Origin of the sequence: Streptomyces sp. NPDC014889, from assembly GCF_043081205.1 — a bacterium.
Lineage (GTDB): Bacteria > Actinomycetota > Actinomycetes > Streptomycetales > Streptomycetaceae > Streptomyces.
In genome coordinates this window covers 1-222,321 of record NZ_JBIBWH010000014.1, presented here as the reverse complement: position 1 = coordinate 222,321, position 222,321 = coordinate 1, and the positions used below count along the sequence as shown (strand labels likewise).

Sequence of the window (222,321 nt, the reverse complement as noted above, 5' to 3'; positions counted from 1 at the left end):
TACGGCCAGGAGTACGGCGGCCACGGCGGCGTCGGAGGCTTCGTTGCGGTAGAGGTCGCTCTTGCCGACCGGCGCCGTCGGGAACGGCATGGCCGCCCAGATGTCGCCGGCGTCCATCGCCGCCTCGGCCTGGAGGACCGTCACGCCCCACTCGGGTGCCTGGTCGGCGATCGCCCAGTCCAACGAGGAGGGGCCGCGGTCCCCCGGTGGGCCGGGGTGGACGATGAGGCAGGTGTGTTCCCGCCACACGTCCTCGGGCAGCGCGGTCTTGAGCATCGGCGCGATGACGAGTTCCGGATTCGTCTCGGCGACGGCGGCGCGGACGGCGTCGGGGCCGTGCGTGGCGAGCACGACGTCGACGTGGTGGCCGTGGTCCGTGAGTTCGGCGTAGACGCGCTGGGACAGGCTGTTGAACGCGCTGGCGACGAGCAGAATGTCCATGACGCGGCATGGTGTCCGGTTTACTGGGCTCCGGGAAGGACCCCGGCGGGGTGTTCGTCCGTCTGCCTCAGGCGCTCTGGGCCGTCCGCGTCAGGTCCTCTTCCATCTGGATCGCCCGGCGCGCCACTTCACTACTTTCCGATCATATGATGTAACAGTCTGCGCATGAATATTCGGCAGAACATCGACAGAGCCCCCGGCCTCCCCTCTCGCCGTCGCGCGCTGCGCGGGACGCTGCTGGCCGCGGCGACCACCGCGGCACTGGCCGGCGGGCCCCAGGCGACGGCGGCTCCGGCCGTCGGTCTCGGTCCCGACTGGGAGGCCATCGCCGCCTGCGAGTCCAGCGGCAACTGGAAGGCGAACACCGGCAACGGGTACTACGGCGGGCTCCAGTTCCGCCAGTCGAGCTGGGTGGCCGCGGGCGGCCTGAAGTACGCGCGCCGGGCGGACCTGGCCTCGCGCAGAGAGCAGATCGCCGTGGCCAGGCGGCTCGCCGTCCTCCAGGGGATGTCGGCCTGGGGCTGTTCCTGACGGAATCCGGTGCCGTCCCGACGGGCGGTCAGCACAGCACGGCGAGCGCGCCCGGCAGCACCCGGGCCGTGACGGGCAGGACCGCCTCGACCTCGCCGTCGGCGCCGTAGGGCACCTCCCGGTCGGCGGCGACCCGGATCCGTCTGCCCCGCAGGATGCGCACCTCGGGGCGCTCGACGTGCGCGCCCGACTTCAGCTCGTTCATCAGCGCGAAGAAGAGCCGGCGCGGCGCCTCGCGGATCATCACCACGTCGAGCAGGCCGTCGTCGACCCGGGCACCGGGCGCGATCATGCGACCGGAGCCGTAGTAGGCGGAGTTGGCGGCCACCACGGTGTAGCCGCGGTGGACGTGCTCCTCCCCGTCGACGGTCACGTGGTAGGTCGCCGCCCGCCAAGTGGCCACGGCGCGCAGCCCGCCCGCGTAGTAGGAGGCGGCGCCGCGCAGCAGCCGGGAGTTGTTCGCGTGCCGGTTGGCGAGCGCGTCGACGCCCGCGTACACGCTGCCGAGGACGACGGTGCGCGGGTGCGCGGCCGACTCCACCTCGATGGTGTCGACGCGGCGCGGGGCGCCGTGCAGCAGAATCCGGGCCAATGCGTCCGGGTCGTCCGGCAGTTGGAGCGCGCGGGCGAAGTCGTTGCCGCGGCCCGCGGGGACCAGGCCCAGGAGGGTGCCGGTGCCGCTGAGGGCGCCGCCGACGCCGCCCGCGATGCCGTCGCCGCCCACGGCGAGCACCACGCGGTCGCGCTCTCCGGCCCGGCGGGCGAGGTCCTGGGCGTGGGCGAGACTGCGGCTGTACTCGCTCTCCACCCCGGCGCCGGCCTCCCGGAGCAGCCTGGCCACCCGCAGCAGCGCCGCGGCCCCGGCGGATCCGCCCGCGGTGGGGTTGACGATGGCGGTGAACTGTCGCATCGGTGGGGCCTCCGGGACGGAAGGGTGATCGCTCACGGGTGGTGCCGGGCCGGGGTCGGTCGAGCGGTGGCCGGGGTCAGCCGAGGGGCAGCAGGACGCCCGGGTTGAGCAGGCCGTCGGGGTCCAGGCGGCGTTTGACGGCCCGCAGGGCCTCGACGCCGAGCGGTCCGGCCTCCCGGACGTATCCGTCGCGGTGGTCGGTGCCCACGCCGTGGTGGTGGCTGATGGTGCCGCCCGCGGCGAGGATCGCCTCGTTCGCGGCCCGCTTGGCGGGCGCCCAGTGCGCCACCGGGTCGTCGCCCTGGGCGCTCACCACGGTGAAGTACAGCGAGGCGCCGTTCTCGTAGACGTGCGAGATGTGGCACATCACCAGGGGCGGGGTGCCCGCCTCGGTGAGTGTGGTGGTCAGCGCCTCGCGGACGGAGGCGTACAGGCCGGGTACGCGGGACCAGAAGGCGGCGGTCTCCAGCGTCTCGGCGAACGCGCCCGCGTCCAGGAGGGAGTCGCGCAGATAGGGCGCCGAGTAGCGGCCGCGGGCCCAGCGCTCCCCCGGTTCCTCGCCCAGGCAGGTGCCGCCGCACTCGCGCAGCACGGCCGCGGCCCGCCGTCTGCGGTGCGCGGTGTCCTCGGCGGTGCCCTCGTAGCCGGCGATCGCCTGGCAGCCGGCGCCCCGCTGTGCGTCCGGCGAGCCGATGGCGTCGGGCCGGGCGAGGCCGATCAGGGTCTCGGTCTCGTCGGACAGGCGCAGCACGGTCGGGCGGGGCCCGTCCTGGGCGAGCCGGCGCAGGGCGGCGGCGCCCTCCTCGAACGAGGCGAAGCGCCAGCCCTCGTGGACCCGCGTCTGCGGGAGGGGGCGCAGGCGCACCGTCACCGAGGTGATGACGCCGAACGCGCCCTCGGAGCCGAGGAGGAGCTGGCGCAGGTCGGGTCCGGCCGCCGAGCGCGGGGCACGGCCGGTCTCGACGGTGCCCTCCGGGGTGGCGAGGGTGAGGCCGAGCACCATCTCGTCGAAGCGTCCGTAGCCGGCCGAGGCCTGCCCGCTGGAGCGGGCGGCGGCGAAACCGCCGAGGGTCGCCCACTCGTAGGACTGGGGGAAGTGGCCGAGGGTGAAGCCGTGTCCGGCCAGCAGCGCCTCCGCGTCCGGGCCGCGCAGGCCGGTTTGCAGGGTGGCGGTGCGCGAGACCGGGTCCAGGGCGAGCAGCCGGTTCATGCGGCGCAGGTCCAGGGCGACGAAGGGGCGCCGGCGCTCGGGGGCGAGACCGCCGACGACGGAGGTGCCGCCGCCGAACGGGACCAGGGCCAGGCCGTGGGCGGCGCAGGCGCGCAGCACGGCGAGTACGTCGTCGTGGTCGGCGGGGAGCACCACGGCCGCCGGGACGTCCGTGACGTCGCCGCTTCTGATGCGCAGCAGGTCGGGGGTGGACTTGCCGCGGGTGTGGCGGACTCGGGACTCGGCGTCGGTGCGGACGTGCGCCTCGTCGCCCACGGCCGCGGCCAGGTCGCGGAGCGCGTTCGCGGTCAGCGGTGAGGCGGGGACGCGGATCTCCTCCAGGGCGACCGGTCCGGCCTCGCGCGGCCTGACGCCGAGCAGGTCGCGCAGGAGCCCGGTCACCGAGTCGGGCAGCGGTGCGGCCCTGGCCGGGTCGCCCCAGCCGCTCCACAGCATGTCCATGGGGGTGTTCCTCACCGGTCGTGTCGAAGGAGGCGTTACACTGTGACACATGACGTCTATTCGTCACAACGGTTCGGACGGCCCGGACGGCTCCGGCCGCTCGGCCGGTGATCCCGTGCTCGACGCCGTGCGCGACTGCGTCATGGCCGTCGGCGTCCGGCGCACGACCCTGACGGACGTGGCCCGCCGTGCGGGCGTGTCCCGGATGACGCTGTACCGCCGCCGGCCCGATGTACGGTCCCTGGTCGGCGACCTGATGACACGGGAGTGGATCGCCGTGGCCGTCGGGGCGATGCCGGAGCGCACCCCGGGGACCGGCGCGCGCACGCTGATCGTCGACGGGCTGGTGGCCGGGGTGAGGGCGTTCCGCGCCCACCCGCTCTTCCGCAAGATCGTCGACGTGGACCCCGAACTGCTCCTCCCCTATGTGCTGGACCGCCGGGGCGCCAGCCAGGAGGCGCTGCTGTCCCTGCTCTCCGACCAACTGCGCGAGGGTCACGACGACGGGTCCGTGCGCACCGGCCACACCGAGCGGCAGGCGCGGTCCCTGCTGCTGGTCGTGCAGTCCTTCACGCTGTCGCTGCGCACCATGACCGAGGAGGACGACCCCGAACTGGACGGCGAGGCCTTCCTCGCGGAACTGCGGACCATCCTGGAGAGGACCTTGACGCCATGAGCTTCGGCACCGACCCGGGCGACCCCGCGCACACGGCTCCGGGCACCTCCCTCACCGCCGCCCGCCGCGCCCGCGAACTGTCCCGGACCGTCGGCGGTCGGGCCGTGGACGTGCTGGTCGTCGGCCTCGGCGCGACCGGCGCCGGGGCCGCGCTGGACGCCGCGGCGCGCGGGCTGAGCGTCGCCGCGATCGACGCGCACGACCTGGCCTTCGGCACCTCCCGCTGGAGTTCGAAACTCGTCCACGGCGGGCTGCGCTACCTCGCCTCCGCCCAGTTCGACGTCGCCCACGAGAGCGCGGTCGAACGCGGTGTGCTGATGGAACGCACCGCTCCCCATCTGGTCGGCGCCCAGCCGTTCGTGCTGCCTCTCACCCCGCTGGTCTCGCGCGGGCAGGCCGCCCTGGCCCGGGCCGGCTTCCGCGCGGGCGACGGGCTGCGCCTCGCGGCACGCACCGCCCGCGCCACCCTTCCCGCCGCGCAGGCTGTCCGCGGTGGAGACCCGCCACCTCGCGCCCGCGGTGCGCGGCGCCGGGCTGCGCGGCGGGCTGCTGTCCTGGGACGGGCGGCTGACCGACGACGCTCGTCTGGTGACCGCGATCGCCCGTACGGCGGCGGGTCGCGGCGCCCACGTCCTCACCCGGGTCCGCGCCCTGGGACTCACCGGTTCCGGGGCCCGGGTGCGGGACGAACTGACCGGTGAGGAGGGCGAGATCCGGGCCCGCGCGGTGATCAACGCCTCCGGGGTGTGGGCGGGCGGCCTGGTGGAGGGCATCCGGGTGCGGCCCTCGCGCGGCACCCACCTCGTGCTGCGCCCCGGCGTGCTCGGTCCGCTGCCGGCCGGGCTGCACGTCCCGGTCCCCGGGGAGTCCGACCGCTTCGTCCTGGTCCTGCCGCAGGACGACGGCCGGGTCTATGTCGGACTCACCGACGAACCCGTCGAGGGCGGCGTCCCGGACGTGCCGGAGGTCCCCGAGTCCGACGTCGGCTTCCTGCTCGACGTACTGGCCTCCGCCCTCGACGTGCCCGTGCGCCGCGAGGACGTGGCCGGGGCCTTCGCGGGTCTGCGTCCACTGCTGGACACGGCGCCTGTGCACGGGTCCGACCCGGCGCCCCGGACCGCGGACGTCTCCCGCAGGCACGCGGTGCTCACCTCGCCGGACGGCGTGATCACCGTGGTGGGCGGCAAGCTCACCACCTACCGGCGCATGGCCGAGGACGCCGTCGACACCGCCGTCGCCGCGCACGGTCTCGGCGCGGGTCCCTCCCCCACGGCCGCCCTCCCCCTCGTCGGCGCCGGGTCACCACGGACCCTGGCCGCGCTCCGGGCCCCGCGCCGCCTGGTCCGCCTCTACGGCACGGAGGCGCCGGCCGTCCACGCCCTGGCCGTCCGGGACCCGCACCTGCGCGCCCCCGTGCTGGAGGGCCACCCCGTCACTCGCGCCGAACTCGTCTGGGCCGCACGCCACGAGGGCGCCCTCGACGAGTCCGACCTGCTGGACCGCCGCACCCGCATCGGCCTCGTCCCCTCCGACCGGACACGAGCGCTGGACGCCGCCCGCGAGGCGCTCGCCGAGACGCCGCGCTCCCGGCGACCGGGCGGCTGACGCACGCCCGGCGCGGCCCTCAAGCGGCGAAGGCCTGCCCCTGTTCTTCGAGGCGTTCGAGGAGCTGGGGGTGGTGGAGGCCGGCGACCGGGGCGAGGAGGTCGGGGTGACGGAGCAGGGCCGCCGCGCGGCGGTCGCCCTCGTCGGGGGTGACCAGGCGACGGAACTCGGGCGGCGCGGAGGCCGGTTCCGTCGCCTCGCTGAGCGCGTCCACCGCGCGCCAGGCCAGTTCGGAATCGGTGAGCAGGCAGGCGGCCCAGCTCAGGACGACCTCGTCCACCCAGGTGCGCCACGCGTGCGTGTCCGGGTCCTCGGTCTCGACTCCGTCCGCGCCGGCGACCCAGTCCACGCGGGCCGAGCCTCCGGGGCCGGCCATCAGCACCAGCGCGGCGTCCATGGGCGTCGGGTAGCGCAGGCGGGCCGCGACCGTCACCGCCTGGCGCGCCTGCACCTCGCACAGGACGGAGGCCAAGGCGCCGCCGGACGCCGGGTACGCGCTGGTCAGCCAGTGGGTGGTCGCTGCGATGAGCGGGGAGAGATCTTCGTGCACTGCCGGGCCGTTCGAGCCGTTCACGGACAAAAAGGACTGCGTGAAACGGTAGCCGCGACGCGGGCCGAACAATATGGCCCAGGCCGCCTCCAGGGCGTGGCTTCCACCACATTCGCACGCGGCGAAACGTGGCGGCGCCCGCCCGGAAGGCGGCCCCGAGACCGTTGCCCGTACGGAACAGACCTGGTCAGGCGCCGGCGGGGAAGCGTTCCCAGACGCGGTGGGCGCCCAGGAGGGACGTGACCTCCTCCAGCGTGGCGGGGCCGCCGGCGCCGACGATCACACCGGGCGCGTCGACGGGCACACCGGCCGCCTCCAGCGCGGCCTCGGCGCCCTTCCAGGCGCCGATCGCCTTGCCGTGCCGGAACGCCTCGGACAGCAGCATGCTGACCCGCGGGTCGTGGGTCGCCTGCTGGGCGGCGGTCAGTCCGGCCTTGGCGTCCCGCGCGCCGTAGGCGTCGGCGCCCAGGCCCGGCGCGCCGGCCAGCAGGATCGCGTCGAACTCCACGGACCGCGCGGTGGCGTAGGTGCGCTGGACGGTCAGCGCCCCGTCGCCGTTGCCGAGCTTCCCGCCGGACGGCGCGATCACGAGCGGCACCATGCCCGCGGCGAGCACCGCGTCGCGCACGGCCCGCACCCCGTCCAGGTCGCCGTCCGGCCCGGCGACGATGCCGATGATCCGGCCTTCCGTCGGCCAGGTGCGCCCGACCTGGGACAGTGCCGGACTGGGCGCGACGTCGGCCAGGGACACGGTGGGCCGGGGCGCCGGCAGGCCGAGACCCGCCGCGACCTGGGCGCACAGTTCGGGGTCGATGTTGGCCAGGCTCTGCAGACCGCGTTCCTTCACGGCCTGCTCGTAGCACTTGCCGAGTTCGAAGGTGTAGGCGCCGATGATGTGCTCGCGCTCCACCGGGCTCATGCTGAGCCAGAACCGGCGCGCCTGGCTGAAGTGGTCCGCGAACGTCTCGGGCGCCTCCCGGACCTTCTTGCCCTCCGGGACCCGTACCGGTGCCTCGACGTACGCGCCCGTGTCCGCACCGGCGACGAACGGGCAGCCGCCGTCGAGGGAGTTGGGACGGTAGGGCGCGACACCCCGGTGCACGGCCGACTGGTGGAAGCTGTCGCGCAGCATGTCGTTGACCGGCGCGTGGGTGCGGTTGATCGGGATCTGCCCGAAGTTGGGACCGCCCAGCCGGGTGATCTGGGTGTCCAGGTAGGAGAACAGGCGCCCGGCGAGCAGCGGGTCGTCGGTGATGTCGATACCGGGGACGAGGTGGCCGACGTGGAAGGCGACCTGCTCGACCTCGGCGAAGAAGTTCGACGGGTTGCGGTTGAGGACGAGCCGTCCGATGGGCTGCACCGGGGCGAGTTCCTCGGGGACGATGTTGGTCGGGTCCAGCAGGTCGATGCCCTCGAAGGTCTGCTCGGGGGTGTCGGGGAAGGTCTGGATGCCGAGTTCCCACTCCGGGTAGGCCCCCGCTTCGATGGCGTCGTACAGGTCCCGCCGGTGGAAGTCCGGGTCGACGCCGCTGATGATCTGCGCCTCCTCCCACACCAGGGAGTGCACACCGAGTTTCGGCTTCCAGTGGAACTTCACGAGCGTGGTGGCGCCCTCGGCGTTCACCAGCCGGAAGGTGTGGACGCCGAAGCCCTCCATCATCCGGTACGAACGCGCGATGCCCCGGTCGGACATGTTCCACAGGGTGTGATGGGTCGCCTCGGTGTGCAGGGTGACGAAGTCCCAGAACGTGTCGTGGGCGCTCTGCGCCTGCGGGATCTCACGGTCGGGGTGGGGCTTGCCCGCGTGGATCACGTCGGGGAACTTGATGGCGTCCTGGATGAAGAAGACGGGAATGTTGTTGCCGACCAGGTCGAAGACGCCCTCGCCGGTGTAGAACTTGGTCGCGAAGCCCCGGGTGTCGCGCACGGTGTCCGCGGATCCGCGCGAGCCCAGCACCGTGGAGAACCGTACGAACACCGGGGTTTCGACGTCCTTGGCCAGGAACGCGGCCTTGGTCACCGAGGTGGCGCTCCCGTAGCTCTGGAAGACGCCGTGCGCCGCCGCGCCGCGGGCGTGGACCACGCGCTCGGGGATGCGCTCGTGGTCGAACTGCATGACCTTCTCGCGCAGATGGTGGTCCTGCAGCAGGACCGGGCCGCGCGGCCCGGCCTTGAGCGAGTGATCGGTGTCGTACAGCCGGGTGCCCTGGGCGGTGGTCAGGTAACTCCCGGCCTGCGCCATTTCGGCCTGGTCCGCGCCCGTCGGCTGCCCGGTGGGCGAGAACGTGTCCGGTCCGGACTGGTCCGGCTTGGGCGGCAGCGGCTCACGGGGATCCGTCGGCTCGGCCAGCGACGGCGACTCGGGACCGGGCTTCCCCGGAATGCCCTCCTGCGGTCCCGCTCCGTCGCCGTGCAGGGCGCCGGTCACCTTCCGGGCCGCCTTCTTGATGGGGTTGGCCTCGTTCATGCGTACGTTCCTCCGCTCGTCGGCCGTTGGGCGCCGGGCGCCGCGGCCGCGTGCTGTCGGGGTACTGGCTGGTCGCCCGCCGTGGGTCGTCGCCGCCGAGCGCGCACCGCCCGCGCCGTGGGCACCGCGGGCGGTGCGCGGGGTCGGCGGGCATGGGCTCGCACCGGCGAGTCAAGTGAACAAAACACCCGAAACGGGCATCGGTCCTGTCAATCTCTCACGGCCCGGGGACCGGCGCACGGGCATGCGACGGTGGGGTGACCCCGCCCGGCACCCCGGCCGTCCCGATCGCGTACCCAGCCGCGGCGGCTCAAGGCCTCCGGTGCCCCGACCGGTTGCCGTGTGCGCGATCCACGCCAGGTGTGAGCGGCCTCCGGAGGGGGCCCGTACGCTGAGGGCCGTGCACATCTGTTTCGTCTGCAGCGGGAACATCTGCCGGTCGCCGTCCGCGGCGCTGGTGTTCGCCGAGCGGTTGCGCCGGGCCGGACTCGCGGACGCGGTCCGGGTCAGCAGCGCCGGCATCGGCCCGTGGCACGTCGGGGAGGCCATCGACGAGCGGGCCGGTGAGGCGCTGGAACGGCACGGCTATCCGGTCCGGCACGTCGCCGCCCAGGTCGGCGCCGAGCACCTGGACGCCGACCTGCTCCTGGCCATGGACCGCGATCACGAGAAGGCGCTGCGCCGGCTCGTCGACGAACCGTCCCGGGTGCGGCTGCTGCGCTCCTTCGACCCGCGGGCGACCGGCGACCTGGACGTGCCCGACCCCTACTACGGGGGCCCGGAGGGGTTCGAGGAGGTGCTGGCCATGATCGAGGCCGCGACTCCGGGCCTGCTCGACTGGGTGCGCGAGCGCCTCCCCTCGTGACCGCCGGCCCGCCACGAGGCCCCGGCCCCGGCGAGGATCCCGCCGCCGCTGCCGCCCGGCTGACCGGGCGTGCGGCGACCCGCCGGGGCTCGTCGGCGGCGAACCCCGCCGAGGTGGCCCTCGACGACGGCCGGGTGGTCGTGGTCAAGCGCGGGGAGGAACCGGAGTCGGTGCGGGCCGAGGCCGCCGGGCTGCGCTGGCTCGCCGAGGCGGACGCGGTGCGGGTCCCCGCCGTGCTCGGCCACGACCGGCGGTGGCTGGTCACCGACCGGGTTCCACCCGGCCGGCCCAGTCCGGGGGCGGCGCTGCGGTTCGGGCGCGACCTGGCCGCCCTGCACGCCGCCGGGGCGCCCGCGTTCGGCGCCGCCCCGCCCGGCGGGCCGCGCGAGGCGTACATCGGGCTCGCGCCGATGCGGAACGTCCCCGGCACCGACTGGCCGGACTGGTACGCCGAGCACCGGGTGCTCCCCTATCTGCGCCGCGCGGCCGACGGCGGCACCCTGCGCCCCGCCGAGGCGGCCGTGATCGAGCGCGCGCTGGAACGGCTGCCCGGGACGGCCGGCCCCGCCGAGCCGCCCGCGCGGCTCCACGGCGACCTGTGGAACGGCAACGTGCTGTGGGGCGCGGACGGCGGGGCCTGGCTGATCGACCCGGCCGCGCACGGCGGGCACCGGGAGACCGACCTGGCGATGCTCCGGCTTTTCGGCTGCCCGCACCTGGACCGTGTACTGGACGGATACCAGCAGGTCGCACCACTCGCCGACGGCTGGGCGGGCCGTGTCGGGCTGCACCAGCTCTTCCCGCTGCTGGTGCACACGGTCCTCTTCGGCCGCGGATACGCCGAACGGGCGGTCGCCGCGGCCCGGAGCGCCGGCGGGTAATCCCAGGGCCTGTTGCAACGGCCCTAGGCCCCGCCCCCGGCGACGCTCTCCACCAGGCGGGCGAGGTTGTCCAGGGCCATGCGCGTCCCCAGCTCGTTGTCGGCGCGCGGCACCTTGTCGGGGATGCCCTCGTGCACGATCACGACCTCCGTGCCGCCGTCCGCCTCGGCCAGTGACGTGGTCATCGTCATCGTGCCGTGCAGGGCGTCCTCGTCGGTCTCGAACGCGAGCACCTCGACCACCAGCCGACCGGGCACCAGCCGGGCGAAGTGCCCCCGGTAGGTGTCCGTGCGGGCACCCGACTTGCCCCGGGCGCCCGGCTCGTCGTAGGAGAGGGACACCCGGAACGTGCCGCCCTCGCGGGCGTCGAACTCATGGACCTGGGCGGTCATGCCGTCCGGGACGCGCCATCGCGCCACCGCGTCCGGGTCGGTGAGGGCCCGGTAGACGGCGGCGGGAGACGCCCGCACCCACCGCGAGACCCGTGTGGCATACATGGCAGCACCGTACACACGCGCCAGGCGCGGCGCCTCACGATTGTCCCGGTTTCGTCACCAAGTGGCCCTGGAGTCCCAGGGGTTGCTGCCGCGCTCTTCCCCCGTGCTAAGAAATACGCCGTCACATTGGCGCACGGTCTCCCCCGGGGGCGCCGTACGCCATGTCGGTCCGGCCCGTGAGGGCCGCAGGGGGAAGGTGTCACTGTAGTGAACCGTAAGCGCACGACCGTCGCGGCACTGGCCGCGGCCGGGGTTCTCACCGCGGCTCAGCTCGGCCTCGCCGGGGCCGCCGCCGCGGCGACCACCGCACCGCAGAGCTCGGGCTGCCCGATCGACATCGTGTATCCGTCCCGTTTCTACGTGGACCACAACGGGTGGGTGACGAACGGCGGCCTGTACTTCGGCATCAAGAGCAGGACCACGAAGAAGATCAAGAACGTCACGTTCACGGTCACCAACGTCAAGAACGTCCGCTTCAGCACGGCGACACCGAAGGGCGGCAAGATCAGCCACAGGACCTCCAAGGTCGTGACGGTCCGCACCACGACCTTCAAGGGCAAGGCGAGCCTCGGCTTCAAGGTCCGGACCCACCTGCTGAACACCAGGAGCTACAAGGTGAAGTTCACCCTGCACGGCTCCGGCTGGAACTGCGCCGTCAACCAGGGCACCTGGGGCGCCTGATCCCGCGGACGATGCCCCGGCCCGCGCGGGCCGGGGCATCGTCGTGCCCGCCCGGGCCGGGGCCCGGGACCATGATCGGTGTCGCCCGGGTACGCGGATGACCGCGGGGTACGCTGCGAAGAGGGGGCGCTTGCGGGCGCCGCCCTGTGCGTACCGGCGCGCGCGGCTGCGAGAAGGGCGGGTACGGATGGAATGGCGTGAGTTCGCCGAGCAGATGGCGCAGCTCGCCCGGCGCCTGCTGGCCCAGGACTCCCCCCAGGAGACGCTCGACGAAATCGTCCGGGCGGCCGTCGAGCTGATCGAGGGGTGCGAGGCCTCCGGCATCCTGGCCGTGCGCAAGGGACGCGCCGTGACCCTGGCCGCCAGCGGGGACGTGGTCGTGGAGTCCGACCGGCTGCAGGGCGAGATGGGCGAGGGCCCCTGCTTCGACGCGGCCCGCCGCGTCGACGGGGACCGGCTGTTCCGCATCGCCGACCTCACCCGGCCGCAGCCGGCGTGGCCGCGGTACGCGCCGGCCGCCCGCGCCCTGGGCATCGGCAGCATGATGGGCTTCCTGCTGTACACCCAGGACCAGGACTTCGGGGCGCTCAACCTCTACTCCAGCCGTGCCGGCTCCTTCACCAAGGACAGCGAGACCGCGGGCTGGCTGCTCGCCTCGCACGCCGCCGTCGCCGTGGCGGGTGCAAAAACCGTCGACCAGCTCGAACACGCGTTGGAGACCCGGCACGCCATCGGTGAGGCCATGGGCATCCTGCGGGAGCGCCACGGCCTGAGCGAGGAGGACGCCTTCGCCGTCCTGCGCCGTTTCTCCCAGCACCACAACATCAAGATCCGGGATGTCGCCCAGACCATCCGCACCGACGCCCACAAGCAGGCCTGACACGACAGCGGACCTGGCACGGCAGCGGACCCGGCACGGCCGAGCGGGCGGGTCTCGCGGTCATGTGCGGCAGGCAGGGTCCCGCGCTCCGGTGGGGCCGCCCGCGCGGCCGTCCCGCGCCCGCCCGCGCGACCGAGGGGGTGCCCGCCTCTCGCCTCACGGGGCTCGGCAGTGTAGACATGGCTCATGGTCCGGCTCCCGGGTCGTACCGGCTCCCGGTCGGCCCACCGTCCCCATGGACGGCGTCTCGAGCTCGCGTCCGGCCCGGCCCGGCGGGCGCGCGGGCGGGTCGGGCATGGCCACTCGGGCAGGGACAGACCGTCCTCGCTGCGCTCGGCCCTCGGCGGACGCAGCGTCGCCGGACAGGTGTTCCTGCTCCAGGTCGCCATCGTGGTGCTGCTGGTCGCGGCTGCCGTGGTGGCGCTGGTGCTCCAGGTGCGGCACGACACCGACGAGGAGGCCCGCAACCGCTCGCTCGCCGTCGCCGAGACGTTCGCCAACGCGCCGGGGGTCCGCGAGGCGCTCGCCGCCCCAAACCCGACGGCGGTGTTGCAACCGCGGGCCGAGGCGGCCCGCAAAGAGGCGCACGTCGACTTCGTCGTCGTGATGAACACCCGGGGAATCCGCTACACCCACCCCAAGCCCGACCGCATCGGCAAGCAGTTCGTCGGCACCCTCCAGCCCGCGCTGGCCGGCCGCACGGTCGTCGAACAGGTCGACGGCACCCTGGGGCCGCTGGTGCAGGCCGTCGTGCCGATCCGGGCGCCGGACGGCAAGGTGGTGGGCCTGGTATCGGCCGGCATCACGACCAGGAACGTCGGCGGCCTCGCGGACCGGCAGCTTCCGGTCGTCCTCGGCGCCGCGGCCGTGGCGCTGGCCCTGGCCACGGCAGGGACGGCGCTGGTCACCCGCCGGCTGCTGCGCCAGACCCACGGGCTCGGCCCCCGCGAGATGACCAGGATGTACGAGCACCACGACGCGGTGCTGCACTCCGTACGGGAAGGCGTCATCATCGTCGGCGACGACGGAAGGCTGCTGCTGGCCAACGACGAGGCGCAGCGCCTGCTCGGCCTGCCCGAGGACGCGGAGCGCCGGCCCGTGCTCGACCTCGGACTGCCCCCCGAGACCGCCGAGCTGCTGGCCTCCGGCCGGATCGCCACCGACGAGGTGCACCTGGTCGGCGACCGGCTGCTGGCGATCAACCAGCGGCCCACGGACATGCCGGGCGGCCCGTCGGGCAGTGTGGCCACGCTGCGCGACTCCACGGAGCTGCGCGCCCTGTCCGGCCGGGCGGAGAAGGCCCGGGAACGCCTCAGTCTGCTCTACGACGCCGGCGTGGGCGTCGGCACGACCCTGGACGTGACCCGGACCGCCGAGGAACTCGTCCAGGTCGCCGTTCCCCGGTTCGCGGACTTCGCGACCGTGGACCTGTACGACGCCGTGCTCGCCGGCGAGGACCCCGATCCGGGAGCCGCGCTGCGCCGTACGGCCTTCGCCGGGATCCGGGAGGACACACCGCTGTACCCGCTGGGCCAGGAGATCCGTTTCATCCCCTCGACCCCGCAGGCGCTCGGTCTCAAGTCCCGCCGGCCGGTCCTCGAACCCCGTCTGGACGCTGCCCCGGGCTGGCAGGCCCAGGACGCCGAGCACACCGAGCGGGTGCTGGCGTCCGGCATCCACTCGCTGATCGCCGTGCCCGTGCGGGCCGGCAACCTGCTGCTCGGCCTGGTCAGCTTCTGGCGGTCGGAGAAGGACGAGCCCTTCGACTCCGAGGAGCTGGCCCTCGCCGAGGAGCTGGTGGCCCGGGCGGCGGTCTCCATCGACAACGCCCGGCGCTACACCCGCGAGCACGGGCTGGCGGTCACCCTTCAGCGCAGCCTGTTGCCGCGCAGCCTGCCCGAGCAGAACGCGCTGGACATCGCCCACCGGTATCTGCCCGCGCAGGCGGGAGTGGGCGGCGACTGGTTCGACGTACTGCCGCTGTCCGGGGCGCGCGTCGCGCTCGTCGTCGGCGACGTGGTCGGCCACGGCCTGCACGCCGCGGCCACGATGGGGCGGCTGCGGACCGCGGTCAGCAACTTCTCCGCCCTGGACCTGCCGCCCGAGGAGCTGCTCGGGCTGCTGGACGAGCTGGTCGGCCGGATCGACCAGGACGAGACGGCGGACAGTTCCGGCGTGCCCGTCACCGGCGCGACCTGCCTGTACGCGGTCTACGATCCGGTCTCGCGCCGCTGTGCGGTCGCCCGCGCCGGACATCCGCCGCCCGCTGTGGTCGGGCCCGACGGGGAGGTGACGTTCCCCGAGGTGCCCGCCGGTCCCCCGCTCGGGCTCGGCGGGCTGCCGTTCGAGACGGCGGAGCTGGAACTGGCGGAGGGCAGCCGGCTGGTCCTGTACACCGACGGGCTCGTGATGGACCGGGAGCGGAACATCGACGCGGGCCTGGCGGAGCTGCGCACCGCTCTCGCCTCCGCCGGCGAATCGCCGGAGGACACGTGCCGGGCCGCCCTGGGCGTCCGGCCGTCCCGGCCGGTGGACGACATCGCGGTGCTCGTGGCCCGCACCCGGGCGCTGGGTTCCGGGCAGGTCGCCGAGTGGGACGTGCCCGGGGAGGCGTCGGCGGTCGGGGACGTGCGCGCGGCAGTAAGCCGGCGGCTGGTGGAGTGGGGTCTCGAGGAACTGACGTTCACCACCGAGCTGATCCTCAGCGAGCTGGTCACCAACGCGATCCGCTACGGCGGCGAGCCCATCCGCGTCCGGGTGCTGTGCGACCGCTGCCTGATCTGCGAGGTCTTCGACAGCAGCAACACCTCCCCACACCTGCGCTACGCGGCGACCACGGACGAGGGCGGCCGCGGGCTGTTCCTCGTGGCGCAGCTCGCCGAGCGGTGGGGCACCCGGTACACACCGACCGGCAAGGCCATCTGGGCCGAGCAGCCCCTGCCCTGAGAGGCTTCTCCCACCGACGCTTTTTCCACCGTCGACCCACTTGGAGCCCCCTTGGCGCACGACCACCGCCGCACGACCCATCTGGTCGGCGCGGTCCGCCGCAGAGTCCTCGCCCTGACCGGCGCCTCGTTCGCCGCCCTCCCGTTCCTCGACGCCCGGCGTGCCGCCGCGGCCCCGGCGGCGGGCCTGGACGACCCGGCGAAGAAGGAGATCGCCATGCGACTGGTGTCGAGCGCGGAGAACTCCACGCTCGACTGGAAGGCCCAGTACGCGTACATCGAGGACATCGGCGACGGGCGCGGCTACACGGCCGGCATCATCGGCTTCTGCTCCGGCACGGGCGACATGCTCGGGCTGGTGCGCCTCTACACCGACCGCAGCCCGCACAACGTGCTCGCCCCCTACCTCCCGGCGCTGCGCCGGGCCGAAGGGACCGACTCGCACCGGGGACTGGACCCCGGCTTCCCCGACGCCTGGCGCCGGGCCGCGCGGGACACCGCCTTCCAGCGGGCCCAGGACGACGAGCGCGACCGCGTCTACTTCGACCCGGCCGTCGCGCAGGCCAAGGCGGACGGGCTGCGCGCCCTCGGCCAGTTCGGTTACTACGACGCGATCGTGATGCACGGCGGCGGTGGCCCGACCGGCTTCCGCCACATCCGCGAGCGGGCGCTGAGGAGGGCCGCGCCGCCGGCGCGGGGCGGCGACGAGGTGACGTATCTGAACGCGTTCCTCGACGCCCGCCTGTGGGCCATGCGGAAGGAGACCGCCCACCAGGAGACCAGCAGGGTGGACACCGCGCAGCGGGTCTTCCTGCGCCAGGGCAACCTCGACCTGGAACCGCCGCTGGACTGGAAGGTGTACGGGGACGCCTACCACATCGGCTGACGCCGGGGACCCGTCCGGGACGTCAGCCCAGGGCGCGGTCGAGGTTGTAGGCCGCGCTGATCAGGGACAGGTGCGTGAAGGCCTGGGGGAAGTTGCCCTGCTGCTCGCCGGTGGGGCCGATCTCCTCGGCGTACAGGCCGAGGTGGTTGGCGTAGGTGAGCATCTTCTCGAAGGCGAGGCGGGCCTCGTCCAGGCGGCCGGCCCGGGTGAGGGCCTCGACGTACCAGAACGAGCAGATGGAGAACGTGCCCTCCTCGCCGCGCAGCCCGTCGGGGCTGATCTGCGGGTCGTAGCGGTAGACGAGCGAGTCGGAGACCAGGTCCCCGGTGAGCGCGTCGAGGGTGGACAGCCACTTGGGGTCGGTCGGCGCGATGAACTTGGCCAGCGGCATCATGAGCACGGCGGCGTCCAGGACGTCGCCGTCCTCGCACTGGACGAAGGCCTGCCGCCCGGCGGACCAGCCGCGGTCCATGATGCGGCGGTAGACGGCGTCCCGGCTCTGCCGCCAGCGAGGCAGGTCGGCGGGCAGGCCGCGGCGGTTGGCCAGCCGCATGGCACGTTCGACGGCCACCCAGCACATCAGGCGCGAGTACAGGAAGTTCCTCCGGCCGCCGCGGGTCTCCCACACTCCCTCGTCGGGCTGGTCCCAGTTCTCGCAGACCCAGTCCACCAGCGCGGTCACGTCGTCCCACTGGGCGCTGGAGATCGGCTGGGCCCACTTGTCGAAGAGGTAGATCGAGTCGATCAGGGCGCCATAGATGTCGAGCTGGAGCTGGTCGGCGGCGGCGTTGCCGACCCGTACGGGCGCGGAGCCCCGGTGTCCCTCCAGGTGGCCGAGTTCGCGTTCGGGCAGCTCGTTGCGGCCGTCGATGCCGTACATGATCTGCAACGGGCCGGTCGCCTTGCCGTCGCCGGGGCTGATGTGCCGGGTCAGGAAGCGCATGAACGCCTCGGCCTCGCCGGCGAAGCCGAGCCGCAGCAGCGCGTAGACGGCGAACGCGGCGTCGCGCACCCAGACGTAGCGGTAGTCCCAGTTGCGCTCACCGCCGACCCGCTCGGGCAGGCTCGTGGTGGGCGCGGCGACGATGGCGCCGGTCGGGGCGTAGGTGAGCAGTTTCAGGGTGAGGGCGGAGCGGTGGACCATCTCCCGCCAGCGGCCGCGGTAGCGGGACTGGGCGAGCCAGCGGCGCCAGTAGGTGACCGTGGCGCAGAACTGGTCCTCGGCCTCGGCGTGGGCGCACCGCCGTGGGGCCACCTCGCCGCCGACCTGGTCCAGCGCGAAGACGGCCGACTCGCCCTCGGCGAGCTTGAAGTCCGCCCGCAGGTCCGTGCCGTCGTTCTCCAGGGGCACGGTGGAAGTCAGGGCGAGGGACAGGGTCGCCGACTCGAACAGGGCCGTGCAGCCCTCCATGCGGACCGTGTGCGGGTCGGCGCCGTAGTTGAAGCGGGGAGCCACCCGGGCCCGGAACGGCAGGGTGCCGCGGACGCACAGCACGCGCCGGATGAGCCGGTGCCGTTCGGTCTCGGCGGATCCCCGCCGGTCTCCGGTCACCGGCATGAAGTCCTGCACCTCCCCCACGCCGTCCTCGGTGAAGAACCGGGTGATCAGCACGTTGGTGTCGGGGAAGTAGAACTGCTTGGTGCGCGCGGCCTCGGTCGCGGCGAGCTCGAAGCGGCCGCCGCGCTCGGCGTCCAGGATCGCCGCGAAGACGCTCGGGGCGTCGAAGGAGGGGCAGCAGTACCAGTCGATCGTGCCGTCGGTGCCGACGAGGGCGACACTGCGCAGATCGCCGATCAGGCCGTGGTCGGCGATCGGGACGTAGCGCAGTGCGCCCGTGTCGGGGCCCGGGTCTCGGGTGTCGGCCATCTCGGCTGCCTCCTGTCCCCTCGCTGTCCCCCCGCTCTCCCCCTCGCGCGGACCGGTGTCGCGGTTGCACCGGCTCTCCTCCGGCTTCCCTCCAGCTTAGGAGCGGTCTTCCGGATGCAGGGTGCCGTCCGACGGGCAATCGTGGGAGGAGGTCACGCTCCCGCAGCACGAGGGCCGTACGCCGACCCGGGCGGGGACCGAGCCGGACCCGAGGAGGCCACATGTCGACGTCACAACCCGACGCATCCCACGAGCCCGGGGAGCGGTGCACCCCGGACGACATGCTCCACGCCCGTACCGGCACCGACGTCTCGCCCGAGGACGTGGTGCTGGCCGCGGGCCGCGACATCACCCCGCGCAACCTGGAGTGGGCCAGGCGCAAGATCGAGACGGAGGGCCCGGCCGCCCTGGACAAGCTGCTGCCGTAGCCCCGGAGGCCGGGTGCGAGAGGGGCCGGAGCCCTGCCGTTCCGGCCCCTCTCGCGCTGTCGTGGCTCACGAGACGGGCTGGCGCCGCCTCTCCCGGGACCGGAGCCCTGCCGTCGCGGTCGATCTCGCTGGTCCCTTTCGCTGGGGGCCGTCGCTCTGCGAGACTCCGGGGCGTGCCCGACTTCGACATGATCGTCATAGGATCCGGACCGGGCGGCCAGAAGGCCGCCATCGCCGCGGCCAAGCTGGGCCGCCGGGTGGCTGTCGTCGACAGCCCCGACATGGTCGGCGGGGTCTCGATCCACACCGGAACCATTCCCTCCAAGACCCTGCGCGAGGCGGTGCTCTACCTCACCGGACTCACCCAGCGCGATCTGTACGGTCAGAGCTACCGGCTGAAGGAGGACATCACCGTCGCCGATCTGACCGCGCGCACCCAGCACGTGGTGGGCCGTGAGGTCGACGTCATCCGCAGCCAGCTCTCCCGCAACCACGTGTCCCTGCTCGCCGGTACCGGCCGCTTCGTCGACGAGCACACCGTCGCGCTGCGCGAAGTGACCGGCGAGGAAAAGCTGCTGACCGCCGAACACATCGTCATCGCGACCGGCACGCGGCCGGCCCGGCCGGACAGCGTGCAGTTCGACGGGCGCACCATCATGGACTCCGACAACGTGCTCACGCTGGAGCGGGTGCCCCGGTCGATGGTCATCGTCGGCGCCGGGGTCATCGGGATGGAGTACGCCTCCATGTTCGCCGCGCTCGGCAGCAGGGTGACCGTCGTCGAACGGCGTCCGGGCATGCTCGACATGTGCGACGTCGAGATCGTGGAGTCGCTCCGCTACCACCTGCGGGACCTCGCCGTCACCTTCCGCTTCGGGGAGACGGTGGCCGCGGTGGAGCGGCACGAGCACGGCACGCTCACCGTGCTGCAGAGCGGCAAGAAGATACCGGCCGACGCGGTGATGTACTCGGCGGGCCGGCAGGGCCTCACCGACGGACTCGACCTGGAGAAGGCCGGGTTGAGCGCGGACGCGCGGGGCCGGATCGCGGTCGACGAGCACTACCGCACTCAGGTGCCGCACATCTACGCGGTCGGCGACGTGATCGGATTCCCCGCGCTCGCGGCGACCTCGATGGAGCAGGGGCGGGCCGCCGCCTACCACGCCTGCGGAGAGCCGGTCGGCAGGATGCTCGACCTTCAGCCCATCGGCATCTACACGATCCCCGAGATCAGCTTCGTCGGGCGGACCGAGGACCAGCTCACCGAGGACCGGGTGCCGTTCGAGGTGGGCGTCTCCCGCTACCGTGAGTTGGCCCGCGGGCAGATCATCGGCGACTCGCACGGCCTGCTGAAGCTGCTGGTCTCGCCCGAGGACCGCACGCTGCTCGGGGTGCACTGCTTCGGCGCCGGGGCCACCGAGCTCATCCACATCGGGCAGACGGTGATGGGCTGCGGCGGCACCGTGGACTATCTGGTCGACGCGGTGTTCAACTACCCGACGCTCGCGGAGTCGTACAAGGTGGCGGCCCTGGACGCCACGAACAAGCTGCGGCAGATCGACCGGATCGGGGACTGACCCGGGGGCCGGGTCAGGGCGCGGTGCCGTCGTCCGGCAGTTCGTCGTCGTCAACGATGTGCACGGCGGCCTCCTCGGCGCCGGCGGCTCCCGCGTCGACGCCCTTGTCGTCGGCGACCTCCTCCTTGGTGGTGTCGCCGTGGGCGCCCTCGTCAGGGGCGACGAGGCGGCCGGCGCGGTCCCCGCCCGCCTCGGGGTCGACGGGTTCGCCCTCGCCGCCGGGCAGGTCGCCCACGCCGTCGCCCTCCGGGCCGCTCACGTCGGGCCGCTCCTGGGCCAGCCGCTGGTCGAGGCTCTCGCCCTCGTGCTGTTCGGCGGCCGTCGTGCCGTACTTGGTGACGCCCAGCGGCTTCTCCGGCGGGGAGTACCCCTCGTCGAGGACGTCGTCGTAGGTCCGCTCCCCCACCGCGTTCTCCATGTCCAGCGGCGCGGCGTCCTCCTGTTCCTCGTTGTCCCCGGTGGGCTGGTAGGCGTCGTCTGCCATCGGATCGGTGCTCACGGGTTCCTCCCTGGCGGACTCTGTGCGAGCGGACTCTGTGCATGTCGTGATCCGCGTTTCCCGCAGGGCCGGTCCCAATCACCCCGGCCGGCGGGCGGGCCGGGCAAGTTGGCCCAAATTCGTTGCTCCATCATGACTGGTGACTCGGCTCACCCGTTCGAGCGATCACAGGAACACCCCGGGGGCCGTTATCGTCTACAGTTACGTAGACGGTCTACAGATATGTAGTCGCGGAAGAAGGAGGCGCGCGGATGATCCTCGCCCTGTCGGGCTCGTCCATCGACGGCTCCCTCTACTCGGACGTGGTGGACCTGGCCCGCCGCTCCCCCGCGTGGTGGGACGGCGTGGTGAGCCTGTGGTCGGCCTATGGCCTGGCCCTGTTCGCCGTGTTGATGGCGGCGGCCTGGTGGCGCTCACGCCGGACGGGCGCCCAGGCGGCCGTCGCGGCCCTGGCGGTACCACTCGTCGTGGTCCTCGCCTACGCCGTCAACTCGGTCGTGAAGCTGCTCGTGCACGAGATACGCCCGTGCCGCACGCTGCACGTGGTCACTTTGGAGGCCTGTCCGGCCCGCACCGACTGGTCCTTCCCCAGCAATCACGCGGCGATCGCCGCCGCGGCGGCGGTGGCGCTGTTCCTGATCTCGCGTCGGCTCGGCGCGATCGCCTGCGTGGCCGCGATCGCGATGGCCGCCTCCCGGGTCTGGGTCGGCGCCCACTATCCGCACGACGTGGCGGCCGGGCTCCTGACCGGCGCCCTGGTGGCCTATGTGGCGATGAAGGCGCTGCTGCGCCGGCCGGAGACACTCGCCCGGCGCCTGGCCGCGACACGGCTGCGGCCGTTGCTGGTGTCGTGAGGTCCCGGGCCACCGCCGACCTCGCGGGCAGCGCCGCACTCGGCGCCTGGGCCGCGTTCGCGGTGCTCGGCCTGGTCGTCGCCGGTCATGGCAGCCCCCTGTCCGTGGACGGCACTCTGCTCTCCTGGTCCCTCGGGCACCGTCCGGCGGTGGCCGCGGCGGTGGCCCGCGGGCTCACAGCCACGGGGACGGGCGTCGTCCCGTACCTGCTCGTCGCGCTGGCCGGCCTCGCCGTCGGCCGCACGGTCCGGCAGCGTGCGGCGGCGGCCGCGCTCGGCCTCGGCTGCCTGGTGGCGGGACAGGCCGTGCGGTACGGCGTGATGGAACTGGTCGCCCGGCCGCGTCCACCGCGACAGGACTGGGCGGCCCACGCCTCCGGCTGGTCGTTCCCGTCCGGGCACACCACCACCTCGGCGCTGGCCGCCGGGCTGGTGATCCTGGCGGTGACCCTGCGCGCCCCGCGCGGCCGCACGGCGGGCTGCCTGGTCGCCGGCTGCTGGGGCGCGCTGGTGGGGCTGACCCGGGTGTATCTCGGGGTGCACTGGTTCACCGATGTGATCGGCGGCTGGCTCTTCACCGCGGGCTGGCTCGGGCTGTGCCTGGGGGCGGCGGCGCGGTGGCTGCCCCCCGGTTTCATCTCCGGCCTGGCGAGAAGAGCCGTGGAGCCGGTGGCGGAACATGCGGGCCGGGACCCGGGTGATCGAGGGCGGTCGGGCCCTGCGTGACGCCGCACGCCGAGGCCTGTACGGCCAGGGCTTCGGTCGCCCCTTGACGGGCACCAGGCCCGGCACGGCGACGTGGCATGCCACCAGGCCCGCCCAACAGGGCGCGTTGGTGGCGGTTGCCGGGGCGGGCCTCAGGGACCGGTGTCCTCGCGCACCCGAGGCGCCACGTACAGGCGCAGGTCGCCGTAGCGGTGGGCGGGCCAGGCACGGGCGTACCGCGGTGGGGTGCCGTCGGCCGTGGTGAGGACGGCGACCGGCAGGCGCCGGGCGGCCTGTTCGACGGCCGTCGGGGTGCTGTTGGTGTTGGGGCCCGAGGTCGAGGCGGAGCCGCAGCCGGTGTAGAAGGCGATCGGTATGGCCTCCTCACCGGCGAGCAGACAGGGCGGGCGCACCCCGAGGCGGTGCAGCGTGGCGGCGGTGCCGGACCAGACGCGGCGGTCGGCGGTGGTGCGGTGGACGGTGTGGGCGAGGACGGCGTACTGCACGGCCAGGTGCCCGGCGAGGCCGAGGGCGACCAGGGCCACGGCGAGGCGCCGCCATCTGCCGTTCGGCGCTCTCACGAGCTGAACGAGCGCGTCGGCGGCCGGGAGCGCGAGGAGGAGGTAGGCGGGGAGCAGGAAGCGGGGGGCCGCGTAGCCGATCAGGAACAGGTAGGGGAAGGCGGCCGTGGCGGCGCAGGCCAGCGCGACCAGCGTGGGCGGGCTGCGCCGGGCGCGCACGGCGAGGGCGAGGCCCAGCAGGGCGAGCAGCGGCAGGACGTACCACCAGGCGGTGATGGCCGGGTTCGGCTGCGCGCCGGTGCACGGCCGGCACAGCGCGCGCCCGCCCAGGCTGCGCAGTTGGTCGGCCACGGCGAAGTGCCAGCCCAGGCCGCCCTGTATGGCGGAGCCGTCGGACAACCGCTGCAACAGGCCGCCGTAGCTGACGAACGCCTCGATGACCCATTCGGCGGACCCGGCGGCCAGTCCGCCGAGCAGCACGGCGAGCGGCTTCCACCGCCGCTCCAGCAACGCGAGCCCGAGCAGGGGCAGGACCACCCAGACGGCGTCCATGGGGCGCATCAGGGCCATGAGGGCGGCGCCGCCGGCCAGTCCCCACAGGGCGGCGCGGTCCGACGGGCCGGTCCGGGCGCGCAGGAAGCAGCCGGCGCAGGCGAGGGCGCCGATGGCGACCCAGTAGTTGGGCATGGCCTGAGGACCGTAGAACAGCGTCACCCACAGGGAGGCGAACAGGGCGCCGGCCAGGGCCAGGACACCGGAGCCGAACATGTGCCGCCATACGCGCAGCGCCAGGTACAGGGCGAGCCCGGACAGCACCGCGAGGTAGCAACGCAGCAGCACGGTGGACGACGACCACGAGGCGACCGGCGCGACGAGCAGCGAGACGCCGCGGGCACGCGGGGCGCTGAAGTAGGCGGCCGGTGCGTGGGCGCTGACCTGGCTGACGTAGATGGACTCGTCCCAGCCGAGGCCCATGCCGGGGCGGACGAGGAGAAGTTGGGCGAGGGTGAAGGCGGCGGCCGCGGCCGCCACGAGGGTGTCGCCGCGAGCCCGGCGGACGCGGACCGGGCCGGGTCTCGGTCCGGCTCGGCGCGTCCCGGCGAGTATGGCGTGCGCACCGTCGGCCATGTGTACCCCTCACCCCCGTACCGCGGGGTTTCGGACTCCCCGCGTTCCCGCGCCGTGGCGCAGGAACCAGGTAAGCAGGAACCAGGTAGGACGTCAGAGAAACAAGCAGGACATCCGGAAAACCGGCACGACGTCAGGGAAATATCCACGACATCGGGTAAAACAGGGACAAACTAACCCGAGCCGCGCCCACGCGCCGCGCGGGACGCCGCCGGACGCCTGAACCCCTACGCGCTGTAAGGTTGAGGGCATGGCTGGAAGAGGGCCTCACGGCAGGGTGGAACGGCGCAGTTCGGGCGAGTTGGAGAGCGAGGTCCTCGCGGCTCTGTGGTCCACGGACCACCCGCTCACCCCGGCCGAGATCCAGCTCGAGATCGGCGGAGGCCTGGCCTACAACACCGCGCACACCATCCTCAAACGCCTGTACGACAAGGGCCTGGTGCTGCGCGAGGTGGACGGGCGGCGGGGTGCCTACCGGCCGGCCAAGAACGCGGCCGAGCTGACCGCCCAGGCGATGCACGACGCCCTCGACCGCGGCCCCGATCCGATCGCCGCCCTGCAGCAGTTCGTGACCGGGCTGAGCCCCGAGGAGGAGAGCGCCCTGCGCGAGTTGCTCACCGGAGGAGCCGCGTGACGGTCGACGTCTACACTCCGCTGGCGTTGTCCGTGCTGCTCGCCGCGGTCAGCCCCGCGGTCGGCCGGCGGGTGGCCCCGGCCCTGGCCGCGCGCGTGCTGACCGCCGCCGCCGCGGTGACGGCCGCCGCCACCGTGTGGTCCCTCGCCCTGCTGGCCGCCACCCTTCTCGGCGACGCCCCGCCGGTCGTCGCCGAGGCCCGGGCGGCCGGCCACCCGATCCCGGAACCGGTGCCCGAGGCCATCGGGATCGCCGCCTGCCCGGCACTCGCGCTGATCGCCCACCGGCTGTGGCGGGCCGTCCGCGCCGAGTACACCACGCGCCGCGCACTGCGGCGGCTGTGCGAGGGGCAGCCCGGGGACACCGAACTCGTCGTCGCCGCCTCGCCCGTGCCTCGGGCGTTCGCCATCCCCGGCTCACCTGGCCGGATCCTGGTCACGGCGGGGATGCTCGGCGCGCTGGATCCCGTCGAGCGCCGGGTGCTGCTCGCCCATGAACGCGCCCATCTGGCGCACCGGCACGCGCTCCTGGTGACCGCGGCCACGCTGGCCTGCGCGGCCAACCCGCTGCTCGGGCGGGTGCGCGACCAGGTGGCCTTCCTCGTCGAGCGCTGGGCGGACGAGCGGGCCGCCGCGGCGGTCGGCGACCGCACCACCACCGCCCGTGCGCTCGCCCGCGCGGCGCTCACGGCCGGGCGGGCGGAGCCTTCGTGCGCGCTGGGCTTCACCGACCGCGCCGTCACCCGGCGGATCGCGGCCCTCCAGTCCGCCCCGCCGCCGCACCTGCGCTCCGTCGCGGCGGCCGTCCTCGCCCTCGGCGCGCTGCCCGCCCTGGGCGCCGCCGACGCCACGGGCGACCTGCTGCGCCTGCTGGTGCACATCGTCCCGTAGCCCGGCGGCGTTCCCCCGGGCCGGCAGCGGTCCGCAGGCCGACGGTGTCCCGTACGGCGGGAAACGCACGCCTCAGCGGGGGGCATTGGGCTTGCGGTGCGGGGGCTGTTCCGGAGCCGGCAGGTGCTTCGGCGGCGGCACCGGGCGGGCCGAGGCGGCACCCGGGCGGAGCGTGACCGGGGCGCCGTGGTGACGGATCGTCATGGCCGGCCCGTCGAGCAGCGAATACGTGGCGTTCTGCTGGGTGACCTCCACGCGCAGCCGGCGGCCGCGGAACTGGAGCGTGAAGGCGAGCCGGCTGAACTTCTCCGGCAGCCGCGGCGAGAACGCCAGTTCCTCGCCGACCCTGCGGGTGCCGCCGAATCCGACCACCAGCGCCTGCCAGGTACCGGCGAGGGAGGCGATGTGCAGCCCGTCGCGGGTGTTGTGCTCCAGGTCCTCCAGGTCCATGAGGGCGGCCTCGGCCGCGTAGTCGTAGGCCAGGCGCAGATGGCCCGCCTGGGCGGCGATGACGGCCTGCACGCAGGCCGACAGCGAGGAGTCCCGTACGGTCAGCGGCTCGTAGTAGGCGAAGTTGCGGGCGATGTGCTCCTCGTCGAACTCGCTGCCGCACGTGTACATCGCGAGGACCAGGTCCGCCTGCTTGATCACCTGCTTGCGGTACAGGTCGAAGTAGGGGAAGTGCAGCAGCAGCGGGTACTGGTCGGCGCGGGTGCCGGCGAAGTCCCAGCGCTGGTAGCGGGTGAACCCCGCGTGCTGCTCGTGCACGCCCAGATCGGCGTTGTACGGGATGTTCATCGCCTCGGCCGCGTCCCGCCAGGTGGCGCTCTCCTCGTCGTCGGCGCCGAGCCGTTCCGCCTCCTTCGGATGGCGTTCGACGACGTCGGCCGCGGCCAGCAGGTTCGCCCGCGCCATCAGGTTGGTGTACGTGTTGTCGTCGGCGATCGCGCTGTACTCGTCGGGTCCTGTGACACCGTCGATGTGGAAGGTGCCGTGGTGGTCGTGGTGGCCCAGTGAACGCCACAGCCGGGCCGTCTCCACCAGCAGTTCGACTCCGGTGTCGCGTTCGAAGTCCTCGTCGCCCGTCGTCGCGACGTAGCGCACCACGGCGTGCGCGATGGCGGCGTTCACATGGAAGGCGGCGGTGCCGGCGGGCCAGTACGCCGACCCCTCCTGGCCCTCGATGGTCCGCCAGGGGAACGCGGCGCCGCGCAGGCCCAGTTGGGCCGCGCGCTCCCGCGCGGCGGGCAGCGTGTTCTGCCGCCAGCGCAGCGCCTCGGTGACGGCGTCGGGCGCGGTGTAGGTCAGCACGGGCAGCACGAACATCTCGGTGTCCCAGAAGGCGTGCCCGTCGTAGCCGGAGCCGGTCAGCCCCTTGGCTGCGATCGCCCGTTCCTCGGCGCGGGCGCCGGCCTGGAGGACGTGGAAGAGGGCGAAGCGGACGGCCTGCTGGATCTCCTCGTCGCCGTCCACCTCGACGTCGGCACGGGCCCAGAAGTCGTCCAGGTACGCCCGCTGTTCCTCGACCAGGCCGCTCCAGCCGCCGTGCGCGGCGGCCGCCAGGGCCGCGTCGACCTGGTCGCTCATCGCCGGCAGGGAGCGGGCGCCGGACCAGCCGTGTGCCACGAACTTCTCCACCCGCAGCCGCTCTCCCGGCTGGAGGACGGAGGCGACCGTCAGCCGTGCCAGATGGGGATGGCTCTCGCTGTCGGTCGTGAAGTGCTCGGGCCCGGAGACCACGTGGTCGGCGGCCACGGCCACCCGCAGGCCGCTGTTCCGGGTGCTGTGGACCAGTCGCAGCCGTTTGCCGCAGGCGAAGTCGTCCTCCGGCTCCAGCGGGGACTCCAGGGCCATCGCCGCCCGGGGATCGCCGTTGGACTGCGGCAGCTGCTCGTTGGCCACCAGCTCCGACTGGATGACCACGCGGGCCTGGGAGCCGACCGGCTCCACCTCGTAGGCGACCGCGGCGATCGACCGCTGGGTGAGCGAGACCAGCCGGGTCGAGCGCACCCGGATCGTCGTGCCGGCCGGGGAGATCCACTCGCAGGTCCGCTCCATCACCCCGCGCCGCAGGTCGACGGTGCGCTCGTGCGAGACCAGCCGGCCGTAGCGCAGGTCGAACGGCTCGTCGTCGACGAGCAGCCGCAGCACCTTGCCGTTGGTGACGTTGATGAGGGTCTGGCCCGACTCGGGGTAGCCGTAGCCGGCCTCCGCGTACGGCAGCGGGTGCACCTCGTACACGCCGTTGAGGTAGGAGCCGGGCAGTCCGTGCGGTTCGCCCTCGTCGAGGTTGCCGCGCCAGCCGACGTGCCCGTTGGACAGCGCGAAGACGGACTCGCTCTGGGCGAGGACGTCGAGGCTGATTTCCGTCTCGCGCACGGTCCACGGCTCGACGGCGTACGAACGATGGGTGATCACGCGGTTCCTCCTCCCGCGCCGAGAAGTTCGGCGAGGTCCTTGACGACCACGTCGGCGCCGTGCGCGTACAGCGCCTCGCGCTGGCCCACGCGGTCGACGCCGACGACGTATCCGAAGCGGCCCGAGCGGCCCGCCTCCATGCCGGCCAGCGCGTCCTCGAAGACGGCGGCACGCCCGGCGTCGACGCCCAGGTCCTGGGCGGCGGCCAGGAAGGTGTCGGGGTGGGGCTTGCCCGGCAGACCGCGTTCGCGGGCGACCACGCCGTCGATACGGACGTCGAAGAGGCGTTCGGCGTCGATCGAGTGCAGGACGTCCCGGGTGTTGGCGCTGGACGAGACGATCGCGGTCCGCAGGCCCTTCGCCCGGACGGCCCCGATGTAGCGCAGGGTCCCCTCGTACGCCTCCACACCCTCGGTACGGATCTTCTCCAGCACGAGTTCGTTCTTGCGGTTGCCGACCCCGTTGACCGTCTGCGCGTCCGGCGGGTCGTCGGGGCCGCCCTCGGGCAGTTCGATGTCGCGGGAGGCGAGGAAGGTGCGCACCCCGTCGGCGCGGGGGCGGCCGTCGACGTACTCGTCGTAGTCGGCGACCGGGTCGAAGGGCCGGAAGCCGGCGCCGTCCCGCTCGCGCAGGAAGGCGTCGAACGTCTCCTTCCAGGCGGCCGCGTGCACCACGGCCGTCTTGGTGACCACCCCGTCGAGGTCGAAGAGGCAGACGGTGATGTCTTCGGGCAGACCGAGCTCTGTCATAAAGGCACCTTTCCCCGCATCGCGGCATTGAGAGGGTGTCGAGTGCCACATCCGGCCCATGTCCTACCCCATGTCCCGCCTGACGTTCCGTCGCGGCCATCGTGCTCCCGGCGGCGGGCCTACGCCGGTTGCGCGGGCGTGTCCTGCCCGCGGCACGTGGTCCGTCCCCGCCGACCGGGTGACACACTGTGCCGTGTGCCGCTGACCTTCGACGACCTCCTGGCCCGTGCCCGGGCCCTCCCCCGTGCCGGACACCGGGCGATCCTCGGTGTCGCGGGCAGCCCCGGCGCGGGCAAGTCGACCCTGGCCGCGCACCTGGTGCGGGCGCTGAACGCGGACGGGGAGCCCTGGGCGGCGCACGTGCCGATGGACGGCTTCCACCTCGCCGACACCGAACTCGACCGGCTCGGCCGCCGCGACCGCAAGGGCGCGCCGGACACCTTCGACGCGGCGGGGTACGCGGCGCTGCTGCGCCGGCTGCGCGAGGAGACGGACGGGACGGTGTACGCGCCCGGCTTCGACCGCGTCCTGGAGCAGCCCGTCGCGGGCGCCGTCCCGGTACCGCCGTCGGCCCGGCTGGTGGTGACGGAGGGCAACTACCTGCTGCTGGACACGGGACTGTGGGCGCGGGTGCGACCGCGTCTGGACGAGGTGTGGTTCTGCGAGCTCGACGAGCCGGAGCGCGTACGCCGCCTGGTCGCCCGGCACGAGGAGTTCGGCAAGTCGCACCGGGAGGCGGTGGCCTGGGTCCTGGGCACCGACCAGCGCAACGCCGACCTGGTCGCGGCGACCCGGTCCCGCGCCGACCTGATCGTGCCGCGGTCGGCCCTGCCGCCCGGGGCGAGGGCGGCCTGAGCCAGGCCGGTCCCCGTCGTCCGCCGGGCCCCGGTCCGGTCGTCCGCCGGGTCCCGGTCCGGTCGCCCGACGGGACGGCGTCCGCGCCGCGTTGGACTATGTTGGGCCTCTGTGGGAGACAAAGGAGGCGCGCCGGTGCCATCGCCGCAGCAGGCGCGCGCGCAGGCGTCCGCGATCACCTCGGGAAAGACGGTGCCCCGAGCGGAGGCCGCTCCCGCGTCCCAGCTCAGGACGATCTTCGATGGGCCCCGGCTGTCTCCCGGGCAGCGCCGCATCGCGCAGTACCTGATCGAGAACATCACCGAGGCTGCGTTCATGTCGATCACGGAGCTGGCCGACCGGGTCGGCGTCAGCCAGCCGTCGGTGACGCGGTTCGCCTCGGCGGTCGGCTTCAGCGGCTACCCGGCGCTGCGCGAGAGGCTCCAGTCCATCGCGCTGCGGACCCTGGCGGGCGGTCCGGGCGCGGCCGAGCAGGACCGGAGCAACGAGCTCCAGGCGGCCGTCGACGCGGAGATCGGGAACCTGGAGGATCTGCGCCGGGACCTCGCCGATCCCCGCCTCGTGATCGACACCGGCCGCGCGCTGTCGCTGTCGACCCCGCTGACCGTGCTCGGCCTGCGCATCTCGGCGTCGCTCGCGGAGTACTTCGCCTACGCGGCGCGGCGCATCCATCCGGACGTGCGGCTGGTGACCCGCGGCGGCAGCGTCGCCTACGACACGCTGCTGCAGGCCCGGGAGGCCGGCGGCACCTGGGTGCTGGCCTTTTCGATGCCCCGGCACGCGCACGAGACCCTGGCCGCCGTGCGGGTGGCCCGCGACGCCGGGCTCAAGGTGGCCGTGATCACCGACCTGGCGCTCGGACCGGTGGCCGACGAGGCCGACGTCACCTTCGCCACCGGGACCGGGTCCCGCCTGGTGTTCGACTCCTACGCCGCGCCCGGGGTGATGTGCGCGGCGCTGCTCCAGGCCATGACCGACGCCGATCCGGAACGGACCCAGGCCCGGCTGGAGGCGTACGAGCAGATCGCCGACCAGCACGACTTCTTCCTCCGGGACTGACCGGCCCTCCACCGGGCTCCCCCGGCCGGCCCGGGCAGCGGGCATCGCCGTCGCCGTGGGGGCCGTGCGACGCCCGGCATGGGTGGGGCATGAATGTTTACATGCTCCTTGCCAAGTGGACGGCATATATAAATACTGCTACTGCTCACGGATCACGGTCCGGCCCAACCCCGGTACGTGCGCCACCCTGCACGGGCCCCGGGCCGCCGTCTCCCACCGGCGTCGGCACATGGGGTGCCGGGTCGGGCATCGCCTGCGCGAGCGCCCGCGGCGGCCCCGCCCCTCCCCTGGGCGGGGGCCGCTCACCTCGTCGTCCCACCCCTCCACGTCGTCGTCCCACCCCTCCACGACGGCGCACACCGGAAGCGATGCCATGACCCAGACGACCACGCGCCTGAGCCCGGACTGGCCCCGCCAGGTCAAGACCCCCGGCAGCTACGACTGGGAACGCTCCGCGGCCAAGTGGCTGCGCGAACTGGTCCCGGCGCGCTACGGCAGCTACCCCGCGCTGATCCGCCACCCCGTCCTGCTCGCCCGGCATGCGCAGATACAGGTCCAGCAGGAGGTCCGGGTCGCCCGCACCGCCCTGCAGACCGCGCGCGCCGAGCTGCCCCGGCTCGGCGTGCCGGAGTCGGTCATCGAGCACACGATCAAGCTGTACGCCGCCGAACTGCTGCAACTCCAGCACATCGCCCGCAGTGTCCGCGCGGTGACGGAGGCACTCGTGGAGCGCCCCGGACACCGGTGAGCCGTTCCGGCCCCGCTCGCCCGGCGCCGGGTCCCCCGTGAATCCGGGCCGGCAATCCGGTGATCGGACCGGCCGGTATGTGCGATGCTCGACGCGTGACCAGCGAACCCGTCGTTCCCGCGGCGTCCGGCACCGCCCCCGACATGGCGGCGCTGGCCAAGGTGGTGGCCAGGCAGCGGGCCGAACTCGACCGGCTCCAGGACCAGGCGTCGACCTCGGCCGTACTCGAGCGGGCCAAGGGCGCGCTGATGGCGCTGACCGGCTGCGCCGCGGAGGCCGCGCACGAGGAGCTGCTGGCGCGCGCCACGGCCGCGAACCGCACCCTCATGGAGGAGTGCTGGATCACCCTCGGCACCCTGGACTCCCGACCGGACCCGGCCGGCGCCGAGCCGGTCACCCCCGCGCCCTCCCCCGCCCCGGAGGGCACCCCGTACACGTCCGCCCGGCCGGGCTCTGACGGGACCGGGGCGGACGTCCCGTACGGGGACGGCGGCTCAGGCGTCCTCGCCCTGTTCGGCCGGGCCCTGGTCCGCGTCGGCACCCCGCGGGATCTCGCCGGGTGCCTGCTGGACCACCTATCCCTGCCCGTGGGCGCGGCCGCGGTGGTGATCTACCGGAGGCTGCCCGACGGAGGGCTGGAACTGACCGGCCACGCCGGCATCGACGAATCGCTCGCCGACCTGTGGAGGCACGTGCCTCCGGTCAGCGGGGCGGCCGCCCAGCACGCCGTCGACACCCGCGAGGAACTGTGGCTGGAGGACCTCGCCGAGGACAGCAGGCGGTACCTGCTGATCGGGGGTCCGACCGGTTCGTGGCCCTCCCGCGCCTGGCTGCCCGTGCTCCACGGGGACGCGGCGGACGCCGTCATCGGTGTGCTGCGCGACCGCAAGGGCCCGTTCCCGCCGGACGTCCGGGAGCTGCTGCGCGGGGTGACCCGGCTGTGCGCGGGCCGGCTGCGCGCCTTCGCCACCCGGCCCGAGCCCGCCCCGGCTGGCGCCGGGGACGGTGCCGAGGCCATGGTCCGCGCCCTGTTCGACGCGCTGCCCGGCACCACCCTGCTGCTCACCCCGCTGCGGTCGCCGTCGGGCGAGGTCGAGGACTACCGCATAGAGGCCGCGACGGCGCAGACCGTCGACGTGGTCGGCCGCGGCGGACGCGAACTGGTCGGCCGCCGGGTCCTCGAGTGCTGGCCGGCCGCCGCCCGGGAGCCGCTGTGGCAGGGCTGGCTGGACACGCTCACCGGCGGGGAGCCCTACGAGGGCGAGCCGTTCGCGCGGCAGGAGCTGGAGCCGGGCGGCCAGGAGCTGTCCATGTACTCGGTGCGGGCCGCCCGGCTGGGCGCCGGCCTGGTGGTCACCTGGCTGCGGCACGAGTCCTCCGACCGGCAGGAGCAGCGCCTGGCGGACATCCAGCGGCTCGGCCGCCTCGGCTGGGCCACCTGGAACCTGGTCACCCAGGAGGCGGTCTGGTCGTACCAGGTCTACGAGCTGTGCGGCCGCGACCCCGGGGACGGCCCGGTCGGCCTGGCCGAGCTGCCTGAGCTCGCCCTGCCCGAGGACGAACCCGGGCTCGCCCGGGTGGTGCGCGAACTGCTCGCCGAGGGCAAACCGTTCGACGTGCCGTTCCGGATCAGAACGGCGGCCGGGGTACGGCATCTGCGGCTCGTCGCGGAGGCCGTGGCGGACGCCGAGGGCGCCCCGGTCCAGGTGCACGGCTTCGTGCAGGACCTCACCGCGCAGCGCAGCGCCGAACTCGCCCTGGTGGAGAGCGAGCGGGCGATCCTGGCGCAGCACGGGATCCTCCAGGCCGAGCGGACGCTGGCGGGCCGGCTCCAGCACGCGCTGCTGCCGCTGCCGCGGCGGCCCGTGCGGCTGGCCGGGCTGCGGGTCGATGTGGCCTATCTGCCGGCGCAGTCCGGGATCCACGTCGGCGGTGACTGGTTCAGCGCGATCGAACTGCCCGGCGGCGACGCGCTGTTCGTGATCGGCGACGTCGCCGGGCACGGCATCGACGCGGTGGCCACGATGGCCCAGCTCCGCTTCACGGCCAAGGGCATGATCCTCACCGGTTCCGCGCTGACGGACGCGCTCCTCGGCCTGAACACCCTGCTGCTCCACTCCCGGGACACCCGCCGCACGGCCACCATGGTGCTGGCCCGCTACAAGCCGGCCGAACACCGACTGCTGTGGGCCCAGGCGGGCCACCCGCCGCCGCTGCTGCTGCGCGGGGGCGAGCCGCGCTTCCTGGACCGTCCGCACGGGGTCCTGCTGGGCGCCACCGAGACCCCGGTGTTCGAGGAGGCGGAGTGCCGGCTGGAGCCGGGCGACCGGCTGCTGCTGTACACCGACGGCCTGGTCGAGCGGCCCGGCGAGGGCATCCATGAGGGCCTGGAGCGACTCGCCGGGGCGGCCGCCGCGGGCCGCGGCGGCCCGGCCGGGGCGCTGGGGTCGCTGCTCGCCTCGATGCTGGAGAGCGAACGCCGCGACGACGTCTGCGTCCTCGACCTCAGGGTGCCCAGGCAGCCGGCGTAGCTCCCGCCCGCCGCGCGGCCGTCACCGCACCCGTCCCGCTCGCCGTTCGCCGCGGCCGCGTCCGGCCGCTTCATCCGCCGTCGGCCGTCGTGCGGGACTCCAGGGCACGGCGGGTGTCGTCGCCGTAGACGCCGGTCTCGTCGCCGCTGATGCCGTACCAGAGCTGGAAGCGGGCGACGGCCTCCTTCAGTTCGCCGTCGTAGCTGCCGCTGGTGGAGCCGTCGCGGTAGACGTCCGGGACGCGCAGCAGGCGTTCCTGCAGTGCGGTGACGTCCGGGCCGCTGTCCCCCTCGCGCAGGGTGCCGGGGCCGTCCGGATCGGTCGCCGCGGTGGCGACGGGGGGCGCGGCCCGGGTGGGCGAGGCGGCGGCGCTCGCGGACGGGCTCGGCGGGACCGCCGCCGTGCCGGCGGCCTCACCCCGGACGGGAAGCAGGAGCGCGCAGCCGAAACCGAGCAGCGCGGCGACGGCGACGGCGACCGCGACCCAGGGCAGCGAGCGCCCCGCTCCGACAGGCTCGCGGACGGGCACGCGGCGGGGCGCGGGGGCTCCGGCCGGTGTGACGTGGAGCTCCTCGGTCGCCGCGTCCTCCCCGAGCCCGCCGGTGGCGTCCCGCTCGTACTCCCTGAACTCCCGCATGAGGTCGGCGAGGGCGTCGGTCCGTCTGGGCCGGATGACGCGTACCGGCTCCAGGGGCTCCCCGCCGTGCGGCTGTCCGTGTCCGGGCGGTGTCGGCACACTGCACTCCTTACGCTCTGCGTCCGGGCCCCATCCCGGGGAGTGATACGCGGCCGCCGCCCGGCCGGTTCACCGCCGCCCGCGGCGCGGCGGACGGCGGTGGCTCACCCGGCGGCGAGAAAGCGGTGCAGGGACGACTTCATCGCGGCGACGAAGGCCTCCCGGCGTGTGTCGTCGACGGCGTCCAGGGACAGGTAGGGGTTGAGGTCCTCCAGTTCGACCAGCAGCAGTTCGCCGCTCGGGGCACGGCAGGCGTCGACCCGCTGGATGCCGTGGGCGAGGGTGTTCCACTCGACGAAGCCCCGGGCGAACTCCAGGTCCTCGCGGGAGGGTTCGTAGGGGCGCAGCTCCCAGCGCCGCTCCGGGTCGGGGGCGTACAGGGCGTACTGGAGGTCGTGGTCGACGAAGTAGAACGAGACCTCGTAGGCGAACTCGATCCGCGGCTGGACGAGGACGCCGCCGTCGGCGAGGCCGGGCAGTTCGGCGGCGGTGACGGTGCGCAGGCCTATGGAGTCGGCGCCCATCTTGGGCTTGACCACGTAGCGGTCGGCGGCGGGCAGCCGGTGCAGGTCCTCGGGGCGGTCGACGGTGGGGATGACCGGGCGGCCGGCGGCGCTGAGGTCGAGGAGGTACTGCTTGCCCGCCATGTCCGCGCGTCCGGTGAGCGGGTTGTAGACGCGGGTCTTCCGGTCCAGCGCCCGGGCCCGGAAGTCGTCGTAGGCCGCCTGGTACTCCAGGACGGGTCCGCTGTTGCGGACGACGACGGCGTCGAAGGCGTCCATCAGCGCGGCGGCGTCCCGGGGATTGCACAGGGCCAGGTCGAAGTCCTCGCGCAGGCGGGAGGTGAGCCGGATGTCCTCGTCGCAGTAGCGGCGCCCGCGGGCCGGGTAGGCCAGGTCGGTGACGTAGAGCAGACGGGGGCGAACGGGCGGCATGGGCGTCTCCTGGAGCGAGGTGTCCGGTGGAGCGGACGAGGAGCGAGCGAGGGTGGGGAAAGGTTACTGCGCGGACCGTCCACTGCTCCCCGTTGCACTCGGTTCCCTCATCAGGCTGCACGGAGTGCCATCCGAGCCCCTGCGGGTGCTACGTTCCCGTTCATGAGCTCCAGCACTGCCGCGTCCCGCCGCGGTGAGAAGGCGCGGGTCGCGGCCGGGCGGCCGGCCATGCGGGAGGCCCTCGTGGCGGCGGCGTTCCGGCTGTTCCTGGAACGCGGCTACGAACAGACCACCGTCGACGACATCGTGGCGCTCGCCGGGGTCGGACGGCGGTCGTTCTTCCGCTACTTCCCCTCCAAGGAGGATGTGGTCTTCCCCGACCACGAGCGGTATCTGGCCGACATGACGGCCTTCCTGGCGGCCGGCGGCGACGAGGACGAGCCCGTGCGGCGGGCCTGCGACGCCGCCCGGCTGGTCCTGCGGACGTACACGGAGGACCCGGCGTTCTCCGTCCAGCGCTACCGGATCACCAAGCGCGTACCGGGGCTGCGCGCCTACGAGTTGTCGGTGGTGTGGCGCTACGAGCGCGCCCTGGCCGGCTATCTGCGGACCAGGTTCGCGGGGCGGCGCGACGGGACGCTGCGGGCGGACGTGATCGCGGCGGCGGTGGTGGCCGCGCACAACAACGCCCTGCGCTCGTGGCTGCGTTCGGACGGACGGGGCGACGCGGGCGCCGCGGTGGACCACGCGCTGAACCATGTGCAGGCGGCCTTCCGCGATCCGGCGGCCCCCCGCCCCGAACGGCGGCCCGGTGCCGCGCAGGACGACGTGGTCGTCGTGGTCGCACGGCGCGGAGCACCCCTGTGGCAGGTGGTGCGGGAGGTCGAGACGGCGCTGGCGGAGGGCCGTACGCCCCCGGGCTGACGGCAATTGAGGGTACGCAGTGCATTTACGAGTGACACCCAGTGCCATACGCTGTGACCGTGCACGGTGGCGCCACCCACCGCGCACGTGCGTGCCCGGGTGCGCCGCGCACGCGGGATTCCGGCCCAGCGCAGGGAGTTGACCAGCGTGCACTACCTCTCAGGAAACACCGTTCCTCGGGCGGCCGGCGCCACGACCGGCCTTCTCGCGCCCGCGGCCCGCGACGCGCAGGCCCTGTACTTCCAGCGCTGCGCCTGGTGCGGCACGGCCGTGTACCACCGGCTGCTGTGCCCGGTCTGCCGGGGCAGCGACCTGCGCACCGAGCGCAGCGCGGGGACGGGCACGGTCCGCCATTCCACGGTGGTGAACCGCAACTCCCCCGCCGCGCGCAATGTTTCGCTGGTCGAGATGAGCGAGGGCTTCGTCGTGCGGGGCCGGGTCATGGGGCCGCCCATCGGCATCCACGGCGGTGACCGGGTACGGCTGTCCATGGCGAAGGACCCGGTGCGCGGCGAGCCGGTGTTCCAGCTCGTCGACGAGTCCTACGGCGCCTGGAGCTGACGGACGGCATCCGGTGCCGGCGGACAGCGCCCTGAGGTGACCGGCGGTCAACCGCCCGCGATCTCCGAGCGATCCCGCTCCCTCGCACCGTCGCGTGCGAGGACCGGCCGGCCGGCTCCCCCGGGTCCGAGCGCCACGGCGGCGAGCGTCAGCACGGCGCACCCGGCGTAGACGCAGCCGGGCCAGGCCAGCAGCGCCGGATAGGCACCGGGGCGGACCTCGTGGTCCTCGGCGCCGATCAGGAAGGGCACCACGCGGGCGACGGTGACCACGGCCCACGACCCGAGCACGACCCGGCTGAGCAGGCGGCGGCGAAGCGGTCCGTGGGCCAGCCAGATCATGGCGGGCAGGCACCAGATCCAGTGATGGCTCCACGAGACGGGACTCACCAGCAGCCCGTACAGCTCCACGGCGACCAGCACGCCGAGCGGATCGTGCCGCCGCAGGCCCGCACGCACGGCACAGGCCAGCGCCACGGTCACCAGGGCGAGCACGGCCCAAAGGACCACGGCGGCGGTGGCGTCCTGGCCGAGCAGCCTGGCGACGGCCCCGCGCAGCGACTGGTTGCGCACCGACCGGACCGGGCCGACCCTGCCGGTGTCCGTGACCAGCCCGGACCAGTAGCGGGCGGACTCGCGCGGGGCGATGCCCCAGGCGAGCGCGGTCGCCAGGGCCGCGGCCACGACCGCCCACGCGGCGGCCCGCCACTGCCGGGTCGCCAGCAGATAGAGTCCGCCGACGGCCGGGGTCAGCTTCACCGCCGCGGCCAGGCCCACCCCCGCTCCTCTGCCCGGCGCCGCGCGCGGCACGGCAAGACCCCAAAGGACCACGGCACCCAGCAGCAGGTTGACCTGCCCCTGGTCGAGGGTGTGGCGCACGGGTTCCAGCCACAGCCCGGCGGCGGCCCAGAGCAGCGCCTGCTGCCGCCCCGGGCCGCCGGGACGCGGACCCAGCAGCCGTACCGCGCACACGGCGACGACGACCAGGGCCGCCACGGACAGCGTCTGCCAGAGCGCGACCAGCACCGTCCAGGGAAGCCGCGACAGCGGCAGGAACACCAGTGCGGCGAAGGGCGGGTAGGTGAACGGCAGCCGCGGGATGGGCGGGGTGGTGTGCAGCGCGTAGTCGTACAGGCCGCCGGAGAGGACGTGCGGCGCGGCCTCGCGGTAGACGCGCAGGTCCAGCGGATGCGTCGGGTGGGTGACGACGGCGGCGACGTGCACCGCCACGGAGGCGGCCAGGCACCAGCCGGCATGGCCGGTGAGCCACTGCCCGATCCCCCGGCTCCTGACCCGGACCCCCTGGCTCCTGGCCCAGATCTCCTTCACCGCACCAGCCCCGTCGTCTCGCCACGCCCCGCACATCCGGGCCTTTCGTCCGGTTCGGCCGACATGACCCGAACGAGAGACCTTAGCCCAGCGGGTACCGCGTACGGCGGCTGCCACGCGGTCGGCCCTCGTTCGGGATCTCGCCGGGCTCGCACGCCCTGGGCCGGGCGTGGGGGTGGGAGACTCGGGCTGTGTTCCGGGACGACGAGGACGGGGGCGGGCGGATGGCGCGGGACGGGGTACGGGAGGTCGCCTGCGACGAGTCGGGGTCGGACGGCGAGAACCTCACCGACGGCAACACCGATGTCTTCGCGCACGCCAGCGTGCTGCTCCCGGTGGAGGCCGCCGCCGGGTGCGTACAGGAGATACGGCACCGGATCCGCTCGCCTGCGGAGGAGTACAAGGCCAACCATCTGCTGCGGGAGAAGCACCGGGCGGTGCTGGAGTGGGTGCTCTCCCCCACCGGGCCGATGTACGGGCACGCCCGCGTCGACCTCACCGAGAAGGCGTTCTTCGTGGTGGACCGGGCCCTGGACCTGCTGCTCGGGGACGCGAACGGGGCGGCCGCCCTGTACGGGGCGGGCCGGGAGGCCCTCGGCGCGGACGGCTGGCGGCGGTTCCTTCGGGCGGCCAACCGGCTGCTGCGGGCCAGGAGCGACGCGGATCCCGCGGACCCGGTGGTCGCCTTCTTCACCTGTGTCGAGGAGCTGCGGTGCACGGCGGCGTGGGAGGCTTCCGAACCGGCCGAGGCGGTCGTGGAGCGGCTGACCGGCAGCCGTGAGCGCGCCGAGGCCTACCGGGCCCGGGTCGCCGCGGGTCCGCTCCTGATCCCCGTGCTCAACCCGCTGCTGCCCGCGATCGTGCGGACGGCCGCGCTGTGGAGCGCCCCGGGCATCGCCGTGCGGCTCGTGCACGACCGGCAGAACATGCTCACCCCCGACCGCGTCGACTGGCTCCTGCGGACGGCCCGGCAGCAGGGGGTGGCCCTGGACGGCGTGGAACTCGTCCACTCGCGGAGCGATCCTCGGGTGCAGCTCGCCGATTTCCTCGCCGGCGTCGCCCGCAAGCTCGCCTCCGACGAGCTGAACGGGTACGGCGACCCGGTGCTCACCGCGCTGCTGCGCCCCTACGTCGGTGCGGCCTCCGTCTGGGGGGACGCCCCGAGCCTGGCCCGCCTCGGCCCGCTCCCGGACGGTCCCGGCCGGGAGCCGCGGGCCGGCTCGGGGGCGCGGCTCCCCTGCTGAACGGGCCCGCCCGAGGAAGATCACCCGGCCGCTGAACACGGCCGCGCCGCGCCACGTATGGAGGAGGGGGCGCTCAACGCGCCGTAGCGCTCCGCGGTGTTGAGGCCGCGCGTTCGGGTTCGGGAGCCATGCATGGGGCACGCACGACGACGGGTCGTCCGGCGGGTGACACGGCTGACGGCCGTCGCGGGACTTCTCCTGGGAGGAGCGATGGTCGCGCAGGCGGCGATGGCGAGCGAGCCTCCCGACGCCTCCGCCGCCGCACGCGGCACCGCGGGGCCGGCCGCCACGTCGGACACGTCGGGCGCCGGCCTGGTGGCCCGGCTGGGCGCCTCCCGCACGGCGGGAAGCTGGATCGGCTCCGACGGGCGTCCGGTGGTCGCCGTCACCGACGAGCGGGCGGCCGCTGAGGTACGGCGGGCGGGCGCCGAGGCGAAGATGGTGCGGCACAGCATGAACGAGCTGAAGGCGGCGACCGCGACGCTGCGCGCGGCTCCCCGGGTGACCGGGACGGCCTGGGTGATGGACTACCGCGCCAACCAGGTGACGGTCGAGGGCGACAGCACGGTCTCCGCAGCCGACTGGGCCCGGATGACCGAGGTCACGAGCAGGATCGGCGGCTTTGTGCGCATGGAGCGCACCAAGGGCACCTTCACCACCCGTCTCAACGGGGCGCAGCCCATCCTGTCGACCGGCGGGCGCTGCTCGGCCGGTTTCAACGTGACCGACGGGCGGAGCGACTACATCCTCACCGCGGGCCACTGCGGGCCCGACGGGTCCGTCTGGTTCGCCGACGGCCAGGGCGATCAGCAGCTCGGCAGGACGGTCGCCGGCTCCTTCCCCGGTGGTGACTTCTCGCTGGTGCGGTACGACTCCGGCAGCGCGGGCCAGGGCGCCGACGTGGTGGCGATCGGCGGCGGCAACGGCGTACGGATCACAGGGGCGGGGGACGCGGCCGTGGGGCAGCGGGTGTTCCGCAGCGGCAGCACGAGCGGGCTGCGCGACGGCGAGGTGACCGGTCTGGACGCGACCGTGAACTACCCCGAGGGCGCCGTGACCGGTCTCATCCGGACCACGGTGTGCGCCGAGCCGGGCGACAGCGGCGGTCCGCTGTTCTCCGAGGGCATCGCCCTGGGAGTGACCTCGGGCGGCAGCGGCGACTGCACGACGGGCGGTACGACGTTCTTCCAGCCGGTCACCAAGGCGCTCTCCGCGCTCGATGTGCGGCTGATCGTGTCCGAGGGGCGGCAGGGCGGCGCTCCGGGCGTGGAGCCGTCCGCCCCGGCGACCCACAGCGCCATCGCGCCCGGAGCGGCCTCCCCCGGCTCCTCGGCACCGGTGTCCGGCATCGCCGACGGGACCGCGCTGCTCTCGCGGCTCTCCGACCCGCGGAACGTCGGCCCCGGTCTTCTGGTCATGGGCGGCAGTCTGATCGCGCTGGTGGCCACCCGCTGGATCCGTGCGGAACGGGACCGGAAGGCCTACGAGCGGTACTACTCGGCGACGTGGAGCTGATGAAGGACGTGGACGGCGGACGGGGACGACCGGGCCGAAGGCGGAGGTGGGAGGGCGGAGGCCAGGGCCGGCTCAGGCCGCCCTCGCGGACTGCGGGGCGGCCGCGGCCCACTCCATCACCAGGCGCTGGTACTCCTCGCGCTGCTCGGTGGTCAGTATCCCGCCCGACCTGAGCCACAGCGCCCGGATCTCCTCGTTGACCTCCGCGGCCGATCGCTCGGAGACGGGTTCAACACTGGTGGACATGCCGTGAAGCATATGCCGCCCGACGTGAAGGCGCTGTGAATAAGTACGAGCGATACGGACATATCGGACCGTGTTGCTCATCACGTCAATTGAGCAGGTCAGGTGCCCGGCTTGCGGCCGTAGACGAAGACGTCGTCGCCCTTCTTCAGCAGCGACCAGTACTTCTTGGCGTCCTTCGTCGTCATGTTCACGCAGCCGTGCGAACCGGGCGGGTTCCACACGCTCAGGCTGACGGAGTGGAAGGCCTGGCCGCCGTCGAAGAACTGGCTGTAGGGCATCCGCACGTTGTAGAGGGTGGAGTAGTGGTCGATGTGCCGCCAGTAGATCTTCTTCAGGCCGGTGCGGGTGGTGTACCCCTTGCGTCCGGTGCGCACCGGCACCGGCCCGTAGACGAGCCGGCCGCCGTCCTGGATCCAGCTGATCTGGAGGGTGAGGTCGACGCAGGCGATACGGCCCTTGTTGACCGGGCACTTGCCGCTCTTGTTGGGCTTCTTGCCCACGGCCTTCTGCTTGTTCATGAGGTCCATCACGCCCCAGGTGACGGGCCCCGCGTAGCCGATGTTCGGCGTGATGCCGTGCTTGTTCTGGAAGGCCCTGATGGCCTTGCAGTCGGCGGCCGACTGCCGTCCGTCCACCGGCCGCCCGAGGAACTTCTCCACCTTCTTCTGGTACGGCCCCGCCTGCGTCGTACAACTCGCCGCCTGCGCCGGTGCGGTACCCAGCGCGAGTGTCAGCGGCGCCACCAGCCCCGTGACGCCCAGTACGACCGCTCCCCGCCTGCCGATGTCTCTCATGACGGCCCTGCCCCTCGGTGCGTTCCGGCACTTCCCGACACCTAGACCCATGGCGGGGCACATCGGTTGCGCAGCGGGACGCGCTGAGACGAAACGGTGACAACGGCCCCTCAGTTCAGGTCCGTACAGGGCGTGTTCAGGTGTCCGCCTCCTCCCGCTCCTCCTGCACGGCCGCGCGGAAAGCCGTGTTGACCGCGGTGAGGCCGCCGTCGACGGTCAGCGTGGTGCCGGTGATCCAGGCCGCGTCGCGGGAGGCGAGGAAGGCCACCGCGGCGGCGATGTCCTCCGGTTCGCCGACCCGGCCCAGCGGGTACAGGTCGCGGACCCGGTCGAGTTCGGCCTCCCGGCCCTCCCAGGCCGAGGTGCGGACCGTGCCCGGCACCACCAGGTTGACGCGGACCCCGCGGGCGGCGGCGTGTCCCGCGAGGGTGCGGGTGAGCGAGGCAAGACCCGCCTTGGCCGCGCTGTAGCCGTGGTTGCCGAAGTCCTGGACGCCGTTGACCGAGCCGATGCTGACGATCGCTCCCCTGCCGCCGGCCGCCAGGTGGGGCAGGGCGGCGCGGCAGCAGCGGTAGGCGCCGGTCAGGGTGACGTCGAGGTCGCGGGCCCACACCGCTTCGGGGTCGTCCTCGAACAGCGGGGTGTCGGGCGTGCAGTGGGCCGCGCAGTTGACCAGCACGTCGAGGGATCCGAAGGTGCGGGCGGCCAGTTCCACGGCCGCCGGGACCGCGTCCCGGTCCGCGACGTCCAACGCGTGCGCCCGCGCGGTGAGTCCGCGCTCGCGCAGCGCCGCCGCCGTCCGCTCCGCCACCTCCCCGTCCACGTCGGTGACCAGCACCCCGGCGCCCTCCTCGGCCAGCCTGCGCGCGGTGGCCGCGCCGATGCCCCGGCCCGCGCCGGTGATGAGAACCCCGTACCCGTCGAATCGCCCGCTGTCTGTCATGCGCCGAACCTACTGCCCGAAGGGCCTTACGGGCAGTCAGGGCGCGTACGAGCGGCGCGCGTTCGCCGGTGTCGGCGGGGCCCGTTCAGCGGTAGCCGGTCGGATCGGCGGGCCGGCCCGCGTCCTGGACCTCGACGAGGTAGCGCCAGGCGTCGGGGCGGCTGCCGTCGAGGTCGGTGAAGCCGTAGACCCGGGCGAGTTGGCCGCTGGAGAGGGACCGGCCGTTCCACCGGGCCACCTCGGGGTCCGCGGCCAGGGCGGCGACGGCGCGGCCCACGAAGCGCGGAGTCTCGGAGATGGCGAAGTGCGGGACGCGGTCCAGGGCGTCGCGCCAGTTGTCCTCACGGACCCCGAAATGGTCGAGCATCAGCTCCGAACGCAGCCAGCCGGGGGTGACGGCCACCGCGGTGGCGCCGCGCGGGCCGAGTTCGTGGCCGAGCGCGAAGGCCATGCGCAGAACGGACGTCTTGGCGAGGTCGTAGAAGAAGTTGACGCGGTACGTGTCGCGGTTGTACTCGGCGGTGCCGTCGGTCATCTCCACCACCAGGCCGCCGGGGTGACGCAGCATCAGCGGCAGGGCGTGGTGGCTGGTGACCGCGTGCGTCTCCACCGCGAGCCGGAGCAGCCGCAGACCCTTGTCGAGATCGTGCTCCCACACCGGGGTGTCCCAGGCGAAGAGGTGCTCCGCGCCCCAGATGTCGTTGACGAGCACGTCGAGCCGGCCCTGCTCGCGCGCGACGCGGTCCACGAGCGCGCGGACCTGGTCGGGCTCCAGATGGTCGGCCGGTACGGCGATGCCGTGGCCGCCGGCCCCGGTGACCAGGTCGGCGGTGTCCTCGATGGTCTCCGGGCGGTCGTACTCCGAGCGGCGGGCGCGGGTGCTGCGTCCGGTGACGTACACGGTGGCGCCGGCCGCGCCGAGCTCCACCGCGATTCCCCGGCCCGCTCCCCGCGTCGCCCCCGCGACCAGCGCGACCTTGCCTTCCAGTGGGCCCGGCATGTCCGACCTCCCGATGTGTTCTCCGTCGATGCCGTCGCCCAGCATGCCGGGGAAACCGGACAGCTTCTGTCGTCTTTTCGGGGAAACCCCGGAACCCGGGAAACACGGAACGGGCCGTACGAACCTCCCGGTCTCGTACGGCCCGTTCCCCGGGCTCCGTGGTCTCCCGATCCGCCCGGTCCGGTCCTGCTCCGTCAGTGCCCGCGGGCGATCCACTCCTGGAGATGCGGGGCCTCGGCGCCGATGGTGGTCGGGTCGCCGTGTCCGGTGAGGACCTTCGTCTCGGGCGGCAGCGCCAGCAGGCGGTCGCGGATCGAGTCGATGATCGTCGGGAAGTGGGAGTAGGAACGCCCGGTGGCGCCGGGACCGCCCTGGAAGAGCGTGTCGCCGGTGAAGACCACGCCGAGTCCGGGGTCGTACAGGCAGATCGCGCCCGGTGCGTGGCCCGGCGTGTGCAGGACCTTCAGGTCGGCGCCGGCCGCCTCGATGACCTGGCCGTCGACCAGGTGCTCGTCGGGGTCCCGGTTCGGGTGGGTCATCTTCCACAGCGGCAGGTCGTCGGCGTGCAGCCAGATCGTCGCGCCGGTGAGGTCGGCGAGCGCCGGGGCCGCGTCGATGTGGTCGTTGTGGGCGTGGGTGCACACGATGGCCGTCAGCCGGCGGTCGCCGACGGCCGCGGCGATGGCCTCGGCGTCGTGGGCGGCGTCGATGACGACGGCCTCATGGTCGTCGCCGACGATCCACACGTTGTTGTCGACGTCCCACGTGCCGCCGTCGAGCGTGAACTGCCCGGAGGTGACGAGGCGTTCGATACGGGTCGCCATCAGAGCACCACCACCGAGCGCAGCACGTCGCCGTGGTGCATCCGCTCGAACGCCTTCTCCACCTCGTCCAGCTGGATGGTCTCGGTGACGAACTTGTCCAGCGGCAGGCGCCCTTGCAGGTGCAGGTCGATGAGCATGGGGAAGTCCCGGGAGGGCAGGCAGTCGCCGTACCAGCTCGACTTCAGCGCCCCGCCGCGCCCGAAGACGTCGAGCAGCGGCAGCTCCAGCTTCATCTCCGGGGTCGGCACGCCGACCAGGACGACCGTGCCGGCCAGGTCGCGGGCGTAGAAGGCCTGCTGGTACGTCTCGGGGCGGCCGACCGCCTCGATGACGACGTCGGCGCCGAAGCCGCCGGTCAGCTCGCGGATCGCCTCGACCGGGTCGTTGTCCTTGGAGTTGACCGTGTGCGTGGCGCCCATGGTGCGGGCGGTCTCCAGCTTGCGGTCGTCGATGTCGACGGCGATGACCTTCGCCGCGCCCGCCAGGTACGCACCGGCGATCGCCGCGTCGCCGACACCGCCGCAGCCGATGACGGCGACCGAGTCGCCGCGGCCGACGTTGCCGGTGTTGATGGCCGCGCCGATGCCGGCCATCACGCCGCAGCCCAGCAGCCCGGCCACGGCCGGGGAGACCGACGGGTCGACCTTGGTGCACTGACCGGCCGCCACCAGGGTCTTCTCGGCGAACGCGCCGATCCCGAGCGCCGGGGAGAGTTCGGTGCCGTCGGTCAGGGTCATGCGCTGGCGCGCGTTGTGGGTGCCGAAGCAGTACCAGGGCCGCCCGCGCAGACAGGCGCGGCACTTGCCGCACACGGCCCGCCAGTTGAGGATGACGAAGTCGCCGGGCGCGACGTCGGTGACGTCGTCGCCGACCGACTCCACGACGCCGGCGGCCTCGTGGCCGAGCAGGAACGGGAACTCGTCGTTGATTCCGCCCTGCTTGTAGTGCAGGTCCGTGTGGCAGACGCCGCAGGCCTGGATCCGTACGACGGCCTCTCCCGGCCCCGGGTCCGGCACGACGATCGTCTCGACCCGCACCGGTTCGTTCTTGCCGGGTGCGATCACGCCGCGCACTTCCTGCGCCATGGTGGTGGTCCCTTCCGTCGAGCGGTGTACGTCCCCCGACCCTACGTCCGACGGATCGGTAAGGGGCACCGAGGGGGCCTCTGATCTGCGGGGACGGGCGGGCGAGTCGCGCATGCCCGGCCCGGTGGGCGCTGGGTCAACGCCGTCCGGGCCCGCCCGGACACGGGACCGCGGGCGCGCTCACCCGTCAGGCGCAGCGCCCGGACCGCGTTTGCCGTGCCCGCCGGGGCGGAGGAGTCTCGAACTGAGGCCCTTGGCGGCCCGCTTCTCCGTGGGCCGCGGGCCCTCGTAGGAGGTCATCATGTCCACCTCGGCAAGCCCCGCCTTCGACACCGCTGCGCTCCGCCGCGGCATCGAGGGAGACACGGCGGAAACGCTGCTGTCGCTCTACACGGACGACGCGGAGATCCGCATCGTGGACCACAACACCCAGCCCAGCAGGCCCAAGGTTCTGCACGGCCGGGAGGAGATCGGCACGATGCTCCAGGACGTCTACGGCCGCGACATGACGCACCGGCTGGAGCAGTGCGTCGTGCAGGGCGACCATGCCGCGTACGTGGAGTCCTGCCGGTACGCGGACGGCGTCCGGGTCCTCGCGGAGTCCATGGTGTCGCTGCGCGACGGCAGGATCGCCGAACAGATCCTGATCCAGGCATGGGACGAATAGGCAGGAGGGCCGCACGCTTCCAGGTCAGTTCCCGGCTGACCTGGACCTTCTCGGCCCGCGCCGGCCTCGGACGGTCCCGCTCCGCCGGGTCACGGCTGCCGGGGACGGCGTCCGCGGCGTCCCGCCTGGCGTCCGCCGCGCTGCTCCGGTCGCTGCTGCGGGCGGCACGGCCTCGTCAGGACCGGGCGGCGGCGCGCGGCCTTCGGCCGCGCCGGGCCGTACCGGTCAGGGTGAGGCGGGGCCGTCACTGGCGCTGACGCGGGGGCCGAGCAGGCGGGGGCCGGAGCAGGGGTGAAGGCGCCGACACCCCTCGGGTCGTTCACGGGCGGCGGGCAGGCGCGCGGCCATACTGACCGACGTGCGCGTAGCGATCATGACGGCGGGATCCCGGGGCGACGTCGCCCCCTTCACCGGACTGGGGCACGGCCTGGCTCTCGCGGGTCATGAGGTCACCCTGGTCACGCACGGATGCTTCGAACCGCTGGTCGCGGGGGCGAGCCTCGGCTTCCACCCGCTGCCGGTGGATCCGCGGGCGGAGCTGGAGTCCTCGCGCGGCCGGGGGCTGCACCGCAGCGCGACCGGCACGGGCAAGGTGCTGCGGGCCGTGGGGCTGGTGCGGGCCGCCATCGACCAGATGACGGACGACCTGATCGCGGCGGCCGAGAAGAGCGACGTCCTGCTGCTCGCCGGCTCGCTCGGGCCGGTCGGGCACGCCATCGCCGAGGCGCTGAGCCTGCCCAGTATGGGCGCCCATCTGCAGCCCCTCTCCCCGACCGCGGAGTTCGCCCCTCCGCTGCTCGGCGGCGGACACTGGGGCGCGGCCGCGAACCGGCTCGCCGGTCACGGGGTGAACCTGGCCGTGGACCGTGTCTTCTCGGCGGCCGTGCCCGCCGTGCGGACCCGGCTGGGGCTGCCGCCGGCCCGCGCCGGCACCGGGCGGCGCATCCGCCGGGGGCAGCGCCGTCCGGTGTACCACGGCTTCAGCCCGCTCGTGGTGCCGCGGCCCCGCGACTGGCGCCGTGCGCTGCAGGTGTGCGGGTACTGGTGGCCGTACGACCGTTACACCCAACTCCCCGACGGCCTGTGGGACTTCCTCGACGCGGGCCCTCCGCCGGTCTATGTGGGCCTCGGCAGCGCCACCGTGCCGGACCCCGGGCGGCTCAGCGACACCATCGTGCGCGCGCTGCGCCGGGCCGGGCTGCGGGGTGTGGTCCAGCGGGGCTGGGCGGGGCTGGAGGCGTCCGGCGAGGACATGCTGACCATCGGCGAGGTCCCGCACTCGGCCCTGTTCCCGCGGCTGGCGGGCGTGGTGCACCATGCGGGGGCGGGCACGACCGCGGCCGGACTGCGGGCCGGCGTCCCCGCGGTGCCGGTGCCGGTCCAGTTCGACGAGGGCTTCTGGGCGGACCGTCTCGTCGGCCTCGGCGTGGCCCCCTGCTCGGTCCCGCTGCGCGCCCTCACCACGGACAGGCTCGCCGCCGCCCTGATCCGCGCCACCCGCGACTACGGCCACCGCGAACGAGCACGAGCCCTGGGCACTCTGATCCGCAAGGAGAACGGCCTGACACCGGTACTGGACGCAGTCGAACACCTGGCCCACTAGACCCCGCCTCCCCGCCCCGCCGGGCGCCCACCGACCGCCCAAGGGGCCGGCGACGGCCGGGCAGGTGGGGGGCGGCCCGGCAGATGGGCGGGGTCCGGCAGATCGGCGGGGTCCGGCAGATCGGCCGAGGCCCGGCGGACGGGGGCAGGGCCCGGCACATGGGCCGGGGGCCCGGCAGATCGGCCAAGGCCTGGCGGACGGGGGCAGGGCCCGGCAGATCGGCGGGGGCCCGGCAGATCGGCAGGGGCCGGCAGATCGGCGGAGGCCCGACGGGCCGGCGAGCCGCCAGGGGACCGCCCGCCGCCCTCGCCTCCCGCCATCCGCCTGACCTGGAGGACGTTCCGCCCTGGCGGGCGCCCCGGCCGCGCCCGAGGCCGCCGGCTGAAGCAACGACGGTGACACAGCAGACGCGCGCCGCGAGGCCCGGGCCGGCCAGGCGCCCAGTACCCCAAGCAAGACGATCGGCCGGAGCCCGCCCACCCACCGACCCACAGACCGCCTCGCCCGGACGACGCCTCGCCCCGGCGGGCGCCCCGGCCGCGTCGGAGACCGTGGGCGAAGGCCGCAGCAGGGATGCGCGGCTCGGCCCCTGGGCCTCCGGGCGATCGGTCACCCCCAGTCGGGCGGCGCGCGCGGGCACAACTGCCCCCGATCGTCGCCCGGAAGACATCCCGCCCCGGCGGGCGCTCGGGCCGACGCGTGCCCCGGCGCGCCCGAGGCCGTCGGCGAGGGCTGCGGCGGTTGGCGGGCGGTGCGGATGCGCGGCTCGTCGACCGGGCGCGGCCTCCACCGACACCGTGGCACCCGCGACGCCGGGCGACGCGGGCGCGTGGCCCGGCCGTCCACCCGGAGCGTCGGCGGCGTCGTGGCGCCCGGCGCAGCCGCCGCACTCGCCGCTACCCGAGTGCAGTCATAGAGTGACGTACACCACACGATTGACCACATTTCCCCCACTTACGCCCATACAGTCCCTGGAGGGAGCATGACGCACATCTCGGTCACGGTGGACGGCGCGGTCTATGAGGACGAGGTGGAGCCGCGTCTTCTGCTGGTCCACTATCTGCGCGACCGCCTCGGACTGACCGGCACCCCGATCGGCTGCGACACCTCGAACTGCGGGGCCTGCACGGTCGAACTGGACGGCGCGAGCGTCAAGAGCTGCACGGTGCTGGCCGTCCAGGCGGACGGCGGCGAGGTGACCACGGTCCAGGGGCTGGCCAAGGACGGCGAGTGGACGGAGCTGCAGCGCGCGTTCCACGAGCGGCACGCGCTGCAGTGCGGCTACTGCACCCCCGGGATGATCATGGCCGCGCGCGATCTGCTGCGCGAGAACCCGCACCCGGACTCCGACGAGGTGCGCAAGGCGCTGGAGGGCAACCTCTGCCGGTGCACCGGCTACCAGAACATCGTCCGCGCGGTGCTCGCTGTCGCCGAGGGTGAGACGGCCCCGGGCGAGCGGACCGGCTCCGCCCAGGAGGTGACGGCATGACCGATCAGGCCGTCGAACGCGAGGTCGGCAGGGCCCGGCTCCGCAAGGAGGACGCCCGGCTGATCACCGGGCAGACCAACTGGACCGACAACATCACCGTCACCGGGCTGCTGCACCTGGCCATCCTGCGCAGCCCCATGGCGCATGCCCGCATCGAACGGATCGACGTCTCCCCCGCCCTGGAACGGCCCGGTGTCGTCGCCGCCTTCAGCGGGCGCGACCTCGCCGGGGGACTGGGTTCGCTGCCCTGCGCCTGGCCGGTCACCGAGGACATGGTGCTGCCGGACCATCCGCCGGTCGCGGTCGACGAGGTGCGCCACGCCGGTGACCCGGTCGCGGTCGTGGTGGCCCGCGACCGGTACGCTGCGGCCGACGCGCTGGAGGCGATCGAGGTCGACTACGAGCCCCTGCCGCCGGTCCTGGACCTGGAGGAGGCGCTCGCCGAGGACGCCCCCCTGGTCCACGCGGACAAGGGCACCAACCGCGCCTATCTGTGGCCGCTGAGGACCGGCGAGGACTTCGAGGCGGTCAGGCAGCGCGCCGATGTCGTGTTCAAGCGCCGCTACCGGCAGCAGCGCCTCATCCCCAACGCGATGGAGCCGCGCGCGGTCGTCGTCACCCCGCTCGCCGCCTCCGGGGAGTTCACGGTGTACTCGGCGACGCAGATCCCGCACATCCTGCGGATCATGCTCTCGGTGGTCACCGGTGTGCCCGAGCACAAACTGCGGGTGGTCGCCCCCGACGTCGGCGGCGGCTTCGGCTCCAAGCTCCAGGTCTACGGCGAGGAGGCCATCGCGGTCGAGGTCGCACGCAGGCTGGGACGGCCGGTGAAGTGGACCGAGTCCCGCTCGGAGGGCTACCTGGCCACCCACCACGGCCGCGGCATGATCCAGGACATCGAGATCGCCGCGACCCGCGAGGGCCGGCTGCTCGGACTCAAGGTCGACCTGCTCGCCGACATGGGCGCCTACCTGATGCTGGTCACCCCCGGCATCCCGATCCTGGGCGCGTTCATGTACCCGGCGATCTACAAGATGGACGCCTACGAGTTCAACTGCACCGGCGTGTTCACCACCCGCACCCCGACCGACGCCTACCGCGGCGCCGGGCGCCCGGAGGCCACGTACGCCATCGAGCGGGCCATGGACGAACTCGCCGCCGAGGTCGGTCTCGACCCGGTGGAGGTGCGGCGGCGGAACTGGATCCGGCACGAGGAGTTCCCGTACACCTCGATCGCGGGTCTGACCTACGACAGCGGGAACTACGAGGCGGCGACCGAGAAGGCGCTCGCCCTGTTCGGCTACGACGACCTGCGCGCCGAACAGCAGAAGCGCAACGAGCGCGGGGACGCCGTGCGCCTGGGCATCGGCGTGTCGACGTACACGGAGATGTGCGGACTGGCGCCCAGCCGGGTGCTGCGGGACCTCAGGTACTCGGCCGGCGGCTGGGAGGCGGCGAGCATCCGCATGCTGCCCACCGGCAAGGTCGAGGTGGTCACCGGCACCAGCCCGCACGGGCAGGGGCACGTGACCTGCTGGAGCCAGATCGCCGCGGACGTGCTGGGCGTGCCGTTCGAGGACGTGGAGGTGCTGCACGGCGACACCCAGGCGGCCCCGCAGGGCATGGACACCTACGGCTCGCGGTCGCTGGCCGTGGGCGGGTCGGCGGTGCACCGCGCCGCGGAGAAGGTGGTGGACAAGGCGCGGAAGGTCGCGGCGCACCTGCTGGAGGCGAGCGAGGACGACCTGGAGTTCAAGGGCGGGGTGTTCTCGGTGAAGGGCTCGCCGGAGGCGCGCAAAACCATCCAGGAGATCGCCTTCGAGACGTTCACCTCGCACGACGTGCCCGACGGCATGGAACCCACCCTCAACTCCGAGTATCTGCTCGACCCGGAGAACTTCTCCTACCCGCACGGCACCCATCTGTGCGCGGTCGAGGTCGACACCGAGACCGGGCAGACCCGGATCCGCTCCTACGTCTGCGTGGACGACGTGGGCCGGGTGATCAACCCGGTGATCGTCGAGGGCCAGGTGCACGGCGGACTGGCCCAGGGCATCGCGCAGGCGCTGTACGAGGAGGCCGTGTACGACGCGGAGGGCAACCTGGTCTCCGGCACGATGGCCGACTACCTGGTGCCGTCGGCGGCGGACCTGCCCGACTTCGTCACCGACCGGACGGAGACGCCCGCGATGTCCAACCCGCTCGGCGTCAAGGGCGTCGGCGAGGCGGGCACCATCGCCTCGACGCCCGCCGTCGTCAACGCGATCGTCGACGCGCTGCGCCCGCTGGGCGTGCACGACGTGCGGATGCCGTGCACCCCCGAGCGGGTGTGGGAGGCCGTGCGGTCCGCGCAGGGGCAGTCGGCGCAGAAGGAGGCCTCGGCATGATTCCCCCCGCATTCGACTACGCCCGCCCGACCAGCGTCGGCGAGGCCGTGCGCACCCTCGCCGACGCGGGCGAGGACGCGAAGGTGCTGGCCGGCGGGCAGAGCCTGCTGCCGCTGCTGCGGCTGCGGCTGGCCTTCCCCGAACTCGTCGTCGACATCGGGCGGATCCCCGAGCTGCGCGGGGTGCGCGAGGACGGCGACACGCTCGCCATCGGCGCGCTGACCACCCACCACGACATCGTCCACGATCCGCTGGTGCGGCGGCACGCGGGCCTGCTGGCCCAGGCCACCGGGACGGTCGCCGATCCCGCCGTACGGCACCGGGGCACCCTCGGCGGTTCGCTCGCGCACGCCGACCCGGCCGGGGACCTGCCCGCGGTGGCGCTGGCGCTGGACGCCGAACTGGTCGCCGAGGGGCCCGGCGGGCGGCGCAAGATCCCGGCGCGCGAGTTCTTCGCCGACTACCTCCAGACCGCGCTGGCCCCCGACGAGCTGCTGGTGGAGGTGCGGGTGCCCAAGCGGGAGGGCTGGGGCTACCGGTACGAGAAGTTCCACCGGGTGGCGCAGTCCTGGGCGATGGTCGGCGTGGCCGCGCTGGTGCGGCGCGACGACGGGCGCATCGCGGAGACGCGGATCGGGCTGACCAACATGGGCGCGACCCCGATGCGGGCCGCGGCGGCCGAGGAGGCGATGGCCGGTGCCGGGGACGCCGACGCGGTGGCGCGGGCGGCCCAGTCCGCGGCCGAGGGCACCCGGCCCTCGCGGGACGCGTCGGCGTCGCCCGAGTACCGTGCGCACCTCGCGCGGGTGCTGACCAAGCGGGCGGTTCTGGCCGCCGCCGGGATGGGGTGAGCGCCGATCACTTCCATGGACAGTCCCGAGCAGGTGCGTTCCTGTCTGGAGCGGACCGGCTACCTTGTCGACGACGGGCTAGCCATCGCCTGCTTCCTGGCGCTGCGGCTGCACCGGCCGGTCTTCTGCGAGGGCGACGCGGGCGTCGGCAAGACGGCGCTCGCCTCCGCCCTCGCGGAGGCGCTCGACGCGCCGCTGATCCGGCTCCAGTGCCATGAGGGCATCGACGCCTCCCAGGCGCTGTACGACTGGGACTTCCCGCGTCAGCTGCTGCATCTGCGGGCGGCCGAGGCCGCCGGGGTGCGGGACGCGGAGCGGCTGGAGCGGGAGCTGTACGACCGGCGGTTCCTGGTCGCACGGCCGCTGCTGCGGGCTCTGCAGACCCAGCCGGCCGTGCTGCTGGTCGACGAGATCGACCGGGCCGACGACGAGTTCGAGGCGTTCCTGCTGGAGGTGCTGTCAGAGTTCCAGGTGACGATTCCGGAGCTGGGCACGTTGCGGGCGGAGGTGCCGCCGGTGGTCGTGCTGACCTCCAACCGCACCCGCGAGGTGCACGACGCGCTGAAGCGGAGGTGTCTGTACCACTGGTTCGACCATCCCGGCTTCGGCCGCGAGCTCGCCATCGTCCGGCGCAGGTTGCCGCAGGTGTCGGCGCGGCTCGCCGAGCAGGTGACCACGCTGGTCCAGGCCCTGCGCGCCGAGGACCTGCTCAAGCCGCCGGGCGTGGCCGAGACCCTGGACTGGGCCCGCGCCCTGGACGCCCTCGGCGCGGACGAGGTGGACGCGGAACTCGCGGTGTCCACCCTGGGCTCGGTCCTGAAATACCGCGAGGACACGGACCGGGCCCGCGGCCTGGACTTCGCGACGGTCCTCGCGGGCCGGGAGGCGTGATCAGCGTGACCGGGAAACACCCCTGCACGATGAACGTTCCTGGCACCGCCCGCGGCGACGGTGTCGGGCCCGGCGCGGCTGCCGGGCCGAGCGGCCCCGACGGCCCCGGCGACGCGCTGAGCCCGCGGGGACACCCGCACGACAGCGACACCCCCACGAACATCACAGGCCCCGCCCGAAGCGGCGGCGCGGGACTCGGACACGGTGGTGACGCCGCCTTGCTCGGGTTTGCTCGGGCTCTGCGGGCCGCCGGGGTTGCGGTGAGTGCTGAGCGGGTGTTGGCCTTCTTGCGGGCGGTGGACGTGCTGCGGGCCGGGTCGCGGGCGGACGTGTACTGGGCGGGCCGGGTGACGCTGTGCGGGGACCGGGACGATCTGGAGCGCTACGAGCGGGTGTTCGCCGCGTATTTCGGCACCGACGGGGCGCCGGCCCGGCCGGCGCCCGCCGCTGCCCCGCCCCGGCCGCGCCTGGTGCTGCGGGAGGCGCCCGCGGGATCGCGCGCCGGGCCGCCCGGGGACGAGCCGCAGGGGCCGCCCACCGCGACGCTCGCCAGCTCCGCCGAGGTGCTGCGCCACCGCGACGTGGCGGAGTTGGACCCCGCCGAACGCGCGCAGGTGCGCCGGCTGCTCGCCGCGTTCGCGCTGCGCGGGCAACCTCGGCGCACCGCGCGGCGCCGGCCGGCCCGGCGCGGGGCCGTCGACCCGCACCGCACGGTGCGGGAACTGCTCCGGCTGGGCGGCGAGCCCGCACTGCTGCGGCGGCACGCGCGCGCGGAGCGCCCGCGGCGGGTGGTGCTCCTCGTCGACGTCAGCGGATCCATGGGGCCCTACGCCGATGCCCTGCTGCGGTTCGCGCACGCCGCCGCGCGGGGCCGCCGCACGGAGGTGTTCACCATCGGCACCCGGCTGACCCGGGTGACCCGGGAGCTGTCCCACCGCGACCCGGACCTGGCCATGGCCGCGGTCGCCGAGGCCGTACCCGACTGGCGCGGGGGCACCCGCCTGGGTGAGCTGCTGCGGGAGTTCCTGGACCGCTGGGGCCAGCGGGGCATGGCGCGCGGCGCCGTCGTGGTACTGCTGTCCGACGGGTGGGAGCGCGGGGACCCGCACCTGCTCGCCGTCCAGATGCGGCGCCTGCACCGGCTCGCGCACCGGGTGATCTGGTCCAACCCCCGCAAGGCGCGCCCCGGTTACGCGCCACTGGCCGCCGGCATGGCGGCGGCGCTGCCCAGCGTGGACGACTTCGTCGAGGGGCACAGCCTGGCCGCGCTGGAGCGTCTGGCGGCGGTGGTGCAGGGCGCCGGCCCGGACGCGGCCGGCGAGGTGCCGGGGCTGTCGGAGAGGAGCTGAACGTGCGGGAGATTCTTCCGGTGCTGGAGCGGTGGTACGCGGCGCGCGTGCCGTTCGGCCTCGCCACCGTCGTCACGGTCAGTCGCAGCGCGCCGCGCCAACCCGGCGCGTCGATGGCCGTGGGTCCGGACGACGAGGTGGTGGGAAGCGTGTCCGGCGGGTGCGTGGAGGGGGCGGTGTTCGAGCTTGCGCAGGAGGTCGCCGCCGACGGCGAGGCACGTCTTGAGACCTTCGGTTACAGCGACGAGGACGCCTTCGCGGTGGGACTCACCTGCGGAGGTGAGATCTCCGTGCTGGTCAGGCCGGTGACCCGGGAGTCCGACCCGGCCTTCGGCGCGGTCGCCGCGTCCGTCGCCGCGGGCGACCCGGTGACCCTGGCGACCGTGGTCGACGGACCGGCCCCGCGCGGGGCGACGCTCGCGGTGTGGCCCCACACGGTGGCGGGCACGCTGGGCGCTTCCGGCCTCGACGCCGCGGTGACCGCCGACGCCCGCGGCGAGCTCGCCCAGGGCGCGACCGGACTGAGGCACTACGGGGCGCGGGGCGAGCGCCGCGAGGACGCCGTCACGGTGTTCCTGCACTCCTTCGCCCCGCCGCCGCGGATGCTGGTGTTCGGCGCGATCGACTACGCGGCCTCGGTGGCCCGTATCGGCGCCTTCCTCGGCTACCGCGTCACGGTGTGCGACGCCCGCCCGGTGTTCGCCACGCCGAAGCGCTTCCCCGAGGGCGTGGAGGTGGTCGTGGACTGGCCGCACCGCTATCTGCACCGCACGGACACCGACGAGCGCACGGTGATCTGCGTCCTGACGCACGACCCGAAGTTCGACGTGCCGCTGCTGGAGGAGGCGCTGCGCCGGCCCGCCGCCTACATCGGCGCGATGGGCAGCCGCCGGACCCACCACGACCGGCTGGAACGGCTGGTCGAGGCCGGCCTGACGGAGGACGAGCTCGCCCGGCTGCGCTCCCCGGTGGGGCTCGACCTCGGCGCCCGTACCCCGGAGGAGGTGGCCGTGTCCGTCGCGGCCGAGATCGTCGCGCTGCGCTGGGGCGGCACCGGTGCGCCCCTGGCCGCGACCGCCGGAGCCATCCACGCGACCGGCTCCGCCTGAGTGCGAGGAGAAGTCATGGAACTGCACCACGAGTTCACCGTGCCCGTGCCGGTCGACGACGCCTGGCGGGCGCTTTTGGACATCGAGCGCGTGGCGCCGTGCCTGCCGGGGGCCACCGTGCAGGAGTACGACGGCAAAACCGTGACCGGTTCGGTCAAGGTCAAGCTGGGGCCGATCACGGTCAACTACAAGGGGACGGCGGTCTTCGAGGAGCAGGACGAGACGGCGCACCGCATGGTCCTCGCCGCCAGCGGCCGGGAGACGCGCGGGCAGGGCACGGCGCGGGCCACCGTCACGGGCACGCTTCAGGAGCGTGACGGCGGCACGGCGGTGTCGGTGCTGACCGATCTGACGGTGACCGGCCGCCCGGCGCAGTTCGGGCGCGGGGTGCTGGCGGAGGTGGGCGACCGGCTGGTGGGGCAGTTCGCCGACTGTCTTTCGCGGCGCCTCGCCGAGACTCCGCCCGCGGCGGCCGAGGGCGCCGCGGCCGGGAGCGCGGCGACGGAGGCGCGTGAGAAGCCCGCGGAGCCCGTGCCGCGGTACGCGGAGCCGGAGCCGCTCGATCTGCTGCGCACCGCCGGCGTGCCGGTCGCCAAGCGCGCCGCCGCGGCGGCCGGCGCGGCCCTGGCGGTGGCGCTGCTGATCGTGGGCGTACGCCGGCTCCGGCGCCGCTGACCGGGCGCCGCCGGCGTGGTGCGAAGGGTGCCGATGAGCCTCGATCGGTCCCTCGTTGCCCCTGTGACCTGCTGTTCCGGCTTTCCTCGGGGTTTTGCGGATTCGATGGTGTGAGGCTGTGCGGGAAGGGTACGCGCGCCATCAACGGATGAGGCATGCATGGCCTCAGCAGCACATGTGCCGCACATCCCAGTGGGAAGGAGGTCCGTGACCACGCACACTCGCAGTGTCCGGGCCGCCGCCACACATCGAGTGGCCCGGATCTCGCCGAGAAGTCGGAAACGAGAAAGGGAAGAGTGACCCCGGGCAGCCCCTGATTCAGGGGCTGCCCTTCCGCGTGTTCACTCCCTCGCCCGGCATTGTCCGGCAGCCGGACGGGTCACGGGGTCCGGCGCGGCAGCCGGTGCAGTTCCACGTCGGTCAGACGGCCGCGGGTGACGGTCGCGGTCATGTAGGTGCAGTGGGGCTGGCGGCGGCGGTCGGTCGGCGAGCCCGGGTTGAGCAGGCGCAGACCGGACGGCGCGGTGGTGTCCCAGGGGATGTGGCTGTGGCCGAAGACCAGGACGTCGAGGTCGGGGAAGCGGGCGGCGCAGCGGGCCTCACGGCCCTGCGCGGGTCCGGTCTCGTGGACGACGCCGAGGCGCAGGCCGTCCAGGTCGGCGTGGGCCACCTCGGGCAGGCGGGCGCGCAGTTCGGGGCCGTCGTTGTTGCCGTACACGCCGATCAGGCGGTGGCTGCGGCTCTCCAGCAGGTCGAGCGTGGCGGCGTCGACCCAGTCCCCGGCGTGCAGGACGACATCGGCGTGCGGGAGTTCGGTGAGCAACCGCGGGGGCAGCTCCTTGGCGCGCTTGGGCAGATGGGTGTCGGACATCAGCAGCAGACGCACGAGGTCAGCGTAACCGCGGGGCACCGGGACGGCGACGGCGGCCGAGCGCAGATCTTCAGCCGAGACTGTTCAGTCCAGACTGGACAGTTCCGCCGGGACGGTTCTACGGTGCTGTCATGGATCACAAGGCCGGCGAGATACCGCCGGGCATCTCCGCCTCCTCCGCGCAGGCCGCCCGCGACCTGCGGGTGGTGTTCAGCCGCCTGCGGCGCCGGATCCGCGAGGTAGCGCGGGACGAGGACCTGACCCCGCCCCAGGTGTCCGCGCTCACCCTGGTCGGCAAGCACGGCGCGGCCACGGCCAGCGCCCTGGCCGCCACCGAGGGGGTCCGGCCGCAGTCCATGGCCGCCACGCTCGCCGCTCTGGAGCGGCACGGGCTCATCCGGCGCAGCCCCGACCCCGAGGACGGACGGCGCCAGCTCATCACCCTGACCGAGACTGGCCGCGAGCGCATCGCGGGCGACCGGCAGAGCCGCGGTGAATGGCTGACCCGTGCCCTGCAGGACCGCTACACCGAGGCGGAGCGGGAAACACTCCTCGAGGCGTTCGCCCTGCTGGAACGGCTGAGCCGGCCCTGATCACCAGCACACCACCAGCGCCGTCCACCAGCCGAGCTCACCCCCGAAAGGCCTAACCCCCCATGGCACTCACCGCGCTCGACCCGCGCACCGCACTCGTCGTGATCGACCTCCAGGCCGGCATCGCCGCCGCGCCCACCGCGCCGCACTCCGGCCCCGAGGTGGTCTCGCGTTCGGTCGAACTCGCCGACGCCTTCCGTGCCAGGAACCTGCCCGTCGTCCTGGTCCGGGTCTCCTTCGCCCCCGACTTCGGCGACGTGCCGCCCGGCCGCACCGAGGCGAGGCGCTCCGGCGGCGGCGCCCGCCCCGAGGGCTGGGACGTGATCGTTCCCGAGCTGGCGGGGCACGAGGGCGACATCACCGTCACCAAGCACAACTGGGGCGCCTTCCACGGCACCGACCTCGATGTGCAGCTCCGCCGCCGCGGGGTGACGCAGATCGTGCTGACCGGCATCGCCACCAGCATCGGCGTGGAGTCCACCGCCCGCGCCGCCTACGAGCACGGCTACCACGTCACCCTGGCCACCGACGCCATGAGCGACATGGACGCCGAGGCCCACCGGGGCAGTGTGGAGCGGGTCTTCCCACGCCTGGGCGAGACCGGCACCACCGCCGAGATCCTCGAACTGCTGGCCAAGACGCACGCCTGACCCGGCGGGCGCGCCCACGCCGCCCGCCAGACCGCCTGTCTCCCCGCGGCTCCGCGCCCCGGCGGCTCAGTCCTCGCCCCGCACTATGTTCGACTCGTTGCCCGTGCGGTCCTGCTGCGGGCCGCCGCGGTCCTCGAGCGCGGGGAGACAGGTGCGCACGCCTTCCTCCCGCCGACGGCGGGCCTGCGCCCAGCCCGTCTCGGGGGGCCGTACAAGGTGTTTCTCACTGGTGTGCGCGGTCACGACGCCTCATCTTCCTTCTGCGTCACATGTTGGGAGCGGATTCCCCGGAACGCCCTGGTCAGCCGCCGCCACCGGAACCCCCGCCGCCGAACGAGCCGCTGGAGCCCCCGTCCCAGCGCGGGCGGCTCTGGTCGTCGCTGCGCCTGCTGCCCAGGGAGCCGAGTTCGTGCGGGGTCAGGCGCCGGCCGGTCTCCTCCGCCCGGGGCACCTCGGTCGGCTCGCGCCGATGGCGTTCCTCGTGGACCGGCCCGGACTCCGGCAGTGTCGGGTGCTCGCCGCCCCGGGGAGTCCTCGGCTCGCTCTGCTTGACCCTGATGCCGAGCCGGACGGCCCACACCAGGACTGCGGCGACGATCAGACCGCCGACGACGATCACGGCGATCCCGGCGGCCGAGCCGGCGCCGGCTGCTTCGTACCAGGTGGCGTCCATTGTCGACGGGTACCCGGGCCCGCCCCGCCGATGCCTGCCGAACCGGCGAGGGCGTGGCGCGGACCCGGCCGCGGGGCAGGGCGGTAGCCTCGCCGCCGATGACCGACATGTCCGAAACACCCGCACCGGCCGCCGAGCGGCCCTCCGCCCCCACCACCTCGTTCGGCCGGAAGCTGGTGGAGTGGGCCTCGACGACCGATCACAAGGTGATCGGCAAGCTCTACATGACCACGGCGTTCTGCTTCTTCCTGCTGGGCGGCCTGCTGGCGATGGGGATGCGCGCCGAGCTCACGCGTCCGGGCCTGCAGTTCATGAACCAGCAGACCTACAACGAGCTCTTCACGGTCCACGGCACGATCATGATGCTGCTCTTCGCCACGCCCATGTTCGCGGGGTTCACCAACGCCGTGATGCCGCTGCAGATCGGCGCCCCCGACCTGGCCTTCCCCCGTCTGAACGCCCTGTCGTACTGGATGTACCTCTTCGGCGGGCTCATGGTCGTCTCGGGGTTCCTCGTGCCCGGCGGCTCGGCGGCGTTCGGCTGGTTCGCCTACGCGCCGCTGAACAGCGGCTACTACTCCCCCGGCGCGGGCGGCGACCTGTGGGCGATGGGCCTGGTGGTGACGGGCGTGTCGACCACGCTCAGCGCGGTGAACTTCATCGCCACGATCACGACCCTGCGCGCACCGGGGATGACGATGTTCCGGATGCCGATCTTCACCTGGAACGTGCTGTTCACCTCGATCCTGGTGCTGCCCGCCTTCCCGGTGCTGACCGCCGCGCTGCTCGCCCTGGAGGCGGACCGGAAGTTCGGCGCGCACGTCTTCGACGCGGCCAACGGCGGGGCGCTGCTGTGGCAGCACCTGTTCTGGTTCTTCGGCCACCCGGAGGTCTACATCGTCGCGCTGCCGTTCTTCGGGATCGTCAGTGAGATCGTCCCGGTCTTCTCCCGCAAGCCGCAGTTCGGCTACCTGCCGATGATCGGGGCGACCATCGCGATCACCATGCTGTCCGCGGTGGTGTGGGCCCACCACATGTTCGCCACGGGCGCGGTGCTGCTGCCGTTCTTCTCGATCATGTCCTTCCTGATCGCGGTGCCCACCGGGATCAAGTTCTTCGCCTGGATCGGGACGATGCGCGGCGGCTCGCTGTCGTTCGAGACGCCGATGCTGTGGTCGATCGGGTTCATGGTGTCGTTCCTGCTGGGCGGGTTGAGCGGCGTGCTGATCGCCTCGCCTCCGCTGGACTTCCATGTGACGGACTCGTACTTCATCGTGGCCCACCTGCACTACGTGCTGTTCGGCACCGTGGTGTTCGCGATGTTCGGCGGCTTCTACTTCTGGTGGCCGAAGATCACCGGGAAGATGCTGGACGAACGGCTCGGCAAGATCCATTTCTGGCTGCTGTTCCCCGGCTTCCAGCTGACGTTCCTGGTGCAGCACTGGCTCGGCGCGGAGGGGATGCCCCGCCGGTACGCCGACTACCTGCCCGCCGACGGCTTCACCCTCCTGAACACACTCTCCTCGGCGGGGGCGTTCCTGCTCGGCGCGTCCACCCTGCCGTTCCTCTACAACGTCTGGCACACCGCACGCCATGGACGGAAGGTCACGATGGACGATCCCTGGGGGTACGGGCGCGCGCTGGAGTGGGCGACTTCCTGCCCGCCGCCGCGGCACAACTTCGACGCGCTGCCCCGGATCCGCTCGGAGGCCCCCGCTTTCGACCTGCACCACCCCGACGTCGTGCGGCAGGCGGAACTGGAGGGACGCCGATGAAGGTGGAAGCCGTGCTCTTCGGCGGTGTCGCGCTCTTCTTCGGCGGCAGCGCCGCCCTGTACGGCGTCTGGTCGGGCGAGCCGGCCGGCACGGCGGCGCTGGTGATCGCCTGCGGAATGGCGACGCTGGTCTCCTTCTTCTGCCTGATCCAGTACCGGCGCAAGGGAGCGCGCCCGCAGGACCGCCGCGAGGCCGAGGTCGCGGACGCCGCCGGGCCGCTGGAGTTCTTCCCGCCCGAGAGCACCTGGCCGATCATCACCGCGCTGGGCTTCTCGGTCGGCGCGCTGGGCGTGGTCTACGGGCTGTGGCTGTTCCTCATCGGTCTCGGGGTGCTGGCGCGGGGGGTGGCGGGGATGGCGTTCCAGTACGTTCACCGGGGCGAGTGACGACCGGTCCCGCCGGGGCTCCGGGGCGGCGCGACTCGACAGGGCGGTGACCGCTCTCGTAGCCCCCGGTGACGGACTGGCGGACGTCGCCGGTCTCCTCGCCCTCGGTGAGGACCTCCTGCTCCTTGGCCAGCAGGGCGTGGCACAGGGCCCGGGTGACCAGGAAGGCGACGACGGGGGCCAGCACGAAGGAGATCCGCAGCACCCAGGTGATCGTGTTCACCGACACCCGGAAGCTGGCCGCGATGACGTCGTTGCCGCCCTCCAGCAGCAGCACGCCGTAGAACACGATCCCGGCGACGCCGAGGCCGGTGCGCACGGGGCGCTCCCGGGGCCGGTCGCACAGGTGGTGTTCCTGGCGCCACTCCCCCGTCAGCCACTGCTCGGCGAACGGGTACGCGTACAGGACGGCGAACAGCAGCGTGGGCAGGACGACCGCCGGCAGGAAGGCGTTCCACATGATCGTGTGACCGGCCACGTTCGTCTCCCAGGCCGGCATCAGCCGCAGCGACCCCTCCAGGAACCCGACGTACCAGTCCGGCTGGGAGCCCGTGGACGCCTGGTCCGGCTGGTAGGGGCCGTAGGTCCACACCGGGTTGATCTGGGCGATCCCGGCGAGCAGGACCAGCACGCCGAAGACGGTGAACTGCAGGCCGACCGAGGAGGCGGTGAACTCGGGGAAGAGCGGTTTGCCCCGCACGTTGCGGTTGCCGCGGCCCGGGCCGCGCCACTGGGTGTGCTTCAGGTAGAAGACGAGGATCAGGTGCACGACGACCAGGGCGATCAGGACGGCCGGCAGCAGCAGGATGTGCAGGCTGTACAGGCGGCTGATCAGTTCGTGCCCCGGGTACTCGCCGCCGAACACGAAGAAGCTGACGTAGGTGCCGATCACCGGCAGGGACAGCACGATCGCCTGGGCGATGCGCAGCCCGGTGCCGGAGAGCAGGTCGTCGGGCAGGGAGTAGCCGGCGAAGCCCTCGGCGATGGAGAGGGCGAACAGCGTCACCCCGATGACCCAGTTGATCTCCCTGGGCCTGCGGAACGCGCCGGTGAAGAAGATCCGCAGCAGGTGCGCGCCGATCGCGGCGACGAAGACGAGCGCCGCCCAGTGGTGGGTCTGCCGCAGCAGCAGCCCGCCGCGGATGTCGAAGCTGATGCGCAGGGTGGAGTCGAACGCCTCCGACATCGGCACCCCGCGCAGCGGCGCGTAGGACCCGGCGTAGACGACCTCGCGCATCCCCGGGTGGAAGAACAACGTCAGCCACACACCGGTGAGGACCAGGACGAGCAGGCTGTAGAGGGCGATTTCGCCGAGCAGGAACGACCAGTGCTCGGGGAACGCCTTGCGCATCAGGGCGCCGGCCTCGGACACCGGCAGCCGGGCGTCCAGGCGGCCGACGAGGCGCTCGCCCGCGGCGGCATCGCGCGCGGTGCGCCCGCGCCGTACCGGGCTCACGGCTCCTCCGCTCCGCCGCCCTCGTCCCGGCCGCCCTCGCCCGCCTCCGGGGCCGAGCGCGCGGCCCGCTCCACGTCGGCCTCGATCTCGGTTCGCGGCTTGCCCTCGTCGCTCGCGTACTCGCCCAGGGCGGCCTGGAGATCACGGGCCAGGTCGCGCCAGGCCCGCCACGCCGTCTCGTACGTCTCGCTCTGCGTGCCGGTCCACTGTGCCTGCGCGGGCGGTCCGTAGTTCTGCCGCAGCTGCTCGACCCGGGCGTGGGCCTCGTCGGCCGCCCGCTGCTTGGCCACGAGCTCTTCGAAGGTGTGTGACACAGCCCGGACCCTAAGCACGACCGGCGCGCGCGGCGGCCCCGACCTGCCGGGCGGGGACACGTCACACCCGTGTGGCGGGTCGCGGGCGGTCTCGCGGCGCCGGCTCGCTCCACCCCTGTCCGGGGTGTCGGAGGGTTGACCGGTCCGCCCCTCCGTCAGGGAGGGCCGGACCGATCCACTGACCGGCTGCCACCGGCCGGCAGGCCGGCCGGTGGCATGGGGGGTAGCCGGTCAGCGGCCCGGGGCGAACGGCTCAGGGGGTAGCCGTTCGGCGGGCCGCTCAGTGGGTCCGGGAACGCCCGGATCCGTGTGCCGGGTTGGAGTTGTGGCCTCCGGTACCGGACTGCTGTGCACCGGACTGGTCGGCGCCGGACTGCTGGGCCCCTGCGCCGGCCGCGCCGCCGCCCGGGCCGAAGGTCGCGCCCGTCGCCTCGAGGGCGGTGGTGACCGGCTGGAAGAAGGTCTCGCCGCCCCGGGTGCAGTCGCCGCTGCCGCCGGAGGTGAGGCCGACCGCGCCGCCGTCCTGGGTGAACAGGGGGCCGCCGCTGTCGCCGGGCTCGGCGCAGACGTTGGTCTGGATGAGACCGGTGACGGTGTCGACGCCGCCGTTGTCGCTCTGGAAGTTGACGGTGGCGTCGAGGCCGGTGACCGTGCCGTTGTGCAGTCCGGTGGTGCTGCCCATGCGGAACACCGTCGCACCGACGGTGGCCTCGGCCGCCCCGGTGATCTGGACGCTCTGGCCGTTGCCGACGTCGACCGTGCTGGGCGCCTGGGTGTCCGGGTCGTCGTACGTGACGAGCGCGAGGTCGCTGCCCGGGAAGGTGGCCTGGTCGACGGTGGCCACCGGGCCGCCGTTCTGGGAGTCGGACCACTGCTCGGCCGAGACGCCGCAGTGCCCGGCGGTCAGGAAGGCGGGGCTGCCGTCGCTCGCGGTGACGTTGAAGCCGAGGGAGCAGCGGACGGTGCCGCCCTGGGTGGGGGCGAAGATGGCGTCGCCGCCGGCGGCGAAGGTCTTGAAGGTGCCGGCGGACTTCTTCAGGGTCGCCATGCCGGAGCCGAGACCGCGGACGGTGTCCTGGAGTCTGTTCCACTGCGCGCCCGTGACCGTGCTGTCGGCGGTGACCACGACCTTGTTGGTGCGCGGGTCGACGGCCCAGGCGGTACCGGGGATGGTGGCCTCGGTCCTCAGGGTCCGGGCGGCGGACTTCAGGGCGGCGGCGCTGTTGCCGACCCGGCGGACGGCCGCGCCCGCCTTCTTCGCCCTCAGGACGATGTCGGCGTCACCGCCCGCGATGTTCACGACGAGCCGCTGTTCGGCGCTGTCGTAGTAGGTGCCGGCGAAGGAGTCGCCGAGCGTGCCGGCGAGCTGAGCGGAGAGACCCGAGGCGTCCTCGGCCTTGAGGGTCCTGGGGGTGGCGTCGTCCGCCGCGCCGTCCTGGGAGGCGTTGGCGTTCGGAAGCAGTATCGCCGCCGCTCCGAGCGCCACCACGCCGCCCGCCGCTATCGCGGCCTTGCGCTTCGGAATTCGCTTGTGACTCAAACTTCTCGACCTCCTGGGGACGGGGTCCGTGCCGCCGTCCGGGGCGGTTGGGGGGGACGCCTGGACGGCTGTTGGTACGCAGCGGGCCGCCACCGTGTTCAATCCCGTTCGCCAACTCCCCCGGGACCATGCCGAATCGGCCAACTCCTCGCCCAGCAGGACCGTATGGCACTCTCCGCTGCCGCGCGGCGACGTTCGGTTGCGCAGAGCAAGCGGAATCGTGGCTTCAGCGAATCTGCACATCGAATGCCCAGCGGGGTCACCGCGTGCGGAGGTTCTGCACAACCGCGCGCCCCCTGCGAGGCTTTCGCGGCCCGGTTCCCGATCCGCCGCCGCGTCGGCAAGGGAGGCCGTGCGACGATGCGGTCCGCCATGTGAAGAAGTCGCCGCCATACCGTTGCCGGGCCTGCACGGTTCTCCGCTGGTGTCGGCAAGTGCCCTGGTGGGGGGCCTGGTTGAGTGGAATCGGCGGGCGGCACCGTGCTTACATCCATCGCAGCGCGGGACCCCGGCCGGGCGCTTCGGAAGCGGGGCCCGGCACCCGCGGTCGCGGCCGTCTTTCCCCAGAGAGGGCCGCTCCCCCTTGTGAGACATCCATATGAAGGGACGTTCCAATCATGAACCACACCCCCCAGGTTGAGACCGCCGAGATCTCCGACGCCGACCTCGACAACGTCTCCGGCGGCCTGTCCGTGAACGCCCTGGGCACCGCCACCGGCCTGGTGGACAGCGTGGTCCCGGTCTCCGGCGTGGTGGACACGGCCGTCGGCACCGTCGAGGGTGCCACCGGTCTGAGCACCGCCCCGGTCGCCGGCCTGGTCGCCGGTCTCTGATCGCACCGCGTTGCCGCCGAGTGCCGGAACCGCACGCCGGTTCCGGCACTCGCGGTTGCCGCAGAAAGCCGTCACGTGCAGTTCCGACAACAGGCCCTCGCCAAGCTCCAGTCGCCGGAAGAACTCGACCTCCCGGTGCGGCTCGCCCGCCCCCAGGGATGGCTCGTCCTGTCCGTCACCCTCGTCGCCATGGCGGCCGCGTCCCTGTGGGCCGTGACGGGATCGGTCGCCTCCACCGTCGGCGCGCCCGCCATCCTCACGCATGGACAGGGCAGTTACGTCCTGCAGAGCCCGGTCGCCGGACAGGTCACCGCGGTCCTCGCCGAGGAGGGCGAGCGGCTGCCCGCGAACTCGCCCGTGCTCACGGTGCGTACGGGCCGGGGCGAGGAGACCGTGCGCACGGTGGCCGCCGGCCGGATCACCGCGCTCGCCGCCACCATCGGCCAGATCGTCTCCACCGGCGCGAACGTCGCCGCCGTGGAGAAGGTCGCCCACGCCTCCGACCCGCTGTACGCGACCGTGTACGTGCCCGCCGAGAACGCCGCCGCCATCCCCTCCGGCGCCGCGGTCGACCTGACCGTCTCCTCGGTGCCCGCCCAGCGCTACGGCGTGCTGCGCGGCCATGTGAAGGAGGTGGACCGGTCGGCCCAGTCCGCCCAGCGGATCGCCGCCTTCCTCGGGGACAGCCAGCTCGGCGAGCAGTTCACCCGGAAGGGCCGGCCGGTCGCCGTACTCGTACGGCTCGACACCTCCTCCACCACGAAGAGCGGCCTCACGTGGTCCTCCGTCGGGGGCCCGCCGTACCGGCTCGACTCCATGACCGCGGCCACCGCATCGATCCGGCTGGCCGACCAGCGTCCCCTCGATTGGCTGCTGCCGTGACCACCACCCAGGAGACCCGCGGCCGCCGGCGCGCCGCCCGGCCCGCGCGGCCCGCCCCCAAAGTGCGGGGCAGGACCGTCCGCACGCCCACGGTGCTCCAGATGGAGGCCGTCGAGTGCGGCGCCGCCTCGCTCGCCATGGTGCTCGGCCACTACGGCCGCCATGTCCCGCTGGAGGAGCTGCGGATCGCCTGCGGCGTCTCCCGCGACGGCTCACGGGCGAGCAACCTGCTGAAGGCGGCCCGCAGTTACGGTCTGACGGCCAAGGGCATGCAGATGGACACCGCCGCCCTCGCCGGGGTGAAGGCGCCGGCCGTCCTCTTCTGGGAATTCAACCACTACGTCGTCCACGACGGCATGGGCCGCCGCTTCGGCCGCCGCGGGGTGTTCGTCAACGACCCCGGCAAGGGCCGCCGTTTCGTGCCCATGGAGGACTTCGACACCAGCTACACCGGTGTCGTCCTGGTGATGGAGCCCGGTCCCGACTTCGAGAAGGGCGGCCGCAGGCCCGGAGTCCTGGGCGCCCTGCCCGCCCGGATGCGCGGCACCGCGGGCACGATGCCGGCGGCGGTACTGGCCAGTCTGCTGCTGGTCGCGGTCGGCGCGGCGGTGCCCGCGCTCAGCCGGACCTACATCGACACCTACCTGATCGGCGGCCAGACCTCGCTGCTGGGCGTGCTGTTCGCGTCGATGGGCGCGTGCGTGCTGCTCACCGTCCTGCTGACCTGGTTGCAGCAGGCCAACCTGCTGCACGGGCGCCTCATCTCCTCCACGCTCGCCAGCGCCCGCTTCCTGCGGCACCTGCTGCGACTGCCGGTCACCTTCTTCGCCCAGCGCAGCCCGGCCGACCTGGTGCAGCGGCTGGCCTCCAACGACCAGGTGGCCGAGACCCTCGCCCGCGACCTGGCGGCGGCCGGCGTCGACGCGGTGGTCGTGGTGCTGTACGCGCTGCTGCTCCACACCTACGACCCGCAGCTGACGTTCGTCGGCATCGGCGTGGCCCTGCTGAACGTCGTCGCGATGCGGGTCGTCGTACGGCTGCGCGCCACCCGGACGGCGAAGCTGCGCGCGGACAACGCCCGGCTGACCAACACGGCCTACACCGGGCTCCAGTTGATCGAGACGATGAAGGCGACCGGCGGCGAGGACGGCTACTTCCGCAAATGGGCCGGGCAGCACGCCGCCACCCTCGAGGAGCAGCAGCGGCTGGGGGTGCCGACCGCCTGGCTGGGTGTGGTCGCGCCGGCGCTCGCCACCGTCAACAGCGCGCTGATCCTGTGGATCGGCGGCATGCGGGCCGTGGAGGGACACATCTCGGTCGGGCTGCTGGTGGCGTTCCAGGCGCTGGTGACCCGGTTCACCGCGCCGCTGACCCGGCTCAACGGCGTCGCGGGCCGCATCCAGGACTTCGCGGCGGACGTGGCCCGGCTCAAGGACGTCGAGAACTTCCAGGCCGACCCCCTGTACTCCCGCCCCGGCGGCTCGGACTCCACGCGCCGGCTGCACGGGCACGTGGAGCTGGAGAACATCACCTTCGGCTACAGCCCACTGGACGAGCCGCTGCTGACCGGCTTCGACCTGACCGTCGGGCCGGGCCGGCAGGTGGCGCTCGTCGGCGGCTCCGGCAGCGGCAAGTCGACCGTCTCCCGCCTGATCTCGGGCCTGTACACGCCCTGGGACGGGGTGATCCGCATCGACGGGCAGCGCCTGGAGGACATCCCGCGCGGGGCGCTGGCGGCCTCCGTGTCCTTCGTCGACCAGGACGTGTTCCTCTTCGAGGGCACGGTCCGCGACAACGTGGCCCTGTGGGACCCGTCGATCCCGGACGACGCCGTCGTGGAGGCGCTGCGCGACGCGGCCCTGTACGACGTCGTGACGCGCCGCCCCGGCGGCATCCACAGCCGGGTCGAGCAGGACGGCCGCAACTTCTCCGGCGGTCAGCGCCAGCGCCTGGAGATCGCCCGCGCGCTGGTGCGCCGGCCCAGCATCCTTGTGCTGGACGAGGTGACCAGCGCCCTGGACGCCGAGACCGAGCAGACCGTGATGGACAACCTGCGGCGGCGCGGCTGCGCCTGTGTGGTGATCGCGCACCGGCTGTCCACCGTGCGCGACAGCGACGAGATCGTCGTGCTCCAGCACGGCACGGTCGTCGAGCGCGGGCGGCACGCGGAACTGGTGGCGCGCGGCGGCGCGTACGCGGCGCTGGTCAGGGAGCGGTGACATGACGACAGCCGGCGAGCCGGACCTGGTACTGGAGGCGCTCGGCTCCCTGGGCACGCCGATCGACTGCTCGGGCTTCACCCGGCTCGACCTGGCGGGCCCCCAGGAGCTGTGGCTGATCGCGGCCGGCGCGGTGGACCTGTTCGCGGTCGACGCGGCGCAGCAGGGCCACTGGCACCACCTGGGCCGGCTGGAGGCGGGCTCGCTGCTGCTCGGTCCCGTCACGGGCCCGCGGCACACCCTGGTCGCGCGTCCCCTGCGGGACTGCGTGGTGCGCCGCATCGGGCTGCGTGAGCTGTACCAGCCGGCCGGCACCCGGACGTGGTCGTACGACGATTACGGCAATCCCCAGTACGTGCCGCCGCAGACCAGCCCGCTGGAGTACGCCCTCGCGCTCGGCGTCGGCCGCGGCCTGTCCGTGCTCTTCCAGGCGCCGATGGCCGAGGAGCGGGCGGCGGCGCCCACGGACGACGACGTGTTCTGGATGCAGGTCCCGCCGGGCAGCGTGCAGTACGGGGCGCTGTACGGCGCCGAGGCCGCGGCCGATCTGCTGATGGACCCGGCCCTGTGGCAGAGCATGGTCGACCAGCAGTACCGGCTGCTGACCGCCCTGGACCGCTGGATCGAACAACTGGAGCGCACCCACGAGACCCGTACGGCGGCCGGCATCAAGGCGGGTGAGGCGGTACGCGCCCGGGCCGACCGGACGCTGCTGGCGTCCATCGGCCGGTCCTCGGCCGCGCGGCCCACGGCCGCCGACACCGACGCCGGCCACGCCGCCTGCGAACTGGTCGCCCGCGCCGCCGGGATCACACTGGCCGCACCGCCCCAGGCGGGCACCGAGAGCGACCGGCTGGACCCGGTGGAGCGGGTCGCCCTGGCCTCCCGGGTGCGGACCAGGACCGTACGCCTACAGGGCCGCTGGTGGCGGGAGAACATCGGTCCGCTGGTGGGTCACCGTGCCCTGTCCGGGGCGCCGGTCGCGCTGCTGTGGCGGCGCGGCGGGTACGTCGCCGTGCACCCGGCCACCGGGCGGGAGAACCCGGTGGAAAAGGCGAACGCGGAGGAGTTCGAGCCGCACGCGGTGATGTTCTACCGGCCGCTGCCCGACCGCGGGCCCGGCCCGTTCGGGCTGCTGCGGTTCAGTCTGCGCGGCACCGGAGGCGATCTGCTGAGCCTGCTCTCCGCCGGGCTGGTGACGGTCGTCCTCGGGGCGCTGGTGCCCATCGCGACCGGCAAGGTGCTCGGTGAGTACGTGCCCAGGGCCGAGCAGGGCCTGATCACTCAGATGTGCCTGGCCGTGATCATCAGCAGCGTGGTGGCGGCGGCCTTCATGCTGCTGCAGAACCTGACCGTGCTGCGCCTCGAGGGCCGTATCGAGGCCACCCTCCAGTCGGCCGTGTGGGACCGGCTGCTGCGGCTGCCGACGAGGTTCTTCACCGAGCGCTCCACCGGCGAGCTGGCGAGCGCGGCCATGGGGGTCAGCGCGATCCGCCGGCTGCTGGCCGGGGTGGGCCCGGTGGTCGTCCAGTCGGTGACCGTGGGCGCGATGAACCTGGGGCTGCTGTTCTGGTACAGCGCCTCCATGGCGCTGGCGGCGCTCGGCATGCTCGTGGTGATCGGCGCCGTGTTCCTGGCGCTCGGGCTGTGGCAGGCGCGGTGGCAGCGGCGTCTTGTGGTGCTCGGCAACAAGCTGAACAACCAGGCCTTCCAGACGCTGCGCGGGCTGCCGAAGCTGCGGGTGGCCGCGGCCGAGAACTACGCGTACGCCGCCTGGGCGTCCCGGTTCGCGCACAGCCGTGAGCTTCAGCAGAAGGTGGGCCGGATCAAGAACCTCACCACGGTGCTGGGCGCCGTGTACCTGCCGATGTGCACGCTGCTGATGTTCATGCTGCTGGCGGGACCGGCGCGCGGCGCGATGTCGGCGGCGGCCTTCCTGGCCTTCAACACCTCGGTGACGATGCTGCTGACCTCCGTCACCCAGCTGACCGGTGCCTTCGTCTCGGCGGTCGCCGCGCTGCCGCTGCTGGAGCAGATCAGGCCGGTGCTCGACGCCACTCCGGAGGTGCGCACGGCCAGTACCCGGCCGGGGCCGCTGTCCGGGGCGATCGAGGCACGCCGGCTGTCGTTCCGCTACACCGACGACGGGCCGCTGGTCCTCGACGACGTGTCCTTCGAGGTGCGGCCGGGCGAGTTCGTGGCGATCGTCGGGCCCAGCGGCTGCGGCAAGTCGACGCTGCTGAGGCTGCTGATCGGATTCGACCGGCCGCTGTCCGGCAGCGTGCTGTACGACGGCCAGGACCTGGCGGCCCTGGACCAGTCGGCCGTGCGCCGGCAGTGCGGGGTGGTGCTCCAGCACGCGCAGCCCTTCACCGGTTCGATCCTGGACGTCATCCGCGGCACGGAGCCGTGCACGGCCGAGGAGGCGATGGCGGCGGCCGAGCTGGCGGGCCTCGCGCAGGACATCGAGCGGATGCCGATGGGCCTGCACACCATCGTCTCGGGCGGTGGCGCGGTCTCCGGCGGGCAGCGGCAACGGCTGATGATCGCCCAGGCCCTGGTGCGCCGGCCGCGGATCATGTTCTTCGACGAGGCGACCAGCGCGCTGGACAACGACACGCAGCGCACGGTGATCGAGAGCACCCGCAAGCTCAACGCCACCCGTGTCGTCATCGCGCACCGGCTGTCGACGGTGCTGGACGCGGACCGGGTCGTCGTGATGGAGGACGGCAAGGTCGTCCAGCAGGGGCCGCCCGCCGCACTGCTCGCGGACACGGGCGGGCGGCTGCACGAGCTGGTGCGGCGGCAGATGGCGTGAGGGCCGGTCCGGCAGTTCCGTCCTGGCCCGGGCGGTTCGTCCTGGCCCGGGCGGTTCAGTCCTGGCCAGGGATCGGCGCCCCGGAGGGGACTCCGGCGGCGACGTACGCCTCGTAGAAGCCCTTCCAGGGGGCGTGCACCCCGGCGTGCGGTCCCTCGAAGCGCTCGCCGCGGGCCCTGGCGTCCAGGGCGGCCAGGCAGACCTCCCAGCCGGCGCCGTTGCGGGCGGCGGTGTCCTCGGCGGCGAGGACGTCGGTGAGGGTGAAGCGGGTGTGCCGCTCGTCGAGTTCCTCGAGGTCGAAGTGGAGCTCGCCGCCGCCCCACTCGAAGGACAGGTGCCGGGGCGGGTCGACGGCGAGCACGGTGCCGGTGAATTCCTCCGCCCCCGTCTCCCCGCGGAAGACGATGGTGCCGCCGGGCCGCAGATCCGCCTCGGCGCGGAAGGGGAACCACTCCGCGAGTTCGCCGGGGTCGGTCACGAAGTGCCAGACGCGGTCCACGGAGTGGCCGTGGACGCGGGTGAAGCGAAGGGCGGGGCGGCCGTCGCCGAGCCGCAGGAAGGTGCCGGTGAGGTCGGCGGGCATGGGGATCAGTCCTTCGGGGGTCTGCCTCGGGGAAAGCGTCGGGGGAAGGGTGACGGCGTCCACGGAATGTACCCGTCAGGACCGTCCGGGACGCATGGAACCGCCGGGCCGGGTACGCGTGGGGGCACGAGATCCACCACCGGCCGCGCCACGTGACCGCGTGGCTCCGCCGGAGGCGAACCGGACGAGGACAGGAGGCGGCCATGGCCGACAAGCCCGGAAAGCGCGGGAACACCGGCGGCGACGAGCGAGGCTCCGACCGGCCCGAGACGGCTGCCGGCGAGATGCTGCGCGAGTTCGAGAACGCCGAGAGGGACGTCACCGGGACCGCCGAGCGGCGCCACCGGGGCGAGGCGGGCGAGGCCATCACCCCGAACACCCGGGCCGAGGAGGAGTCCGAGGGCGACTGACCCGACCGGACCCGGCGCCTTTCCGGCCGGGAAGGACGGGGGTGGCCCGCCCGGTGTCGCGGGTACCCGGGGCCCATGGCAAACGATCAGCGCGGACCCGAGCTGCCTCCCGCCCGAGGACCGGTCTCCGCGGCCGTGACGGCGTACCTGCGGGGCACCGGTCCGCTGCCCGGCACCGAGGACGCCGGCCGGGCGGCGGCGTACGGCGACGATCTCCAGCTCGCCCTGTACCTCTGCTACGAACTCCACTACCGGGGTTTCGCGGAGGTCGGCGCCCGGTACGAGTGGGACCCGGGCCTGCTGGCCGTCCGCTCGGCTCTCGAGCACCGCTTCCTGACCGCCCTGCGCGCCGACACGCCCGTGCACGACAGCCTGGACGACGCGCTCGCGGCCCTGCTCGTCGAGCCGGTCGAGGGCACCGGTGTCAGCCACTACCTGCGGGACGAGGGCACGCTGTGGCAGTTGCGCGAGTACGCGGCACAGCGCTCCCTGTACCACCTCAAGGAGGCCGACCCGCACGCCTGGGTGCTGCCGCGCCTGTGGGGCCGGGCCAAGGCGGCGATGGCGGCGGTGGAGTTCGACGAGTGGGGCGGCGGCCGCGCCGAGCGCGTCCACGCCCGGCTGTTCGCCGACCTGATGAGGGACCTCGGCCTGGACACGACGTACGGCCGCCATCTGGACGCGGCCTCGGCGGAAGCGCTGGCGACGGTGAACATGATGTCCCTGTTCGGCCTGCACCGCGAGCTGCGCGGCGCCCTGGTGGGCCATTTCGCCGCGGTCGAGATCACATCCTCCCCCGGCTCCCGCCGGCTGGCCGAGGCCATGCGCCGCGCGGGCGCGGGGCCAGCTGCGCGGTTCTTCTACGACGAGCACGTGGAGGCGGACGCGGTGCACGAGCAGGTCGTACGCCACGACGTCATCGGCGGGCTGCTGGCCGAGGAACCCGAGCTGACGTCCGACGTGGCCTTCGGCATCGACGCGACCGGATACCTGGAGGACCGCTTCGGCGGGCGGCTGCTCACCGACTGGCGGGCCGGCCGGTCGTCACTGCGGACACCCCTCGCGGCGGAAACGACCGGTATCTCCTGAATGCCGGGGTACCCGCCGGATGTGAACGCACTGCTGCTTCCGGGTGTCTACGCCCCTCAGGACGACACCGCGCTGCTGACCGAGGTCCTGTCCGACGAACCCTGGGAACCGGGCGCGCGGGTCCTCGACGTGGGCACCGGAAGCGGCGCGCTGGCGCTGGTGGCCGCCCGGCGGGGCGCCCGGGTGACCGCGGTGGACGTCTCCTGGCGCGCGGTGTGGACGGCCCGGCTCAACGCCCGGCGCAGCCGGCTGCCGGTCCGCATCCACCGCGGGAACCTCTTCGGTCCGGTGCGCGGACGGTCGTTCGACGTGGTCCTGGCCAATCCGCCGTACGTCCCGGCCCCCGACACCCGGCGCGGGCCGCGCGGCAGGCGCCGTGCCTGGGACGCGGGCCGCGACGGGCGGCTCGTCCTGGACCGGATCTGCCGGGACGCGCCCGGGCTGCTGCGGCCCGGCGGCGTGCTGCTGCTCGTGCACTCGGCGCTGAGCGATCCCGACCTCACCCTGCACCGGCTGTGCTCCGCCGGCCTCAAGGCCGCGGTGGTGCGCCGCCGCCGGATCGCCTTCGGTCCCGTACTGCGGTCGCGGCGCGGCTGGCTGCGGGAGCGCGGTCTGCTGTCCGCGGCGGAAGCGGCCGACGAGAAGGAAGAGCTGGTGGTGATCCGTGCCGAACGTCCGCTCTGACACCCCGAACGACAACCCCGGCGACAACACCTCCGCCGCCGGTCCGCGGCCCGGGCCGCCCCGCCGGGTCACGATGCAGCGCTGCGGTCCGATCCTGGTCGACGGCCCGGTCGAGGTGGAACTGGAGGACGGCAGCACCGTCTTCTCGGACCGCTTCCGCGTCGCCCTGTGCACCTGCCGCCGCAGCCGCCGCTACCCGTGGTGCGACACCAGCCACCGCGACCGGGTGTAGGGGTGTCTGACACATGCCGGGGCCGGCGGGCGGCCCCACTCCGCCCGCCGGTCCCCGGTGTGGGATCGCCCGGTCCCCACCGCAGTGCCCGCACTCCCCAGCCGCGGGCCCTCCAGGTGTGCGCGGGGAACGCGCGATCCCGGCTCTCAGAACGCGAAGACGCTCGTGACCGAAGCGTTCTTCACGCACTCGTTGGCGTAGGTGCGCTCGTAGGAGACGCGCCTGCCCTGCCAGACGCCCTCCGCCGTGATCACCACCGGGTTGTACTCCCTGGTGCACACCGCCTGGCCGCCCGGCGCCGGCGCCCCGAAGTCACCGTCCGTGCCGCGCAGCTCCGCGCACGCCGCGGAGGCGGCCGGGTGGGTGCCGGAGGGCGTCGGGGCGCAGCTCAGGGTGACGGCGCGCTCCGGTACGGCGGTCGCCGAGCCGATGCCGTGGCCCATGGTGAGCACCAGCGCCGAGGGGGCGTACAGCGCGGCGGTGGCCGGCCCGGTGAGGGTTCCGCAGACGGCGGTGGCCGTCAGGCCGAGGGTCACTGCCCAGCGCGCGGTGTTCCGCATCGTGCGCTTCCTTCCGCTGGAAGTCGTCGGGTGCCGGTCCCGGCTCGGTCGACACCGGAGGCGGCGTGCGGGAGTCTGCCGAGTCCGCGCCGGAAACTCACGCCGAACCCGCGGGTTTCGGTAACCTTGCGTATTGAATCAGTGGCGCGAAGTCACGGAACGACGCAGCGTCAACCCTTTGCCCATGGGCCCGACGATCATCGGATCCGGCCGGATGGCCTGTTTTCCGGCGTTCGTCAATCGTCCTGAAACACTCCCGTCACCCTCCCCGGCGGCCCGGCGCCCGCGGGGCGCTCAGGGAGGCGGACGGTGGAGGATTAGTCCAGCGGGGGCGGAAAAGATGGATGAACCGTCCTCTGGTGCGGTCCCGGCGTGGCGTCTTAGCGTCAGCGGACCCCCGAGGACGGTGATCTTCCCGCCGCACACCCCGCGCCGGCGAGCGCCCCGTCCACCCGCCGCGCCACCAGGCGCTCCACCGCTGTCCTCCGATGGAGCCCCCATGTCCCCGCAGCAGTCACCGCAGGCACAGTCGCCCGCCCCCTCCCCTTCCGGACCGTCCCTCACCGAGGTCGAGACCCACGGCATCGAGCGCATCCCCGACGCCGACCGCTCCGCCCGGCCCCTGGACCTGTTCCGCATCGCCTTCGGCGGCGCGAACACCTTCTCCACCTGTGTCCTGGGCGCCTTCCCCATCCTGTTCGGCCTCTCCTTCTGGCAGGGCCTGGCGGCCACCGTCCTCGGGGTCGTCGCGGGCGCGCTGATCCTGTGCCCGATGGCGGTGTTCGGCCCCGTCAACGGCACGAACAACGCGGTCTCCTCCTCGGCGCACCTGGGGGTCCACGGCCGGGTGGTCGGCTCGTTCCTGTCGCTGCTCACCGCCACCGCGTTCTTCTCCATCTCGGTGTGGAGTTCCGGCGACGCCCTGGTCGGCGGCGCGCACCGGCTCTTCGGCCTGCCGCGCGGCACCGCGTCGTACGCCGTCGCTTACGCCCTGTTCGCCGCGCTGGTCCTCGTGGTGTGCGTCTACGGCTTCCGTTTCATGCTGTTCGTCAACAAGATCGCGGTGACCTCCGCGAGCGTGCTGTTCCTGCTCGGCGCGATCGCCTTCGCAGGCGACTTCGACCCGGGGTACGCCGGGATGTTCACCGCCTCGGCGGACGCGGCCACCCGGTCGATGTTCTGGCCGTCGTTCATCGGCGCGGCCCTGATCGTGCTGTCCAACCCGGTGTCCTTCGGCGCGTTCCTCGGCGACTGGTCGCGCTACATCCCGGCCGACGCCCCGCGCCGCCGGGTGGTCGGCGCCGCGTTCCTGGCGCAGATCGCCACCCTGCTGCCGTTCGTCTTCGGTCTGGCGACGGCGAGCATCATCGCCACCAAGGCCCCCGCGTACGTCGACCCCGGGGCTCCCGACTTCGTGGGCGGGCTGCTCGCGATCTCGCCGAGCTGGTTCTTCCTGCCGGTGTGCCTGCTCGCGCTGATCGGCGGCATGTCGACCGGCACGACCTCCCTCTACGGCACCGGGCTGGACTTCGCCTCCGTGGTCCCGTGGCTGTCCCGGGTGCGGGCGACGGTGCTCGTCGGCCTGCTGGCCTTCGCGTTCATCTTCATCGGGCGGTTCGCGCTGAACCTGGTGCAGTCGATCTCCACGTTCGCCACGATGATCGTCACCTGCACCACGCCGTGGATGGTCGTGATGATGCTCGGCTTCTTCACCCGCCGCGGCTGGTACGACCCCGACGCGCTCCAGGTCTTCAACCGCCGTCAGCGCGGCGGCCGTTACTGGTTCACGCACGGCTGGAACTGGCGCGGTCTGACCGCCTGGTGGGTGTCGGCGCTGATCGGGGTGCTGTTCACCAACATCCCCGGGCAGTTCGTCGGTCCCCTGGGCGACGTGGCGAACGGCGTGGACATCAGCCTCCCGCTGTCGCTGGCGTCGGCCGCGGTGCTGTTCCTGGCGCTGCTGTGGCTGTTCCCCGAGCCCCGGGCGGTCTACGGTCCCGAGGGCCCGCGGCTGGCCCGTGCCGTCGACGTCCCGGTGCCGCCGGTCACCGGACCGGGCGCACAGGCCGACGGTGTGCCGGCGGTGCCCGTGAAGGCCGGCTGACCGGTCCGGGAGGGCGGCGCGCCGCTGCGGGCCGCCCTCCGCACCGACGGCGCTCGGCGCGCGGGGCGTTGTCACACCCCGGGTATACGTTGGCGGGCATGACTCACTTCGTACTGGTGGCGGGCGCGTGGCTGGGAGCCTGGGCGTGGGACGAGGTGGTGCCCGGACTGCGCGAGGCCGGGCACGACGCGCACGCCCTGACCCTCAGCGGCCTCGCCGAGAAGAAGGACCTGCCGGCCGGTCAGCAGACCCACGTCCAGGACATCGTCGGCCACGTGGAGCGCCACGACCTGCGGGACGTCGTCCTGGTCGGGCACAGCTACTCGGGCATCCCGGTCGGCCAGGCGGCCGAGCGGATCGGCGGCCGGCTGCGGCGCGTGGTGTTCGTCGACTCCAACGTCCCGGTGGACGGCCGGACGTTCCTCTCGGGTTTCGACAGCGACGACGTCCGGCGGGCGCTCGACGCGAACGACGGCTTCTGGCCGCCGCTGCCCCCGGACGACTACGCCGGCCAGGAGCTGACCGACGGGCAGATCCGCCGCATCGTCACCGAGGGCACACCGCACCCCGGCGCCACGCTCACCGAGCCGGCCGTGCTGCAGCGTCCGGTCGGCGAGCTGCCGGCGACGTACGTCAAGTGCCTGCTGGACGGGCCCGAGCCGCTGCCCGCCGTGGCCGAGGCGCTCAAGAGCGAGCGGTGGGAGCTGGTGGAGATGGACACCGGCCACTGGCCGATGTTCTCCCGGCCCCGCGAACTGGCCCGGGTCCTGGTCGAGGCCGCGGTCCGGGGCTGACGGCCGGGGCGCTCCCGGGGGTGCTGAGCCGCGCCTACCGGCCAGTATCGTCGGGCACGCGTCTGACGGGCGACCTCGGGAGGGGCGGATGGCCAAGCACTGGGCGGACTTCCAGTACGAGATCTATCTGAACGGCTTGACGGGCGCGGTACCGCGGCTGCCCACCGACCTGACCCGGCTGGAGGAGCTGACCGAGCGGCGGCTCGGCCCCGGCCCGGTGGGCTATGTGGCGGGCAGCGCGGGCAACGGCAGTACGGCGCGGGCCAACCGCGGCGCCCTGGACCGGCGCCGGATCGTGCCGCGCATGCTCCGGGACGTCCACGCGCGCGATCTGTCGGTCGAGGTGCTGGGGCGTGCGCTGCCGGCTCCGCTGGCGCTGGCGCCGGTCGGGGTGCTGTCGATCCTGCATCCGGGCGCGGAGCCGGCTGCGGCCCGGGCCGCGGCGGCGCAGGGCGTGCCGTTCGTCCTGTCGTCGGCCTCCAGTACGCCCATGGAGCAGGTCGCGGAGGCGATGGGGGACGCCGAACGCTGGTTCCAGCTCTACTGGGCCAAGGACCGCGAGGTGACCCGGAGTCTGCTGGGCCGGGCCAGGGCGTCCGGGTTCAGCGTCCTGGTCGTCACCCTGGACACGCCGTTGCTGGCCTGGCGGCCCCGCGACCTCGACCAGGCCTATCTGCCGTTCCTGCACGGCGTGGGCACCGCCAACTACTTCTCCGACCCGGCCTTCCAGGCGGGCCTGGCCAAGCCGGTGCACGAGGATCCCAACGCCGCGGTGCTGCACTTCGTGGGCATGTTCGCCGACCCCGGCAAGACCTGGCCGGATCTGGCGTTCCTGCGGGAGAACTGGGACGGCCCGATCGTCCTGAAGGGCGTCCTGCACGCCGACGACGCCCGCCTGGCCGCCGACGCCGGAATGGACGGCGTGGTGGTGTCCAACCACGGCGGGCGCCAGGTGGCCGGCTCCGTCGCGGCCGCCGACGCACTGCCGCGGGTGGCCGAGGCGGTCGGCGACCGGCTGACGGTCCTGTTCGACAGCGGTGTGCGCACCGGTGACGACGTGTTCAAGGCGCTCGCCCTCGGCGCGCGGGCGGTGCTGCTGGGCCGGCCGTACGCCTACGGGCTCGCCCTGGACGGCCAGGCGGGCGTCGAACACGTGATCCGCTGCCTGCTCGCGGAGTTCGACCTCACACTCGCCCTGACGGGCCACTCCGCCCCGACCACACTCGGCCCGAACGACCTCACCGAAACCCCCACCTGACCGAATCCCGGCACCCGACCGCCCACGGGCGGCGTCCAGCCAGGCGAAGGCAGCCGGCGTGGCCCCCCGTGCCGGCCGGCCATGGCCACCGCCCGCCCCGACCGGCCCCTCGGTGCGCCAGCCGGTCGGTGCGCCAGTCGGTCGGCGAGGCTCCCCCGCGCGTCGCGGGGACTTCCATCGCAGATGGCGACGCGCACGCCCCCATGCCGACCGACCGGACACTCGGCGCCACAGCCGGCCGGGGGAGCTCCCAGCCACACCCGCAGACGACTGCCACCACAACGAGATACGCGGCACGGCCCCAGCCCGGACAGCCGCACGCTCGGTGCGACGGCGCATCGGCAGGGCTGAACGCCGCAGTTGCGGCGGGCCTCCAGCGCGGCGCGCACGGCCCCGTGCCGGCCGGCCGGGCGCTCGGCGCCTCAGCCGGTCGGGGGCTCCCGGCCGCGTCCGTGGGCGGCTTTCAGGGCGGTGAGGGGCGCGGCGCCGGCAGCCCTTCGCCGGGGGCGGTCTCGTCGGGTCACATGGTGGTGTCCGGCGGGGCGGACCGGTGGGCGGGGCGCGTGCCCGGGACGGCGACCGAGAGCGGGCCCGGAGTCACCGACACGGGCTCGGCCGCCCAGCGTTGCGCGGCGGTGCCGTCGTCGACCTTGACGACGATGTCCGCCTCCGGCTGCCGGGCGGCGGAGGTGAGGACGAGTCCCTCGCCCCAGCGGGGCAGCAACCCGCCCTGCGCGCCGATGTCGTAGCGCACGTCGGCGCCCCGCACGTCACCGGCCTCCGCGCAGGTGCCGAGGACGACGACGCCCGCGTCCGCGTGCGAGTCCAGGCACAGGCCGGGGGCGGCGACGCTGCGCAGCAGCCCGTCGTCCTCCAGCGTCCACCGCTGGTTCCAGGCCGAGGAGCACGCGGCCAGCTCGGTGGCGGCCCCGGCCTTCGGCTCGCCCCGGACGGCCAGGCACAGCCCGGCCGCGATGTTGCGCAGCCGGGTCTCCTCGGCCGACGGGGGCGGTTCGACGGCGCGGGGCGTCGCGGAACCGTCGGACGGGGTACCGGAGTCGGTGCCGTGCGCCGTGTCCTGTGTGCCGGACGTGCCGGTGGACGCGGCCGGGGCGGTGCCGTCGCCGTGCGACCACAGGCTGACGCCGAGCACGGTCGCGAGCAGCGACGCGGAGACGAGGCCGAGTCCGGTGCGCAGCGCCCGGGACGAGCGCGGGCCGCCGGAGGCGCGGCGCCCCGGCGCGGTGAACCGGGACAGCGGCCAGTGCCGGCCGCCGCCGCCCGCCCCTCTTCCACCGTGCCGGCCGGAGCCCTTCGTGCGCGTGGCCTGCCCGGCTCGGCCCGGGCGGGAGTCGAGGTAGCGGCGGGCGCCCCAGCCGAGCACGGCCTCGGCGAGCAGCGCGTCCGGCGCCTTCTCCACCTGTCCGAGCTGCGCGGCGGCGTCCCGGCAGTAGCGGCATTCGTCCATGTGCCGCTTGACGTCCGGCAGCAGGCCGCCGCCGCGGCGGATCGGCGCCTCCAGCAGCCGGTTGTAATAGCGGCAGTCGTCGGTCGGCGCGAGTTCGCGGTGGGCGCGCACGCAGCCCTCGCGGAACTTGTCCCGGGCCTCTTCCAGGGTGCGGAAGGCGGTCTCCGGGTCCATGCCCAGCAACCCGGCCGGGACGTCGAGCGGTTCGGCCTCGACCTCGGTGTGCCACAGCAGGCACCGGGCGGCCGGGACCAGGCTCTCGAAGGACCGCTGGGCGAGCCGGCGGTTCTCCGGGACCAGGGTCGCGGCGGTCCGCATGCCCCGGCCTCCCGCGGGTTTGTGCAGCTCCGGCAGGGCCGCGGATATACGGTCCTCGGCGGCCCACAGCCGGACCGTGTCCCGCACCGTCAGCAGCAGTCGCGGGCGCAGCGCGACGCCCGGCTCGCCCACGGTCAGCCGGTCGAAGACCTGGTGGAAGGCGGCCGAGGTCACCATGGCCGCGAGGGGCGCCGAGGAGGCGAGGCAGATCACCGCGTAGTCGTGGACGGGCTGCCAGTGGCGTGCGATCAGCAGGGCGACGCACTGGGCGACTTCCTCGTCGGTGCTGCCGGCGAGCCGGGCGGCGAGGGCCTCGTCGGGCTCCCCGGGGATCCCGCCGGGCGGCGGGCTGGGGGGACGAGAGGGGTGGGGGGTGGGCACGAAAGGCTTCCTTTGGTACGTACCGGTGTGGAGCGGGCCCGCGGGTCTGGCACACGGCCGGCGGACGAATCGGCTCGACTCCCCAACTGTCTCTTCAGAACCGGCCCTTGCCCACGCACGGGCCGCTCAGCCTTGCACAGCTCCTTGACGCACAACAAGACATACAGACAACACGGGCATCATTGACGGAAATTCAGGAAGCGGGACGTCACCGGGGGCATGCGGCAAGGGGTGTCAGATCTCCCAGGAGCGCAGGCGGTCGGCGGCGCCGTAGACGTCGGTCTTGCCGGACATCAGGTCGCGGGCGAGGTCGACGAGGGCTCCGTAGGGCGGGTCGATGCCGACGCCGCTGACGTACATGTAGGCCACGGCCGTCGCGCAGGCGAACCGGGCGTTGGCCGACGGCAGGGGCTTGAGCAGGGCGAGGGTGTGGAGCAGGGCGGCGGCCCGCCAGGCGGGATCGGAGTCGACGCCGAGACGCGGCGGGTCGACGCGGTGCCGGGCGACGGCGGCCACCAGGGCCGAGAAGTCGTCCACCGCGGGCTGTTCCGGGAGGACTTCCTCGTGCCGCTGAAGCAGCCAGGGCACGTCGATGTGGATGACGGGGGTCATCGGTCAGGCTGCCCGCCCCTCGCCCTTCGTGGCCGTCTCGTCCTCGGGAAAGGCCGTGGCGAACTCGTCCGCATGCGCGGTGAAGAACCGCCGGAACGCCTCGGCGCCCTCCTGGAGGGCCCGGTGCCGGGCTATGTCCGCGGCGGCGGCCTCGCGTACGAGTGCCTTCATCGACGTGCCGCGTTCCTTGGCGATCTGGCGCAGGTCCTCGAGCTCGCGGTCGCTGAACTCCACATTGAGAGCTGGCATGGTCCACACGGTACCGCGCGGGTACTTTCCCGTAAATACCCGCTGGTCACAGCGATGGGGTGGTGGTACCGAGGGGCGGGTCCACAGCCGTTGGGGGCAGCGCCGCCGCGCCCCTGGGGACGCAGCGGCGCTCCTCCTGCCGGTCCGGCAGCCGGTCCAGACCGATCACCCGCGTCCGGGGTGGGCGGACGGCCCGGCAGGCCGGCCCTGGTCCGCCGCGAAGGAGGCCATCCAGGCCAGCGCCGCGTTCCAGTTGACGGCCGTCTCGTTCGTCGACCAGGACTCGATGTCGTCGATGTAGCAGAACTGGCCCACGCAGCCCTGGAGCCTGCTCTGCGCGTACGGGTCCTGGATGCTGGAGTTGGCTCCGCCGGCGACGGTGCCCTTCGGCGGGTTCGGCAGGCCCGGCTCCAGCTCGTGGGCGTACCAGCGGCTGTGCTGGTTGTGGGAGCTGACCGTGCCGTAGCCGGTGACGTAGGAGATGTTGAGGGCGTTGCGGCCCAGGATGTAGTCCATGCTCTGCACCGCGCCGTCGCGGAACTTCACGGCTCCGTCGAGGTCGTAGGCGGCGGCGAGGACACGGGCGTTGTTGAGGATCTGACTGTTGGAGCCCCAGTCGTACACGTTGCCCGCGGGCGCGTACGGCATGCCGTAGGGCTGTGCCTTGAGCGTGGCCAGGTACGTTCCGGCGCCCTTGATCACCGACTGGCGCACCTTCTCCCGGCCGGGCAGCCTGCTCGGGACGGTGGCGAGGTCGAGGCGGGCGGGTACCGCGGTGGCGGCCCAGTCGAAGCTGACGCTGCCGAAGATGTCGGCCGTGTTCAGGGGCGACTTGGTCACGTAGTCGGCGAACTGCCGCTCACCGGTGGTGAGGTACAGCTCGGCGGCTGCCCAGTAGAACTCGTCGGTGGCGTTGTCGTCGGGGTACGCGCCGCCGCCGATGCCGTCGTCCGGGTCGGGGTACACGGCGGGATGGGCGAGCGCGGCGGTCCAGGCCGTGCGCGCGGCCCGCAGGGCCTTCGCCGCGAAGGCGCGGTCGTAGGGCTCGTAGAGGCGGGCCGCCTGCGCGGCGGTCGCCGCCAGGTTCAGGGTCGCCTGCGTCGTCGGCCGGTGCAGTTCACGCTTCTGCGGGTCCTGGCTGGGCAGCAGCGGCAGTCCCGTCCACTGCTCGTCGTGGACCTTGCTGTGCGCCATGCCGGCCAGCGGCTGCCCGGCCGGCACCTGCATCCTCAGCAGGAACTCCAGCTCCCAGCGGGCCTCGTCCAGGATGTCGGGCACCTTGTTGCCGCTCTCCGGGAGGGCGAGCGTCCGGTCACCGAGGCTCGCCGGCCGGGCGGTGCGCGCGTGCAGCGTGCGCTCGTAGGTGCTCAGCAGCCCCCAGGTGGTGATGCCGCCGTTGACGACGTACTTGCCGTGGTCGCCGGCGTCGTACCAGCCGCCGGTGACGTCGAGCGTGTAGTCGCACAGGCCCGGCCGGCACGGCACCTTGGAGTCGCCCCGGTTGGGGGCCGCGTCGAGGTGGCCGGCCGGGCGGGCGTAGCCGGGGCGCAGGTCCTCGCGGATCGGGATGCCGCTGCGCTGGGTGTAGTAGTACTTCAGCGAGTCCAGACGGAGCTGGTCGTAGACGCCGTCGCCGATGTCGAACGGGTGGCTCGTCCCGCCGTCGGCGACCAGGGTGAAGCCCTTGCCGCTCCCCCGGTAGGCGCCGAAGTCGATCGAGTGAACCTTCTGCCCGGAGGAGACGTCCGTGCCGCGCGGCGCGCTCCAGCCGTGGGCCACGTCCCTCCCGCGGGCGTCGCGCAGCCGCCAGGGCAGCTTGGCGCCGGCGTCCGTGACCAGCGTGGCGTTCTTGGGGCCGCCGGGCAGATAGCCGACCTGGTTGACCCGCACCCGCGGCCCGGTGTCGGGCTCGTACACCTCCGGCGGCACCCCGCCGAGCAGCGACACGTCGTCCAGGCAGAAGCGCCAGGGGTCCGCGGTGCCGCCGAGCTGGAAGGCGACCTGGCCCTGGGTGGTGTCGACGGGGGACGTGAAGGTGTAGGAGTACGCGTTCCCGGAGACGCTGAGCTGCGGGCTCACCTCGAACCAGGTGTCGTACGGCTCCACCGAGAGCCCCGCCAGCGCCCGGACGACGTGCCCGTCGGGGGTGCCGGTCGCCGAGAACGACAGACGGTAGGTCTCGCCCTTCACCAGGGTGATGTCGTTCTGTCCGACGGCGGCGTCCCAGCGGTTGGTGGTGCCGCCGGGCACGTCGGCGCACAGCCGGCCGTCGGACAGGCCCGAGGTGACGTTGCTGGTCGTCCACCACGGCTCGGTGGTGGTGTCGAAGCCGCCGTTCCTGACCTGCTCGACCTCGTCGGCCAGGGCCTGCGGGGCGGACGGCAGGGAACTGAGGGCAGCCGCGAGCAGGGCCGCCACGGACAGCAGGGTGGTTCTGCGTCGTTTCACGTCTGGAGCTCCTCGGAGGAGGGTACGGACGACATCCATGGGAGCGCTCCCAAGGGTGGACGCACCATCGTTGTGGCAGCCATGACATCCGTCAACGGTCCTGACGGGACGTATTACCTCCGGAAGGGGGTCGCCGTCTTACCTCCGGAAGGGGGTCGCCGTCCGTACGACGCCGGTACGCACTAGGCTGGAACGGAAGTGACGCACCTGTTCACTGTGAGTGTGCGCGATGGAGTGGCGACGATGAGCCCCGTGTATCCGTTCGACGACGCGGCCACGGCCCGCGCTGTCGTCGACGAGCACGGCGTCCTCGTCGAGTGGAACGAGGGCGCGCGCCGGCTGCTCGGCTGGGCGCCCGAGGAGGTGCTGGGCGAGCGGGCCGCGAACCTGCTGGCCGACGGCCCGGTCGACGCCCTCCCCGACGAGCCCCACTGGAACGGCACGCTCACCGTGCGGCACCGCGACGGGCGCACGCTGCCGGTCTGGGTGCTGGCCCACCACCGGCGCCCCGAGGACGGCGGCAACTGGCTCCTGGTCACCCCGCTGGAGGGCGGCGGCCCCCCGGACCCCGACGACCCGCTGGCCCGGGTCGACCTCATCCAGTCCCCCTGCGCCGTGGCGATCTACGACGAGCGGCTGCGGCTGCACGAGATGAACGGGGCCATGGCGGACGTGCTCGGCGTGCCGGCCGATCGGCTGCGAGGCCTGCGCCACTCCGAGATCGGCGGCCGCCGGCAGAGCGAGGACTTCGAGTGGCACATGCACCAGGTCCTCGCCACCGGCCGGGGGAACGACGTGCGGACGTACGTGCCGATAGGCGGCGACGGCCAGGTGAGCGCCTGGCTCGCCCGCATGTCCCCGATCACCGACCGGCACGGGCGGGTGCGCGGGGTGTGCGTCGCCGCGCACGACTTCACCGAGCAGTACCGGGCGCGCGAACGGCTGCAACTGGTCAACGAGGCGAGCGTGCGCATCGGCACCACCCTCGACGTCGCCCGGACGGCGCAGGAACTCGCCGACGTCTGCGTCCCCGCCCTCGCCGACTTCGTCAGCGTCGACCTGCTCGACCCGCCCGAGCACGGCGGGGAAGCCCTCACCGGGCCGGTGACGACGCCGGTCGTGCTGCGCCGGGCCGCCCACGGCTCCATCAACGCGGGCACTCCCGAGGCGCTCTCCGTCGCCGGCCGGACCGAGCTGTACCCGGCCACCTCCCCGCAGGGCGCCTCTCTCGTCACCGGCCACTCCGTGGTGATCTCCAGGGACTCCGGCGACCTCGACAAGTGGCTGTCCTGGGACCCGGCGCGTCGCCTGCACTCCAGGGAACTCGGCGTGCACGCCACGATGTCCGTGCCGATCCGGGCCAGGGGCGTGACCCTCGGGGTCGCCGTGTTCAGCCGGTTCCGGCAGCCCGCCCCCTTCATGCCCGACGACGTCCTGCTCGCCGAGGAGGTCACGGCCCGCGCCGCCGTCTGCATCGACAACGCCCGCCGCTACTCCCGCGAACGGGAGACCGCCCTCGCCCTCCAGCGCAGTCTGCTGCCCCGCAGCCTCGCGCGGACCGCCGCGGTGGAGGCGGCCTCCCGCTACCTCCCGGCGGCCCGGGCCGGAGTGGGCGGCGACTGGTTCGACGTCATCCCGCTGTCGGGGACGCGGGTCGCCATGGTCGTCGGGGACGTCCTCGGGCACGGTGTGCAGGCCTCGGCCAGCATGGGCCGGCTGCGCACCGCCGTACGCACCCTCGCCGACATCGACCTCGCCCCGGACGAGCTGCTCACCCACCTGGACGACGTGGTGGCCCGGATGTCCGCCGAGGCCGGGGCCGAGGGACGGCCCGGCGAGGTCGGCGCGACCTGCCTGTACGCGGTGTACGACCCGGTCTCCCGGCACTGCACGCTCGCCCGCGCCGGGCACCCGCCGCCGGTGCTGGTCCCGCCGGACGGCGCGCCCCGCCGGGTGGAGCTGCCCTCCGGACCGCCCCTGGGCCTGGGCGGACTGCCGTTCGAGAGCGTCGAGTTCCAGCTGGCCGAGGGCAGTGTGCTGTGCTTCTACACCGACGGGCTGGTCGAGAGCCGGGAACGGGACACCGACGCCGGCCACCGGCTGTTGTGCGAGGCGCTGGCGGCCCGCGGCGGCCCCCTGGAGGAGACCTGCGACCGCGTCCTGCGCACCCTGCTGCCGGCGGGCGGCGCCTCCGACGACGCGGCGCTGCTGCTGGCCCGCACCCGCGCCCTGCCGCCCTCCCAGGTGGCGACCTGGGACATCCCCGCCGACCCGTCGCTGGTCGCCCCGGTCCGCAAGCAGGTCGTCGACCGGCTCGACGACTGGGGGCTGAGCGAGGCGGCCTTCACCACCGAACTGGTCGTCAGCGAGCTGGTCACCAACGCGATCCGGTACGGCACCCCGCCCATCCGGCTCCGTCTCATCCACGACGACGCCCACCTGACCTGTGAGGTGTCGGACACCACGCACACCGCCCCGCATCTGCGCCGGGCCAAGACCTGGGACGAGGGCGGCCGCGGCCTGCTGCTTGTCGCCCAGCTCACCCGGCGGTGGGGCAGCAGGCACACCGCCGAGGGCAAGACGATCTGGGCGGAGCTGAGTCTGCTCGACGACGAGTGAGCCCGGCCGTTCCTCAGGACCCGTCGGCCAGCCAGGGCCGTACACGACGGCGCGCCTCGTGCAGCCGCGACTTGAACGTGCCCAGCGGGATGCCGGTCCGCTCGGCGGCCTCGGCGTACTCCAGCCGGCAGACGTCCCGGTAGACCAGCGGCGCCACCAGGTGGGGATGCTCCCGCTCCAGCCGGTCCAGCGCCTCCAGCAGGTCCACCCGGGAGCCCGCGATGACGCTCGTGGTGCGCGGGTCGGCGTACGTCGCGGGCTCGATCCGCGCGGGCTGCTCGGCGGCGCGGCGCTTGAGCTCCCGGTACTTCTGGCGGCAGCAGTTGGCGACGACCGTGTACAGCCAGGTGCTGAAGCGGCTCCGCCCCTCGAAGGAGGTGATCCTGCGCGCGATCTGGAGCAGCACGTCCTGCGCGGCCTCCTCGGCGTCCTCGCGGCAGGGCAGGAAACTCCCGCAGCGCCGTACCACCTCGGGCCGGACCTGCTGGAGCAGGGCCTCGAGCGCGGCGCCGTCACCGGCGGCGGCACGGCGGGCGAGGTCTTCGGCCGGCGCGGCGTTCTGCACGACAAGGCCCCCTTTGCGTCGGTCCCGGGGCAGGCATGATAGTCGCATGCACTCCCTCGAGCGGATCGGCCGCTACCGGCTCGAACGGCGCCTGGGCACGGGGGCCTTCGGCACGGTGTGGCTCGCCCACGACGACGAGCTCGAGGCCCCCGTGGCCGTCAAGGTCCTCGCCGAGAACTGGTCCCACCGCCTCGACGTGCGCGAGCGGTTCCTGGCCGAGGCACGGCTGCTGCGCAGGGCCGGCTCGTCGCGGGTGGCCCAGGTCTACGACATCGGTGAACTCCCTGACGGGAGACCGTACTTCGTCATGGAGTACGCCGACGCCGGCACCCTCGACGATCTGCTCGCCGCCGGTCCGCTGCCCCTGCCCGAGGCCCTGCGGCTGACCGCGCTGGCCGCCCGCTCCGCCCACGCCCTGCACGAGGCGGGCATCGTGCACCGGGACGTCAAGCCGAGCAACGTGCTGCTGCGCACCGCGCCGGACGGCAGCCGCCGGGTGCTGCTCGCCGACCTCGGGCTCGCCAAGAGCCTGGCGCAGGCCTCGGGGCTGACCCTGGCGGCGGGTTCGGCCGGGTACCGGCCGCCGGAGCAGGCCGGGCCCGGCGCGGGCATCGACGCGCGGGCGGACGTCTACGGTCTGGGCGCGGTCGGCTACCGGCTCGTCACCGGCACGGTGCCCGCCGAGCCGGGCGAGGTGGTACGTCCCGAGCGGCTGCGTCCGGGCCTGGACGCCGGTGTGGCCCGGGCCCTGACGCGGGCCCTGGAACCGGACCGCGAGCGACGCTGGCCCACCGCCGAGGCGTTCGCGGACGAGCTGGACCGGCTGGCCTCGGCCCCGGCGGCCGCCGTCCGTCCGCGCGGCCGGTCCAGGGCCGCCGTGCTGGCCGCCGCCGTGACCGCCGTCGCCGTCGCCGGGGCCGTCTTCGCCCTGGTGAACCTGCCGTCCGCGGCGTCCGGGGTCGACGTCGAGGACGCCACCGGCCGGATCGCGGTGCGGGTGCCCGACGGCTGGGGACGCCAACTGCGCGACTCCGGCTGGGATCCGGCGGCGCTGGGGCTGCCCGCCGGGCACGAGCCGGGGCTCGCCGTCGCCGACGACCTGACCCGGTGGCAGGACCTCGGGGCCGGCGTGCGCGGGGTGTTCGTGGGCCTGAGCGAGCACGGCGACGTCACCGCCCGCGTCGACGCGCTCGCCCACCCGGGCTGTCACTACGACGGCGCCCGCTCCTACACCGGCCGACGCCTGCACGGCCGGATCCGGACCTGGAGCGACTGCCCCGGCGGCGGGCGGCTCACGGAGACCTCGCTGGCACCGGCGGGCGGCGGGCAGCCGCAGGTGTACGTGCAGGTCCGCCAGTACGGGGGCGGCGGCGACGCGACCGACGGCGTACTGGGCTCCCTGCGTGTCACGTGAACCCGCGGGAGGGGGCGGGAAGAAGTCCCGGGAAAAAGGTGCGAACGGTCGCGAACTTTTCGCCCGGTCCGTGCATCGGACATGTACGACGGCGCACCCGGCGCCGGAGGCACGCGGTCACCGCGTGCGAGCGACCCAGGAGTGTGGAACATGGCGCACAAGTCCCCGTCCGCCCGCCGGGCGGCCCTGCTCGTCGGCGCGGTCGCCGTAGTGGGCCTGCCGCTGACCGCCTGCGGTCACGGCAGCGCCACGAGCGGCGCTCCGCAGAAGGTGTCCGGCACCGCCGCGCCCGCGACCGGCGACACCACGGCCGGGACGGCACCCGGAACGGAACCCGGTCCCAGCTCCGCTCCCAGCATCGGCGCCGCGCCCCCGAGCGCCACGGCCGGCCGCTCCGCCCCGGGCACCGCCCGGCACACGGGCGGCACCCCCGCCCCCGCCGCGAGCACCCGCTGCCACACCTCCGAACTCAAGGCGTCGGTGGGGCGCGAGAACCCGGGCGCCGGGCAGGAGAACTTCCCGGTCGTCCTGACGAACACCTCCGGCCGCACCTGCACCGTGCACGGCTATCCCGGCGCCGCCTTCGTGGACGCCTCCGGCAGGCAACTCGGCCCGGACCCGAAGCGGTCCTCGGGCACGCCCACCACGGTGACGCTGAAGCCCGGGCGGAGCGCCTGGGCGGGTCTGACCTTCTCCAACCCCCAAGTGAGCGGTGCGAGGACGGCGACGCCCGCCTCGCTGATCGTCACACCGCCGGACGAGCGCGACCACCTCACGGTGAAGTGGACGGCCGGGCAGGTGCCCGTGGGCGGCAACGCGTCCTCGGTGTTCCTGACGGTCTTCAGCCCCGGCACCGAACCCTGACCCGACCCTCCGCGGCGCTCACCCGCGAAGGTACGGCACGGCCCTTTGCTTTGATGGGCGTGCACCATCGGTCACGTCCTGAGGAACACCGCTCTGAACACCCCGCTGGCCGAGGCCCTCTCGGTCGTCCTGCTCGTCGCCGTGCTCGCCTGGGCCGTCGTCCGTCCGTTCGGCTGGCCCGAGGCGGTCATGGCCGTGCCCGCCGCCGGCATCGCCGTCGCCACCGGCGCGATCGGCTTCGACCACGCGCGGGCCGAGGCGCAGCGGCTGGGACCGGTGGTGGGGTTCCTCGCCGCGGTGCTGGTACTCGCCCACTTCTGCGACGTGGAGGGGCTGTTCCAGGCCTGCGGTGCGTGGATGGCCCGCAGGGCGCGCGGCCGCCCGGTGCGGCTGCTGACCGCCGTGTTCGCGCTGGCGTCCGCCATCACCGCCGTGCTCAGCCTGGACGCCACGGTCGTCCTGCTGACACCGGTCGTGTTCGCCACCGCCGCCCGTACCGGCGTACGGCCCAAACCGCACGTCTACGCCTGTACCCACCTGTCCAACACGGCATCGCTGCTGCTGCCGGTCTCCAACCTCACCAACCTGCTGGCGTTCGCGGCGAGCGGGCTGAGCTTCACCCGGTTCGCGGGGCTGATGGCGCTGCCGTGGCTGGTCGCGATCGGCGCCGAGTACGTGGTGTTCCGGCGTTTCTTCGCCCGCGACCTGGCCGCGGCTGTGCCCTTGCCGCCCACCGGCGAGATGCCCGGACTGCCGCTGTTCGCCCTGGTCACCGTGGCCTGCACGCTCGCGGGATTCGTCGTGGCCTCCACGTTCGGCGTGGCACCCGTGTGGGCCGCGCTGGCGGGGGCGCTGGTCCTGGCCGGGCGCGCGCTGCTGCGGCGCAGGGCGACCGTGCTGAGCGTGGTGCGGGCCGCGGCGCCGGCCTTCCTCGCCTTCGTCCTGGCCCTGGGCATCGTGGTCCGCGCGGTGGTCGACAACGGCCTCGCGGATGCCCTCGGGCACATCCTGCCCGGCGGTACGGGGCTGCCCGCCCTGCTCGCCGTCGCCGCGCTGGCGGCCGTGCTCGCCAACCTGATCAACAACCTGCCCGCGGTGCTGGTCCTGCTGCCGCTGACCGCACCGGCCGGGCCGGGGGCCGTCCTCGCGGTGCTGCTCGGCGTCAACATCGGCCCGAACCTCACCTACGCCGGTTCGCTGGCGACCCTGCTGTGGCGGCGGATCGTGCACCAGCACGAACACGGTGTGGACCTGAGGGAGTTCACCCGGCTGGGTCTGCTGGCCGTGCCGGCCGCGCTGGTGCCCGCGGTGGTGGCACTGTGGGGAGCGCTCCAGATTCTCTGAGGACGGAGGAGGCCGACGGATGCGTGTGATCACCTGGCTGGTGGAGGGCACCTGGCCCGCCTGCGTGGACGCGGTACGCACCCATGCTCCGCACGCGTCCGAGGTCGTCCTGCTGCATGTCAGCGGGCCGGACGTGCCCGCCGTGGCGCACGGGGCCTTCGCCGGGCTGCTCGGCCGCGGCCGTGTCGAGCGCGACCCCGGCGACCTGCTGACGGACCTCGGCGGTACGTCGGCGGCCGAACTCCTGGAGGCGGCCGCGGCCCGGCTCGGGCGGCCGTGCACCCTGATGGAGCGGCGCGGGCGGGTGGAGCGCGAGGTGGTGGCCGCCGCGGAGGACGCGGACCTGCTGGTGCTGGCCCGCGACGGCGACCGCGCGCGGCTCGGCCCGCACAGTCTGGGTCCGGCCGCGCGGTTCGCCGTCGACCACGCGCCCTGCGCGGTGCTGCTGGTGTGGCCGGAGGCGGCGCCGGACCTCACGACGATGCCCCCTCCCCCGCCGCCGCACCACCGCTGACGTCGTTCAGCGGCCGCCACCGTGGCGGTGGTGCCCGTCCCGGTCCTTCCACCAGCAGGGGTGGCCGTGGGAGGAGCAGCCGGCCGGGGCGGACGGCTCGGCGCTGTCCGCCGTGGGCGGCGGGGTCGTCCGGGGCGTGCCGCCGGCCGGCGCGGGCGGCTGCGCCGAGTCCGGCGGCCCGGGGTCCGTGGCCGTGGGCCTGGCCGATGAGCCGCCGTCCAGGTCCCAGTTGACCACCTCCATCTGAAGCTCCGGCATGGAGGAGTCCATCACCCAGCGCTGGGTGTCGGTCTTCGCGCGGGTCTTGAGCACGAGGGCGCCGCCGCCGTCGGTGGCGGCGGGCGTCAGGGCCAGGTCCTGGTCGAAGCGGGGCACGAGGGTGCCCTGAAGGGTGAAGTCGTAGCGGATGTCCTTCCCGCCGGGCCGGAAGACGCCCACGCACGGGGCGAGCCGTACCGAGTAGCCGAGGTGGGAGTCCAGGCACAGGGCGGGCGCGGCGCCGCTGCGCAGCAGTCCGTCGGTCTCGTACACCCATTGCTGGCCGGGCGCCGAGGAGCAGGCCGCCAGTTCGGTCTCCGTGCCCTCGGCGGTCTTCTCGCCGACGGTGCCGACGCACAGTCCGGAGGCGGCGTTGTGCAGCCGTCCGCGCAGGGTGCCTCCGGCGGCCGTCCCGGCGCCGGTCCAGGACGGACCGGAGGCCGAGGCGCCGGTGCCGGACGGCTCGGTGGGCTGCCCTTCGGCGCGCGTGGGGGCTCCGTCCCCGGACCCGAGCACCGCCCACAGGGCGAGCGGCACCACGACCAGCCCGCTCACCGTGGCCACGGCGAGGGCCACGTTGCGCTGCCGCTGAGCCCGCCGCGCCACCTTGCGCGCCGCCCGTCCACGTCCGGCCGCGGGGCCTCCGGCCGTTCCGGGGGCGGGGGGCGCGCCGGGTGCGGGCGGGGTCGTGCGGGGAGCGCTGCCCGGGCCCGCGGCGCCGGGCGTCGGCGAGTGGGCCTGATCGGCCGACGTGACGGACGGATCCGGCCCGAACAGTTCGCCCCCGGCAGGCGCGGCCGACCCGGCCTCCGGAGCGGGCGGGGCCGCATGGCGGGCACCGCCGCGGCCCGTGGAGCCGGGCCGCCGTGGCGGGTGCGCCTGGTCGGCCGTCGGCGGCACGGGCGGGTCCGGCGTGACAGGCTCGACCCCGGTGGGCGGCTTCGGTCGCGTCGGTGTGAAGGGCTCGCCACCGGTGGGCGCGGTCCCCCGGGACTCGGAGGTGGGCGCCGAGTGTTCCGGTTCCGGCTCGGCCCGGGTCAGACGGTGGGCGCGGTAGGTGCTCGCGCCCCAGCCGAGGACGCCCTCGGCCAGGGCGCCGCCCAGGTCCGTGTTGAACTGCGCCAGTTGGCCGGCGGTGTGTCGGCAGTGCGCGCAGCCCGACAGGTGTGTGCGCAGGTCGGGGTCGACGTGGACGCCGCCGCGCCGGTAGGTCACGTCGAGCAGCCGCAGGTAGAGCAGGCACTCCTGCCGGGGCGCGACCTCGCGGTGGACCTGGAGGCACTCCTCGCGCAACCGCTCACGGCCGCGGTCGAGTTCGACGCGCGCGTCCTCCTCGTCGAGGCCGAGCAGCCGGGCCGGCGCGGCGAGGGGCTCGGCCTCGACCTCGGCGTGCCACAGCAGGGCACGGGCCGCCTCAGGCAGCCGCTGGAACGCCCGGGAAAGGAGCCGCCGGTCACCCGGCGGCAGCAGCCGCGCGGCGATCCGGTCGCCGCCGGCACCCGCGGCCCTCAGCTCCGGGTGCAGCATCTCCCGGCGGTGGTCGGTACTCCACTCGCCCGCGATCCGCCGTACGGTGACGAGCAGTTGGGGCCGCCAGGCGGCGTTCGGCCCGGACTGCCGCAGGGACTGGCCGAACAGGCGGGTGAAGGCCGCGGTGGTGAGCATGCCCGCGGGATGGGGACCGTCGGTGCACAGCCGCGCGTAGGCGAAGGCCGACTCCCAGTGCCGGTCGAGGAGTTCACCGACGGGCAGCAGAGCGGGCGAGGCGCCCGTCCACTTCCGGAGTTCGGCGCTCAACTGCTCGTCCGTGGTGCCGAACGGACCGGGTGACATGGGGGAATTGAACATGCCCGGGTCTTTCACGGCTGCATTCCTCCATACACACCGCGGATTTGGTCCGTACCAATATCCGTGCCGAAGAAGGCGTGTCGACATCTCGAACGTCCACCACACAGAGGGAGGACCCATGATCTGCTCGCCGACTGGCCCACACCTTTGCACAGGCGGCGGCGAGCGACAAGGGATCACGCGCTTTTCCGTATAGCGCTCTCGGCGCCCTCATGTTGACGTATTGTCAATTCCGGCGGATGTGATCTCCCACGGCTGGGCATACGCGTGTCCGTGCGGCGGTGTCGCACGATCGAGGGGCGGTCTCCGTGAGACCGCCCCCGGTCGTTCCGCGTCCCGCCACACTCCGGCCACCCGGTGAAACACGCAGGTCAGACAGCAGATTTCTGCTGGAGTACTAGGAGCAGCCGGCTACGGTGCTGGGGTTACCGCAGTTGTTGGGCCGGTTTCCGGTGACGGGGCTGGCGTTCCGCGTCACCGTGCCGCTGGCCCTGAAGATGCCGCCACCGTCCGCACCCGTTCCCAGCGCCTGGTTCTTGGTCACCGGGCTACGGGTGAGAGCCACCGTGCCGAAGGCCGTATTGAAGATGCCGCCACCGCGGGAGTTCGTGCCATTGGTGGTGTTGCCGGTGACCGGGCTCTTGGTGAGCTGCATCGTTCCGGCTGTGTTGTAGATACCGCCGCCCTGCGCATTGGCACCGGTGGTGGTGTTGCGAGTGACCTCGCTTCTGTTCAGCTTCATGGTTCCGGCTTGCGCGATGCCGCCGCCGTGCGCACCGGTACCGGTGACGTCGTTGCCGGTGACCCGGGTGCCGGTCAGTGTCACCGTCGTGCCGACGGCGGCGGCGATCCCGCCGGCCAGGTTCGTCGCGTGGTTGCCGGTGATCCTGCTTCCGTCGAAGGTCGCCTTCCCGGAACCTCCGAATGGGCTGACGAACACGGCCCCGCCGGAAATCGCCTTGTTGTTGTGGAGCGTGCTCCTCCTGACGCTCACCGTGCCGTTGTCGTTGTCGATGGCCCCGCCGAAGACGTCGGCGGTGTTGGTGGTGAGGTTGGTGTTGTTCAGTGTCAGTGCGGGACCGCCGCCGCTGAGCCAGATGGCGCCGCCCCGGCCGTTACCAAGGCTGGAGGACGCGTGACCGTTCCTGAGGGTCAGGGTGTTGAGGGTGAGATTTCCGTTGGGGCCGTCGATTTCGAAGAAACGGAAATTGGCCGCGGTCGCGGCTCGGGTGATGGTGTCGCCGCATCCGTTGATCGTGACCTTGTTCTTGATGACCGGTAGTCCGTTGTCGCCATTGGGCGGTGCGGCGTCGGTGAGGGTGTAGGTGCAGCCGCGCTTGAGGTTGACCGTGCCGCCCACGGTGGCGACAGCGCCGATAGCGGCTTGCAGGTCACTCTCGCGGCAACTGGTCACGTTCACGATCAGCGCCCGGCTGGTCGCACGAGGGCTTCTGCTCGCCTTGGCGGAGGGAGTGCGGGGCACTGGTTTGGCAGGCGCCGTGGCCGACTGCGACACGCCGAGTGGGTCCGGACCCGCTGTGGCAGCCTGTGCGGTGGCGGACGGCGTAACGACGCCGAAAGCGGCGAGGGTGAATCCCATGGGAATGGGGGCGATACGAGCGATGCTCAGACGCATCGGGACTCCTTCGGGCGGATCGCGAGTGTCGTTCCCGTAAGTACTACTGGAACACCAGCAGAAATGATTCATTCCTGATCAATCGACGGGAAGACAACACGCCCAGCCGCGATCACAATTCAACCGAGAGATCCGCGCCTGAGTGGCCGACAGTCAGCCTTTTTCCAAGAGAACCGGCTCCACCGGAGGCTCCACGTGCTGGTTGACGCTCAGGGCACCTCGGGACCGTCGTGGAACGTGCCGTCCGGGCCGTAGGGCCAGGCGTTGGAGACGCAGCCGTGCAGGCCCTTGATCTGTTGCATCATCACGGGGGCCGCCTCGCCGGGCCCGGGGCAGGCGCGGTGGCCGTACCCGAGCCAGTGTCCGACCTCATGGTTGATGATCAGTGCCCGGTACTCCTCGGGCGGCCCGTCGAATTCGGGCGAACCGAGCTGCCAGCGCCTGAGGTTGACCGCGACCGTCCGGCCGACCCGGCAGTTGAGCTCGCCATGGGTGTCGAGGCCGCCGGTCGCGCAGATGGCGTCGGAGGTGTTCGGCGTGGCGATGCGGATCACCAGCGTGGCGCTCTCGTCGGCGACCTGCCGGAACACGATGTCGCCGCCGTGTGACCAGCCCTGCTCATGAGTGAGGATCGCGGTGATCTGCTCGGCGGCTTCGTCGGGGTCGACACCGATGCCGTCCTCGACCTCCACCCGGTACGGCCGGCCCGCGCCGGTGCCTTCCACGCCGGCGGTGGCGACGGTGAAGGTACCCGGACCGGACTCCGGCACCGCTGTCGGGGTGGGCGCGGGCGGGGGCGTGGGAGGAGGAGCCGGCGCCGGGCCCGTGGGGCGTGGCGCGGGGGATTCCCCGGCGGCGGTCGGTGTGGCGACCGGGCCCCGGCGGTCGGGCAGGCCGGGTATGCCGGTGATCCCGTGGACGGAACCCAGGTAGACCGAAGCCACGCCCGCGGCCAGCAGCACGGTGGCGGCGACGATTCGGCGGCGGCGCCGGCCATCCCGGTCGGCACGCGCCCTGGAGCGGGGGGCGGGAGGCGGGCCGGCACGGCGTTCACCGTGCCGGGCTGTTGTGCTGCTCACCGGGAACCTGCCGCCTGACGTATGCCGAGCGCGCGTTCTCGTCCGATTTCGTCAAAGGCCGTCGGCGCGCGACGCCCCGACAGCCCGGCGTTGTGTTCCATGCCTCCATTGGATGCGGAGGACCGTTGCGGTGGCGTATGCGATTTTCGATACGCGCGCGATACGCGGAATCCCCTGCATCAGGGACACCGGCACACCAGGCGGGGTACCGGCTGCCTGATGCGCGTTACCCGTCGGAGTGCGGGGAAACAGCGGGCAGTTCCACAGTGACGCGGAGTCCGCCGGCGGAGCGCGGGGTGAGGGTGAGTGTTCCGTCGTGCGCGTGGGTGATGGTTTTGACGATTGCCAGGCCGAGGCCGACGCCCGCGTGGTCGGCGTGTGTGCGCTCGGTGCCGCGCTGGAACGGTTCGGTGAGTGTCGAGGCCAGCTCCGGGGAGACCTTCTCGCCGGTGTTCTCGACGGTGAGCACCGCGCTGTCGGGGGCGGCGCCGGTATTCACCCACACGATTCCCTGTTCGGGCAGATTGTGGACGATCGCGTTCTGCACGAGGTTCGTGGTCAGTTGCAGAAGGAGCGCGTGCGATCCGATCGCGGGGGTGATGTCGCCGCGGGTCTCGATGGTGACGCCACGCTTTTCCGCGAGGGGCAGGAGCGTTTCGGCGGCTTCCTCCGCGATGAGGGACAGGTCGACGTGTTCCCGGGTGAAGGACCGCTGCTCAGCCCGGCTGAGCAGGAGCAGTGCCTCGGTGAGGTCGATCGCCCGGGTGTTGACCTCGTGGAGGCGGTCGAGGACTTCCCCGGTGTCGTGGTCCGGATCGGTGCGGGCCACGTCGAGAAGTGCCTTCGAGATCGCCAGCGGGGTGCGCAATTCGTGCGAGGCGTTGGCTGCGAATCTCCGCTGTCCGGCGACGTGCGCTTCGAGCCGTGCCAGCATCGTGTCGAAGGCGTCGGCGAGTTCGCGGAACTCGTCCTTGCGGCCCGGAAGCCGGATCCGGTGGGAGAGCGATCCGGTCGAGGCCAGACGGGCCGCGCCCGTGATGCGAGTCAGCGGGCCGAGCATCCGGCCGGCGAGCATCCACCCTCCCACCAGGCCGAACGCCAACAGGAACGCCAGCACTCCGGCTGCCCTCGGAGCGAAGACGTGCAGGAGATTGGACCGGACGGGAAAAACACCAGGGGTGGGGCTGCCGGTGGAGCCGGGGACGATGAGCGCACGCTCGGGGACGTAACGCAGGAGGAACACCCACACCGCCGCGAGCAGCAGGACGCCGGCGAGCATGACGAATCCGGTATAGCTGAGAGTGAGCTTGAGGCGAACGCTCAACCCGGGTGCTCTATCCATGCTCGCCTCCCCTGTGACCGGCCTGCGGCTCTGCGTCGATGCGGTAGCCGATGCCTGGCACGGTGGCGATGATCCAGGGTTCTCCGAGACGCTTGCGCAGCGCCGAGACGGTGATCCGTACGGCGTTGGTGAACGGGTCGGCGTTCTCGTCCCACGCGCGTTCCAGGAGTTCTTCGGCGCTGACGACACCGCCGTCGGCGGCGACGAGGACTTCGAGCACCGCGAACTGCTTCCTGGTCAGGGCGACGTACCGGCCGTCCCGGTAGACCTCTCTGCGGAACGGGTCGAGGCGCAGACCCGCGATCTCCCGCACGGGAGGCCTGCTGTGGGCGCGCCTGCGGTCGAGTGCTCTGAGCCTGAGCGCGAGCTCTCGCAGTTCGAACGGCTTGGTGAGGTAGTCGTCGGCGCCGAGTCCGAACCCGGACGCCTTGTCGTCGAGACGGTCGGCCGCGGTGAGCATGAGGATCGGCATGCCGCTGCCGGAGGCGACGATGCGGGTGGCGATCTCGTCACCGGACGGTCCGGGGATGTCGCGGTCGAGGACGGCGATGTCGTAGGCGTTGACGCTCAGCAGTTCCAGAGCGGTGTCGCCGTCACCCGCGATGTCCGCGGCGATCGCCTCCAGGCGCAGGCCGTCACGGATGGCTTCCGCCAGATAGGGCTCGTCCTCGACAATCAGCACGCGCATGCTCCCGAGGCTACGAGCCGGCGCATATCGTCGGCATATCGAAAACCGCATACGCGCCGGCAACACCGCGCCGTCTTCACTGGCGGTATGCGTCACGCCCCACCGTCGGCACCCATCGCAGCGGTCGCCGTAGCTCTCCGCCATCAGCCGCCGAAGTCCTCGTCCCCCTCGGCGGCGCCACCGTCCCGCCCGGCCGCACCGCCGCCCTCAGCCGCACCGAGGACGCAGCAGTGACCAGCACTTTTCGCGCGGGCGACACCGACGGTGGGCAAGGACGGACGATGACACAGACGGACACGGCGGAGCACACGCAGGACGGCGGCGGCCGGGACACCGGCTCCACCGGCCGGCGCGCGGGCGTCCGCCGGGCGATCCGCGCCGCCTCACGGCCGGGGCCGTGGAAGCGCGGCCCGGTGCTCACGGCGCTGGCGCTGCTGCTCGGGCTGCTCATGCCGCTGCACGCGCGGATCACCGGCCTCGGGGGGCTCGGCAGCCTGGTGGAGACCTTCCTGCCGTGGTTCGGCCTGTTCATCCCGGTGCTGCTGGCCGGGGCGCTGTGGCGCCGCTCCGCCTCCGCCGTGGCCGCGCTGCTGCTGCCGGCCGTGACGTGGCTGAGTCTCTTCGGCGGGCTGCTCAGCGACAAGTCCCACCCGGGCAGCCACCTCACCGTGGCCGGCCACAACGTCAGCGCCGGCAACCCCGACCCGGCCGGCACCGCCCGCGCCCTGGCCGCCTCCGGCGCGGACGTGCTGGCCCTCGAGGAGATCACCGCGCAGGCGAAGCCCCTGTACGAGAAGGGGCTTAAGAAGGCGTACCCGTACCACACGGTGCAGGGCACGGTCGGGCTGTGGAGCAAGCTGCCGCTGTCGGACACCCGGCCGGTCGACATCAAGATGGACTACGGCCCGCTGGGGGACACCAAGCCGGTCGACGTCAAGATGACCTACAACCGGGCGCTGCGCACCACGGTGGCCACGGACCGGGGCCCGCTGGCGGTCTACGTGGCCCACCTGGGGTCCGTACGGCTGATGCCCAGGGGAGGCTTCTGGACGGCCTCGCGGGACAGAGGCGCACAGGCGCTCGGCGAGGCCCTCGCCGCGGATCCGAGTGAGCGGGTGGTGCTGCTCGGCGACCTGAACGGCACCCTGGACGACCGCGCGTTCGCCGGCATCACCTCGCGGATGCGCTCGGCCCAGGACGCGGCCGGGGACGGCTTCGGCTTCACCTGGCCGGCGAAGTTCCCGGTGGCGCGGATCGACCAGATCCTGGTCCGCGGCGTCGAGCCGGACACCTCGTGGGTGCTGCCGGCCACCGGCAGCGACCACCTGCCGGTGGCGGCCGGCATCAGCTGGTGAACAGCGCGTCAGGACCTCGGGGCGGCGGGGCTCCCGGTCGCCGTCCTCAGTGACCGCTGACGGCGTGTGGCGTGTAGGGCCCCTCCAGTTCCTCGGCCTCCTTGTCGCTCAGCTCCAGTTCGACCGCGGCCACCGCGTCCCGCAGGTGCTCCGGCCTGGACGCCCCCACGATCGGCGCCGTGACCGTGTCCTGGCGCAGCAGCCAGGCGAGGGCGACCTGAGCGCGCGGGACCCCGCGGTCCCCGGCGACGCGGGTGACGCCCTCGACGATGCCGCGGTCGCCCTCCGGGTAGAGCCGGCCGCCGAAGGCGTCGGTGGCGCTGCGCTCGGTGGTGGTGCCCCAGTCCCGGGTGAGGCGGCCGCGGGCCAGCGGGCTCCACGGCAGTACGCCGACGCCCTGGTCCGCGCACAGCGGAAGCATCTCCCGCTCCTCCTCGCGGTAGAGCAGGTTGTAGTGGTCCTGCATGGAGACGAACCGGGTCCAGCCGTGCAGCAGGGCCGTGTACTGGGCCTTGGAGAACTGCCACGCGTACATCGAACTCGCCCCGATGTAGCGGACCTTGCCCGCCTTCACCAGGTCGTGGAGCGCCTCCATGGTCTCCTCGATCGGCGTGTGCGGGTCCCAGCGGTGGATCTGGTACAGGTCGACGTAGTCGGTGCCCAGCCGGCGCAGGCTGTGGTCGATCTCCGTCATGATCGCCTTGCGGGACAGCCCCCCGCCATTGGGCCCCGGCCGCATCCGGCCGTGCACCTTGGTGGCCAGGACGATGTCGTCGCGGCGGGCGAAGTCGCGCAGCGCGCGGCCGACGATCTCCTCGCTCGTGCCGTCGGAGTAGACATTGGCCGTGTCGAAGAAGGTGATCCCCGCCTCCAGGGCCTGCCGGATCAGTGGCCGCGAGGCCTCCTCGTCGAGGGTCCACTCGTGCGTGCCGCGGCCGGGCACGCCGTAGGTCATGCAGCCCAGACAGATCCGCGACACCTCGAGGCCCGTCGAACCGAGCTTCACGTACTGCATCGTTGCTGCTCCCGTCCTTGGTTCCGTGGTGCGGTCGCCGGTCACGGGCCGGGGTGGCCCGCGGGCGTCCGCCTCGACGTGTCGAGCAGGTCCAGTGCCCGTTCCCAGCCGAACTCGGGCCGGCCGCCGTCCGGCGCCGGCTCGCCGGAGAACGGCTCCCCGAAGCGGACCCCCATCCCGCGCAGGCGCACGAGGCTGTCCCGGTAGGCGGGGTGGGCGGCGAGGGTGTCGGAGACGCACGGCAGGACCGCGACCGGGACGCACAGGCCGTACGTCTCGCACAGGGTGGCCAGGGCGAGGGTGTCGGCGGTACCGGCGGCCCACTTGTTGAGCGTGTTGAAGGTGGCGGGCGCCACGACCACGGCGTCCGGCGGCGGGAAGGGGCGCGGGTCGCCCGGCGTGCGCCAGGCCGACCGTATGGGACGGCGGGTCTGCGCCTCGACGGAGGCGGTGTCGAAGAAGCCTCCCATGGCGACCGGGGTGGCGATGACACCGACCTCCCAGCCCCGTTCCTGCGCGGCGGTGATCAGCTTGCTGACGCCCTCGGCGATGCCGGCGGCGCAGACGACGACGTAGAGGAAGGGTTTCCCGGGCGCTGTCCCGGAGTCCTTCGCGGGCGGTGCCCCGGAGGGCTTCTGGGCCTGTTCGCTCACCCGGGAACCCTAGTCAATCGTGCCCCGCCGGGGCCACGGGGCGACGCGGCGGGCCGGTGGCCGCCGGGGCGGCCACCGGGGGCCCACTACCCGTCCTCGGACAGTGTGATGGCACTTACGGGGCAGGCCCTGGCGGCCTCAGGGACCAACGGGTCGCCCGCCCCGTCCTCCCGGCCGGGCAGCAGGTCACTGTAGCCGTCGTCGTCCTGGGTGAACACGCCCGGCGCGGTCAGGGCGCACTGTCCGGCGCCGATGCAGCGGTCCTTGTCGATGTCGATGTGCATGGCGGCAGCCTCTTACCAGCTGACGGGGAGTTCCAGCATCCCCTGGATGGTGTCGCCGGGTTTGAAGGGGATTTCCTCCGGTGGGGCGGCCAGCCGTAGCCCGGGCAGCCGTTCCAGGAGCGTGCGCAGGGCGATCTCCAGTTCGGTGCGGGCGAGGTTCTGGCCGAGGCACTGGTGGATGCCGAAACCGAAGGCGACGTGGTGGCGGGTCGAACGGTGGAAGTCGAGGGTGTCGGGGGCCGGGTAGACCTCCTCGTCGCGGTTGATGACGGAGGTGGAGAAGACCACTCCGTCCCCGGCCCTGATCGTGGTCCCGGCGATCTCGATGTCCTCGGTGGCCAGCCGCAGCAGTCCGTCCGCGATGGACAGCATGCGCATCAGTTCCTCGATGGCGTCCGGCAGGAGCGCCGGGTCGGCGCGCAGCTCGGTCAGCCGTTCGGGGTGCAGCAGGAGCGTGTAGGTGCCGAGCGAGATCATGTTGGCGGTGGTCTCGTGGCCCGCGACCAGCAGGATCATCGCCAGGGCGGTCAGCTCCTCGCGGTCGAGCTCGCCCTCGTTCAGCCGCTGCTGGACGAGTTCGTCCAGCAGGCCGTCGCCGGGCCGGCGCCGCTTGTGGTCGATGAGGTCCTCCAGGTACGCCGTCAGCCGGTCCCGGGCGTCCTGCGTGTCCTCGGCCGCCGGTCCGCGCAGCAGCCGCCTGGACTGCTCCTCGAAGAACTCGTGGTCGGAGTAGGGCACGCCGAGCAGGGCGCAGATCACCATGGACGGCACCGGCAGCGCGAAGGAACGCACGAGGTCGGCGGGCGGCCCCTGGGCGATCATCGCGTCCAGGAGCTCGTCGACGATCTCCTGGATGCGCGGCCTGAGCTCGATGGCGCGCCTGAGGGTGAAGCTCGGGATCATCATCCGCCGCTGGGTGCGGTGCTTGGGGTCGTCGACGCCGAGGAGCGCCGGCTTGCGGTCGCGGACCGCGGCGAAGCGGGGGGTGGTGGCCGGGAACCCCGAACGGGTGCGGTCCGTGGAGAGCCGGGGGTCGACCAGCAGGTCACGGGCGACGGCGTGGCCGGTGACGAGCCAGGCGGGGCGGCCGTCGTAGAGCCGGATGCGGGCGAGCGGCCGTTCGGTGCGCAGCGGGTCGTACCCGGTGGGCGGGTGGTAGGGACAGCTCCGGTCCTGGGGGAAGGAGACGGGTTCTGACAGCTCGGTCAGGTCTGTCGTGTCTGTCATGGAAGACCTCGCAGACGAAGGATGCGTCGTGCCGATCCTCATTAGATGCCCGGGGCATCCAGTGCACGACATGAAGTTCGGCCAGATCGGCTACCTGCGGGATCTGGCTCGGAACCTCCCATTCCGCATCGTAATTCGGTTGCCGCCGAAACGGTACGGTGTACAGGATCCGGCCATGTCCACGACCTGTGTGTTCCCGCCGCTGCCGTCCGCCGCCGACCTTCCGGCGCGGTCCCAGCAGCAGCCCGGCCGTCCCCGGAGGCCCGGTCCGCCGCGCTCGTGAGCGCCGCGCTCGTCGCGGGCCTGCTCGCGGGCTACGGCATCGCCGTGCCCGTCGGCGCCGTCGCGACCCACCTCGTCACCCTGACCGCCCGTACGTCCCTGCGGACCGGTGCGTGCGCCGCGCTCGGCGTGGCGACGGCCGACGGGCTCTACGCCCTGCTCGCCACCCTCGGCGGCTCGGCCCTGGCCGAGGCGCTGCGACCGGTGCTCGTACCCCTGCGCTGGGCCTCGGCCCTGCTCCTCGCCGCACTCGCCCTCCGGACCGCGACCGGCGCGCTGTGCCGATACCGGGAGCACCGCCTGGCATCCCGGCCCGCGCCACCGCCGCCGAGCCCGGCCCGCGCATACCTGACCCTGCTCGGCCTCACCCTCCTCAACCCGACCACCCTGATCTACTTCGCGGCACTGGTCCTCGGCACGCACGCCGCCCCGCCGTCCGCGCGGGCGGCGTTCGTGGCGGCGGCCTTCGCCGCCTCCACAAGCTGGCAACTACTGCTCGCGGGCGGCGGCACGCTGCTCGGCCGGACCCTGACGGGCCCCCGGGGCCGGCTGGCGACGGCCCTGACGTCCAGCGGCGTGATCACGCTGCTGGCGGTACGGATGCTGGTCGCGCCGGGGTGAGCGGCCCGGTGGGAGCCGCGGCCCGCGTGGCGGCGCGGTGGGGATGAATCAGGAGCGGGCGGATGTTGAATGGCGTGCACCATCGGTCACGGGACGCGACGAGAGGACGGCCGGCATGGCTCTTGAGGGTGTGTACGAGCCCAGCCCGACCCAGTGGGTGCGGGAGCAGGTGGAGCTGTACGAGAGCTCGGGCGGCACCAAGGGGATCACGCTGCGGGACACGGGGCTGCCCGTGATCCTGCTGACCACCGTGGGCGCTCGGAGCGGCAGGATCCGCAAGACACCGCTGATGCGTGTGGAGCACGAGGGACGGTACGCCGTGGTGGCCTCCCAGGGCGGTGCGCCCAAGCACCCCTTCTGGTACTTCAACCTCAGGGCCGAGCCCCGCGTCGAGCTCCAGGACGGCCCGGTCAAGCAGGAGATGACGGCCCGTGAGGTCACCGGCGCGGAGAAGGCGCGCTGGTGGGAGCGGGCCGTGGCCGCCTTCCCGCCGTACGCGGAGTACCAGGAGAAGACCTCACGGGAGATCCCGGTCTTCGTGCTGGAACCGGCCGCGAGCTGAGCCGCCGCGAGAAATTCCGGCCGGGAGGCATGAGCCCGTCCCGTCCGGGCATGCGTCTGTCAGGCCCCGCCGCGCTCCCCCGTCGCGGCGGGGCCCTTTCGCGCCCGCGCCCGGCCCGCCGCGGCCGGTCCGCCGCGTCCCGCGCCGTGCCGCAGGCGGATTTCGGGGAACGTGTTTCACCAGGACATCCGTCGAGCAGGCCGAGCAGGGAGGACACATGAGCGGCGGGGGCGAGGGCAACAGCGCCTACGGCCACAAGGCCTTCAAACGGTCCAGGAGCCACTTCGCGGACCGGATCACCGCCGACGGGCGGGACGGCCGGCCGGTGGAGGCCGGACGCTACCGGCTGGTGGTCAGCCGGGCCTGCCCGTGGGCGAGCAGGGCACTGGTCTCACGGCGGCTGCTGGGGCTGGAGAAAGCCCTGTCCCTGGCCGTCGTGGATCCGATCCAGGACGACCGGAGCTGGCGTTTCACCCTGGACGCCGACGGCCGGGATCCCGTGCTCGGGATCCGTTTCCTCAGCGAGGCCTACGACCGGCGGGAGACCGGCTATCCCGGCGGGGTGAGCGTGCCCGCGGTCGTCGACGTGCCCAGCGGCGAGCTGGTCACCAACGACTACCAGCAGATCACGCTCGACCTCGCCACCGAGTGGAGCGCGCTGCACCGGCCGGGCGCCCCGGACCTGTACCCGCGGGCACGGCGCGACGAGATCGACACGGTGATGGCGGAGGTCTACGAGGACGTCAACAACGGTGTGTACCGGGCGGGCTTCGCCACGAACCAGGAGGAGTACGAGGCCGCCTGCGCGGGCGTGTTCCGGCGGCTGGAGCTGCTGGCGTCCCGCCTGGCCGGACAGCGCTACCTCGTGGGCGACACGATCACCGAGGCGGACATCCGGCTGTTCACCACGCTGGTCCGGTTCGACGCCGTCTACCACGGTCACTTCAAGTGCAACCGCTGGAAGCTCGCCGAGAACCCGGTGCTGTGGGCGTACGCCCGGGACCTGTACCAGACGCCCGGCTTCGGGGACACGGTCGACTTCGACCACATCAAGCGCCACTACTACCAGGTGCACACCGGCATCAACCCGACCCGGATCGTGCCCCTCGGCCCCGACCTGGCCGGATGGCTGAGCCCGCATCACCGCGAGGAGCTCGGCGGGCGCCCCTTCGGCGACGGGACGCCTCCGGGCCCCGTACCGCCCGGCGAGGAGGTCCCGCCGCAGGGCCGGCCCTGACGACGGCCCGCCCCGAGAGCCTCGCCCCCTTACCGGCAAAGGAGACACCGATGGCCAAGAAGAAGCTCAAGCTCCCGCTCGTCTACCAGCCCGTCGGCTTCGTGCTGGGCTGGGCCGGCGGCGCGCTGGCGGGCCTGGCGTTCCGCGCGACGTGGAAGGCCATCCGCCACGAGGACGAGGCGCCCGAACCGCTCGACGAGAACCGCCGCTGGGGCGAGATCCTGCTCGCCGCGGCCGTGCAGGGCGCCATCTTCGCCGTGGTGCGCAGCGCCGTCGACCGGGCGGGTGCCACCGCCGTCGAACGTTCGATCGGCGTCTGGCCCGCCAAGGCCAGGGACGACCGCGACTGACCCGTACCGCCCGGTCCGGCGCCGGGCCGGGTCAGCCCTGTTTGGGACCCATGTCGAGGACGCGGCGGAGGGTGAAGGTGTGGCCGGCCGGGTCGGAGCAGCTTCGCTCCTCGTACGGGCCGGGGGCGTCCTTGGCCTCGAGGGGCCGGCCGCCGAGTTCGACGACCCGGCGCTCGGCCGCGTCCAGGTCCTCCACCAGGAAGTCCAGGTGGACCTGGAGCGAGTTCTCGGGGCGCGGCCAACTCGGCGGTGTCGCGCCCGCGTCACGGCGGAAGGCGAGCCGCAGTCCGTCGGCGGCCCTGATCTCCACCAGGTTCGCGGTCACGTCCGTCTCCCGCGCCTGGAGCAACTCCTTGTAGAACACGGCGAGTTTCTCGGGCTCGGCGCAGTCGAGCACCACGACGCCCGCGTTCACCAGTGGCATGTCTCCTCCGTAGGGTCCGGCGGCGGGGCGTGAGTGTCCGGCCGCCTCTCCTTCCCGGATATCCCGGCTCCGCGGATTCAGGCCCGCGCCACCGGACGAACGGGCGGGCGAGGGCGGAGTGGTTCACCATGAACGGCATGGAGATGATGCGCGCGATCAGTCAGGACGTCCTCGGCGGTCCCGAGGTGCTGCGGGAAGCCGAACTGGAGCGGCCCGTGCCGAGGGCCAACGAGGTGCTGGTGCGGGTGCGGGCCGCCGGGGTGAACCCGACGGACTGGAAACACCGGGCCGGCGGCCTCTTCCTGGGGGAACCGCCGTTCGTCCTGGGCTGGGACGTCTCCGGGGTGGTCGAGGCGACGGGCGTCGGAGCCTCCCTCTTCCGGCCCGGCGACGAGGTCTTCGGCATGCTGTCGTACCCGTACGGCCACGGCTCGCACGCCGAGTACGTGACCGCACCGGCCCGGCACTTCGCGCCGAAGCCGGACGGGATCGACCACATCCGGGCGGGCGCGCTGCCGCTGGTGTCGCTGACCGCGTGGCAGGCGCTGGTGGAGCGGGCGGACCTGCGGGCGGGGCAGCGGGTGCTGATCCACGCGGCGGCCGGCGGGGTCGGCCATGTGGCCGTGCAGATCGCCAAGGCGCGCGGCGCGTACGTCTTCGGCACCGCCAGTGCGGGCAAGCACGACTTCCTGCGTGGCATCGGCGTGGACGAGCCGGTCGACTACCGCTCCACCGACTTCACCGAGGCGGTGCGGGACGTCGACGTCGTACTGGACCCGATCGGGGGCGAGACCTCGCTGCGTTCGCTGCGGGTGCTGCGGCCCGGCGGGATCGTGGTGTCGATCGTGCCGGTCGGCTCCGACGACCTCTACCGCGAGGCCGAGCGGCTCGGCGTGCGGGCGGTGCGGATGCTCGTCGACGCCGACCACCACCACATGCGGGAGATCGCGCGGCTCGTCGAGGAGGGCCGGCTGCGCGCCACGATCGCCGGGACCTTCCCCCTGGCCGAGGCCGCCCGGGCGCACGAGGCCGGCGAAACCGGCCGCACCACGGGCAAGCTGGTCCTGCTGATGGACTGACGCCCGGTGACCGGCACCCGTCCGTCGGCGTGCCGGTGATGCGGAGCCGGCGACGCGCCCGGTCCCGGTCACACGGAGCCGGACGCGGCCCCGTGCTGTGCCAGGGCCGCCTCCAACGTCGGCTGCGGGGGCAGCAGCCGGGACAGGCCGGTGACCTTCAGGATGCGCAGGGTCAGCGGGTGCGTGCACACCAGGTGCAGCTCGCCGCCGTGGTCGAGGACCCGGCCGCGAGCCCGGTAGAGCAGGCGCAGACCCGAGCAGTCGAAGAAGTCCACCCGGCTCAGGTCGATCACGACCCGGGCCCCGGGCGGTGCGGTGGCCCGGTCGATGTGGGGGGCGATCTGCGCCTCGGCGGCGATGTCGATCTCGCCGCGGAACTCGAGCACCGTGTGCCCTCGGTCCCGGTGGACACGCAGATGCCGGGTGAACGACGGCGCAGGTTCCTGCTGCACGACGACCTTCCCCTCCAGCCGGCTCCTCGTACGACGGGCTCGGAGAACACAGCATCCCCCGGCCTAGGGGGCCCAACACCCCTGCCCGCTCAGCAAGTTACCCTCGTAAGAGTGAATTCCAGCATGTTCGGTTGACATATGTCTCCGAATTCCAGCCGACTGGGGCTACTCGCCGGGCGGCGCGTCGAACAGGGCGCTCACCGACTCACCGTTGTGGAGGCGGCGCACGGCCTCGGCGAGGGCCGGGGCGATGGACAGGATCCGCAGCTTGCCCTTGTGGGCCCGGTACTCCTCGTCGTCCACCGGCACCGGCACGGTGTTGGTGCACACGATCTCCAGGACGTCGCTCTGCTCGGTCAGCCGTTTCAGGGCGCCCGCCGCGAACAGGCCGTGGGTGCAGGCGACACGGATCGAGCGGGGCCCCAACTCGCGCAGATGATCGAGCAGTTCGAGCACCGTGCTGCCCTTGGCGATCTCGTCGTCCAGCACGATGACGTCCCGCCCGGCCACGTCTCCGATGACGGAGCTGATGGTCACCCGGTCGTCGGCGTAGCGCTGCTTGGCCCCGGCGGCCACCCGGGCCCCGATCATCCGGGCGAACGCGGCGGCCTCCTTGGCGTTGCCCAGGTCCGGGGAGACCACGGTGGTGCGGGACAGGTCGTACTGGCGGAAGTGCTCGGCGAGTTCGCGCAGCGCGTGCAGGTGGTCGACGGGCACCGAGAAGAAGCCGTGCACCTGCGGGGCGTGCAGGGTCATGGCCAGGACCCGGCTCGCACCCGCCGCGACCAGCAGGTCGGCCACCAGCCGGCCGCCGAGCGAGATGCGCGGCGCGTCCTTCTTGTCGGAGCGGGCGTAGGAGTAGTGCGGCATCACGACGGTGATCCGCCCGGCGGAGGCGCCGCGGGCCGCGTCGCACATCAGCAGCAGCTCGACGAGGTGCTCCTGCACCGGCTTGACCAGCGGCTGGATGAGGAAGACGTCCCGCTCCCGGCAGTTCGCCCGGAGCTGCACCTCCAGGCAGTCGTTGGCGAACCGGCTGACCCGCGCCGGGCTGAGGGGCACGCCCAGATGCGCGCACACCTCCGCGGCCAGGTCGGGGTGGGCGCTGCCGCTGAACACCGCGATGTCTCGCACGATCCGCTCCTCGCTGATCATTTCCGACTCCCGGCTCATGCTACTGAGCGCCCGGCGACGCTCCGCGGTACGCCGCCGTCGGGGCGAGGCGGGCCCCCAGGGGGGCCGCAGCCGCCCTGCGGCCGGTCAACTGACCTGTCTGACAACGGATTTGGCGGGCATTCTCAGGAGGGAGGAAGGAGAACCGTGGGATGACGACTCCCCCCGAGCGAGCCACCCGGCGCCTGCCCGGCTGGGCGAAGGCGGTGAGCGCCGTCGTAGTGGTTCTGGCGCTGCTGTTCGCCGGTGTCGCGCTGGCCGTGCTGCCCGGCATCAAGGACCTGTTCGGCACCGAGACGCACGACCGCTCGGGCCCCGCGCTCCTGAAGTCCATCCAGGACCTGAGCCGTTACGACGCCGCGTCCGGCAACTTCCAGGTCGTCGTGGACCTGGAGAAGGACAGCAAGTACCTGCCCGACGCGATCCGCGGCACCCGCACCCTGTACGTCGGCGCCGGCACCGTGGACGCCTACGTGGACCTCGGCCGGCTGGGCGACCAGGACGTGACGGTCGACGGCGACCGCACCACGGCCACGCTGCGGCTGCCGCACGCGCGGCTCGGCCGCCCGGCCCTGGACGCGGACCACTCCTACGCCGTCTCCAAGCAGCGCGGTCTGCTCGACCGCCTGGGCGACCTGTTCTCCGACAACCCCAACAGCGAACAGGCCGTGCAGCGGCTCGCGGTCAAGCACATCGCTCAGGCGGCCGAGGACAGCGGCCTGACGGCCCGGGCCGAGGCCAACACCACCGGCATGCTCGAAGGCCTCCTCAAGTCCCTCGGCTTCAAGGAGGTCCACGTCACGTACGGCCCCTGAACGCCCCCGGGCCGCAGGCCGGGCGTTCCGTCACTCCCGCCGCGGCTCCGCGAGACGTCGCCCGCACCAGGGACAGAAGTCGATGGTGATGCTCGATGTGCCGCCGTCATGGATGATCAGCCCGTACTCCTGGAACTCGGCGCTGTAGCCGATCAGGGCGTCCGGACAGGCGAAGGGGTCGTCGTGCACGCCGCAGCGCATGTCCACGTGACTGCTCATCGCCTCACAGCAGTGGTTGCTCATGACCTCGGTTTCTCGTAGGGGACGGTCGTCGCCGACCCGATCATCCACGGCCGCGGCGGACCGTGGGAAATCCGGGCGCTCGCGAGCGGCTCGCCCCATGGCGCAAGGCCCCCGGAACGGCAGCGCATCCTCGGTCGGTTCGCGGGTAACCGGTGTGTCTGGCAAGGGAGTTGACGTCCGGGAGGAGCGGTGGCAATGGGCCGGGTGGTGAGCAGCGCGCGTACCGTCTTACGCCCGCGCGGGGCCAAGGTCCGGGACAAGGCCGGCGGGCGGCGGGGCGGCGGGGTCCGGCGGCCCGCGCCCTGGCCGGTGCGGTTGCTGGCGATGCTGTGCGCCTTCGCCTTCATGGTGGCGTTCGCGGTCGTCCTGGCGAAGCTGACGCTGGAGCCGTCGCCCGCGTCGGCGTCCATCGCGCACAGCAATCTGCGCCTGGGAAGCTCCCTCCGGGCCTATCTGGAGGGGGCGGGGACACGGGAGGCGGTCAAGCAGATCGGCGGGAACGTGCTGCTCGGTGTGCCGTTCGGCGTACTGGTGCCGGTCGTGGCGCCGGGGGCGCGCGGAGTCCTGCGGGTGCTGCTCCTGACCGCGACGGTGATGCTGCTCGTGGAGTTCGCGCAGGGCGCCCTCATCACCGGGCGGGCCTTCGACATCGACGACGTCGTCCTCAACACCTCGGGCGCCCTGCTGGGTTGGCTGCTCCTGGGCCGGCGCATGGGCCGGGCCGTGCACGCGCGCAAGCCGCGTGGGTGATGGCCAAAATTGGTCCGTACCATGTATTGACGCTCCCTTATCTCACTCCTTGAATCAAGGGCGACACATTCACCCCCCACAACGGTCGGCGGCCCGGGCCCGGGCTGCCGCACGGAAGGGAGAGCCGTGGCCCGTCCACGCCTGCTCCGCAGATGTCTCTTCGCCGCCCTGTCCGCCGCCCTGGTCGGCTCCGCCGCCGTCGGCCCGGCGCAGGCCGACTCCCCGAAGGCCGCCACCCCCAAGGCGGCCGCCGCCGTGACGTTCTCCGACAACTTCGACGGCCCCGCCGGCGCGGCCGTCGACTCCTCCAAGTGGCAGATCGAGACCGGCGACAACGTCAACAACCACGAGCGGCAGTACTACACGTCCGGCAACAAGAACGCGGCCCTGGACGGCCAGGGCCATCTGGTTATCACCGCCCGGCGCGAGAACCCGTCCAACTACCAGTGCTGGTACGGGACGTGCCAGTACACCTCGGCCCGGCTGAACACCTCGGGGAAGTTCAACGCGCAGTACGGGCACGTCGAGGCCCGGATGAAGATTCCGCGGGGGCAGGGCATGTGGCCCGCGTTCTGGATGCTCGGGACGCCGGTCAACTGGCCGGACTCCGGTGAGATCGACATCATGGAGAACGTCGGTTTCGAGCCGTCCACCGTCCACGGCACGATCCACGGCCCCGGCTACTCCGGCTCGGGCGGCATCGGCGCGGGCTACTCGCTGCCGAACGGACAGGCCTTCGCGGACGCCTTCCACACCTTCGCCGTCGACTGGGCGCCGGACTCGATCACCTGGTCCGTGGACGGCAACGTCTACCAGCGCCGCACACCGGCCGACCTGGGCGGCAGGACGTGGGTGTTCAACAAGCCGTTCTTCCTGATCCTCAACCTGGCCGTGGGCGGCTACTGGCCGGGCGACCCGGACGGCTCCACCTCCTTCCCGCAGCAGCTCGTGGTCGACTCGGTCTCGGTGACCACCGGTGACACGGCCGGCGGCGTCGCGATCCGGGGGCTGGCGGGCAAGTGCGTGGACGTCGCCGCGGCGAACTCCGCCAACGGCACCCCCGTACAGCTCTACGACTGCAACGGCACCCCAGCCCAGCAGTGGACGGTCGGCTCGGACGGCACCCTGCGCGCGCTCGGCAAGTGCCTGGACGTCACGGACCGCGGCACCGCGGACGGCTCCACGGTCCAGCTCTGGGACTGCGGCGGCGGCGCGAACCAGAAGTGGGTCGTCTCCTCCGCGCACGACATAGTGAACCCGCAGGCGAACAAGTGTCTGGATGTCACCGGGAACAATTCCGCCAACGGAACCCGGCTGCAGATCTGGACCTGCACGGGCGGCGCCAACCAGAAGTGGACGGTGGGCTGACCTCCGGGACCGGCACTAGTGCACGGTCCAGGTGAACTTGTCGCCGCCGACCCAGCGGATCACGTCCGGATCGTCGAGGTCGTGGATGCTGATACCGAAGGCGGCGGCGGCTGTCAGCACGTCGACGACGGTCGTCGCCTCGCCGACCACCTCACCGTCGATCTCCACGATCCGGAACGGCGGACTGCCCGGCTGCACGGCGAGCACCAGGATCCGCGGCCGGGAGATGTGCAGGGCAGCTTCGGTCATGCCTTCAAGGGTAAAACGCCGCCCGCGGCGACGGGCTTCCGTTGGACACACCGGAGTGCCGTGTGATGCGGTCCCGGCGGCACCGGGGAACCCTGGGGGTGGAGGTGGCGATGGACCCCGTCGAGGCACTGGACCGGATCGCCTTCCTGCTGGAGCGGTCCCTGGCGCCGACCTACCGTGTGCGCGCCTTCCGCACCGCCGCCCGGGTGCTGTCCGGGCTGCCGGAGCGGGAGATGGCCGAGCGGGCCACGGCCGGGACGCTCGAGTCGCTCAAGGGCGTCGGGCCGAAGACCGCCCAGGTGGTGCGGGAGGCGCTGGCCGGGCAGGTGCCCGGTTATCTGCGCAAGCTGGAGGACGAGGCCGGCGAACCGCTCGCTCCGGGCGGCGAGCGGCTGCGGGCGCTGCTGCGCGGTGACTGCCATCTGCACTCCGACTGGTCCGACGGCGGCAGCCCGATCGAGGAGATGGGCCGGACCGCGGCGCGCCTCGGGCACGAGTGGGCGGTGCTCACGGACCACTCGCCGCGGCTGACGGTGGCCCGCGGGCTGTCCGCCGAGCGGCTGCGCGAGCAACTGGACGTGGTCGCGGAGCTGAACCGGACGTGGGCGCCGTTCCGGCTGCTGACCGGCATAGAGTGCGACATCCTCGACGACGGCTCGCTCGACCAGGATCCCGGGCTGCTGGAGCGGCTGGACGTCGTGGTGGTGTCGGTGCACTCCAAGCTGCGGATGGACGCCCGGTCGATGACCCGCCGCATGGTGGCCGCCGTACGCGATCCGCATTCCGACGTGCTCGGCCACTGCACCGGCCGGCTGCTGACCGGGCGGGGGCGGCCGGAGTCGGAGTTCGACGCGGACGCGGTGTTCGCCGCGTGTGCCGAGACCGGCACGGCCGTGGAGATCAACAGCCGCCCTGAGCGGCTCGACCCGCCGCGGCGGCTGCTGCGCCGGGCCGTCGAGGCCGGGGTGCTGTTCTCCGTCGACACCGACGCCCACGCGCCCGGCCAGCTCGACTGGCAGATCCACGGGTGCGCGCGGGCCGAGGAGTGCGGGGTGCCCCCGGAGCGGGTGGTGACCACGTGGACCGGGGAGCAGCTGCTGGACTGGGCCCGCGAGCGGCGGACGCCGTGAGGCGTGCCGGGCGCGCAGACCGCGGTGCCCGTTTCGGTGGTCGTGCGCGCGATTCGGGCCGTACCTCCCGCGTCGGCCGGCCGTTACCGGGTACCCGGTGATGCGCACTGTCAGCCGCCGCCGAGAGGAGCCGAAGGTGAGCAGCGCTTCGGGTAGCCGGGTCGTCGTCACGGGCGCCACCGGCAATGTCGGCACGAGTGTCGTACGCGTCCTCTCCGAGGATCCGGAGATCGGGTCCATACGGGGACTGGCCCGCCGGATACCGCAGTGGTCGCCGCCGAAGACTCAGTGGTCGGCGGTGGACGTGTCCTTCGAGCAGTCCGGGTTGGCCGGGGAGTTCGCGGGCGCCGACGCGGTGATCCATCTGGCCTGGGCCTTCCAGCCCACGCACGATCCGGCGGCCACCTGGCGCACCAACGTGCTGGGCAGCATGCGGGTCTTCGAGGCGGTGGCCGCGGCGCGGGTGCCGGTCCTGGTGCACGCCTCGTCGGTCGGCGCGTACTCGCCGGGGCCGAAGGACCACGCGGTGGACGAGTCGTGGCCGACCCACGGCTGGCCGGACGCCGCGTACTGCCGGGAGAAGGCGTATCTGGAACGGGCCCTGGACACCTTCGAGCGGGATCATCCGGACGTGCGGGTGGTCCGGATGCGACCGGCCTTCCTGTTCAAACGGGAGTCGGCGAGCGAGCAGCGGCGGATCTTCGCCGGGCGGTTCCTGCCTGGGCAGTTGGCCCGGCCCGAGCTGATGCCGTTCCTGCCGGACGTCCCGGGCCTGCGGGTGCAGGCGCTGCACACGGACGATGCCGCCAGGGCCTACCGGCTGGCGCTCACGCACGAGGTGCGGGGAGCGTTCAATCTGGCCGCCGAGCCGCCGCTGGACGCGCGGGTGCTGGGTGAGCTGCTCGGTTCCCGGCCCGTGCGGCTGCCGCGCACCGCCGCACGTTCGGCCATCGCCGCCGCGTGGGGGCTGCGGCTGCTGCCCGCCTCGCCCCAGTTGTTCGACGCGGTGCTCCATCTCCCTCTGATGGACTGCACCCGGGCCCATGTCGAACTCGGCTGGCGACCGGAGCGTACGGCGACCGAGGTCCTCCAGGAGTTCCTGCAGGGGTTGCAGCGGGGCGAGGGCGAGGAGACGGAGCCGCTGCGGGGCCGCAAGGTCGGGTGAGGGGCGCGCGGGCGGGTTCTGTGGGTGTCAGCCGTGCGCCCGCAGTGCCCGCATCTGCTCCTCCAGCGGACCGAGTCCGACGTCCCGGCGGCGTTCGTCGAGCGTCTGCGGGCGGCGCACGGGATACGGGCGGAGGGTGGCGGGGTTGATCCGCGTGCCGTAGAACTGGGGCTCGCCCAGTTCCACGGCGCAGTGGTCGGCGATGTAGGCCAGGTGCACCGCGGGGCAGCGGCCGTCCGCGGTGGCCTGCGCGATCAAATCCCGGCAGCGCAGCCGGAAGTCCAGGTCCGGGGCGTGCAGCAGGATCATCAGGGCGGCCGTCGAAGCGGCCCCGCCGACGGCCTCGACGGTCGGCCAGCCATGCCGACGCACGATCACCCTGAGCGCCTCGGCATTGACCCGCCGGCACTCCGCCACCTCCCGCCGCCGCGCGGCGGTGGGCACGACCCCGGCCTCCCGGGTCACCTCCCGATCGGCCTCGGCCCGCCGCACAAGCTCACCCGCCACAAGGGAGGCCGCCTCCCCCGCCAACGAGACGCCGCCCTGCCCGCCCGGTGCCACGGCGCCCTGGCCGCCCGACGGCACCGCGTCCCGCCCGGACCCCACGCTTTGCCCGTCCGACGGCAGCACGTCCGGCCCGCCCAGCCTCACCGTGCCCCGCCCGGTCGACGGCAGCCCGTCCGGCTCGACCGAGGACCCCGCACCGCGCACCACCGGCGACACCACGCCTCGCCCGCCCGACGGCAGTGCGGTCCGCTCTGTCGGCGGCGCCGCTGCTTGCCCGTCCGGCCGCACCGGGCCCTGCCGGTGGGAGGGCACCGTGCCCCGGTCGGCCGACGGAGGCACCGCGTCCTGGCCGCGCGGGGCCCCCGCGTCACGTCCGCGTGACGGCGTCGTGCCGTGCTCGGTCGGTGGGGTCGCCTCGGCCTGGTGCGGAGGCGGCGTGCCCGGGGAGGCGGGGCCGGCTGCCGGTCCGCGGGTGGGATGGTCCGGGGTGGCCGTCATGGGGACGGGCTTCCTTGGTGGCGGAGGGTGAACCAGACTCTCTTGCCGGGGCTGCCCGGTTCGGGTGGGGACATGCCCCAGTCGTCGGCGAGGGCGGCCACGATGGCCAGTCCGCGGCCCGATTCCGCGGTCGCCTCGGCCGGTCGCGGGCGCGGCAGCACCGGTGAGGAGTCCGCCACGGTCACGCGCAGGGTGTGGGCGCTGCCCTCGACGGTCACGGTGACGGTGTCGTCCGGGTCGGTGCGCGCGTGCTTGACCGCGTTGGCGAACAGTTCGTCCGTGGCCAGCACCGCCCCGTCGCGCTGGTCGGCCGACAGCGGCAGCCGGGCGAGCTGCCCGGCGACCAGGCGCCGTACGGCCGCCGCCCAGGAGGGGTCGGCGGGCACGGTGGAGCGGATGCGGAAGGGATCGTCCGCGCCGGGCCCGCCGTGGTCCGCGGGGGCGGCCGGCCGGTGTCCGGTGTCCTCCGGTGCGGGCGGCGGCCCGGGACGCCGGGCGCCGGGCGCCGTCGTCGGTCCGAAGGCGGCGCCCTGCGTCCGGACGGCCGCGCTCGTCCGCGCACCCCGGGCGGGCCCGGGTGCGTCCGGGCTCCTCGACTGTCCGTCGGTCACGGTGGCCATCCAGGTCTCGCGTCGCAGGCCCCGCACGGGGCCGCGCACCCTCATCTGTCAGGACGTCAATTCTGTTGTCCATCAGAACAGTTGGCCGAATCGACGGCCCTCTGCGCGACAACTCTCCCTGTCACTATGGTGTCGGACACACTCGGCCCGCAACCTGCGTTCTGATAATTTCAGAACGTTCACCAACACCCTGTCTGCGTCGTCGACGACATGTCACACTGCACGCGACGATGCCCGTTTCGGGAGGTAGGACGTGAGGGAGAACCGCTCAGGCGGGAGCGCGCCCACCGTCCTGCGGATGGTCCTCGGCAAGCGTCTGCGGCACCTGCGGGAGCAGGCCGGGGTCTCCTTCGAGGGCGCGGCACGGGCCATCGAGGTCACGCCGTTGACGGTCCGCCGGATAGAGAAGGCCGAGGTCGGCCTGCGCATCCCGTACGTCAAGGAACTGTTGCGCGCCTACGGCGTCCCCGTACGGGAGATCGACGACTTCGTCACCCTGGCCCGCGAGGCCAACCGGCCGGGCTGGTGGTACAAGTACCGCGACGTGCTGCCGGAGTGGTTCAAGGCGTACGTGAGCCTGGAGAGCGAGGCCAGCGTCATCCGCCTCTACGAACCCCACTACGTGCCCGGCCTGTTGCAGACCCGCGAGTACGCGACCGCGCTCATGCGGGTCGGCTTCCCCAACGAGTCGAAGGAGGAGATCGCCCGCCGCGTCGACCTGCGCCTGAGACGCCAGGACCTGCTCGCCAAGCCGGACGGCCCGGCCGTGTGGGCCATCCTCGACGAGACAGTGCTGCGCCGGCCCGTCGGCGGTCCGGAGGTGATGCGGGCCCAACTCGACCGGATGGCCGAGGCGCTCCGGATGCCGAAGGTCAGCATCCAGGTCATGCCCTACTCGGTGGGGGCCCACCCGGGCGCCTTCGGCCCCTTCCACCACTTCCGCTTCGGCTTCTCCGAACTGCCCGACGTCGTCTACACCGAGAACCTCGCGGGCTCGGTGTACTACGACCGGCCGGAGGACGTCGTGACCTACCTAGAAGTCCTGGACCGGATGTCCGTGCACGCGGAACCGGTCGCACGCACCAGGGACATCCTGGGCGAACTGCGTAAGGAGTTGTGATCCATGGCATCCGACACTCCCCTCCACAGCGGCATGCCGGCCGGCGGCCTGGGGGCCGCCGGCTGGCACAAGCCCTGGAGCGGCACCAACGGCGGCTCCTGCGTCGAGGCCAAGCGCCTGCCCGACGGCACGGTGGCGCTGCGCCAGTCCACCGACCCCGAGGGACCCGCGCTGCTCTACAGCCGGGACGAGATGATCGCGTTCCTCCGGGGCGTCAAGGCGGGCCAGGCGGACTTCCTGGTGGACTGAGCCGGGACAGGAACAGGAAGCGAACCGGACCGGGACCTGAGGTCCCGGTCCGGCGGCGGTTCCGGCCCTCGGCCCCTCGGGCGCCCAAGCACTCACCCGGCCCCTCCCCCTCGCCGTCGACCTGCTGAACTCCAGCCACGCGTACGGACGTTGGCGCTAAGTTGAAGGCAGACACCGACCGCGGCACGCACGGCAGGAGACCCCCCATGGCAGACGGCGAGCGCACCCCGGACCAGGACGCGCTGTCCAGGATCGACACCACGGTGCCGCACTCGGCCCGCATCTGGAACTACTGGATGGGCGGCAAGGACAACTACGAGGTCGACCGGATCGCGGGCGACGCCTACCGCGAGCACGCGCCGACCATCGAGACGATGGCCCGCGCCTCCCGCCAGTACCTGATCCGCGCCGTCACCTACGTGGCGGGCGACCTCGGCATCCGCCAGTTCCTCGACATCGGCACCGGACTGCCGACCTACGACAACACCCACCAGGTCGCCCAGCGCATCGCCCCCGAGTCGCGCATCGTCTACGTCGACAACGACCCGCTGGTGCTGCGCCACGCCCAGGCCCTGCTCACCAGCACCCCCGAGGGGCTGACCGAGTACATCGACGCGGACCTGCACGACCCCGAGGCGATCATCGAGCGGGCGGGGAAGATCCTCGACTTCGACCGGCCGGTCGCCCTGATGCTGATGGGCATCCTCGGCCACGTCCAGGACTACGAGGAGGCGAAGTCGATCGTCCGCCGCCTCCAGGCCGCCCTGCCCTCCGGGAGCTGCTTCGTGCACTACGACAGCACCGACACCGACCAGGCGCTCCAGGAGGCCCAGCAGGGCTACGACGACACCGGCGCCGTCCCGTACGTGCTGCGCAGCCCGGAGCAACTGGCTCCCTACTACGAGGGACTCGAGCTGTTCGAGCCCGGCATCGTCTCCTGCCCGCTGTGGCGCCCCGAGCCGGGCAGCAGCCCCGAGCCCACCGACATCCACGGCGGCGTGGCCCGCAAGCCCTGACCCCGGGGGGCGGAACTCACGGGCCGGGCCCGGCCCTACGGCGCCGTACGCAGGAAGTCCGCGAGCGCCTCCAGGAGCCGGTCGACGTCCTCCTCGTCGTTGTACGGGGCCAGTCCGATGCGCAGCCCGCCGGTGTCGCCCAGGCCGAGCCGGCGGGAGGCCTCCAGGGCGTAGAACGCGCCCGACGGGGCCGCGACGGCGCGTCCGGCCAGGTGGCGGTAGGCGTCGACGGTGCTGCGGCCCTCGATGGTCAGCAGCAGGGTGGGGGTGCGCTCGGCCGCGCGCGAGTGCACGGTGATCCCCGGGAAGCGGGACAGCTCCTCCTCGATCCGGCGGCGCAGGACGTCCTCGTGCCGTTCGAGCGAGCCGAAGGAGGCGAGGAGCCGCTCCCGCCGGGTGCCGCGCGCCGAGGGGTCCATCCCGGCGAGGAAGTCCACGGCGGCCCGGGTGCCGGCCAGCAGTTCGTAGGGCAGGGTGCCGAGTTCGAAGCGCTCGGGCACCGCGTCGGACGAGGGCAGCAGCTTGTCCGGGCGCAGGGTCTCCAGCAGGTCCGGGCGGCTCGCCAGCACACCGAGGTGCGGGCCGAGGAACTTGTACGGGGAGCAGGCGAAGAAGTCCGCGCCCAGGGCCGCGAGATCGACCGGGACGTGGGCGGTGCAGTGCACGCCGTCGACGTGGAGCAGGGCACCGCGCTCGTGGGCCAGGGCGGCGATCGCGGGCAGGTCCGGGCGGGTGCCGATCAGGTTGGAGGCGGCGGTGACCGCGACCAGCCGGGTGCGGTCGGACAGTTGGTCCGCGATGTGCCGGGCGGTCAGTTCGCCGGTGGCCGGGTCGAAGTCGGCCCAGCGCACGACGGCCCCCACGGCCTCGGCGGCCTGGACCCAGGGCCGGATGTTGGCGTCGTGGTCGAGCCGGGTGACGACGACCTCGTCGCCCGGCGCCCACGTCCGGGCGAGGGTGCGCGAGAAGTCGTACGTCAGCTGGGTGGCGCTGCGCCCGAAGACGATCCCGGACGGCTCGGCGCCCAGGAGGTCCGCCATGGCCTCACGGGCGGCGACGACGCAGTCCTCGGCGTTGCGCTCACCCGCCGTCGTCGGACCCCGGTTGGACAGCGGACCGGCCAGCGCCTCGGCGACGGCGTCGATGACCGGATGCGGCGTCTGGCTGCCGCCCGGACCGTCGAAATGGGCCCACCCGGCCTTCAGGGCGGGAAACTGCGCGCGGACACCGGCGATGTCATGCGTCACGGAACACTCCTTCGCACGCTCCTGGTGAGGGATGCGTCCCCATGATCCATCGCCCCGCGCCCCGGGGACAGCCCCCTACGTCCTGCGTTCCTCCAGGGCCGTCTGCCAGGCGGGGACCGGGTCCTTGCGGGCCGGTTCGGCGCGGCGGCCGCCGCGGGTGAAGAAGTCGGCGAGGGGCAGGATCGCGGCGCCGACGGTGACCGCGTCCGGGCCCAGTCTGCCCAGGTCGATGGTCACCCGCTCGGCGGGGTGGCGCAGGGCGTAGGCGGTCGCGTGACGGCGTACGGCGGGCAGGAAGCGGGGGCCGAGCTGGAGACCGGCCCAGCCGCCGATGAGGATGCGCTCGGGCTGGAACAGGTTGATCAGGTCGGACAGGCCGGCGCCCAGGTATTCGGCGGTCTCCTCGAGGACGGCGAGCGCCACGGGGTCGGCGGCGGTGCCCTCGGGCGGGTAGGCGGCGGCCAGCAGGGCGGTGAGCGCGGTCTCCTCGTCGATGCCCCGTGGCGGCCGGCCGCCCTCCTCGCGCCACCGGGCGAGCAGGGACTCCGCGCCGGCGTACGCCTCCAGGCAGCCCAGGGCGCCGCAGCGGCAGCGGCGCCCCCGTACCCGTACCGTCAGATGGCCCCACTCCACGGCCCGGCCGCGCTCCACCTCGGGGGTGACCAGGCAGGCGCCGACGCCGGAGCCGAAGAGCACCACGACCGCGTTGCGGGCGCCGCGTCCGGCGCCGAACCACATCTCGGCCTGGCCCAGCGTCTTGGCGCCGTTGTCGATGAAGTACGGCACGCCGTCGGGGAGCCGGGACCCGGCGCGGAGCAGGGATTCCAGGGGCACCGCGTCCCAGCCGATGGTCTGCCCGTGCACGACGGCACCGCGCTCGGAGGTGGGCTCGACGATGCCGGGAACGCCGATCCCGACCCCGAGGAGACGCTCCGGGGGCAGGCCCGCCACGGCCAGCACCTCGGCGATCCCGTCGCGGATGTGGCCGGTGATCACCTCCACGTCGTAGCCCTGGGACTCCAACGGCCTTTCGGTGCGCGCAAGTTCGGTGAGGGTGAGGTCGAACAGCTCGACGCGGACCCGGGTCTCGCCGACGTCCACGCCGATCATGTGGCCGCTGCCCGGCGCGACGCGCAGCAGGGTGCGCGGGCGGCCGCCGTCGGAGTCGACGCTGCCGGCCTCCTCGACGAGGCCGTCGGCGACCAGGTCGGCGACGACGTTGCTGACCGAGCCGGAGCTGAGGCCGGTCGCGGGGCCGAGCTCGAAGCGGCTGAGGGGGCCGTCGAAGTAGAGCCGTTGCAGTACGGCCGAACGGTTGCCCCTTCTGAGATCGCGCACCGTGCGCCCGTTCCGCCCCGCCATGTGGCTCCCTCCCGAACCGTGCCCGAGCTGCAACATACCGCCGCGGGCCGTCCGGGCGCGACTTCTGACTGTCCTTAGTCCACGCAATAAATTAAGAGGTGACGGTAAGCCGACCGATCTCCTCGACGGCGGGGGCCAGTTCGGGGGCGACATGGTCGCGCACCCAGCGGTCGTGATCCGGCTCCAGGGCACGCGGAATCGTCTCGGTGAGCATGATCAGGTAGAGGTAGCTGCGGTACAGGGCGAGCCGCAGGCGGGCGGTCCCGCCGAACTCGGCCCGGCCCCCGGCCGCACGGTAGCCCGCGAGGAAGGCCTCGTCCTCGCGAATGTCCCCGAGCAGCGCGAGCGAGACGAAGTCGGCCGCCGGATCGCCCCAGAACATGCGCTCGCCGTCGATCAGGCCGCCGATGCGGACGCCGGTCGCCGAGCGGTCGAGCAGGATGTTGCCGGGCCACAGGTCGAAGTGGACCAGGCGCGGCACGGCGACCTCGCCCAGGGCTCCGTACGCGGCCTCGGCCGTGCGGGCGATCTCGTCGGCGGGCAGGGGCAGCGTGGCGCCGTAGCGGCGGGCGTCGTCGAGGACGGCGGCGTACATGGCGCTGAAGGCGGTGCGCCAGTCGGGGGCGAGCGGGCCGAGCGCGCCGGAGGGGTAGCCGAAGCCGGGGCCGGTCACCCGGTGGAGCCGGGCCACCTGGCCGCCGAGGCGGGCGCGCAGGTCCGCCGCCTCGGTGTCCGTCACCGACGCGTCCCACGGCTCGCCGGGGCAGGCGGTCATGAGCAGGTGGCGTCGGCCAGCCTCCTCGCCCTCGGTGACCACGCGCGGCGCGGGCACTCCGGCCCGTGCGGCCCCGCGGCAGAACTCGGCCTCGCCGACGAGGAGGTCCGTCTCGTAGCGCAGGGCGGGCGCGGTCGGGGCGGGCGGGACCTTCAGCACGTACCGGGTGCCGTCGGCCAGGCACAGCTCCTCGACGCTGTTGTACGTGCCGCCGCCCAGCGCGCGGAGCCGGGCGAGCCGGCCGGGCGGGACGCCCGCGGCCCGCAGCGCGCGCCGGGCCCGCTCCCAGGACCGCGCCGGCGGCGCGTCCGGGTCACCGAAATCCATTGGACCCCCCTTTCGGTCCCTGCTTACCCTAGCCGCAAAACTAATCCCCTTAGGCAACTTGTCCTGTCGTCCCCCGGAGGCCCGCATGAGATCACTGTCCGAGCAGGATGTGCGCAACTCGTTCGTCAACTGCTCCAAGGGCGAGGCCAAGCGCCTGTCCGTGCCCCGCGACCTCGATGACCGCCCCTGGGACGACCTGGACTTCCTGGGCTGGCGCGATCCGGGAGCACCCGACCGCAGCTATCTGGTCACCGAGCGGGCGGGCCGGCTCATGGGTATCGCCCTGCGCTTCCCCGCCTCGCAGCGCGGGTTCCTGCACCGCAGCATGTGCTCGCTGTGCCTGACCACGCACCGCGGGGGCGGGGTCTCCCTGATGACCGCCCGCAAGGCCGGGGCGGCGGGCCGCGAGGGCAACTCGGTCGGCGTGTACATGTGCACCGACCTGGCCTGCTCGCTCTACGTACGCGGAAAGAAGGTCCCCGACTCCGGCGCGCGCTTCGAGGAGAGCCTCACACTGGAGCAGCAGATCGCCCGCACCACGGCCAACCTGGCGGCCTTCCTCGACAAGCTGTACGCCTGACCGCACCGCCCGGTCACGTTCGGCCCCCGCGCGATCGGGGAACTGCGCAAGGGATGCGGAAGGTACGTGACTGGACCTCGTCCCTGGTTCGGATGGCCAAGCGGCACCGGGACCCCGTGGTCGTACAGGCGCTGCGCTCCACGACCGCGGCGACGATCGCGTATGTGATCGCGTTGCGGCTGAGCCCGGAGCCCGCGCCGCTCACCGCGCCGCTGACGGCCCTGCTCGTCGTCCAGGTGACCCTGTACTCCACGCTGACCACCGGAATCCGCCGGGTGAACTCGGTGGTGGCCGGGGTGCTCGTGGCCATCGCCTTCTCCCTGCTGGTCGGGCTGACCTGGTGGAGCCTCGCCCTGGTGATCCTGGCGGCGCTGGCGGTCGGTCACCTGGTGCGGGTGGACGAGTTCGTGCCCGAGGTGGCGATCAGCGCGATGCTGGTCCTCGGCGTCACCGCCGTGGGCAGCACCGCCTCGGCACGGGTCGAGGAGACACTGATCGGCGCGGTGGTCGGCCTCGGCTGCAATCTGCTGCTCGCTCCCCCGGTGTGGACCGAACAGGCGGGCGCGTCGATCGAGGGCCTGGCCCGCCGTGTGCGGCAGCTGATGCTGCGGATGGGCGAGGAGGCGGCCGGGCATCCGCCCGTGGAGCGTGCCGCGGAGCAGTTGCACGAGGCGCGCCGTCTGGACCACGACATCTCCGACGTGGACGCCGCCCTCCGGCAGGCCGAGGACAGTCTGCGGCTCAATCCGCGGGTGCGCGAGGGCCTGCTGCACCGGGTGGTGCTGCGCACCGGTCTCGACACGCTGGAGATCTGCACGGTCGTGCTGCGGGTGCTGGCGCGCACCTTCACCGACCTGGCGAAGCAGCGGGCTCCCGAGCCGATGTTCTCGCCGCAGACCGGAGCCCTGGTGCAGGAGCTGCTGTGCGAGATCGCCGACGCGGTGGTCAGCTTCGCGGTACTGGTCACCACGGACGTCAGCGTGAGCGCCGAGGAGGCCGAGTCGCGGCTGGCCGCCCAGCTTCGGCAGACGTCCGCCACCCGCGACAAGGTGGCACAGCTGCTGCTGGAGGAGGTGCAGCGGGACGCGAGCCAGTGGCAGCTCCACGGGGCGGTGCTCACCGAGGTCGACCGGATCATCGACGAGATGGACACCGAGCACCGTTCACGCCGGCTCCTGGAGGAGCTGGACCGGCACACCCGCGCCCAGCGCGAGCGCGCCTCGCGGCTGACCCGGCTCGGGGACCGGCTGGGCGCGCCGGTCCGGCAGCGGCGGAACCGCGCGGGCGTCGCGCGGCGTTCTGTGCGACAGGGGCGCGGTCGTACGACGGCGCGGTCCTGCGAGGGAGGGGAACAGGCATGACCGGATCGACGGTGCGGATCGACGGGAACACGCTGCGGCTGCCGGGCGGTGTGGCGGTGCGGTTCATACGCACCCTGCGGCTGCCGGAGAAGGGTACGCATCCGCTGCCGCCGGGGCTGGGCGAGTTCCCGGTCCGGCGGGTGGCCGACTACGCGGACTCGGTGCCCGAGGAGTGGCGGGCGCGCGGCGGTGTGATGCTGCCGGTGTATCTGCGTGAGGCGATGTGGCTGAGCTTCGCGGGCACGAGCGAGCCGGCCGCCCTTCAGGTCGGCGTGGGCAAGGTGTGCGCGGTGTCGGGCCGGCCGTGGAGCGACCGGCTGTCCCGCGACCCGCAGAACTACGTGGTGCTGCCGCGCCAGCCCTGGCTGGACGGCATCAACTCCGGCAAGGGCACGGTGCGCCAGTTCGTCGCCGTGCCGCTGGGCCTGGGGGCGAGCGTCGAGGGCCAGGTCACGGGCGAGGAGGTGTGGGGCGGCGTGCAGATGCAGACGTTCCCGCTGAACCACGCCGAACTGGCCCGGTGGCGTGAGGAGGAGCGGCAGCGCCGGCGTCGGGAGGCGGCCCGGTCGGCCCAGATCTGCGGCGCCGCCCCCATGGCGGCGGCCCCGCCCGCGCCCGGCGCCGCGCCGGCCGCCCCCCGCCGGGCCGCGCCCGCCATGGGGCTCGGCGTCGGCGGCTCCATGCGCCAGGAGGTGTACCGGGACGACCGCCCTCCGGGCGCCTGGTCCGAGCGGCCCGCGGGGCGAGTGTTCGTGCACCTGGTGACGCCTCCGCAGTGGCGCGGCATCACCGGCGAGGCTCCCCCGCCGTCGCCGGTCGACCGCGCCGCGTACACGAGCGCCGGCCTGCCCTGGTTCGACTACTACGACGAGGACGCCGAGGACCTCGCCCCCACCGACTCGCTGTCGGCGGTACGTCCGGCCGGTGACTGGCTCGGCGACGACCACGAGCCGTGGCAGGAACCGTCACCACACCAGGTCCGTCCCCTGAAGGACGCACCGGGCAAGCCGGTGCAGGACGGAGACTGGTAGGCCCACCGGGCGGCTGCCGCCGTACGATCCGGAACACGTCGGCGCGGGCGATCCGCGATGAGCCGCGCGGTGGGTGCGGCCGACCTACGCCGCCCATGGCGGCGCGGGCGATCCGCGAGCCGCCGCGCATCGGCGCGGCCGGGTCCGCGCGTCCACCCGGGACTCCCGGCCCTGCACGGAGCAACGGGCTACCGCCGTACGCATCCGGAACGCATCGACGTGAGCGGGCCGCGAGCCACCGCGCGTCGGCGCGGCCGACCCGGCGCGCACGGCGGTCGCCAGGGCCCCGTTCGCCGGCCTGGCCGGGACCGTGCCGAGTACGCCGCCCATGGCGGCGCGGGCGATCCGCGAGCCGCCGCACATCGGCGCGAGCAGTCCACCCGGACCCGACCGGACCACCCGGCCCTGCACGGAACCGAGCCACCGCCGCACGTACCCGAGACGCCTCCACGCGAGCGGGCCGCGAGCCACCGCGCGTCGGCGCGGCCGGGCCGCCGGGCCGACCCGCCCTGTCCTGCGCGGAGCACCCGGGTCCGGCCGCGGTACGTCGGCGGTGTGCGCCGTCCACGGTCCGAGGGGCCGGTTCGGGGCCCGGTCGGGGCGGCGGCGGTTGTGAGAAGTCGTCGTTGCCCGGTCGCGACCGGAACCAGGGGCCGGCGGTCCCGGCGGGTGCGGCGGTTGGCTGGTCCCGTTCGCCGGTCTGGCCGGGAGCGGCCCGGGGGCCCCGCCATGGTGGTGACGGCGTCCCGTTTGCGTGGGAGCGGTGGGGCGCGTCAAGGTGGCAGTCCACGACCGGACAGCCGACGACCTTGAGGTGCGGGCATGGACAGTGGTGCGAGGGCGTCGCGACGGGGGTCTCCCCCGCTCAGCGGGCGCCGGGAGGCCGGGGGAGGCTGGAGCAGGCGGCAGTTCGTCGGGGCGCTGACGGGAGCCGCCGCCGTGCTGGCGGTTCCGGCGCCGGCGGCACCCCGGACCGGATCCGCGCCCGAGAAGAACCCGCCGGAGGCCGCCGCGAGCGGTCGCCGGCCGGAGGCGAGGCCGCCCGGTCCCCGGCCCCTGTACCTGGGCACCTACACCTCCGCGCCGGGCGGCGGCAAGGGCATCGGCCTGGCGGTGTACGACCCGGTGTCGGGCGCCGTCGGCGGCCGGGGCGCCATCACCGGGGTCGCAGACCCGTCGTACCTCGCCGTGCACCCCGACGGCCGCACGCTGTACGCGGTCGACGAGCGGCAGGCCGGCGGCGTGACCGCGGTACGGCTCGCCGACCGGAGGGTGCTGGGCACCCGGAGCACCGGCGGTTCGGGGCCCTGCCATCTGTCCGTGCACCCGAGCGGGCGCTGGCTGCTCAGCGCCAACTACGGCTCCGGCAGTGTGGCCGTGCACCCGATAGCCGCCTCGGGCGCGCTCGGCGAGCGGGCCGACCTGGTCACCCACACCAGCCCGCGGCCCGGCCCCGGACAGAACGGGCCGCACGCCCACCAGGTCATCACCAGCCCGGACGGCGGCCATGTCCTCGCGGTGGACCTCGGCACCGACACCGTCTACACGTACCGCCTGAACACCCGCACGGGCCGCCTCACCGAGGTGTCCCAGGCGCACACCCGGCCGGGCGCCGGGCCGCGGCAACTGACGTTTCACCCGGGTGGCCGGTACGCCTATCTCGCCAACGAGGCCGACGACACCCTCGCGGTGTGCGGGTACGACCGGTCCACCGGAAGGCTGACCATCGGCGCGACGCAGTCCACGGGCGGGGGCGCGGGCAAGAACTACCCTTCGCAGGTCCTGGTCACGGCCGACGGCCGGTTCGCCTACCTGGCCAACCGGGGCCACAACACCCTGGCGCGGTACGCCGTCGAGGCGGGCGGGGCCCGGCTGAAGCTGCTCGGCACGACGCCGGTCGCGGGAAACTTCCCGCGTCAGATCGCCTTCTCGCCGAACGGCGCGCTGCTGTTCGCCGCGAACCAGAAGTCGAACACGGTCAGCGTCTTCCACGTCGCCCGCGCGAACGGGGCGCTGCGCCTGGCGGGTACGCCGTTCCCCTCACCGGTCGCCGTCTGCGCGCTGCCGCTGTAGGGCGCGCGGGCAGGAGGCGGCGCCCGCCCGGAGCAGCAGGACGTGCATGCGCTCGGTGAGCGCGTCGAGGGCGTCGGCGGGCGCGTGGAACGGCAGGCGCACGTCGCCGTGGGTGCGGGCGCGCTCGATGCGCAGGGTCAGTCCGTGCCGGTCGACGGCGAGCGGCCGGACGCGGACCGCGCCGTGCAGGCTGTCGGGTCCGACCAGCCGGGTCAGCCGCTCCACCGCCTCGGGGTGGGCGTCGGCGAGGTGGGTGAGCAGGCCGGCCTCCGCGAGGGCGAGCGGGTCGGGCACGGCGGCGGCGAACTCCTCGGCGCCGACGACGACCGCGCCGGACGGCTGCCGCAGCACGACACGTGTGGGGTGGAACACCAGGTGCTCCGCGTCGGGGACGAGCCGTCCCGCGAGCCGGAGTCGGGCGCGGATCCGGTCGCGTACGGGGACGGGGGCGACGTCGGCGAACTCCAGGACGGCGGACGGCTCGCCGCGCGGCGCGAAGAAGGCGGCGGCGCGCAGTGCGCTGTCCCCGGGCACGTGCAGCAGGACGCGGCCGTCCTCGGTCACGGTGTGGGCGCCGGCGTACTCCTCCCGCCCGCCCTCCGCGGTCACCGCGCAGGACCAGGCGGCGGCGAGCACGGACCGCGCCCGCTGTGCCGCTCCGGGCTCCGCCGTCCAGGTCTGGCTGTCGTCCATCCCTCAACCCCCTTCTTAGGTTAGGCTTGCCTAAGTTATCGAAGATCGGGGAGTGTGCCAACCAGGCCGGGCGTGTCGGCCGGGCGGGCCGCGACCAGGAGACGGCGCCGGGTCAGTTCTCCGTCGTCCAGTGGGCGGGGCGGGAGAGCGATCCGGGCAGCCGGGTGGCGGCGCTGCCCCGGGCCGCATCGAGCTGCGGCTGGGTGACGAAGATCGCGCCGGTCAGATCGGCGTCCGTCAGATTCGCGTTCCGCAGGTCGGCGCCTATCAGATCCGCGTCACGCAGATCCGCTCCGGTGAGGTCGGCGGCGATCAGGCAGGCTCCGCGCAGACTGGCGCCGCGCAGATCCGCCCCCTTCAGCCGGGCCCCGATCAGGTCGGCTCCCCGCCGGTCCTTCGGCCTGCCCTTCCCGCGCCGCGCACCGGCGCGCACCAGCTCACTGGTGCGCAGCAGCAGGACGTTGACCTCCTGGCGGTGCGCGCCGACGTCCAGCGCGACGAGTTCCCCGGGCGGCAGCAGGGTGAGCTGTTCGGTCCGCTCCAGCGCCCGGCGCAGCTCGCCGTGCACCGGGCGGGCGGCGCTCAGGGTGAGCGCCTCGGTCACGTACCACAGCAGCTCGTGCAACTGCCGCACCACCGGGAAGACCTCGGACATCAGCCGGGCGTCCGCCCCGGACCCCGTGCGCCAGTCCCGTCCGCCGAAGACGACCTGCGAGACCTTCTGCCCCGCGCCGAAGCAGTCGTAGACCGTGCAGCCGGTGAAGCCCTTCTGCCGGAGCCGTGTGTGGATGCCGCACCGGTGGTCGTCCCGGAGGTTCGGGCACGGCTGTCCGGCGGGCTTGTCCAGGGCGAAGTCCGCGGAGGCCGCGAAGGGCAGGGCGACACAGCAGAGCCCGAAACAGCGGGCGCAGTCGCCCCGAAGTCCGCTCCGCTCGTGCCGGGTGTCTTTTCGATCTTGCATGATGTTCAGCCTAATGACCGGCGGTGCGGGCCTTTCATCGCAGGAAGGCGGAGGTGGCCGCCACGAACCGGGCAGGGTCGTCGAGCCACGGGTAGTGCCCCGCGCCGGGCTGGACGACCAGTTCGGCGCGCGGGAAGAGCCCGGCGTACGCGGCCATGGCGGCGGGAGGCGAGTTCAGGTCGACCTCACCGGCGAGCACGAGCACCGGGGAGGTGAACCGGGCGAGCGCCGCCCGGGTGGCGTCCGGGTCGAAGGCGCCGTCGGCGGCGGCCGCGGCCTCGGCGTTCTTCTGCTCGGCGTCGGCGGCGTCGAGGGCCCGGGCCGCCGCGTCCCAGCGGCCGTGGCGGAGCGGGGCGAGCGCCTGCCAGTGGGCGTCCGTCGCACGGCCCGCCGTGATCCCCTCCAGGGCCGCGTACGCCGCCGCGAACCACGGCTCGTCCTTGCGCCGCCGCGCCGTCTCGCGCCGGTCCTCGCCGGTGACCTCGATGCCCACGGCCAGGACGCTCGGCGTGATCAGCGCCAGCCGGCCGACGCGTTCGGGGTGCCGGGCCGCGTACAGCGCCGCCAGGTTCGCGCCGGCGGAGTGCGCGAGCAGGTCCACGCGTTTAAGGCCCAGATGTTCGCGCAGTGCCTCGACGTCGTCGACGAGCCGGTCGCAGCGGCAGCTCGCGGGGTCCCGCGGGACCGCCGATCCTCCGGTGCCCCTCAGGTCGGGCAGCACCAGCCGCCGGTGCGCGGACAGACCGCCGAGATCGCCGAGGTAGCCGGCGGCCCGCATGGGTCCGCCGGGCACGCAGATCACCGAAGGGCCCTCTCCGAGGACGCGGTAGGAGAGCGTCGTCGCGTCGTACGCGGGGTGGGTGGGCATGGCGACGACCCTGTCAGGGCCGGCGCCGCCGGGCAACCGGATTCCCGGACCGGGGCCGGCTCAGCCCTCCCGTACGGCCGTCATGTCCAGGTGCCCGAGCCGTTCGGGGTCGGCCAGGATGTAGAGGTGGGTGATCCGGCCGTCGGCGACGACCACGCCCATCACCGAACTCGGCCCGCCCTCGGGGGCGTTGGCCACCCCGACCGAGCCGTTGACCAGCACCAGACGGGCCGTCCCCGCGTACTGCGAGAAGGTGAGGGCCTGGGCGGCCACCGTCTTCGCCCCGTGGACCACCTTGGAGGCGGCCGCGCCCCGGACCAGCGCGCCGGAGTCGACCCGCAGCACCACGTCCGGGTGCAGGACCGCCACGAGCGCCTCGAAGTCACCGCCGCGCGAGGCCGCGAGGAAGGCGTCGAGCACCTGCTTCTGCCGGGCGAGGTCGGCCTCGGCGGACGGGGTGGCGCCCCGCACCCGGCGGCGGGCGCGGCTGGCGAGCTGCCGGGTCGCGGCGGCGCTGCGCTCCACGACCGGCGCGATGTCGTCGAAGGGCACCGCGAACAGGTCGTGGAGCACGAACGCCAGCCGCTCGTCGGGCTGGAGCGTCTCCAGGACGACGAGCAGGGCGAGCCCCACCGAGTCGACCCGGACCGCCTCCTGCTCCGGGTCGGCCGGGGTCAGGGGCCGGATCACCGGATCCGGGACGAAGGTGTCGTCGATCGGCTCCTCGCGGCGGGCGTTGCGCGAACGCAGCAGGTCGAGGCAGACCCGGCCGGTCACGGTGGTGAGCCAGGCGCCGAGGTTGAGGATGGCGCCGGTGTCCGTGCGGGTGAGCTTCAGCCAGGTCTCCTGGACGGCGTCCTCGGCCTCGGGCACCGAGCCGAGCATGCGGTAGGCCACCGCCCGCAACTGGCCGCGGTGCTCCTCGAAGCTCCGTGCCAGGACTTCCTCGTCACCCGTACCGGACATCTCTTCTCCACCCCGTTCCCCCGTACCTCCCGGGCATCCTAAGCCTCGGGGCACGACCGCGGACCGGCCGATCCGGCCGATCCCGCCGAGCCCGCCGGCGTCAGAGGTCGCCGTGGAGGAGCCCGAGCAGCCGGTCCAGGACGCGGGGACCGCCGGCCCGGACGCCGTCGTGCTCGAACTCGTCGGTGACCCAGGTGCGCAGGCCGCGGATCGTGCGGGCGGTGTCGAGCGCGTGGGCGGTGTCGACGTACATGTCGTCGTGGTAGACGGCCGCGGCGACCGGGACCTCGTTGGCGGCGAGGCGGGCGGGGTCGTACAACGGCTGCCAGTCCGTGCGGGCGGCGAGCAGTTCGGCGGTCTCGCGCAGCGGGCGCAGCGCCGGGTCGCAGTCGAACATCCAGGGGTGCACGGTCTCGCCGGTGAACAGCACCGGCCCGTCGCCGGCGAGGGCCTTGGCGGCGTCGAACTGCGGGAACTCCGCGCGGACCCGCTCGGCCGACCAGGCGGTGGGGCGGGCGTCCTGGCCGTAGATCGCCTCGTGGACGAGGGCGTACAGCGGGTGTCCCGCGTACGACAGCAGGCCCTGGACCTCTTCCTGGAAGGCGTCGGACAGCTCCGGCCCGTTCGGGGTGCGGACGAAGGCGTGTTCGAGGAGGAAGTGGAGGCGGTGGCTGCCGTCGCCGCCGCCGAGCATGATGCCGAGCGACTGGAACGCCTCGACGGTCAGCCGGTAGCCGTTCGGGAGCGCCACGTCGTGGCTGAGCAGGTGGTCGGCGATGCGACGGGCGCGGTCGACGTCCTGGGGGTAACGGGCGTAGTGGGCGGCGACCTTGCGCTCGATGCGCGGGTAGGCGGCCCGGTAGACGTCGTCGGCGTGGGCGTCGAGCGAGGGCAGGCCGCCGGTGATCAGGGCGGCGGCCAGGCCCTCGGGGTGCGTGGACAGGTAGTTCACGGTGCAGAAGCCGCCGAAGCTCTGCCCGAGGACGGTCCAGGGCGCGCCGCCGGTCACCTCGGGGCGGATCGCCTCGCAGTCGCGGACGATCGAGTCGGCGCGGAAGTGCGTGAGGTAGTCGGCCTGTGCGGCGGCGCCGCCGCGCAGGGGCAGGGTCTGCCGGTTGGCGGGCGTGGAGTGGCCGGTGCCGCGCTGGTCGAGCAGCAGGACCCGGTACTCCTCCAGGGCCCGGCCGAACCAGGCCTGCCGTCCGATGAAACGGTTCGCCCCGAAGCCGGGACCGCCCTGAAGGTAGAGGAGCCACGGCAGGTCCTTGCCGGCCTTGTCCCGTGCGACGGCCTCACGTGCGTAGAGCTCGATCGTCTCCCCGGCGGGGTCGTCGTGGTCGAGCGGCACGGTGAAGGTGCGGTCGGTGAGGACGACGCCGGGGTGGCGGTAGCTGACGGTCAAGGGTTCTCCCGGGACGGAGGGTTTACGGCCGCGTCCCAGTTCAGCACATGTTCCTCCGCCGTCCGACCACGGGGATCAGGAATTCGTACTGGACGCGCGGCGGACGCGTCACTGGGTGACCGGCGGGCGACCGGGCAGGCTGGAGCTGCGGACGACCAGTTCCGGCTGGAGCACCACCTGCCGGTGTTCGTGCGCCGCCGGCGCCCCGGTCTCCTCCAGCAGCAGCTCCGCCGCCAGGGCGCCCATGGTGACGGCGGGCTGGCGGACCGAGGTGAGCGGCACGGCCGCGGCGGCGGCGAACTCGATGTCGTCGTAGCCGACGATGGCGAGGTCGTCGGGGACCCGGACCCCGGCCGCGTACATGGACTGCAGCACGCCGAGGGCCAGCAGGTCGTTGGCGCAGAAGACGGCGGTGGGCCGGTCGGCGAGGCCGAGGAGGCGGGCACCCGCGTCCCGTCCGGCGGCCACGTCGAGGCGCTCGGTGGGCAGTTCGCGCAGCGCGTCGGGTCCGAGTCCCGCCTCGGCGAGCGCGTTCAGGGCGCCGGTACGGCGGTCGCGCACCTGGTTCAGGCCGGGCGGGCCGCTGACGTACGCGAGGGAGCGGTGCCCGGCGTCGGCCAGGTGCCGCACCGCCAGCGCGCCGCCCGCCACGTCGTCCACGGAGACCGAGCATTCGGTGGCGCCCTCGGCGACCCGGTCGACCAGGACGAAGGGGATGCCCTGGCGGCGGAGGGCGGCGATGTTGCGGCCGGTGGTGTCGGCCGGGGTGAGCAGGACGCCGCGCACCCGCTGTTCGGCGAAGAGGGACAGGTACTCGGCCTCCTCCCCGGGGCTCTGCGCGCTGTTGCAGACCATCACCCCGAGCCCGGCCGCGCGGGCCGCCCGCTCGGCGCCCCGGGCGACGTCCACGAAGAAGGGGTTGCCCATGTCGAGGACGAGCAGTCCCATGATCCGGCTGCGGCCCGCACGCAACTGGCGCGCGGACTCGCTGCGGACGTAGCCGAGGCGGTCGATCGCGGACTGCACGCGGGCCCGGGTCTCGGTGGCGACGGGTACTGCTGGAGCAGGCCCTGGGTCTGCTGGAAGGACGCCTGCGCGTCGTCGTTGCCGTAGGCGACCTCGACCAGCTCGACGTCCTGGTACTCGGGGTCCTTCAGCTCCTTCATGTAGTCGACCCAGGTGTTCTGGTTCGTCGCGGTCTGCGCGGCGGAAAGGATCGCGATCTCGCCCTTGAACCTGGTCTGCTGTGCGAGCAGTTGCACCTCGATGCGGCCGAGGTCCTGGGCGGACGCCTGTGAGACGAACGCGTTGCGGCAGTCGGGCTTGGTGTCGGAGTCGTAGGTGACGACCTTGATGCCGTTCTTCATGGCCTGCTTCAGCGCGGTGCACAGGGCGCCCGGGTCCTGCGCGGACATGGCCATCGCGTCGACCTGCTGCTGGGTCAGGGTGTTGACGTAGGAGACCTGCCCCGAGGTGTCGGTGGCGCTGGACGGTCCGACCTCCTTGTACTTCTCGCCGAGTTGCTCCAGGGCCTTCCTGCCGCGTTGTCGGCGGAGGTGAAGTAGGGGGTTTGAACTGCTGCCGTTTGACTGCGGTTGGGTGTGCTCTGGCGTGGATGAGTGAGCTGTGCGGTTGTGGTGCGTGGGGTGGGCCTGCAAGGCGCGGCAGGGCGACGGGAGTTCTGGTTTCGAATGCGTGACCTTGGGCCGGGGGTGGTCGTTGGGTGTGGTGGCGGTTCTTCGGCGTCGGGCGGGGGTGTGCTGTGGGTGGGTTGCGTGAGGTGGCGGCGTCGTTCGTGGTGCCCGGTCCGTCCGGGGTGGCGATCCGCTCCGGCCTCAAGGGTCTGACCGGGCAGGACGAGACGGTGCTGCGCCAGGTCGGCGCTCTGCTCGGCTCGCTGGCCTCCGGCGATCTGAAGGCGCGCTGTGCGGCGGGGCTGGAGCACGGCAGTGAGCAGTGGGCGCAGCGCAAGCGGGCGCTGACCGGGCAGTCGTCGTCGCGGTGGGCGGGAAGTATCACCAAGGCCACACACGACCAGTGGGCGCTGGCCCGGCGCGGTCAGCTCGCCCACATCCACAGCCTGCGGGCAGGCGTCGAGACGATCACGCACCGGCTTGCGCAGCCCGTCGGGACCAAGGGCGCCAAAGACGCGCCGGGCGGTTACCGCTCCCGGCGGGAGTGGTTCGCCAAGTCCCGGCGCCTGCATGTGCTTGAGGACCGATTGGAACAGGTGCGGGCCGACTGGGAGGCCGGGCGGGTGCGGGTGGTGCGGGGCGGCAAGAAGCTGCTCCGTACCCGGCACCACCTGAAGGCCGCCGGGCTAACCGAGGCGCAGTGGCGGTTGCGGTGGGGGGCCGAGCGGTGGTTCCTGCAGGCCGATGGCGAGTCCGGGAAACCGCACGGGAACGAGACGATCCGCATCAGCCCGGAGGGAGAGGTGAGTATCCGGCTTCCGGCGGCGCTGGCCAACCTGGCCAACGCGCCGCACGGCCGATACGTGCTCGCCTGCCGGGCCCGCTTCCGCCACCGGGGCGAGCAGTGGGCCGACCGCGTCACAGCGAACCGCGCCGTGGCCTACCGCATCCACTACGACACCGACCGCAACCGCTGGTACGTGACCGCGTCCTGGCAGAACCCGCGCCAGACGGCGGTGCCGCTTTCAGCGGTCCGTGCGGGTGGGCTGGTCGGGGTGGACATGAACGCCGACCACCTGGCCGCCTGGCGCCTGGATCAGCACGGCAACCCCGTCGGCGCGCCCCGCAGATTCGCCTATCAGCTGACCGGCAGCGCACAGCACCGCGACGCGCAGGTCCGGCACGCTCTGATCCGCCTGCTGCACTGGGCCGCTCGCCACGGCCTGGCCCTGGCGATCGAGGATCTGGACTTCGCCGCGGAGAAGACGCGGGAGAAGCACGGCAGAAGGAAGCGGTTCCGGAAGCTGATTTCCGGGATGCCGACCGCCCGGCTGCGGGCCAGGTTGGTGTCGATGGCGGCCGAGTTGGGTGTCGCCGTTGTCGCGGTCGATCCGGCCTACACCAGTCGCTGGGGCGCCCAGCAGAAACCGCTCACGAGTACGACACGCAAGCCGACACGGCATGATGCTGCCGCCGTGGCGATCGGACGACGCGCCCTGGGACACCCGATCCGGCGTCGGACGGCACCGCCCCCACCGCACCGGAGTGATGCGGTGGGGCATCGGACCATCCAGGCCGCATCGGGCATCCCGGGGTGTGAGGGACCCCGCCCCCGCATGCCCGGACCACGGACACGATCCGTGCCGCCCGGATACGGAGCGAAAGCGGGCGACCAGTGTGCCCACTTCGGGGCACGCGGCTGAGCACGAGTCCTGGCAGCAGGACTCACTCCCGCTCAGTCCGTAGGAACGGTTGTTGACCTGCTTGGGCAGGAAGCCGACGGTCAGGCCCTTCTTGGTCGGGGCGTTTGGGTCGGCCTTGCCGGCCGGGGAGGCGGCCGCGCCGCCGAGGTGCCCGCGCTGCGGTCGGTCGTGGACGCGGGCGACACCGCCTTCCTCGCGCCCGACCGGATGCCGGAGCGGATCGCGGCGGCCTGCAAAGCCTCGGGACAGCCGGTGCCCGGCTCCCCCGCCGAGATCACCCGCTGCGTCCTCGACTCCCTCGCCCTCGCCCACCGCCGGGCGGTCGCCGAGGCGCAGCGGCTCGCCGACCATCCCGTGGACGTGGTGCACCTCGTGGGCGGGGGGCCCGCAACGCCCTGCTGTGCCGGCTGACCGCCGACGCCTGCGGGCTGCCCGTGGTGGCCGGGCCGGCCGAGGCGGCGGCCCTCGGCAACGTCCTGGTGCAGGCCCGGGCGCACGGTCTCGTCGGCGACCGGGCCGGGATGAGGGCCCTGCTCGCCCGGACGCAGCCGCTCGTGCGGTACGAGCCCGGCGGCGACGCGGCGGCCTGGCGCGCGGCCGAGGCCCGGCTCACCGCCGTCACCCCATGAGCCGGTGCACCGTGAGCCGGTCCTCGCCGGGCCGGGGGCCCGGGGCTCCGCCACGCCGGAGGCCGGGATCTCCCGGCGTGCCCCTCGCCCGAATACTCCCGCCACTACGCTGAACGCGTGTGGGCGGTGCCCATCACCCGTCCGACGACCGACGACGAGGAGCCGCGATGCGCGTCGCACTCTTCCTGACCTGCGTCAACGACACGCTCTATCCGGACACCGGGCGCGCGACGACGAGGCTCCTGACCAGGCTGGGCGTGGAGGTGGACTTCCCGATGGCCCAGACCTGCTGCGGACAGGCGCACTACAACACCGGCTACCGGCATGAGGCCGAGCCGCTGGCCCGGCACTTCGCCGAGGTCTTCCGGGACTACGAGGCGATCGTGACACCGTCCGGTTCCTGCGGCGCGATGGTGCGGGAGCTGTATCCGCGCATGGGCGCCAGGGCACGGGCCGAGGGACGCGGGGACGGGCTCGCGGCGACCCTGGCCCCCGTGGTGCCCAGAACGTACGAGCTGACGGAGTTCCTGGTGGACGTGCTCGGCGTGACGGACGTGGGCGCGTACTACCCGCACACGGTGACGTACCACCCGACCTGCCACGGGCTGCGCGGCCTGGGCCTGGGCGACCGGCCGTTGCGGCTGCTGCGCGCGGTGAAGGGGCTGGAGCTGGTGGAGCTGCCCGGGGCCGAGGAGTGCTGCGGCTTCGGCGGCACCTTCGCGGTGAAGAACCCCGACGTGTCGGCGGCGATGGGCGCCGACAAGGTGCGCAACGCCGAGTCGACGAGCGCGGAGGTGCTGTGCGCGGGCGACAACTCCTGTCTGATGCACATCGGCGGCACGATGGCCCGCCTCGGGACCCGGATGCGCCCGGTGCACATCGCGGAGATCCTGGCCGGCACGGAGGAGGAGGCCGCGGCATGAGCGCGACGTTCCTGGGCATGCCCGGCTCGCCGTTCCCGCCCTTTCCCCGGGCCGCGCACGACGCCGTGCGCGACATCACCCTGCGCGGCAACCTGCGCCACGCCACGCACACCATCCGCGCCAAGCGGGCCGCGGCCGTGGCGGAGATGCCGGACTGGGAGGCGCTGCGCGAGGCGGGCCGGCAGATCAAGGACCACACCCTGCGCCATCTGGACCGTTATCTGGTGCGGGTGGAGGAGGCGGTCACCGCCGCGGGCGGCACCGTCCACTGGGCCGCCGACGCCGAGGAGGCCAACCGGATCGTGGCCGCACTGGTCAAGGCCACGGGCGAGAGGGAGGTCGTCAAGGTCAAGTCGATGGCCACCCAGGAGATCGGCCTCAACGAGGCCCTGGAGGCCGAGGGCATCCGGGCCTACGAGACCGATCTCGCCGAGCTGATCGTGCAGTTGGGGCACGACCGGCCCTCGCACATCCTGGTGCCCGCGATCCACCGCAACCGCGGCGAGATCCGGGACGTCTTCCGCTCCGAGATGGGCGCGTGGGGCCGCCCCGCCCCCGAGGGGCTGACGGACACGCCCGCCGAACTCGCCGAGGCCGCGCGCCTGCACCTGCGGGAGAAGTTCCTGCGCGCCAAGGTCGGCATCTCCGGCGCCAACTTCGTCGTCGCCGAGACCGGCACGCTGGTGGTGGTGGAGTCCGAGGGCAACGGGCGGATGTGCCTGACCCTGCCCGAGACGCTGATCTCGGTCGTCGGCATCGAGAAGATCGTGCCCACCTGGCGCGACCTGGAGGTCTTCCTCCAGACACTCCCCCGCTCCTCGACGGCCGAGCGGATGAACCCGTACACGTCCATGTGGACCGGCACCACCGACGGCGACGGACCCCGGAGCTTCCACCTGGTGCTGCTGGACAACGGCCGCACCGACACTCTCGCCGACGAGGTGGGCCGTCAGGCCCTGCGCTGCATCCGCTGCTCGGCGTGCCTGAACGTCTGCCCCGTCTACGAGCGGGCCGGCGGACACGCCTACGGCTCGGTCTACCCCGGCCCGATCGGCGCCATCCTCAGCCCCCAACTGCGCGGCACGGCAAGCGAGATCGACGCCTCGCTGCCGTACGCGTCCTCCCTGTGCGGCGCCTGCTACGAGGTGTGCCCCGTCGCCATCGACATCCCCGAGGTGCTGGTCCACCTGCGCGAACGCGTCGTCGAGGGCGGCCCGGTGACGCGGGCGGGCAACAAGGTGCTCCTCAAGCCGGCCAAGGGGCACGCCGCCGAGCGCGCGGCCATGCGCGCGGCCCGCTGGGCCCTGACCCGTCCCGGCGCGCTGCGCGGCGGCCAGCGGCTCGCCTCCCGCACCCGCCGCTTCCACCCCCGCACCCTGCCCGGCCCCGGTCGGGCCTGGACCGGGACCCGCGATCTGCCGCCGGTGCCGGCGGAGCCGTTCCGCGACTGGTGGCAGCGCACGCACGGGGGCAAGGAGGGCGCGAAGTGAGCAGCAGGGACCGGATCCTGGGCCGGGTGCGGCGCGCCCTCGCGGACGTACCGCCGGACGACGTGCCGTACGAGCGGGCGGTCTCCCGCGACTATCTGCGGCAGCACGGCGAGCGGAGCACCGAGGAGACAGTGGACCTGCTCGCCGAGAACCTGGCCGACTACCGGGCGATCGTGCACCGCTGCGACGCCGACGCGCTGCCCCGGCTGATCGCCCACCTGCTCGGCGAGAGGGGCTCGAAGACCGTCCTGGTGCCGCCCGGCCTCGAGGAGGACTGGCCGGCCGCCATCGAGGTCACCCGGGTCGCGGACCGGCCGGACAGCACCCCGCACGAGCTCGACCGGGTCGACAGCGTCGTCACGGGCTGCGCGGTCGCCGTCGCCGAGACCGGCACCCTCGTCCTGGACGGCTCCCCCGACCAGGGCCGCCGCCGGATCACACTCGTCCCCGACCACCACATCTGCCTGGTGCGCGTGCCGGACCAGGTCGTCTCCTCCGTGCCGCAGGCACTGGACCGCCTTGACCCGGCCCGCCCGCTGACCTGGATCTCCGGGCCCTCAGCGACCAGTGACATCGAACTGGACCGGGTGGAGGGCGTCCACGGGCCTCGCACCCTGGAGGTGGTGCTGGTGAGCGGGGAACGACCGGCTACCCGCCGCCCGGCTTCGCGTACCGCTGTGCCATGACGCCCGCGAAGTCGTACAGCACGACCTGCTCGTCGCCCACGACCCAGGCGTCGTGTCCGGGCGAGCAGACGAAGACGTCGCCCGGCCCCACCTCGGCCTCTCCGCCGTCGTCCATGGTCAGGTGCATACGGCCCCGGACGACATAGCAGTCGTGGTGGACCAGGCAGCTACGCGTGCCGGCGATCGGGCCGACCGACTCGGACCAGCGCCAGCCCGGTTCGAAGGTGGCCACGGCGAAGTCGAGCCCCGTGAGGTGGACGGCTTCGAGGTGCCCCCGCGGAAAATCGCGCCGCTCGTCCGGCTTCTCGACCGTCTTCACTTCCAGCATGACGGTCATCTCCCTTCCGGCCGTGATCCCTGCGAACGGGGCCGGTCTCCGTCCCCGCGCACCCACGCACGCCACCAGCGGGGCCGAGCCCCTCGCTCTCATCGTCTCCCCGCCGAGGGGCCCTCGCCATTCGACGCCGAGGGCCCGCCCGGCGCCCGGGCTGCCCCGGCCACCCGCAAGGCAACAGGCTTGGGCAGGGCCGGAGTTCAGCCGGTGCCGTGGTGGCGGCGGATGCTGTTGGCCACCTCGTTCTGTTCGGTCTCCCACCAGGGGCGGACGAGTGCGGGGGCGGATGCCGGGGCCTGTTCGCCGGATGGTCGGGGCGGGGTGGCGACGCGGGCCAGTTCCTGGTCGAGGCGGCGGTCGAGGGCGGCGTTCTGGATGCGTTCGGCGCGCGCCCACTGGGCCAGGATCGCCAGGATGAAGGGGAGCGCGACCAGTTCGGCGATGCTGAGCATCGCGCCGCCGCCGATCTGCTGGTCGTGGTGGACGTCCGTGGCCCAGGTGGGCGCGTGCTGCTGGTACCAGGCCCCCGCGATCAGCGTCCCGTGGGTCATCACCACGACTCCCGGCACCGCGTCGACGATGCCGTCGAGGAACACCAGCGCGGCCCGCACCGGATGCGTGCACCATGCCGGCAGCGCCTGCTCGTGGGTGAGCACCGGGACGACGAACAGACAGCCCGCGGTGAGCAGATGCAGGTACATCAGCTCGTGCAGCCAGCCGACGCGCAGCGCGGTGGCGAAGTACGGGGTGAAGTAGACGACGAGCTCGGTGGCGAGTACGAGGGCCGTGCTGACCAGGGGGAAGGTGAGCAGGCGCACCGCCCGGCCGGCCATCGCCCGCCGGACCCGCTCCGCCCGGTCCTCCGGCAGCGCCTCCACCGCGAGCCGCAGCGGGTCGCCGAGGGCCAGGCCGAGGGGCGCGACCAGGTCCAGCAGGATGTTCTGCACGGCGGCGGGCCAGAACAGGACGTGGTCGTACACGGCCAGCGCCGACATCGTGGCCACCACCAGCGTGCCCAGACCGAGCAGCACGAAGGCGGCGGTGCGGGCGGGCGACCAGCTCCCGCCCCGCCGCCGCAGCCGCAGCACGCCCCAGCCGTACAGTCCGCCCAGGACGGCCACCACGACCAGCGCCGGGACGTCGACCTGCCACGAGGACAGCAGACGACCGAGCGTCGGCTCGGCGAGCTGCCCGGCCGACAGTTCGGTCACCGCGTCAGGAATCATGCGTATCGTTCTCCATTCACCCAAGGGGGACGAGTCGGTTCATGCCCGCAGCGGACGGTAGCGGTCGGTGGCCGTGCCCGGGGCGGCGGGGTGAGGTGTCCGGCGCGTCGCGCTCGCGGGGTGCCGCGCCCGCGGAAAGGGCCTCTCAGCAGGGCGAACCGTCCGGGAGCCGGGTTTCCGAAGGCACCACGGAGGCCGGCGGGACCGCGCCCGAGGGCGTCCTGGCGCTCCGGCCGAGTGGCGACTTCTCACGGATTCCTCACCGCCGGCTTACCGGGACGACGGCCTTCGGCGTCCACGCGAAACAGTTGAAATCGCCCTGAACAACGAAGGTCCCCCAGATGGAAACCTGTCCGTAACCACAAAGTTCCTGACAACTACGCGCGTTGACTCTAGGCTGCGGCCAGTTGCCCCCTCTTTCCCCCAGTCCCACCAGGAAGGCACCATGTCGCCGACCCACTCCCGCCGCCCGGCTCCGCGAAGAATCGTCGTCGCGGCCCTCGCCGCGGCCGCCACGCTGGCCACCGCCGGCGCCCTCGTCGCGGCGAACCCCGCGCAGGCCGGCCCCGACGCCGACTCGGCCCCGCTGAAGGACCTCCAGCTCCTCGCCATCAACGACTTCCACGGCAACCTGGAGCCGCCGGCCGGTTCCTCCGGCCGGGTCACCGAGCGGCAGGCCGACGGCACCACGAAGGACATCGACGCCGGCGGCGTGGAGTACCTGGCGAGCAGCCTGCGCACCGCGCGCAAGGGCCACGACCGGTCGCTGACCGTCGCCGCCGGCGACATCGTCGGCGCCAGCCCGCTGCTGTCCGGCCTCTTCCACGACGAGCCGACCGTCGAGGCGATGAACAAGCTCGGCCTGGACGTCACGGGCGTGGGCAACCACGAGTTCGACGAGGGCAAGGACGAGCTGCTCCGCCTCCAGAACGGCGGCTGCCACCCGGTCGACGGCTGCTACGACAAGGGACGCACGTTCAAGGGTGCCGACTACCCGATCCTGTCGGCCAACGTGATCAACGAGAAGACCGGCAAGCCGCTTCTCAAGCCGTACGTCGTCCAGAACGTCAAGGGCGCGAAGGTCGGCTTCATCGGCGTCACCCTCAAGGGCACCCCGGACGTCGTCACGGCCGAGGGCGTCAAGGGACTGAAGTTCCTCGACGAGGCCGAGACGATCAACAAGTACACCAAGGAACTCCAGCAGCAGGGCATCCACGCGATCGTCGCGCTCGTCCACGAGGGCGGATACCCGGCTTCCTCGGCGTACAACTACGACTGCGACGCGGGCGGCGGCACCGGCCTGAGCGGTCCGATCGTGGACATCGCCAAGAAGGTCGCGCCGGAGGTCGACGCCCTCGTCACCGGCCACACCCACAACGCGTACGTCTGCTCCATCCCGGACCCGGCGGGCCACCCGCGCCTGGTGACCAGCGCCGCCTCCTACGGCCGGCTCTTCACCGAGCTGAACATGAAGTACGACCCGCGCAGCGACGACATCGTCCGCGCCACGGTCAAGGGCTCCAACCGCGTCGTCGACCGGACCCAGTCCAAGGCCGCCGACCTGACGCAGCTGCTCGACTACTGGCAGACCCTGGCCGCGCCGGTCGCCAACAAGCCGATCGGCTACATCACCAAGGACATCACCCGCAACGGCTCCGTCGAGTCGCCGCTGGGCGACCTGATCGCGGACGCGCAGCTCGCGCACGCCAAGTCCCTGGACAGCCGCGCCGTCGTGGCGCTGATGAACCCGGGCGGCATCCGCGCCGACCTGGTCTACGCCGCCTCCGGCAAGGAGGGCGACGGCGTCGTGACCTTCGGTGAGGGCTTCGCGGTGCAGCCGTTCAGCAACACGGTCAACCTCAAGGACCTGACCGGCGCGCAGCTGGTCACCGTGCTGAAGCAGCAGGTCAGCGGCAGCAACGCCGCCGCCCCCAAGTACCTTCAGATCTCCAGCAGCCTCACCTACACCCTGGACCTGACCAAGACGGGCGCCGACCGCGTCGTCGAGGACTCCATCCGGGTGGACGGCAAGCCGGTCGACCCCAACGCCACCTACCGCGTCGCCATGAACTCCTTCCTGGCCGACGGCGGCGACGGCTTCACCGAGTTCGCCAAGGGCACCGACCAGCTCGTCGGCAGTGACGACCTGGCCGCCCTGGTCGACTACCTGACGGCGAACACCTCGGCCGCCGCGCCGTACACGCCGACGGCCGCCAACCGCGTCACCGTCGTCAAGTAACCACCGTCACACGGACAGCAACCCGAGCAATCGGACGAGGGCGGGCCCTTTGGGGCCCGCCCTCACGCTTGCCCGCGAACGGTGCGGGCGGCCCGGCCGGGCCGGCGCCGGCTCGGTGCCCCGGAGTGCCGGAGGCGCCCGCTCGACGACCCGGCACCGGGCGAAGGCGGCCCCCGACGGGGGCGCCGCCCCGACGACCCGGCGTCGGTCGAGCCCGCGCGGGCCCGGGGCCGGCTCGATGCCACCAGCGCGGCGGAGCACCCGCTCAACGGCCCGGCGCTGGGCGAAGGCGGCACGACGTCCCGACACCCGGCGGACGCGCCGCACCGACGGCCCGGCGTCGGGGCGGCCCGTTCCCCCGCCCGGGCCGGGGGGAGCGACTCGATGCCCCATCGTGTCGGACGTGCCCACTCGACGACCCGTCGCCCGGTGCAGGCGGTCCCCTGACCCGGCGCCCGCCGGGAGCGCCGCCCCGACGGCCCGGCGTCGGCGAAGGCGGCGCGGCGTCCGGCGGACGCGCCCACTCGACCTCGACGACCTGGCGCCCGGCGAGGGCGCCCCCGACCCGACGCCCGGCGGGGACACCCCCAGCCCGGCGTCGATGGAGCCCGCGCGGGCCGGGGGCCGGCTCGATGCCCCAGCGTGGCGGAGGCATTCGCTCCACGGACCAGCGTCGGCGAAGGCGGCTCACCGGCCCGGCGTTCGGCGGAGGCGCCCGCTCGACGGCCTGACGGTCGGCGAAGGCGGCCCCCGACCCGACGCCCGACGCAGGCGCCCCGGAAAAGTTACTTCTTGCTTGCCTCGTGAACCGAGCGTGCCGCGGCCCGGTGGGTGGGATTTGGGGCCGAAGGGCCCCTCCGGCGGGTCCGGGCGGCCCGTGGCGGCGGGGGCCGTACGGGAACAGGCTGGAGACAGCAGCGCAGCGGCGACGTCCCCCACCACCGCGGTCCTCCTGGGCGGAAGCAGGCGCCGCCGCGCGGCACGACGGACTCGCCGAGTGGGCGAGGCGGCAGGAACGAGAGGAGCCGGAGCGATGACCTCCACCACCACCCGGGCCGCGGCCCTTCCGGCCGAGCACCGTGCGCGGCTCATGCGGTCCGCCCGCGAGACCTCCTTCGACATGGGGGCCCGGTTGTTCCACGAGGGCCGCCACGCCGACCGGTTCTGGATCATCCGGACCGGCACCATCGCCCTCGACCTGCACGTCCCGGGCCGCAGCGCCGCCATCATCGAGACGCTGGGCCACGGCGAACTCGTCGGCTGGTCCTGGCACTTCCCGCCCTATGTGTGGCAGCTCGGCGCCGAGGCCACGAGCCCGGTGCGGGCCTACGAGTTCGACGCGGAGGCCGTGCGCGAGCTGTGCGGGAAGGACCCCGAGTTCGGCCGTGCCGTCGCCGTCTGGGTCGGCGGTGTGGTCGCCCACCGGCTGCACGCGGCCCGTATCCGGCTGCTCGACCTGTACGCCCCCTACGGCAGCGGCGGCAAGTGACCCCGCGACCGCACCGGCGCCCCGAGGAGGAGACCGTGCACGGCAGCCCGCACATCGTGAGCGACGTCATGACGCACACCGTCGTGGCCGTGGGCCGCGACGCTCCGTTCAAGGAGATCATCAACCTCATGGCGCAGTGGAAGGTCAGCGCCCTCCCGGTACTGGAGGGCGAAGGACGCGTGATCGGTGTCGTGTCCGAGGCCGACCTGCTGCCCAAGGAGGAGTTCCGCGACAGCGACCCCGACCGGTTCACCCAGCTCCGCCGGCTGTCCGACCTGGCCAAGGCGGGCGCGGTGACGGCAGGGGAGCTGATGACCTCCCCGGCGGTCACCGTCCGCTCCGACGCCGCGCTCGCCGAGGCCGCGCGCATCATGGCCCAGCGCCGCGTCAAGCGGCTGCCCGTCGTCACCGGCGAGGGACTGCTGGAGGGCCTGGTCAGCCGGAGCGACCTGCTGAAGGTGTTCCTGCGGTCGGACGACGACCTCGCCGAGGAGGTCCGCCGGGAGATCGTCTCCTACCTCTTCCCCGCGCCGCTCGCACCCGTCCACGTCGGCGTCGTCGACGGTGTGGTCACGCTCACCGGCCGGATCCGGGACACCTCGCTGGTGCCCGTGGCCGCCCGCCTGGTACGGGCCGTGGAGGGCGTCGTCGACGTCGAGTGCGACCTCACGAGCGGCCCCGCGGTGGCCGAACCGCGCTGAGCTCCGGCGCCGTCTCCTCCTCGGCGGCGGCCCGGGAGGAAACCCGCGAGTTCACGTCAGCCGGGCCGGTCGTCGTGGGGCACGAGCGCGACCGGGCGGGTGACGTGGTGGACGAGGGCGTGCGTGACCGGACCCGCGTGCGCGCCGATCGCGGGGTGGCGCCTGCGGCGGCCCACCACCAGCAGGCCCGCCCCGCTCACGGCACGCGGCAGGACGTGGGCCGGGCGCCCCTCGTGCAGGGTCGCGGCCACGTACACGGCGGGGAACTTCTGTCGCCACGGCTCCAGCAGCGCGGCGAGTTCCCGTTCCGCCTGCCGCCGGAACGCACCCCGGGTACGCGCGTCCGGCAGCCCGTGGCTCAGCGGCACGTGCCAGGCGTGCACCACGCGCAGGGGCGCCCCGCGCAGTTCGGCCGCGCGGAAGGCGAAGTCCAGGACGTCGTCACAGGGGCCGTCGGTGTCGACGGCGACCGCCACGTCACGGTGCGCGGTCCGCGTCGAGGGACGTCCGGAGACGTCCGGCAGATGTTCGCTCCCCGCGCTCTCCCCCGCCCGTACGAGGACGACGGGCCGTTCGGCGTGCACGGCGGTCACCATGGCCACCGAGCCGAGGACGAAGCCTCCGACCGCGCCGAGCCCCTGGCTGCCGATGACGAGCAGTTCGGCGTGGGCCGCCTCGTCGAGCAGCGCGGGACCCGGCTGCCGGTGCACCTGCTCGCTCGACAGGTCGAGGCGCGGGTACGACGCGGCCAGCTCGCCGACCGTGTCCCGGAGCATCCGGCGCGCCCGGGACTGCGGCACGCGCACCTCGGGCAGGCCCGCGCTTCCGGCGGTGTCGGGCAGTCCCTCCCAGGCGTGCACCAGCCGGAGCGGCAGCCCCCGCCGGAGCGCTTCCCTGGCCGCCCAGTGGGCCGCGGCGAGGCTCTCGCTCGAACCGTCGAGACCGGCCACGACGGGTCTCAGCATGACGGTCACCCTCCTTGTCCCCGCGCTGTCCCCCGGCGGGTGCGCGGCCGGCGCCACACCGGCCGCGCACCCGGGTGCGGCATAGTGCGTCCCCTGCTCGGACGCGCCGCACCGGGATGGTCCTGGTGCCCGTCTTCTCCTCCGGGACCGGGACCGTGATGGTGTCGGGTCGTACTCCGCGCGCTGCGTACTTTGCGCGCACTTCCAGTCTCGCGCGTTCCGGCCGCGGCGGGAGTGGGCCGACCGGCCCGAGGGGCGATGGGCCCGATGTCCCGCCCCGGCGGGGACGTACGGCCGGTGTGCCCGCGCCGGGCGACCCCAGGACGGCGGCCCGGAAGGGTGTCAGGCTGAAAGCGGACGGAGCCGTTCGGGCGACCGTCCGCTCGGCGGGTCGGGGGTGTCCGGAGGACCCGGTGGTGGTCGAAGGTCCGGAGGGAGCAGCGATGAGGGCGAACACACCCGTCCGGCGTCCGCTGTGGCGGTGGCGGAGCAACCCGATGCGCCGGCGTGAGGACGTGATCGAGGGCTGGGTCCTGCTGGCCACGTGGGCCGTCATCGCGGTGGGCGCTCCGCTGACCGGGGTGGCCGTGGGACAGGCGACGGTGGACGGCCTCGCCCAGCAGCAGGTCGAGCGGCACCCGGCCACCGCCGTCCTGGTCGACGCGGCCCGGCCCGGAGGCGGGGACAGCGTGACGACGCCGGACGACCGGGTTCCGGGGACCGTCCGCTGGACGGAACCGGACGGCACCCGGCACGAGGACCGGACCCTGGTCGCGCCCACCCTCGAAACGGGCGACCGGATCGCGGTCTGGACCGATCAGCACCACCGGGTCACTCCCCCGCCGCTGACCCCGTCGGAGGCCGCGACACAGGCGGCCGCCACGGGCGCGCTGGTGTCGCTGGCCGTCGCGGGTGCCGCGGGCGGCGGATGCTGTGCGGCCCGCGCCCTGCTCGACCGGCGCCGTGCCCGCGCCTGGGAGGCCGAGTGGCGCGAGGTCGGACCGCAGTGGGGCCGCGCGGCACGCTGAGGCTCGCGGCCGTCATGTCCCGGGCGCGTTCTGGCCGTCGCGGGGCAGCGGACAGCGCAGCAGGACGCCCACGCCCTCGTGCAGCCGGGCCTCCCGTTCGGGCACCAGGACCAGTTCCGCCCGCGTGCCGACCAGGGCCCGGGTCAGTGCAGCGTCGGCGCGCTCCCGGCGTATGTCCTGGACGCCGTAGGAGCGCAACTCGTCCTCGGTGAGGGAGAGTTGGCTGGGTTCCGGGCCGACCCACAGGCGCAGCGGCGACTCGGGGTGGTTGTTGAGGAACAGAGCCTTGACCTGACCCCGTTGCAGGGCCGACACGGCGGCGGACAGTCCCTCGGCCGCCACCGCGCCGTGGGTCCGCTGGGCAAGGAAGACGTCCAGCAGGCCGCGGTCGTGCGCGGCCATGCGTCCGCTGAACAGGTCCTCGAGCCGCTGTTCCAGCAGGGCCCGCCCCGGGATCGCGTCACCCGCGCCCTCCACCGTCGTGACATGTCCGCGCAAGGGGGCGGGAAGCCGGTTGACGAGGATGCCGCGGGCCCAGGCGTCTCCCGCGACGACCACCGCCTCGCAGTCGATGCGCCGTGCGTGGCCCTCCAGTTCCCGGCCGATCACCCGGGCCGCCCGCGGCCAGTCGCCCGCCGGGATCTCCTCGTGCAGGCGGTACCCGGGCGCGACCTTGGTCGAAGGCCAGACGCCGGCCTCGGCGTCGACGCGCACGGTGCCGGTCGCGTCCGTGGAGTGACGTCCGCCGTAGCGGACCCGCACCGCCAGGTACGGGATCCCGGGCGCGTGCTGGGCGATCAGCGGCATGATGTCCGGCAGCGTGCCGAAGTGCGCCGTGTCCCGAGTGGGCGGGACCGGCAGCTCGTCGAGCAGGGCCGCGTGGCCGTGCGCGGTGAACACCGCCTGGCCGTGCGTGCCGGGGACCTCCGTGTCGCCGCCCACCAGGTCGGCCACCGCGGTGATGGTGCCCCGGTCCGCCCCCTCGGACGTCAGGGCGTCCCGCAGGTGCCGCCACCGCAGTTCTATGGCCGCGTCGGGGTCGGCGACGGCGCTGTCGCGGGAGGTGTCCAGATACACCGACGCGAACGGACCGGACTGCTTGTACAGAGGTTCGAGAAAGGAAAGCCTCATGGTCGCTCCCGACTGCCCCGCAGCCGTGCCCGCCCGACACCGCTCACGGCGGCCTCCCGGCAGGCTCGCCGGTCACCCTCTCGGTCAGTCTCCCACCGTTCCGGCCGGCCTGCCGCCCGCCGTCCGGGCTGCCCGGGCTGCCCGGGGGCTCGGGCTGCGCCGCCCGGCGGGCCACACGACAATGGTCTCGGCGCGCGATCCGCCCGGCGGGCAGGGGAAGGCGGTGGCCTGTGATGACGTACGTCGCTGTGAGTGCGCTGAGCCATCCGGGACTGATCCGCGAGCACAACGAGGACAGCCTGGTCGCCGGGCCGTGGACCCTGTGTGCCACGGTGACCGAGAATCCGCAGACGCTGGTGTTCCCCCTCGGCAAGCCCCTGGTCGTCGCGGTCGCCGACGGGATCGGCGGCCAGCCCGGAGGCCATGTGGCCAGTTCCCTGGTGGTCCGGCAGCTCGCGCAGTCCGGGCCCGGCCTGACGGGCGAGGACGACGTCCGCGAGGCGCTGCACGCCTGCAACCGCCGGGTGTACACGGCCGCGGAGGACGACGGACCGGCCACGATGGGCACGACCGTCGCGGGCGCCGTCGTCCTGCCCGGCTCGCTGCTGGCGTTCAACGTGGGCGACAGCCGCGTCTTCGCCGCGCCCCGGGACGGGCTGCTCCAGGTCAGCGTGGACGACAACCCGCCGACCCCGCCGGGGCAGCGCACGACGTCGCTGCTGACCCAGGCCCTCGGCGGCGCCCGGACGTACCACGCCGTCACCCCGCACGTGACGGCCTGTTCCCTCGCCCCGGGCGACCGGTATCTGATCTGCACCGACGGCCTGACCGACCCGGTGCCGAACGACGTACTGGACGAGCTGCTGCGGGAGTTCGACGACGGCCGGGCGGCCTTCGAACTGTGGAAGGCCGCCATCGCGGCCGGCGGTCCCGACAACATCACGCTCGCCCTGGTGCGCGTCGTGCAACGGTGACCCGCTCCCCGCCGGCCCGGGCGCGGGCCGGCTCGCCCGGCCCGCGGCACTAGACTGTGAGACGTGGTGCGGGCCAACGAGGAGGTCGAGGCGCTCCTCCAGGAGTACGCGGACCTCATCGCCATCACCGGAGGCGACGCGTTCAAGGCGCGCGCCTACGAGAAGGCCGCCCGTGCCATCGGCGGCCACCCCGGCGACGTCTCCCGCCTCGACGTCGCGGGCCTGAAGGAGATCCCCGGCGTCGGCAGGTCGATCGCCGAGAAGGTCGTCGAGTACCTCCGCACCGGCAACGTCATCGCGGTGGAGGAGACACGGGCCAGGATTCCCGCCGGGGTACGGCAGTTGATCACCATCCCCACCCTCGGCCCGAAGAAGGCGATGACCCTCTACGAGGACCTGCACATCTCCTCGGTGGGCGAACTGGCCGACGCGATCAAGGCGGAGAGGCTGCGGGACCTGAAGGGCTTCGGGAAGAAGACCGAGGAGAACATCCTGCACGGCATCGCCCTCATGCGGCAGGCCGGCGAACGGATCCTGCTGGGCACCGCCATGGACGCCGCCGAGGACGTCGTCGCCGGACTCTCCCGGATCACCGGATGCACGCGGTGCGCGTACGCCGGATCGCTGCGCCGGATGAGGGAGACCGTCGGGGACATCGACGTCCTCGTCGCCGCCGGCCGTTCGGCGCCCTTCATGGACGCGCTGACCGAACTGCCCTCCACCGCCGAGGTCATCGCGCACGGCGCGAAGAAGACCTCGGTCCGCACCGACACGGGCGTCCAGGTCGACCTGCGCGTCGTGCGGCCGGACTCCTGGGGCGCCGCGCTGCAGTACTTCACCGGCTCCAAGGCGCACAACATCCGCACCCGGACGATCGCCGTCCACCTGGGTCTGAAGCTCTCCGAGTACGGCCTGTTCGACGCCGAGAGCGGGGAGCGGGTCGCCTCCCGCTCGGAGGAGGAGGTGTACGCCAGGCTCGGCCTGCCGTGGATCCCGCCCACGCTGCGCGAGGACCGCGGCGAGATCGAGGCCGGTCTGCGCGGCGAACTGCCCGAAGTGGTCACGGAGGACGACATCAAGGGCGACCTGCACACGCACACCGACCTCACCGACGGTCTCGCCCCGCTGGAGGAGATGGTGGCCGCGGCCGCCGACCGGGGCTACGCCTACTACGCGGTCACCGACCACGCGCCCGGTCTCGCCATGCAGCGCATGACCGAGGAGAAGGTCCTCGCCCAGCGCGAGCAGGTGCGGTCACTGGACGGCAGGCACCACGGGATGCGGGTGCTGCACGGCACCGAGCTCAACATCGGCCCGGACGGGGAGGTGGACTGGCCCGACGAGTTCCTCGCCGGCTTCGACCTCTGCGTGGCCTCGGTGCACTCGCACTTCGGTCTCGACCGCACGGCGATGACCCGGCGGCTCGTCCGCGCCTGCGAGAACCCCCACGTCCATGTCATCGGCCACCCCACCACCCGCCTGATCGGCAGGCGGCCGGGCATCGACGCCGACCTCGACGAGGTGTTCGCGGCGTGCGCCCGCACCGGCACGGCCCTGGAGATCAACGCGCAGCCGGACCGACTCGACCTGGGCGACGAGGACATCAGGCGGGCCAGGAGCCACGGGGCGAAGTTCGCCGTCGACTCCGACGCCCACTCCCTGCTCCATCTCGCCCATCTGCGCTTCGGAATCGGCACGGCCCAGCGCGGATGGCTGACCCCGGACGATGTGATCAACACCTGGCCGCTGCGGCGGCTGCGCGGCTTCCTGCGCGCGGACCGGGCCGCCTGAGGCCCACCGGGGCCGACGCCCTGCGGCCGCGACCGGGCGCCGCACGGGGCGCGTCCGGTCACGGCCGCAGGACGGCTCACGCGGCTGTCACGGCTTGCGCGCGAGGCCTCCGTGCTCGGCGACGGCCTCCGCGGCGGGGGCCTCCGGGTCCGGACGCCAGTGCGGAACGGACACGACCCCCGGCTCCACGAGCTCCAGCCCGTCGAAGTACGCCGTGATCTGGTCGACGGTGCGCAGCGTGTACGGAATCGCGCCGCTCTTGTTGTAGCCCTCCTGGGCCGCTTCGAAGTCCGGGTCGGTGCCGAGCGAACCGTCGTTGACGGAGAGGTAGCTGCCGGACGGCAGCGCGTCCATCAGCCGGGAGACGATGGAGCGTGCCTGGTCGTAATCGGCCACGTGGCCGAGGATGTTGCTGAGGATCAGGGCGATGGGCTTGGTGAAGTCCAGCGTGCCGGCGGCGGCCGCGAGGATGCGGTCCGGGTCCAGCACGTCGGCGTCGACGTACGCGGTCGCCCCCTCCGGAGTGGAGTACAGCAGGACACGGGCGTGGGCCAGGACCATCGGGTCGTTGTCGACGTACACGATCCGGGCCTCGGGCGCGATGCGCTGGGCCACCTCGTGGGTGTTGTCGGCCGTGGGCAGACCGGTGCCGATGTCCAGGAACTGCCGGATGCCCGCCTCGGCGACCAGGTAGGTGATGTTGCGGCGCAGGAAGCCGCGGCTGCTGCGGGCGATCGTGACGATGCCGGGGAAGACGGCGGTGTAGGCGTCGCCGGCCTGCTCGTCGACGGCGTAGTTGTCCTTGCCACCCAGCCAGTAGTTCCAGATCCGAGCCGAGTGGGGCACCGTCGTGTCGATCTTCTGGTCCGCCGCTGGGTCGGGGCTCGTAGCGGGGTGGGTCATGAGTACCGTCCGTTTCCGTCGCGCGGGTTGTCCGACGACAAACTACGTTCCGAAAGCCGTTCTGTGCACGCCAGTTCGCGTTTCCGCCGGTGGTTTTCCCGAAAGGGGGGCGGCCCCGGCGCCGCACTTCGTCCGCAGACCGCGCCGCGGTCCCCGCCGTCCCCTATGCCATGCCCCGGCGGCGCAGCAGCAGCCACAGTTCCGCGGTGACGTCCGGGTCGGTGAGGTCCACGCCGAGCTGCGCCTGGCAGCGCGAGACGCGGTGCCGGAGCGTGTTGCGGTGGACGCCGAGCGCGCGGGAGGCCGCCTCCCACTGGCCGTGATGGCGCAGGTAGCCGACGAGGGCCTGGCGCAGGACGCCGGTCAGCCCGTCGCAGGCGGCGGCGAGCCGCGTGGCCGTGTCGCGGTCGTACGGTCCCGCGGACGGGCGGGCGAGCAGCCGGGTGCCCGGGGCGAGGTCCGCCAGCGTCGCGGCGGCGACCGCGCGGACGGCCGGTGCCCGCCCGACCGGGACCGCCTCCGTCAGGACGGCCGCGGCGTCGGCGTCCGCCCGCCGCACCGCGTCCTCCAGGCAGGCGGTCGGGGGATGGTCCGCGGGGACCAGGAACCAGGCCGCCCGCTCGTCCGTCGGCACGGCGATCGCGTCCGGACACCAGCGGCGGACCGCTTCCACGAGGAGGTCGCTCGCCCGGCCCCTCACCGCCAGCAGGCGTACGTGGTCCGGCGGGCTCGGTGCCCGCACCGCGCCCGCGAGTCCGCGCGCGGCGTCCGGGTGCCCGAGGTCGACCAGCAGTCCGACGCAGCGCTGCGCCTCGTCGGCCACGGACGCGGCGCGCGCGCCGCGGACCGCGTCCAGGCTCAGCAGCGCCGACGCCGTCAGCACGGCTCTGCGCCGGGTGGGGTCCAGCGGTGTGGGGGTGCCGACCGCGAGGAAGCCCGCGGCGCGCTCCCGCACGGCCAGCGGGAAGACGATCACCGCTCCCGGCCCGGTCGCGAACGAGGCGGCGGAGTGCGCTCCGGCGCCCTCCAGCCGGACGATCTCCGCGCGTACCCGCTCGGCCTGCTCGGCGGCTCCGGCGGGGAACACCTGGTCGACCTCGCCCGCCGGTGTGTAGGCCGCCGCCCAGGCGTCCAGCGACCGGCCGAGGGTGCGCAGGACCGTGGCGACCGGGTCGGCGGAGGCGGCCGCGTCGACGAGCGCCCGCTGGGTCGCCAGGACGTCCTTGAGGTGCTGCTCGGCCGTGCGGGAGACGGCGGCCCAGTAGGCCTTCGTGATCCGCAGGAACGGCGTGGGCGGCGGGACGGTGAGCAGGCACAGCCCGAACGTGCGGCAGGCCGCCAGGAGCGGCGCGGGAACCTCGGTGTGCACCGGGCCGAGGCCGAGGGCCAGCGCGGTCAGCTCCGCCTCCACCAGGCGGCCGACGTACCGTTCGCAGCCGAGCTTGTTCCGGGGCAGGGACAGGCCCGTCGTCAGCAGCAGCTCGCCGCCGTTCAGATAGCCGGTCGGGTCGGGCAGTTCGCTGATGTGCACGGCGGACACCTCCCGCGCCGGGGCGGCGAACCCCCCGGCCGGCGCGAGGTCAGCGCCGAGGACCCGGCACAGCGAGGCCACCGTCGGAGCCGTCACGCGTGCTCCTGCGCGAGAACCGTCACGACCACTCCTGTGCGATCCGTCCAATACGGGCCCTGCGTGGTGCATTTTATCCAGTGAGAGATCCGTGCCTTCTCCGTACGGTCGTCCCGTCCCGAGCGATTGGAGAGAGGTCATGCCCGTCGATCCGCCCGCGGCGCCGCTCGACGGCCTGGTCGTCGCCGACTTCAGCCGCGTCCTGGCTGGGCCGCTGGCCTCGGTGACGCTGGCGGACCTGGGGGCCACCGTCATCAAGGTGGAGCGTCCGGGCTCCGGCGACGACACCCGTGCCTGGGGTCCCCCGTGGACCGACGGTTCGAGCAGTTACTTCGAGTGCGCCAACCGCTCGAAGCGGTCGGTGACCCTCGACCTGTCCGACCCCGAGGACCTCCGGTTGGCGAGGACGCTGGCCGACCGGGCCGACGTCCTGGTGGAGAACTTCAAGGACGGAGCGCTCGCCGCGCGAGGACTCGACTACGACTCCGTCCGGCGCACCAACCCGGGCGTCGTGTACTGCTCGGTGACCGGCTTCGGCCGCCACGGCGGCGCGGCGCTGGCGGGCTACGACTTCCTCGTCCAGGCCCTGGGCGGTCTGATGAGCATCACCGGCGAACCCGGCGGCGACCCGCAGAAGGTCGGCGTGGCCCTGGTCGACGTACTGACCGCCAAGGACGCGGCCATCGGCATCCTGGCGGCGCTGCGGGCCCGCGAGCGCAGCGGCCGAGGCCAGCGGGTGGAGGTCAACCTCCTGTCCAGCCTGCTCGGTTCGCTGGCGAACCAGGCCTCGGCGTACCTGACCACCGGCCGGGCGCCGGAACGGATGGGCAACGCGCACCCGTCCATCGCCCCGTACGAGACGCTGCGCTGCGCGGACGGCCTGCTGGCCATGGCATGCGGGAACGACGGGCAGTTCCGCCGGCTGGCCGAGGTGCTGGACGCGCCGGAACTGGCCGACGACGAACGCTTCGCGACCAATCCGGCCCGGGTGCGCAATCGCCGCGCACTCGTCCGGGCCCTGGAGGAACCCCTCGCGGGCGACACGGTCGAGATCTGGATCGGGCGGTTCACCGCGGTCGGTGTGCCGGCCGGCCGGGTCGGCACCGTCGCCGACGGCATCGCCCTGGCCGAGTCGCTCGGCCTCGAACCGACCGTCCGGGTCGGCCCCTCGTCCCCGCCCCAGATCCGGCACCCCGTCACGTACTCGGCCACCCCGGTCACCGGCTACCGGCCGCCGCCCCGTCTCGGCGAGCACAGCGACGACGTACGCCGCTGGCTCGCCGACCCGGAACCCACCGAACCGCCAGAGGAGAAGACCGCATGAACGCACCGGCCAAGCTGCCCCCGCTCGACCCCCGCGATCCCGCCGGACTGCACGACCTGCTCACCCCGGAGGAGAAGGCGGTGGCCGCCTCCGTGCGCCAGCTCTGCGGGCAGCGCATCGACCCGTTCGTGGCGGACTGGTTCGAGCAGGGCACCGTTCCCGACATCCGCGGCCTGGCCAAGGAACTCGGCGCGCTGGGCGTGCTCGGCATGCACCTGGAGGGCTACGGCTGCGCCGGCATGTCGGCCACCGAGTACGGCGTGGCCTGCCTCGAACTGGAGGCCTCCGACTCCGGCATCCGCTCGCTGGTCTCCGTGCAGGGCTCGCTGGCGATGTTCGCGATCTGGAAGTGGGGCAGCGAGGAGCAGAAGCGGCAGTGGCTGCCGTCCATGGCCGCCGGTGAGGCGATCGGCTGCTTCGGTCTGACCGAGCCCGACATCGGCTCCGACCCCGGCAGCATGCGCACCCGGGCGCGGCGCGACGGCGGCGACTGGATCCTCGACGGCCGGAAGATGTGGATCACCAACGGCAGCGTCGCCGACGTGGCCGTGGTCTGGGCCCGGACCGACGACGGGGTACGCGGCTTCGTGGTGCCCACCGGCACGCCGGGCTTCTCCGCCCCGGAGATCAAGCACAAGCTGTCCCTGCGCGCCTCGGTCACGAGCGAGCTGGTCCTGGACGGGGTGCGCCTTCCCGCGGACGCGGTGCTGCCCGAGGTCCGCGGTCTGAAGGGCCCGCTGAGCTGCCTCAACGAGGCCCGCTACGGCATCGTGTGGGGAGCGATGGGCGCGGCACGGTCGTCGCTGTACGCCGCCCAGTCCTACGCGACGGAGCGGACCCAGTTCGGCAAGCCGATCGGGGCGTTCCAGCTCACCCAGCAGAAGCTGGCCGACATGTACCTCGAATACACGAAGGGCGTGCTGCTGGCGCTGCACCTGGGCCGCCGCAAGGACGCGGGCACGCTGCGGCCCGAGCAGGTGAGCCTCGGCAAGCTGAACAACGTCCGCGAGGCGCTGGACATCTGCCGCACCGCCCGCACGGTCCTCGGGGCGAACGGCATCTCGCTGGAATACCCCGTTATCCGGCACATGAACAACCTGGAGTCCGTGCTGACCTACGAGGGCACCGTAGAGATGCACACCCTGGTGGTCGGCCAGGCGGTCACGGGTCAGGCGGCGTTCCGCTGAGCCGGGCGGCCGCCGGACACGGGGATCCGGGGGCCTGGGACCGGGGTACCGTCCAGCGAGACGACCACCGCGCACCGCCGAGGCCCGGTCCGCCGGGCGAGGGGAGTACCGCATGAGCGAGTCCACCCAGCAGGCACCCGCCGGACCCGGGGACGGCGGCCGTACCGATCCGCTCGTCCAGTTGTCCCTCGAGCAGTTGCGGCAGCGCTCCAGCCTGAAGTGGCGCACGCATCCGGAGGACGTCCTGCCGCTGTGGGTGGCGGAGATGGACGTCCCGCTGGCCCCCTCCGTCGCCGACACCCTGCACCGGGCCGTCGCGCTGGGCGACACCGGATACCCCCATGGCACCGCCTACGCCGAGGCCCTCGCCGCGTTCGCCGCCACACGTTGGGGGTGGGACGGCCTGCGCGTGGAGAACACGGCGCTCGTGCCCGACGTGATGCTGGGCGTCGTCGAGGTGCTCCGCCTCGTCACGGGACCCGGCGACGCGGTCGTCGTCTGCTCACCCGTCTATCCCCCGTTCTACGCGTTCGTCGCGCACGACGGGCGGGAGGTCGTCGAGGCCCGTCTCGGCCCCGACCTGCGGATCGACCTCGCCGCCCTGGAGGACGCCTTCATACGCGCACGGCGCCACGGCCGCCGCGCCGCCTTCCTGATGAGCAACCCGCACAACCCGACGGGTGTCGTCCACACCCGCGCGGAACTCGAGGCGGTCGCCGCGCTCGCCCGCGGACACGGTGTCCGGGTGGTCTCCGACGAGATCCATGCCCCGCTGGTGCTGCCCGGCGCCGTCTTCACGCCGTTCCTCGGCGTGCCCGGCTCGGAGAACGGGTTCTCCCTGACCTCCGCGTCCAAGGCGTGGAACCTGGCCGGCCTCAAGGCCGCCGTGGCCATCGCCGGCACCGAGTCCGCGGACGATCTGCGCCGGATGCCCGAAGAGGTCGGCCACGGCCCCAGCCATCTGGGGATCCTCGCCCATACGGCGGCGTTCCGCGACGGGGCCGACTGGCTGGACGAGCTGCTGCTCGGGCTCGACGCCAACCGGAGCCTCCTGGGCGAACTGGTGAAGGAGCATCTACCGGACGTGGGGTACCTTCCGCCGCAGGGCACCTACCTGGCCTGGCTGGACTGCACCGGCCTCGGACTGCACGACGACCGTCCCACCGAGGGCCCCGGAGTGGTGAGCGACCTCGCCGGACCGGCGAAGCTGTTCCTGGACGAGGCCCGCGTCGCCCTCAGCTCCGGACACGTCTTCGGCAGCGGCGGCGCCGGCTGCGTGCGCCTCAACTTCGCGACCTCACCGGCGATCCTGCGGGAAGCGCTCACCCGCATGGGCGGCGCGCTGGCCGGACTCGGGCGGGAGTCCTCCCCGGGTCGCGGCTCGGGCGCCTCGACCGGGGAGGGCTGAGCCGAGGGCGCCCGCCGTCCCTGGCGGAACGGCGGGCGGCGCCCTGCCGCGATGGCCGCGGAGGTCAGTGGCCGAGAGCCCGGAAGCGGCGCAGGCGCAGGCTGTTGCCGACCACGAAGACCGAGGAGAAGGCCATCGCGGCGCCCGCGATCATCGGGTTGAGCAGTCCGGCCGCGGCCAGCGGAAGCGCGGCGACGTTGTAGGCGAAGGCCCAGAACAGGTTGGAGCGGATGGTGCCCAGCGTCCTGCGGGCGAGCCGTATGGCGTCGGCCGCGACCCGTAGGTCCCCGCGGACCAGGGTCAGGTCGCCGGCCTCGATCGCGGCGTCCGTGCCGGTCCCCATCGCCAGCCCCAGATCGGCCTGGGCGAGCGCCGCCGCGTCGTTGACGCCGTCGCCGACCATGGCGACCGAACGCCCCTCGCCCTGAAGGCGTTTGACGACATCGACCTTGTCCTGCGGCAGGACCTCCGCGATGACGTGCTCGGGTGCGATGCCCGTCTCGGCCGCGACGGCCTCGGCGACGGTCCGGTTGTCGCCGGTGAGCAGCACGGGCGTCAGGCCCAGGGCCCGCAGCCGGCGTACCGCCTCGGCGCTGGTCTCCTTGACCGCGTCGGCGACTTCGAGCACGGCGCGGGCCTCCCCGTCCCAGGCGACCGCGACGGCCGTACGTCCGCCCGCCTCGGCGGCCTCCTTGGCGCGCCGCAGGTCCTCGGGCAGGGACATCGCCCACTCGGCGAGCAGGCGCTCGCGCCCGACGAGGACGGCGTGCCCCTCGACGATTCCCTGGACCCCGAGTCCGGCGACGTTGGCGAAGTCCTCCGGGACCGGCAGGGTGCCCACACGGTCCGCTGCCCCGGTGGCGACCGCCTGGGCGATCGGGTGCTCGGAGGCGTGCTCCAGGGCGCCGGCGAGCCGCAGGACGTCCGTCTCGTCGGTGCCGTCGGCCGGGTGCACGGCGAGCAGGGTCATCCGGCCGGTGGTGACGGTGCCGGTCTTGTCCAGGACGACGGTGTCGACCTTGCGCGTGCTCTCCAGGACCTCGGGTCCCTTGATGAGGATGCCGAGTTGGGCGCCGCGCCCGGTGCCGACCATGAGCGCGGTGGGTGTGGCGAGCCCCAGGGCGCACGGGCAGGCGATGATCAGGACGGCGACCGCGGCGGTGAAGGCGGCGGTCGGTCCCGCCCCGTCGAGGAGCCAGAAGCCGAGCGTGGCCAGGGACAGAGCGATGACGACGGGGACGAAGACCCCGGAGATCCTGTCGGCGAGCCGCTAGGCGGCGGCCTTGCCGTTCTGGGCGTCCTCCACCAGCCTGGCCATGCGGGCGAGTTGGGTGTCGGAGCCGACGCGGGTGGCCTCGACGACCAGCCGTCCGCCCGCGTTCAGGGTGGCGCCGGTGACGGCGTCCCCGACGGCGACCTCGACCGGTACGGACTCGCCGGTGAGCATCGAGGCGTCCACGGCGGAGGCGCCCTCGACGACGGTGCCGTCGGTGGCGATCTTCTCGCCGGGGCGCGTCAGGAAGCGGTCACCGACCTTCAACTCCGCCACGGGGATGCGCTCCTCACGTCCGCCCCGGAGGACGGTGACCTCCTTCGCGCCCAGTTCCAGCAGGGTCCTGAGCGCCGCACCGGCCTTGCGCTTCGACCGGGCCTCGAAGTATCGGCCGGCGAGGATGAACGCGGTCACGCCGGCCGCGGCCTCCAGGTAGATGTTCCCGGCGCCGTCGCCGCGGGCGATGGTCAACTCGAAGGGGTGGGTCATGCCGGGCATGCCGGCGGTGCCGAGGAACAGCGCCCACACCGACCACAGGAACGCCGCCGAGGTGCCGACCGAGATCAGTGTGTCCATGGTGGCCGCGCCGTGCCGGGCGTTGGTCCAGGCGGCCTTGTGGAACGGCCAGGCGGCGTACGTCACCACGGGCGCCGTCAGGGTCAGGGACAGCCACTGCCAGTACTCGAACTGGAGGGGCGGGATCATCGCCATCGCGATCACCGGCACGGCGAGCACGACCGCGGTGGTCAGCCTCTCGCGCAGCGGCCGGAGTTCGTCGGGGTCCTCCCCCGCCGAATCCGCCGAATCCGCCGAATCCGCCGAGCGTGCCGAATCCGCCGAGCGGTCGGCCCGCCCGGACTCGGCACGGACGGGCTCGGGTTCGCGCGCGGTGTAGCCGGTGGCCTCGACCGTGGCGATCAGGTCGGCCACGGCGACGTCCTCGCGGAAGGTGACTTTCGCCTTCTCGGTGGCGTAGTTGACGGTCGCCTCGACGCCGTCCATGCGGTTGAGCTTCCTCTCGATGCGGGCGGCGCACGAGGCGCAGGTCATACCGCCGATGGCGAGTTCGACCTCGGCGGCACCGGACGTGGTGGTGGTCATGATCGGTTCCTCCTAGCCCATCGGGTACCCCCAGGGGGTACCCGGCACGGCTACATGTATACCCCTAGGGGGTACGCGAAGCAAGGACTCACCCATCGGAGCCACATACCGGAGGGGGGTATCTGACGTGCAGGGGACCGCCCGGGAACGTGCGATGCCGTGAGCGATACGGCCGGCGACTCGGCCGCTCAGTGCGTGCCGAGACCGTCCAGAAGGCCGGTGACCTGCGCGTGGACGACGTCCCACGCGGCGGCCGGCAGATCGCCGAGGGCCGTACCGCGCAGCCCGCTCAGGACCTCCGCCACGTCGACGGCGCGCGGGACACTTCCGCTGAGCACGTCGTAGCCGTCGCGGACGGCGACCCGCAGACGGTCGCCGTCGTCCTCGGCGTGCACCGCCGAGGCGACCACGAGGGGCGGCGGTCCGCCCGCCTCGCCGTCCAGCTTGCGGTAGGCGCAGGCGGCCGGCTCGCGCCAGCGGAGGCTGAGCAGGACGGGCCGCTTGGCCACCACCTCGGACAGATCGGCCTCACGGACGCCTTCGGGCTCCAGGACCGTGGCCCGGGCGTCCAGGACGAGCGCGGCGGGCAGCAGGCAGCGCAGCGCACTGCCGACGAGGTTGCCGCCGACCGTCGCCGTCCGGCGCACGGCCCCGGTGCCCACCGTGGCGGCCGCGAGGCGCAGCACGTCGGGGACCCGCCCGTCGATCCGGTGCAGCACCACGGCCCCGCCCACGGTCCGCCGCCCCACGACGTTGGCCTCCGGCAACTCGCGCAGGGACATGGCCAGTTCGGGGAACCCGTCGCGCTGCCAGGTGGCCCAGACGAGGGTCGCCCCGCCGATCGGCACGGCACCCTCCGCCAGGCACTCCCGTGCCTCGGACACGGACGTGGGCAGACGCAACAGCACAGTGACCGACCTGCCTTCCTGGGACACCGGACGAAGGCGGTGGGCAGTGCCGCGGTCCCCTGCCCGTCGGCAGGCAGTCTTCCCTCCCGGGCGGGGGCGCGCACAGGGCTCACGCGAGCACACGACGCGCCGGCGGCAGCGCCCCGGCGCATATCCCCGCCGCATACCCACCGCACCGAACCGGTCTCCCGCCGTCGCCCGTTCGCCGCGAGTCGATGGCCGCACGATGTGCGCATACGATGGCCACATCGGCTCGCAGGGCTTGAACGAGGGCCTCGAACCTTGGACAAGGTCTCATTTCCCGGGGCCCGGGCGTTCAGTGGCACCGGCGCTCGCCGGCCGGGCACCCTGCGCGTCTCGCCACGCGCGTCTCAGCATGCGCTTCGCAGCATCGCCAAGGAGCATCGCCATGGCCGCTCAGTCCAGCTCGATCGTCCTGGAGCGCCCGGCGCGGGAACTCGCCGACGCGACCTCGAAGCATCCCTTCCTGTACGAGATGGAGCCCACCGAAGCACGCAAGGTCCTCGACGACCTCCAGGCCGCGCCGGTCGACAAGCTGCCGGTCGACGAGGAGTGGATCACCGTACCGGCCGCCGTGGGCGACGTACGGGTCCGCATCGTCCGGCCGCGGGGCGTCACCGGAACGCTGCCCGTCGTGGTGTACATGCACGGCGGCGGCTGGGTGCTGGGCAACGCCGGCACCCACGACCGGCTGGTGCGCGAACTGGCGGTCGGCGCGCGTACCGCCGTGGCCTTCGTCGAGTACACGCCCTCGCCGGAGGCGCACTACCCCGTGGCCATCGAGCAGGGCTACGCGACCGCGCGGTGGATCACGCGCGAGGGCGAGTCCAAGGGTCTGGACGCCCGGCGCATGGCGGTGGCCGGCGAGTCGGTCGGCGGGAACATGACCGCGGCGCTCGCCCTCATGGCCAAGGAGCGCGGTGACGTCGCGTTCGTGCACCAGTCGATGTACTACCCGGTCACGGACGCGGCGATGGACACCGACTCCTACGACCAGTTCGCCAGCGGCTACTACCTCAGCCGCAAGCTGATGGAGTGGTTCTGGGACGCCTACACCACCGACCCGAGCCAGCGCGAGGAGATCACCGCGTCCCCCAACCGGGCCACCAGCGAGCAGCTCGCCGGCCTGCCGCCCGCCCTGCTCCTCGTCGACGAGGCCGACGTGCTGCGCGACGAGGGCGAGGCGTACGCCGCCAAGCTCCGCGCCGCCGGCGTCCCGGTGACCACGGTGCGCTACGACGGCACGGTGCACGACTTCATGATGCTCAACTCCCTCAGCCACTCCGAGGCCGCCCGCGCCGCCATCGACCAGGCCGTGAGGTTCCTGCGCGAGGCCCTCGGCACGGCCGGCGCACCCACACCCTAAGAGAGGTCCTGGGTCCGGCCGGCCCGGGTGAGGAGCAGGGCCACGTCGTCGGGTTCCTCGGGACTGCGCAGGGCGTCCAGCAGATGGTCGCAGGTCTCCTCCAGGGGACCCGGCGGCCGCGCCAGGAGGCCCAGCAGCGTGGCCAGTTGCGCGTCGAGCGAGTGGCTGCGGGTCTCGACGAGCCCGTCGGTGTAGAGCAGCAGTCCGTCCCCGGGCCCGATCCGCAGCCGGGTGGTCTCGAAGGGGACGCTTCCCACGCCGAGGGGTGCCCCGGTCGGGAGTTCCAGCAGCCGCGGGACACCGGAGGCGGGGATGAGGACCGGCGGCAGATGCCCGGCCATGGCGACGTGGCAGCAGGCCCGGCGCGGGTCGTAGACGGCGTACGTGCAGGTGGCGAACCGCTGCTCCAGCTCGTCGGTGATGCGGTCGAGGTGCGTCAGGACCGCGGCGGGGTCCAGGTCGAGCGCGGCCAGGGTGCGGGTCGCCGTACGCAGCTGGCCCATGGTGGCGGCGGCGCCGCTGCCGCTGCCCATCACGTCGCCGATGACCAGGGCGGTCCTGTCGTCGGACAGCGCGATCACGTCGTACCAGTCGCCGCCGATCCCGCAGATGGTGGAGGCGGGCTGGTAGCGGCAGGCGATGTCCAGGCCGGGCCGCTGCGACGGTTGCCGGGGCAGGAGGCTGCGCTGGAAGTCCTCGGCGGCCGTCCGCTGGTTCTGGTACCAGCGGGCGTGGTCGATGCTGACGGCCGCGCGGGACGCCAGTTCGAGGGCCAGGGTGGCGTCGTCGTCGCCGAACGGCACGGGATTGCCGCTGCGGGCGAGGGCCAGGGCGCCCAGGACGCGGCCGTGGGCGACGAGCGGTACGGCCAGGCAGGAATGGGCCCCGGCCTCCGCGAGGGCGTTCGCGGCGTGGGCCGGGGCGAGGTGGGGCAGGTCCCGGGCGGTGACACGGGTGGCGAAGACCGGGCGGCCGGTGGTGACGCACCGGGCGACCAAGTGGTGCGGCGCGAACCGGGCGACGTACCCGACGGGGAGGGAGACGGCCGGGGCCGGATGGGCGACGACCGCCAGGGTGCGCATGGCCATCGGGCTGCCCGGTCTCCGGCCGGGGTCGCCGCCCTGGAGCGCCGCGTCGAGGAGGTCGACCGCGGCGAGGTCCGCGACCTCCGGCACGCAGACACGGGCGAGTTCGTCGGCGGTGGTGGCCGAATCGAGGGTCGTCCCGATGCGCGCCGAGGCGTCGGCGATCAGGGCCAGCCGCTGCCGCGCGGTGGCGGCCTCCGCGGAGGCGCGGTGCTGCGGGGTGACGTCGATGAGTTCGATCGCGACCCCGAGCGGTTTCCCGGCCCTGTCCTCCAGCCGGTAGTACGAGACCGACCACGCGTGCTCGCGGCCCGGGTCGGAGGGGGTGGGCGCGAGGATGAGCTGGTTCAGCAGCGGGTCGCCGCTGTCCAGTACGCGGCGCATCGCGGTCTCGGCCCAGACGGCGTCCATGAAGACCAGCACCTCACGGACGGTCCGGCCGATCTGCTGCTCGGCGGGGCGGCCGTTCATGCGCTCCAGCGTGGGGTTGACCACGAGGTACCGCAGGTCGGTGTCCACGATGCCCAGCCCGATCGGGGACTGCGAGACCAGCCGGGCGGACAGCGCGAGGTCGCGCTCCATGGTCCGCAGGACGGCCCGGTCGGCGGCGATGCCCAGCGCGTAGTAGTCCCCGTGCGCGCCTTCCAGCCGCATGTTGCGGAACTCGACCAGGCGGGAGCTGCCGTCCTTGTGGCGGACGGGGAAGGCGCCGGCCCACCCCGTGCCCTCCGTCATCACCTCGGCGAACAGCGCGGTGACGACGTCCCGGTGCTGTTCGTCGACCATCAGCCGGGCCGCGTACCGGCCCACGGCCTCCTGGGCGCTGTAGCCGAAGACCTGCTGTGCCTGCGGGCTCCAGAAGACCACGCGTCCCCGCGCGTCCAGCACCACCGCGGAGACGCTCAGCGAGTCCAGCAGGCCGCCGGACGGAGCGAGGGTCTCGTGACCGGCGCTTCCCGTGAAGGCTTCGGCAGACTCCACCGTCGACGCCTCCTCTCGCCTCACCCCCGCGCTCCCGGCCGAGACCGCTGCTTACCCACCATCGTCTCGCGCCCCGGCCGGGTCGGCAGGTCCGCCGAGTGCGGCTCACCGTCCCACGGGCCGCCCTCAGTCGATCCCGTACCGCGCCGCGATGCCGTCGATCACGAGTTCGAGACCCTCCGCGAAGTGCTGCTCGTAGTCCGCGAAGATCTCGGCGCCCGCGGCGGCCGAGAGCGGGAAGTGGCTCGCAAAGTACGCGGCGCGCGTGGGGGCCGAGGGCGCGCACCGGATCCCGTAGCGAGCGGGACCCGAACGCCCGTCCAGGGGCCCGGGAAGCGACGGCCAGTAGGTGTTGACGGCTCGGTGTTCACCACCGCGACGCTCGAGTCGACCGGATCGGCCTTGAGGGAGTCGCGTCTGCGGGGCCTCGGTGGTGACGGCGGCGCGCAGGGCGATCTGCTGCTGGAACGTCACACCGTGCCGGGCCAGGACATGCTCCCGGCGGGCATCAAGGCGGCGGCACGTCCTGGCCCTGCCGCCCACGAGTCCGGGGCCCGGCCGGCCGCCGGCCTGGACCGGAGCTGCCGTCAGGCGCCCCGGCACGCGGCGATCGTGTCGCCGACGCGCACTGTCGACGAGCTGGTCGCCAGGCGCCTGCTCGTCGCCGACGGCGCGCGCCTTCGCCCCACGGAGGCGGGGCGCGAACTGCTCGCCGCGGTCGGCGCGGAGACCGCTCCCCACACCGGCCGCATCTGGGACGGGATACCCGCCGAGGACCTGGCAGCCGCCGGCCGCGTACCCGCCCTCGTCACCGAGCGCGCCAGCACGGATCTCGCGGCACTGAGCGCCCGCGCACGCCCAGCCTTCCGAGCACAGCACGAGTTCAGCCGGAGGGCGTGACCGGGGACCACACGCCGAACCACTGCTCGGCGCCGTACTCCTCGAACCGCTCCACCTCGGTGAACCCCAGCTTGGCCGCGAGGCGCATCGAGCGGTTGTTCGCGGTCTGGGTGCAGAGCACCACCGGCTCGCCGGGAAACGCGTCGGCGAACCAGTCGAGTGCCGCCGCGCACGCCTCGGCGGCGTACCCGCATCCCCATGCATCCGGCAGGAACATGTAACCGAGCTCGGCCTCCCCGGCATCCGGACCGACGTGCCCCGGACGCTCCGGGTCGCGCCGTTCGAGCGTGATCGTGCCGATCATCGCTCCGTCGAGGTCGATCACGAAAAGACCGGGGCGCCGCCCGGGCACGTCAGGCACCGCGTGTTCGAGCTCGTCGCGCGGTCGAGGGCCACCGAGGTAGGTGCGCACCTCCGGCGATGCGAACAGCTCGATGAACGCCGCACGGTCGCGGGCCTCGGACTCGCGGAGCACGAGCCGTTCGGTCCTTGTCGGGGCAGGGGGCCAGGCGACGGGGCCGAGTCCAGGCATGGCGGGCAACCTATCGCACACCCCGACGGCGCACCCTGGGCGAATCCGGTCGGCGCGGGCCTCCGGGACGCCGACCGCGACCGGGTCGAGGCACAACCGCAACCGCAACCGCTCCAAGGTGCACCGGTGTCCGCCGCGGCGGAGGCTGGAGACATGGATGTGCCCACGCAGGCGGTGTGGACGGGCTGGATCACGTTCGGCTCGGTCAGCATGCCGGTGCAGTTGTTCCCGGCCACACGACGACATGGTGTGGATCTGCACGAGGCGCACGCCGCGGACGGCTCCCCCGTCGAAAACCGGCGTGTATGCCGGGCCGAGCACCGCGAGGTCGACCAACGTGAGATCACGACGGGGTACGAAACCCCTGACGGGCACATGGTGGCGCTCGAAGAAGCAGATCTCACCGCCCTGCCGCTGCCCAGCAGGCACGTCATCGACGTCCTCGGATTCGTCCCCGTCGACGGCCTGGACCCGATCCTGTTCTCACACGCCTACTACGCCGCACCGCACGGGCAGGCCGGGCAGCGGCCATACGCGCTGCTGGTGGCCGCGCTGACCTGGATCGAGCGCGCGGCTGTGGCCAAGGTGACGCTGCGCACCAGGGAACGCCTGGCAGCAGTCTGGCCGCGCCGGGACACCCTGGTCGTCCAGACACTTCTGTGGCCCGAGGAAGTCCGCGAACCCGGGAACATCCCATCGACCACGTCGGTGACCGGGCAGGAACTGGAGCTCGCCTCCCTGCTGATGGCCCAGATGTCCGATGTCGACCTTGCCGACCTGCACGACGACTCCGCCGCAGCACTGGAGCAGTTGGCGGCGGCGAAGGAATCCGGAGGCCGGCTGCCCCAGACCGCCGAGCCCGAGCCGGCGGTGGACTTGCCGGCCGCGCTGAGGGAGAGCCTGCGCAGAGCCGCCGGCCAGAGCCGCACACCAGGCTGAGCAGCAGCCTCCGACGCGGGCCGACTCTCCATCCTTCGACAACGCCAACGGGCTCGTCCGCCGCGAGGTCCCGCGTAGTGGAATATTCAACTAACCGGGACGGTTGGAGCAGCCGGTGGCTTCACAACGAGGCGCCGGAGGAGGTCACAGGTGGACACGACGTACTACGAGCACGGAACCCCGGCGGAGCGCTGGGAGCGGGCGCGGATGTTCTTCGACGCCCGGGACTACGCCGCCGCGGCCCGCGTGCTGGACGGGCTGGTCGAGGAGGTGCCGGAGCAGACCGGACCCCGGCTGCTGCTGGCGCGCGCCTACTACCACTCGGCCCAACTGCGCCGGGCCGAGGCCCAGTTGCGCATCATCGTCGAGCGCGACCCGGTGGAGCACTACGCCCGGCTGATGCTCGGCCGCACCCTTCAGCGGCAGGGCCGCCCGGGCGAGGCCGAGACGCACCTGCGTGTCGCCTCCGCCCTGGCGGGCGACTTCGGGGAACGAGGCGAATAGGACCGCAGGCGCACCCGGACCGGTCAGAGGGAGGCCGCCGGGTGGAGGAGCAGGAACAGGGTGACCGCGGAGTTCGCCGAGGACACCGCGGACACCGACGCACCGGCGGCGGCGCCCCACACGGCGGCGCCGACCGCCGTGAAGACCGACGGCCGGTCGCGGCCCGCCGGTGCCGGCGCCAGCAGGGCGGCGACCCGGCGCGGCACCGGACCGCCGGCGGCCACCGCGGCGAGGGTGGGCGCGGGCGCGCCGGACGACAGAAGGGCCGCCCTGCCGATCGCCCGCGCCACCACGCGCCGGTCGCCCACCGCGCGGGCCGCGTCCTCGTCGGCCCAGCGCTCGGCGGTGTAGGCGACGGCCGAACGCAGCGGCCGCAGAAAGGGGTTGGCGCGGGCCGCCAGGTGGACGGTGAGCAGGTGACGGTGGTGGCGGGCCGCCAGGTGGGCGCGTTCGTGCGCGAACAGGGCACGCCGTTCGTCCGGGGCGAGGCCATCGAGCAGTGCCGTGGTGACGACGATCCGGTCGTGGCTGCCGGGCAGGGCGTAGGCGTACGGCGTGCTGTCGGGCAGGACCACGACGGGTGCGCCGCGCAGCCCGGTCAGGGCCCGGCGGGCACGGCGGGCCACCCGCCGGTGGCGCCACAGGGTGTGCCCGCAGGCCACCGCGACCAGTCCGAGGGCGGGGATCGCCGCCCTTCCCGTGACCCGGTCGCGGGAGAGGGCCGCCCTGATCCCGGGATCGGCCCAGCCGTCCGGAACCGGGCCGCCGGTCAGCCCCGCGGCGCCGACGACCGTCAGCAGGGCGAGGCACAGCGTGCTGCATCCGCCCATGACGGCGGCCACCAACGTCAGCAGCCGGGTCGCCGTGCGCGGGTGCAGGCGCGGCGCGGCCAGGCGTGCGACGGGCCACGCGGACAGCGGCAGCACCAGCGGCAGTAAGACGTAGAGCCCCATGAGGCGTCAGTGTCCCGTACCGTCGCCCCTCGGGTGCCGGGCGCCGTCGTCCTTGTCCGCGGCGTCGGCCGTGTCCAGCAGGGCGCGCAGCACTTGCTCGTCGCCGGGGGGCAGCGCGGTGACGAAGCTGGTCAGCACTGCCTCGCGGTCGCGTTCGCCGTCCAGCAGCCGGCGCATCCGGAGCGCCGCGAGACGGGCGACGTCCGCGGTCGGGGTCCACACGAAGGAGCGGCCGCGGCGCTCGCGGGAGACGACGTGCTTGGCGAGCAGCCGGGTCAGGATGGTGACGACGGTGGTGTAGGCGAGGTCGCCGCCGAGCCGCTGCCGCACCCAGGCCGCGGTGACCGGGGCGTCCGCCTCGCGGAGCGCGCCGAGCACCTGGCCCTCCAGCTCACCCTGCCCGCGCCGGGCGCGCCGGTGCGGTGTCGTCATATACGTCTCCCTCCGGCGTCGGCGTGTCGCACCACGCTACTTCACACCGGGGACGCGGCCGGGGGCCGCACGCCGGTGCCGTACGCCCGCCGCTGCGGACCGGACCCGTACAAGCGCCGGTTCGGGCCAGGCTGGTGGCTTGCCTGCGCCGGGCGGACCGGGCCGGCCGGGCTCCGTGGCATCCTGGCGTGATGGCTTCCCCCCGCGCGCGTACGCCCCTGGCCGAGCAGGTCGACGAACTCCTCGCCGACGGCGGCCCGTTGCCCATCGTCGCCGCCGGCGACCCGGTGCTGCGGTGCCCCGCAGAACCGTTCGACGGCCAGCTGGAGCCCGAGCTGCTGACCCGCTTCGTCCGGGCCATGCGCCAGACCATGCAGGCCGCACCGGGCGTGGGACTGGCCGCGCCGCAGGTCGGGGTGGGGCTGCGGATCGCGGTCGTGGAGGACCCGGCGCCGGTGCCGGAGGAGGTGCGCGAGGCACGCGGACGGGTTCCGCTCCCCTTCCGTGTGCTGGTCAATCCGTCGTACGAGGCCGTAGGCACCGAGCGCGCCGCGTTCTACGAGGGCTGCCTGAGCGTTCCGGGCTGGCAGGCCGTGGTGGCCCGGCACGCCGAGGTGCGGCTGCGGGCGCTGGACGAGCACGGGAGCGCGGTGGACGAGGTGTTCTCGGGCTGGCCCGCCCGGATCGTCCAGCACGAGACCGACCACCTCGAAGGGACCCTCTACCTCGACCGCGCGGAACTGCGCTCCCTGTCCTCCGACGACGCGATGGCGCACCGCTGGACCCAGCCGACCCCGGAGCGGGCCGCGCGGGCCCTCGGCTTCGAGCTGCCGTAGGACGGCGCGCGGTCAGCCCCGGTAGGCCTCGAGGAGGCGGAGCCACACCTCGCTGATCGTCGGATAGGACGGGACCGCGTGCCACAGACGGCTCACGGGAACCTGGCCGGCGACGGCGACGGTGGCCGAGTGGAGCAGTTCGCCGACGCCGGGGCCGACGAAGGTGACACCGCGCAGGATCTCCTCGTCGAGGTCGACGACCATGCGGGCGCGGCCGCGGTAGCCCTCGCCGTACAGGCCGGCCCCGGCGACCGAGGAGAGGTCGACGTCGACGGCCCGTACCCGGTGGCCGGCCTGTTCGGCTTCGGCCAGGGACAGGCCCACGGCCGCGGCCTCCGGGTCGGTGAAGACGACCTGCGGTACGGCGTGGTGGTCGGCGGTGGCGGCGTGCGCGCCCCACGGGTCCGTCTCCACCGGGCGCGCACCGGCCGCGCGGGCGCCGATCGTGTCGCCCGCGACCCGGGCCTGGTACTTGCCCTGGTGGGTGAGGAGCGCGCGGTGGTTCACATCGCCGCACGCGTACAGCCAGGTGCTGCCCTGCACGCGCAGGGTGTCGTCGACCGGCAGCCAGGAGCCGGGCTCGAGGCCCACCGTCTCCAGGCCGATGTCGTCGGTGCGCGGTGCGCGTCCGGTGGCGAAGAGGATCTCGTCGGCCTCGATCCGGTCGCCGGCGCCGGTGACGGCCACGACGGTGCCGTTCTCGCGGGCGACCGACTCCACCGCGGTGCCGGTGCGGATGTCGGCGCCGGCCTCGGCGAGGGCGTCGGCGACCAGTTCGCCGGCGAAGGGTTCCATACGGGGCAGCAGCCCCTTGCCCCGGACCAGGACGGTGACCTGTGAGCCGAGCGCCTGGTAGACGGTGGCCATCTCGGTGGCGACGACACCTCCGCCGACGATGATCAGCCGACCGGGCACCTGCTCGGCGCCGGTGGCCTCGCGGCTGGTCCACGGCTTGACGGAGTCGAGTCCGGGCAGGTCCGGCAGCAGGGCGCGGGTTCCGGTGCACACGGCGACGGCGTGTCGCGCGGTCAGTGTCCTGCGCGTGCCGTCGGGGCCGTCGACCGTGACCGTGTTCGGGCCCGCCAGGCGGCCGTGCCCGCGGTGGAGGTCGGCGCCGATGCTCTCGACCCACCGCACCTGGCCGTCGTCGTGCCAGTGCGAGGTGTACTCGTCCCGGCGGGCGAGGACCGCGGCGGCGTCGAGGGGACCGCGCACCGCCTGGCTCAGGCCCGGCAGCCGGCGGGCGTCGGCGCGGGCGATGACCGGGCGCAGCAGGGCCTTGCTCGGCATGCACGCCCAGTACGAGCACTCGCCGCCGACCAGTTCGCTCTCCACGATCGCGGTGGACAGGCCGGCCGCCCGGGTGCGGTCGGCCACGTTCTCACCCACGGGTCCGGCGCCCAGCACCACGACGTCGTACGCGATGGTTTCCGTTTCGGTCATGGGGTCAGTCTGGTGGGTGGTGTGCGCCCTGGCCACACGGGTACGTGCGCGGAATACCCGTAGGGTCGGCCGTGTTGTGCCCACGGCTTCGCCCCACGCCGGTAAGCCGACACCCGGAAGCACCAGGAAGAGGGATACGCCATGAGCAGCACCGTGGAGCTCACCAAGGAGAACTTCGACCAGACGGTCACGGACAACGAGTTCGTCCTGATCGACTTCTGGGCGTCCTGGTGCGGGCCGTGCCGGCAGTTCGCCCCGGTGTACGAGAAGGCGGCCGAGGACAATCCGGACCTGGTGTTCGGCAAGGTGGACACCGAGGCCCAGCCGGAGCTGGCGGCGGCCTTCGGCATCCAGTCCATTCCGACGCTGATGATCGTCCGTGACCAGGTCGCCGTGTTCGCGCAGCCGGGTGCGCTGCCCGAGGCCGCCCTCACGGACGTGATCGGGCAGGCCCGCAAGCTGGACATGGACGAGGTCCGCAAGGCGGTCGCGGAGCAGCAGAACGGTCAGTAGGCCGAGTGACCGGTATCGCGGTTCAGCTGGATTCGCGGTGGATCACCGTCGCGCCCAGCACCGCGTGCCGTTCGGGTGGGGCGGCGGGGTCGCGTACGGCGCGGTCGACCAGTTCGGCCACGTCGCGGCCTGAGGGCAGATCGATGTGGACGGTGCTCAGCCGGGGCCGCAGCAGCCGCCCGAGCATGAGGTCGTCGGCGCCGATCAGGGCCGTCTCCTCGGGGACGCGTACGCCCGCGTCCTGCAGGGCGCGCATCAGCAGCATGGCGTACTCGTCGTTGTAGGCGAACACCGCGTCGAGGCCCAGGTCGCGCCAGCGGGCGGCGAGGTGGGCGGCGGACCGCTCGTCGTAGCCGAGGGGCAGTTCGGTCACGCTGCCCTCGGTGCCGCGCAGGGCTCGCCGTACGCCGGCGAGCCGGGGCCGGGAGAACGTGTCCAGTCCGCGTTCCTCGGGCACGACGACACCGATGCGGCGCCGGCCGCGGGCGTGCAGGTGGGCGCCGGCCCGGTGGCCGACGCTCTCGTGGTCCATGATCAGGGCGTGGGCGCCCTCGACGGGTTCGGGGCCCAGGGTGACGACGGCACGCGCGCCGGAGCGTTTGAGCACCGCCACTCCCGTGGGTCCGAGCCCCACGCCGGACACCAGGACGGCCACCGGGCGCAGTTCGGCCCAGGCCCGTGCGGCCGCGTCACCGGGCAGGCAGGCGGTGGCGTGCTGCACGACGGTGTAGTCCAGGAGGCCGAGCGCCCACTGGAGTTCTTCCAGGAAACGGCTGTAGAGCGGGCCGGCCGGGAGGGCCGGGGCGGGGATCAGGACCATACGGCTGTGCCCCGCGCGCAGGCTGCGCGCCGCCGCGTGCGGCACGTACCCGAGTTCCTCGGCGGCCTCGTGGACCCGGCGGCGGGTGGGCTCGCTGATACGAACGGCTCGGGTGTTGTTCAGAACGTAGGAGACGGTCGCGCGCGAGACGCCGGCCAGTCGGGCCACGTCGGCGCTCGTGGGCACGGAGCGCGGATCGGGCGTCGGGGGCGCGGCGGGTTTCGGAATCTGCACCATGACGTATCGCATCTTGGCAGAAGCGGGGGACTGTCCGTCCGGTGAACTCCCCTATTACTGACGCAAGTTGAAACGGCAACAGATGCGGGGCGGGGTGAACGGGCGCGCGGAGGAACGGGGTGCGCAGGTCGCGTCAACGGGCCGGGGGGCCCGTGCGATGCCTGGGGGCGGGGGCAAGAACGCGGGCGCCGAAGGAGACCGTCTGCGAGAAGCGCACTCGCGCCCGGCGCCCACGCGCCGGAAAGCCGACCGGTCACGGCAGTGGGGCACCCCTGGCGCGGTCGCCCAGCTCTCAACCGGCGGAGGTGCGGCGGGGGCGCGGGGCGACGGGCCGACGGGCCGGCGTGTCCCCGGCCAGCCACTCCCGGAGCCGACGTCCCCGCCGGCGGCCGCGCACGGCCGCCCGGACCGGTTCCCCGTTCTCAGCCGGCCGGTTCCGTGGAGGTGATGCGCGCCACCAAGTCGTGCCAGCCCGCCTGCAGCCGCTCCATCGGCATCTGGCACTGCCTGGTCAGGTGGTGGATGAGGGCGGGCTCGAGGTAGCCCATCAGGGTGTGGGCGAGGAGCTCGCTGTCCGCGCCCGGTGCCGCCTGTCGCAGCAGCATCGCCACATGGGCGTACTGGACCTGGCGTGGGGGTACGGCGAAGCGGCGGGCCGGGCCCGGGTCGGCCGCCAGTTGCAGTTCCAGTTCGTCGGCCGCGCGGCGCAGCGCCATGCAGCCGAAGGCCCTCAGCCGCTCGGCGGGCGGCGCGCCGGGCCCCATGGGAGGGGGCCCGCTGAGGAACGCGGCCTGGAACTTCCGCTCCGAATGGTCCAGCAGCGCCCTGAGCAGACCGGTGCGGTCGCCGAAGCGGCGGAAGACCGTCCCCTTGCCCACCTCGGCCGCCGCGGCGACCGCCTCCATCGTGACGCCCGCCGCGCCGTGCTCCGCGACCAGGCGTGCGGCGGCGTCGAGCAGCCGGGCCCGGTTGCGGGCCGCGTCGGCCCGCAGGCACGGCTCGTCCTCACCGGTGCCGAATTCGAGCAGTACCGGCTGCACCGACAGCTCCCGGGTCTCCTGAGGTTCTTGAGGCTCCTGGGGCTTCGGAAGGGGCGGCAGGGGGCGGGACATGAGGACAGCGTAAGGCATGGGGAACAGAACTGGACCGCGGTCCGCTTAGGGTGATAGAAAAATAAACGGACCTCGGTCCGGATCCCTAACAGTTTTTGTGTCACCCCCCTTGGAGTCCCCCATGTCTGTCCGCATCCTCGCGCTCGTCGGCAGCCTCCGCGCCGGCTCGCACAACCGCCAGCTCGCCGAGGCCGCCATCAAGCTCGCCCCCACGGGCGCCGAGGTCGCGCTGTTCGAGGGCCTGGCCGAGGTCCCGTTCTACAACGAGGACCTCGACGTCGAGGGCAGCGTGCCGGCCGCGGCCGCCAAGCTGCGCGAGGTCGCCGGCGCCTCCGACGCCTTCCTGCTGTTCTCCCCCGAGTACAACGGCACCATCCCGGCCGTCCTGAAGAACGCCATCGACTGGCTGTCCCGCCCGTACGGCGCCGGCGCCTTCGTGGGCAAGCCCGTCGCCGTCGTCGGCACCGCCTTCGGCCAGTACGGCGGCGTGTGGGCGCAGGACGACACCCGCAAGGCCGTGGGCATCGCCGGCGGCAAGGTGATCGAGGACATCAAGCTCTCCATCCCCGGCTCCGTGACCCGCTTCGCGGAGACCCACCCGGTCGACGACGCCGAGGTCGCCGCCCAGCTCACCGAGGTCGTCGCGCGGCTGCACGGCCACACCGGTGACGCCGCTGCCGCCTGAGCGTCCCCGGAAGGGGTCGGTGCCCGCCGGGCGCCGGCCCCTTCCCGCTTTCACGAGCCGGCGTTCCACCGGGCTACGGGCAGGACTCCCCGAACTTGACCGCCGTGAAGGACACCGGCTGCCCCTTCAGTCGGGCCCCCGGACCCGGAGTCTGGGAGCACACCTGCCAGTTGCTCTCCATCAGCACCCAACGGTGGTGGGCCGACGCGTCCTTCACCGTGAGCGACGTGTTCGCGGCGAGCGCGGCCCGAGCCGCCTTCACCGACCTCCCCTTGAAGTCGGGCATCCTCCCGCCCGTGACCGACGGCGCGGCCTGGTCCCTGGCGGGGCAGGACTCCTCCAGCTTGACCGCGCCGAAGTCCAGGGTCGTACCGGTCGAGACCGTCGTACCGGCCGCCACGTTCTGGCTGCACACCTTCCAGTTCCGGTCGAAGGCCTGCATCCGGCCGCGCCCCAGGGCGTCGTGCGACCTCAGCGAGCGAAAGCCCCGTTCCCGGGCGGCGTCCTGCGCGGACTGCAACCCCATACCGACGAAGACCGGCACCACCTTCCGCTGGAGCCCGCCCGGCTTTCCGTGCCGCCCCGGCCCGCCGCCGTCCGCCGGGTCGCAGGCGACGAGGGCAGCGGCCGCGGCACACGCCAGAACAGCGGCGACAAGACGAGTTCGCACGTATTCCCCCCAAGTGCTGCCGGTACAGGCGAATAACGGTAGTCCCCACTGGAAAGAGGGGGGAAACCCCACCGTCCGGTCCCGGACACGTTGCTGCGAACGCGTCAACGGTATGTTGGACAGGCCAAGTACCTGTACAGGGCGAGGAACGGTCGGAATGAACGGGGCATGTCGACCTGGCGCGTGCGGCTTCAAGTCGCCTACGTGGCCCGGCCGTTCCCGCGGTTTCTCCGCCCGTCACGACGCCGTAACGCGCGGCACCCCTCTGCCGTGGATCAGCAGACGCATCCGAAAGGACCTGTTCGTGACGAGTCAGCAGCGCACCGGTTCACGTCGCCGCTCCTTCAATGTCTCGGTCGGCACCGTGGGTGCGGTCGCGATGGCGATAGCCCTCAGCGGGTGCTCCAGCGGCCCGGACTACCAGGGCACCTGCGTGGACAAGCTGACGCAGAAACGCGTGGCGGACAGTCACTGCAACCCCGGTGGAGCCGGTGGGGCCGGCGGTGGGGCGGGTGGGACCGGCGGAAAGAACTACGGCTGGTGGTACACCCCGCGCGGCAAGAACGCCCCCGCCGTCGGGCAGAAGGTCGATCTGAGCAAGGGCAGCGGCTCGTTCACCGCGCCGAAGTCGGGCAACGTCGTCCGCGGCGGCTTCTCCGCCAAGGGCGGATCGGTCGGCGGCTGATCCATGAGACGCGAACCCCGCACGCCGAGGCCCGGCTGGGAGCGGACGGTGCTCCAGTCCGGCCTTCCGTTCCACACCGAAACCCTGCCCGACGGCCGCACGTTGCCCTACTGGAACGAGAGCGCCGCCTACGTGCTCACCCCGCACGAGGTGGACCACCTGGAGGACGTCACCGAGGAACTGCACGCGATGTGCGTGGCGGCGGCCCGGCACGTCCTGGAGAAGGACGACGTCGAACGCCTCGGCATCGACCCCCGCTGGACGAGACCGATGCTCGAAACCCTCGAGGACGAGTCACCGAGCATCTACGGCAGGTTCGACCTCGCCTGGGACGGCACGGGCGACGCCAAGCTGTACGAGTACAACGGCGACGTTCCGGCGGCGCTGCTCGAGGCGGCGGTGCTCCAGTGGCAGTGGCTGGAGGACGTGCACCCGGACCGCGACCAGTTCAACACGATCCACGAACGCCTGGTGCGGACATGGCAGAGCCTTGCCCCGCGGCTGGGCGGCCGGGTCCACTTCGCGCACTGCGTCGACGAGCCCGACGAGGACATCATCACGACCGCGTACCTGAGGGACACGGCCGTCGAGGCGGGTCTTCCCACGGTGGGTCTGACGATGGAGGACATCGGCTGGCACAGCGGCATGGGCCGCTTCGTGGATCTCAGCGACGCCCCCATCGAGTCCTGCTTCAAGATGTACCCGTGGGACTGGGCGTTCGAAAGCCTCTACGCGCCGCAGTTGGAGGCCGCGCCCTGTTCGACGCAGTGGCTGGAGCCGATGTGGAAGGCGCTGCTGTCCACGAAGGGGATCCTCGCGGTGCTGTGGGAGCTGTACCCCGGGCACCCGAACCTCCTGCCGTCCTACCTCGACGGCCCCCGTGGCCTGGCCGAGTGGGTCGCCAAGCCCCTGTGGGGCTGGGAGGGCGCGTCGATCAAGGTCCGTTCGGCGGAGCACCACTTCGACCAGGCGGGTTCGTTCGACGACGGGCCTTTCCTGTTCCAGGAGTTCCACCGGCCGCCGTCCTTCGACGGCAACCACATGGTGATCGGCTCGTGGGTCGTCGGCGGCAGGTCGGCCGGGATCGGCATCCGCGAATCCGACGAGATCGTCACGGATCGCCGGGCCCGTTTCGTTCCCCACCTCATCGACGCGCCGCGTTCCACTCCGGAACAGGTCGCGCAGTGGCTGCGGAACGGCTGACCGACGAGCCGCCGGTCACGCCGGCAACAGGCTGACGCCGAGGGCGATCAGGACCGCCACCTTGGCGATCTCCAGGGCCACGTAGGCGAGGTGGCCGCGCGAGCGCGGCCGGTCCTCGCCGGTCTCCTCACCGGCCAGGACCATGTCGGACCTGCGGTTGAGGCGGGGGCGTACGAAGACCAACTGGGCGAGCAGCAGCACGGCGACGGCCGCGGTCAGCCCGACGGCCCCGGCCGGCGGCCCGCCCGCGGCGACCGCGACGATCACCACGACGGCCAGGGCGGCCTCGACGAGGTTCAGCGCCCGGAAGACCAGCCGTCCGATGCCCAGTCCGATCGGGATGGTCACGCCGGGCGCGCGGAACTTCAGCGGGGCCTCCAGGAACGAGATGGCCAGCACCATGCCGAGCCAGACGAACGTGACCGCGCTCGCAAGGGCGGCCGCCGTGGTGTTCATCGATGTGTCACCTTTCTCAGGGATGTGCGGCGCGTGCGGGAACCACCGGGGCAACCGGCCACGTCACCCGCCCGGCGCCGGCGCAGGCGCCGCCCCCGTCGGGCGGGCGGCCAGGTGGGCCAGGCAGGAGTCGGGTTCCACGAACGGTTCCAGACCCGTCGCCGCAAGCGGTGCCCGCAGTTCGGCCAACGCGCCCTGCATCAGGCCCAGATGGATCGGGCACACCAACTGACTGTGTTCCTCGGCCAGTTCGAGGAAGGGGCAGTGGCGCAGCCGGATCCGCTCCGGTGGCTCTGCGGCGTCGCCGCCCTCGGGCTCCGGGGCGAAGCCCAGGTCGTCCAGGAGGGCGACGAGCCGGGCCGCCGCCCGCTCGGCCGTGGGCGGTGGCGAGGGCGGCAGCGGATCGACCAGGAACCCGCCCCAGGCGCGGCCGGCCTCCGTCGCGGCCTCCCGGGCCCCGGGCCCCTGGGACGCCAGTTGCCCGAGCAGGATCTGCGCCAGGAGCCGGTAACTGCGCATGCCCCGGCGGTCCATGCCGGGCCGGGGGGCGTAGACGGTCCGGGGCCGGCCTGGCCCCGAGGGTTCCTCGACCTGGCGTACGACGACGCCCTCGGCCACCAGGGCGTCGAGATGGAAGCGCACGGTGTTGGGGTGCAGCCCGATCCGCTCGGCGGCCTCCGCGACGCCCAGCGGCCCGGCCGCGGCCCGCAGCATGTCCAGCACCTCGCGTCGGCGGGGGCTCTCCCGTGGGGTGGTCACGTCCACTCAGCTCTTTTCACCCGAGGCTCTTCACCGGCAGCAATTTTCACGAATCCTACATGTAATAATCGTAGGCCCGGGTGGCAGCCCCGGGGGAACGAGATGAGGGGTGCACGATGACATCGCCTTCCGAGCACGGCACCGGGCCGGCCGACCGCGCGACGCCGGGGCCCGGACCGGAACCGGAACCGCGGGTCCTCTGCGACGCCCGGGCGCTGGCCGACACCCCGCCGGTACCGGGCGGCGTGCTGTGGAAGCTGGACGAGTCCGGACGCCAGCTCGACGCGAACGTCGTGCGGCTGGCGCCCGGCACGGGCGTGGCGCCGCACCGCGAACCGGACCTGGACGTCCTGCTGTTCGTCGTCGCGGGCAGCGGCGTACTCGGCGCGGGCACCGGCGACGAGCCGCGTCACCTGACGGAGGGCGCGACGCTCTGGCTGCCGCACGGCTCCACCCGCAGCCTCACCGCGGGCCCGGAGGGACTGGCCTACCTCACCGTCCACCGGCGCCGCCCCGGCATGCAGATCCGCCGCCGTGGTGAGGGTTCCTGATCAGGATCTAGTGCCGCGGCAGGTGACGTTTGCCCGTCAAGGAGCGGCGTCCGGTGCGTGCTCTGGGGGCCCCTGCTCGAAGAGCTTGGGGGAGTGCCGGGCGTCGCGACGGGGCAAACGTTGCCTGTCGCGGCACTAGGGTTCCCCCGTGACTGCCTTTACCGATGACACCGATGAGAGCGTGCCCGGCCGGTTCGGCCCCACCGCCACCACCGAGGCCGACCCGCGCGAGGTCGGCCGCGTGCACACCGAGTACGCGCCCGCGCACGACGGCGACCCGGACCCCGGGGAGATCGTCTGGACCTGGGTGCCCTTCGAGGAGAACGACGGCCGGGGCAAGGACCGGCCGGTACTGGTGGTGGCCCGGGAGGCCGCCGGGACGCTCCTGGCCGTGCAGCTGTCCAGCAAGGCGCACGACGGCGACCGCGAGTGGGTCGCCATAGGCAGCGGCCCCTGGGACCGGTCGGGGCGGGACTCATGGGTGGACGTCGACCGGGTGCTGCGGCTGCACGAGGACGGCATGCGCCGTGAGGCGTGCGCGCTGGACCGGATGCGGTTCGGGCTCGTCGTGCACCGCCTGCAGGAGCGCTACGGCTGGAGCTGACGCGCGGGCCGGGCGCCGCGGCGCGCACATCACCCGGTCGGAGTAGCACCGGACACGGGGCCCGGAGTGCCCGCAGGACTCCCGGGCGGGCGGCGAACCCACGCGGACCCGCGCGAAGACTGTCGGGTCCCGGCACCGCGGGTCGGCGTCGGAAATATCGCGGATACGGAGATTCAGCGCCACGATTGTCGCGAATTGCACCCTTGTGCGAATCGGTCGGAGGGTTTTGGCTGGGACGGTGCGGCCCCGGCCCGGCCCTCCGACCGCCGGGCCGGTGGCATGGTGGAATCTCAGGAGGATCCCGACATGTCCGATGCGCAACCCACCTCGGCGGGCGGCCGTACGCAGTGGCGTACCGCCGTCTCCGAGGCCGAGGCGGAGGCTCTGGTCAGCGGCATCTGCTTCAAGACCGGACCGCCCCGCACCCTCGGGGTCGAAGTGGAATGGCTCGTCCACGAGCTGCGCTCGCCGCGGCTCCCCGTAGCACCCGAACGTCTCGAAGCGGCCTACGCCGCACTGCGGACCATGCCCCTGAGGTCGGCGTTCACCGTCGAACCCGGTGGCCAGCTCGAATTGAGCTCGCCGCCCGCCGCCTCCCTGATGGAGTGCATCGGTACCGTATCCGCCGACCTCGACACCGTCCGCGCCGCACTGGCCAGGGACGGACTCCGTCTCGTCGGTGTCGGCCACGATCCCTGGCACACCCCCCGCAGATTCCTGCGCGAGCGGCGCTACGACGCCCTGGAGGCCTCCCTGGACCGCAGTGGTCCGGCCGGCCGGCACATGATGTGCGCCTCGGCGTCCGTGCAGGTCTGCGTGGACGCCGGTCACGAGGAGCCGGGACCGCTCGGCCACGGGCGCCGCTGGTGGCTGGCGCACCATCTGGGCGCGGTGCTGGTGGCCGCGTTCGCCCACTCCCCGCTGGTGGCGCGGCGGCCCACCGGCTGGCGCTCCACCCGGCAGCTGATATGGATGGAGATCGGCCCCGGCCGGGCCGGCGCCCCGTCCCTGAACGGCAGTCCCCGCGCCGCCTGGGCCCGGCACGTGCTGGACGCGCCGGTGATGTGCGTACGGCACGAGGACCGGCCGTGGGAGGTGCCCGACGGGCTCACCTTCCGCAGGTGGATCAGCTCGTGCCGGCCGAGGCCGCCGACCCGGGAGGACCTCGACTACCACCTCACCACGCTGTTCCCGCCGGTCCGGCCGCGCGGGCACCTGGAACTGCGCATGATCGACGCGCAGCCCGGCGACGACGGGTGGATCGTGCCGCTGGCCGTCACCGCGGCGCTCTTCGACGACCCGGAGGCGGCGGAGACCGTCTACCGGGTGGTGAAGCCGCTGGCCGAGCGGTCCGGGCCGCTGCCCGCGCCGCACAATCCGCTGTGGGCCGAGGCGGCCCGCTCCGGCCTCGCCGACCCCGACCTGCGCGAGGCGGCCGTCGCCTGCTTCGCCGCCGCCCTGGAGGCCCTGCCCCGGCTCGGCGCCACCACCGGGGTCACGGACGCCGTCGCCGCGTTCCAGGACCGCTACGTACGCCGGGGCCGCTGTCCCGCCGACGACCTGCTGGACCGGCTGCGCGGCGCGGAACCGCCCCGGTCCGGCCTCCGCACCACCCGGGCAACCCGCACCGCCCACGGGAAGGACATCGCGCCATGACCGATCCCGCCCACGGCGCCGAGACACGCGACGCGGAGCCGTTCGACACCGCGACGTCCGATCCGGAGACGTTCGACGCGGAGACGCTGCGCGAGCGCGCGCTGCGCTCGCTCAGCACGGCCCGTGACCGCACCACGCTGCTGACGAGCTGCGTGGAGGAGCCCGACCTCACCGCCCAGCACTCGCCGCTGATGTCCCCGCTGGTGTGGGACCTCGCCCACATCGGCAACCAGGAGGAGCTGTGGCTGCTGCGGGCGGTCGCCGGCCGCGAGGCGATGCGCCCCGAGATCGACAGCCTCTACGACGCCTTCGAGCACCCGCGTGCCGAACGCCCCTCGCTGCCGCTGATGGCCCCCGACGAGGCCCGGGGCTACGCGTCGGAGGTGCGCGGCCGGGTGCTGGACGTACTGGAGTCCACCGCGTTCCACGGCACCCGGCTGACCGAGGCCGGCTTCGCCTTCGGCATGATCGCGCAGCACGAGCAGCAGCACGACGAGACCATGCTGATCACCCACCAGCTCCGCCGGGGCCCGCAGGCCCTGACCGCACCGGACCCGGAGCCGGCCCCGCCGTTCACCGGTCCGCCCGAAGTCCTCGTCCCCGGTGGCCCGTTCACCATGGGCACCTCCACCGAGCCGTGGGCGCTGGACAACGAGCGGCCCGCGCACGTGCGCGAGGTCGCGCCGTTCTGGATCGACACCACCCCGGTGACCAACGCCGCCTACCAGGCGTTCGTCGAGGACGGCGGCTACACCGAGCCCCGCTGGTGGGCGCCGGACGGCTGGGCCCACATACGGCGGCACGGCATCGACGCGCCGCTGTACTGGCGGCGTGACGGCGGGCAATGGCTGCGCCGCCGGTTCGGCGCCACCGAGGCCGTACCGCCCGACGAGCCGGTCCTGCACGTGTGCTGGTACGAGGCCGACGCCTACGCCCGCTGGGCCGGACGCCGGCTGCCCACCGAGGCCGAGTGGGAGAAGGCGGCGCGCCACGACCCGGTGACCGGGCGCTCGACGCGCTACCCGTGGGGCGACGCCGACCCCGCCCCGGAGCACGCCAACCTCGGTCAGCGGCATCTGCGCCCGGCGCCGGCCGGCAGCTATCCGGACGGGGAATCACCGCTCGGCGTACGGCAGTTGATCGGCGACGTCTGGGAGTGGACGGCGAGCGACCTCCTCCCCTACCCGGGCTTCACCGCGTTCCCGTACAAGGAGTACTCGGAGATGTTCTTCGGGCCGGAGTACAAGGTGCTGCGCGGCGGTTCGTTCGCCGTGGACCCGGTGGCCTGCCGGGGCACGTTCCGCAACTGGGACTACCCGATCCGGCGGCAGATCTTCTCCGGGTTCCGCACGGCCCGTTCGGAGCGCGGCTGATGTGCCGTCATCTGGCGTACCTGGGACCCGAGGAGCCGCTGGGCCGGTATCTCGTGGAGCCGCCGCACAGCCTCTACCGGCAGGCGTGGGCGCCCCGGCACCAGCGGTACGGGACGGTCAACGCCGACGGATTCGGGGTGGGCTGGTACGCGGAGGGCGACCCGGTGCCGGCCCGCTACCGCCGCGCCGGGCCCATCTGGGCCGACCTGTCCTTCGCCGACCTGTCCCGGGTCGTACGCACCTCGGCGCTGCTCGCCGCGGTGCGGGACGCGACCCTCTCGGGCGCGGACGCGGAGGCCGCGGCGGCGCCGTTCGCCGCGGGCACCTGGCTGTTCAGCCACAACGGCGCCGTCACCGGCTGGCCGGACTCGCTGGCCGCGGTGTCCCGGACCCTGCCGCCGCGGGACCTGCTGACGCTGGAGGCCCGCAACGACTCGGCGCTCGTGTGGGCGCTGGTGCTGGCCCGGCTCCGCGGCGGCGACGAGGAGGGGCAGGCACTCGCCGACACCGTCCTGGAGGTCGCCGCCGCGGCGCCCGGCTCACGGCTCAACCTGCTGCTCACCAACGGCGAGACGATCACCGCGACCGCCTGGGGCGACAGCCTGTGGTACCTGGCCGAGCCCGGCCGCCGCACGGTGGTGGCCTCGGAGCCGTACGACGACGACCCGCACTGGCGTCAGGTGCCCGACCGCACCCTGCTCGCGGCGAGCCGCACGGACGTCCTGCTCACCCCGCTCAAGGACCCCACCGAAGACCTGGCATCCGCACGATCCGAGGAGCCCCGCACGTGAGTGAGTTCCATATCACCCGCACCCTGCCCGAGGACGCCATGGCCGCGGCCCTGCGCGCCGACGTCCAGAAGGGCCTGACCTCCGACCCCAAGACGCTGCCGCCGAAGTGGTTCTACGACGCGCGCGGCAGCGAGCTGTTCGAGCAGATCACCGAACTGCCCGAGTACTACCCGACCCGCGCCGAGCGGGAGATCCTCGCCGGCCGCGCCGCCGAGATCGCCGACGCGCTGCCCGCACGCACGCTCGTCGAACTGGGCTCCGGCTCCTCGGAGAAGACGCGCCATCTGATCGACGCGCTGCGCCGGCTGCACACCTACGTCCCCGTCGACGTCAGCGACACCGCGCTGGAACAGGCCGGGCGGGCCCTGGTCGCCGAGCGGCCCGGACTGAACGTGCACGCGCTGATCGCCGACTTCACCGCGGGCCTGGCCCTGCCCCCCTCCCCCGGCCCGCGGCTGCTGGCGTTCCTCGGCGGCACAATCGGCAATCTGCTGCCCGGCGAACGCGCCGAGTTCCTGGCCTCGGTGCGCGCCCTGCTCTCCCCCGGCGACGCCCTGCTGCTCGGCACCGACCTGGTCAAGGCCGAGGACGTACTGGTCAGGGCGTACGACGACGCGGCCGGGGTGACGGCCGCGTTCAACAAGAACGTCCTGAACGTGGTCAACCGCGAGCTGGGCGCCGACTTCGATCCGGACGCCTTCGACCACGTGGCCCTCTGGGACCCGGCGAACGAGTGGATCGAAATGCGGCTGCGCTCGCGCGCCGAGCAGACGGTCAAGGTGCCGGCGCTCGACCTCGCCGTCCACTTCGCGGCGGGCGAGGAACTGCGGACCGAGGTGTCGGCGAAGTTCCGCAAGGACCGGGTGAGCGCAGAACTGGCTGCGGCGGGCCTTGAGTTGGCGAGGTGGTGGACCGACGGCGAGGAACGCTTCGCGCTGTCGCTGAGCGTGGTGGTGTGACGGGGGCGGGTCCTCCGGGCCGTTGCCCGGAGGGCCCGGTGGCCGGAGGGCCCGGTGGCCGGAGGGCCCGGTGGCCGGAGGGCCCGGTGGCCGGAGGGCCCGGTGGCCGGAGGGCCCGGTGGCCGTGCGTGGCTACCCCAGCTGATCGGTGATCCGCTGGGAGGCCCGGCGGGCCTCCGTCGGCGCGTCGCCGCCGGAGAGGACCTTCGTCATGTAGTCCTTGATCGGATTGTCGGCCTCGACCGTGGCCCACTCCGGCGTGTTGGGGGTCGCCCGGCCGTGTGCGGCGCCCGCCGCCATGGCCGCGACCCCCTCCTCGTCCGCGACGGCGGCGGCGAGTTTCGGCTTGTTGGGGACGTAGTTCATGGTGCGGGCCAGTTCGGTGTCCCACTCGGCGCCGGTGAGGGCCGCGACCACGGCCACGGCGCCGTCCCGGTCGGTGGTGTTCCGGGGCACGACGAGGTCGGAGCCACCGGTGAACACCGTGCCCGGCCGGCCGGCGGTCTTGCCCGGCACGGGGAAGAAGCCCAGCTTGTCCTTGAGAGCGGGGTTCTTCTCCACGATGGTCTGGGCGAGTCCGGGCACCGCAACGATCTGGGCCACCCGCCCCTTGGCGAACACCTCCGCCTGCGGCGGGTGTTCCTCGTCGGCGTCGACCGGTCCCCGGCCGAGCGACTGGAGTTGGCGGTAGAACTCCATGCCGCGCAGCGCCGCCTCACTGTCGAGGGCGCCCTTCCACCCGCCGTTGGTCTCCGTGGCGAGGTCGCCACCCTCGTCCCAGATGAACCCCGAGAGCGTGTACCAGTCCTGTCCGGCGAGGTAGATCCCCTGGTTGCCGCCGGAGTCGAGCTTCTCGCTCGCGGCGAGCCACTCGGTCCGGGTGCGCGGCGGTTTGGTGACGCCGGCCTGCTCGAACAGGTCCTTGCGGTAGATGACGACCCGGTTGGCCGCGTACCAGGGGATGCCGTACTGGGAGGAGTTGTCCAGCCCGGGTTCGGCCAGGCCGGGCAGCCAGTCCTGCATGTCCCAGTCCCGCATCGACTCCAGCGTCAGGTTGGTCAGCCTGCCGCCCGTGGCGTACTGCGCGACCTGGGTGTTGCCGACCTCGATGACGTCGGGGCCGTCCCCGGCGCGGTCCGCGAGCGCGGCCTGCACCTTGGGACCGATGCCGGTCCATTCCTGGATGCGGATGTCGAGACGCAGGTCGCCGTGGGTGCGTTCGAAGTCCTCGGTGAAGCGGTCCAGGAACTCCTGGGACGCGCTGCCCTTCATCATCCACACGGTGACGGTGTGCCGCCCGCCTCCGCCCTGCGACAGCACACCGCAGGAGGAGACCAGGAAGGAGGACGCGCACAGCAGAGCGACGAGGCGAGGTCTCACGAGGGGTCCTGTTCTTTCCGACGCACAGCGAAGGGGCCCGACGTGGGGGGACGAGCAGGAGCTCGCACGGGTGTGGCTGAGATTTTGGTATGGACCAATGCCCGGGTCAAGTGATGTCCGGCTTGCCGTACTTCTTCGTCTCGCGCCCCGCCTCGGCATACGGCACGGTGGAGTGACCCGCGCCACACGCGCGCGCCCGGAAGCCGTGCCGCCCCGTGCCCGCGTCACCGGCGCCGCCCGCCGAGAGGAGCCACCCTCATGACCGACCACACCTACCGGGTCACGGAGATCGTCGGCAGCTCGCACGAAGGCGTCGACCAGGCCATCCGCAACGCCGTCACCCGCGCCTCGCAGACCCTGCGCAATCTGGACTGGTTCGAGGTGACCCAGGTCAGGGGCCAGATCGAGGACGGGCGGATCGAGCACTACCAGGTCGGTCTGAAGGTCGGCTTCCGGCTGGAGGAGGCGGACTGACGCGTCCGCGCCCCTCGCCCCCGGTACGCGACTCAGGTGCGCCCCTCGGTCTCCTGCGCGGTCCTCAACTCGGCGGACGGCGCGGCCCAGCGGGCGCGCAGGACGCGGAACCCCGCCTGCTCGGCGTCCGCGCACACCAGCTCGTCGTCGTCCACGAGGACGCGGATCTCCCGTTCGCGGGCGAGCCTCCGCAGGATCTCCAGCTTGGTGCGGCGGGCCGGCCTGCGGTCGCTGTCGCGTCGCATGTGCACGCGGCCCTCGGGCAGCCCATGGGCGGCCAGCCAGTCCAGGGTGTCGCGGCGGCACCGCTCCGGCCGCCCGGTGAGGTACACGATCTCGCACTCCTCCGCGCTCCGGCGGGCCAGCTCCACGCCCTGCCCGATCGGCGGATCCCCGGGCGCGGCCGCGAAGAAGGCGTGCCAGTCGCGCGGGCGGCGCTCGAGGAAGCACTGCCGGTGCGCCGTGTCGGCGAGGGTGTTGTCCAGGTCGAACACGGCGAGCGGCCGTCGGTTGCTGTCCGTCACCCGGCCAGCGTAATCGGGCCGTCCCCGAGTCGGCACGGCACGCCGTGGACCGCCGCCGTCCGGATGCGGGCCGCCCGGCCGCATCCCATGCTGGGTACATGCCCGGACCACTGCCTGTGATCGTGCACCCGCCCTCCCCGACCGGCGGCCGGCGCGTCCGCGTGAACGGCGAGATCCTGGGGCTGGCCTACAGCGTCGCGGACGTCGCCGAGTTCCTGCGCCGCGCGGGGCTGGACGTCGACCCCGTGGAGGTCTCGGTCTCCCCGCTGATCGACTGGCGCGGGGGCGGCCCGGAGTACTGGGGCCCCGAGCCCGACGACACGCGCGGCTGAACGCCGCGAGAACGGTTGCGGATCGCCCGCCGCACGCGCTTCAGGTCGTTTCGGTCACGCGCGTGTGCTGGACGGTGGCTCCGCCACCCGCGCCGACGGCGGCCACCACGGCCTGGTGCAGCTCCCGGCTGTGCCGCTCGGTACGGCACGGCACGGGGCTTCCGGTGAGGGTGAACCATTCGGAGGTCCCGGTGTACCCGACGGTCACGTCGGCCTCGTTGCCGTCCCAGGTGGTGTGGACGGTCAGATTGCCGGTGACGACCCCGGCCTCGTCCGTTCGTACGCCGCCCCGGCCGGTGAAGACCCCGGGGGTGGTCCATGATGCCCAGGCCATGCCGTCGACCTTCTTCCCTGCTCCTGCGCTCGGCTCCCGCACACTTTCCACGGTCACCCGACAGCCCTCGTGTGTCATAGGGCCACATGGCCTCACCGCACGCCGTCGGCCCCTTGGGCGGCGCTCGGTACGGAGCCGCAGATGACGACCACCGGGCACGCCGCGTGCTGAACGAGGTGCTGGCCGACCGCCCCGAGCAGCGTCTCGGTGAATCCGCCGTGCCCTCTGTTCCCCACGACCAGCAGTTCCGCCTCCCGGGAGGCCTCGAGCAGTACGGCCGCCGGGTGACCACGCTCGACTCGGGACCGGATCTCGGCCGGCCGGTCGGGGCCGAAGGTCTCGTCGAGCGCCTGGCTGAGGATCTTCGCCGCGTTGTCCGCGAAATCGAAACCGGCGGCCATGGGACTCGTGCCGTACCACAGCGGGTGTTCCCACGCGGTCACCGCCTCGATCACGGCACCCGTCAGGGCGGCCTGCCGCGCCGCCCAGCGCAGTGCGGCCTCCGACGGCTCGGAGCCGTCGACGCCGACCACGATCCGTGCCGCGGACGCCGTCAGGTCGCTCATGCCTCACCTGCCTCGGATCCGTACCTTCAGCTTGTCTCCCGCACCCGCTCCACGCACCCCGGGCACAGACGGGGCCCGTTGTCAGTGCCGGCTGGAAGACTGCCCGGCATGATCGAAGCAGACCCGAAGGCGAACCTTCTCCGCTGTCTGCAAGACGCCCGTGACGCCCTGCTGTGGAAGCTCGAAGGGCTCTCGGAATACGACGTACGCCGCCCTCTGACCCCCACCGGCACCAACCTGTTGGGGCTGGTCAAGCACACCGCGGGCGTGGAACTCGGCTACTTCGGCGACACATTCGGACGGCCGTTCTTCAAGGGGGAGCCACCGCTCTGGTGGTACACGGAGGACGCCGAGCCCAACGCGGACATGTGGGCCGCCGCCGACGAGTCGCGCGAGGAGATCGTCGGGCTCTACCGGCGGGCGTGGGAGCACGCGGACAGGACGATCGCGCAGCTGCCGCTCGACGCGACTGGTCACGTCCCGTGGTGGCCGGAGGAACGGCGGAAGGTGACCCTGCACCACATCCTGGTCCGCGTCCTGTCCGATACCCAGCGGCACGCCGGCCATGCCGACATCGTCCGGGAACTCATCGACGGGACCGTAGGCCTGTCGCAGGGCTCCGACAGCATCCCTCCGGGCGATCGCGCCTGGTGGGAGAACCACCGGCGCCGCCTGGAGCGCACCGCACGGGAGGCGGGCAAGGACTGAGAGGGCTGATTCCCCCTCGGCTGTATTGTTCGCGGTCACGGGCGACGGGACGCCATTTTGCGTCCCACGACATCCATGGGCTGGAGTACCCCCAGCCGTTGCAGCTCGACGACATGCTCCGCCGCGCGTCGAGGTGCTTCACCACCGCTCACAAGGACTCCAGCCTCGATGTTGGCCGACGCGTTCGAAAAATGTCTTCGTGCGGCGGCTTCCGGCGACCTCGCGGCTTCCCCCGGACAGCCCAACGAGCACACCCCCTTCACGTCACCTCCACTTCTGCCCCTGCCGGGCGGCCGACCCGGGGTTGCATAGGATTGCGGGGTTTGCCCCCTTGCCGCCCGCACTCCCCGTACGGAGCCCCTCCATGCACAGCCCCCACGACCCGTACGTCCGTGTTCGTGGTGCTCGTGAGCACAATCTTCGCGGTGTCGACGTCGATGTTCCGCGGGACGCGCTCGTGGTGTTCACGGGGGTGTCGGGGTCGGGGAAGTCGTCGCTGGCGTTCGGGACGATCTACGCGGAGGCTCAGCGGCGGTACTTCGAGTCGGTGGCGCCGTACGCTCGGCGGCTGATCCATCAGGTGGGGGCGCCGAAGGTCGGGGAGATCTCCGGGCTGCCGCCGGCCGTGTCGCTGGAGCAGCGGCGGGCGACGCCGACGTCGCGGTCCTCCGTGGGCACCGTCACCAACCTGTCGAACTCGCTGCGGATGCTGTTCTCCCGGGCCGGGGACTATCCGCCGGGGGCCGAGCGGCTGGACTCGGACGCGTTCTCGCCGAACACGGCCGTCGGGGCCTGCCCCCAGTGCCACGGTCTTGGGCAGGTGCACCGCACGGAGGAGGCGCTGCTGGTGCCCGACTCCTCGCTGTCCATCCGTGAGGGCGCGATCGCCGCCTGGCCAGGCGCCTGGCAGGGCAAGAACCTGCGGGACATCCTCGACGCGCTGGGGTACGACGTGGACCGGCCGTGGCGTGAACTGCCCGCCAAAGAGCGGGAGTGGATCCTATTCACGGACGAGCAGCCGGTGGTGACCGTGCACCCGGTGCGGGACGCCGAGCGGATCCAACGGCCCTACCAGGGCACGTACATGAGTGCCCGGCGGTATGTGATGAAGACGTTCGCCGATTCGAAGAGCGCCGCCCTGCGGACCAAGGCCGAGCGTTTCCTCACCGCCGCGCCCTGCCCGGCCTGCGGCGGCAGCCGGCTGCGGCCCGAGGCGCTGGCCGTGACCTTCGCGGGGCGCACCATCGCCGAGCTGGCCGCGCTGCCGCTGACCGAACTCGCCGAGAATCTGCGAGGCACGTCCGAGGCCGCTCGCGTCCTCACCGAGGACCTGAGGTCACGCATCGTGCCCGTCGTCGAGCTCGGGCTCGGATACCTCAGCCTGGACCGGGCCACGCCCACGCTGTCGGCGGGCGAGTTGCAGCGGCTGCGGCTGGCCACACAGCTCCGGTCGGGGCTGTTCGGGGTGGTGTACGTGCTCGACGAGCCGTCGGCGGGGCTCCACCCGGCGGACACCGAGGCCCTGCTCACGGTGTTGCAGCGGCTCAAGGCCGCGGGCAACTCGGTGTTCGTGGTGGAGCACCACCTCGACGTGGTGCGCGGTGCCGACTGGGTCGTCGACGTCGGTCCGCTGGCCGGGGAGCACGGCGGGCGGGTGCTGCACAGCGGGCCGGTCGCCGAGCTGGCGGGGGTCGCGGAGTCGGCGACGGGCCGGTTCCTGTTCGACCGCTCCTCCGCGCCGGTACGGGAAGTCCGCCGTGGGCAGGGGCGGTTGACCGTAGGGCCCGTGACCCGGCACAACCTGCGAGCGGTGACGGCGCGGTTCCCGCTCGGCGCGTTCAGCGCGGTCACCGGGGTGTCGGGGTCCGGGAAGTCCACGCTCATCGGAGAGATCACGGAGGAGCTGGCAGGCGTCGGGCGGCTGGTGTCGGTGGACCAGAAGCCGATCGGACGCACTCCGCGCTCCAACCTGGCCACCTACACGGGACTGTTCGACGTCGTACGGAAGGTGTTCCGACACCGACGAGGCGCGCGGGCGCGGTTACGGGGTCGGACGGTTCTCCTTCAACGTGACGGGAGGCCGGTGCGAGACCTGCCAGGGCGAGGGGTTCGTCAGCGTGGAGCTGCTGTTCCTGCCGAGCACGTACGCCCCGTGCCCCGACTGCGATGGGGCCCGCTACAACCCGGAGACGCTTCAAGTCACCTACCGCGGGCGGAACATCGGCCAGGTGCTCGGCCTCACGGTGGAGGGCGCGGCGGAGTTCTTCGCCGACGTCCCCGCCGTGGCCCGCAGTCTCGGTGCCCTGCTCGACGTCGGCCTCGGTTATCTGCGTCTCGGTCAGCCCGCCACCGAGCTGTCCGGCGGTGAGGCCCAGCGCATCAAGCTCGCCAGCGAATTGCAGCGCGGCCGCCGCGGCCACACCCTCTACCTTCTCGACGAGCCGACGACCGGCCTGCACCCGGCCGATGTCGAGGTGCTGATGCGGCAGTTGCACGGTCTGGTCGACGCCGGGCACACCGTGATCGTCGTCGAGCACGACATGTCCGTCGTGGCCGGCGCCGACTGGGTCGTCGACCTCGGCCCCGGCGGCGGCGACGAGGGCGGCCGGATCGTGGCGGCGGGACCGCCGGCCGAGGTCGCCCGGGCGGCGGGCAGCGCCACGGCTCCTTATCTGGCCCGGGCCGTACGGCGGCGGGACGGCTAGGCGACCGCCTCGACGACGGCATGGGCAGCGTGCCCGCGGGGTGCCGTGGGGCGTGGGTCGACGGGCCGGGCCCCGCTGCCGGGGTCGTCCTGCTGCGCCGCCCGGGCCAGTGTGCGGCGGTCGGGGCAGGCGCCCGGGGGGAGTACGGGGAGCACGTCGACCTCGGCGATCAGGCCGCGTGCCGTCGCCACCCGCCACAGGGACGTGAGCAGGGAGTCGTCGCCGACAAAGGCCGGGGCCGTGCTGGCCGCTCCCCCGGCGTGGCTCAGGTAGCGGAGGCGGACCGGCTGGACGGGCACCCCGGCGTCGAGGGCGGCCTGGAAGACGGCTCGGCGGAAGGCGCCCTGGGCGCGGCCGCACCAGGTGCTGCCCTCGGGGAAGGCGGCGACCGCGGCGCCGGCGCGCAGTTCCCCGGCGATGTGCGCCACCGTCGCGGGCAGGGCGCGCAGACGGTCCCGTTCGATGAACAGGGCGCCGCCGCGCGCGGCGAGCGCGCCGGCCACCGGCCAGCCGCGGATCTCCGTCTTGGCGAGCATCCGGGCCGGGCGGACGGCGGCCAGCAGCGGGATGTCCAGCCAGGAGATGTGGTTGGCGACCAGCAGCAGGCCGCCGGTGGGCGGGGCGGCGCCGGTGATGCGGACCCGGACCCCCGAGGCCCTGACGACCGCCCGGCACCAGCGCCGCACCCACCCGGCGGGGATGCGGGCGCCCAGTGGCGACAGCGCGACCCCGGCGAGTACGAGGGCCACGACCAGCGTCAGGCGCAGCACGGCGCGCGGTACGGCCGTCGTGGACCCCGTCGCCGTCTCCACGCACGCCCTCGGGGTGCAGGGCGCGCTGGGCAGCCAGACGCTCATCAGGCCGGTACGAGGGAGAGGAAGTGCCGCAGGTAGCGCGGGCTGACCCGGCGCATCGACAGCAGGACGTAGAGGTCGGCGACCCCGAAGTCGGGGTCGTGCGCGGGCGCGCCGCAGACCTGGGCGCCGAGCCGGAGGTAGCCGCGCAGCAGGGCGGGCAGCTCGGTGCGCGGGGCGGCCGGGAGGTCGGTCCGCGGGATCCACGGCAGCAGCGGGCGCACCCGGTGCTCCTGGGGCGCCAGGTTCTTCTCGCGCACCCGCTCCCAGGTGGCGGAGGCGAGGACGCCGCCGTCGGCGAGCGGTATGGAGCAGCAGCCCGCCAGCCACTCGTGGCCGCGGTCCACCATGTAGCGGGCCAGCCCGGCCCAGATCAGCCCGATCACGGTGCCGTCGCGGTGGTCGGGGTGCACGCAGGAGCGGCCCACCTCCACCAGGCCGGGGCGGATCGGGGCCAGCGCGGTGAGGTCGAACTCGCCCTCCGCGTACAGCCGTCCGGCGATCGCGGCCCGCTCCGGCGGCAGCAGCCGGTAGGTGCCGACGACCTGCCCGGTGGTCGTGTCGCGCACGAGCAGGTGGTCGCAGTAGGCGTCGAAGGGGTCGACGTCGTACCCCGGCTGCGGGGTGGACAGCAGGGCGCCCATCTCCCCGGCGAAGACGTCGTGCCGCAGCCGCTGCGCGGCCCGCACGTCCGCCTCGTCACGGGCGAGGGCGACGGTGTAGCGGCTGGGCGGCGCGGACTGCGGGGGGCTTTCGAGGGTGGAGACGCCGGTCATGTTCTCTCCTGGTCGTGGACCCGGTGGGGAAGAGGGACGGCGGACCGGCGGTGCGGTCCGTCGTCCCTGTTCTTCCGATGCCGGCTTGCGTCCGCGTGACCTGTGCCGGGAGAACGGATGTGGGGATGTTGAACGGCGCGGGCGGCTGCCCCGCGGTGGAATGCGAGGCGGGGCCGGGGATGAGCACCACTCCCGGCCCCGCCCGTCCGCCCCCTCGGCGAACGTTTCCTGGTGGGCTACCGCTTGGACGCCCTGCGGGTCGCGCGCAGCCACTCCTTGTTCATGCTGGTGATCGACACGAGGGGGATGCCCTTGGGGCAGGCGGTGGCGCACTCCCCGGTGAGGGTGCAGCCGCCGAAGCCCTCCTCGTCCATGCGGGCCACCATGTCCAGGACGCGTGTCTCGCGCTCGGGCGCACCCTGCGGCAGCACGTTGAGGTGGTTGATCTTCGCGGAGGTGAACAGCATCGCCGCGCCGTTGGGGCAGGCGGCGACGCAGGCGCCGCAGCCGATGCACTCGGCGTGCTCGAAGGCGAAGTCGGCGTCCGGCTTCGGTACGGGCGTGGCGTGCGCCTCGGGCGCGGCGCCGGTGGGTGCGGTGATGTAGCCGCCGGCCTGGATGATCCGGTCGAAGGCCGAGCGGTCGACCACCAGGTCCTTCACCACCGGGAAGGCGGCGGCGCGCCACGGCTCGATGTCGATCGTGTCGCCGTCCTTGAAGGACCGCATGTGGAGCTGGCAGGTGGTGGTGCGTTCGGGGCCGTGCGCGTCGCCGTTGATGACGAGGCTGCACGCGCCGCAGATGCCCTCGCGGCAGTCGTGGTCGAAGGCGACGGGGTCCTCGCCGGAGAGGATGAGCTGTTCGTTGAGGACGTCCAGCATCTCCAGGAAGGACATGTCGGGCGAGATGTCGTCCACCTCGTAGGTGGACATGGCGCCGTCGGCGTCGGCGTTCTTCTGCCGCCAGACGCGCAGGGTGAGCCTCATGCGTAGCTCCGCTGGGTGGGGTGGACGTACTCGAAGACCAGGTCTTCCTTGTGCAGGGTGGGCGCCTCGCCGGTGCCGGTGAACTCCCAGGCCGCCGCGTAGGCGAACTGCTCGTCTCTGCGGGCGGCTTCGCCGTCGGGGGTCTGGGACTCCTCGCGGAAGTGGCCGCCGCAGGACTCGGCGCGGTGCAGCGCGTCGAGGCAGGTGAGCTCGGCGAGTTCCAGGTAGTCGACGATGCGGTTGGCCTTCTCCAGCGACTGGTTGAACTCCTCGCCGCTGCCGGGCACCTTGATGCGCCGCCAGAACTCCTCGCGGATCTGCGGGATGCGGTCCAGCGCCTTGCGCAGGCCCTCCTCGGTGCGGGCCATGCCGCAGAACTCCCACATGAGTTCGCCGACTTCGCGGTGGAAGGAGTCAGGGGTGCGGTCGCCGTCGACGGACAGGAGCAGATTGAGGCGGTCCTCGGTCTCGGCGACGGCCTCCTGGACGGCGGGGTGGTCCTGGGTCACGGCCTCCTGGTGCGGGTTGCGGGCCAGGTAGTCGTTGATGGTGGCCGGGAGGACGAAGTAGCCGTCGGCCAGGCCCTGCATCAGCGCGGAGGCGCCGAGGCGGTTGGCGCCGTGGTCGGAGAAGTTGGCCTCGCCGATCGCGAACAGTCCGGGGACGGTGGTCTGGAGGTCGTAGTCGACCCACAGGCCGCCCATCGTGTAGTGCACGGCGGGGTAGATCCGCATGGGCACCTCGTACGGGTTCTCCGCGGTGATCCGCTCGTACATGTCGAAGAGGTTGCCGTACTTCTCCTCGACCTTCTCGCGGCCCATGCGCTTGATGGCGTCCGCGAAGTCCAGGTACACGCCCTGGCCACCGGGGCCGACGCCGCGGCCCTCGTCACAGACGTTCTTCGCGGCGCGGGAGGCGATGTCGCGCGGGACGAGGTTGCCGAAGGAGGGGTAGACGCGCTCCAGGTAGTAGTCGCGCTCGTCCTCGGGGATCTCGTTCGGCGGGCGGTTGTCGCCCTTGGTCTTCGGGACCCAGATGCGGCCGTCGTTGCGCAGCGACTCGCTCATCAGGGTGAGCTTGGACTGGTGGTCGCCGGTGCGCGGGATGCAGGTGGGGTGGATCTGGGTGAAGCAGGGGTTGGCGAAGTACGCGCCGCGCCGGTGCGCCCGCCAGATGGCGGTCGCGTTGGAATTCATGGCGTTGGTCGACAGGTAGAAGACGTTGCCGTAGCCGCCGGAGGCGAGGACGACGGCGTCCGCGAAGTACGTGTCGATCCTCCCGGTGATCAGGTCGCGGGCGACGATGCCGCGGGCCCGGCCGTCGACGACGATCAGGTCGAGCATCTCGGTGCGCGGGTGCATCTCGACGTTTCCGGCGGCGATCTGCCGGGACAGTGCCTGGTAGGCGCCGAGCAGGAGCTGCTGGCCCGTCTGGCCGCGGGCGTAGAAGGTGCGGGAGACCTGGACGCCGCCGAAGGAGCGGGTGTCGAGCAGTCCGCCGTACTCGCGGGCGAACGGGACGCCCTGCGCGACGCACTGGTCGATGATCTCCACCGAGATCTGCGCCAGGCGGTGGACGTTGGACTCGCGGGCGCGGAAGTCGCCGCCCTTGACGGTGTCGTAGAAGAGGCGGTGGACGGAGTCGCCGTCGTTGCGGTAGTTCTTCGCCGCGTTGATGCCGCCCTGCGCGGCGATGGAGTGGGCGCGGCGCGGGGAGTCCTGGTAGCAGAACTGGACGACGTGGTAGCCCTGTTCGGCCAGGGTGGCGCCGGCCGAGCCGCCCGCGAGGCCGGTGCCGACCACGATGACCGTGTGCTTGCGCCGGTTGGCGGGGTTGACCAGCTTGGCCTCGAAGCGGCGCTTGTCCCAGCGCTCGTTGACCGGGCCGGACGGGGCCTTGGTGTCGACGACCGGCGCACCGGTCGCGTAGTCGGCGTAGGAGGTCATGTCAGCTCACCACTCCGGTCATGACGCCCACCGGGACGGCGATGAAGCCGGCGGTGAGCAGCAGTGCGAGAACGTTGGCGGCGGTCTTCAGGGCACGGTCGCGGGTGCGGCTGCCGACGCCGAGGGTCTGGGCGGCGCTCCAGAAGCCGTGCCGGATGTGCAGGCCGAGCGCCAGCATGGCGACGATGTAGATGACGTTGCCGTACCAGGTGGAGAAGGTGTCCACGACGTTCTGGTACGGGTGGCCCGGCTGGAATCCGCCGGAGTGCACGGTCCCGGTGGTCAGGTCGAGGATGTGCCAGACGATGAACAGGCCGAGGATGATCCCGCCCCAGCGCATGGTGCGGGTGGCGTAACTGGCCCGGGCCCTGGTGTGCACGTACTTGCTGGGCCGCGCCCTGATGTCGCGGCGGCTGAGCTGGTAGGCGGAGACGGCGTGGGCGACGACCGCGACCACGAGCACCGCGCGGACCAGCCAGAGCGTCCACTCGTAGTGCATGAACGGCTCGCCGACCGTGCGCAGCCAGTGGGCGTAGTGGTTGAACTCGCCCGCCCCGAAGAAGATCTTCAGGTTCCCGATCATGTGGACGACCAGGTACAGCAGCATGATCAGGCCGCTGACCGCCATCACGGTCTTCTTGCCGACGGTCGAGCCCCACACGGTGCGTGCCATGGACGGCCGTCGGTCCGTCCGCGTTGCCAGTGCCATGTCTCAGCACGCTAGGGCCGAAGGGCCCCATCGGTCCAAGACATGGTCCGGCTCGTTTCGATAGGGACTGGCTATGCTGGTCCCATGCAGTTCCAGCAGCTCCAGTACTTCGTGGCGGTCGCCGAGACCCGGCACTTCACCCGGGCGGCCGATCTGGTGCATGTCGCCCAGCCGTCGCTGTCGCAGCAGATCAAGGCGCTGGAGCGGGAGCTCGGCGCGGATCTGTTCCTGCGGGCGCGGGGCAACATCACGCTCACCGACGCCGGGGAAGCGCTGCTGCCGCTGGCCCGGCGCATCCTCGCCGACGCCGACACGGCGCGGCACGAGGTGCAGGAACTGGTGCAGCTGCGCCGGGGCCGGGTGCGGCTCGGCGCCACCCCGAGCCTGTGCACCGGGCTGCTGCCGGACGTGCTGCGCGCCTTCCACGACCGCTATCCGGGCATCCGGCTGCTGGTCGAGGAGGGAGGCTCCCACGACCTGGTGCGGGAGCTGGCCCGCGGCGCCCTCGACCTGGCGCTGGTCGTGCTGCCGCTGCCCACCCCCTCCCCCGCCCTGACCACGGTTGAGCTGCTGCGCGAGGACCTGGTCGTGGTCTCCTCGCCGGAGGCGGCCGCGCCCGGCGGCCCGGGGCAGCGTTCGGTCGGCATCGCGGACCTGGAGGGCGAACGCCTGGTGATGTTCCGGCACGGCTACGACCTGCGGGAGCTGACGGTCGCCGCGTGCCGCGCGGAGGGCTTCGAGCCGGACCTCGCCGTCGAGGGCGGCGAGATGGACGCGGTGCTGGGGTTCGTACGGGCGGGCCTGGGAGTGGCCGTCGTCCCGCGCATGGTCGCGACGCGCTCAGGACACGGCCTGCGGGTCACCCCGCTGGCCCGTCCAGGACTGCACCGTACGATCGCGCTGGCCCACCGCAGCGATGTGGCTCCGCCGAGGGCCGCGAGGGAACTCCAGCGGATGCTGCTGGAGCGGTGACCTCGGCCTGCATCGCCTTCGGCCCGACGTGACGTGACGTGGCGTCAACTCACCTGCTTCAGAAGCCGTTTCCGCGGCCGGCCGGGCGCGCAGGCCGTCGACCAGTGCCGCGAGGGAGACCTCGAAGGCCAGGTCCGCTGCGGGTGGTCCCGTGGCCGGCGCCACCAGCTCCAGCGCCGAGCCGAGGACGAACGACTCCACGCCGACCATGGCCGGCGCCCGCGCCCACCTACCGGGGGGTGAGGACCGTGTTCGGCTGCGGGTGCCTTGTGGCTGGTCGCGCAGTTCCCCGCGCCCCCCAAAGGCCCCTACGGGGCCCCCTTGACCGTGTTCGGCCGCAGGTGCGTTGTGGCTGGGCGCGCCGTTCCTCGCGCCCGTGGAAACACTCCTCCTGGCTCTCGTCAGTTTGTTGCGTCTGCCAGGGCCAGTTCGTGCAGGCGGTCCGGGGGGCCCGGGCGGGCGTAGTACCAGCCCTGGGCCGTGTCGCAGCCGAGGACGCGGAGTTGTTCGGCCTGGGCGCCGGTTTCCACGCCTTCCACGGTGACCGCGAGGTCCAGGCTGTGGGCGAGTGCGACGATGCCCTCGACGATCTTGAGGTCGACGGGGTCGGCCGGGAACTGCTGCATGCCCTGGGTGAAGGAGCGGTCCAGCTTGAGCACGCTCACCGGCAGCCGGCGCAGGTTGGCCAGGTTGGAGTAGCCGGTGCCGAAGTCGTCCAGGGCTATGTCGATGCCCATCTCGGCCAGCCGGCGCAACGGTTTGAGCAGGTCGTCGTCGGCGCCGATGAGCGCGGACTCGGTGACCTCAAGGCACAGCGCGTCCGGCTGCACACCCGCGCGCTCCAGGATGTCGACGGTGTCCTGGACCAGCCCGGGGTGGGTGAGCTGGCACGGCGAGAGGTTGACGTTGACGCGCAGCGGGCCCCCGGCTCCGTCGCCGTGCAGCTGCCGCCACCGGCCGGCTTGGCGCACCGACTGTTCCAGGACCCAGCGGCCCAGCGGGACGATCAGCCCGGTGTGCTCGGCGAGCGGGATGAACCGGTCGGGGCCGAGGACGCCGTGCTGCGGATGCAGCCAGCGCACCAGCGCCTCGGCTCCGCGCACGCTGCCGTCGCCGAGGTGCACCAGCGGCTGGTACTCGATGAAGAACTCGCCCCGGTCCAGCGCGGTCGGCAGTGCCGTGGTCAGCCCGTGCCGGGTGATGGCGCGGGCGTCGGCCTCCGGGTCTGCGAGCTCGAAGCGGTTGCCGCCGGCCGACTTGGCCCGGTACATGGTGATGTCCGCGCTGCGCAGCACCTCCGCCGCGCTGCGCTCGCCCGCCGGTCCCTCGACGATGCCGATGCTGCCGCGTACGGCCAGTTCCCGGCCGTCGATACGGACCGGGGCGACCAGCGCGTTCATGATCCGGGCGGCCAGTTCGTCGACCTCGTGCCGGGTGCCCGGGCCGGTGGTCAGCGCGACGAACTCGTCGCCGCCGAGCCGGGCGACCATCTCGCCCGGCGCGGTCGCGCACGCCTGGAGCCGGTCCGCGACCTCGACCAGCAGCCGGTCGCCGGCCGCGTGGCCGAGGCTGTCGTTGATGGTCTTGAAGCCGTCCAGGTCGAGGTAGCACAGTCCGAACCGCTGCCCCTCGCCCGCGCCCAGCGCCTTCTCCAGGCGCTCGAAGAACAGGGTGCGGTTGGGCAGGCCGGTGAGCGCGTCGTGGGTGGCCTCGTACCGGAGCCGCAGGTTGAGCAGCCGCCGCTCGGTGGTGTCCTCCATGAGGGCGAGCTGGTACTGCGGGTGGCCGTCGGCGTCGCGGAGCAGGGAGACGGTCAGGTTGGTCCACAGAACCGTTCCGTCAGGCCGGTAGAAGGCCTTCTCCACGTGGTAGTGCTCCCGCTCGCCGCGCACCAGTTCCTCGTACAGCCGGCACAGATGCGGGGCGTCGTCGGCGTGCGTCCACTCGCGTACGCTGCGGGCGCGCACGGTCTGCTCGCCGCCGCCGAACATGCGCAGCAGCGCGCTGTTCACCTGGAGGACGTTGCCCTGCAGGTCGGCGATGGCGATGCCGATCGCCGCGCCTTCGAACACGGCGCGGAAGCGGGCCTCGCTGGCGTGCAGGGCCTCCGCGACCACGCCCTGGGCACGCAGCGCGGCCTGGGCTATCGCCTCCTGCTCGGCCAGGGTGCGTTCGCGCAGCGCCCGCGCGAACCCGGCCGCCATCGAGTGCTGCAACCGCGCGGAGCGTGCCCGCAGTTCCTCCTTGTCGCCGTCCTCGCCGCAGTACAGCACGAGGTAGGCGTCGAGGCAGTCCAGCGAGTGGCTGAGCGCCTCGGGCGCGGTGCAGTGCGCGTCGACCAGGGCGGCGCCGACCGCCTCGCCCTCCCGGGCGTCGAAGACCCGTTCCCGCAGCGCCGATCTCAGCCGGCGGGCGAGCGGCAGGAGCAGTTCCTCGAACTCCGGGCGGGTCAGCGACGTGGAGGTCACCGGGAAGACGGCCCGGCTCCATATCGTCGTCAGCCGGCGCAGTCTGCCCTCAGGCCCGTCCGGTTCCGCGATCACGCCGTACGCCCCACGCCGGCGAACCCGGAGAAGGCATAAGGGTCCTCGTCCTCCGGCGCCGTACGCGGCCGCCAGTTGGGCATCGGCACCAGCCCGGGTTCCACCATGTCGTACCCCTCGAAGAACCGCGCGATCTCCTCGCGCGAGCGCATGATCAGCGGGTTGCGAATGTTTTCGTACACGTCCACCAGGGACCGGCTCCGCTTCGCGGGGAGCGGGATGCCCTCGTACGAGGCATGGGTGAGGACGAGCAGGCTGCCCGGCGCGAGCGCGTCGCGCAGCTCGGCCACCGCACCGCAGGGGTCGTCAGCGTCTTCCACGAAGTGCAGTATGGCAACCAGAAGCAGCCCGACTGGCCGATTCAGGTCGATCAGCCGCCCCAACTCGGGGCTCGCGAGGATTTCCTGGGGCTTGCGCAGGTCGGCCGCGACCACGTCCGCGTCCTCGTTGCCCGCCAGAACGGCCTTGCTGTGGCTCACGGCCACCGGGTCGCGGTCGACGTACACCACCCGCGTGCCGGGCTTGGCGGCCTGGGCGACCTCGTGGACGTTGCCGAAGGCAGGGATGCCGGACCCGATGTCCAGGAACTGGGTGATGCCCTGGTCCACGGCGAACTCCACGGCCCGGCGCATGAACGCCCGGTTCGCCTGCGCGATCTTGGGCAGCCCCGGCATGAACTCCATGGCCCTGCGGGCCGCTTCCCGGTCGACCTCGAAGTTGTGCGAACCGCCCAGGTAGAAGTCGTAGATGCGGGCCACGCTCGGCACCGAGATGTCGATGCTCCGCGGAGCCCAGGCGGGACGCTCCATCCATCTCTCCACTGCGTAGGCGATCCGGTGTTCGAGCAGAGGCTACTGATCGCCCGCCGAACGGGCGAGGGGAAACGGGAATTGACCATCCGTTCCCGGTCACCACCTGTGCTTCCGGTCCGCTCCCCGCATCCGCATCGCGGTGAATTGCCATGGTCCGCGCACACGATGGACCGCCCCCTCCGTGCGGCGCGGAGGGGGCGGTCCGGTACGAGTCGGGTCTGCCCGGGGGGAGTTGTCCCTGCTTCTCTCCCTACTTCGGGGCGCCGATCGCCTTTCCGTCGGGGGAGACGGCGAACCATGTGCCGCCGACGCCCTGGCCGTTGACGTCACCGGGCGCCTTGTCCCCGGAGAAGGTGTAGAGCGGCCAGCAGTTGATGGTCATCTGCTTCACGCCGTCGGGCCGGGTGAAGGGCATCATGCCCTTCTTCAGCACGCCCTTGGTGTCGTTCACCGCGACGGGGGCCACGGCCGGCCACTTGTCCAGACAGGAACCGGTGCAGGCGGAGACCGACTTCGGCCACGCCTGGTCCTTGGAGAAGCGGTAGACCGTCATGCCCTTCCTGTCGACGACGACGTCACCGAGTTCGGTCTTCTTCACGGACAGGCCCGGCAGGTCCGTCAGCGAGGCCTTCTTGCCGTCGGCCGCCAGGGCGAACCACTTGTCGTTCACACCCTGGCCGTTGGCGTCACCGACCTCGGTGTCCTTCGCGTAGCGGTACGCGGGCCAGCCGCCGATCGTCAGTTGCTTGGTGCCGTCGGAGCGGGTGACCTCGCCGAGCAGGGCCTTGTCGATACCGGGACCGGCGGCGGCGTCGTCGGCGGGAACGGGCGGCCAGGCCGTGGCGCAGTCCCCGTCGCAGTTGGACGTGGGGGGCTGGGCCACGTCCGCGTCGAAGCGGTACAGCGTCATTCCGGCGCTGTCGGTGACCACCTTGCCCAGCTTCACGTTGGTGGCGACCGTGAGCTGCCCGGCGGGCTTGGGGGCACTCTGCTGGCCGTCGGCACCGTAACCGTTGCTGTTGCTGTTGCCGGTACCGGTGTCGGCGCCGGTACCGGCGCTCGTCCCGGCGCTGCCGAATCCGCCGGCCTGGGCGGTCGCGCCCACGCTCTGACTGCCCACCGAAGGGGCGGTTTCCTGACCGCACGCCGTCGTCAGCGCCAGCACGGCCGCGGCCGCCGCCACGAGTGAGGCGCTCCGCCAGGAGGTGTTCATCGTCAACTCCCCAAAATCAAAAGGGTGTTGCAGCGCCCTACTGCGCCGCCGCACGACACTGGGTACGGACGGCACAGGCGGTTGTGTTCAACGGCGGCGGCGATTTCTTTCCGGAACCTGTGGCGCGTTACCCGCCACCCCGTACACGCGTACCCAACGAGGGCACCGCGTCGGACCACCGATCAAACCCTCCGACCTGCGGCTTCCCACCTTCGGGGCAATCCGCGCCCACCACGGCGTGCCCTGGTCCACGACAGCTCATGATCTCGCTCGTGCAACGACCCGAACCGACGCGATCCGCCCTGGTGCTGCGGGTGTTGGCGCCGGCACTGCTGGCGTGGACGTGTGTGGGCCCAGCCGCCCCGGCGGCGGCCGACGCCTGCGCGTACGCCTCCACGGGCCCGGACGGCGTGGAGGCGGTGGCGGTGGCCGGCGGCGGCCCCTGGCCCTCTCTTCCGCCCCTTCCACCGCCATGCCGACGGCCGACACCGACGCCGACGCCCAGCCCGAGCCCCACGCCTACGCCTACGCCCACACCCACACCGACGCCCACGCCCACGCCACCTCCGCCGCCCACACCCCCGCCGCCGAAGCCGAGTCCAACCCCCGCTCCCAAGCCCCCGCCGCCCCCACGCCCGGCCCCGGCCGCCGCGCAGCCCCGGCCCGCTCCCCCACCGCCCCCGCCGCCCGCGCCACCCCCGCCGCCGGCCCCGGAACCGGCGCCCAAGCCCCGTCCCAGCCCGTCCGTGGCGCCGGTGACCTATCCGCGCCACCACGCCCAGCCGCACCGGCCGACGCCCCGGCGCAGTCCCTCACCCCTCACCTACGTCCTGCTCATCGCGGTGCCCGCGCTGGCCGCCGTCGCCGCGCTCCGCCCGCGCTGACCCCTGGAGGAATCCGTTGTCGGAATGGCTTGTTCTCCTTCTCGCGATGCTGGCCGCCTGCGCGGTGGTCGTCGTCATCACCCTGCTGCGGCACCGCACGAAGGCCGTGGACGACGATCCCAGTGAGACTCCGGACGTCATCGAGTACATGACCATGTGGATCGGCGTGGTCTACGCGATCGTGCTGGGTCTGGCCATCGCCGGTGTCTGGGAGGCGCGCGTCGCCGCCCAGGACCACGTCCAGGCGGAGGCCCTGGCGCTGCACGAGGTCTCCGAGCGCGTCCGCGTCTATCCGCCCGACGTCCGCGACCGCGTCCGCGCCGACGTCGACGCCTACGCCGGACATGTCGTGACCACCGAGTGGAAGACCATGGCCGACCACGGCCGTGTCACCGAGCGGGGCGACGAACTGCTGGAACGCGTCCGCGCCGACGTCACCGACTACCAGCCCAAGTCGGACTTCGAGGCGCAGGCCTACCAGCCGCTGGTGGACCAGGCGGCCGCCGCCTCCCAGGCCCGCACCGCACGGGCCGGCTCCATGGGGGCGACGATGCCCGGGGTCGTGTGGTTCGGCCTGCTCACGGGAGGCGTCATCACCATCGGCATGGTGTTCGCGCTCCAGATCCGGCGCACGAAACGGGAGCTGATCCTCGCGGGGCTGTTCTCCGCGCTGATCGCCTTCCTCCTCTTCCTGATCTGGGACTTCGACGCCCCCTACAGCCGCGGGGTCTCGGCCACCGCCGGGCCGTTCCTGGACCTGTTCCCCCATCTGACGCGGTGACGTGACCCGTCAATCCCCTGTGCGGCGCAACCGTTGCCCCGTTCGCCCGGGTGCAATCGCGCCGGAGTGCGCACCTCCCTAGCGTTTTGGTCAGCGAGGCGCATATCCGGCACAAGCGGAAAAGGTCCGCTGCTGCTCCTCGGGGACCGGAGGACCCATCATGCGCGTAATAGGTGTTGTCTCGGCCGCACTGCTGGGCGTCTGCGCCCTCACCTTCTGCGCGCCGGCCGCCGTCGCCAGCGGCGGTGACGGCCGCTCCCACGGCAGCGGCGACGGCCGCTCGTACGGAGGCGGAGGCGGTGACGAGGGCCGCTACTCCGGTGGGGGCGGACGCTCCTACGGCGGCGGCAACGGCCGCTCCGGCCACGGCGGTGACGACGAAGAGGGCCGTTTCGGCGGTCGCGGAGGCGGCGGCTCGGAGCACTACCGGCACGGCGTCCGCGCGGGTGTGGGCGGGACCGTGGCCGGTTTCGACCTCAAGCAGATCGGTCTGGGCACCGCGCTCATCGGCGGCTCGCTCGGCACGGCGTACTGCCTCTCCCGCCGGCGCACCGGCGAGGAGGGCACCGCCTGACCGCGTCCCCGCCCCGGGACAGGCCTTCGCCCCGGACCTGGAGAGGTCCGGGGCGAAGGCCTGTCGGCGTACGCGGCCGCCTCGCGGTGCACGCGGGCCGGGGACGAAGTCCCCTCGGGCACGAAGAGATCCGGCCCCCCGCACAGGGAACGGGGGGCCGGATCCGGGGGCGGAGCCGTCAGGAGCGCTTGTCGGACCGGCGCCTCATCCAGAGCGCGCCGCCGCCGACGGCGCCCGCCGCCATCAGCCCGCCGCCGATGGCCATGTCGGCCGGGGTGGCTCCTGTGGTGGTGCCGCCGCCCACTCCGCCGCGGACACCGCCGACGACGGTGAAGGCTCCCGGCCGGGTCAGCCGCCGGCCGTTGCAGTCGACCGTGATGTCGTACGTCCCCGGACGGGCGTCGTCCCGGATCGTCACGACACCCTGCGCCCGCTCGCCGGCGTCGTCGAACGGCCGCACCGTCGCGCGCGAGAACACGTTCGACGACATGGTCCCGCCGTTGCGGCAGCCGTCGATCGTGACCACCAGCTGACCGCCGCGGGCGATCACACCGGGCGTGGGCACGATGCTGTTGAGGCCGCCCGCACCGTGGCCGGGCGCACCGCCGAGTCCGGCGCCCGGACCGCCCCCGGGACCGACGCCCGGGCCCGCGCCCTCGCCTCCCTTGTCGAAGCCCCCCACACCACCGAGGCCGCCCGGACCGCCCCCGGGACCGACGCCCGGCGCCGCGCCCTCGCCTCCCTTGTTGAAGCCCCCCACACCACCGAGGCCGCCGGGACCACCGGGGCCGCCGAAGCCGCCGCCGAAGCCGCCGCCAAAGCCGCCGACTCCGGGCCCCGGACCAAAGCCGGGGAACTCACCGAACCGGTCCGCCCGGCCGGGGCCGCGCCACTCACCGAACCCGCGGAACTCACCGAACCGGTCCCCCGGGCGACCGCGGAACTCGCCGAAGCCGCGGAACTCGCCGAATTCCCCGAAGCCGCGGAACTCGCCGAAACCGCCGGCCCCTCCGGGTCCCGGCCCGAACCCCGGGCCGAACCCGAACCCCGGCCCCACTCCCGGGCCGAACCCGGGCCCGAAGCCCGGCCCTACCCCCGGGCCACCTCCTGGACCACCTCCTGGGCCGCCTCGGTGGCCGCCTCCGTGGCCGCCTCCCCCGCCGCCGTCCCGTGTCACGCCGGGGACATCGCCGCCCTTCGCCACGGCCGCCGGGGCGGCGAGCCCGACCGCGGCGACCGCCGCGGCCAGTACCACCAAGGGGGCCGAGGGGGCCAAGAGGGTACGAGCAGTACGCATGTGATCCTCCGCGGAAGGCGCCCCGGGGACCCGTACCCGGTCGATCGGTGAGAAAGCACCTCCCGCCAACGACCCTCGGACGCGCTCCACGCGGACGCATTTCGGGGCTGGTCCGTCTCGGTGAGCAAATACCCCGAGAGCTTCACCCCATTGAAGATCGACGCAGGTCACGGACCGACAGAAATGACCCTTACGGACCGCCTCGGATGGCGCACGCGAAAACGGCCCCGCCACCCGTTCGCATGCGCCACGTCGCCGGTTGCGCGCGACGGACTTAGCGTTCTCGCATGCGCGACCGACGCGGCGACGGCCGTGTCGAGAGGGGATGTCGAATGTCTGCGAGAGAGCTGACCGGATTCATCGAGGAGGAGCGGGAGCCACGGAGGAAGCGTGCGCCGTGGGGCGTGATAGCGCTGGCCCTGCTGACCGGACTCGCCCTGATCCGCAACGGCTCCGGGGAGTTCGACGTCGGCCCGCCCCAGCCCGCGACGGCCGCCGCGCCGGACATCAGGCACACGCCGCTCCCCTCGGCCATGGGCCTTCAGCCGCTGTCGCGCTCCGTGCCGGACCGGATCAGGATCCCGGTGATCCAGGTCGACGCGCCCGTCACACCGGTCGGCGTGGACCCGGACGGCTGGGTCGCCGCGCCGCCGCCGGAGGACCCGAATCTGGCCGGCTGGTTCAACGGCGCGGTGACGCCCGGCGAAAAGGGCACGTCGGTCGTCGTCGGCCATGTGGACAACAAAGCGGGACCCGCGGTCTTCTACGGGCTCGGCGCCCTGCAGAAGGGAAACCGCGTCGAAATCAACCGCCAGGACGGAAAGACGGCCGTATTCGAGGTGTACGGCGTCGAGGTGTTCCAGAAGGACGATTTCCCCGGAGACCGGGTGTACGGCTCGAAGGGAACTCCGGAACTGCGGATCATCACCTGCGGCGGCGGTTACACGAAGCAGACCGGATATCAGGGGAACGTCGTCGTGTTCGCCCGCCTGGTCGAGGTCCGCTGAGCGGACCCCGGCCGGGCGGGCGGCGGGTCGTGCGCGGCCCGGCTCAGGTGTACTCCCGGCGCGGCACGGTGAAGTGGCGGCCGTCGTCGAGGAGCTTGGGGAGGTACTTGCGCAGCGCGCGGACGGTCTGCGAGCGGTCGCCTCCGGCGTCGTGGGAGAGCACCACGACCCCGGGGGCGGCGCCCCGCTCGATCCTGCGCACGATGGTGCCGGTGCCGGGGGTGGTCCAGTCGAGGCTGTCGACGCTCCAGGCCAGCGGCTCCATGCCCAGTTCGGCGTTGATCTTGAACACGTCGCGGTTCCAGGCGCCGTAGGGCGCGCGGAACCACAACGGCCGCTCGCCGTAGGCCTTCTCGATCACGTCGCTGGTGCGTTCGATCTCATTGCGGATGCCGCGGCGGTCGAGCTGGGTGAGCAGCGGGTGGCTCCAGGTGTGGTTGCCGACGACGTGTCCCTCGTCGGCCATCCGGGCCAGCAGGTTTCGGTTCCAGTCGGCCATCTCCCCGCAGACCATGAACGTGGCCCGGACGTCGTACTGGGCCAGGATGTCCAGGACGTGCGGGGTGAACTCGCGGTCGGGTCCGTCGTCGAACGTCAGCATCATGGTGTCGCCGCGTCCGGAGAAACGCAGGATCGGCGAGGTCCGCACCTTGGCGGGCAGCGGCGCGACCCGCTGCGGGGCGTCGCCGGCCAGGGGGCTCAGACGGTAGGCGGAGGGCTTGAGGGCGCTGCGCGCCTCGGGGCCCGCGGCGGGGGCGGGCGGTACCGGAGCGCCGGAGGAGCCGGAGGAGCCGGAGAGCAGCAGACCGGCAGTACCGGCCGCTCCCGCCGCTCCGAGCGCGACGGCGCCGGCGAACAACGCCCGGCGCCGCGTGAGCAACTGATCCTTCTTCATGAGTCATCAGTGTCCGGGCGTCGCGCCTCTCCACCGGGACGGCGCGACGAAAGCACCCGCCCGGCCCAGCGCCCGGCGGCAGTTGTACGCGGGTGTCTCCACGGGCGTCCGAGCGCCGGCGCACGAGCGGGAACGGCGGCGTCTCACGGGTCGCGTCGAGGAAGTCCTCGTCGAGTTCCGTCGCCTCCGGGTCTCCTCCGGCGGCGAGCAGGGACTGGGCGGTCAGCCGGCGGCGCTGTGCGACGGGATCGGCGGGCCGCGGGTCGGTGCGGTGCTGCCGGGCGCCCGGCGGGAGGCGCCCCCGGGCGGCGGTGGGAACCAGGGATTCCGATAGCCTCGCACATGTGACGGAACAGCACGAGCAGCACGAGGGGCGCGCCCACCGGTTCGAGCGGGGCACGGACGGGCCGAAGGTCATCGTGGCCGGCGTGGACGGCTCCGACTCCTCGTTGCGGGCCGCCGCGTACGCCGCCGGTCTCGCCCGTCGGCAGGGCGCGCTGCTCGCCCTCGTGTACGTGCAGCCGGTGATGACGGCGGGGGCGGCGCTGGGGGCGCCGGTCGCGGAGACGACCGACGAGATCGCCGAGGACCTCGTGCAGTACATCCGGGAGTCCGCGGAGCGGCTGAAGGGGATATTCGAGGTCCGCTGGGAGTTCCACACCTTCCGCGGCGACCCGTACAACGGGCTGGTGAAGGCCGCCGACGAGCTGCGCGCGGACGCGGTGGTCGTGGGCGCCTCCGAGCAGGCCGGCCATCGGATCGTCGGCTCGGTCGCGGTCCGCCTGGTCAAGGCGGGACGCTGGCCGGTGACCGTGGTTCCGTAGGCCTTCTCCCGGTACCCGGACACCGCGACGGGCGGCCGCGGGCCGGCGTCGGATCCGTGCGTGGCGTCTTCCGCACCCGGCGGTCCCTGGTCCATCATGATCGGGCGTCAGCCGTTTGCCGTCTGTGAAGAGGTGAGACGCATGGCCGGGCTCCGGATGGGTGAGGGAATTCTCCGCCGTAAACCCATCGAACACATCGAGGAGACGGAAGCCGGCGAAGGACCACGACTGGAGCGATCACTCGGGTTGTGGCAGCTCACGGCGATCGGTGTGGGCGGCATCATCGGCGCGGGCATCTTCACCCTCGCCGGTACGGTCGCCAACGGCACGGCGGGTCCCGCGGTGCTGGTGTCCTTCCTGATCGCGGGCGTGGCCAGCGCGGCGGCGGCCCTGTCGTACGCCGAGTTCGCGGGCCTGATCCCGAAGGCGGGCTCCGCCTACACCTATGGCTACGCGGTGCTCGGCGAGTTCGCCGGCTGGTTCATCGGCTGGGACCTGCTCCTCGAGTACACGGCGATCGTGGCGGTGGTCGCGATCGGCATCTCCGGCTACTTCAGCTTCCTGGTCGAGGACATGGGCGCGCATCTGCCCGCCTGGATGCTGGGCGCGCCCGGCACAGGCGCCGGCCACAGGGTCGACCTGTTCGCGGCCGTCCTGTGCCTGCTGATCGCCTGGCTGCTGAACCTCGGCATCCGCAGCGCGGCCCGCTTCGAGACGCTGGTGGTGGGGCTGAAGGTGGTCGTGGTGCTGGTGGTGATCGTGGTCGGCGTGTTCCACATCAACACCGCCCACTACCACCCGTTCTTCCCCTACGGCGTCGGCGGGGCGTTCACCGGCGCGGCGACGGTGTTCTTCGCGGTCTTCGGCTACGACGCGATGTCGACGGCGGCCGAGGAGTCCAAGGACGCGCAGCGGCACATGCCGAAAGCGATCATCTACTCGCTGGCGATCGCGATGGTGCTGTACGTGGCGGCGTGTCTGGTGCTGACCGGGATGCAGAACTACAAGGACATCAACAAGGAGAGCGGCTTCTCCACCGCGTTCAAGTCGGTGGGTCTCAGCCGGCTGGCGGACGTGATCGCGGTGGGCGCGATCATCGGGATCCTCACCGTGATGTTCACGTTCATGCTGGGTGTGACCCGGGTGTGGTTCGCCATGTCCCGGGACGGGCTGCTGCCCAAGTGGTTCGCGAAGACGCACCCCACGCGGCACGTGCCGACGCGGGTGACGTGGATCGTCGGGGTGGCCTCGGCCCTCATCGCGGGGTTCCTGCCGATCGCGGAGGCGGCCGAACTGACCAACATCGGCATCCTGCTGGCGTTCGTGGTGGTGTGTACGGCGGTGATCGTGCTGCGCTACCGGCAGCCGGACCTGCCGCGCGGTTTCCGTACGCCGTGGATGCCGTTCGTGCCGGCGCTGGGTGTCGTCTTCTCGCTCTGGCTGATCACGTTCCTGAAGTGGGAGACCTGGGTGCGGTTCGCCGTGTGGTTCCTGATCGGGTGCGTGATCTACTTCGGTTACTCGTACAAGCGCTCGGAACTGGCCCGGCGCTAGGCCTGGCCGCGGAGGCGTTCAGCGGGCCGGGAGGGCGCGGAGGAAGTCCGCGACGATCCCGTTGAACTCCTCCGGCCTCTCCAGGTTCGGGTAGTGGGCCGTGCCCTCGATCGTCACGGAGCGGCCGTCGGGGACGGTGCGGGCGAGGCGTTCGGCCTCGGCGAGGAGGTCGGGGACGTCGAGGGCGCCGTTGACGGTGAGCACGGGGACGCCGATCTTCGGCACGCGCTCCCAGGTGCCGGTCAGGGGCACGTGCCAGTCCTTCTCGTCGGCCGTGTGCTTGGACAGGGTGTGCAGGGCCATGTCGCGCAGCCGGCGCAGGATGTCCTGGTCCATGTCCTCCGGGGTGCGGTGCGGGCCGGGCGCGAACCGCAGGAAGGACGCGAGCCAGCCCTCGATGTCACCGGCGCCCAGGGCGCGGGCCGACTCGTCCTGCACCCGCCGCGCCCACGGGTCCGTGTACTGGAACTCGCTGGTCGCGGCACCGCAGACGACCGCCCCGCGGACCAGTTCCGGGTACTCGAGGACGGTGTCGGTGGCGATGGCGCCGCCCATCGAGACGCCGACGAGGGCCGCCGGGCCGGCGTCGAGGTGGCGCAGCAGCGTGGCGAGGTCGTCGGCCCAGCGGAAGGGCCTGGCCGCGTTGGCGGAGAAGCCGTGACCCCGTACGTCCGGGGCGACGACCCGGAACTCGGCGGCGAGAGCGGAGATCGTCGCGTCGAGGACGCGGTGGTCGACCCAGCCGGAGTGCAGCAGGACCACCAGGTCCCCGCTGCCGGTGTCGAGGTAGGCGAGGTCGCCGTCGGAGGACGGCGCGAAACACAGATCCGGAGCAGCATTCATGACAACTAGGGTGTCATTGCGCGGATTGTTTGGCAACCAAGGTGTCATGATGGTGCGATGAGCGATATCGCCAGTGATCTCGACGGCGGTCCCGACGCCCCTCTCCCGCCGGACGAACTCGGCCGCCGTCTCACCGAGGTGTTCGACCTGGTGGGCCCGCTGTACCGGCGGGTGCAGCGCAAGGTCGAGCAGGGCGAGGCCGTCGAGGGGCTGTCCGTCGGCGTACGGGCCGTGCTCGACCTGCTGCACAAGCACGGCCCGATGACCGTCCCTCAGATGGGACGCGCGCAGGCGATCAGCCGCCAGTTCGTGCAGCGCATGGTGAACGACGCGGCGGCACGTGGCCTGGTGCGCAGCGTCCCGAACCCGGCGCACCAGCGCTCGTCGCTGATCCGGCTCACGGACGCGGGCCGGGCGGCGATCACCGCAGTGCTGGACCGTGAGCACCTGCTGCTGCGCCGGGTCGGGGGCGATCTGACGGAGTCCGAGGTGCAGGCGTGCCTGCGCGTGCTCGGGGAGATGCTCGACCTCTTCGAGCACGTGGACGTCGACTGACCGCCCCCGTCGACCGCTCTCACTCCCCCATGACGAGCCCGTCCTTCGCCGCGCCCCGGCTGAGCACCGCGGTGCGGATCCGGTCGCGCACGCCCTGGAGGTCGGCCCCCCGAGCGATGACCTTGTTCAGGTTCACCACCCGGCCGGCGTCGAGGTCGAACACCTCGGGGACGAACTCGGCCCGGGCCACCTCCCAGCGCCCGCCGGGCTTGGCGGGCGGGGAGAAGGTGAAGCGGGCCAGCGTGCTCTGGTTGGCGCGCGGGTTGCGCCGGCCGCTGTCGTCGGTCGTGGCGCCGGCGATCTGGTCACCGAGGCCGTAGACCACCCAGGTGCCGTTGACCTTCTCGTAGGCCTGCGGGACGTGGGCGTGGCTGCCGAGGATCAGATCGACGTCGGGCCGGCCGCCGGAGTGTGATGCGGTCAGCTTCCGGGCGAGGTCCAGTTGCCGGCCGTCGGGCGCGTCCTGCCAGGCCCCGCCCCAGTTCAGGGACACGACCACGACCTGGGCACCCGCCTGGCGGGCAGCTCGGGCGTCCTCGATGATCCGCTTCTCGTCGATCACACGGACGGCCCACGGCTGATCGGGAGGCAGGGCGTCGTTGGTGCCGTAGGTGTACGCGAGGTGGGCGACCACGGCCCGCCCGGCCTGGAGGAGGGTGCCGCGCGCCTCGCTCTCGCCGCGCGCCGAGCCGGCGTGCCGCAGCCCGGCGTCGTCCAGGGCGTCCAGGGTGCGCCGGACGCCGTCGGCGCCGTCGTCCAGCGTGTGCTCGGAGGCGGTGGCGCAGCTGTCGTAGCCCGCCGCGGCGAGGGAGGGCGCCAGCTCGGGCGGGGACTTGTAGCGGGGCCCGCCGGTGTAGGGCGCGCTCGCACCGAAGGCGGTGCCCAGGTGACACAGCGCCAGGTCGGCCCGCGAGACGACGTCCTTGACTCCTTCGAGCATCGGCCGGAAGTCGTGACCCGTGCCGCCCGCGTCGAAGGCGGCCCGCTCCAGCACCGAGGCGTCCGGGAGGATGCCGCCGGAGGCGACGAGTGTGAACGCGCCGGGCGCGCTCGCGGAGTTCGAGGCGGTCGGGGCGGCCCGTCCGGGCGGAGTCTGCTGTTCCCGTTGGTGGGCCTGGCAGGCGGCGGCCGCGGTGAGGAGGGCCGTCACGACCAGGGACACCTGCTGTCTGCGTGCGATCATCAGTTCACCCCATGGCGGTCGTATGGACAGACAAATGGGTACGAATCTGACGGCTTTCGCAAACGGTATCCGCCCTCCGTTGGCCCGTTCGTGTGTGACAAGGGGCCTGACGGACCGTTCGTCGTACCGTTCGTCGACGCGATCGACCGTCCGTCGCACAGCGGTGTGCACGCTCTGTCCCCGCGCGGCCCCCTGCGATGCCATACGGCCATGACGGCCGGAACCACCCTCCCGCACGGGACGACGACCGCCGAGCACGAGCTCGCCGCACTGCAACGCGAGCACGGCCGACCGCTCTTCGCACTGCTGCTGCGCCTGTGTGACGGCGATCGCCAGCGTGCCGAGGACCTGCTCCAGGAGACGCTCGTGCGCGCCTGGCAGCACCCCGAGGCGCTGCGCGCCGACGCCTTCGACTCGGTGCGGCCGTGGCTGCTGACCGTGGCGCGCCGGCTCGCCATCGACGCCCGCCGCGCCCGGCAGGCCCGGCCGCCGGAGGTCGGGGACGCGGATCTGGAGAACGCGCGGGTCATCGCCGACCACGCCGAGCGGTCCGCCGCGACGCTCGACGTCCGGGAGGCTGTGAAGACACTCACTCCCGAGCACCGTGAAGTCCTGGTGCTGGTGTACTTCCGGGGGGCCAGTGTGGCGGAGGCCGCCCGCACCCTGGGCATTCCGCCCGGTACCGTGAAGTCCCGCGCGTACTACGCGCTGCGCGCCCTGCGCCGGATGCTTCCGGGATACGCGGCCGACCTGCGGTGAAACCGACTCCCGAGTCAAACCTCCGTAAAGCGCCTTGCCGTGGACCGCTGTTGAGTAATCGGCTGTCCTCATCCGTGTTCCGACAGGGGGCGGGACCCCGGGACCCGGGGTCGGGCGAGGAGCGCGCACCGGAGGAAGGCAGGAAGGGATGCTGCACAGAGGTCACGAGAGCACGGACGGCCCGGGCGGCGGCGAACTGACCGTCCCCATGGCCTGGTTGTACGCCGAGTACATCGCCGACGAACTGCTGCGCACCGGCGATCTGATGCCGCCGACGTCGTTCGAGTTCCGCGCCGGGCGGGACGCGCTGGCGCTCACCATCTTCCTGTCCGACACCGGCGGTGAGCTCTCCCGCGTCCGGGTGGTCTCCCAGTTGGAGACCTGGCTGTCGCTGACCGCGTACGACCAGCCGTGGCAGGACTGGGTGTGCGAGCGTATGGCCGGTCTCGCGGACGAGGCGGACGCCCGCGGGGTGCCCTCGCCTGACCTGGCGCTGGCCGAGGCGGCCTGGCGCTGGCTGGAGGAGACCGAGCTGCTCGCGCCCGATCTGGACGCGGTGCCGGGTGGCGCGGGCGTGGTCGGCGAGGACGACGGGCCGAAGGTGTGGACGCCCGCCTGGCAGCTCGGACTGCCCCTCGGACATCTCGCCATCCACCTCTTCTAGACCCGGATCCTCCTGGGTCCGGGTTTCTTCGGAGCGCGGCCGGATTCCGACCAATCCGCGGGACCGGCCGCTCCGAACGTCTTGATTACGATTCGGAACGTGGCTGAGTGATTCCGGTGCCGGGCTCGTACGGGTGGGAGCAACGAGTAACCCCACCCGCACTCACAGGCACGAGGATTCGGCATGAGGTCCCTGGAACGGCATCGCGATGCCGGCGCGTACGCGCTCGGCATGCTGGACGAGGCGGACGCCTTCCGCTTCGAGGACCACCTCTCGGAGTGCCCTCGCTGCGCGGCGCACGTCACCGAGTTCGGCCCCACGGCACGGCAGCTCATGCTGTACCGGCGGGCCACGCCGCGCTTCGTGCACCCCATGACCCGGCCGGGCCCCGGACTGCTCGACCGGCTGGTCGGCGAGGTGGCGCGGCGGCGCCGGGCCGGACGCCGGCGGTTCCTCTACGGGCTGGCGGCCTCGGTGGTGCTCGCCGTGTGCGGACCCGCGGTCGCCGCCGTCGCCGGACACCACGGCGGGCCCGCCCGGTACGCGGCGACCGACGCGACGACGGGCGTATGGGCCGAGATCAGGGCCGCCGACCGGGACTGGGGCAGCGATCTGGAGGTGCGGGTCAGGGACGGCGCGGGCCCCCACACCTGCCGGCTCGTCGTGGTCGGCCGCGACGGCTCGGAGCAGACCGTGACCACCTGGAACGTCGCCCCGCACGACGCGGGGACCAGCACGGTGGCGGGCGGCACGACGATGCATCCCGGGCAGATCGACCGCTTCGAGGTGCGCACCGCGGACGGGCGGCCCCTGGTGACCCTCGCCTCGCGGTGAGCGGCCGGCCGCTCCGTCACTTCAGCAGCCGGGACAGGCGCCGGTCGGCCAGCGGTTTCCCGCCCGTCTGGCAGGTCGGGCAGTACTGGAGCGAGGAGTCGCTGAAGGACACCTCGCGGATGGTGTCCCCGCACACCGGGCAGGGCTCGCCGGTCCGGCCGTGCACGCGCAGGCCGCCTTTCTTCTCCGCCTTCAACCGTCCGGCCGCAAGGCCCCGGGAGCGCGCGACCGCCTCCGTCAGGGTGGTGCGCAGCGCCTCGTACAGGGTGTGCGTCTCCTGCGGCGTCAGGGAGGCGGCCAGCTTGAACGGGGACATCCTCGCGGCGTGCAGGATCTCGTCGCTGTAGGCGTTGCCGACGCCCGCGATCAGGCTCTGGTCGCGCAGGGCGCCCTTGATCTGCCGCCGCTCCCCCGCGAGCAGCCGGGCGAACCGTTCCTCGTCGAAGTCGCCGGCCAGCGGGTCGGGACCGAGGCGGGCCACTCCGGGCACCTCCTCCGGATCCCGGACGACGTACACCGCGAGCCGCTTCTGAGTGCCGGCCTCGGTGAGGTCGAAGCCCGCGCCGGTCTCCAGGGCGACGCGCAGGGCGAGCGGCCCCTTTCCGGGCCGGGGCACGCCGTCGGGCAACCGGTCCTTCCACTGGAGCCAGCCCCCGCGGGCCAGATGGGTGACGAGGTGCGGGCCGCCGTCGGTGGCCAGGTCGAGGAACTTGCCGTGCCGGCGCACCGCGGTGACCTCGCGGCCCTCCAGGGCGGTGACCGGCGGGTCGTACGTCTTCAGCACGCTGATCGCGACGGGCAGCACGCGCGCGATCCCCTGGCCGACCAGGTGGTCGGTCAGGAAGTCCTTCAGCGCTTCGACCTCGGGCAGTTCCGGCATAGGTCCAGAGTGCCACCGCAGCCCCGGGACGCCACGTCAGCTCTCGTCCGGCACCGCGAACTCGCACCACACGCACTTGCCGCCGCCGCGGGCTTCGACGCCCCACACGTCGGTGAGCTGGTCCACGAGCAGCAGCCCCCGGCCGGAGACCCCGTCGGCCCCCGGTTCGCGGCGGCGCGGCAGGGCGCTGGAGGAGTCCTCGACCTCGATCCGCAGCCGCCGCTCGCGTCCGCTGAGGACCCGCAGGGTGACGATCGCGGCGCCCTCGGTGTGCATCAGGGCGTTGGTGATCAGTTCGTCGGCCACGAGTTCGATCTCGTACGAGTCATCCTCGGCGCCCCAGTCCCGCACCGCCGTGCGGATCATGTGCCGGGCCCGGGTCAGGGCCTCGGGGTCGCCGGAGGCCACGTACTGCTGGAGCCGGCCGACGGGCTGCCGCTCGGCCGGCACGTGGCGGCGCAGCACCAGCAGGGCCACGTCGTCGTCGCCGCCGCGCGACTCGGCCATCGCGATCAGCCGGTCGGCGAGGTCCCGTACGTCGTCGGGTCCGTCGGCGACGGACCGCGCCAGGGCCCGCATGCCGTCGTCGAGGTCGGCGCCGGGCTGTTCGACCAGGCCGTCGGTGCACAGCACCAGGGACTGCCCGGGGTCGAGTTCCATGGTGCCGACCGGGTACTGCAGGCTGCCGAACTCGGCGGACAGGCCGAGCGGCAGCCCTCCGTCGACGGCGATCAGGTGGCAGCTTCCGTCGCTGTGCCGGACCAGCGGGTCGATGTGCCCGGCCCGTACGAGCTGCACGACGCCGGTGGCCAGGTCGGCCTCCGCGTACAGGCAGGTGGCGAAGCGGTCGGTGTCGAGTTCGTGCAGGAAGACCGAGGCGCGGGCCATCACGGTGGCCGGTGCGTGACCCTCGGCGGCGTAGGCGCGCAGGACGATGCGGAGCTGGCCCATGACGGCGGCGGCGTGCGTGTCGTGGCCCTGTACGTCGCCGATGACGGCGCCGACCCGGCCGCCGGGCAGCGGGATCAGGTCGTACCAGTCGCCGCCGATGTCCCGGCCCAGGGAGCCGCCCGCGTAGCCGGAGCGGTAGCGGACGGCGACGTCGGCTCCGGGCACGCTGGGGATGGTGCGCGGCAGCATGGCCTGTTGCAGGCCCTGGGCGAGGTCCTTCTCCTGCTCGTAGAACATGGCCCGCTGGAGGCTCTGCGCGATGCTGCTGCCGAGGGCGATCAGGACGTTGCGCTCGTCCGGGGTGAAGCCGCGCCGGTCGCTGTAGAGCAGGCCCATCCCGCCGATCGGGCGAGCCTGCGCGATCAGCGGCAGATAGGCCGCCGAGGTGATGTCGAGTCCGGTGATGTGCGGCCACAGGATGGGGTAGCGCTCGGCGAACTCCTCCGGGGACTCGATGAAGCGGGGGCTGAGGGTGCGCACGGCCTCGCTCATCGGGTAGGGCTCGTCGATCCGGGTGACGCGGGTGCCGGGCACGGAGGCGCCCGCGGGGCCCTCGGCGACGAGCCGGATGCGGCCGGCCTCGACCAGGCCGAGTACCAGGCTCTTGGAGCCGAGGAGGGCCAGTCCGTGGGAGTCCTTGACGACCTCGATGACGTCCTGCACCGTGCGCGCGTGGGCCAGGGCGGCGGTGGCGGCCTCCACCACGTTGGTCTGCCTGCGCCGGGCCGCGGCCTGGGCGGCCCGTTCCCGGCGGGCGGCGATGTCGCCGAGCTCCTCCGAGGCGTCGCGGAGGATCCCGGTGATCCTGCGCGGCCGGCCCGTCCCGTCGCGCTGGATGTAGCCCTGGACGTGGGCCCAGCGCAGGCCGCCGTCGCGCAGGCGCAGGCGGACGTAGGTGCCGTAGTTCTGGCGGCCCTCCTTCATCGCCCGGGCCACCATCGCGTCCAGGCGCTCGCGCTCGGACGGCAGCAGCCGCTTGCCCACGGTGCCCGGACGGCGGTCGTCCTCCTCGGCGGTGACGTCGAAGATCCGGTGGGCCTGGGCGTCCAGGTGTACGAGCCCGGCGTCCAGGTCCCAGTCGAACGTGCCCATGCCGTTGAGCGCCAGAATGGGATCCGGGTGTGCGGGCCAGTCCTCCGGGAGTGACAGGGCGGGCGCTCCCTGTTCAGCCATGGGGACACCTTGCCAGGGATTGGCTGATTCTTCGAGCCGGGGGTGGGGTAGCCGGGGCCCGTGACTTTCCGGCAGGAGAGGAGCGCTCGACCGTGGGTTGGTTCACCGCACCCGAGTACTGGCTGAGCCGGCTGGTCTTCCAGCGGGCGCTGGCCGTGGTGTATCTTGTCGCGTTCCTGACGGCGGCGCTCCAGTTCCGGGCGCTGCTCGGCGAACGCGGCATGCTGCCGATCCCCCGATTCCTCGACCGGGTGCCGTTCACCCGGGCGCCGAGCCTGTTCCACCTGCGCTACTCCGACCGGCTCTTCGCGGCGGTCGCCTGGGGCGGGTGCGCGGTGTCGGCGGCGCTGGTCGCGGGCGTGGACTCATGGGTGCCGTTGTGGGCCGGAATGCTGCTGTGGCTCGTCCCCTGGGCGCTGTACCTGTCGATCGTCAACGTCGGGCAGACCTGGTACGGCTTCGGCTGGGAGTCGCTGCTGCTGGAGACCGGGTTCCTCGCGGTCTTCCTCGGCAACGACGAGGTGGCCCCGCCCGTGGTCGTGCTGTTCCTGCTGCGCTGGATCCTCTTCCGCGTCGAGTTCGGCGCGGGGCTGATCAAGCTGCGCGGCGACGCCTGCTGGCGGAAGCTGACCTGTCTGCACTACCACCACGAGACGCAGCCGATGCCGGGCCCGCTGAGCTGGTTCTTCCACCATCTGCCGGGGCCCGTGCACAAGGCGGAGGTGGCCGCCAACCACGTCACTCAGCTGATCGTGCCGTTCCTGCTGTTCACTCCGCAGCCGATCGCCACGGCCGGCGCCTCGCTGATGATCGTCACCCAGTTGTGGCTGGTGCTGTCCGGGAACTTCTCCTGGCTGAACTGGATCACGATCGTGCTGGCGCTGTCGGCGGTGCGCTTCCCGGGGAGCGCGCCGTCCGTGCCGGCCACGCCGTTGTGGTACGAGGTCGTGGTCCTCGCCGTGGCCGCGCTGCTGGTGGTCCTCAGCTACCGCCCGGTGGTGAACATGGTCTCCCGCCGCCAGGTCATGAACCGCTCCTTCGACCCGCTGCACCTGGTCAACACCTACGGCGCGTTCGGCAGCGTCAGCCGCGTCCGCTACGAGGTGGTGGTGGAGGGCACGCTGGACGAGGTGCCGCACGAGGACGCGGAGTGGCGGGAGTACGAGTTCCGGGGCAAGCCCGGCGATCCCCGGCACTGGCCGCGCCAGTTCGCGCCCTACCATCTGCGCCTGGACTGGATGATGTGGTTCGCCGCGCTGTCCCCGGCCTACGCGGGCGTCTGGTTCGGCGCGATGGTGGAGCGGCTCCTGGAGAACGACCGGGACACCCTCAGGCTGCTGCGCCGCTCCCCCTTCCCGCCCGACCGGCCCCCGCGCTACGTCCGCGCCCGGCTGTTCCGCTACCACTTCACGACCTGGCGGCAGCTGCGGTCGACCGGCGCCTGCTGGGACCGGACCCATGTGCGCGAGTTCCTGCCGCCGACCCGGCTGGGCTCCGGCACCCGGGAACCGTGACCGGCCCCCGCCGCCGGATCCGGCCGGTACGGAACCGGCACGGCCCCCCGTCGCGCACCGTCAGGTCCCGGACGTGGGCAGCAGGCCGGTGTCGCTCAGCTCCTGCCAGAAGGCGGCGGGCACCGGGATGGCGAACTGCTCTGCGCAGTCGCGGACTTCGGCGGCCGACCGGGTGCCGACCAGCACGGAGGCCACCGCCGGGTGGTCGGCGCAGAACCGCAGGGCCGCTCCCCGCAGCGTGATTCCGTGCCGGTCGGCCACCGCCTTCATGCGCTGGACGCGTTCCACCAACTCCGGTGGCGCGCCCGCGTAGTCGTAGGTGGCACCGGGCCCGGGACGGGCCGGCAGCCCGGAGTTGAAGGCGCCGCCGATGACGACGGACACGCCCCGCTCGGCGGCCGCGGGCAGCAGCTCCGTCCGGGCGCGCTGGTCGAGCAGGGTGTAGCGGCCCGCGCACAGCCACGTCCACGTCCGTGTCGCGGACGAAGCGGGTCAGCATCTCCGACTGGTTCATGCCCGCCCCCCCGATGGCCCCGACCACGCCCTGGGCGCGCAGTTCCTCCAGTGCCGGGTAGCCCTCGCGGAAGGCCTGCTAGGCGTGGTCGTCGGGGTCGTGTAGGTAGACGACGTCGACGCGGTCCAGGCCGAGCCGTTCGAGGCTGGCCTCCAGACCGCGCCGTACCCCGTCCGCGCTGAAGTCCCACACCCGGCGGTGGGTGGCGGGCACGGCGAAACCGTGGGCAAGGTCGCTGCCGCCCGCGTCCGTGGGTTCGAGCAGGTGGCCGACTTTCGTGGAGACCGTGTACGCGGAGCGCGGGAGGCCGCGCAGGGCCGTGCCGAGGCGGCGTTCGGACAGGCCGAGGCCGTAGTGCGGGGCGGTGTCGAAGTAGCGGATGCCCTGCTCCCAGGCGGTGGCCACGGCCGCCCGCGCCTGCTCCTCGTCCACTTCGGTGTACAGGTTGCCGATGGCGGCGGCGCCGAAGCCGAGGGCGCTGACCTCGACCCCGCTCCCGCCCAGCGTCCTCACCGGGCCTCCGGGCGCGGCCGCGGGCCGTCGCACTCGTGCGAGACGGGGTGACGGGTGTCGTGGGTGTCAAGTGCCGTGGTGCGGGCGGGCGTCGGGGACACGGGTGGCCTTTCCGTCGGTGGTGGGGGAACGCTCGCGAAGAGCCCCGGCCTACGGTCGGACTCAGGGGCCGGGGGCCGGCACCGGTGGTTCCGGGCGGCGGGTCCGGGACTCGGACCATTCGCGCAGTTCGTCGGCGCCGACCTCCTCGATCACTCGCCGAAGGGTCTGCCGGGCCGCCGCGTCGCGTTCCGCTTCGGGCAGGAGCAGATACCGGTCCACGGCCCGGCGCAGGGTCTCGCGTGCCTGCGCGGTGAGCATCCAGCGCGAGCCCGGGTCGAACAGCTGGCGCATGCCGGTGAAGAACACCGCACCGCCCGCGATCACCGCGGTCAGCCAGGCCGGAGCGTGCAGACCGGCGGCGACGACCGTCACCGAGGTGGTGGCGAGGGCGCCCAGCTCCGTGGTGCGGTGCAGCCACCTGGCCCGGTCGCAGGACCGGCTGTAGAACGTCAACTCACGTTCGGCCAGCGCCAGCAGCGGGTCCGGCTGAGCGGCCCAGGAGTGGTCGGGCACCGTTCTTCGTGTCATCACCACATCATCGTGGCCCCGCGCCTCACCGGGAAGGAGCGGCACGGTGCGATCCCACCTCACGCGCGCCGCAGCCGCAGTGTCATCAGCTCGAAGGGCCGCAGCCGCAGGGTGATCCGGTCGCCGTCCCGTTCCGGTGCCGTGGCGTCGGGCAGGGGCCGCTCCAGCAGGTCGGTCACCGTCACGTCCGCGACCTCGAAGCCGGCCGTGAGTGTGGCCCGGGTCCGGCTGCCGTGGGCCTCGTGGAAGCGGACCACTACGTCGCCGCTGCCGTCGTCGGCCAGTTTCACCGCCGTCACGACCACCGCGTCCTCGTCCACCGTCACCAGCGGGGCCACGGCCCGGGCGCCGG

At 73.2% G+C, this 222,321-nt stretch carries 208 protein-coding genes and 7 pseudogenes (1 of these 215 only partly in view); 116 read left to right on the top strand and 99 right to left on the bottom strand.

Annotation, left to right across the window (positions count from 1 at the left end; translation table 11 throughout):
• On the bottom strand, positions 1-441 hold the start of the coding sequence (locus ACF09J_RS27515; protein ID WP_392308130.1) for a hydrogenase maturation protein. It extends 1,269 nt beyond the left edge of the window; the window shows 441 of its 1,710 coding nt (coding positions 1-441); its start codon is at positions 439-441; the stop codon falls past the left edge of the window.
• Between the two features lie 165 nt (positions 442-606).
• Between ACF09J_RS27515 and ACF09J_RS27510 the strand changes: the two genes are divergently transcribed.
• Positions 607-972: a transglycosylase family protein gene (locus ACF09J_RS27510; protein WP_392308129.1), complete on the top strand. Its 366-nt coding sequence runs from the start codon at positions 607-609 to the stop codon at positions 970-972.
• A gap of 28 nt (positions 973-1,000) precedes the next feature.
• Here the strand turns inward: ACF09J_RS27510 and ACF09J_RS27505 are convergent, their stop codons facing one another.
• Together ACF09J_RS27505 and ACF09J_RS27500 are read right to left on the bottom strand one after the other, a co-directional pair.
• Positions 1,001-1,882 carry a YegS/Rv2252/BmrU family lipid kinase gene (locus tag ACF09J_RS27505; protein ID WP_392308128.1) on the bottom strand — a complete coding sequence of 294 codons (882 nt, stop codon included), beginning with the start codon at positions 1,880-1,882 and terminating at the stop codon, positions 1,001-1,003.
• A 76-nt stretch (positions 1,883-1,958) separates the two neighbouring features.
• Positions 1,959-3,554 (bottom strand): FAD-binding oxidoreductase, encoded by a 1,596-nt coding sequence (locus tag ACF09J_RS27500; protein ID WP_392308127.1) that lies wholly within the window; start codon positions 3,552-3,554, stop codon positions 1,959-1,961.
• Between the two features lie 49 nt (positions 3,555-3,603).
• Here ACF09J_RS27500 and ACF09J_RS27495 point away from each other — a divergent pair, with 49 nt between their 5' ends.
• A complete protein-coding gene (locus ACF09J_RS27495) occupies positions 3,604-4,230 on the top strand; it encodes a TetR/AcrR family transcriptional regulator (protein ID WP_392308126.1) in 627 nt (208 codons plus the stop codon).
• A pseudogene (locus ACF09J_RS27490) lies at positions 4,227-5,835 on the top strand (glycerol-3-phosphate dehydrogenase/oxidase). The gene ACF09J_RS27495 and the pseudogene ACF09J_RS27490 overlap by 4 nt, the downstream one beginning before the upstream one ends.
• A 19-nt stretch (positions 5,836-5,854) precedes the next feature.
• Here ACF09J_RS27490 and ACF09J_RS27485 read toward each other — a convergent pair.
• The gene (locus ACF09J_RS27485) at positions 5,855-6,385 is read right to left on the bottom strand and encodes a hypothetical protein (RefSeq protein ID WP_392308125.1); all 531 of its coding nucleotides are present in this window, start codon (positions 6,383-6,385) and stop codon (positions 5,855-5,857) included.
• Between the two features lie 187 nt (positions 6,386-6,572).
• A complete protein-coding gene (locus ACF09J_RS27480; RefSeq protein ID WP_392308124.1) occupies positions 6,573-8,852 on the bottom strand; it encodes a catalase in 2,280 nt (759 codons plus the stop codon).
• A 400-nt stretch (positions 8,853-9,252) separates the two neighbouring features.
• On the opposite strand from ACF09J_RS27480, the gene ACF09J_RS27475 reads away from it, so the two are divergent.
• Together ACF09J_RS27475 and ACF09J_RS27470 are read left to right on the top strand one after the other, a co-directional pair.
• Positions 9,253-9,717: a low molecular weight protein-tyrosine-phosphatase gene (locus tag ACF09J_RS27475; protein ID WP_392308123.1), complete on the top strand. Its 465-nt coding sequence runs from the start codon at positions 9,253-9,255 to the stop codon at positions 9,715-9,717.
• Complete coding sequence (locus ACF09J_RS27470) at positions 9,714-10,598, top strand: fructosamine kinase family protein (RefSeq protein WP_392308122.1); 885 nt, start codon at positions 9,714-9,716, stop codon at positions 10,596-10,598. Before ACF09J_RS27475 ends, ACF09J_RS27470 begins: the two co-directional genes overlap by 4 nt.
• 23 nt (positions 10,599-10,621) lie before the next feature.
• Here the strand turns inward: ACF09J_RS27470 and ACF09J_RS27465 are convergent, their stop codons facing one another.
• Positions 10,622-11,095 carry an SRPBCC family protein gene (locus tag ACF09J_RS27465; protein ID WP_392308121.1) on the bottom strand — a complete coding sequence of 158 codons (474 nt, stop codon included), beginning with the start codon at positions 11,093-11,095 and terminating at the stop codon, positions 10,622-10,624.
• 207 nt (positions 11,096-11,302) lie between these two features.
• Between ACF09J_RS27465 and ACF09J_RS27460 the strand changes: the two genes are divergently transcribed.
• The 4 genes from ACF09J_RS27460 (at position 11,303) to ACF09J_RS27445 (ending at position 16,487) form a co-directional block, all read left to right on the top strand.
• Positions 11,303-11,776: a hypothetical protein gene (locus ACF09J_RS27460; RefSeq protein ID WP_392308120.1), complete on the top strand. Its 474-nt coding sequence runs from the start codon at positions 11,303-11,305 to the stop codon at positions 11,774-11,776.
• Between the two features lie 187 nt (positions 11,777-11,963).
• Positions 11,964-12,656, top strand: a complete 693-nt coding sequence (locus ACF09J_RS27455) for a GAF and ANTAR domain-containing protein (RefSeq protein ID WP_392308119.1) — start codon at positions 11,964-11,966, stop codon at positions 12,654-12,656.
• A 186-nt stretch (positions 12,657-12,842) separates the two neighbouring features.
• Positions 12,843-15,602, top strand: coding sequence for a SpoIIE family protein phosphatase (locus ACF09J_RS27450; RefSeq protein ID WP_392308118.1), 2,760 nt, complete (start codon positions 12,843-12,845; stop codon positions 15,600-15,602).
• Positions 15,603-15,653: 51 nt separating this feature from the next.
• The gene (locus tag ACF09J_RS27445) at positions 15,654-16,487 is read left to right on the top strand and encodes a chitosanase (RefSeq protein WP_392308117.1); all 834 of its coding nucleotides are present in this window, start codon (positions 15,654-15,656) and stop codon (positions 16,485-16,487) included.
• A 22-nt stretch (positions 16,488-16,509) separates the two neighbouring features.
• Here ACF09J_RS27445 and ACF09J_RS27440 read toward each other — a convergent pair whose 3' ends face one another.
• Positions 16,510-18,354: a glycoside hydrolase family 15 protein gene (locus ACF09J_RS27440; protein ID WP_392308116.1), complete on the bottom strand. Its 1,845-nt coding sequence runs from the start codon at positions 18,352-18,354 to the stop codon at positions 16,510-16,512.
• Between the two features lie 221 nt (positions 18,355-18,575).
• On the opposite strand from ACF09J_RS27440, the gene ACF09J_RS27435 reads away from it, so the two are divergent.
• Together ACF09J_RS27435 and sthA are read left to right on the top strand one after the other, a co-directional pair.
• On the top strand, positions 18,576-18,782 hold the full coding sequence (locus tag ACF09J_RS27435; protein WP_392308115.1) for a hypothetical protein: 207 nt from the start codon (positions 18,576-18,578) through the stop codon (positions 18,780-18,782).
• Positions 18,783-18,955: 173 nt separating this feature from the next.
• Positions 18,956-20,359, top strand: a complete 1,404-nt coding sequence (sthA, locus tag ACF09J_RS27430; RefSeq protein ID WP_392308114.1) for a Si-specific NAD(P)(+) transhydrogenase — start codon at positions 18,956-18,958, stop codon at positions 20,357-20,359.
• A 13-nt stretch (positions 20,360-20,372) separates the two neighbouring features.
• Here the strand turns inward: sthA and ACF09J_RS27425 are convergent, their stop codons facing one another.
• A complete protein-coding gene (locus ACF09J_RS27425; protein ID WP_392308113.1) occupies positions 20,373-20,858 on the bottom strand; it encodes a DUF5709 domain-containing protein in 486 nt (161 codons plus the stop codon).
• A gap of 251 nt (positions 20,859-21,109) precedes the next feature.
• Here ACF09J_RS27425 and ACF09J_RS27420 point away from each other — a divergent pair, with 251 nt between their 5' ends.
• Both ACF09J_RS27420 and ACF09J_RS27415 read left to right on the top strand, forming a co-directional pair.
• On the top strand, positions 21,110-21,712 hold the full coding sequence (locus ACF09J_RS27420; protein ID WP_392308112.1) for a phosphatase PAP2 family protein: 603 nt from the start codon (positions 21,110-21,112) through the stop codon (positions 21,710-21,712).
• Entirely contained in the window at positions 21,709-22,437 is a 729-nt protein-coding gene (locus ACF09J_RS27415; RefSeq protein WP_392308111.1) for a phosphatase PAP2 family protein, read from the top strand. Before ACF09J_RS27420 ends, ACF09J_RS27415 begins: the two co-directional genes overlap by 4 nt.
• Before the next feature lie 131 nt (positions 22,438-22,568).
• On the opposite strand, the gene ACF09J_RS27410 is transcribed toward ACF09J_RS27415, so the two are convergent.
• Positions 22,569-24,065 carry a hypothetical protein gene (locus tag ACF09J_RS27410; protein ID WP_392308110.1) on the bottom strand — a complete coding sequence of 499 codons (1,497 nt, stop codon included), beginning with the start codon at positions 24,063-24,065 and terminating at the stop codon, positions 22,569-22,571.
• A 250-nt stretch (positions 24,066-24,315) separates the two neighbouring features.
• On the opposite strand from ACF09J_RS27410, the gene ACF09J_RS27405 reads away from it, so the two are divergent.
• A complete protein-coding gene (locus ACF09J_RS27405) occupies positions 24,316-24,699 on the top strand; it encodes a BlaI/MecI/CopY family transcriptional regulator (RefSeq protein ID WP_392308109.1) in 384 nt (127 codons plus the stop codon).
• Positions 24,696-25,589 (top strand): M56 family metallopeptidase, encoded by an 894-nt coding sequence (locus ACF09J_RS27400; RefSeq protein ID WP_392308108.1) that lies wholly within the window; start codon positions 24,696-24,698, stop codon positions 25,587-25,589. Before ACF09J_RS27405 ends, ACF09J_RS27400 begins: the two co-directional genes overlap by 4 nt.
• A 72-nt stretch (positions 25,590-25,661) precedes the next feature.
• On the opposite strand, the gene ACF09J_RS27395 is transcribed toward ACF09J_RS27400, so the two are convergent.
• Together ACF09J_RS27395 and ACF09J_RS27390 are read right to left on the bottom strand one after the other, a co-directional pair.
• Positions 25,662-28,007: a glycoside hydrolase family 65 protein gene (locus ACF09J_RS27395; RefSeq protein ID WP_392308107.1), complete on the bottom strand. Its 2,346-nt coding sequence runs from the start codon at positions 28,005-28,007 to the stop codon at positions 25,662-25,664.
• Entirely contained in the window at positions 28,004-28,756 is a 753-nt protein-coding gene (locus ACF09J_RS27390; protein ID WP_392308106.1) for a beta-phosphoglucomutase family hydrolase, read from the bottom strand. The genes ACF09J_RS27395 and ACF09J_RS27390 overlap by 4 nt, the downstream gene beginning before the upstream one ends.
• A gap of 195 nt (positions 28,757-28,951) precedes the next feature.
• On the opposite strand from ACF09J_RS27390, the gene ACF09J_RS27385 reads away from it, so the two are divergent.
• The 4 genes from ACF09J_RS27385 (at position 28,952) to ACF09J_RS27370 (ending at position 33,949) form a co-directional block, all read left to right on the top strand.
• Complete coding sequence (locus tag ACF09J_RS27385; RefSeq protein WP_392308105.1) at positions 28,952-29,611, top strand: nucleoside/nucleotide kinase family protein; 660 nt, start codon at positions 28,952-28,954, stop codon at positions 29,609-29,611.
• A 135-nt stretch (positions 29,612-29,746) separates the two neighbouring features.
• The gene (locus ACF09J_RS27380) at positions 29,747-30,670 is read left to right on the top strand and encodes a MurR/RpiR family transcriptional regulator (RefSeq protein ID WP_392308104.1); all 924 of its coding nucleotides are present in this window, start codon (positions 29,747-29,749) and stop codon (positions 30,668-30,670) included.
• Between the two features lie 373 nt (positions 30,671-31,043).
• A complete protein-coding gene (locus ACF09J_RS27375; protein ID WP_392308103.1) occupies positions 31,044-31,418 on the top strand; it encodes a hypothetical protein in 375 nt (124 codons plus the stop codon).
• A 143-nt stretch (positions 31,419-31,561) separates the two neighbouring features.
• Complete coding sequence (locus tag ACF09J_RS27370) at positions 31,562-33,949, top strand: SpoIIE family protein phosphatase (RefSeq protein ID WP_392308150.1); 2,388 nt, start codon at positions 31,562-31,564, stop codon at positions 33,947-33,949.
• A 70-nt stretch (positions 33,950-34,019) separates the two neighbouring features.
• Here ACF09J_RS27370 and ACF09J_RS27365 read toward each other — a convergent pair whose 3' ends face one another.
• A complete protein-coding gene (locus tag ACF09J_RS27365) occupies positions 34,020-34,685 on the bottom strand; it encodes a peptidoglycan-binding protein (RefSeq protein WP_392308102.1) in 666 nt (221 codons plus the stop codon).
• Between the two features lie 104 nt (positions 34,686-34,789).
• A complete protein-coding gene (locus tag ACF09J_RS27360; protein WP_392308101.1) occupies positions 34,790-35,620 on the bottom strand; it encodes a hypothetical protein in 831 nt (276 codons plus the stop codon).
• Between the two features lie 162 nt (positions 35,621-35,782).
• Here ACF09J_RS27360 and ACF09J_RS27355 point away from each other — a divergent pair, with 162 nt between their 5' ends.
• Positions 35,783-36,544, top strand: coding sequence for a TetR family transcriptional regulator (locus ACF09J_RS27355; RefSeq protein WP_392308100.1), 762 nt, complete (start codon positions 35,783-35,785; stop codon positions 36,542-36,544).
• Between the two features lie 147 nt (positions 36,545-36,691).
• The gene (locus ACF09J_RS27350; RefSeq protein WP_392308099.1) at positions 36,692-37,105 is read left to right on the top strand and encodes a Zn-ribbon domain-containing OB-fold protein; all 414 of its coding nucleotides are present in this window, start codon (positions 36,692-36,694) and stop codon (positions 37,103-37,105) included.
• Between the two features lie 47 nt (positions 37,106-37,152).
• Here the strand turns inward: ACF09J_RS27350 and ACF09J_RS27345 are convergent, their stop codons facing one another.
• Positions 37,153-38,433, bottom strand: a complete 1,281-nt coding sequence (locus ACF09J_RS27345) for a glycosyltransferase 87 family protein (protein ID WP_392308098.1) — start codon at positions 38,431-38,433, stop codon at positions 37,153-37,155.
• A gap of 224 nt (positions 38,434-38,657) precedes the next feature.
• Between ACF09J_RS27345 and ACF09J_RS27340 the strand changes: the two genes are divergently transcribed.
• Together ACF09J_RS27340 and ACF09J_RS27335 are read left to right on the top strand one after the other, a co-directional pair.
• Positions 38,658-39,677: a DUF3800 domain-containing protein gene (locus tag ACF09J_RS27340; RefSeq protein ID WP_392308149.1), complete on the top strand. Its 1,020-nt coding sequence runs from the start codon at positions 38,658-38,660 to the stop codon at positions 39,675-39,677.
• A gap of 132 nt (positions 39,678-39,809) precedes the next feature.
• A complete protein-coding gene (locus ACF09J_RS27335; RefSeq protein ID WP_392308097.1) occupies positions 39,810-41,192 on the top strand; it encodes a S1 family peptidase in 1,383 nt (460 codons plus the stop codon).
• A gap of 72 nt (positions 41,193-41,264) precedes the next feature.
• Here ACF09J_RS27335 and ACF09J_RS27330 read toward each other — a convergent pair whose 3' ends face one another.
• The 6 genes from ACF09J_RS27330 to ACF09J_RS27305 form a co-directional block, all read right to left on the bottom strand.
• Positions 41,265-41,450, bottom strand: a complete 186-nt coding sequence (locus ACF09J_RS27330; protein ID WP_392308096.1) for a hypothetical protein — start codon at positions 41,448-41,450, stop codon at positions 41,265-41,267.
• Between the two features lie 86 nt (positions 41,451-41,536).
• Entirely contained in the window at positions 41,537-42,232 is a 696-nt protein-coding gene (locus ACF09J_RS27325; RefSeq protein WP_392308095.1) for a L,D-transpeptidase family protein, read from the bottom strand.
• Between the two features lie 136 nt (positions 42,233-42,368).
• A complete protein-coding gene (locus ACF09J_RS27320; RefSeq protein WP_392308094.1) occupies positions 42,369-43,175 on the bottom strand; it encodes an SDR family NAD(P)-dependent oxidoreductase in 807 nt (268 codons plus the stop codon).
• 85 nt (positions 43,176-43,260) lie between these two features.
• A complete protein-coding gene (locus ACF09J_RS27315; protein WP_392308093.1) occupies positions 43,261-44,175 on the bottom strand; it encodes an SDR family oxidoreductase in 915 nt (304 codons plus the stop codon).
• Between the two features lie 194 nt (positions 44,176-44,369).
• Positions 44,370-44,999, bottom strand: coding sequence for an MBL fold metallo-hydrolase (locus ACF09J_RS27310; RefSeq protein WP_392308092.1), 630 nt, complete (start codon positions 44,997-44,999; stop codon positions 44,370-44,372).
• On the bottom strand, positions 44,999-46,084 hold the full coding sequence (locus ACF09J_RS27305) for an S-(hydroxymethyl)mycothiol dehydrogenase (protein WP_392308091.1): 1,086 nt from the start codon (positions 46,082-46,084) through the stop codon (positions 44,999-45,001). Before ACF09J_RS27305 ends, ACF09J_RS27310 begins: the two co-directional genes overlap by 1 nt.
• Before the next feature lie 301 nt (positions 46,085-46,385).
• Between ACF09J_RS27305 and ACF09J_RS27300 the strand changes: the two genes are divergently transcribed.
• From ACF09J_RS27300 to ACF09J_RS27260, 9 genes are all read left to right on the top strand, one after another.
• Complete coding sequence (locus ACF09J_RS27300) at positions 46,386-46,751, top strand: nuclear transport factor 2 family protein (protein WP_392308090.1); 366 nt, start codon at positions 46,386-46,388, stop codon at positions 46,749-46,751.
• A gap of 373 nt (positions 46,752-47,124) precedes the next feature.
• The gene (locus ACF09J_RS27295) at positions 47,125-48,354 is read left to right on the top strand and encodes a glycosyltransferase (RefSeq protein ID WP_392308148.1); all 1,230 of its coding nucleotides are present in this window, start codon (positions 47,125-47,127) and stop codon (positions 48,352-48,354) included.
• Between the two features lie 982 nt (positions 48,355-49,336).
• Entirely contained in the window at positions 49,337-49,843 is a 507-nt protein-coding gene (locus tag ACF09J_RS27290) for a (2Fe-2S)-binding protein (protein ID WP_392308089.1), read from the top strand.
• Entirely contained in the window at positions 49,840-52,230 is a 2,391-nt protein-coding gene (locus tag ACF09J_RS27285) for a xanthine dehydrogenase family protein molybdopterin-binding subunit (protein ID WP_392308088.1), read from the top strand. Before ACF09J_RS27290 ends, ACF09J_RS27285 begins: the two co-directional genes overlap by 4 nt.
• Positions 52,227-53,081 carry an FAD binding domain-containing protein gene (locus ACF09J_RS27280; protein ID WP_392308087.1) on the top strand — a complete coding sequence of 285 codons (855 nt, stop codon included), beginning with the start codon at positions 52,227-52,229 and terminating at the stop codon, positions 53,079-53,081. Before ACF09J_RS27285 ends, ACF09J_RS27280 begins: the two co-directional genes overlap by 4 nt.
• A 15-nt stretch (positions 53,082-53,096) precedes the next feature.
• On the top strand, positions 53,097-53,972 hold the full coding sequence (locus ACF09J_RS27275) for an AAA family ATPase (RefSeq protein WP_392308086.1): 876 nt from the start codon (positions 53,097-53,099) through the stop codon (positions 53,970-53,972).
• Between the two features lie 29 nt (positions 53,973-54,001).
• Positions 54,002-55,321 carry a VWA domain-containing protein gene (locus ACF09J_RS27270; RefSeq protein ID WP_392308085.1) on the top strand — a complete coding sequence of 440 codons (1,320 nt, stop codon included), beginning with the start codon at positions 54,002-54,004 and terminating at the stop codon, positions 55,319-55,321.
• A 2-nt stretch (positions 55,322-55,323) separates the two neighbouring features.
• Positions 55,324-56,430, top strand: a complete 1,107-nt coding sequence (locus tag ACF09J_RS27265) for an XdhC family protein (protein ID WP_392308084.1) — start codon at positions 55,324-55,326, stop codon at positions 56,428-56,430.
• Positions 56,431-56,445: 15 nt separating this feature from the next.
• Positions 56,446-57,105: an SRPBCC family protein gene (locus tag ACF09J_RS27260; RefSeq protein WP_392308083.1), complete on the top strand. Its 660-nt coding sequence runs from the start codon at positions 56,446-56,448 to the stop codon at positions 57,103-57,105.
• Between the two features lie 379 nt (positions 57,106-57,484).
• Here ACF09J_RS27260 and ACF09J_RS27255 read toward each other — a convergent pair whose 3' ends face one another.
• The gene (locus ACF09J_RS27255) at positions 57,485-57,991 is read right to left on the bottom strand and encodes a metallophosphoesterase family protein (RefSeq protein WP_392308082.1); all 507 of its coding nucleotides are present in this window, start codon (positions 57,989-57,991) and stop codon (positions 57,485-57,487) included.
• A 116-nt stretch (positions 57,992-58,107) separates the two neighbouring features.
• Here ACF09J_RS27255 and ACF09J_RS27250 point away from each other — a divergent pair, with 116 nt between their 5' ends.
• Complete coding sequence (locus ACF09J_RS27250) at positions 58,108-58,569, top strand: MarR family winged helix-turn-helix transcriptional regulator (protein ID WP_392308081.1); 462 nt, start codon at positions 58,108-58,110, stop codon at positions 58,567-58,569.
• A 62-nt stretch (positions 58,570-58,631) separates the two neighbouring features.
• Positions 58,632-59,219 carry a hydrolase gene (locus ACF09J_RS27245; protein ID WP_392308080.1) on the top strand — a complete coding sequence of 196 codons (588 nt, stop codon included), beginning with the start codon at positions 58,632-58,634 and terminating at the stop codon, positions 59,217-59,219.
• A 66-nt stretch (positions 59,220-59,285) separates the two neighbouring features.
• Here the strand turns inward: ACF09J_RS27245 and ACF09J_RS27240 are convergent, their stop codons facing one another.
• Together ACF09J_RS27240 and ACF09J_RS27235 are read right to left on the bottom strand one after the other, a co-directional pair.
• A complete protein-coding gene (locus ACF09J_RS27240; RefSeq protein WP_392308079.1) occupies positions 59,286-59,462 on the bottom strand; it encodes a hypothetical protein in 177 nt (58 codons plus the stop codon).
• A gap of 58 nt (positions 59,463-59,520) precedes the next feature.
• Positions 59,521-59,892 (bottom strand): DUF6479 family protein, encoded by a 372-nt coding sequence (locus ACF09J_RS27235; RefSeq protein WP_392308078.1) that lies wholly within the window; start codon positions 59,890-59,892, stop codon positions 59,521-59,523.
• Between the two features lie 107 nt (positions 59,893-59,999).
• Here ACF09J_RS27235 and ctaD point away from each other — a divergent pair, with 107 nt between their 5' ends.
• On the top strand, positions 60,000-61,667 hold the full coding sequence (gene ctaD, locus ACF09J_RS27230; protein ID WP_392308147.1) for a cytochrome c oxidase subunit I: 1,668 nt from the start codon (positions 60,000-60,002) through the stop codon (positions 61,665-61,667).
• Positions 61,664-62,053, top strand: coding sequence for a cytochrome c oxidase subunit 4 (locus ACF09J_RS27225; RefSeq protein ID WP_392308077.1), 390 nt, complete (start codon positions 61,664-61,666; stop codon positions 62,051-62,053). The genes ctaD and ACF09J_RS27225 overlap by 4 nt, the downstream gene beginning before the upstream one ends.
• Here ACF09J_RS27225 and ACF09J_RS27220 read toward each other — a convergent pair.
• From ACF09J_RS27220 to ACF09J_RS27210, 3 genes are all read right to left on the bottom strand, one after another.
• Positions 61,983-63,404 carry a cytochrome bc complex cytochrome b subunit gene (locus ACF09J_RS27220; RefSeq protein ID WP_392308146.1) on the bottom strand — a complete coding sequence of 474 codons (1,422 nt, stop codon included), beginning with the start codon at positions 63,402-63,404 and terminating at the stop codon, positions 61,983-61,985. The genes ACF09J_RS27225 and ACF09J_RS27220 overlap by 71 nt on opposite strands.
• A gap of 101 nt (positions 63,405-63,505) precedes the next feature.
• Positions 63,506-63,823 (bottom strand): hypothetical protein, encoded by a 318-nt coding sequence (locus ACF09J_RS27215; protein ID WP_392308076.1) that lies wholly within the window; start codon positions 63,821-63,823, stop codon positions 63,506-63,508.
• A 280-nt stretch (positions 63,824-64,103) separates the two neighbouring features.
• Positions 64,104-65,363 (bottom strand): S1 family peptidase, encoded by a 1,260-nt coding sequence (locus ACF09J_RS27210; RefSeq protein WP_392308075.1) that lies wholly within the window; start codon positions 65,361-65,363, stop codon positions 64,104-64,106.
• A gap of 617 nt (positions 65,364-65,980) precedes the next feature.
• Between ACF09J_RS27210 and ACF09J_RS27205 the strand changes: the two genes are divergently transcribed.
• From ACF09J_RS27205 to ACF09J_RS27190, 4 genes are all read left to right on the top strand, one after another.
• Positions 65,981-66,196 (top strand): type A2 lantipeptide, encoded by a 216-nt coding sequence (locus ACF09J_RS27205; RefSeq protein ID WP_392308074.1) that lies wholly within the window; start codon positions 65,981-65,983, stop codon positions 66,194-66,196.
• A gap of 75 nt (positions 66,197-66,271) precedes the next feature.
• Positions 66,272-67,078 carry an HlyD family efflux transporter periplasmic adaptor subunit gene (locus tag ACF09J_RS27200; protein WP_392308073.1) on the top strand — a complete coding sequence of 269 codons (807 nt, stop codon included), beginning with the start codon at positions 66,272-66,274 and terminating at the stop codon, positions 67,076-67,078.
• Positions 67,075-69,297 carry an NHLP family bacteriocin export ABC transporter peptidase/permease/ATPase subunit gene (locus ACF09J_RS27195; RefSeq protein WP_392308072.1) on the top strand — a complete coding sequence of 741 codons (2,223 nt, stop codon included), beginning with the start codon at positions 67,075-67,077 and terminating at the stop codon, positions 69,295-69,297. The genes ACF09J_RS27200 and ACF09J_RS27195 overlap by 4 nt, the downstream gene beginning before the upstream one ends.
• A 1-nt stretch (position 69,298) precedes the next feature.
• Entirely contained in the window at positions 69,299-72,115 is a 2,817-nt protein-coding gene (locus ACF09J_RS27190) for an NHLP bacteriocin export ABC transporter permease/ATPase subunit (RefSeq protein ID WP_392308071.1), read from the top strand.
• Between the two features lie 55 nt (positions 72,116-72,170).
• On the opposite strand, the gene ACF09J_RS27185 is transcribed toward ACF09J_RS27190, so the two are convergent.
• Positions 72,171-72,698 carry an SRPBCC family protein gene (locus ACF09J_RS27185; RefSeq protein WP_392308070.1) on the bottom strand — a complete coding sequence of 176 codons (528 nt, stop codon included), beginning with the start codon at positions 72,696-72,698 and terminating at the stop codon, positions 72,171-72,173.
• 203 nt (positions 72,699-72,901) lie between these two features.
• Between ACF09J_RS27185 and ACF09J_RS27180 the strand changes: the two genes are divergently transcribed.
• The 4 genes from ACF09J_RS27180 (at position 72,902) to ACF09J_RS27165 (ending at position 75,113) form a co-directional block, all read left to right on the top strand.
• Positions 72,902-73,108 carry a hypothetical protein gene (locus ACF09J_RS27180; RefSeq protein WP_392308069.1) on the top strand — a complete coding sequence of 69 codons (207 nt, stop codon included), beginning with the start codon at positions 72,902-72,904 and terminating at the stop codon, positions 73,106-73,108.
• A gap of 75 nt (positions 73,109-73,183) precedes the next feature.
• A complete protein-coding gene (locus ACF09J_RS27175; protein ID WP_392308068.1) occupies positions 73,184-74,197 on the top strand; it encodes an iron-containing redox enzyme family protein in 1,014 nt (337 codons plus the stop codon).
• Positions 74,198-74,881 (top strand): HemK2/MTQ2 family protein methyltransferase, encoded by a 684-nt coding sequence (locus ACF09J_RS27170; RefSeq protein ID WP_392308067.1) that lies wholly within the window; start codon positions 74,198-74,200, stop codon positions 74,879-74,881.
• On the top strand, positions 74,862-75,113 hold the full coding sequence (locus ACF09J_RS27165) for a CDGSH iron-sulfur domain-containing protein (RefSeq protein WP_392308066.1): 252 nt from the start codon (positions 74,862-74,864) through the stop codon (positions 75,111-75,113). The genes ACF09J_RS27170 and ACF09J_RS27165 overlap by 20 nt, the downstream gene beginning before the upstream one ends.
• Before the next feature lie 146 nt (positions 75,114-75,259).
• On the opposite strand, the gene ACF09J_RS27160 is transcribed toward ACF09J_RS27165, so the two are convergent.
• A complete protein-coding gene (locus ACF09J_RS27160) occupies positions 75,260-75,673 on the bottom strand; it encodes a subtilase-type protease inhibitor (protein WP_392308065.1) in 414 nt (137 codons plus the stop codon).
• 499 nt (positions 75,674-76,172) lie between these two features.
• Between ACF09J_RS27160 and ACF09J_RS27155 the strand changes: the two genes are divergently transcribed.
• The 3 genes from ACF09J_RS27155 to ACF09J_RS27145 all read left to right on the top strand — a co-directional run bounded on the left by ACF09J_RS27155 (position 76,173) and on the right by ACF09J_RS27145 (position 79,829).
• A complete protein-coding gene (locus ACF09J_RS27155) occupies positions 76,173-77,777 on the top strand; it encodes a purine-cytosine permease family protein (RefSeq protein WP_392308064.1) in 1,605 nt (534 codons plus the stop codon).
• 98 nt (positions 77,778-77,875) lie between these two features.
• Positions 77,876-78,571 carry an alpha/beta fold hydrolase gene (locus ACF09J_RS27150; RefSeq protein WP_392308063.1) on the top strand — a complete coding sequence of 232 codons (696 nt, stop codon included), beginning with the start codon at positions 77,876-77,878 and terminating at the stop codon, positions 78,569-78,571.
• An 88-nt stretch (positions 78,572-78,659) separates the two neighbouring features.
• The gene (locus ACF09J_RS27145) at positions 78,660-79,829 is read left to right on the top strand and encodes a lactate 2-monooxygenase (protein WP_392308062.1); all 1,170 of its coding nucleotides are present in this window, start codon (positions 78,660-78,662) and stop codon (positions 79,827-79,829) included.
• Positions 79,830-80,349: 520 nt separating this feature from the next.
• Here ACF09J_RS27145 and ACF09J_RS27140 read toward each other — a convergent pair.
• From ACF09J_RS27140 to ACF09J_RS27125, 4 genes are all read right to left on the bottom strand, one after another.
• Positions 80,350-81,996, bottom strand: a complete 1,647-nt coding sequence (locus tag ACF09J_RS27140; protein WP_392308061.1) for an RICIN domain-containing protein — start codon at positions 81,994-81,996, stop codon at positions 80,350-80,352.
• A gap of 234 nt (positions 81,997-82,230) precedes the next feature.
• Complete coding sequence (locus ACF09J_RS27135) at positions 82,231-82,608, bottom strand: toxin Doc (RefSeq protein ID WP_392308060.1); 378 nt, start codon at positions 82,606-82,608, stop codon at positions 82,231-82,233.
• Positions 82,609-82,611: 3 nt separating this feature from the next.
• Entirely contained in the window at positions 82,612-82,857 is a 246-nt protein-coding gene (locus ACF09J_RS27130; protein WP_100571383.1) for a hypothetical protein, read from the bottom strand.
• Positions 82,858-83,022: 165 nt separating this feature from the next.
• Positions 83,023-85,305: a glycoside hydrolase family 9 protein gene (locus ACF09J_RS27125; RefSeq protein WP_392308059.1), complete on the bottom strand. Its 2,283-nt coding sequence runs from the start codon at positions 85,303-85,305 to the stop codon at positions 83,023-83,025.
• 243 nt (positions 85,306-85,548) lie between these two features.
• Between ACF09J_RS27125 and ACF09J_RS27120 the strand changes: the two genes are divergently transcribed.
• A complete protein-coding gene (locus ACF09J_RS27120) occupies positions 85,549-87,924 on the top strand; it encodes a SpoIIE family protein phosphatase (protein ID WP_392308058.1) in 2,376 nt (791 codons plus the stop codon).
• A 13-nt stretch (positions 87,925-87,937) separates the two neighbouring features.
• On the opposite strand, the gene ACF09J_RS27115 is transcribed toward ACF09J_RS27120, so the two are convergent.
• Positions 87,938-88,489: an RNA polymerase sigma factor gene (locus ACF09J_RS27115; protein ID WP_392308057.1), complete on the bottom strand. Its 552-nt coding sequence runs from the start codon at positions 88,487-88,489 to the stop codon at positions 87,938-87,940.
• Positions 88,490-88,535: 46 nt separating this feature from the next.
• Here ACF09J_RS27115 and ACF09J_RS27110 point away from each other — a divergent pair, with 46 nt between their 5' ends.
• From ACF09J_RS27110 to ACF09J_RS27095, 4 genes are all read left to right on the top strand, one after another.
• Positions 88,536-89,903 carry a serine/threonine-protein kinase gene (locus ACF09J_RS27110; RefSeq protein ID WP_392308056.1) on the top strand — a complete coding sequence of 456 codons (1,368 nt, stop codon included), beginning with the start codon at positions 88,536-88,538 and terminating at the stop codon, positions 89,901-89,903.
• A gap of 150 nt (positions 89,904-90,053) precedes the next feature.
• Positions 90,054-90,767: a DUF4232 domain-containing protein gene (locus ACF09J_RS27105; protein ID WP_392308055.1), complete on the top strand. Its 714-nt coding sequence runs from the start codon at positions 90,054-90,056 to the stop codon at positions 90,765-90,767.
• Positions 90,768-90,908: 141 nt separating this feature from the next.
• Entirely contained in the window at positions 90,909-92,111 is a 1,203-nt protein-coding gene (locus ACF09J_RS27100) for an arsenic transporter (RefSeq protein WP_392308054.1), read from the top strand.
• A 19-nt stretch (positions 92,112-92,130) separates the two neighbouring features.
• Positions 92,131-92,625 (top strand): universal stress protein, encoded by a 495-nt coding sequence (locus tag ACF09J_RS27095; protein ID WP_392308053.1) that lies wholly within the window; start codon positions 92,131-92,133, stop codon positions 92,623-92,625.
• Positions 92,626-92,631: 6 nt separating this feature from the next.
• On the opposite strand, the gene ACF09J_RS27090 is transcribed toward ACF09J_RS27095, so the two are convergent.
• The 5 genes from ACF09J_RS27090 to ACF09J_RS27070 form a co-directional block, all read right to left on the bottom strand.
• The gene (locus ACF09J_RS27090) at positions 92,632-94,716 is read right to left on the bottom strand and encodes a ricin-type beta-trefoil lectin domain protein (RefSeq protein WP_392308052.1); all 2,085 of its coding nucleotides are present in this window, start codon (positions 94,714-94,716) and stop codon (positions 92,632-92,634) included.
• A 412-nt stretch (positions 94,717-95,128) separates the two neighbouring features.
• Positions 95,129-96,367, bottom strand: a complete 1,239-nt coding sequence (locus ACF09J_RS27085; protein ID WP_392308051.1) for a hypothetical protein — start codon at positions 96,365-96,367, stop codon at positions 95,129-95,131.
• A 209-nt stretch (positions 96,368-96,576) separates the two neighbouring features.
• Positions 96,577-97,446, bottom strand: a complete 870-nt coding sequence (locus tag ACF09J_RS27080; RefSeq protein WP_392308050.1) for a DUF3152 domain-containing protein — start codon at positions 97,444-97,446, stop codon at positions 96,577-96,579.
• Between the two features lie 226 nt (positions 97,447-97,672).
• Positions 97,673-98,788 (bottom strand): sensor histidine kinase, encoded by a 1,116-nt coding sequence (locus tag ACF09J_RS27075; protein WP_392308049.1) that lies wholly within the window; start codon positions 98,786-98,788, stop codon positions 97,673-97,675.
• Complete coding sequence (locus ACF09J_RS27070) at positions 98,781-99,476, bottom strand: response regulator transcription factor (protein ID WP_392308048.1); 696 nt, start codon at positions 99,474-99,476, stop codon at positions 98,781-98,783. The genes ACF09J_RS27075 and ACF09J_RS27070 overlap by 8 nt, the downstream gene beginning before the upstream one ends.
• A gap of 281 nt (positions 99,477-99,757) precedes the next feature.
• Between ACF09J_RS27070 and ACF09J_RS27065 the strand changes: the two genes are divergently transcribed.
• Positions 99,758-100,831 (top strand): endonuclease/exonuclease/phosphatase family protein, encoded by a 1,074-nt coding sequence (locus tag ACF09J_RS27065; protein WP_392308047.1) that lies wholly within the window; start codon positions 99,758-99,760, stop codon positions 100,829-100,831.
• Between the two features lie 46 nt (positions 100,832-100,877).
• Here the strand turns inward: ACF09J_RS27065 and ACF09J_RS27060 are convergent, their stop codons facing one another.
• The 4 genes from ACF09J_RS27060 to ACF09J_RS27045 form a co-directional block, all read right to left on the bottom strand.
• Positions 100,878-101,846 carry an aldo/keto reductase gene (locus tag ACF09J_RS27060; protein WP_392308046.1) on the bottom strand — a complete coding sequence of 323 codons (969 nt, stop codon included), beginning with the start codon at positions 101,844-101,846 and terminating at the stop codon, positions 100,878-100,880.
• A 41-nt stretch (positions 101,847-101,887) separates the two neighbouring features.
• Positions 101,888-102,499, bottom strand: coding sequence for a flavoprotein (locus tag ACF09J_RS27055; RefSeq protein ID WP_392308045.1), 612 nt, complete (start codon positions 102,497-102,499; stop codon positions 101,888-101,890).
• Between the two features lie 86 nt (positions 102,500-102,585).
• On the bottom strand, positions 102,586-102,783 hold the full coding sequence (locus ACF09J_RS27050) for a ferredoxin (protein ID WP_392308044.1): 198 nt from the start codon (positions 102,781-102,783) through the stop codon (positions 102,586-102,588).
• A 12-nt stretch (positions 102,784-102,795) separates the two neighbouring features.
• Positions 102,796-104,010 carry a cytochrome P450 gene (locus ACF09J_RS27045; protein ID WP_392308043.1) on the bottom strand — a complete coding sequence of 405 codons (1,215 nt, stop codon included), beginning with the start codon at positions 104,008-104,010 and terminating at the stop codon, positions 102,796-102,798.
• 279 nt (positions 104,011-104,289) lie between these two features.
• Here ACF09J_RS27045 and ACF09J_RS27040 point away from each other — a divergent pair, with 279 nt between their 5' ends.
• The 4 genes from ACF09J_RS27040 (at position 104,290) to ACF09J_RS27025 (ending at position 107,062) form a co-directional block, all read left to right on the top strand.
• Positions 104,290-104,913 (top strand): LysE family transporter, encoded by a 624-nt coding sequence (locus ACF09J_RS27040; protein ID WP_392308042.1) that lies wholly within the window; start codon positions 104,290-104,292, stop codon positions 104,911-104,913.
• Positions 104,914-105,028: 115 nt separating this feature from the next.
• The gene (locus tag ACF09J_RS27035; protein ID WP_392308041.1) at positions 105,029-105,475 is read left to right on the top strand and encodes a nitroreductase family deazaflavin-dependent oxidoreductase; all 447 of its coding nucleotides are present in this window, start codon (positions 105,029-105,031) and stop codon (positions 105,473-105,475) included.
• Between the two features lie 217 nt (positions 105,476-105,692).
• Positions 105,693-106,712, top strand: a complete 1,020-nt coding sequence (locus tag ACF09J_RS27030; RefSeq protein ID WP_392308040.1) for a glutathione S-transferase family protein — start codon at positions 105,693-105,695, stop codon at positions 106,710-106,712.
• Positions 106,713-106,762: 50 nt separating this feature from the next.
• The gene (locus ACF09J_RS27025; protein WP_392308039.1) at positions 106,763-107,062 is read left to right on the top strand and encodes a DUF4235 domain-containing protein; all 300 of its coding nucleotides are present in this window, start codon (positions 106,763-106,765) and stop codon (positions 107,060-107,062) included.
• Positions 107,063-107,093: 31 nt separating this feature from the next.
• Here ACF09J_RS27025 and ACF09J_RS27020 read toward each other — a convergent pair whose 3' ends face one another.
• Entirely contained in the window at positions 107,094-107,486 is a 393-nt protein-coding gene (locus ACF09J_RS27020) for a VOC family protein (protein ID WP_392308038.1), read from the bottom strand.
• A gap of 137 nt (positions 107,487-107,623) precedes the next feature.
• Here ACF09J_RS27020 and ACF09J_RS27015 point away from each other — a divergent pair, with 137 nt between their 5' ends.
• A complete protein-coding gene (locus ACF09J_RS27015; RefSeq protein WP_392308145.1) occupies positions 107,624-108,565 on the top strand; it encodes an NADP-dependent oxidoreductase in 942 nt (313 codons plus the stop codon).
• Positions 108,566-108,633: 68 nt separating this feature from the next.
• Here the strand turns inward: ACF09J_RS27015 and ACF09J_RS27010 are convergent, their stop codons facing one another.
• A complete protein-coding gene (locus ACF09J_RS27010) occupies positions 108,634-109,017 on the bottom strand; it encodes an anti-sigma factor antagonist (protein ID WP_392308037.1) in 384 nt (127 codons plus the stop codon).
• Between the two features lie 165 nt (positions 109,018-109,182).
• Positions 109,183-110,151 carry a ribose-phosphate diphosphokinase gene (locus tag ACF09J_RS27005; RefSeq protein ID WP_392308144.1) on the bottom strand — a complete coding sequence of 323 codons (969 nt, stop codon included), beginning with the start codon at positions 110,149-110,151 and terminating at the stop codon, positions 109,183-109,185.
• A gap of 191 nt (positions 110,152-110,342) precedes the next feature.
• Between ACF09J_RS27005 and ACF09J_RS27000 the strand changes: the two genes are divergently transcribed.
• On the top strand, positions 110,343-111,005 hold the full coding sequence (locus tag ACF09J_RS27000; RefSeq protein WP_392308036.1) for a DUF4230 domain-containing protein: 663 nt from the start codon (positions 110,343-110,345) through the stop codon (positions 111,003-111,005).
• A 30-nt stretch (positions 111,006-111,035) separates the two neighbouring features.
• Here the strand turns inward: ACF09J_RS27000 and ACF09J_RS26995 are convergent, their stop codons facing one another.
• Positions 111,036-111,248, bottom strand: coding sequence for a DUF6980 family protein (locus ACF09J_RS26995; protein WP_392308035.1), 213 nt, complete (start codon positions 111,246-111,248; stop codon positions 111,036-111,038).
• 195 nt (positions 111,249-111,443) lie between these two features.
• On the opposite strand from ACF09J_RS26995, the gene ACF09J_RS26990 reads away from it, so the two are divergent.
• Both ACF09J_RS26990 and ACF09J_RS26985 read left to right on the top strand, forming a co-directional pair.
• A complete protein-coding gene (locus ACF09J_RS26990) occupies positions 111,444-111,998 on the top strand; it encodes a VanZ family protein (protein WP_392308034.1) in 555 nt (184 codons plus the stop codon).
• A gap of 126 nt (positions 111,999-112,124) precedes the next feature.
• Positions 112,125-113,366: an RICIN domain-containing protein gene (locus ACF09J_RS26985; protein WP_392308033.1), complete on the top strand. Its 1,242-nt coding sequence runs from the start codon at positions 112,125-112,127 to the stop codon at positions 113,364-113,366.
• A 15-nt stretch (positions 113,367-113,381) separates the two neighbouring features.
• Here ACF09J_RS26985 and ACF09J_RS26980 read toward each other — a convergent pair whose 3' ends face one another.
• Positions 113,382-113,615 (bottom strand): hypothetical protein, encoded by a 234-nt coding sequence (locus ACF09J_RS26980; RefSeq protein ID WP_392308032.1) that lies wholly within the window; start codon positions 113,613-113,615, stop codon positions 113,382-113,384.
• Between the two features lie 110 nt (positions 113,616-113,725).
• Between ACF09J_RS26980 and ACF09J_RS26975 the strand changes: the two genes are divergently transcribed.
• Positions 113,726-114,745, top strand: coding sequence for a PHP domain-containing protein (locus ACF09J_RS26975; RefSeq protein ID WP_392308031.1), 1,020 nt, complete (start codon positions 113,726-113,728; stop codon positions 114,743-114,745).
• A gap of 136 nt (positions 114,746-114,881) precedes the next feature.
• Entirely contained in the window at positions 114,882-115,910 is a 1,029-nt protein-coding gene (locus ACF09J_RS26970; protein WP_392308030.1) for an SDR family oxidoreductase, read from the top strand.
• A 27-nt stretch (positions 115,911-115,937) separates the two neighbouring features.
• Here ACF09J_RS26970 and ACF09J_RS26965 read toward each other — a convergent pair whose 3' ends face one another.
• Positions 115,938-116,915, bottom strand: a complete 978-nt coding sequence (locus tag ACF09J_RS26965) for a DUF6624 domain-containing protein (RefSeq protein ID WP_392308029.1) — start codon at positions 116,913-116,915, stop codon at positions 115,938-115,940.
• A complete protein-coding gene (locus tag ACF09J_RS26960; protein ID WP_392308028.1) occupies positions 116,912-117,562 on the bottom strand; it encodes an ATP-binding protein in 651 nt (216 codons plus the stop codon). Before ACF09J_RS26960 ends, ACF09J_RS26965 begins: the two co-directional genes overlap by 4 nt.
• Positions 117,563-117,833: 271 nt before the next feature.
• Between ACF09J_RS26960 and ACF09J_RS26955 the strand changes: the two genes are divergently transcribed.
• From ACF09J_RS26955 to ACF09J_RS26945, 3 genes are all read left to right on the top strand, one after another.
• Positions 117,834-118,655 carry a helix-turn-helix domain-containing protein gene (locus ACF09J_RS26955; RefSeq protein ID WP_392308143.1) on the top strand — a complete coding sequence of 274 codons (822 nt, stop codon included), beginning with the start codon at positions 117,834-117,836 and terminating at the stop codon, positions 118,653-118,655.
• Between the two features lie 3 nt (positions 118,656-118,658).
• Positions 118,659-118,904 (top strand): DUF397 domain-containing protein, encoded by a 246-nt coding sequence (locus ACF09J_RS26950; protein ID WP_392308027.1) that lies wholly within the window; start codon positions 118,659-118,661, stop codon positions 118,902-118,904.
• Positions 118,905-119,110: 206 nt separating this feature from the next.
• Entirely contained in the window at positions 119,111-119,920 is an 810-nt protein-coding gene (locus ACF09J_RS26945) for an SAM-dependent methyltransferase (RefSeq protein ID WP_392308026.1), read from the top strand.
• 35 nt (positions 119,921-119,955) lie between these two features.
• Here ACF09J_RS26945 and ACF09J_RS26940 read toward each other — a convergent pair whose 3' ends face one another.
• The 3 genes from ACF09J_RS26940 to ACF09J_RS26930 all read right to left on the bottom strand — a co-directional run bounded on the left by ACF09J_RS26940 (position 119,956) and on the right by ACF09J_RS26930 (position 123,631).
• Positions 119,956-121,167, bottom strand: a complete 1,212-nt coding sequence (locus tag ACF09J_RS26940) for a cysteine desulfurase-like protein (RefSeq protein ID WP_392308025.1) — start codon at positions 121,165-121,167, stop codon at positions 119,956-119,958.
• Between the two features lie 75 nt (positions 121,168-121,242).
• A complete protein-coding gene (locus ACF09J_RS26935; protein ID WP_392308024.1) occupies positions 121,243-122,529 on the bottom strand; it encodes an ROK family protein in 1,287 nt (428 codons plus the stop codon).
• A gap of 91 nt (positions 122,530-122,620) precedes the next feature.
• Positions 122,621-123,631 (bottom strand): phosphotransferase family protein, encoded by a 1,011-nt coding sequence (locus tag ACF09J_RS26930; protein WP_392308023.1) that lies wholly within the window; start codon positions 123,629-123,631, stop codon positions 122,621-122,623.
• Positions 123,632-123,716: 85 nt separating this feature from the next.
• Between ACF09J_RS26930 and ACF09J_RS26925 the strand changes: the two genes are divergently transcribed.
• From ACF09J_RS26925 to ACF09J_RS26910, 4 genes are all read left to right on the top strand, one after another.
• A complete protein-coding gene (locus ACF09J_RS26925; protein WP_392308022.1) occupies positions 123,717-124,211 on the top strand; it encodes an FBP domain-containing protein in 495 nt (164 codons plus the stop codon).
• Positions 124,212-124,264: 53 nt separating this feature from the next.
• Positions 124,265-125,572 carry an aromatic acid exporter family protein gene (locus ACF09J_RS26920; RefSeq protein WP_392308021.1) on the top strand — a complete coding sequence of 436 codons (1,308 nt, stop codon included), beginning with the start codon at positions 124,265-124,267 and terminating at the stop codon, positions 125,570-125,572.
• Positions 125,569-126,603 carry a hypothetical protein gene (locus tag ACF09J_RS26915; RefSeq protein ID WP_392308020.1) on the top strand — a complete coding sequence of 345 codons (1,035 nt, stop codon included), beginning with the start codon at positions 125,569-125,571 and terminating at the stop codon, positions 126,601-126,603. The genes ACF09J_RS26920 and ACF09J_RS26915 overlap by 4 nt, the downstream gene beginning before the upstream one ends.
• Positions 126,604-127,425: 822 nt before the next feature.
• Positions 127,426-128,676: a lactonase family protein gene (locus ACF09J_RS26910; RefSeq protein WP_392308019.1), complete on the top strand. Its 1,251-nt coding sequence runs from the start codon at positions 127,426-127,428 to the stop codon at positions 128,674-128,676.
• On the opposite strand, the gene ACF09J_RS26905 is transcribed toward ACF09J_RS26910, so the two are convergent.
• The 7 genes and pseudogenes from ACF09J_RS26905 to ACF09J_RS26875 all read right to left on the bottom strand — a co-directional run.
• Positions 128,644-129,369, bottom strand: a complete 726-nt coding sequence (locus ACF09J_RS26905) for a DUF2470 domain-containing protein (protein ID WP_392308018.1) — start codon at positions 129,367-129,369, stop codon at positions 128,644-128,646. The genes ACF09J_RS26910 and ACF09J_RS26905 overlap by 33 nt on opposite strands.
• 112 nt (positions 129,370-129,481) lie before the next feature.
• Positions 129,482-130,330, bottom strand: a complete 849-nt coding sequence (locus ACF09J_RS26900; RefSeq protein ID WP_392308017.1) for a pentapeptide repeat-containing protein — start codon at positions 130,328-130,330, stop codon at positions 129,482-129,484.
• 34 nt (positions 130,331-130,364) lie between these two features.
• Positions 130,365-131,198: an alpha/beta fold hydrolase gene (locus tag ACF09J_RS26895; RefSeq protein ID WP_392308016.1), complete on the bottom strand. Its 834-nt coding sequence runs from the start codon at positions 131,196-131,198 to the stop codon at positions 130,365-130,367.
• 60 nt (positions 131,199-131,258) lie between these two features.
• On the bottom strand, positions 131,259-132,164 hold the full coding sequence (gene sigJ / locus ACF09J_RS26890; RefSeq protein ID WP_392308015.1) for an RNA polymerase sigma factor SigJ: 906 nt from the start codon (positions 132,162-132,164) through the stop codon (positions 131,259-131,261).
• Between the two features lie 100 nt (positions 132,165-132,264).
• On the bottom strand, positions 132,265-133,566 hold the full coding sequence (locus ACF09J_RS26885; protein ID WP_392308014.1) for an alpha/beta fold hydrolase: 1,302 nt from the start codon (positions 133,564-133,566) through the stop codon (positions 132,265-132,267).
• A 108-nt stretch (positions 133,567-133,674) separates the two neighbouring features.
• Positions 133,675-134,745, bottom strand: coding sequence for a LacI family DNA-binding transcriptional regulator (locus ACF09J_RS26880; RefSeq protein WP_392308142.1), 1,071 nt, complete (start codon positions 134,743-134,745; stop codon positions 133,675-133,677).
• Positions 134,673-135,224, bottom strand: a pseudogene (locus tag ACF09J_RS26875) (substrate-binding domain-containing protein); the annotation flags it as partial. The pseudogene ACF09J_RS26875 and the gene ACF09J_RS26880, both read right to left, overlap by 73 nt.
• A gap of 104 nt (positions 135,225-135,328) precedes the next feature.
• Here ACF09J_RS26875 and ACF09J_RS26870 point away from each other — a divergent pair.
• The 5 genes and pseudogenes from ACF09J_RS26870 to ACF09J_RS26850 all read left to right on the top strand — a co-directional run bounded on the left by ACF09J_RS26870 (position 135,329) and on the right by ACF09J_RS26850 (position 140,631).
• Positions 135,329-136,903 (top strand): IS200/IS605 family accessory protein TnpB-related protein, encoded by a 1,575-nt coding sequence (locus tag ACF09J_RS26870; protein ID WP_392308013.1) that lies wholly within the window; start codon positions 135,329-135,331, stop codon positions 136,901-136,903.
• A gap of 138 nt (positions 136,904-137,041) precedes the next feature.
• Positions 137,042-137,532 (top strand): annotated as a pseudogene (locus ACF09J_RS26865) (FGGY-family carbohydrate kinase); the annotation flags it as partial.
• 167 nt (positions 137,533-137,699) lie between these two features.
• Positions 137,700-138,455: a (Fe-S)-binding protein gene (locus tag ACF09J_RS26860; RefSeq protein ID WP_392308012.1), complete on the top strand. Its 756-nt coding sequence runs from the start codon at positions 137,700-137,702 to the stop codon at positions 138,453-138,455.
• Positions 138,452-139,945 carry a LutB/LldF family L-lactate oxidation iron-sulfur protein gene (locus ACF09J_RS26855; RefSeq protein WP_392308011.1) on the top strand — a complete coding sequence of 498 codons (1,494 nt, stop codon included), beginning with the start codon at positions 138,452-138,454 and terminating at the stop codon, positions 139,943-139,945. The genes ACF09J_RS26860 and ACF09J_RS26855 overlap by 4 nt, the downstream gene beginning before the upstream one ends.
• The gene (locus tag ACF09J_RS26850) at positions 139,942-140,631 is read left to right on the top strand and encodes a lactate utilization protein C (protein WP_392308010.1); all 690 of its coding nucleotides are present in this window, start codon (positions 139,942-139,944) and stop codon (positions 140,629-140,631) included. The genes ACF09J_RS26855 and ACF09J_RS26850 overlap by 4 nt, the downstream gene beginning before the upstream one ends.
• On the opposite strand, the gene ACF09J_RS26845 is transcribed toward ACF09J_RS26850, so the two are convergent.
• Complete coding sequence (locus ACF09J_RS26845; protein ID WP_392308009.1) at positions 140,594-140,959, bottom strand: cupin domain-containing protein; 366 nt, start codon at positions 140,957-140,959, stop codon at positions 140,594-140,596. The genes ACF09J_RS26850 and ACF09J_RS26845 overlap by 38 nt on opposite strands.
• Positions 140,960-141,165: 206 nt before the next feature.
• Positions 141,166-142,191, bottom strand: coding sequence for a cytochrome c oxidase assembly protein (locus ACF09J_RS26840; protein ID WP_392308008.1), 1,026 nt, complete (start codon positions 142,189-142,191; stop codon positions 141,166-141,168).
• A 445-nt stretch (positions 142,192-142,636) separates the two neighbouring features.
• Here ACF09J_RS26840 and ACF09J_RS26835 point away from each other — a divergent pair, with 445 nt between their 5' ends.
• From ACF09J_RS26835 to ACF09J_RS26825, 3 genes are all read left to right on the top strand, one after another.
• Positions 142,637-144,430, top strand: a complete 1,794-nt coding sequence (locus ACF09J_RS26835; protein ID WP_392308007.1) for a bifunctional metallophosphatase/5'-nucleotidase — start codon at positions 142,637-142,639, stop codon at positions 144,428-144,430.
• Positions 144,431-145,463: 1,033 nt separating this feature from the next.
• The gene (locus ACF09J_RS26830) at positions 145,464-145,919 is read left to right on the top strand and encodes a cyclic nucleotide-binding domain-containing protein (RefSeq protein WP_392308006.1); all 456 of its coding nucleotides are present in this window, start codon (positions 145,464-145,466) and stop codon (positions 145,917-145,919) included.
• A 35-nt stretch (positions 145,920-145,954) separates the two neighbouring features.
• Complete coding sequence (locus tag ACF09J_RS26825; RefSeq protein ID WP_392308141.1) at positions 145,955-146,620, top strand: CBS domain-containing protein; 666 nt, start codon at positions 145,955-145,957, stop codon at positions 146,618-146,620.
• A gap of 56 nt (positions 146,621-146,676) precedes the next feature.
• Here ACF09J_RS26825 and ACF09J_RS26820 read toward each other — a convergent pair whose 3' ends face one another.
• A complete protein-coding gene (locus ACF09J_RS26820) occupies positions 146,677-147,585 on the bottom strand; it encodes a universal stress protein (protein ID WP_392308005.1) in 909 nt (302 codons plus the stop codon).
• Between the two features lie 443 nt (positions 147,586-148,028).
• Between ACF09J_RS26820 and ACF09J_RS26815 the strand changes: the two genes are divergently transcribed.
• On the top strand, positions 148,029-148,613 hold the full coding sequence (locus ACF09J_RS26815; protein ID WP_392308004.1) for a hypothetical protein: 585 nt from the start codon (positions 148,029-148,031) through the stop codon (positions 148,611-148,613).
• Positions 148,614-148,625: 12 nt separating this feature from the next.
• On the opposite strand, the gene ACF09J_RS26810 is transcribed toward ACF09J_RS26815, so the two are convergent.
• Positions 148,626-149,744, bottom strand: a complete 1,119-nt coding sequence (locus ACF09J_RS26810; protein WP_392308003.1) for a hypothetical protein — start codon at positions 149,742-149,744, stop codon at positions 148,626-148,628.
• A gap of 233 nt (positions 149,745-149,977) precedes the next feature.
• On the opposite strand from ACF09J_RS26810, the gene ACF09J_RS26805 reads away from it, so the two are divergent.
• Both ACF09J_RS26805 and polX read left to right on the top strand, forming a co-directional pair.
• Entirely contained in the window at positions 149,978-150,718 is a 741-nt protein-coding gene (locus ACF09J_RS26805) for a PP2C family protein-serine/threonine phosphatase (protein ID WP_392308002.1), read from the top strand.
• A 63-nt stretch (positions 150,719-150,781) separates the two neighbouring features.
• Positions 150,782-152,509 (top strand): DNA polymerase/3'-5' exonuclease PolX, encoded by a 1,728-nt coding sequence (gene polX / locus ACF09J_RS26800; protein WP_392308001.1) that lies wholly within the window; start codon positions 150,782-150,784, stop codon positions 152,507-152,509.
• 87 nt (positions 152,510-152,596) lie between these two features.
• Here the strand turns inward: polX and ACF09J_RS26795 are convergent, their stop codons facing one another.
• Positions 152,597-153,412, bottom strand: a complete 816-nt coding sequence (locus tag ACF09J_RS26795; RefSeq protein ID WP_392308000.1) for an SAM-dependent methyltransferase — start codon at positions 153,410-153,412, stop codon at positions 152,597-152,599.
• A gap of 163 nt (positions 153,413-153,575) precedes the next feature.
• A complete protein-coding gene (locus ACF09J_RS26790; protein ID WP_392307999.1) occupies positions 153,576-155,039 on the bottom strand; it encodes a PucR family transcriptional regulator in 1,464 nt (487 codons plus the stop codon).
• Positions 155,040-155,178: 139 nt separating this feature from the next.
• Between ACF09J_RS26790 and ACF09J_RS26785 the strand changes: the two genes are divergently transcribed.
• From ACF09J_RS26785 to ACF09J_RS26775, 3 genes are all read left to right on the top strand, one after another.
• Positions 155,179-156,363 carry a CaiB/BaiF CoA transferase family protein gene (locus tag ACF09J_RS26785; protein ID WP_392307998.1) on the top strand — a complete coding sequence of 395 codons (1,185 nt, stop codon included), beginning with the start codon at positions 155,179-155,181 and terminating at the stop codon, positions 156,361-156,363.
• Positions 156,360-157,550, top strand: coding sequence for an acyl-CoA dehydrogenase family protein (locus tag ACF09J_RS26780; protein ID WP_392307997.1), 1,191 nt, complete (start codon positions 156,360-156,362; stop codon positions 157,548-157,550). Before ACF09J_RS26785 ends, ACF09J_RS26780 begins: the two co-directional genes overlap by 4 nt.
• Before the next feature lie 112 nt (positions 157,551-157,662).
• Positions 157,663-158,958, top strand: coding sequence for a MalY/PatB family protein (locus ACF09J_RS26775; protein WP_392307996.1), 1,296 nt, complete (start codon positions 157,663-157,665; stop codon positions 158,956-158,958).
• Between the two features lie 64 nt (positions 158,959-159,022).
• On the opposite strand, the pseudogene ACF09J_RS26770 reads toward ACF09J_RS26775, so the two are convergent.
• Positions 159,023-161,332, bottom strand: a pseudogene (locus tag ACF09J_RS26770) (heavy metal translocating P-type ATPase).
• 188 nt (positions 161,333-161,520) lie between these two features.
• Positions 161,521-162,240, bottom strand: coding sequence for an FAD binding domain-containing protein (locus ACF09J_RS26765; protein ID WP_392307995.1), 720 nt, complete (start codon positions 162,238-162,240; stop codon positions 161,521-161,523).
• A gap of 409 nt (positions 162,241-162,649) precedes the next feature.
• Between ACF09J_RS26765 and ACF09J_RS26760 the strand changes: the two genes are divergently transcribed.
• Entirely contained in the window at positions 162,650-163,627 is a 978-nt protein-coding gene (locus ACF09J_RS26760) for an alpha/beta hydrolase (RefSeq protein WP_392307994.1), read from the top strand.
• Here the strand turns inward: ACF09J_RS26760 and ACF09J_RS26755 are convergent.
• Positions 163,624-165,693 (bottom strand): SpoIIE family protein phosphatase, encoded by a 2,070-nt coding sequence (locus tag ACF09J_RS26755; RefSeq protein ID WP_392307993.1) that lies wholly within the window; start codon positions 165,691-165,693, stop codon positions 163,624-163,626. The genes ACF09J_RS26760 and ACF09J_RS26755 overlap by 4 nt on opposite strands.
• A 126-nt stretch (positions 165,694-165,819) precedes the next feature.
• Complete coding sequence (locus ACF09J_RS26750) at positions 165,820-166,296, bottom strand: TetR/AcrR family transcriptional regulator C-terminal domain-containing protein (protein ID WP_392307992.1); 477 nt, start codon at positions 166,294-166,296, stop codon at positions 165,820-165,822.
• A 9-nt stretch (positions 166,297-166,305) separates the two neighbouring features.
• On the opposite strand from ACF09J_RS26750, the gene ACF09J_RS26745 reads away from it, so the two are divergent.
• Positions 166,306-166,593 (top strand): hypothetical protein, encoded by a 288-nt coding sequence (locus ACF09J_RS26745; protein ID WP_392307991.1) that lies wholly within the window; start codon positions 166,306-166,308, stop codon positions 166,591-166,593.
• Here ACF09J_RS26745 and ACF09J_RS26740 read toward each other — a convergent pair.
• Positions 166,577-167,125, bottom strand: a complete 549-nt coding sequence (locus tag ACF09J_RS26740) for a GNAT family N-acetyltransferase (protein WP_392307990.1) — start codon at positions 167,123-167,125, stop codon at positions 166,577-166,579. The genes ACF09J_RS26745 and ACF09J_RS26740 overlap by 17 nt on opposite strands.
• Before the next feature lie 153 nt (positions 167,126-167,278).
• On the opposite strand from ACF09J_RS26740, the gene ACF09J_RS26735 reads away from it, so the two are divergent.
• Together ACF09J_RS26735 and ACF09J_RS26730 are read left to right on the top strand one after the other, a co-directional pair.
• A complete protein-coding gene (locus ACF09J_RS26735; protein ID WP_392307989.1) occupies positions 167,279-168,064 on the top strand; it encodes a Ku protein in 786 nt (261 codons plus the stop codon).
• Positions 168,065-168,214: 150 nt separating this feature from the next.
• Complete coding sequence (locus ACF09J_RS26730; RefSeq protein ID WP_392307988.1) at positions 168,215-168,568, top strand: tetratricopeptide repeat protein; 354 nt, start codon at positions 168,215-168,217, stop codon at positions 168,566-168,568.
• A gap of 23 nt (positions 168,569-168,591) precedes the next feature.
• Here ACF09J_RS26730 and ACF09J_RS26725 read toward each other — a convergent pair whose 3' ends face one another.
• Together ACF09J_RS26725 and ACF09J_RS26720 are read right to left on the bottom strand one after the other, a co-directional pair.
• Positions 168,592-169,521: a M56 family metallopeptidase gene (locus tag ACF09J_RS26725; RefSeq protein WP_392307987.1), complete on the bottom strand. Its 930-nt coding sequence runs from the start codon at positions 169,519-169,521 to the stop codon at positions 168,592-168,594.
• A gap of 6 nt (positions 169,522-169,527) precedes the next feature.
• Positions 169,528-169,953 carry a BlaI/MecI/CopY family transcriptional regulator gene (locus ACF09J_RS26720; RefSeq protein WP_392307986.1) on the bottom strand — a complete coding sequence of 142 codons (426 nt, stop codon included), beginning with the start codon at positions 169,951-169,953 and terminating at the stop codon, positions 169,528-169,530.
• A 191-nt stretch (positions 169,954-170,144) separates the two neighbouring features.
• Between ACF09J_RS26720 and ACF09J_RS26715 the strand changes: the two genes are divergently transcribed.
• Positions 170,145-170,789: a peptide deformylase gene (locus tag ACF09J_RS26715; protein ID WP_392307985.1), complete on the top strand. Its 645-nt coding sequence runs from the start codon at positions 170,145-170,147 to the stop codon at positions 170,787-170,789.
• Between the two features lie 12 nt (positions 170,790-170,801).
• Here ACF09J_RS26715 and ACF09J_RS26710 read toward each other — a convergent pair whose 3' ends face one another.
• Positions 170,802-172,232: a dihydrolipoyl dehydrogenase family protein gene (locus ACF09J_RS26710; RefSeq protein WP_392307984.1), complete on the bottom strand. Its 1,431-nt coding sequence runs from the start codon at positions 172,230-172,232 to the stop codon at positions 170,802-170,804.
• 129 nt (positions 172,233-172,361) lie between these two features.
• Here ACF09J_RS26710 and trxA point away from each other — a divergent pair.
• Positions 172,362-172,745 (top strand): annotated as a pseudogene (gene trxA / locus ACF09J_RS26705) (thioredoxin); the annotation flags it as partial.
• A 22-nt stretch (positions 172,746-172,767) separates the two neighbouring features.
• On the opposite strand, the gene ACF09J_RS26700 reads toward trxA, so the two are convergent.
• Together ACF09J_RS26700 and ACF09J_RS26695 are read right to left on the bottom strand one after the other, a co-directional pair.
• Entirely contained in the window at positions 172,768-173,802 is a 1,035-nt protein-coding gene (locus ACF09J_RS26700; protein WP_392307983.1) for a LacI family DNA-binding transcriptional regulator, read from the bottom strand.
• 422 nt (positions 173,803-174,224) lie between these two features.
• Positions 174,225-174,914 carry a TetR/AcrR family transcriptional regulator gene (locus ACF09J_RS26695; protein ID WP_392307982.1) on the bottom strand — a complete coding sequence of 230 codons (690 nt, stop codon included), beginning with the start codon at positions 174,912-174,914 and terminating at the stop codon, positions 174,225-174,227.
• A gap of 121 nt (positions 174,915-175,035) precedes the next feature.
• Between ACF09J_RS26695 and ACF09J_RS26690 the strand changes: the two genes are divergently transcribed.
• A complete protein-coding gene (locus ACF09J_RS26690; RefSeq protein ID WP_392307981.1) occupies positions 175,036-175,599 on the top strand; it encodes an NAD(P)H-dependent oxidoreductase in 564 nt (187 codons plus the stop codon).
• A 73-nt stretch (positions 175,600-175,672) separates the two neighbouring features.
• Here ACF09J_RS26690 and ACF09J_RS26685 read toward each other — a convergent pair whose 3' ends face one another.
• Positions 175,673-176,269, bottom strand: coding sequence for a PASTA domain-containing protein (locus tag ACF09J_RS26685; protein ID WP_392307980.1), 597 nt, complete (start codon positions 176,267-176,269; stop codon positions 175,673-175,675).
• A 304-nt stretch (positions 176,270-176,573) separates the two neighbouring features.
• On the opposite strand from ACF09J_RS26685, the gene ACF09J_RS26680 reads away from it, so the two are divergent.
• Positions 176,574-176,954, top strand: coding sequence for a hypothetical protein (locus tag ACF09J_RS26680; protein ID WP_392307979.1), 381 nt, complete (start codon positions 176,574-176,576; stop codon positions 176,952-176,954).
• A gap of 3 nt (positions 176,955-176,957) precedes the next feature.
• Positions 176,958-178,157, top strand: coding sequence for a glutathionylspermidine synthase family protein (locus ACF09J_RS26675; protein WP_392307978.1), 1,200 nt, complete (start codon positions 176,958-176,960; stop codon positions 178,155-178,157).
• A gap of 15 nt (positions 178,158-178,172) precedes the next feature.
• Here the strand turns inward: ACF09J_RS26675 and ACF09J_RS26670 are convergent, their stop codons facing one another.
• Positions 178,173-178,613 (bottom strand): hypothetical protein, encoded by a 441-nt coding sequence (locus ACF09J_RS26670; RefSeq protein ID WP_392307977.1) that lies wholly within the window; start codon positions 178,611-178,613, stop codon positions 178,173-178,175.
• A 63-nt stretch (positions 178,614-178,676) separates the two neighbouring features.
• The gene (locus ACF09J_RS26665) at positions 178,677-179,372 is read right to left on the bottom strand and encodes a helix-turn-helix transcriptional regulator (RefSeq protein ID WP_392307976.1); all 696 of its coding nucleotides are present in this window, start codon (positions 179,370-179,372) and stop codon (positions 178,677-178,679) included.
• A 116-nt stretch (positions 179,373-179,488) separates the two neighbouring features.
• Between ACF09J_RS26665 and ACF09J_RS26660 the strand changes: the two genes are divergently transcribed.
• From ACF09J_RS26660 to egtD, 6 genes are all read left to right on the top strand, one after another.
• The gene (locus tag ACF09J_RS26660; protein WP_392307975.1) at positions 179,489-179,923 is read left to right on the top strand and encodes a cupin domain-containing protein; all 435 of its coding nucleotides are present in this window, start codon (positions 179,489-179,491) and stop codon (positions 179,921-179,923) included.
• 148 nt (positions 179,924-180,071) lie between these two features.
• Positions 180,072-180,527 carry a type II toxin-antitoxin system PemK/MazF family toxin gene (locus ACF09J_RS26655; RefSeq protein ID WP_392307974.1) on the top strand — a complete coding sequence of 152 codons (456 nt, stop codon included), beginning with the start codon at positions 180,072-180,074 and terminating at the stop codon, positions 180,525-180,527.
• Positions 180,528-180,833: 306 nt separating this feature from the next.
• The gene (gene egtA, locus ACF09J_RS26650) at positions 180,834-182,183 is read left to right on the top strand and encodes an ergothioneine biosynthesis glutamate--cysteine ligase EgtA (RefSeq protein ID WP_392307973.1); all 1,350 of its coding nucleotides are present in this window, start codon (positions 180,834-180,836) and stop codon (positions 182,181-182,183) included.
• Positions 182,180-183,556 carry an ergothioneine biosynthesis protein EgtB gene (gene egtB / locus ACF09J_RS26645; protein WP_392307972.1) on the top strand — a complete coding sequence of 459 codons (1,377 nt, stop codon included), beginning with the start codon at positions 182,180-182,182 and terminating at the stop codon, positions 183,554-183,556. The genes egtA and egtB overlap by 4 nt, the downstream gene beginning before the upstream one ends.
• Positions 183,556-184,347 carry an ergothioneine biosynthesis protein EgtC gene (gene egtC, locus ACF09J_RS26640; RefSeq protein WP_392307971.1) on the top strand — a complete coding sequence of 264 codons (792 nt, stop codon included), beginning with the start codon at positions 183,556-183,558 and terminating at the stop codon, positions 184,345-184,347. The genes egtB and egtC overlap by 1 nt, the downstream gene beginning before the upstream one ends.
• The gene (gene egtD, locus ACF09J_RS26635; protein ID WP_392307970.1) at positions 184,344-185,306 is read left to right on the top strand and encodes an L-histidine N(alpha)-methyltransferase; all 963 of its coding nucleotides are present in this window, start codon (positions 184,344-184,346) and stop codon (positions 185,304-185,306) included. Before egtC ends, egtD begins: the two co-directional genes overlap by 4 nt.
• A gap of 132 nt (positions 185,307-185,438) precedes the next feature.
• Here egtD and ACF09J_RS26630 read toward each other — a convergent pair whose 3' ends face one another.
• Complete coding sequence (locus ACF09J_RS26630; protein ID WP_392307969.1) at positions 185,439-186,686, bottom strand: extracellular solute-binding protein; 1,248 nt, start codon at positions 186,684-186,686, stop codon at positions 185,439-185,441.
• A gap of 258 nt (positions 186,687-186,944) precedes the next feature.
• On the opposite strand from ACF09J_RS26630, the gene ACF09J_RS26625 reads away from it, so the two are divergent.
• Positions 186,945-187,160 (top strand): dodecin, encoded by a 216-nt coding sequence (locus tag ACF09J_RS26625; protein WP_392307968.1) that lies wholly within the window; start codon positions 186,945-186,947, stop codon positions 187,158-187,160.
• 32 nt (positions 187,161-187,192) lie between these two features.
• On the opposite strand, the gene ACF09J_RS26620 is transcribed toward ACF09J_RS26625, so the two are convergent.
• Positions 187,193-187,684, bottom strand: coding sequence for a hypothetical protein (locus ACF09J_RS26620; RefSeq protein WP_392307967.1), 492 nt, complete (start codon positions 187,682-187,684; stop codon positions 187,193-187,195).
• Positions 187,685-187,782: 98 nt separating this feature from the next.
• On the opposite strand from ACF09J_RS26620, the gene ACF09J_RS26615 reads away from it, so the two are divergent.
• The gene (locus tag ACF09J_RS26615) at positions 187,783-188,016 is read left to right on the top strand and encodes a hypothetical protein (protein WP_392307966.1); all 234 of its coding nucleotides are present in this window, start codon (positions 187,783-187,785) and stop codon (positions 188,014-188,016) included.
• Positions 188,017-188,056: 40 nt separating this feature from the next.
• On the opposite strand, the gene ACF09J_RS26610 is transcribed toward ACF09J_RS26615, so the two are convergent.
• Both ACF09J_RS26610 and ACF09J_RS26605 read right to left on the bottom strand, forming a co-directional pair.
• Positions 188,057-188,350 carry a hypothetical protein gene (locus ACF09J_RS26610; RefSeq protein WP_392308140.1) on the bottom strand — a complete coding sequence of 98 codons (294 nt, stop codon included), beginning with the start codon at positions 188,348-188,350 and terminating at the stop codon, positions 188,057-188,059.
• A gap of 92 nt (positions 188,351-188,442) precedes the next feature.
• The gene (locus tag ACF09J_RS26605; protein WP_392307965.1) at positions 188,443-188,916 is read right to left on the bottom strand and encodes a universal stress protein; all 474 of its coding nucleotides are present in this window, start codon (positions 188,914-188,916) and stop codon (positions 188,443-188,445) included.
• Positions 188,917-189,024: 108 nt separating this feature from the next.
• Between ACF09J_RS26605 and ACF09J_RS26600 the strand changes: the two genes are divergently transcribed.
• Complete coding sequence (locus ACF09J_RS26600) at positions 189,025-189,624, top strand: DinB family protein (protein ID WP_392307964.1); 600 nt, start codon at positions 189,025-189,027, stop codon at positions 189,622-189,624.
• A 364-nt stretch (positions 189,625-189,988) separates the two neighbouring features.
• Positions 189,989-192,329: pseudogene (locus ACF09J_RS26595) on the top strand (ABC transporter).
• Here the strand turns inward: ACF09J_RS26595 and ACF09J_RS26590 are convergent.
• The 5 genes from ACF09J_RS26590 to ACF09J_RS26570 form a co-directional block, all read right to left on the bottom strand.
• Positions 192,326-193,186 carry a lysophospholipid acyltransferase family protein gene (locus ACF09J_RS26590; protein ID WP_392307963.1) on the bottom strand — a complete coding sequence of 287 codons (861 nt, stop codon included), beginning with the start codon at positions 193,184-193,186 and terminating at the stop codon, positions 192,326-192,328. The pseudogene ACF09J_RS26595 and the gene ACF09J_RS26590 sit on opposite strands and share 4 nt — an antisense overlap.
• Positions 193,186-193,959 (bottom strand): GNAT family N-acetyltransferase, encoded by a 774-nt coding sequence (locus ACF09J_RS26585; RefSeq protein WP_392307962.1) that lies wholly within the window; start codon positions 193,957-193,959, stop codon positions 193,186-193,188. The genes ACF09J_RS26590 and ACF09J_RS26585 overlap by 1 nt, the downstream gene beginning before the upstream one ends.
• Positions 193,960-194,195: 236 nt before the next feature.
• Positions 194,196-194,945, bottom strand: coding sequence for a succinate dehydrogenase/fumarate reductase iron-sulfur subunit (locus ACF09J_RS26580; RefSeq protein WP_392307961.1), 750 nt, complete (start codon positions 194,943-194,945; stop codon positions 194,196-194,198).
• Positions 194,942-196,891, bottom strand: coding sequence for a fumarate reductase/succinate dehydrogenase flavoprotein subunit (locus ACF09J_RS26575; protein ID WP_392307960.1), 1,950 nt, complete (start codon positions 196,889-196,891; stop codon positions 194,942-194,944). Before ACF09J_RS26575 ends, ACF09J_RS26580 begins: the two co-directional genes overlap by 4 nt.
• 1 nt (position 196,892) lies before the next feature.
• The gene (locus ACF09J_RS26570; protein WP_392307959.1) at positions 196,893-197,564 is read right to left on the bottom strand and encodes a succinate dehydrogenase; all 672 of its coding nucleotides are present in this window, start codon (positions 197,562-197,564) and stop codon (positions 196,893-196,895) included.
• 120 nt (positions 197,565-197,684) lie between these two features.
• Here ACF09J_RS26570 and ACF09J_RS26565 point away from each other — a divergent pair, with 120 nt between their 5' ends.
• Positions 197,685-198,572 carry a LysR family transcriptional regulator gene (locus tag ACF09J_RS26565; RefSeq protein WP_392307958.1) on the top strand — a complete coding sequence of 296 codons (888 nt, stop codon included), beginning with the start codon at positions 197,685-197,687 and terminating at the stop codon, positions 198,570-198,572.
• A gap of 401 nt (positions 198,573-198,973) precedes the next feature.
• On the opposite strand, the gene ACF09J_RS26560 is transcribed toward ACF09J_RS26565, so the two are convergent.
• From ACF09J_RS26560 to ACF09J_RS26550, 3 genes are all read right to left on the bottom strand, one after another.
• Positions 198,974-201,115: a putative bifunctional diguanylate cyclase/phosphodiesterase gene (locus tag ACF09J_RS26560; RefSeq protein ID WP_392307957.1), complete on the bottom strand. Its 2,142-nt coding sequence runs from the start codon at positions 201,113-201,115 to the stop codon at positions 198,974-198,976.
• Positions 201,112-201,924 carry an SAM-dependent methyltransferase gene (locus ACF09J_RS26555; RefSeq protein ID WP_392307956.1) on the bottom strand — a complete coding sequence of 271 codons (813 nt, stop codon included), beginning with the start codon at positions 201,922-201,924 and terminating at the stop codon, positions 201,112-201,114. The genes ACF09J_RS26560 and ACF09J_RS26555 overlap by 4 nt, the downstream gene beginning before the upstream one ends.
• Positions 201,925-202,177: 253 nt before the next feature.
• Positions 202,178-203,140 carry an SCO0930 family lipoprotein gene (locus tag ACF09J_RS26550; protein WP_392307955.1) on the bottom strand — a complete coding sequence of 321 codons (963 nt, stop codon included), beginning with the start codon at positions 203,138-203,140 and terminating at the stop codon, positions 202,178-202,180.
• A gap of 755 nt (positions 203,141-203,895) precedes the next feature.
• On the opposite strand from ACF09J_RS26550, the gene ACF09J_RS26545 reads away from it, so the two are divergent.
• From ACF09J_RS26545 to ACF09J_RS26535, 3 genes are all read left to right on the top strand, one after another.
• The gene (locus ACF09J_RS26545; protein WP_358729866.1) at positions 203,896-204,024 is read left to right on the top strand and encodes a hypothetical protein; all 129 of its coding nucleotides are present in this window, start codon (positions 203,896-203,898) and stop codon (positions 204,022-204,024) included.
• Positions 204,025-204,040: 16 nt separating this feature from the next.
• Complete coding sequence (locus ACF09J_RS26540; RefSeq protein ID WP_392307954.1) at positions 204,041-204,805, top strand: hypothetical protein; 765 nt, start codon at positions 204,041-204,043, stop codon at positions 204,803-204,805.
• Positions 204,806-204,965: 160 nt separating this feature from the next.
• Positions 204,966-205,379 carry a hypothetical protein gene (locus ACF09J_RS26535; protein ID WP_392307953.1) on the top strand — a complete coding sequence of 138 codons (414 nt, stop codon included), beginning with the start codon at positions 204,966-204,968 and terminating at the stop codon, positions 205,377-205,379.
• Between the two features lie 178 nt (positions 205,380-205,557).
• Here ACF09J_RS26535 and ACF09J_RS26530 read toward each other — a convergent pair whose 3' ends face one another.
• Entirely contained in the window at positions 205,558-205,944 is a 387-nt protein-coding gene (locus tag ACF09J_RS26530) for a hypothetical protein (protein ID WP_392307952.1), read from the bottom strand.
• Positions 205,945-205,968: 24 nt separating this feature from the next.
• Between ACF09J_RS26530 and ACF09J_RS26525 the strand changes: the two genes are divergently transcribed.
• Entirely contained in the window at positions 205,969-206,727 is a 759-nt protein-coding gene (locus ACF09J_RS26525) for a hypothetical protein (protein WP_392307951.1), read from the top strand.
• Positions 206,728-207,008: 281 nt separating this feature from the next.
• A complete protein-coding gene (locus ACF09J_RS26520; RefSeq protein WP_392307950.1) occupies positions 207,009-207,683 on the top strand; it encodes a class F sortase in 675 nt (224 codons plus the stop codon).
• A gap of 43 nt (positions 207,684-207,726) precedes the next feature.
• Here the strand turns inward: ACF09J_RS26520 and ACF09J_RS26515 are convergent, their stop codons facing one another.
• The gene (locus ACF09J_RS26515; RefSeq protein WP_392307949.1) at positions 207,727-208,578 is read right to left on the bottom strand and encodes a polysaccharide deacetylase family protein; all 852 of its coding nucleotides are present in this window, start codon (positions 208,576-208,578) and stop codon (positions 207,727-207,729) included.
• Positions 208,579-208,922: 344 nt separating this feature from the next.
• On the opposite strand from ACF09J_RS26515, the gene ACF09J_RS26510 reads away from it, so the two are divergent.
• Both ACF09J_RS26510 and ACF09J_RS26505 read left to right on the top strand, forming a co-directional pair.
• Positions 208,923-209,402: a universal stress protein gene (locus ACF09J_RS26510; RefSeq protein WP_392307948.1), complete on the top strand. Its 480-nt coding sequence runs from the start codon at positions 208,923-208,925 to the stop codon at positions 209,400-209,402.
• A 141-nt stretch (positions 209,403-209,543) separates the two neighbouring features.
• On the top strand, positions 209,544-210,956 hold the full coding sequence (locus tag ACF09J_RS26505; protein ID WP_392307947.1) for an amino acid permease: 1,413 nt from the start codon (positions 209,544-209,546) through the stop codon (positions 210,954-210,956).
• Between the two features lie 18 nt (positions 210,957-210,974).
• Here the strand turns inward: ACF09J_RS26505 and ACF09J_RS26500 are convergent, their stop codons facing one another.
• Positions 210,975-211,799 carry an alpha/beta fold hydrolase gene (locus ACF09J_RS26500; RefSeq protein WP_392307946.1) on the bottom strand — a complete coding sequence of 275 codons (825 nt, stop codon included), beginning with the start codon at positions 211,797-211,799 and terminating at the stop codon, positions 210,975-210,977.
• A 57-nt stretch (positions 211,800-211,856) separates the two neighbouring features.
• On the opposite strand from ACF09J_RS26500, the gene ACF09J_RS26495 reads away from it, so the two are divergent.
• On the top strand, positions 211,857-212,354 hold the full coding sequence (locus ACF09J_RS26495; protein ID WP_392307945.1) for a MarR family winged helix-turn-helix transcriptional regulator: 498 nt from the start codon (positions 211,857-211,859) through the stop codon (positions 212,352-212,354).
• Between the two features lie 19 nt (positions 212,355-212,373).
• Here ACF09J_RS26495 and ACF09J_RS26490 read toward each other — a convergent pair whose 3' ends face one another.
• Positions 212,374-213,537 carry a CapA family protein gene (locus ACF09J_RS26490; protein ID WP_392307944.1) on the bottom strand — a complete coding sequence of 388 codons (1,164 nt, stop codon included), beginning with the start codon at positions 213,535-213,537 and terminating at the stop codon, positions 212,374-212,376.
• A 210-nt stretch (positions 213,538-213,747) separates the two neighbouring features.
• Between ACF09J_RS26490 and ACF09J_RS26485 the strand changes: the two genes are divergently transcribed.
• The 3 genes from ACF09J_RS26485 (at position 213,748) to ACF09J_RS26475 (ending at position 215,794) form a co-directional block, all read left to right on the top strand.
• Entirely contained in the window at positions 213,748-214,296 is a 549-nt protein-coding gene (locus ACF09J_RS26485) for a sigma-70 family RNA polymerase sigma factor (RefSeq protein ID WP_141355925.1), read from the top strand.
• A gap of 148 nt (positions 214,297-214,444) precedes the next feature.
• Entirely contained in the window at positions 214,445-214,960 is a 516-nt protein-coding gene (locus tag ACF09J_RS26480; RefSeq protein ID WP_392307943.1) for a hypothetical protein, read from the top strand.
• A gap of 183 nt (positions 214,961-215,143) precedes the next feature.
• Positions 215,144-215,794 (top strand): zf-HC2 domain-containing protein, encoded by a 651-nt coding sequence (locus ACF09J_RS26475; protein ID WP_392307942.1) that lies wholly within the window; start codon positions 215,144-215,146, stop codon positions 215,792-215,794.
• Between the two features lie 16 nt (positions 215,795-215,810).
• Here ACF09J_RS26475 and ACF09J_RS26470 read toward each other — a convergent pair whose 3' ends face one another.
• On the bottom strand, positions 215,811-216,674 hold the full coding sequence (locus ACF09J_RS26470) for an Fpg/Nei family DNA glycosylase (protein ID WP_392307941.1): 864 nt from the start codon (positions 216,672-216,674) through the stop codon (positions 215,811-215,813).
• A gap of 36 nt (positions 216,675-216,710) precedes the next feature.
• A complete protein-coding gene (locus ACF09J_RS26465) occupies positions 216,711-218,798 on the bottom strand; it encodes a SpoIIE family protein phosphatase (protein ID WP_392307940.1) in 2,088 nt (695 codons plus the stop codon).
• 92 nt (positions 218,799-218,890) lie between these two features.
• Here ACF09J_RS26465 and ACF09J_RS26460 point away from each other — a divergent pair, with 92 nt between their 5' ends.
• On the top strand, positions 218,891-220,312 hold the full coding sequence (locus tag ACF09J_RS26460) for a lipase maturation factor family protein (RefSeq protein ID WP_392307939.1): 1,422 nt from the start codon (positions 218,891-218,893) through the stop codon (positions 220,310-220,312).
• Between the two features lie 60 nt (positions 220,313-220,372).
• Here ACF09J_RS26460 and ACF09J_RS26455 read toward each other — a convergent pair.
• The 3 genes and pseudogenes from ACF09J_RS26455 to ACF09J_RS26445 form a co-directional block, all read right to left on the bottom strand.
• A pseudogene (locus ACF09J_RS26455) lies at positions 220,373-221,339 on the bottom strand (aldo/keto reductase).
• Between the two features lie 162 nt (positions 221,340-221,501).
• A complete protein-coding gene (locus ACF09J_RS26450; protein ID WP_392307938.1) occupies positions 221,502-221,969 on the bottom strand; it encodes a DUF4231 domain-containing protein in 468 nt (155 codons plus the stop codon).
• Between the two features lie 59 nt (positions 221,970-222,028).
• Positions 222,029-222,321, bottom strand: a 293-nt coding sequence (locus tag ACF09J_RS26445; protein WP_392307937.1) for a glycosyl hydrolase-related protein, incomplete at its 5' end; no start/stop codon positions are given.

Bases quoted from the DNA above. Each gene is read 5' to 3' on its own strand.
- ACF09J_RS27510 (WP_392308129.1), top strand. From the start codon at position 607: ATGAATATTCGGCAGAACATCGACAGAGCCCCCGGCCTCCCCTCTCGC.
- ACF09J_RS27505 (WP_392308128.1), bottom strand. From the start codon at position 1,882: ATGCGACAGTTCACCGCCATCGTCAACCCCACCGCGGGCGGATCCGCC.
- ACF09J_RS27500 (WP_392308127.1), bottom strand. From the start codon at position 3,554: ATGGACATGCTGTGGAGCGGCTGGGGCGACCCGGCCAGGGCCGCACCG.
- ACF09J_RS27495 (WP_392308126.1), top strand. From the start codon at position 3,604: ATGACGTCTATTCGTCACAACGGTTCGGACGGCCCGGACGGCTCCGGC.
- ACF09J_RS27480 (WP_392308124.1), bottom strand. From the start codon at position 8,852: ATGAACGAGGCCAACCCCATCAAGAAGGCGGCCCGGAAGGTGACCGGC.
- ACF09J_RS27465 (WP_392308121.1), bottom strand. From the start codon at position 11,095: ATGTATGCCACACGGGTCTCGCGGTGGGTGCGGGCGTCTCCCGCCGCC.
- ACF09J_RS27455 (WP_392308119.1), top strand. From the start codon at position 11,964: ATGGAATGGCGTGAGTTCGCCGAGCAGATGGCGCAGCTCGCCCGGCGC.
- ACF09J_RS27450 (WP_392308118.1), top strand. From the start codon at position 12,843: ATGGTCCGGCTCCCGGGTCGTACCGGCTCCCGGTCGGCCCACCGTCCC.
- ACF09J_RS27440 (WP_392308116.1), bottom strand. From the start codon at position 18,354: ATGGCCGACACCCGAGACCCGGGCCCCGACACGGGCGCACTGCGCTAC.
- ACF09J_RS27435 (WP_392308115.1), top strand. From the start codon at position 18,576: ATGTCGACGTCACAACCCGACGCATCCCACGAGCCCGGGGAGCGGTGC.
- ACF09J_RS27420 (WP_392308112.1), top strand. From the start codon at position 21,110: ATGATCCTCGCCCTGTCGGGCTCGTCCATCGACGGCTCCCTCTACTCG.
- ACF09J_RS27410 (WP_392308110.1), bottom strand. From the start codon at position 24,065: ATGGCCGACGGTGCGCACGCCATACTCGCCGGGACGCGCCGAGCCGGA.
- ACF09J_RS27405 (WP_392308109.1), top strand. From the start codon at position 24,316: ATGGCTGGAAGAGGGCCTCACGGCAGGGTGGAACGGCGCAGTTCGGGC.
- ACF09J_RS27390 (WP_392308106.1), bottom strand. From the start codon at position 28,756: ATGACAGAGCTCGGTCTGCCCGAAGACATCACCGTCTGCCTCTTCGAC.
- ACF09J_RS27375 (WP_392308103.1), top strand. From the start codon at position 31,044: ATGACCCAGACGACCACGCGCCTGAGCCCGGACTGGCCCCGCCAGGTC.
- ACF09J_RS27370 (WP_392308150.1), top strand. From the start codon at position 31,562: ATGGCGGCGCTGGCCAAGGTGGTGGCCAGGCAGCGGGCCGAACTCGAC.
- ACF09J_RS27360 (WP_392308101.1), bottom strand. From the start codon at position 35,620: ATGCCGCCCGTTCGCCCCCGTCTGCTCTACGTCACCGACCTGGCCTAC.
- ACF09J_RS27355 (WP_392308100.1), top strand. From the start codon at position 35,783: ATGAGCTCCAGCACTGCCGCGTCCCGCCGCGGTGAGAAGGCGCGGGTC.
- ACF09J_RS27340 (WP_392308149.1), top strand. From the start codon at position 38,658: ATGGCGCGGGACGGGGTACGGGAGGTCGCCTGCGACGAGTCGGGGTCG.
- ACF09J_RS27335 (WP_392308097.1), top strand. From the start codon at position 39,810: ATGGGGCACGCACGACGACGGGTCGTCCGGCGGGTGACACGGCTGACG.
- ACF09J_RS27330 (WP_392308096.1), bottom strand. From the start codon at position 41,450: ATGCTTCACGGCATGTCCACCAGTGTTGAACCCGTCTCCGAGCGATCG.
- ACF09J_RS27325 (WP_392308095.1), bottom strand. From the start codon at position 42,232: ATGAGAGACATCGGCAGGCGGGGAGCGGTCGTACTGGGCGTCACGGGG.
- ACF09J_RS27320 (WP_392308094.1), bottom strand. From the start codon at position 43,175: ATGACAGACAGCGGGCGATTCGACGGGTACGGGGTTCTCATCACCGGC.
- ACF09J_RS27315 (WP_392308093.1), bottom strand. From the start codon at position 44,175: ATGCCGGGCCCACTGGAAGGCAAGGTCGCGCTGGTCGCGGGGGCGACG.
- ACF09J_RS27310 (WP_392308092.1), bottom strand. From the start codon at position 44,999: ATGGCGACCCGTATCGAACGCCTCGTCACCTCCGGGCAGTTCACGCTC.
- ACF09J_RS27305 (WP_392308091.1), bottom strand. From the start codon at position 46,084: ATGGCGCAGGAAGTGCGCGGCGTGATCGCACCCGGCAAGAACGAACCG.
- ACF09J_RS27300 (WP_392308090.1), top strand. From the start codon at position 46,386: ATGTCCACCTCGGCAAGCCCCGCCTTCGACACCGCTGCGCTCCGCCGC.
- ACF09J_RS27295 (WP_392308148.1), top strand. From the start codon at position 47,125: ATGACGGCGGGATCCCGGGGCGACGTCGCCCCCTTCACCGGACTGGGG.
- ACF09J_RS27290 (WP_392308089.1), top strand. From the start codon at position 49,337: ATGACGCACATCTCGGTCACGGTGGACGGCGCGGTCTATGAGGACGAG.
- ACF09J_RS27285 (WP_392308088.1), top strand. From the start codon at position 49,840: ATGACCGATCAGGCCGTCGAACGCGAGGTCGGCAGGGCCCGGCTCCGC.
- ACF09J_RS27280 (WP_392308087.1), top strand. From the start codon at position 52,227: ATGATTCCCCCCGCATTCGACTACGCCCGCCCGACCAGCGTCGGCGAG.
- ACF09J_RS27275 (WP_392308086.1), top strand. From the start codon at position 53,097: ATGGACAGTCCCGAGCAGGTGCGTTCCTGTCTGGAGCGGACCGGCTAC.
- ACF09J_RS27270 (WP_392308085.1), top strand. From the start codon at position 54,002: ATGAACGTTCCTGGCACCGCCCGCGGCGACGGTGTCGGGCCCGGCGCG.
- ACF09J_RS27260 (WP_392308083.1), top strand. From the start codon at position 56,446: ATGGAACTGCACCACGAGTTCACCGTGCCCGTGCCGGTCGACGACGCC.
- ACF09J_RS27250 (WP_392308081.1), top strand. From the start codon at position 58,108: ATGGATCACAAGGCCGGCGAGATACCGCCGGGCATCTCCGCCTCCTCC.
- ACF09J_RS27245 (WP_392308080.1), top strand. From the start codon at position 58,632: ATGGCACTCACCGCGCTCGACCCGCGCACCGCACTCGTCGTGATCGAC.
- ACF09J_RS27235 (WP_392308078.1), bottom strand. From the start codon at position 59,892: ATGGACGCCACCTGGTACGAAGCAGCCGGCGCCGGCTCGGCCGCCGGG.
- ctaD (WP_392308147.1), top strand. From the start codon at position 60,000: ATGTCCGAAACACCCGCACCGGCCGCCGAGCGGCCCTCCGCCCCCACC.
- ACF09J_RS27225 (WP_392308077.1), top strand. From the start codon at position 61,664: ATGAAGGTGGAAGCCGTGCTCTTCGGCGGTGTCGCGCTCTTCTTCGGC.
- ACF09J_RS27220 (WP_392308146.1), bottom strand. From the start codon at position 63,404: ATGCGCAAGGCGTTCCCCGAGCACTGGTCGTTCCTGCTCGGCGAAATC.
- ACF09J_RS27205 (WP_392308074.1), top strand. From the start codon at position 65,981: ATGAACCACACCCCCCAGGTTGAGACCGCCGAGATCTCCGACGCCGAC.
- ACF09J_RS27190 (WP_392308071.1), top strand. From the start codon at position 69,299: ATGACGACAGCCGGCGAGCCGGACCTGGTACTGGAGGCGCTCGGCTCC.
- ACF09J_RS27185 (WP_392308070.1), bottom strand. From the start codon at position 72,698: ATGCCCGCCGACCTCACCGGCACCTTCCTGCGGCTCGGCGACGGCCGC.
- ACF09J_RS27180 (WP_392308069.1), top strand. From the start codon at position 72,902: ATGGCCGACAAGCCCGGAAAGCGCGGGAACACCGGCGGCGACGAGCGA.
- ACF09J_RS27175 (WP_392308068.1), top strand. From the start codon at position 73,184: ATGGCAAACGATCAGCGCGGACCCGAGCTGCCTCCCGCCCGAGGACCG.
- ACF09J_RS27170 (WP_392308067.1), top strand. From the start codon at position 74,198: ATGCCGGGGTACCCGCCGGATGTGAACGCACTGCTGCTTCCGGGTGTC.
- ACF09J_RS27160 (WP_392308065.1), bottom strand. From the start codon at position 75,673: ATGCGGAACACCGCGCGCTGGGCAGTGACCCTCGGCCTGACGGCCACC.
- ACF09J_RS27155 (WP_392308064.1), top strand. From the start codon at position 76,173: ATGTCCCCGCAGCAGTCACCGCAGGCACAGTCGCCCGCCCCCTCCCCT.
- ACF09J_RS27150 (WP_392308063.1), top strand. From the start codon at position 77,876: ATGACTCACTTCGTACTGGTGGCGGGCGCGTGGCTGGGAGCCTGGGCG.
- ACF09J_RS27145 (WP_392308062.1), top strand. From the start codon at position 78,660: ATGGCCAAGCACTGGGCGGACTTCCAGTACGAGATCTATCTGAACGGC.
- ACF09J_RS27135 (WP_392308060.1), bottom strand. From the start codon at position 82,608: ATGACCCCCGTCATCCACATCGACGTGCCCTGGCTGCTTCAGCGGCAC.
- ACF09J_RS27130 (WP_100571383.1), bottom strand. From the start codon at position 82,857: ATGCCAGCTCTCAATGTGGAGTTCAGCGACCGCGAGCTCGAGGACCTG.
- ACF09J_RS27120 (WP_392308058.1), top strand. From the start codon at position 85,549: ATGAGCCCCGTGTATCCGTTCGACGACGCGGCCACGGCCCGCGCTGTC.
- ACF09J_RS27110 (WP_392308056.1), top strand. From the start codon at position 88,536: ATGCACTCCCTCGAGCGGATCGGCCGCTACCGGCTCGAACGGCGCCTG.
- ACF09J_RS27105 (WP_392308055.1), top strand. From the start codon at position 90,054: ATGGCGCACAAGTCCCCGTCCGCCCGCCGGGCGGCCCTGCTCGTCGGC.
- ACF09J_RS27095 (WP_392308053.1), top strand. From the start codon at position 92,131: ATGCGTGTGATCACCTGGCTGGTGGAGGGCACCTGGCCCGCCTGCGTG.
- ACF09J_RS27090 (WP_392308052.1), bottom strand. From the start codon at position 94,716: ATGTCACCCGGTCCGTTCGGCACCACGGACGAGCAGTTGAGCGCCGAA.
- ACF09J_RS27085 (WP_392308051.1), bottom strand. From the start codon at position 96,367: ATGCGTCTGAGCATCGCTCGTATCGCCCCCATTCCCATGGGATTCACC.
- ACF09J_RS27075 (WP_392308049.1), bottom strand. From the start codon at position 98,788: ATGGATAGAGCACCCGGGTTGAGCGTTCGCCTCAAGCTCACTCTCAGC.
- ACF09J_RS27070 (WP_392308048.1), bottom strand. From the start codon at position 99,476: ATGCGCGTGCTGATTGTCGAGGACGAGCCCTATCTGGCGGAAGCCATC.
- ACF09J_RS27065 (WP_392308047.1), top strand. From the start codon at position 99,758: ATGACACAGACGGACACGGCGGAGCACACGCAGGACGGCGGCGGCCGG.
- ACF09J_RS27060 (WP_392308046.1), bottom strand. From the start codon at position 101,846: ATGCAGTACGTGAAGCTCGGTTCGACGGGCCTCGAGGTGTCGCGGATC.
- ACF09J_RS27050 (WP_392308044.1), bottom strand. From the start codon at position 102,783: ATGCACATCGACATCGACAAGGACCGCTGCATCGGCGCCGGACAGTGC.
- ACF09J_RS27045 (WP_392308043.1), bottom strand. From the start codon at position 104,010: ATGACAGACACGACAGACCTGACCGAGCTGTCAGAACCCGTCTCCTTC.
- ACF09J_RS27035 (WP_392308041.1), top strand. From the start codon at position 105,029: ATGGCTCTTGAGGGTGTGTACGAGCCCAGCCCGACCCAGTGGGTGCGG.
- ACF09J_RS27030 (WP_392308040.1), top strand. From the start codon at position 105,693: ATGAGCGGCGGGGGCGAGGGCAACAGCGCCTACGGCCACAAGGCCTTC.
- ACF09J_RS27025 (WP_392308039.1), top strand. From the start codon at position 106,763: ATGGCCAAGAAGAAGCTCAAGCTCCCGCTCGTCTACCAGCCCGTCGGC.
- ACF09J_RS27020 (WP_392308038.1), bottom strand. From the start codon at position 107,486: ATGCCACTGGTGAACGCGGGCGTCGTGGTGCTCGACTGCGCCGAGCCC.
- ACF09J_RS27015 (WP_392308145.1), top strand. From the start codon at position 107,624: ATGGAGATGATGCGCGCGATCAGTCAGGACGTCCTCGGCGGTCCCGAG.
- ACF09J_RS27000 (WP_392308036.1), top strand. From the start codon at position 110,343: ATGACGACTCCCCCCGAGCGAGCCACCCGGCGCCTGCCCGGCTGGGCG.
- ACF09J_RS26995 (WP_392308035.1), bottom strand. From the start codon at position 111,248: ATGAGCAACCACTGCTGTGAGGCGATGAGCAGTCACGTGGACATGCGC.
- ACF09J_RS26990 (WP_392308034.1), top strand. From the start codon at position 111,444: ATGGGCCGGGTGGTGAGCAGCGCGCGTACCGTCTTACGCCCGCGCGGG.
- ACF09J_RS26980 (WP_392308032.1), bottom strand. From the start codon at position 113,615: ATGACCGAAGCTGCCCTGCACATCTCCCGGCCGCGGATCCTGGTGCTC.
- ACF09J_RS26975 (WP_392308031.1), top strand. From the start codon at position 113,726: ATGGACCCCGTCGAGGCACTGGACCGGATCGCCTTCCTGCTGGAGCGG.
- ACF09J_RS26965 (WP_392308029.1), bottom strand. From the start codon at position 116,915: ATGACGGCCACCCCGGACCATCCCACCCGCGGACCGGCAGCCGGCCCC.
- ACF09J_RS26955 (WP_392308143.1), top strand. From the start codon at position 117,834: ATGGTCCTCGGCAAGCGTCTGCGGCACCTGCGGGAGCAGGCCGGGGTC.
- ACF09J_RS26950 (WP_392308027.1), top strand. From the start codon at position 118,659: ATGGCATCCGACACTCCCCTCCACAGCGGCATGCCGGCCGGCGGCCTG.
- ACF09J_RS26945 (WP_392308026.1), top strand. From the start codon at position 119,111: ATGGCAGACGGCGAGCGCACCCCGGACCAGGACGCGCTGTCCAGGATC.
- ACF09J_RS26935 (WP_392308024.1), bottom strand. From the start codon at position 122,529: ATGGCGGGGCGGAACGGGCGCACGGTGCGCGATCTCAGAAGGGGCAAC.
- ACF09J_RS26930 (WP_392308023.1), bottom strand. From the start codon at position 123,631: ATGGATTTCGGTGACCCGGACGCGCCGCCGGCGCGGTCCTGGGAGCGG.
- ACF09J_RS26925 (WP_392308022.1), top strand. From the start codon at position 123,717: ATGAGATCACTGTCCGAGCAGGATGTGCGCAACTCGTTCGTCAACTGC.
- ACF09J_RS26920 (WP_392308021.1), top strand. From the start codon at position 124,265: ATGCGGAAGGTACGTGACTGGACCTCGTCCCTGGTTCGGATGGCCAAG.
- ACF09J_RS26915 (WP_392308020.1), top strand. From the start codon at position 125,569: ATGACCGGATCGACGGTGCGGATCGACGGGAACACGCTGCGGCTGCCG.
- ACF09J_RS26910 (WP_392308019.1), top strand. From the start codon at position 127,426: ATGGACAGTGGTGCGAGGGCGTCGCGACGGGGGTCTCCCCCGCTCAGC.
- ACF09J_RS26905 (WP_392308018.1), bottom strand. From the start codon at position 129,369: ATGGACGACAGCCAGACCTGGACGGCGGAGCCCGGAGCGGCACAGCGG.
- ACF09J_RS26900 (WP_392308017.1), bottom strand. From the start codon at position 130,330: ATGCAAGATCGAAAAGACACCCGGCACGAGCGGAGCGGACTTCGGGGC.
- ACF09J_RS26895 (WP_392308016.1), bottom strand. From the start codon at position 131,198: ATGCCCACCCACCCCGCGTACGACGCGACGACGCTCTCCTACCGCGTC.
- sigJ (WP_392308015.1), bottom strand. From the start codon at position 132,164: ATGTCCGGTACGGGTGACGAGGAAGTCCTGGCACGGAGCTTCGAGGAG.
- ACF09J_RS26860 (WP_392308012.1), top strand. From the start codon at position 137,700: ATGCGCGTCGCACTCTTCCTGACCTGCGTCAACGACACGCTCTATCCG.
- ACF09J_RS26855 (WP_392308011.1), top strand. From the start codon at position 138,452: ATGAGCGCGACGTTCCTGGGCATGCCCGGCTCGCCGTTCCCGCCCTTT.
- ACF09J_RS26845 (WP_392308009.1), bottom strand. From the start codon at position 140,959: ATGCTGGAAGTGAAGACGGTCGAGAAGCCGGACGAGCGGCGCGATTTT.
- ACF09J_RS26840 (WP_392308008.1), bottom strand. From the start codon at position 142,191: ATGATTCCTGACGCGGTGACCGAACTGTCGGCCGGGCAGCTCGCCGAG.
- ACF09J_RS26835 (WP_392308007.1), top strand. From the start codon at position 142,637: ATGTCGCCGACCCACTCCCGCCGCCCGGCTCCGCGAAGAATCGTCGTC.
- ACF09J_RS26830 (WP_392308006.1), top strand. From the start codon at position 145,464: ATGACCTCCACCACCACCCGGGCCGCGGCCCTTCCGGCCGAGCACCGT.
- ACF09J_RS26820 (WP_392308005.1), bottom strand. From the start codon at position 147,585: ATGCTGAGACCCGTCGTGGCCGGTCTCGACGGTTCGAGCGAGAGCCTC.
- ACF09J_RS26815 (WP_392308004.1), top strand. From the start codon at position 148,029: ATGAGGGCGAACACACCCGTCCGGCGTCCGCTGTGGCGGTGGCGGAGC.
- ACF09J_RS26810 (WP_392308003.1), bottom strand. From the start codon at position 149,744: ATGAGGCTTTCCTTTCTCGAACCTCTGTACAAGCAGTCCGGTCCGTTC.
- ACF09J_RS26805 (WP_392308002.1), top strand. From the start codon at position 149,978: ATGACGTACGTCGCTGTGAGTGCGCTGAGCCATCCGGGACTGATCCGC.
- ACF09J_RS26795 (WP_392308000.1), bottom strand. From the start codon at position 153,412: ATGACCCACCCCGCTACGAGCCCCGACCCAGCGGCGGACCAGAAGATC.
- ACF09J_RS26785 (WP_392307998.1), top strand. From the start codon at position 155,179: ATGCCCGTCGATCCGCCCGCGGCGCCGCTCGACGGCCTGGTCGTCGCC.
- ACF09J_RS26780 (WP_392307997.1), top strand. From the start codon at position 156,360: ATGAACGCACCGGCCAAGCTGCCCCCGCTCGACCCCCGCGATCCCGCC.
- ACF09J_RS26775 (WP_392307996.1), top strand. From the start codon at position 157,663: ATGAGCGAGTCCACCCAGCAGGCACCCGCCGGACCCGGGGACGGCGGC.
- ACF09J_RS26760 (WP_392307994.1), top strand. From the start codon at position 162,650: ATGGCCGCTCAGTCCAGCTCGATCGTCCTGGAGCGCCCGGCGCGGGAA.
- ACF09J_RS26740 (WP_392307990.1), bottom strand. From the start codon at position 167,125: ATGCCTGGACTCGGCCCCGTCGCCTGGCCCCCTGCCCCGACAAGGACC.
- ACF09J_RS26735 (WP_392307989.1), top strand. From the start codon at position 167,279: ATGGATGTGCCCACGCAGGCGGTGTGGACGGGCTGGATCACGTTCGGC.
- ACF09J_RS26725 (WP_392307987.1), bottom strand. From the start codon at position 169,521: ATGGGGCTCTACGTCTTACTGCCGCTGGTGCTGCCGCTGTCCGCGTGG.
- ACF09J_RS26720 (WP_392307986.1), bottom strand. From the start codon at position 169,953: ATGACGACACCGCACCGGCGCGCCCGGCGCGGGCAGGGTGAGCTGGAG.
- ACF09J_RS26715 (WP_392307985.1), top strand. From the start codon at position 170,145: ATGGCTTCCCCCCGCGCGCGTACGCCCCTGGCCGAGCAGGTCGACGAA.
- ACF09J_RS26710 (WP_392307984.1), bottom strand. From the start codon at position 172,232: ATGACCGAAACGGAAACCATCGCGTACGACGTCGTGGTGCTGGGCGCC.
- ACF09J_RS26700 (WP_392307983.1), bottom strand. From the start codon at position 173,802: ATGGTGCAGATTCCGAAACCCGCCGCGCCCCCGACGCCCGATCCGCGC.
- ACF09J_RS26695 (WP_392307982.1), bottom strand. From the start codon at position 174,914: ATGTCCCGCCCCCTGCCGCCCCTTCCGAAGCCCCAGGAGCCTCAAGAA.
- ACF09J_RS26690 (WP_392307981.1), top strand. From the start codon at position 175,036: ATGTCTGTCCGCATCCTCGCGCTCGTCGGCAGCCTCCGCGCCGGCTCG.
- ACF09J_RS26675 (WP_392307978.1), top strand. From the start codon at position 176,958: ATGAGACGCGAACCCCGCACGCCGAGGCCCGGCTGGGAGCGGACGGTG.
- ACF09J_RS26670 (WP_392307977.1), bottom strand. From the start codon at position 178,613: ATGAACACCACGGCGGCCGCCCTTGCGAGCGCGGTCACGTTCGTCTGG.
- ACF09J_RS26660 (WP_392307975.1), top strand. From the start codon at position 179,489: ATGACATCGCCTTCCGAGCACGGCACCGGGCCGGCCGACCGCGCGACG.
- egtA (WP_392307973.1), top strand. From the start codon at position 180,834: ATGTCCGATGCGCAACCCACCTCGGCGGGCGGCCGTACGCAGTGGCGT.
- egtB (WP_392307972.1), top strand. From the start codon at position 182,180: ATGACCGATCCCGCCCACGGCGCCGAGACACGCGACGCGGAGCCGTTC.
- egtC (WP_392307971.1), top strand. From the start codon at position 183,556: ATGTGCCGTCATCTGGCGTACCTGGGACCCGAGGAGCCGCTGGGCCGG.
- ACF09J_RS26625 (WP_392307968.1), top strand. From the start codon at position 186,945: ATGACCGACCACACCTACCGGGTCACGGAGATCGTCGGCAGCTCGCAC.
- ACF09J_RS26615 (WP_392307966.1), top strand. From the start codon at position 187,783: ATGCCCGGACCACTGCCTGTGATCGTGCACCCGCCCTCCCCGACCGGC.
- ACF09J_RS26610 (WP_392308140.1), bottom strand. From the start codon at position 188,350: ATGGCCTGGGCATCATGGACCACCCCCGGGGTCTTCACCGGCCGGGGC.
- ACF09J_RS26605 (WP_392307965.1), bottom strand. From the start codon at position 188,916: ATGAGCGACCTGACGGCGTCCGCGGCACGGATCGTGGTCGGCGTCGAC.
- ACF09J_RS26600 (WP_392307964.1), top strand. From the start codon at position 189,025: ATGATCGAAGCAGACCCGAAGGCGAACCTTCTCCGCTGTCTGCAAGAC.
- ACF09J_RS26590 (WP_392307963.1), bottom strand. From the start codon at position 193,186: ATGAGCGTCTGGCTGCCCAGCGCGCCCTGCACCCCGAGGGCGTGCGTG.
- ACF09J_RS26585 (WP_392307962.1), bottom strand. From the start codon at position 193,959: ATGACCGGCGTCTCCACCCTCGAAAGCCCCCCGCAGTCCGCGCCGCCC.
- ACF09J_RS26580 (WP_392307961.1), bottom strand. From the start codon at position 194,945: ATGAGGCTCACCCTGCGCGTCTGGCGGCAGAAGAACGCCGACGCCGAC.
- ACF09J_RS26575 (WP_392307960.1), bottom strand. From the start codon at position 196,891: ATGACCTCCTACGCCGACTACGCGACCGGTGCGCCGGTCGTCGACACC.
- ACF09J_RS26570 (WP_392307959.1), bottom strand. From the start codon at position 197,564: ATGGCACGCACCGTGTGGGGCTCGACCGTCGGCAAGAAGACCGTGATG.
- ACF09J_RS26565 (WP_392307958.1), top strand. From the start codon at position 197,685: ATGCAGTTCCAGCAGCTCCAGTACTTCGTGGCGGTCGCCGAGACCCGG.
- ACF09J_RS26555 (WP_392307956.1), bottom strand. From the start codon at position 201,924: ATGGAGCGTCCCGCCTGGGCTCCGCGGAGCATCGACATCTCGGTGCCG.
- ACF09J_RS26550 (WP_392307955.1), bottom strand. From the start codon at position 203,140: ATGAACACCTCCTGGCGGAGCGCCTCACTCGTGGCGGCGGCCGCGGCC.
- ACF09J_RS26535 (WP_392307953.1), top strand. From the start codon at position 204,966: ATGCGCGTAATAGGTGTTGTCTCGGCCGCACTGCTGGGCGTCTGCGCC.
- ACF09J_RS26520 (WP_392307950.1), top strand. From the start codon at position 207,009: ATGTCTGCGAGAGAGCTGACCGGATTCATCGAGGAGGAGCGGGAGCCA.
- ACF09J_RS26515 (WP_392307949.1), bottom strand. From the start codon at position 208,578: ATGAAGAAGGATCAGTTGCTCACGCGGCGCCGGGCGTTGTTCGCCGGC.
- ACF09J_RS26505 (WP_392307947.1), top strand. From the start codon at position 209,544: ATGGCCGGGCTCCGGATGGGTGAGGGAATTCTCCGCCGTAAACCCATC.
- ACF09J_RS26500 (WP_392307946.1), bottom strand. From the start codon at position 211,799: ATGAATGCTGCTCCGGATCTGTGTTTCGCGCCGTCCTCCGACGGCGAC.
- ACF09J_RS26495 (WP_392307945.1), top strand. From the start codon at position 211,857: ATGAGCGATATCGCCAGTGATCTCGACGGCGGTCCCGACGCCCCTCTC.
- ACF09J_RS26490 (WP_392307944.1), bottom strand. From the start codon at position 213,537: ATGATCGCACGCAGACAGCAGGTGTCCCTGGTCGTGACGGCCCTCCTC.
- ACF09J_RS26485 (WP_141355925.1), top strand. From the start codon at position 213,748: ATGACGGCCGGAACCACCCTCCCGCACGGGACGACGACCGCCGAGCAC.
- ACF09J_RS26480 (WP_392307943.1), top strand. From the start codon at position 214,445: ATGCTGCACAGAGGTCACGAGAGCACGGACGGCCCGGGCGGCGGCGAA.
- ACF09J_RS26475 (WP_392307942.1), top strand. From the start codon at position 215,144: ATGAGGTCCCTGGAACGGCATCGCGATGCCGGCGCGTACGCGCTCGGC.
- ACF09J_RS26470 (WP_392307941.1), bottom strand. From the start codon at position 216,674: ATGCCGGAACTGCCCGAGGTCGAAGCGCTGAAGGACTTCCTGACCGAC.
- ACF09J_RS26465 (WP_392307940.1), bottom strand. From the start codon at position 218,798: ATGGCTGAACAGGGAGCGCCCGCCCTGTCACTCCCGGAGGACTGGCCC.
- ACF09J_RS26450 (WP_392307938.1), bottom strand. From the start codon at position 221,969: ATGACACGAAGAACGGTGCCCGACCACTCCTGGGCCGCTCAGCCGGAC.